This is a genomic window from Octadecabacter algicola (assembly GCF_021532625.1).
Classification (GTDB): domain Bacteria; phylum Pseudomonadota; class Alphaproteobacteria; order Rhodobacterales; family Rhodobacteraceae; genus Octadecabacter; species Octadecabacter algicola.
Genome location: NZ_JAKGAR010000001.1, coordinates 916,143 through 1,146,828 on the forward strand (window position 1 = coordinate 916,143; position 230,686 = coordinate 1,146,828).

Annotated in this window: 226 protein-coding genes, 4 tRNA genes and 1 pseudogene (2 of these 231 only partly in view); 122 read left to right on the plus strand and 109 right to left on the minus strand. The window is 54.9% G+C overall.

Annotated elements, in window-relative coordinates; genetic code table 11:
• Positions 1-126 carry the 5' portion of a glucuronate isomerase gene (uxaC, locus tag L0666_RS04460; RefSeq protein WP_235259122.1) on the minus strand. Its footprint begins 1,281 nt before the window's first position, so the window shows 126 of its 1,407 coding nt (coding positions 1-126); it begins with the start codon at positions 124-126; its stop codon lies beyond the left edge, outside the window.
• Positions 127-224: 98 nt separating this feature from the next.
• Between uxaC and L0666_RS04465 the strand changes: the two genes are divergently transcribed.
• From L0666_RS04465 to ureG, 15 genes are all read left to right on the plus strand, one after another.
• Positions 225-743 (plus strand): redoxin domain-containing protein, encoded by a 519-nt coding sequence (locus L0666_RS04465; RefSeq protein ID WP_235259123.1) that lies wholly within the window; start codon positions 225-227, stop codon positions 741-743.
• Positions 744-941: 198 nt separating this feature from the next.
• Positions 942-1,925: a TRAP transporter substrate-binding protein gene (locus L0666_RS04470; protein WP_235259124.1), complete on the plus strand. Its 984-nt coding sequence runs from the start codon at positions 942-944 to the stop codon at positions 1,923-1,925.
• Between the two features lie 86 nt (positions 1,926-2,011).
• The gene (locus L0666_RS04475) at positions 2,012-2,542 is read left to right on the plus strand and encodes a TRAP transporter small permease (RefSeq protein ID WP_216036614.1); all 531 of its coding nucleotides are present in this window, start codon (positions 2,012-2,014) and stop codon (positions 2,540-2,542) included.
• 1 nt (position 2,543) lies between these two features.
• Complete coding sequence (locus L0666_RS04480; RefSeq protein ID WP_235259125.1) at positions 2,544-3,857, plus strand: TRAP transporter large permease; 1,314 nt, start codon at positions 2,544-2,546, stop codon at positions 3,855-3,857.
• Positions 3,858-3,902: 45 nt separating this feature from the next.
• A complete protein-coding gene (locus L0666_RS04485) occupies positions 3,903-4,961 on the plus strand; it encodes a DUF475 domain-containing protein (RefSeq protein ID WP_235259126.1) in 1,059 nt (352 codons plus the stop codon).
• Positions 4,962-4,985: 24 nt separating this feature from the next.
• Positions 4,986-6,110 (plus strand): Gfo/Idh/MocA family protein, encoded by a 1,125-nt coding sequence (locus L0666_RS04490; RefSeq protein ID WP_235259127.1) that lies wholly within the window; start codon positions 4,986-4,988, stop codon positions 6,108-6,110.
• Positions 6,111-6,140: 30 nt separating this feature from the next.
• Positions 6,141-7,367, plus strand: coding sequence for a D-mannonate dehydratase ManD (gene manD / locus L0666_RS04495; RefSeq protein WP_235259128.1), 1,227 nt, complete (start codon positions 6,141-6,143; stop codon positions 7,365-7,367).
• Positions 7,368-7,481: 114 nt separating this feature from the next.
• Positions 7,482-8,339 carry an urease accessory protein UreD gene (locus L0666_RS04500; protein ID WP_235259129.1) on the plus strand — a complete coding sequence of 286 codons (858 nt, stop codon included), beginning with the start codon at positions 7,482-7,484 and terminating at the stop codon, positions 8,337-8,339.
• A 3-nt stretch (positions 8,340-8,342) separates the two neighbouring features.
• Positions 8,343-8,645 (plus strand): urease subunit gamma, encoded by a 303-nt coding sequence (locus tag L0666_RS04505; protein WP_235259130.1) that lies wholly within the window; start codon positions 8,343-8,345, stop codon positions 8,643-8,645.
• A gap of 9 nt (positions 8,646-8,654) precedes the next feature.
• Positions 8,655-8,960 carry an urease subunit beta gene (locus tag L0666_RS04510; RefSeq protein ID WP_235259131.1) on the plus strand — a complete coding sequence of 102 codons (306 nt, stop codon included), beginning with the start codon at positions 8,655-8,657 and terminating at the stop codon, positions 8,958-8,960.
• Positions 8,961-10,670: an urease subunit alpha gene (gene ureC, locus L0666_RS04515; RefSeq protein ID WP_235259132.1), complete on the plus strand. Its 1,710-nt coding sequence runs from the start codon at positions 8,961-8,963 to the stop codon at positions 10,668-10,670.
• Positions 10,671-10,681: 11 nt separating this feature from the next.
• The gene (locus L0666_RS04520; protein ID WP_235259133.1) at positions 10,682-11,293 is read left to right on the plus strand and encodes a hypothetical protein; all 612 of its coding nucleotides are present in this window, start codon (positions 10,682-10,684) and stop codon (positions 11,291-11,293) included.
• Positions 11,294-11,302: 9 nt separating this feature from the next.
• The gene (locus L0666_RS04525; RefSeq protein ID WP_235259134.1) at positions 11,303-11,773 is read left to right on the plus strand and encodes an urease accessory protein UreE; all 471 of its coding nucleotides are present in this window, start codon (positions 11,303-11,305) and stop codon (positions 11,771-11,773) included.
• Positions 11,763-12,410 (plus strand): urease accessory protein UreF, encoded by a 648-nt coding sequence (locus tag L0666_RS04530; RefSeq protein ID WP_216036604.1) that lies wholly within the window; start codon positions 11,763-11,765, stop codon positions 12,408-12,410. Before L0666_RS04525 ends, L0666_RS04530 begins: the two co-directional genes overlap by 11 nt.
• On the plus strand, positions 12,407-13,024 hold the full coding sequence (gene ureG, locus L0666_RS04535; RefSeq protein WP_235259135.1) for an urease accessory protein UreG: 618 nt from the start codon (positions 12,407-12,409) through the stop codon (positions 13,022-13,024). The genes L0666_RS04530 and ureG overlap by 4 nt, the downstream gene beginning before the upstream one ends.
• Here the strand turns inward: ureG and urtE are convergent.
• The 6 genes from urtE to L0666_RS17255 form a co-directional block, all read right to left on the minus strand.
• Positions 13,016-13,711, minus strand: a complete 696-nt coding sequence (urtE, locus tag L0666_RS04540; RefSeq protein WP_235259136.1) for an urea ABC transporter ATP-binding subunit UrtE — start codon at positions 13,709-13,711, stop codon at positions 13,016-13,018. The two genes, ureG and urtE, sit on opposite strands and share 9 nt — an antisense overlap.
• Before the next feature lie 2 nt (positions 13,712-13,713).
• Positions 13,714-14,454, minus strand: coding sequence for an urea ABC transporter ATP-binding protein UrtD (gene urtD / locus L0666_RS04545; protein ID WP_235259137.1), 741 nt, complete (start codon positions 14,452-14,454; stop codon positions 13,714-13,716).
• Positions 14,451-15,683 (minus strand): urea ABC transporter permease subunit UrtC, encoded by a 1,233-nt coding sequence (urtC, locus tag L0666_RS04550; protein ID WP_235259138.1) that lies wholly within the window; start codon positions 15,681-15,683, stop codon positions 14,451-14,453. The genes urtD and urtC overlap by 4 nt, the downstream gene beginning before the upstream one ends.
• 3 nt (positions 15,684-15,686) lie before the next feature.
• The gene (urtB, locus tag L0666_RS04555) at positions 15,687-17,636 is read right to left on the minus strand and encodes an urea ABC transporter permease subunit UrtB (protein ID WP_235259139.1); all 1,950 of its coding nucleotides are present in this window, start codon (positions 17,634-17,636) and stop codon (positions 15,687-15,689) included.
• Between the two features lie 68 nt (positions 17,637-17,704).
• Positions 17,705-18,955 carry an urea ABC transporter substrate-binding protein gene (urtA, locus tag L0666_RS04560; protein WP_235259140.1) on the minus strand — a complete coding sequence of 417 codons (1,251 nt, stop codon included), beginning with the start codon at positions 18,953-18,955 and terminating at the stop codon, positions 17,705-17,707.
• Positions 18,956-19,872: 917 nt separating this feature from the next.
• Entirely contained in the window at positions 19,873-21,462 is a 1,590-nt protein-coding gene (locus tag L0666_RS17255) for a calcium-binding protein (RefSeq protein WP_272492154.1), read from the minus strand.
• Between the two features lie 453 nt (positions 21,463-21,915).
• Between L0666_RS17255 and L0666_RS04580 the strand changes: the two genes are divergently transcribed.
• The 3 genes from L0666_RS04580 (at position 21,916) to L0666_RS04590 (ending at position 24,087) form a co-directional block, all read left to right on the plus strand.
• Positions 21,916-22,581 carry a hypothetical protein gene (locus L0666_RS04580; protein WP_235259141.1) on the plus strand — a complete coding sequence of 222 codons (666 nt, stop codon included), beginning with the start codon at positions 21,916-21,918 and terminating at the stop codon, positions 22,579-22,581.
• Positions 22,581-23,786 (plus strand): surface lipoprotein assembly modifier, encoded by a 1,206-nt coding sequence (locus L0666_RS04585; RefSeq protein ID WP_235259142.1) that lies wholly within the window; start codon positions 22,581-22,583, stop codon positions 23,784-23,786. Before L0666_RS04580 ends, L0666_RS04585 begins: the two co-directional genes overlap by 1 nt.
• A gap of 224 nt (positions 23,787-24,010) precedes the next feature.
• Positions 24,011-24,087 (plus strand) — tRNA-Arg (locus L0666_RS04590).
• Positions 24,088-24,126: 39 nt separating this feature from the next.
• Here L0666_RS04590 and L0666_RS04595 read toward each other — a convergent pair.
• Positions 24,127-25,410, minus strand: coding sequence for an ATP-binding protein (locus L0666_RS04595; RefSeq protein ID WP_235259143.1), 1,284 nt, complete (start codon positions 25,408-25,410; stop codon positions 24,127-24,129).
• 47 nt (positions 25,411-25,457) lie between these two features.
• On the minus strand, positions 25,458-26,168 hold the full coding sequence (locus tag L0666_RS04600) for a response regulator (RefSeq protein WP_235259144.1): 711 nt from the start codon (positions 26,166-26,168) through the stop codon (positions 25,458-25,460).
• 293 nt (positions 26,169-26,461) lie between these two features.
• Between L0666_RS04600 and L0666_RS04605 the strand changes: the two genes are divergently transcribed.
• The 7 genes from L0666_RS04605 (at position 26,462) to L0666_RS04635 (ending at position 30,809) form a co-directional block, all read left to right on the plus strand.
• Positions 26,462-26,647, plus strand: coding sequence for a hypothetical protein (locus L0666_RS04605; protein WP_235259145.1), 186 nt, complete (start codon positions 26,462-26,464; stop codon positions 26,645-26,647).
• Complete coding sequence (locus tag L0666_RS04610) at positions 26,644-27,168, plus strand: ricin-type beta-trefoil lectin domain protein (RefSeq protein WP_235259146.1); 525 nt, start codon at positions 26,644-26,646, stop codon at positions 27,166-27,168. The genes L0666_RS04605 and L0666_RS04610 overlap by 4 nt, the downstream gene beginning before the upstream one ends.
• 49 nt (positions 27,169-27,217) lie before the next feature.
• Positions 27,218-28,330 carry a multicopper oxidase domain-containing protein gene (locus L0666_RS04615; protein WP_235259147.1) on the plus strand — a complete coding sequence of 371 codons (1,113 nt, stop codon included), beginning with the start codon at positions 27,218-27,220 and terminating at the stop codon, positions 28,328-28,330.
• On the plus strand, positions 28,266-28,685 hold the full coding sequence (locus L0666_RS04620; protein WP_235259148.1) for a multicopper oxidase domain-containing protein: 420 nt from the start codon (positions 28,266-28,268) through the stop codon (positions 28,683-28,685). The genes L0666_RS04615 and L0666_RS04620 overlap by 65 nt, the downstream gene beginning before the upstream one ends.
• A gap of 124 nt (positions 28,686-28,809) precedes the next feature.
• Positions 28,810-29,337, plus strand: coding sequence for a ricin-type beta-trefoil lectin domain protein (locus L0666_RS04625; RefSeq protein WP_235259149.1), 528 nt, complete (start codon positions 28,810-28,812; stop codon positions 29,335-29,337).
• Positions 29,338-29,456: 119 nt separating this feature from the next.
• Positions 29,457-30,404, plus strand: coding sequence for an RCC1 domain-containing protein (locus L0666_RS04630; protein WP_235259150.1), 948 nt, complete (start codon positions 29,457-29,459; stop codon positions 30,402-30,404).
• 60 nt (positions 30,405-30,464) lie between these two features.
• A complete protein-coding gene (locus L0666_RS04635; protein ID WP_336246267.1) occupies positions 30,465-30,809 on the plus strand; it encodes an SUMF1/EgtB/PvdO family nonheme iron enzyme in 345 nt (114 codons plus the stop codon).
• A 300-nt stretch (positions 30,810-31,109) separates the two neighbouring features.
• Here L0666_RS04635 and L0666_RS04640 read toward each other — a convergent pair whose 3' ends face one another.
• The 6 genes from L0666_RS04640 to L0666_RS04665 form a co-directional block, all read right to left on the minus strand.
• Positions 31,110-33,269, minus strand: coding sequence for a hypothetical protein (locus L0666_RS04640; RefSeq protein WP_235259152.1), 2,160 nt, complete (start codon positions 33,267-33,269; stop codon positions 31,110-31,112).
• A gap of 439 nt (positions 33,270-33,708) precedes the next feature.
• The gene (locus L0666_RS04645; RefSeq protein ID WP_235259153.1) at positions 33,709-35,178 is read right to left on the minus strand and encodes an aldehyde dehydrogenase; all 1,470 of its coding nucleotides are present in this window, start codon (positions 35,176-35,178) and stop codon (positions 33,709-33,711) included.
• 12 nt (positions 35,179-35,190) lie between these two features.
• The gene (locus L0666_RS04650; protein WP_235259154.1) at positions 35,191-36,225 is read right to left on the minus strand and encodes an LLM class flavin-dependent oxidoreductase; all 1,035 of its coding nucleotides are present in this window, start codon (positions 36,223-36,225) and stop codon (positions 35,191-35,193) included.
• Between the two features lie 15 nt (positions 36,226-36,240).
• Positions 36,241-36,735, minus strand: coding sequence for a flavin reductase family protein (locus L0666_RS04655; RefSeq protein WP_235259155.1), 495 nt, complete (start codon positions 36,733-36,735; stop codon positions 36,241-36,243).
• Positions 36,732-37,511, minus strand: a complete 780-nt coding sequence (locus L0666_RS04660; protein ID WP_235259156.1) for an alpha/beta fold hydrolase — start codon at positions 37,509-37,511, stop codon at positions 36,732-36,734. The genes L0666_RS04655 and L0666_RS04660 overlap by 4 nt, the downstream gene beginning before the upstream one ends.
• Positions 37,483-38,082: an amino acid synthesis family protein gene (locus L0666_RS04665; protein WP_235259157.1), complete on the minus strand. Its 600-nt coding sequence runs from the start codon at positions 38,080-38,082 to the stop codon at positions 37,483-37,485. Before L0666_RS04665 ends, L0666_RS04660 begins: the two co-directional genes overlap by 29 nt.
• 108 nt (positions 38,083-38,190) lie before the next feature.
• Here L0666_RS04665 and L0666_RS04670 point away from each other — a divergent pair, with 108 nt between their 5' ends.
• On the plus strand, positions 38,191-39,045 hold the full coding sequence (locus tag L0666_RS04670; RefSeq protein WP_235259158.1) for a LysR family transcriptional regulator: 855 nt from the start codon (positions 38,191-38,193) through the stop codon (positions 39,043-39,045).
• A 467-nt stretch (positions 39,046-39,512) separates the two neighbouring features.
• On the opposite strand, the gene L0666_RS04675 is transcribed toward L0666_RS04670, so the two are convergent.
• Positions 39,513-39,588: transfer RNA gene (locus L0666_RS04675), tRNA-Thr, on the minus strand.
• Positions 39,589-39,732: 144 nt separating this feature from the next.
• Here L0666_RS04675 and L0666_RS04680 point away from each other — a divergent pair.
• Together L0666_RS04680 and L0666_RS04685 are read left to right on the plus strand one after the other, a co-directional pair.
• Positions 39,733-40,608, plus strand: coding sequence for a hypothetical protein (locus L0666_RS04680; protein WP_235259159.1), 876 nt, complete (start codon positions 39,733-39,735; stop codon positions 40,606-40,608).
• Between the two features lie 25 nt (positions 40,609-40,633).
• A complete protein-coding gene (locus L0666_RS04685; protein WP_235259160.1) occupies positions 40,634-41,449 on the plus strand; it encodes a PhzF family phenazine biosynthesis protein in 816 nt (271 codons plus the stop codon).
• 21 nt (positions 41,450-41,470) lie between these two features.
• Here L0666_RS04685 and L0666_RS04690 read toward each other — a convergent pair whose 3' ends face one another.
• On the minus strand, positions 41,471-41,728 hold the full coding sequence (locus L0666_RS04690; RefSeq protein ID WP_216036584.1) for a DUF2312 domain-containing protein: 258 nt from the start codon (positions 41,726-41,728) through the stop codon (positions 41,471-41,473).
• A gap of 126 nt (positions 41,729-41,854) precedes the next feature.
• On the opposite strand from L0666_RS04690, the gene L0666_RS04695 reads away from it, so the two are divergent.
• Positions 41,855-42,070: a hypothetical protein gene (locus L0666_RS04695; protein ID WP_235259161.1), complete on the plus strand. Its 216-nt coding sequence runs from the start codon at positions 41,855-41,857 to the stop codon at positions 42,068-42,070.
• Here the strand turns inward: L0666_RS04695 and L0666_RS04700 are convergent.
• The gene (locus L0666_RS04700) at positions 42,062-43,390 is read right to left on the minus strand and encodes an enoyl-CoA hydratase/isomerase family protein (protein WP_235259162.1); all 1,329 of its coding nucleotides are present in this window, start codon (positions 43,388-43,390) and stop codon (positions 42,062-42,064) included. The two genes, L0666_RS04695 and L0666_RS04700, sit on opposite strands and share 9 nt — an antisense overlap.
• Before the next feature lie 152 nt (positions 43,391-43,542).
• Between L0666_RS04700 and L0666_RS04705 the strand changes: the two genes are divergently transcribed.
• A complete protein-coding gene (locus L0666_RS04705) occupies positions 43,543-43,971 on the plus strand; it encodes a protein tyrosine phosphatase family protein (protein ID WP_235259163.1) in 429 nt (142 codons plus the stop codon).
• Positions 43,972-43,986: 15 nt separating this feature from the next.
• Here the strand turns inward: L0666_RS04705 and L0666_RS04710 are convergent, their stop codons facing one another.
• The 5 genes from L0666_RS04710 to L0666_RS04730 form a co-directional block, all read right to left on the minus strand.
• Positions 43,987-44,964 carry a FliM/FliN family flagellar motor switch protein gene (locus L0666_RS04710; protein ID WP_235259164.1) on the minus strand — a complete coding sequence of 326 codons (978 nt, stop codon included), beginning with the start codon at positions 44,962-44,964 and terminating at the stop codon, positions 43,987-43,989.
• Positions 44,965-45,062: 98 nt separating this feature from the next.
• On the minus strand, positions 45,063-47,729 hold the full coding sequence (locus L0666_RS04715; protein WP_235259165.1) for an ATP-binding protein: 2,667 nt from the start codon (positions 47,727-47,729) through the stop codon (positions 45,063-45,065).
• Positions 47,726-48,052, minus strand: coding sequence for a hypothetical protein (locus L0666_RS04720; RefSeq protein WP_235259166.1), 327 nt, complete (start codon positions 48,050-48,052; stop codon positions 47,726-47,728). The genes L0666_RS04715 and L0666_RS04720 overlap by 4 nt, the downstream gene beginning before the upstream one ends.
• 7 nt (positions 48,053-48,059) lie before the next feature.
• A complete protein-coding gene (locus tag L0666_RS04725; RefSeq protein WP_235259167.1) occupies positions 48,060-48,428 on the minus strand; it encodes a response regulator transcription factor in 369 nt (122 codons plus the stop codon).
• A 93-nt stretch (positions 48,429-48,521) separates the two neighbouring features.
• Positions 48,522-49,802 carry a short-chain fatty acyl-CoA regulator family protein gene (locus L0666_RS04730; RefSeq protein WP_235259168.1) on the minus strand — a complete coding sequence of 427 codons (1,281 nt, stop codon included), beginning with the start codon at positions 49,800-49,802 and terminating at the stop codon, positions 48,522-48,524.
• A gap of 215 nt (positions 49,803-50,017) precedes the next feature.
• Between L0666_RS04730 and L0666_RS04735 the strand changes: the two genes are divergently transcribed.
• The 10 genes and pseudogenes from L0666_RS04735 to accC all read left to right on the plus strand — a co-directional run bounded on the left by L0666_RS04735 (position 50,018) and on the right by accC (position 59,778).
• Positions 50,018-51,367 (plus strand): substrate-binding protein, encoded by a 1,350-nt coding sequence (locus L0666_RS04735; RefSeq protein WP_235259169.1) that lies wholly within the window; start codon positions 50,018-50,020, stop codon positions 51,365-51,367.
• Between the two features lie 102 nt (positions 51,368-51,469).
• Positions 51,470-52,501 carry a branched-chain amino acid ABC transporter permease gene (locus tag L0666_RS04740; RefSeq protein ID WP_235259170.1) on the plus strand — a complete coding sequence of 344 codons (1,032 nt, stop codon included), beginning with the start codon at positions 51,470-51,472 and terminating at the stop codon, positions 52,499-52,501.
• Positions 52,502-52,505: 4 nt separating this feature from the next.
• Positions 52,506-53,699 (plus strand): branched-chain amino acid ABC transporter permease, encoded by a 1,194-nt coding sequence (locus L0666_RS04745; protein ID WP_235259171.1) that lies wholly within the window; start codon positions 52,506-52,508, stop codon positions 53,697-53,699.
• 12 nt (positions 53,700-53,711) lie between these two features.
• Positions 53,712-54,230 (plus strand): annotated as a pseudogene (locus tag L0666_RS04750) (ABC transporter ATP-binding protein); the annotation flags it as partial.
• A 105-nt stretch (positions 54,231-54,335) separates the two neighbouring features.
• Positions 54,336-54,470: an ABC transporter ATP-binding protein C-terminal domain-containing protein gene (locus tag L0666_RS17375; RefSeq protein ID WP_373412707.1), complete on the plus strand. Its 135-nt coding sequence runs from the start codon at positions 54,336-54,338 to the stop codon at positions 54,468-54,470.
• A gap of 9 nt (positions 54,471-54,479) precedes the next feature.
• Positions 54,480-55,253, plus strand: a complete 774-nt coding sequence (locus L0666_RS04755) for an ABC transporter ATP-binding protein (RefSeq protein WP_235259173.1) — start codon at positions 54,480-54,482, stop codon at positions 55,251-55,253.
• A gap of 108 nt (positions 55,254-55,361) precedes the next feature.
• Positions 55,362-57,311 (plus strand): acetate--CoA ligase, encoded by a 1,950-nt coding sequence (acs, locus tag L0666_RS04760; protein WP_235259174.1) that lies wholly within the window; start codon positions 55,362-55,364, stop codon positions 57,309-57,311.
• A 138-nt stretch (positions 57,312-57,449) separates the two neighbouring features.
• On the plus strand, positions 57,450-57,776 hold the full coding sequence (locus L0666_RS04765; RefSeq protein ID WP_235259175.1) for a hypothetical protein: 327 nt from the start codon (positions 57,450-57,452) through the stop codon (positions 57,774-57,776).
• Positions 57,777-57,908: 132 nt separating this feature from the next.
• Positions 57,909-58,409: an acetyl-CoA carboxylase biotin carboxyl carrier protein gene (gene accB, locus L0666_RS04770; protein WP_235259176.1), complete on the plus strand. Its 501-nt coding sequence runs from the start codon at positions 57,909-57,911 to the stop codon at positions 58,407-58,409.
• A gap of 22 nt (positions 58,410-58,431) precedes the next feature.
• Positions 58,432-59,778, plus strand: coding sequence for an acetyl-CoA carboxylase biotin carboxylase subunit (gene accC, locus L0666_RS04775; protein WP_235259177.1), 1,347 nt, complete (start codon positions 58,432-58,434; stop codon positions 59,776-59,778).
• On the opposite strand, the gene L0666_RS04780 is transcribed toward accC, so the two are convergent.
• Complete coding sequence (locus L0666_RS04780; protein WP_235259178.1) at positions 59,775-60,485, minus strand: class I SAM-dependent methyltransferase; 711 nt, start codon at positions 60,483-60,485, stop codon at positions 59,775-59,777. The genes accC and L0666_RS04780 overlap by 4 nt on opposite strands.
• Positions 60,486-60,568: 83 nt before the next feature.
• Between L0666_RS04780 and aat the strand changes: the two genes are divergently transcribed.
• Positions 60,569-61,210, plus strand: coding sequence for a leucyl/phenylalanyl-tRNA--protein transferase (gene aat / locus L0666_RS04785; protein WP_235259179.1), 642 nt, complete (start codon positions 60,569-60,571; stop codon positions 61,208-61,210).
• Here aat and L0666_RS04790 read toward each other — a convergent pair.
• From L0666_RS04790 to L0666_RS04845, 12 genes are all read right to left on the minus strand, one after another.
• Positions 61,174-61,536, minus strand: a complete 363-nt coding sequence (locus tag L0666_RS04790; RefSeq protein ID WP_235259180.1) for a DUF2155 domain-containing protein — start codon at positions 61,534-61,536, stop codon at positions 61,174-61,176. The genes aat and L0666_RS04790 overlap by 37 nt on opposite strands.
• Positions 61,533-61,979 (minus strand): outer membrane lipid asymmetry maintenance protein MlaD, encoded by a 447-nt coding sequence (mlaD, locus tag L0666_RS04795; RefSeq protein ID WP_235259181.1) that lies wholly within the window; start codon positions 61,977-61,979, stop codon positions 61,533-61,535. The genes L0666_RS04790 and mlaD overlap by 4 nt, the downstream gene beginning before the upstream one ends.
• Before the next feature lie 3 nt (positions 61,980-61,982).
• Positions 61,983-62,360: an NADH:ubiquinone oxidoreductase subunit NDUFA12 gene (locus L0666_RS04800; RefSeq protein WP_235259559.1), complete on the minus strand. Its 378-nt coding sequence runs from the start codon at positions 62,358-62,360 to the stop codon at positions 61,983-61,985.
• 80 nt (positions 62,361-62,440) lie between these two features.
• Positions 62,441-62,800 (minus strand): RidA family protein, encoded by a 360-nt coding sequence (locus tag L0666_RS04805; RefSeq protein WP_235259182.1) that lies wholly within the window; start codon positions 62,798-62,800, stop codon positions 62,441-62,443.
• Entirely contained in the window at positions 62,800-64,068 is a 1,269-nt protein-coding gene (clpX, locus tag L0666_RS04810; protein WP_235259183.1) for an ATP-dependent Clp protease ATP-binding subunit ClpX, read from the minus strand. Before clpX ends, L0666_RS04805 begins: the two co-directional genes overlap by 1 nt.
• Positions 64,069-64,188: 120 nt before the next feature.
• The gene (locus L0666_RS04815; protein WP_235259560.1) at positions 64,189-64,815 is read right to left on the minus strand and encodes an ATP-dependent Clp protease proteolytic subunit; all 627 of its coding nucleotides are present in this window, start codon (positions 64,813-64,815) and stop codon (positions 64,189-64,191) included.
• A 177-nt stretch (positions 64,816-64,992) separates the two neighbouring features.
• Positions 64,993-66,162 (minus strand): beta-barrel domain-containing protein, encoded by a 1,170-nt coding sequence (locus tag L0666_RS04820; RefSeq protein WP_235259184.1) that lies wholly within the window; start codon positions 66,160-66,162, stop codon positions 64,993-64,995.
• Positions 66,162-68,456: an ATP-binding cassette domain-containing protein gene (locus tag L0666_RS04825; RefSeq protein WP_235259185.1), complete on the minus strand. Its 2,295-nt coding sequence runs from the start codon at positions 68,454-68,456 to the stop codon at positions 66,162-66,164. The genes L0666_RS04820 and L0666_RS04825 overlap by 1 nt, the downstream gene beginning before the upstream one ends.
• Entirely contained in the window at positions 68,453-69,724 is a 1,272-nt protein-coding gene (locus tag L0666_RS04830; protein ID WP_235259186.1) for a TolC family protein, read from the minus strand. The genes L0666_RS04825 and L0666_RS04830 overlap by 4 nt, the downstream gene beginning before the upstream one ends.
• Positions 69,725-69,894: 170 nt before the next feature.
• Positions 69,895-73,062, minus strand: coding sequence for an Ig-like domain-containing protein (locus tag L0666_RS04835; protein WP_235259187.1), 3,168 nt, complete (start codon positions 73,060-73,062; stop codon positions 69,895-69,897).
• Between the two features lie 140 nt (positions 73,063-73,202).
• On the minus strand, positions 73,203-74,027 hold the full coding sequence (locus L0666_RS04840; RefSeq protein WP_235259188.1) for a YihY/virulence factor BrkB family protein: 825 nt from the start codon (positions 74,025-74,027) through the stop codon (positions 73,203-73,205).
• A gap of 13 nt (positions 74,028-74,040) precedes the next feature.
• Positions 74,041-74,595, minus strand: coding sequence for a hypothetical protein (locus L0666_RS04845; protein ID WP_336246268.1), 555 nt, complete (start codon positions 74,593-74,595; stop codon positions 74,041-74,043).
• Positions 74,596-74,690: 95 nt separating this feature from the next.
• On the opposite strand from L0666_RS04845, the gene moaA reads away from it, so the two are divergent.
• Positions 74,691-75,707: a GTP 3',8-cyclase MoaA gene (gene moaA, locus L0666_RS04850; protein ID WP_235259189.1), complete on the plus strand. Its 1,017-nt coding sequence runs from the start codon at positions 74,691-74,693 to the stop codon at positions 75,705-75,707.
• A gap of 4 nt (positions 75,708-75,711) precedes the next feature.
• Positions 75,712-76,167, plus strand: a complete 456-nt coding sequence (locus L0666_RS04855) for a hypothetical protein (RefSeq protein WP_235259190.1) — start codon at positions 75,712-75,714, stop codon at positions 76,165-76,167.
• 100 nt (positions 76,168-76,267) lie between these two features.
• Here L0666_RS04855 and L0666_RS04860 read toward each other — a convergent pair whose 3' ends face one another.
• Complete coding sequence (locus L0666_RS04860) at positions 76,268-77,548, minus strand: DUF3422 family protein (protein ID WP_235259191.1); 1,281 nt, start codon at positions 77,546-77,548, stop codon at positions 76,268-76,270.
• Positions 77,549-77,714: 166 nt separating this feature from the next.
• Between L0666_RS04860 and L0666_RS04865 the strand changes: the two genes are divergently transcribed.
• Positions 77,715-78,266, plus strand: a complete 552-nt coding sequence (locus tag L0666_RS04865; protein WP_235259192.1) for a pseudouridine synthase — start codon at positions 77,715-77,717, stop codon at positions 78,264-78,266.
• 68 nt (positions 78,267-78,334) lie between these two features.
• Entirely contained in the window at positions 78,335-79,222 is an 888-nt protein-coding gene (gene yghX, locus L0666_RS04870) for a YghX family hydrolase (protein ID WP_235259193.1), read from the plus strand.
• 50 nt (positions 79,223-79,272) lie between these two features.
• Here yghX and L0666_RS04875 read toward each other — a convergent pair whose 3' ends face one another.
• From L0666_RS04875 to L0666_RS04890, 4 genes are all read right to left on the minus strand, one after another.
• Positions 79,273-79,776, minus strand: coding sequence for an aggregation factor core (locus tag L0666_RS04875; RefSeq protein WP_235259194.1), 504 nt, complete (start codon positions 79,774-79,776; stop codon positions 79,273-79,275).
• 113 nt (positions 79,777-79,889) lie between these two features.
• Complete coding sequence (locus tag L0666_RS04880) at positions 79,890-81,323, minus strand: NAD(P)(+) transhydrogenase (Re/Si-specific) subunit beta (protein WP_235259195.1); 1,434 nt, start codon at positions 81,321-81,323, stop codon at positions 79,890-79,892.
• A 13-nt stretch (positions 81,324-81,336) separates the two neighbouring features.
• On the minus strand, positions 81,337-82,908 hold the full coding sequence (locus L0666_RS04885; RefSeq protein ID WP_235259196.1) for a Re/Si-specific NAD(P)(+) transhydrogenase subunit alpha: 1,572 nt from the start codon (positions 82,906-82,908) through the stop codon (positions 81,337-81,339).
• 128 nt (positions 82,909-83,036) lie between these two features.
• Positions 83,037-83,486: a methyltransferase family protein gene (locus tag L0666_RS04890; RefSeq protein WP_235259197.1), complete on the minus strand. Its 450-nt coding sequence runs from the start codon at positions 83,484-83,486 to the stop codon at positions 83,037-83,039.
• A gap of 230 nt (positions 83,487-83,716) precedes the next feature.
• On the opposite strand from L0666_RS04890, the gene L0666_RS04895 reads away from it, so the two are divergent.
• Both L0666_RS04895 and L0666_RS04900 read left to right on the plus strand, forming a co-directional pair.
• Positions 83,717-90,244 (plus strand): Hint domain-containing protein, encoded by a 6,528-nt coding sequence (locus tag L0666_RS04895; protein ID WP_235259198.1) that lies wholly within the window; start codon positions 83,717-83,719, stop codon positions 90,242-90,244.
• 65 nt (positions 90,245-90,309) lie between these two features.
• Entirely contained in the window at positions 90,310-90,636 is a 327-nt protein-coding gene (locus tag L0666_RS04900; RefSeq protein ID WP_235259199.1) for a hypothetical protein, read from the plus strand.
• A 3-nt stretch (positions 90,637-90,639) separates the two neighbouring features.
• Here the strand turns inward: L0666_RS04900 and L0666_RS04905 are convergent, their stop codons facing one another.
• From L0666_RS04905 to L0666_RS04915, 3 genes are all read right to left on the minus strand, one after another.
• Positions 90,640-91,416: a gamma-glutamyl-gamma-aminobutyrate hydrolase family protein gene (locus tag L0666_RS04905; protein WP_235259200.1), complete on the minus strand. Its 777-nt coding sequence runs from the start codon at positions 91,414-91,416 to the stop codon at positions 90,640-90,642.
• Between the two features lie 87 nt (positions 91,417-91,503).
• Positions 91,504-91,932, minus strand: a complete 429-nt coding sequence (locus L0666_RS04910; RefSeq protein WP_235259201.1) for a GlcG/HbpS family heme-binding protein — start codon at positions 91,930-91,932, stop codon at positions 91,504-91,506.
• 20 nt (positions 91,933-91,952) lie between these two features.
• Positions 91,953-94,100 carry a malate synthase G gene (locus L0666_RS04915; RefSeq protein WP_235259202.1) on the minus strand — a complete coding sequence of 716 codons (2,148 nt, stop codon included), beginning with the start codon at positions 94,098-94,100 and terminating at the stop codon, positions 91,953-91,955.
• Between the two features lie 209 nt (positions 94,101-94,309).
• On the opposite strand from L0666_RS04915, the gene pepN reads away from it, so the two are divergent.
• The 4 genes from pepN (at position 94,310) to L0666_RS04935 (ending at position 98,794) form a co-directional block, all read left to right on the plus strand.
• Positions 94,310-96,859: an aminopeptidase N gene (gene pepN, locus L0666_RS04920; RefSeq protein ID WP_235259203.1), complete on the plus strand. Its 2,550-nt coding sequence runs from the start codon at positions 94,310-94,312 to the stop codon at positions 96,857-96,859.
• Between the two features lie 61 nt (positions 96,860-96,920).
• Positions 96,921-97,439: a hypothetical protein gene (locus L0666_RS04925; RefSeq protein WP_235259204.1), complete on the plus strand. Its 519-nt coding sequence runs from the start codon at positions 96,921-96,923 to the stop codon at positions 97,437-97,439.
• A complete protein-coding gene (locus L0666_RS04930) occupies positions 97,436-97,855 on the plus strand; it encodes a hypothetical protein (protein WP_235259205.1) in 420 nt (139 codons plus the stop codon). The genes L0666_RS04925 and L0666_RS04930 overlap by 4 nt, the downstream gene beginning before the upstream one ends.
• A 78-nt stretch (positions 97,856-97,933) precedes the next feature.
• The gene (locus L0666_RS04935; RefSeq protein ID WP_235259206.1) at positions 97,934-98,794 is read left to right on the plus strand and encodes a lysophospholipid acyltransferase family protein; all 861 of its coding nucleotides are present in this window, start codon (positions 97,934-97,936) and stop codon (positions 98,792-98,794) included.
• Positions 98,795-98,797: 3 nt separating this feature from the next.
• Here the strand turns inward: L0666_RS04935 and L0666_RS04940 are convergent, their stop codons facing one another.
• A complete protein-coding gene (locus tag L0666_RS04940; RefSeq protein ID WP_235259207.1) occupies positions 98,798-99,658 on the minus strand; it encodes a transglycosylase SLT domain-containing protein in 861 nt (286 codons plus the stop codon).
• A gap of 186 nt (positions 99,659-99,844) precedes the next feature.
• Here L0666_RS04940 and gatB point away from each other — a divergent pair, with 186 nt between their 5' ends.
• Positions 99,845-101,356: an Asp-tRNA(Asn)/Glu-tRNA(Gln) amidotransferase subunit GatB gene (gatB, locus tag L0666_RS04945; protein ID WP_235259208.1), complete on the plus strand. Its 1,512-nt coding sequence runs from the start codon at positions 99,845-99,847 to the stop codon at positions 101,354-101,356.
• Between the two features lie 125 nt (positions 101,357-101,481).
• Positions 101,482-102,009, plus strand: a complete 528-nt coding sequence (locus tag L0666_RS04950) for a DUF4177 domain-containing protein (RefSeq protein ID WP_235259209.1) — start codon at positions 101,482-101,484, stop codon at positions 102,007-102,009.
• Positions 102,010-102,017: 8 nt separating this feature from the next.
• Here L0666_RS04950 and L0666_RS04955 read toward each other — a convergent pair whose 3' ends face one another.
• On the minus strand, positions 102,018-102,272 hold the full coding sequence (locus L0666_RS04955) for a BolA family protein (protein ID WP_235259210.1): 255 nt from the start codon (positions 102,270-102,272) through the stop codon (positions 102,018-102,020).
• A 75-nt stretch (positions 102,273-102,347) separates the two neighbouring features.
• Here L0666_RS04955 and L0666_RS04960 point away from each other — a divergent pair, with 75 nt between their 5' ends.
• A complete protein-coding gene (locus tag L0666_RS04960; protein ID WP_235259211.1) occupies positions 102,348-102,980 on the plus strand; it encodes a J domain-containing protein in 633 nt (210 codons plus the stop codon).
• Here L0666_RS04960 and L0666_RS04965 read toward each other — a convergent pair.
• The 3 genes from L0666_RS04965 to L0666_RS04975 form a co-directional block, all read right to left on the minus strand.
• Positions 102,977-103,510 (minus strand): spermidine synthase family protein, encoded by a 534-nt coding sequence (locus tag L0666_RS04965; protein WP_235259212.1) that lies wholly within the window; start codon positions 103,508-103,510, stop codon positions 102,977-102,979. The two genes, L0666_RS04960 and L0666_RS04965, sit on opposite strands and share 4 nt — an antisense overlap.
• Positions 103,511-103,810: 300 nt before the next feature.
• Positions 103,811-104,275, minus strand: coding sequence for a peptide-methionine (R)-S-oxide reductase MsrB (msrB, locus tag L0666_RS04970; protein ID WP_235259213.1), 465 nt, complete (start codon positions 104,273-104,275; stop codon positions 103,811-103,813).
• Positions 104,276-104,380: 105 nt separating this feature from the next.
• Entirely contained in the window at positions 104,381-104,815 is a 435-nt protein-coding gene (locus L0666_RS04975; RefSeq protein ID WP_235259214.1) for a hypothetical protein, read from the minus strand.
• A 138-nt stretch (positions 104,816-104,953) separates the two neighbouring features.
• On the opposite strand from L0666_RS04975, the gene cobS reads away from it, so the two are divergent.
• The 6 genes from cobS to L0666_RS05005 all read left to right on the plus strand — a co-directional run bounded on the left by cobS (position 104,954) and on the right by L0666_RS05005 (position 111,150).
• The gene (cobS, locus tag L0666_RS04980; protein WP_235259215.1) at positions 104,954-105,943 is read left to right on the plus strand and encodes a cobaltochelatase subunit CobS; all 990 of its coding nucleotides are present in this window, start codon (positions 104,954-104,956) and stop codon (positions 105,941-105,943) included.
• Positions 105,940-106,323 (plus strand): hypothetical protein, encoded by a 384-nt coding sequence (locus L0666_RS04985; protein WP_235259216.1) that lies wholly within the window; start codon positions 105,940-105,942, stop codon positions 106,321-106,323. The genes cobS and L0666_RS04985 overlap by 4 nt, the downstream gene beginning before the upstream one ends.
• Before the next feature lie 226 nt (positions 106,324-106,549).
• Positions 106,550-106,930: a hypothetical protein gene (locus L0666_RS04990; RefSeq protein WP_235259217.1), complete on the plus strand. Its 381-nt coding sequence runs from the start codon at positions 106,550-106,552 to the stop codon at positions 106,928-106,930.
• Positions 106,931-107,003: 73 nt separating this feature from the next.
• Positions 107,004-108,878, plus strand: a complete 1,875-nt coding sequence (gene cobT / locus L0666_RS04995; protein WP_235259218.1) for a cobaltochelatase subunit CobT — start codon at positions 107,004-107,006, stop codon at positions 108,876-108,878.
• Between the two features lie 54 nt (positions 108,879-108,932).
• Positions 108,933-110,717 (plus strand): aminopeptidase P family protein, encoded by a 1,785-nt coding sequence (locus L0666_RS05000; protein ID WP_235259219.1) that lies wholly within the window; start codon positions 108,933-108,935, stop codon positions 110,715-110,717.
• Between the two features lie 91 nt (positions 110,718-110,808).
• The gene (locus L0666_RS05005; RefSeq protein WP_235259562.1) at positions 110,809-111,150 is read left to right on the plus strand and encodes a DUF427 domain-containing protein; all 342 of its coding nucleotides are present in this window, start codon (positions 110,809-110,811) and stop codon (positions 111,148-111,150) included.
• A 7-nt stretch (positions 111,151-111,157) separates the two neighbouring features.
• Here the strand turns inward: L0666_RS05005 and L0666_RS05010 are convergent, their stop codons facing one another.
• Entirely contained in the window at positions 111,158-112,846 is a 1,689-nt protein-coding gene (locus tag L0666_RS05010; RefSeq protein ID WP_235259220.1) for a chloride channel protein, read from the minus strand.
• Positions 112,847-112,904: 58 nt separating this feature from the next.
• Between L0666_RS05010 and L0666_RS05015 the strand changes: the two genes are divergently transcribed.
• Together L0666_RS05015 and L0666_RS05020 are read left to right on the plus strand one after the other, a co-directional pair.
• Positions 112,905-114,281, plus strand: coding sequence for an FAD-binding oxidoreductase (locus L0666_RS05015; protein ID WP_235259221.1), 1,377 nt, complete (start codon positions 112,905-112,907; stop codon positions 114,279-114,281).
• 48 nt (positions 114,282-114,329) lie between these two features.
• Complete coding sequence (locus L0666_RS05020; protein ID WP_235259222.1) at positions 114,330-116,099, plus strand: bifunctional helix-turn-helix transcriptional regulator/alpha/beta hydrolase; 1,770 nt, start codon at positions 114,330-114,332, stop codon at positions 116,097-116,099.
• 308 nt (positions 116,100-116,407) lie between these two features.
• Here L0666_RS05020 and recN read toward each other — a convergent pair whose 3' ends face one another.
• The 14 genes from recN to ftsW form a co-directional block, all read right to left on the minus strand.
• Positions 116,408-118,066, minus strand: a complete 1,659-nt coding sequence (gene recN / locus L0666_RS05025) for a DNA repair protein RecN (protein ID WP_235259223.1) — start codon at positions 118,064-118,066, stop codon at positions 116,408-116,410.
• A gap of 36 nt (positions 118,067-118,102) precedes the next feature.
• Positions 118,103-118,960 (minus strand): outer membrane protein assembly factor BamD, encoded by an 858-nt coding sequence (locus tag L0666_RS05030; protein WP_235259224.1) that lies wholly within the window; start codon positions 118,958-118,960, stop codon positions 118,103-118,105.
• A 136-nt stretch (positions 118,961-119,096) separates the two neighbouring features.
• A complete protein-coding gene (gene lpxC / locus L0666_RS05035; RefSeq protein ID WP_235259225.1) occupies positions 119,097-120,017 on the minus strand; it encodes a UDP-3-O-acyl-N-acetylglucosamine deacetylase in 921 nt (306 codons plus the stop codon).
• A 221-nt stretch (positions 120,018-120,238) separates the two neighbouring features.
• Positions 120,239-121,819 (minus strand): cell division protein FtsZ, encoded by a 1,581-nt coding sequence (gene ftsZ, locus L0666_RS05040; protein ID WP_235259226.1) that lies wholly within the window; start codon positions 121,817-121,819, stop codon positions 120,239-120,241.
• A gap of 202 nt (positions 121,820-122,021) precedes the next feature.
• Positions 122,022-123,356, minus strand: coding sequence for a cell division protein FtsA (ftsA, locus tag L0666_RS05045; RefSeq protein WP_216036515.1), 1,335 nt, complete (start codon positions 123,354-123,356; stop codon positions 122,022-122,024).
• Positions 123,357-123,371: 15 nt separating this feature from the next.
• Complete coding sequence (locus L0666_RS05050) at positions 123,372-124,250, minus strand: cell division protein FtsQ/DivIB (RefSeq protein ID WP_235259227.1); 879 nt, start codon at positions 124,248-124,250, stop codon at positions 123,372-123,374.
• The gene (locus L0666_RS05055; RefSeq protein ID WP_235259228.1) at positions 124,238-125,152 is read right to left on the minus strand and encodes a D-alanine--D-alanine ligase; all 915 of its coding nucleotides are present in this window, start codon (positions 125,150-125,152) and stop codon (positions 124,238-124,240) included. Before L0666_RS05055 ends, L0666_RS05050 begins: the two co-directional genes overlap by 13 nt.
• 98 nt (positions 125,153-125,250) lie before the next feature.
• Positions 125,251-126,186 carry a UDP-N-acetylmuramate dehydrogenase gene (murB, locus tag L0666_RS05060; protein ID WP_235259229.1) on the minus strand — a complete coding sequence of 312 codons (936 nt, stop codon included), beginning with the start codon at positions 126,184-126,186 and terminating at the stop codon, positions 125,251-125,253.
• A 36-nt stretch (positions 126,187-126,222) separates the two neighbouring features.
• Complete coding sequence (locus L0666_RS05065; RefSeq protein ID WP_235259230.1) at positions 126,223-126,477, minus strand: DUF2484 family protein; 255 nt, start codon at positions 126,475-126,477, stop codon at positions 126,223-126,225.
• Positions 126,474-126,728 carry a DUF2484 family protein gene (locus L0666_RS05070; RefSeq protein WP_235259231.1) on the minus strand — a complete coding sequence of 85 codons (255 nt, stop codon included), beginning with the start codon at positions 126,726-126,728 and terminating at the stop codon, positions 126,474-126,476. The genes L0666_RS05065 and L0666_RS05070 overlap by 4 nt, the downstream gene beginning before the upstream one ends.
• Positions 126,729-126,731: 3 nt before the next feature.
• On the minus strand, positions 126,732-126,959 hold the full coding sequence (locus L0666_RS05075; RefSeq protein WP_235259232.1) for a hypothetical protein: 228 nt from the start codon (positions 126,957-126,959) through the stop codon (positions 126,732-126,734).
• Positions 126,956-128,353 carry a UDP-N-acetylmuramate--L-alanine ligase gene (gene murC, locus L0666_RS05080; RefSeq protein ID WP_235259233.1) on the minus strand — a complete coding sequence of 466 codons (1,398 nt, stop codon included), beginning with the start codon at positions 128,351-128,353 and terminating at the stop codon, positions 126,956-126,958. Before murC ends, L0666_RS05075 begins: the two co-directional genes overlap by 4 nt.
• 34 nt (positions 128,354-128,387) lie before the next feature.
• A complete protein-coding gene (gene murG, locus L0666_RS05085; RefSeq protein WP_235259234.1) occupies positions 128,388-129,482 on the minus strand; it encodes an undecaprenyldiphospho-muramoylpentapeptide beta-N-acetylglucosaminyltransferase in 1,095 nt (364 codons plus the stop codon).
• A complete protein-coding gene (gene ftsW / locus L0666_RS05090) occupies positions 129,482-130,648 on the minus strand; it encodes a putative lipid II flippase FtsW (RefSeq protein WP_216036506.1) in 1,167 nt (388 codons plus the stop codon). The genes murG and ftsW overlap by 1 nt, the downstream gene beginning before the upstream one ends.
• 139 nt (positions 130,649-130,787) lie before the next feature.
• Between ftsW and L0666_RS05095 the strand changes: the two genes are divergently transcribed.
• Positions 130,788-131,969: a BaiN/RdsA family NAD(P)/FAD-dependent oxidoreductase gene (locus tag L0666_RS05095; RefSeq protein WP_235259235.1), complete on the plus strand. Its 1,182-nt coding sequence runs from the start codon at positions 130,788-130,790 to the stop codon at positions 131,967-131,969.
• 96 nt (positions 131,970-132,065) lie between these two features.
• A complete protein-coding gene (locus L0666_RS05100) occupies positions 132,066-132,326 on the plus strand; it encodes a glutaredoxin family protein (RefSeq protein WP_235259236.1) in 261 nt (86 codons plus the stop codon).
• A 13-nt stretch (positions 132,327-132,339) separates the two neighbouring features.
• On the opposite strand, the gene murD is transcribed toward L0666_RS05100, so the two are convergent.
• Positions 132,340-133,734, minus strand: a complete 1,395-nt coding sequence (murD, locus tag L0666_RS05105) for a UDP-N-acetylmuramoyl-L-alanine--D-glutamate ligase (RefSeq protein WP_235259237.1) — start codon at positions 133,732-133,734, stop codon at positions 132,340-132,342.
• Positions 133,735-133,906: 172 nt separating this feature from the next.
• On the opposite strand from murD, the gene L0666_RS05110 reads away from it, so the two are divergent.
• Complete coding sequence (locus L0666_RS05110; protein WP_235259238.1) at positions 133,907-134,332, plus strand: SpoIIAA family protein; 426 nt, start codon at positions 133,907-133,909, stop codon at positions 134,330-134,332.
• A gap of 4 nt (positions 134,333-134,336) precedes the next feature.
• Here L0666_RS05110 and mraY read toward each other — a convergent pair whose 3' ends face one another.
• From mraY to L0666_RS05155, 9 genes are all read right to left on the minus strand, one after another.
• A complete protein-coding gene (gene mraY / locus L0666_RS05115) occupies positions 134,337-135,419 on the minus strand; it encodes a phospho-N-acetylmuramoyl-pentapeptide-transferase (RefSeq protein ID WP_216036501.1) in 1,083 nt (360 codons plus the stop codon).
• A gap of 53 nt (positions 135,420-135,472) precedes the next feature.
• Positions 135,473-136,897 carry a UDP-N-acetylmuramoyl-tripeptide--D-alanyl-D-alanine ligase gene (locus L0666_RS05120; protein WP_235259239.1) on the minus strand — a complete coding sequence of 475 codons (1,425 nt, stop codon included), beginning with the start codon at positions 136,895-136,897 and terminating at the stop codon, positions 135,473-135,475.
• Positions 136,894-138,390: a UDP-N-acetylmuramoyl-L-alanyl-D-glutamate--2,6-diaminopimelate ligase gene (locus L0666_RS05125; RefSeq protein ID WP_235259240.1), complete on the minus strand. Its 1,497-nt coding sequence runs from the start codon at positions 138,388-138,390 to the stop codon at positions 136,894-136,896. The genes L0666_RS05120 and L0666_RS05125 overlap by 4 nt, the downstream gene beginning before the upstream one ends.
• A gap of 36 nt (positions 138,391-138,426) precedes the next feature.
• Positions 138,427-140,220 (minus strand): peptidoglycan D,D-transpeptidase FtsI family protein, encoded by a 1,794-nt coding sequence (locus tag L0666_RS05130; protein WP_235259241.1) that lies wholly within the window; start codon positions 140,218-140,220, stop codon positions 138,427-138,429.
• On the minus strand, positions 140,217-140,594 hold the full coding sequence (ftsL, locus tag L0666_RS05135) for a cell division protein FtsL (protein WP_216036497.1): 378 nt from the start codon (positions 140,592-140,594) through the stop codon (positions 140,217-140,219). The genes L0666_RS05130 and ftsL overlap by 4 nt, the downstream gene beginning before the upstream one ends.
• Positions 140,594-141,571 carry a 16S rRNA (cytosine(1402)-N(4))-methyltransferase RsmH gene (rsmH, locus tag L0666_RS05140; RefSeq protein WP_235259242.1) on the minus strand — a complete coding sequence of 326 codons (978 nt, stop codon included), beginning with the start codon at positions 141,569-141,571 and terminating at the stop codon, positions 140,594-140,596. Before rsmH ends, ftsL begins: the two co-directional genes overlap by 1 nt.
• Positions 141,572-142,021, minus strand: coding sequence for a division/cell wall cluster transcriptional repressor MraZ (locus L0666_RS05145; protein ID WP_336246269.1), 450 nt, complete (start codon positions 142,019-142,021; stop codon positions 141,572-141,574).
• A gap of 679 nt (positions 142,022-142,700) precedes the next feature.
• The gene (locus L0666_RS05150; RefSeq protein WP_235259244.1) at positions 142,701-143,177 is read right to left on the minus strand and encodes a GNAT family N-acetyltransferase; all 477 of its coding nucleotides are present in this window, start codon (positions 143,175-143,177) and stop codon (positions 142,701-142,703) included.
• Positions 143,174-144,271 carry an Mrp/NBP35 family ATP-binding protein gene (locus L0666_RS05155; protein WP_235259245.1) on the minus strand — a complete coding sequence of 366 codons (1,098 nt, stop codon included), beginning with the start codon at positions 144,269-144,271 and terminating at the stop codon, positions 143,174-143,176. The genes L0666_RS05150 and L0666_RS05155 overlap by 4 nt, the downstream gene beginning before the upstream one ends.
• 281 nt (positions 144,272-144,552) lie before the next feature.
• On the opposite strand from L0666_RS05155, the gene L0666_RS05160 reads away from it, so the two are divergent.
• Positions 144,553-144,789 carry a DUF1127 domain-containing protein gene (locus tag L0666_RS05160; RefSeq protein WP_235259246.1) on the plus strand — a complete coding sequence of 79 codons (237 nt, stop codon included), beginning with the start codon at positions 144,553-144,555 and terminating at the stop codon, positions 144,787-144,789.
• A 395-nt stretch (positions 144,790-145,184) separates the two neighbouring features.
• On the opposite strand, the gene L0666_RS05165 is transcribed toward L0666_RS05160, so the two are convergent.
• Positions 145,185-145,637: an Lrp/AsnC family transcriptional regulator gene (locus L0666_RS05165; protein ID WP_235259247.1), complete on the minus strand. Its 453-nt coding sequence runs from the start codon at positions 145,635-145,637 to the stop codon at positions 145,185-145,187.
• A 72-nt stretch (positions 145,638-145,709) separates the two neighbouring features.
• Here L0666_RS05165 and L0666_RS05170 point away from each other — a divergent pair, with 72 nt between their 5' ends.
• Positions 145,710-146,342, plus strand: coding sequence for a LysE family translocator (locus L0666_RS05170; RefSeq protein WP_235259248.1), 633 nt, complete (start codon positions 145,710-145,712; stop codon positions 146,340-146,342).
• 6 nt (positions 146,343-146,348) lie between these two features.
• Here L0666_RS05170 and L0666_RS05175 read toward each other — a convergent pair whose 3' ends face one another.
• Positions 146,349-146,891, minus strand: a complete 543-nt coding sequence (locus L0666_RS05175) for a hypothetical protein (protein WP_235259249.1) — start codon at positions 146,889-146,891, stop codon at positions 146,349-146,351.
• On the minus strand, positions 146,878-149,298 hold the full coding sequence (locus L0666_RS05180) for an ATP-dependent helicase (protein WP_235259250.1): 2,421 nt from the start codon (positions 149,296-149,298) through the stop codon (positions 146,878-146,880). The genes L0666_RS05175 and L0666_RS05180 overlap by 14 nt, the downstream gene beginning before the upstream one ends.
• A gap of 194 nt (positions 149,299-149,492) precedes the next feature.
• On the opposite strand from L0666_RS05180, the gene pyc reads away from it, so the two are divergent.
• The 8 genes from pyc to L0666_RS05220 all read left to right on the plus strand — a co-directional run bounded on the left by pyc (position 149,493) and on the right by L0666_RS05220 (position 157,426).
• A complete protein-coding gene (gene pyc, locus L0666_RS05185; RefSeq protein WP_235259251.1) occupies positions 149,493-152,936 on the plus strand; it encodes a pyruvate carboxylase in 3,444 nt (1,147 codons plus the stop codon).
• Positions 152,937-152,938: 2 nt separating this feature from the next.
• On the plus strand, positions 152,939-153,433 hold the full coding sequence (locus L0666_RS05190; protein ID WP_235259252.1) for a hypothetical protein: 495 nt from the start codon (positions 152,939-152,941) through the stop codon (positions 153,431-153,433).
• A 69-nt stretch (positions 153,434-153,502) separates the two neighbouring features.
• Complete coding sequence (locus L0666_RS05195; protein WP_235259253.1) at positions 153,503-154,564, plus strand: zinc-binding dehydrogenase; 1,062 nt, start codon at positions 153,503-153,505, stop codon at positions 154,562-154,564.
• Positions 154,561-154,947 carry a VOC family protein gene (locus L0666_RS05200; protein WP_235259254.1) on the plus strand — a complete coding sequence of 129 codons (387 nt, stop codon included), beginning with the start codon at positions 154,561-154,563 and terminating at the stop codon, positions 154,945-154,947. The genes L0666_RS05195 and L0666_RS05200 overlap by 4 nt, the downstream gene beginning before the upstream one ends.
• A 63-nt stretch (positions 154,948-155,010) precedes the next feature.
• Positions 155,011-155,511, plus strand: coding sequence for a DUF2314 domain-containing protein (locus tag L0666_RS05205; RefSeq protein WP_235259255.1), 501 nt, complete (start codon positions 155,011-155,013; stop codon positions 155,509-155,511).
• A 464-nt stretch (positions 155,512-155,975) separates the two neighbouring features.
• The gene (locus L0666_RS05210; protein WP_235259256.1) at positions 155,976-156,788 is read left to right on the plus strand and encodes a DUF481 domain-containing protein; all 813 of its coding nucleotides are present in this window, start codon (positions 155,976-155,978) and stop codon (positions 156,786-156,788) included.
• Between the two features lie 90 nt (positions 156,789-156,878).
• Positions 156,879-157,256: an MAPEG family protein gene (locus L0666_RS05215; RefSeq protein ID WP_235259257.1), complete on the plus strand. Its 378-nt coding sequence runs from the start codon at positions 156,879-156,881 to the stop codon at positions 157,254-157,256.
• Between the two features lie 95 nt (positions 157,257-157,351).
• Positions 157,352-157,426: transfer RNA gene (locus tag L0666_RS05220), tRNA-Gly, on the plus strand.
• A gap of 88 nt (positions 157,427-157,514) precedes the next feature.
• Here L0666_RS05220 and L0666_RS05225 read toward each other — a convergent pair.
• Positions 157,515-158,108 (minus strand): GNAT family N-acetyltransferase, encoded by a 594-nt coding sequence (locus tag L0666_RS05225; protein WP_235259258.1) that lies wholly within the window; start codon positions 158,106-158,108, stop codon positions 157,515-157,517.
• 121 nt (positions 158,109-158,229) lie between these two features.
• Between L0666_RS05225 and L0666_RS05230 the strand changes: the two genes are divergently transcribed.
• The 3 genes from L0666_RS05230 to hisH all read left to right on the plus strand — a co-directional run bounded on the left by L0666_RS05230 (position 158,230) and on the right by hisH (position 160,211).
• Positions 158,230-158,919: a tetratricopeptide repeat protein gene (locus tag L0666_RS05230; RefSeq protein WP_235259259.1), complete on the plus strand. Its 690-nt coding sequence runs from the start codon at positions 158,230-158,232 to the stop codon at positions 158,917-158,919.
• A gap of 61 nt (positions 158,920-158,980) precedes the next feature.
• Positions 158,981-159,568 carry an imidazoleglycerol-phosphate dehydratase HisB gene (gene hisB / locus L0666_RS05235; RefSeq protein ID WP_235259260.1) on the plus strand — a complete coding sequence of 196 codons (588 nt, stop codon included), beginning with the start codon at positions 158,981-158,983 and terminating at the stop codon, positions 159,566-159,568.
• A gap of 4 nt (positions 159,569-159,572) precedes the next feature.
• Entirely contained in the window at positions 159,573-160,211 is a 639-nt protein-coding gene (gene hisH, locus L0666_RS05240) for an imidazole glycerol phosphate synthase subunit HisH (protein ID WP_235259261.1), read from the plus strand.
• A gap of 80 nt (positions 160,212-160,291) precedes the next feature.
• Here hisH and L0666_RS05245 read toward each other — a convergent pair whose 3' ends face one another.
• Positions 160,292-160,678, minus strand: a complete 387-nt coding sequence (locus L0666_RS05245) for a DUF2147 domain-containing protein (RefSeq protein ID WP_235259262.1) — start codon at positions 160,676-160,678, stop codon at positions 160,292-160,294.
• A 160-nt stretch (positions 160,679-160,838) separates the two neighbouring features.
• Here L0666_RS05245 and hisA point away from each other — a divergent pair, with 160 nt between their 5' ends.
• Together hisA and L0666_RS05255 are read left to right on the plus strand one after the other, a co-directional pair.
• Entirely contained in the window at positions 160,839-161,555 is a 717-nt protein-coding gene (gene hisA, locus L0666_RS05250) for a 1-(5-phosphoribosyl)-5-[(5-phosphoribosylamino)methylideneamino]imidazole-4-carboxamide isomerase (RefSeq protein ID WP_235259263.1), read from the plus strand.
• Positions 161,556-161,671: 116 nt separating this feature from the next.
• On the plus strand, positions 161,672-163,033 hold the full coding sequence (locus L0666_RS05255; protein WP_235259264.1) for a Hint domain-containing protein: 1,362 nt from the start codon (positions 161,672-161,674) through the stop codon (positions 163,031-163,033).
• On the opposite strand, the gene L0666_RS05260 is transcribed toward L0666_RS05255, so the two are convergent.
• Complete coding sequence (locus L0666_RS05260; protein ID WP_235259265.1) at positions 163,030-163,476, minus strand: DUF302 domain-containing protein; 447 nt, start codon at positions 163,474-163,476, stop codon at positions 163,030-163,032. The two genes, L0666_RS05255 and L0666_RS05260, sit on opposite strands and share 4 nt — an antisense overlap.
• A 153-nt stretch (positions 163,477-163,629) precedes the next feature.
• Between L0666_RS05260 and L0666_RS05265 the strand changes: the two genes are divergently transcribed.
• Genes L0666_RS05265 through L0666_RS05280 form a run of 4 tightly spaced genes read left to right on the plus strand, consistent with a single transcriptional unit; the run spans position 163,630 to position 165,479 of the window.
• The gene (locus L0666_RS05265; protein WP_235259266.1) at positions 163,630-164,088 is read left to right on the plus strand and encodes a DUF2867 domain-containing protein; all 459 of its coding nucleotides are present in this window, start codon (positions 163,630-163,632) and stop codon (positions 164,086-164,088) included.
• A 41-nt stretch (positions 164,089-164,129) separates the two neighbouring features.
• Positions 164,130-164,888, plus strand: coding sequence for an imidazole glycerol phosphate synthase subunit HisF (gene hisF, locus L0666_RS05270; RefSeq protein ID WP_235259267.1), 759 nt, complete (start codon positions 164,130-164,132; stop codon positions 164,886-164,888).
• A 1-nt stretch (position 164,889) separates the two neighbouring features.
• The gene (locus L0666_RS05275) at positions 164,890-165,192 is read left to right on the plus strand and encodes a phosphoribosyl-ATP diphosphatase (protein WP_235259268.1); all 303 of its coding nucleotides are present in this window, start codon (positions 164,890-164,892) and stop codon (positions 165,190-165,192) included.
• Positions 165,189-165,479 carry a Dabb family protein gene (locus L0666_RS05280; RefSeq protein WP_216036471.1) on the plus strand — a complete coding sequence of 97 codons (291 nt, stop codon included), beginning with the start codon at positions 165,189-165,191 and terminating at the stop codon, positions 165,477-165,479. The genes L0666_RS05275 and L0666_RS05280 overlap by 4 nt, the downstream gene beginning before the upstream one ends.
• Here the strand turns inward: L0666_RS05280 and L0666_RS05285 are convergent.
• The 5 genes from L0666_RS05285 to L0666_RS05305 form a co-directional block, all read right to left on the minus strand.
• Positions 165,476-165,940 carry a CoA-binding protein gene (locus L0666_RS05285; protein WP_235259269.1) on the minus strand — a complete coding sequence of 155 codons (465 nt, stop codon included), beginning with the start codon at positions 165,938-165,940 and terminating at the stop codon, positions 165,476-165,478. The two genes, L0666_RS05280 and L0666_RS05285, sit on opposite strands and share 4 nt — an antisense overlap.
• 170 nt (positions 165,941-166,110) lie before the next feature.
• Entirely contained in the window at positions 166,111-166,566 is a 456-nt protein-coding gene (locus L0666_RS05290; protein WP_235259270.1) for a YHS domain-containing (seleno)protein, read from the minus strand.
• 103 nt (positions 166,567-166,669) lie between these two features.
• Complete coding sequence (locus tag L0666_RS17380; protein ID WP_235259271.1) at positions 166,670-166,981, minus strand: hypothetical protein; 312 nt, start codon at positions 166,979-166,981, stop codon at positions 166,670-166,672.
• Between the two features lie 15 nt (positions 166,982-166,996).
• Positions 166,997-167,782, minus strand: a complete 786-nt coding sequence (rlmB, locus tag L0666_RS05300) for a 23S rRNA (guanosine(2251)-2'-O)-methyltransferase RlmB (protein WP_235259272.1) — start codon at positions 167,780-167,782, stop codon at positions 166,997-166,999.
• A 77-nt stretch (positions 167,783-167,859) separates the two neighbouring features.
• Entirely contained in the window at positions 167,860-168,699 is an 840-nt protein-coding gene (locus L0666_RS05305; RefSeq protein ID WP_235259273.1) for an SRPBCC family protein, read from the minus strand.
• A gap of 149 nt (positions 168,700-168,848) precedes the next feature.
• Between L0666_RS05305 and L0666_RS05310 the strand changes: the two genes are divergently transcribed.
• A tRNA-Tyr gene (locus L0666_RS05310) sits at positions 168,849-168,932 on the plus strand.
• A gap of 55 nt (positions 168,933-168,987) precedes the next feature.
• Here the strand turns inward: L0666_RS05310 and L0666_RS05315 are convergent.
• The 4 genes from L0666_RS05315 to L0666_RS05330 form a co-directional block, all read right to left on the minus strand.
• Complete coding sequence (locus L0666_RS05315) at positions 168,988-170,736, minus strand: FAD-binding protein (protein WP_235259274.1); 1,749 nt, start codon at positions 170,734-170,736, stop codon at positions 168,988-168,990.
• A complete protein-coding gene (locus L0666_RS05320; protein ID WP_235259275.1) occupies positions 170,733-171,404 on the minus strand; it encodes a ferric reductase-like transmembrane domain-containing protein in 672 nt (223 codons plus the stop codon). Before L0666_RS05320 ends, L0666_RS05315 begins: the two co-directional genes overlap by 4 nt.
• Positions 171,405-171,407: 3 nt before the next feature.
• Positions 171,408-171,617, minus strand: a complete 210-nt coding sequence (locus L0666_RS17385; protein ID WP_216036464.1) for a 4Fe-4S dicluster domain-containing protein — start codon at positions 171,615-171,617, stop codon at positions 171,408-171,410.
• A 170-nt stretch (positions 171,618-171,787) separates the two neighbouring features.
• A complete protein-coding gene (locus tag L0666_RS05330; RefSeq protein WP_235259277.1) occupies positions 171,788-172,327 on the minus strand; it encodes a hypothetical protein in 540 nt (179 codons plus the stop codon).
• 96 nt (positions 172,328-172,423) lie between these two features.
• Here L0666_RS05330 and L0666_RS05335 point away from each other — a divergent pair, with 96 nt between their 5' ends.
• The 4 genes from L0666_RS05335 (at position 172,424) to L0666_RS05350 (ending at position 177,462) form a co-directional block, all read left to right on the plus strand.
• Positions 172,424-173,443 (plus strand): hypothetical protein, encoded by a 1,020-nt coding sequence (locus L0666_RS05335; protein ID WP_235259278.1) that lies wholly within the window; start codon positions 172,424-172,426, stop codon positions 173,441-173,443.
• 59 nt (positions 173,444-173,502) lie between these two features.
• Entirely contained in the window at positions 173,503-174,858 is a 1,356-nt protein-coding gene (gene hemN / locus L0666_RS05340) for an oxygen-independent coproporphyrinogen III oxidase (RefSeq protein ID WP_235259279.1), read from the plus strand.
• An 83-nt stretch (positions 174,859-174,941) separates the two neighbouring features.
• A complete protein-coding gene (locus L0666_RS05345; protein WP_235259280.1) occupies positions 174,942-176,234 on the plus strand; it encodes an O-acetylhomoserine aminocarboxypropyltransferase/cysteine synthase family protein in 1,293 nt (430 codons plus the stop codon).
• A gap of 118 nt (positions 176,235-176,352) precedes the next feature.
• Positions 176,353-177,462 (plus strand): serine/threonine protein kinase, encoded by a 1,110-nt coding sequence (locus L0666_RS05350; protein ID WP_235259281.1) that lies wholly within the window; start codon positions 176,353-176,355, stop codon positions 177,460-177,462.
• Positions 177,463-177,511: 49 nt separating this feature from the next.
• On the opposite strand, the gene L0666_RS05355 is transcribed toward L0666_RS05350, so the two are convergent.
• Entirely contained in the window at positions 177,512-178,234 is a 723-nt protein-coding gene (locus L0666_RS05355) for an SIMPL domain-containing protein (protein ID WP_235259282.1), read from the minus strand.
• A 171-nt stretch (positions 178,235-178,405) separates the two neighbouring features.
• Here L0666_RS05355 and L0666_RS05360 point away from each other — a divergent pair, with 171 nt between their 5' ends.
• A complete protein-coding gene (locus L0666_RS05360; protein WP_235259283.1) occupies positions 178,406-181,690 on the plus strand; it encodes a hypothetical protein in 3,285 nt (1,094 codons plus the stop codon).
• A 38-nt stretch (positions 181,691-181,728) separates the two neighbouring features.
• Complete coding sequence (locus L0666_RS05365; protein WP_235259284.1) at positions 181,729-183,636, plus strand: cation:proton antiporter domain-containing protein; 1,908 nt, start codon at positions 181,729-181,731, stop codon at positions 183,634-183,636.
• On the opposite strand, the gene cobT (L0666_RS05370) is transcribed toward L0666_RS05365, so the two are convergent.
• Positions 183,633-184,643 (minus strand): nicotinate-nucleotide--dimethylbenzimidazole phosphoribosyltransferase, encoded by a 1,011-nt coding sequence (cobT, locus tag L0666_RS05370; protein ID WP_235259285.1) that lies wholly within the window; start codon positions 184,641-184,643, stop codon positions 183,633-183,635. The two genes, L0666_RS05365 and cobT (L0666_RS05370), sit on opposite strands and share 4 nt — an antisense overlap.
• A 75-nt stretch (positions 184,644-184,718) precedes the next feature.
• Between cobT (L0666_RS05370) and L0666_RS05375 the strand changes: the two genes are divergently transcribed.
• Complete coding sequence (locus tag L0666_RS05375) at positions 184,719-185,492, plus strand: adenosylcobinamide-GDP ribazoletransferase (protein WP_235259286.1); 774 nt, start codon at positions 184,719-184,721, stop codon at positions 185,490-185,492.
• A gap of 3 nt (positions 185,493-185,495) precedes the next feature.
• Here L0666_RS05375 and L0666_RS05380 read toward each other — a convergent pair whose 3' ends face one another.
• Positions 185,496-186,236: an FG-GAP repeat domain-containing protein gene (locus L0666_RS05380; protein ID WP_235259287.1), complete on the minus strand. Its 741-nt coding sequence runs from the start codon at positions 186,234-186,236 to the stop codon at positions 185,496-185,498.
• Position 186,237: 1 nt separating this feature from the next.
• Positions 186,238-186,561 (minus strand): 2Fe-2S iron-sulfur cluster-binding protein, encoded by a 324-nt coding sequence (locus L0666_RS05385; protein WP_235259288.1) that lies wholly within the window; start codon positions 186,559-186,561, stop codon positions 186,238-186,240.
• 202 nt (positions 186,562-186,763) lie between these two features.
• On the opposite strand from L0666_RS05385, the gene L0666_RS05390 reads away from it, so the two are divergent.
• On the plus strand, positions 186,764-187,339 hold the full coding sequence (locus L0666_RS05390; protein WP_235259289.1) for a peptidoglycan-binding domain-containing protein: 576 nt from the start codon (positions 186,764-186,766) through the stop codon (positions 187,337-187,339).
• Positions 187,340-187,392: 53 nt separating this feature from the next.
• Here the strand turns inward: L0666_RS05390 and L0666_RS05395 are convergent, their stop codons facing one another.
• The 6 genes from L0666_RS05395 to rpiA form a co-directional block, all read right to left on the minus strand.
• A complete protein-coding gene (locus tag L0666_RS05395) occupies positions 187,393-188,877 on the minus strand; it encodes a Do family serine endopeptidase (protein WP_418887972.1) in 1,485 nt (494 codons plus the stop codon).
• Positions 188,878-189,019: 142 nt separating this feature from the next.
• Complete coding sequence (locus L0666_RS05400) at positions 189,020-189,223, minus strand: DUF2065 domain-containing protein (RefSeq protein ID WP_237693197.1); 204 nt, start codon at positions 189,221-189,223, stop codon at positions 189,020-189,022.
• A complete protein-coding gene (gene hflC, locus L0666_RS05405; protein ID WP_235259290.1) occupies positions 189,223-190,107 on the minus strand; it encodes a protease modulator HflC in 885 nt (294 codons plus the stop codon). Before hflC ends, L0666_RS05400 begins: the two co-directional genes overlap by 1 nt.
• Positions 190,107-191,360, minus strand: coding sequence for an FtsH protease activity modulator HflK (gene hflK, locus L0666_RS05410; protein ID WP_235259291.1), 1,254 nt, complete (start codon positions 191,358-191,360; stop codon positions 190,107-190,109). The genes hflC and hflK overlap by 1 nt, the downstream gene beginning before the upstream one ends.
• An 81-nt stretch (positions 191,361-191,441) precedes the next feature.
• Positions 191,442-192,800: a glutathione-disulfide reductase gene (gor, locus tag L0666_RS05415; RefSeq protein WP_235259292.1), complete on the minus strand. Its 1,359-nt coding sequence runs from the start codon at positions 192,798-192,800 to the stop codon at positions 191,442-191,444.
• Positions 192,801-192,901: 101 nt separating this feature from the next.
• Positions 192,902-193,690 carry a ribose-5-phosphate isomerase RpiA gene (gene rpiA, locus L0666_RS05420; protein ID WP_235259293.1) on the minus strand — a complete coding sequence of 263 codons (789 nt, stop codon included), beginning with the start codon at positions 193,688-193,690 and terminating at the stop codon, positions 192,902-192,904.
• Positions 193,691-193,844: 154 nt separating this feature from the next.
• On the opposite strand from rpiA, the gene L0666_RS05425 reads away from it, so the two are divergent.
• The 4 genes from L0666_RS05425 to L0666_RS05440 all read left to right on the plus strand — a co-directional run bounded on the left by L0666_RS05425 (position 193,845) and on the right by L0666_RS05440 (position 197,871).
• Positions 193,845-194,519, plus strand: a complete 675-nt coding sequence (locus L0666_RS05425) for a glutathione S-transferase family protein (RefSeq protein WP_235259294.1) — start codon at positions 193,845-193,847, stop codon at positions 194,517-194,519.
• Positions 194,520-195,893 (plus strand): L-serine ammonia-lyase, encoded by a 1,374-nt coding sequence (locus tag L0666_RS05430; protein WP_235259295.1) that lies wholly within the window; start codon positions 194,520-194,522, stop codon positions 195,891-195,893. It abuts the gene before it with no gap.
• 72 nt (positions 195,894-195,965) lie between these two features.
• On the plus strand, positions 195,966-196,907 hold the full coding sequence (locus L0666_RS05435) for a DMT family transporter (RefSeq protein WP_235259296.1): 942 nt from the start codon (positions 195,966-195,968) through the stop codon (positions 196,905-196,907).
• Between the two features lie 46 nt (positions 196,908-196,953).
• A complete protein-coding gene (locus L0666_RS05440; RefSeq protein WP_235259297.1) occupies positions 196,954-197,871 on the plus strand; it encodes a DMT family transporter in 918 nt (305 codons plus the stop codon).
• Here L0666_RS05440 and L0666_RS05445 read toward each other — a convergent pair.
• Positions 197,816-198,502, minus strand: coding sequence for a thiamine diphosphokinase (locus L0666_RS05445; RefSeq protein WP_235259298.1), 687 nt, complete (start codon positions 198,500-198,502; stop codon positions 197,816-197,818). The genes L0666_RS05440 and L0666_RS05445 overlap by 56 nt on opposite strands.
• Positions 198,503-198,724: 222 nt before the next feature.
• Here L0666_RS05445 and L0666_RS05450 point away from each other — a divergent pair, with 222 nt between their 5' ends.
• Positions 198,725-200,839 (plus strand): hypothetical protein, encoded by a 2,115-nt coding sequence (locus L0666_RS05450; protein WP_235259299.1) that lies wholly within the window; start codon positions 198,725-198,727, stop codon positions 200,837-200,839.
• A 145-nt stretch (positions 200,840-200,984) separates the two neighbouring features.
• Here the strand turns inward: L0666_RS05450 and L0666_RS05455 are convergent, their stop codons facing one another.
• Positions 200,985-201,215 carry a DUF2842 domain-containing protein gene (locus tag L0666_RS05455; protein ID WP_235259300.1) on the minus strand — a complete coding sequence of 77 codons (231 nt, stop codon included), beginning with the start codon at positions 201,213-201,215 and terminating at the stop codon, positions 200,985-200,987.
• Positions 201,216-201,219: 4 nt separating this feature from the next.
• Entirely contained in the window at positions 201,220-202,515 is a 1,296-nt protein-coding gene (locus L0666_RS05460) for an adenylosuccinate synthase (RefSeq protein WP_235259301.1), read from the minus strand.
• A gap of 177 nt (positions 202,516-202,692) precedes the next feature.
• On the opposite strand from L0666_RS05460, the gene L0666_RS05465 reads away from it, so the two are divergent.
• The 19 genes from L0666_RS05465 (at position 202,693) to L0666_RS05555 (ending at position 219,976) form a co-directional block, all read left to right on the plus strand.
• A complete protein-coding gene (locus L0666_RS05465) occupies positions 202,693-203,091 on the plus strand; it encodes a DUF6524 family protein (protein ID WP_235259302.1) in 399 nt (132 codons plus the stop codon).
• Between the two features lie 81 nt (positions 203,092-203,172).
• Entirely contained in the window at positions 203,173-203,667 is a 495-nt protein-coding gene (locus tag L0666_RS05470) for a hypothetical protein (RefSeq protein ID WP_235259303.1), read from the plus strand.
• A gap of 292 nt (positions 203,668-203,959) precedes the next feature.
• On the plus strand, positions 203,960-204,325 hold the full coding sequence (secG, locus tag L0666_RS05475) for a preprotein translocase subunit SecG (protein ID WP_235259304.1): 366 nt from the start codon (positions 203,960-203,962) through the stop codon (positions 204,323-204,325).
• 228 nt (positions 204,326-204,553) lie between these two features.
• Positions 204,554-206,197 carry a CTP synthase gene (locus L0666_RS05480; RefSeq protein ID WP_235259305.1) on the plus strand — a complete coding sequence of 548 codons (1,644 nt, stop codon included), beginning with the start codon at positions 204,554-204,556 and terminating at the stop codon, positions 206,195-206,197.
• Between the two features lie 77 nt (positions 206,198-206,274).
• A complete protein-coding gene (locus L0666_RS05485; protein ID WP_235259306.1) occupies positions 206,275-207,045 on the plus strand; it encodes a 23S rRNA (adenine(2030)-N(6))-methyltransferase RlmJ in 771 nt (256 codons plus the stop codon).
• Positions 207,046-207,083: 38 nt separating this feature from the next.
• Positions 207,084-207,512, plus strand: a complete 429-nt coding sequence (locus tag L0666_RS05490) for a tellurite resistance TerB family protein (protein ID WP_235259307.1) — start codon at positions 207,084-207,086, stop codon at positions 207,510-207,512.
• A gap of 42 nt (positions 207,513-207,554) precedes the next feature.
• Positions 207,555-207,995, plus strand: a complete 441-nt coding sequence (locus L0666_RS05495; protein WP_235259308.1) for a tellurite resistance TerB family protein — start codon at positions 207,555-207,557, stop codon at positions 207,993-207,995.
• Positions 207,992-208,723, plus strand: a complete 732-nt coding sequence (locus L0666_RS05500) for a phosphate/phosphite/phosphonate ABC transporter substrate-binding protein (RefSeq protein ID WP_235259309.1) — start codon at positions 207,992-207,994, stop codon at positions 208,721-208,723. Before L0666_RS05495 ends, L0666_RS05500 begins: the two co-directional genes overlap by 4 nt.
• 60 nt (positions 208,724-208,783) lie before the next feature.
• Positions 208,784-209,554 (plus strand): ABC transporter ATP-binding protein, encoded by a 771-nt coding sequence (locus tag L0666_RS05505; RefSeq protein WP_235259310.1) that lies wholly within the window; start codon positions 208,784-208,786, stop codon positions 209,552-209,554.
• Entirely contained in the window at positions 209,551-210,297 is a 747-nt protein-coding gene (locus tag L0666_RS05510) for a substrate-binding periplasmic protein (protein WP_235259311.1), read from the plus strand. The genes L0666_RS05505 and L0666_RS05510 overlap by 4 nt, the downstream gene beginning before the upstream one ends.
• A 30-nt stretch (positions 210,298-210,327) precedes the next feature.
• Positions 210,328-211,053, plus strand: a complete 726-nt coding sequence (locus tag L0666_RS05515; protein WP_235259312.1) for a transporter substrate-binding domain-containing protein — start codon at positions 210,328-210,330, stop codon at positions 211,051-211,053.
• A gap of 72 nt (positions 211,054-211,125) precedes the next feature.
• Positions 211,126-212,010, plus strand: a complete 885-nt coding sequence (locus L0666_RS05520; protein WP_235259565.1) for an ABC transporter permease — start codon at positions 211,126-211,128, stop codon at positions 212,008-212,010.
• The gene (locus L0666_RS05525) at positions 212,010-212,822 is read left to right on the plus strand and encodes an ABC transporter permease (RefSeq protein ID WP_235259313.1); all 813 of its coding nucleotides are present in this window, start codon (positions 212,010-212,012) and stop codon (positions 212,820-212,822) included. Before L0666_RS05520 ends, L0666_RS05525 begins: the two co-directional genes overlap by 1 nt.
• A 6-nt stretch (positions 212,823-212,828) precedes the next feature.
• A complete protein-coding gene (locus L0666_RS05530; RefSeq protein ID WP_235259314.1) occupies positions 212,829-214,157 on the plus strand; it encodes a glutamine synthetase family protein in 1,329 nt (442 codons plus the stop codon).
• Positions 214,158-214,223: 66 nt separating this feature from the next.
• Complete coding sequence (locus L0666_RS05535) at positions 214,224-214,901, plus strand: type 1 glutamine amidotransferase (RefSeq protein ID WP_235259315.1); 678 nt, start codon at positions 214,224-214,226, stop codon at positions 214,899-214,901.
• Complete coding sequence (locus L0666_RS05540) at positions 214,898-216,250, plus strand: glutamine synthetase family protein (protein WP_235259316.1); 1,353 nt, start codon at positions 214,898-214,900, stop codon at positions 216,248-216,250. The genes L0666_RS05535 and L0666_RS05540 overlap by 4 nt, the downstream gene beginning before the upstream one ends.
• On the plus strand, positions 216,247-217,362 hold the full coding sequence (locus L0666_RS05545) for a hypothetical protein (RefSeq protein WP_235259317.1): 1,116 nt from the start codon (positions 216,247-216,249) through the stop codon (positions 217,360-217,362). Before L0666_RS05540 ends, L0666_RS05545 begins: the two co-directional genes overlap by 4 nt.
• 4 nt (positions 217,363-217,366) lie before the next feature.
• Entirely contained in the window at positions 217,367-218,674 is a 1,308-nt protein-coding gene (locus tag L0666_RS05550; protein WP_235259318.1) for an NAD(P)/FAD-dependent oxidoreductase, read from the plus strand.
• A 120-nt stretch (positions 218,675-218,794) separates the two neighbouring features.
• On the plus strand, positions 218,795-219,976 hold the full coding sequence (locus L0666_RS05555) for a DegT/DnrJ/EryC1/StrS family aminotransferase (RefSeq protein ID WP_235259319.1): 1,182 nt from the start codon (positions 218,795-218,797) through the stop codon (positions 219,974-219,976).
• Positions 219,977-219,984: 8 nt separating this feature from the next.
• On the opposite strand, the gene phaR is transcribed toward L0666_RS05555, so the two are convergent.
• The 3 genes from phaR to phaC form a co-directional block, all read right to left on the minus strand.
• Positions 219,985-220,554: a polyhydroxyalkanoate synthesis repressor PhaR gene (gene phaR, locus L0666_RS05560; RefSeq protein WP_235259320.1), complete on the minus strand. Its 570-nt coding sequence runs from the start codon at positions 220,552-220,554 to the stop codon at positions 219,985-219,987.
• A gap of 190 nt (positions 220,555-220,744) precedes the next feature.
• Complete coding sequence (locus L0666_RS05565) at positions 220,745-221,191, minus strand: phasin family protein (protein ID WP_235259321.1); 447 nt, start codon at positions 221,189-221,191, stop codon at positions 220,745-220,747.
• A gap of 208 nt (positions 221,192-221,399) precedes the next feature.
• Positions 221,400-223,214, minus strand: a complete 1,815-nt coding sequence (gene phaC, locus L0666_RS05570; RefSeq protein ID WP_235259322.1) for a class I poly(R)-hydroxyalkanoic acid synthase — start codon at positions 223,212-223,214, stop codon at positions 221,400-221,402.
• Between the two features lie 173 nt (positions 223,215-223,387).
• On the opposite strand from phaC, the gene phaZ reads away from it, so the two are divergent.
• Together phaZ and L0666_RS05580 are read left to right on the plus strand one after the other, a co-directional pair.
• The gene (gene phaZ, locus L0666_RS05575; protein ID WP_235259323.1) at positions 223,388-224,686 is read left to right on the plus strand and encodes a polyhydroxyalkanoate depolymerase; all 1,299 of its coding nucleotides are present in this window, start codon (positions 223,388-223,390) and stop codon (positions 224,684-224,686) included.
• Positions 224,687-224,689: 3 nt separating this feature from the next.
• Entirely contained in the window at positions 224,690-225,271 is a 582-nt protein-coding gene (locus L0666_RS05580; RefSeq protein ID WP_235259324.1) for a DUF6151 family protein, read from the plus strand.
• Here L0666_RS05580 and L0666_RS05585 read toward each other — a convergent pair.
• From L0666_RS05585 to L0666_RS05600, 4 genes are all read right to left on the minus strand, one after another.
• Positions 225,268-225,978 carry an alpha/beta fold hydrolase gene (locus L0666_RS05585; RefSeq protein WP_235259325.1) on the minus strand — a complete coding sequence of 237 codons (711 nt, stop codon included), beginning with the start codon at positions 225,976-225,978 and terminating at the stop codon, positions 225,268-225,270. The two genes, L0666_RS05580 and L0666_RS05585, sit on opposite strands and share 4 nt — an antisense overlap.
• Before the next feature lie 72 nt (positions 225,979-226,050).
• Entirely contained in the window at positions 226,051-226,917 is an 867-nt protein-coding gene (locus L0666_RS05590) for an alpha/beta hydrolase (protein ID WP_235259326.1), read from the minus strand.
• Positions 226,907-228,250, minus strand: a complete 1,344-nt coding sequence (locus L0666_RS05595) for an MFS transporter (RefSeq protein WP_235259327.1) — start codon at positions 228,248-228,250, stop codon at positions 226,907-226,909. The genes L0666_RS05590 and L0666_RS05595 overlap by 11 nt, the downstream gene beginning before the upstream one ends.
• A gap of 50 nt (positions 228,251-228,300) precedes the next feature.
• Positions 228,301-229,050 carry an alpha/beta fold hydrolase gene (locus L0666_RS05600; RefSeq protein ID WP_235259328.1) on the minus strand — a complete coding sequence of 250 codons (750 nt, stop codon included), beginning with the start codon at positions 229,048-229,050 and terminating at the stop codon, positions 228,301-228,303.
• 105 nt (positions 229,051-229,155) lie between these two features.
• On the opposite strand from L0666_RS05600, the gene L0666_RS05605 reads away from it, so the two are divergent.
• The 3 genes from L0666_RS05605 to L0666_RS05615 all read left to right on the plus strand — a co-directional run.
• Complete coding sequence (locus L0666_RS05605) at positions 229,156-229,899, plus strand: ArsR/SmtB family transcription factor (RefSeq protein WP_235259329.1); 744 nt, start codon at positions 229,156-229,158, stop codon at positions 229,897-229,899.
• Between the two features lie 12 nt (positions 229,900-229,911).
• Positions 229,912-230,322 (plus strand): MAPEG family protein, encoded by a 411-nt coding sequence (locus L0666_RS05610; RefSeq protein ID WP_235259330.1) that lies wholly within the window; start codon positions 229,912-229,914, stop codon positions 230,320-230,322.
• A gap of 149 nt (positions 230,323-230,471) precedes the next feature.
• A protein-coding gene (locus tag L0666_RS05615; protein WP_235259331.1) for a hypothetical protein crosses the window boundary here: on the plus strand, positions 230,472-230,686 show its 5' portion. It continues 25 nt past the right edge of the window; only the first 215 of its 240 coding nucleotides appear in the window; the start codon lies at positions 230,472-230,474; the stop codon falls past the right edge of the window.

Here is a 230,686-nt window from a genome sequence, read left to right on the forward strand (position 1 = left end):
GCGCGGATCTGTGTGGCCATGTGGGCTGATAATCGGCAAGCTTTTCACGTCTTTATACAAAGTACGCGCGATTTCACGAACAGCTGGTTCCACCGGAAACAGACGGTCCTCATTCAACAATGTCATAGCTTCCCCCGCTTAGCTCAACTGGTATCCTAGTTGCCTTGGTGCTAGCTGTCACCCAAGATGCGAACCTGAACACAACATTTACAAAGGACATGCAGATGCCAACATCCAAACCAGTAGCCGGCAGTATACTGGCACCAATGTCGTTCCCCAAATTGGGCGGCGGTGAGCTGTCGGTCGGAGGCGAGAACGACAAATGGACGCTCTTTATAGTCTATCGCGGCAAACACTGCGGTCGTTGTAAGAAGTACCTGAAAATTCTCAACGACATGCGCAGTGATTGGGCCGATGCAGGTTTTGACGTGGCTGTCGTGTCTGCAGATACCGAAGCCAAAGCACAGGCAGATGTTGCAGAATTCGGTTGGGAATTCGACCTAGGGTATGGCTTAACAGAGGAACAAATGGGTATTTTGGGCGTTTACGTGTCCGATCCGCTCTCTCCGACTGAAACAGATCGCCGGTTTGCTGAACCGGGTGTATTCGTGCTGCGCCCTGACGGTAGCATCTTATTGATCTCGATCTCAAATGGGCCATCTGCACGCCCAGACCTTGTTGAACTGCTGGACGGGATGATCTTTACTATCAAAAATGACCGCCCTCCACGTGGTACAGCCTAAGACCTATGAATAAAGTGCTGAGCGGCGCTTTCACAATTTCGCTCGGCACTCCCTTCCTTCTTTTTTCGACCATTTCCAAGAAAAATTACTGGCAATGTTTGACTTGGCGTCATCTTCCCAATACTAGTATACATGTTTCCACCTGCTCGATAGGGATTCGAGTAGGGGCAAAACGTAAAATGTATCTGGGAGGATCACATGACTAAAACATTTACACTTAGCAGTGCCGTTGCTGGCAGCTGCCTCGCACTGGCTGCGACAACTGTTTCCGCTGAAGAACTTCGCGGCTGGAACATCCACGTAGAAGACTACCCTGTTTCCATCGCAATGGAAGCCTTTGCTGAAGAAGTAGCAGAGCGCACAGGCGGCGACCTTACACTGAAAACGTTCCACAACGGCGTTCTGGGCAGCCAGCCTGACGCGATCGAACAGCTGCGCCTCGGCGTTCTGGACTTTGGTGAATTCAGCCTCGGCCCATTCGGTACATCCGTTCCAGAAGCCAACGTTGTTTCCCTGCCTTTCATCTTCCCATCCATCCCAGCGATGTATGAAATGATGGACGGTGAAGTCGGTGAAGCTATCTCCGAAGGCATGCGCGCACGTGGCGTTGAGCCACTCGGTTGGTACGATGCTGGTGCTCGTTCTTTCTACAACTCCGTACGTCCAATCAACACACCTGCTGATGTTGAAGGTCTGAAAATCCGCGTCATGTCCAACGATCTGTTCGTTCAGATGGTTGAGTCCATGGACGGTAACGCGACACCAATGGCGTTTGCGGAAGTTTACCAGTCCATCCAGACTGGCGTTGTAGACGGTGCGGAAAACAACCCACCATCCTACGAATCCACAAGCCACTACGAAGTAGCGTCTTACTACTCTTTGACAGAGCACCTGATCATTCCTGAGTGTCTCTGCATGTCCAAGATCACATTCGATGGTCTGTCCGAAGAGCACCAGGCTATCCTTCGTGAAGCTGGTCACAACTCCGCTGTCTTGCAGCGCGAACTGTGGCAGGCACGTGAAGCGGCATCTATGGAAATCGTAGAAGCTGGCGGCACAGTCGTAAACACAATCGCTGACAAGGGTCCATTCCAGGACGCTATGGCGCCAGTTTACGAAGGCTTCCTCGAAGCGAACCCTGACCTTGCTGATCTGGTTAACCTGATCCGCAACGGCGGCTAAGCTAAGTTGCTTTAGCAGACGGCCCGTGCCTCAATATGGCATGGGCCGTTTTGCAATCTATCTACCAAAAAACGTGAGGGGCAAAGATGAGTGGTCGTAAATCCATAATTGACAAGTGCGAGACCGTGTTGGGGGCGGTCCAATGGGCCAGTATCTTTACAGCCTCGCTTGCCCTTGCAATTTTGATTGTCACCTTCGGGTGGTTGGTCTTTGGCCGCTATGTTCTCAACGTAACACCCACGTGGGTTGAACAACTGGCATTGATGTTGATCTGCTACATTGCTTTTCTCGGTGCGGCCGCTGGCGTACGCGACGATACGCACCTAGGCGTATCTCTGTTTCGTGACATGGCCCCAGAAGGCGTGCAAAAAGTTCTTATTGTTTTCATCGACTTCATCCTTGCGGCCTTTGGAACAGTGATGTTCCTGGCGGGCACAGAGTTGATGAGGTTTGGTTGGGATTCGTTCATTCCAATGCTGAACGTCCCTGAAAGTTTCCGGACTTTGGCGATCACACTTTGTGGTGCGTTGATTGTTCTGCACGCTGGTTCGCGTGGGATCATCCGCCTGCTTACTTTCTCACAGTGGCACCCGCTGCCCCAAACTCAGGAGTCCTGATATGGGTCTGCTCATCTTAATGCTCGTTTTTGGTGTCGGTGTTGTCATCGGCATGCCGGTTGCTTTTGCCATGGGGATCGCTGCGGCGTCTTCCTTCTGGTACGAAGGCTTCCCGATGCTTATCACCTTCCAGCGCGCGACAGCTGGTGTGTCTGTTTTCTCCCTTCTCGCCATTCCGTTCTTCGTATTGGCTGGTGAGATCATGCTGCACGGCGGTATCGCCGTGCGGCTCGTAAAACTCGCCTCTGCGCTTGTAGGTCACCTTAAAGGTGGTCTCGCGATGGTGAACATCTTCTCATCCATGCTTTTTGGCGGCATTTCTGGGTCCGCTGTTGCGGATATCTCGGCGCTGGGATCGATCCTTGTGCCTGTTATGAAGGAACGCGGATATCGACCTGACTTTGCAGTCAACGTGACAGTGACGTCCTCTATCGCGGGGATCGTTATTCCGCCGAGCCACAACATGATCATCTTTGCGGTTGCAGCCGGTGGCGGCATTTCGGTGTCTGGCCTGTTCCTTGCTGGCGTTGTGCCCGGTATGTTGATGTGCTTCAGCCTCGCGGTTGCGGCCTATATCCTGTCGATCAAACACGGCTACCCCGCTGAGCCCTTCCCCGGTTGGCGCGAAGTTGGTCGCAGCGCTGCTGACGCCATCCCAGGTTTCTTTACGGCTGTGATCATTGTTGGCGGCACGTTGTCCGGCATCTTTACGGTTACAGAATCCGGCGCCTTTGGTGCGATCTACGCGATCCTGCTAACGACATTCTATTACCGCACGCTGACGCTTAAATCGTTCATCACGGCTTTGACGGGTACCGTTCGCACGACATCAATGGTGATGATCCTGATCGCCTTTGCCAGCTCGTTTGCCTATCTTCTTGCGCTTTACCAAGTGCCGGAACGTCTGAGCAACGCATTGGTTCTGATTTCGGACAACCCGATCATCATCCTGCTTATGATCAATGTGATCTTGTTGATCCTCGGCATGATCATGGACATGGCTGCGCTGATCCTGATCTGTACTCCGATCTTCCTGCCGATCGCCAAAGGCCTTGGCATGGATCCAACACAGTTCGGTATCATGATGCTGATGAACCTAGGTTTGGGCCTGTGTACGCCACCTGTCGGGACCTGTTTGTTCGTGGGTTGTGCCGTGGGCAAGATCAAGATCGAACAGGCGTTGAAATCCATCTGGCCGTTCTATCTGGCAATGCTGGGCGCGCTGATCTTGGTGACTTACGTCCCTGCAGTGTCCTTGTGGCTGCCTGAAAACCTGCCAGTCTTCACAGCTTGGGTGAAATCGTTCTTCTCATAGAACGGTTTCGCCTGCGGGCTGCTCATTTCATTTGCTAGGACGAACATGTCGACAGTACCCAAATCCGCCCTGCACTACCTCAAGTGGCCCTTGATCGTAACTGTTGTCGGCTTGGGATTGTCGGCATGGCTTGGTTACGCAACGCACGGAACATTCGGCGCGGTGCTGTCCTTTTTGATGATTGGACTGGTGTTAGCAGCACTGGAAATCGCGCTGTCCTTTGACAACGCAATCGTCAACGCCAACAAACTGGAAGATATGACGCCCATCTGGCGTCAACGGTTTCTGACATGGGGTATTCTGATTGCCGTCTTCGGCATGCGGATCATCTTTCCGCTGGCGATTGTCGCCGTCTTCGCCAAGATAAATCCAATACAGGCGATGCAGCTCGCGATTGCACAGCCGGACGAATACGCCCGCATCATCGAAGGCGCACATAAATCGATTGTGGCCTTTGGCGGGACGTTCCTGATGATGGTCGCGCTCAGCTTTTTCCTTGATCCAGAAAAAGAAATCGACTGGGTTGGCCCTCTTGAAAAACGGCTGCGCCAGTGCGGATCTGTTCGTGGATTGGAAATCGCCTTTGTGCTGGCGATTGTGGCTGGGGTCTCCCTCGCCCTGCCCGTAGCAAAGCAGACCGGCTTTTTGTTGTCTGGCATCATGGGCATCATCATCTTCACAATGGTTGAAGGCCTCGGCAAAGCGCTTGATGGTGTTGCAAGAGACGCCACCAAGGTAGGCGCCGCGGGTGGGTTCGGGGCGTTCATGTACCTCGAAGTGCTCGACGCCAGTTTCTCGTTTGATGGTGTGATCGGCGCTTTTGCCCTGACGACCAACATCCTGCTGATCGCAATCGGCCTTGGGATCGGTGCGATGTATGTGCGTTCCATGACCATCATGTTGGTCGAAAAAGGCACGTTGAAGGAATTTCTCTACCTTGAGCATGGCGCGTTTTATTCGATCTTTGCGCTCTCCATAATCATGTTTCTGCAGGCGCTGTGCCACGTCCCCGAAGCCATAACCGGTTCTATCGGGGTCGCTTTGATCGGCGTCTCGTTGTTTTCGTCGATCCGCTACAACAAGCAACAGATCGAGACAGGCTGACCCCGAGTTTCACAGAGGTACACTATGAAAGTCCTAATCCACGGAACCGGTTTTGCAGGGCAAGGCCATACAGATGCGTTCCGTTGGGCTGGGGCTGATGTGGTCGGAATGGTCGGACGCACCGAACATGTGGTGCAGGAAGTCGCCGGCAAGTTGGCAATCCCTTACGCTGGAACGGATTGGGCCGCCGCCTTGGATGCTTGCCAGCCTGATATCGTATCCATCGCCACACCGGGTGGTGCGCATTACGAAGTCATCAAACAGGCCTTAGCGCGCGATTGCCATGTCTTTGTCGACAAACCCATGACACATAGCGGCGAAACGGCGGTCGAACTGCGTAACCTCGCACAGGCCAAAGGCGTTAAGACCGCTTACGCCGCGTCGTTTCGCTATGCCCCCAGCATCCTGCACGCAAAACGCCTCGTCGCTGACGGCGCAATCGGAGAACCGACCGAGGTTGAGTGCATCTCCCACTTCAACCTAGATCGTAACATCCCGTTTGGGTGGTCTCATGAGGCCGCCGCTGGTGGTGGGCGGCTCAACAACAACTTTACCCATACCCTGTCTATCGTGGCCTCGGTTGTCGGTGATGACATCCAATCCATCATTGGCGAAGTGCGCGATGACCTTGGCCGCGCGCCAATCGTCGAAGGTGTCCATAACTTCATGACGCGGCGCGATTTCATCCCCGACGATCTGAATGATCCGACACTGAAATGGGGCGATAGCGATGTGGAATGGTCCTATACCGTTCTGGCAAAGCTCGGCAGTCCTTTGGCGTCAAAACCAGTTTCAGTCTTGTTCAAACACGGTGGCTTGGTGCCTCGGTTCCATGAAGATCACATTGTGTTCTACGGCGCAAAAGGCGCAATCTACATCAAAGGCCATTATGGCAGCGGTCAGCTATCGCTTTATCTAGACGGCGCTTGGGTCGATCAAGACTTGCCCGAGGATATCAAAGCAGCCAACCCTGATGTCAAAGGCGAAACCGAACAGTGCTGGCACTACTTGGCCCGCGAATTTTTGGCTGACATTCAAGGCAAAGACGTTCCCCACTATCCGACCTTCAAAGATGGGGCGCAGTATCAGCAGATCATCGATGTGATCCGTCAAAACGACAATTGGACGGACATCACTGATCTGGCATGATCGGCCATTAAGACGAAAGGGAAAACAGTCATGAAAATCACGAGTGCACAGGTCTTTGTAGGTGGTCCCGGTAAGAATTACGTCACCTTGAAAATCATGACTGACCAAGGCGTTTATGGCCTTGGTGACGCGACCCTGAACAACCGAGAAACCTTGCCCGCAGCCTATCTTCAGGACTACCTGATCCCTGCTCTAATCGGCATGGACCCACGGCGAAGCGAAGACATCTGGCAGTTCTTCTATCGCGGTGCCTATTTCCGCCGTGGCCCCATTGCGATGGCCGCATATGGTGCGATCGACATGGCGCTTTGGGACATCAAAGGAAAGATCGCGGGGCTGCCGTGCTACGATTTGTTTGGCGGCAAAAGCCGCAATGGAGCGATGGTCTATGCCCATGCCACGGGCGCCGATCTTGAGGACCTCATGGACTCGGTCCAGCATTTTGTCGATGACGGTTACAAAGCCGTTCGAGTTCAATGCGGTATTCCAGGCATGCCCAGCGCCAGCTATGCAGTCCCCGAGGAAAAGGGATCTTCAACCGAATACATGACCAATTTCAGCGGGATACGACCCAAAGTTGAGACATGGGACACCGGAAAATACATGCGCTACATGCCGCAGGCTTTGGCCGATATCCGTGAACGGTTCGGCCCCGATTTGCATATCTTGCACGACGTCCACCATCGCCTTACCCCGCGCGAGGCCGCAGCCTTTGCAAAAGACGTCGAACCCGTGGACCTGTACTGGCTCGAAGACCCGACAGTTGCCGACGACCAAGATGCGCTGAAACTGATCCGTCAGCATTCAACAACCCCCATCGCCATCGGCGAGGTGTTCAATTCAATCTGGGACTGCAACAAGCTGATCGAAAACGAGCTGATCGACTTCATCCGCGTGGCCGCGACCTACGGCGGCGGTATCACCCAACTAAAGCGGATTATTGATCTGGCTGGCCTGCATCATGTCCGTACGGGCTTTCATGGCGCACCGAGCCATTCCCCCATCAGCATGGCTGCGCAATACCATTTGAACGCGTGGGCCCCTAATTTTGGCATTCAGGAATATCTGGTGCTGGGAACGCCCGAATGCGACGCCTTGTTCCCCCACGATCACCTTATGGAAAACGGGATGGTTTACGTCAGCGATGCACCGGGCCTCGGGGTGGATTTCGACGAAAGCGAGGCCACGAAGTACAGCTACAGTGCTGGCAGCCATCCGGTCGTGCGCCTGCAGGATGGTACACTGTGGAATTACTGATGGTGCTTAAAAATTAGGCACTCCGCCTTGGTTCTGTTTGAATTTTCAAGTCTTAGAGTGGAGGTCTCTGGCACTCCCCAAAACGCTCTCTTATCGTGATCCGACGAAAATTGAATGCCGGAGAAAATCATCACTCAAGCCGCCCCGATATCATTGCAAGGTGCTGATGCGTTGCAACCTCGTGCCATCGGTGCGGCGTCACTTTCAGTGAGTGCAGACGATACAGGCCGCACGCGCTTGCAGACAATGCGGCAGGCTGGTTCGACGCGCTTGGTTCTACCACAGACGTTTCGCCCAGACCTTGAAGCTGTGATCGTCAACACTGCTGGCGGGATCACCGGAGGCGACGCCTATGAATTTGCTTTTGAGGCTGGGCCGAACGCGACGCTAACCCTAACAACCCAGGCCGCCGAACGCGCCTATCGTGCGCAAACCGGTGAAACGGGCCGATTGAGCACGCAGTTAACCGTCAACGCGGGCGCGCGGCTCAACTGGTTGCCACAAGAGATGATCCTGTTTGAAGGCTGCAACCTGCACCGCTGCCTTGAGATCCAGATGGACGCCTCGGCAGAACTGTTGATGGTCGAACCCGTTGTCTTTGGCCGCACGGCTATGGGCGAAACCCTACGCGATGTGCAATTCAAAGACCGCATCAAGATTACCCGTGATGGCGTGCCAATCTATGTCGACGGTGTGGACCTGCGCGGTGATGCTGCGGCCCACCTTGCCACGACAGCAACGGCCAAAGGCGCTGGGGCTATGTGCAGTGTCGTGATGGTCACCCCTGACGCTGAACGCCACCTTACACCAGTACGTGCCTTGCTGCCCGATACCGCAGGCGCCAGCGTTCTTGGCAGTGACGTTTTGGTCATTCGCCATCTTGCACCGGACAGCTATGATCTACGCCGCGATCTGATCCCCGTTCTTGAACACCTTAACCAATCCCCTCTCCCCGCGTCATGGAGGCTTTAAGCCATGCAACTTACCCCGCGAGAAAAAGATAAACTGCTGATCGCCATGGCAGCCGAAGTCGCCCGCAAGCGATTGGCCCGTGGCGTAAAGCTGAACCACCCAGAGGCAATTGCCCTGATCACGGACACCGTGGTTGAAGGCGCGCGCGACGGACGCAGCGTTGCTGACATGATGGAAGCCGGAGGGCTGGTCGTGACCCGCGATCAATGCATGGAGGGCATCCCCGAGATGATCCATGAAGTTCAAGTCGAGGCCACGTTTCCCGACGGCACCAAGCTCGTCACTGTTCACAATCCGATTAGGTAGGAGAACAACATGATCCCCGGAGAGATTTTCCCAGCCGATACCCCTTTGACCCTGAACGAAGGCGCAGAGGCAATTACGTTGCAGGTTGCCAATACCGGCGATCGCCCTGTGCAAGTCGGCAGCCATTACCATTTTGCAGAAACCAATCCAGCGCTGGATTTTGACCGCGCCGCAGCCCGCGGCATGCGTCTTGATATTGCCGCAGGGACTGCTGTGCGGTTCGAGCCGGGCCAACGCCGCGACGTCCAGCTGATCCCCTTTGGTGGCGATCGTAAGATTTTTGGTTTCAATCAAGAAGTCATGGGAGACCTATAGATGCCTCGTGAAATCCCCCGCCCCCAATATGCTGCCATGTTCGGCCCGACGACTGGCGACAAAGTGCGCCTTGCGGACACCGACCTGATCATCGAAGTCGAACGCGATCTTACCACCTATGGTGAAGAGGTTAAGTTCGGCGGCGGTAAAGTCATCCGTGACGGTATGGGCCAAAGCCAAGTCACCCGCGCAAACGGTGCTGTGGATACGGTCATAACCAATGCGTTGATCGTCGACCATTCCGGCATCTACAAAGCGGATGTCGCGCTGAAAGACGGCCTAATCCATGCCATCGGCAAAGCAGGTAATCCTGACACCCAATCCGGCGTCGATATCATCATCGGACCAGGCACAGAGATTATCGCAGGCGAAGGCCGCATTCTAACAGCGGGTGGTGTGGACAGTCATATCCACTTTATTTGCCCGCAACAGATGGAAGACTCGCTGCATTCCGGCGTGACGACCTGCTTTGGTGGTGGCACTGGCCCTGCGCACGGCACGCTCGCCACGACCTGCACGCCGGGTCCATGGCATATCGGGCGGATGCTCCAGAGCTTTGACGGTATTACCATGAACATCGGCCTGTCGGGCAAAGGCAACGCAAGCCAACCAGACGCTCTGGTTGAGATGGTTCAGGCCGGTGCTTGTGCACTGAAACTGCACGAAGACTGGGGCACCACCCCTGCTGCGATTGATTGCTGCCTTGGTGTTGCGGATGATCTCGATGTGCAGGTGATGATCCACACGGACACACTTAATGAATCCGGCTTTGTTGAACACACAGTCGGTGCGATTAAAAACCGCACGATCCACGCCTTCCATACCGAAGGCGCAGGCGGTGGGCACGCACCAGACATCATTAAGATCTGCGGCCATGACAATGTCATCCCAAGTTCGACCAATCCAACGCGCCCTTTCACGGTGAACACGTTGGAAGAACACCTTGATATGTTGATGGTGTGCCACCACCTCGACAAATCGATCCCCGAAGACATCGCCTTCGCCGAAAGCCGTATCCGTCGTGAAACCATCGCCGCCGAAGACATCCTGCATGACATTGGCGCGTTTTCGATCATCGCGTCTGACAGTCAGGCCATGGGTCGTGTTGGCGAAGTCCTGATCCGCACATGGCAAACCGCCGACAAGATGAAGAAACAACGCGGCGCGCTGGCAGATGAAACTGGCGACAACGACAATATGCGCGTGCGCCGCTACATCGCGAAATACACGATCAACCCCGCCATTGCGCAGGGCGTTGGCCATGTAATCGGCGATATTTCTGTTGGAAAACGGGCTGATCTGGTCCTATGGGACACCGCATTCTTTGGTGTTAAGCCTGAAATGGTTTTGATGGCGGGTACGATCGTCGTGGCGCAAATGGGTGATCCCAACGCGTCTATCCCCACCCCACAGCCCGTCTATACGCGCCCTATGTTTGGCCAGTATGGCAGCGCACAACAGCATACCTCTGTCAGCTTCGTGTCAGGTGTCGCACAAGACGCAGGCCTGCGAGACAGCTTGGGACTAGGGAAACAAACGGTTGCAGTGAAGAACACGCGTACAATTGGTAAATCGGATATGGTGTTGAACGACGCCACGCCCGAAGTCGAAGTTGATCCCGAGACCTATGAAGTCCGCGCGGACGGTGAATTACTCACGTGTCAGCCAGCAGATGTGCTACCCATGGCGCAACGATACTTTATGTTCTGAAAGGCGCCCCAATGGCACATGTTTTCCAAACCCTTCGCTCTTCTTTTGTAGCTGGCTTGTTGCTCGCTCCGATCAGCGTGGCTGCGCAAACCAGTTGCCCAACGGCAAACATGCTGAACGGGCAAGGTATCCGGTTCACGCAAGACAATGGCGACTATGAAATCCACCGCATGGCGTCCAATGGATCGATCCAGCAGAACACGTATTTTAGTGGCGATGAGAGCCTGAATTATCTCGCTCACGGGGTTCATGTGCTTCAGTTGAGTTCGATTGAAAACGGGCGGATCATTCCAGATTCACTGTGGCAGTTTGTATTCGAAGAACCGATTGCAGACCTACCCGCCCCGGTTGCTGGTGGGACGTGGTCCGCACGGACAACTCAAATCCAGATGGGTGAAACAACCATCGAACGAGTGCGTCATCGGTGGGGGGCTGCAACCCAGTTCACGATGGGCGGCTGCACGTTGGATGCGATCCCCGTCAGCGTGAAATATACCAGCCGGGAATACGATCACATCGAAGAAGCGCTGTATTTTCCGGACCTCGGAACGGCAGTTCTGACAGCCTATTCGGATTCCGAAGGCCGAGATGAGTTCACCTTCGTTTCTGTTCGGGCGCAGTGAGACACATAAATGACGAACCCAACCGCACAGACCATCAAAAGGCACGCCCATGCAAAGGACCCTATGGGCCATTGCACGCTGACCTATGATGACCGTTTTTTGCGCCGCAAGATGCTGGCGACAGATGACGGGGTGAAATTCCTTGTCGATCTAGAAAACACCGAGTCCCTGAACCAAGGGGACGCATTCGTGCTGGGCGATGGCCAGATGATCGAAGTTCACGCGGCCCCTGAACCACTTTACCAAGTGACGGGCGATAATCTGGTGCAACTGGCGTGGCATGTTGGCAACCGCCACACCCCCTGTCAGATCGAAGCCGATCACCTGTTGATCCAAGCGGACCCTGTCATTGGCCATATGTTGGAACACTTGGGCGCTCAGGTGGCAGAGGTAACGGCCCCCTTCACACCAGAAGGCGGCGCCTACGGTCACGGGCGCACCCACAGCCATGAACATGTGGCAACCGCACATGACCACTAACCGCGACGTCTTAACCCTGACGCAATGGCTTTCCCCGAGTTTCCCCCTTGGGTCCTTTGCCTATTCCCACGGTCTGGAAACCGCGATTGCGAACGGCACCCTCGCGACAGCCACAGACCTTCAAGACTGGCTGACAGACCTGCTGGCACACGGCAGTGGCCGCAATGACTGCATCCTGCTGCGCGCGGGATATGACTGTGGTGATGATGGATTGGCAGATGTGAACGCAACCGCCCTCGCCTTTGCGGCCTCATCAGAACGTATTCAAGAGACGCTTTTGCAAGGGGCGGCGTTTTGCCAGACCACGGCGGCGATCTGGGGTGATAATACCCTTCCTGAACTTGCCCTACCTGTGGCAGTTGGGATGGCAGCAGCGCGACAGGGCATCGACCAAACACTTACAGCCTCAATGTATCTACAGGCCTTTTGCAGCAATCTGGTGTCTGCCTCTGTACGGGCGGTGCCGCTTGGGCAAACCGAGGGCCAAGCAGTACTGGCCGCCCTCTCCCCCCTGTGCATCGAAATTGCCGAAGACACCGCAAACGCCACCCTCGATGATTTGCAGAGCACGGCGTTCCTGTCTGACATCGCAGCGATGCAACATGAAACACTACAACCAAGGATTTTCCGCTCATGAGCAAACACGGCCCCCTTCGCATTGGTATCGGCGGCCCCGTTGGTGCGGGTAAAACCACGCTAACGGCGGCTTTGGCGCGGGCGCTGCACCCACGGTTGTCCATTGGTGTCATCACCAATGACATCTACACTCAAGAAGACGCTGAAGCGCTAATGCGCATGCAAATCCTACCGCAAGAACGTGTGATTGGCGTTGAAACCGGCGGATGCCCCCATACTGCAATCCGCGAAGACGCATCAATCAACCTCGCGGCGATTGCCGAGATGCGCAAACGCTTCGATGACCTAGACGCCGTAATGATCGAAAGCGGTGGCGACAATCTGTCGGCCACCTTCAGCCCTGAATTGGCAGATCTGACGATCTACGTGATCGATGTGGCAGCAGGCGAGGAAATCCCGCGCAAAGGCGGACCAGCGATTACAAAGTCGGATATTCTTGTCATCAACAAAACCGATCTGGCACCACATGTTGGTGCCTCACTTGACGTTATGGACCGCGACGCCACCAAAATGCGCGCGGGCCGTCCCTTTGTGTTCTGTTCCTTGCGAAATGATCAAGGCGTCGATGAAGTTCTCAGCCTCATCTCTGACATTGGCGGACTGCCGTTAGACTGACACCAGTTCGAGCAGTTGTTCACGCCCGACGTTGGCCGACACATCATCTAACGTGACTGTGCCGCGATCCATAGTCACGAACCGATCGCCCAGTTCAAAGGCGAAATCAAAGAACTGTTCAACCAAAACAATCGCGATTTCTCCTTGGTCCCGTAGCTTTTGAATGACCTCACCAATGTGTTTGATGATGTTGGGCTGGATCCCCTCAGTCGGTTCATCCAGCAGCAAGACAGATGGTTTGGTGATCAATGCACGCGCAATGGCCAGCTGCTGTTGTTGCCCCCCAGACAAGTCCCCGCCGCGACGTGCGGACATGTCCCGCAGCACGGGAAACAGATCGTAGATATGGTCTGGCACACCGTGGGCACGGCCCTCAAGGCAGGCAAAACCGGTCTCAAGGTTTTCGGTTACGGTCATCATCGGGAACACTTCGCGCCCCTGCGGGACATATGCAATCCCTGCCCGCGCGGCGTTCACGGCTGAATGCTTGCCAAGAACCTGACCGTCCAGTGAGATCGCGCCAGATGCAAACGGATGACGCCCTGCAATGGCTTTCAGCAAAGACGTCTTGCCCACGCCGTTGGTGCCCATCACGGCCGTAATCTCACCCTTCTTGGCGGAGAGATTGATGCCATTCAGAATCTGGCTTTGGCCATATTTCAGCGTTAAATCTTTGACTTCCAACATGATTATCGCCCCAGATAAACGTCAACGACGTCTTTGTTTTTCGTCACGTGATCCAAGCTGCCCTCGGCCAGAACCGAGCCTTCGTGCAGTACGGTCACTTTGCAATTCAGCCGGCGCACAAATTCCATATCGTGTTCAACAACGACGACAGCGCGTGTCTTGGCGGCCCTAACCAACAGATCAGTCGTGTGTTCACGTTCGGCTGGCGTCATCCCAGCCGCAGGTTCGTCTACCAGCAACAGGCGCGGATCCTGCGCAAGCAACATGCCAATTTCCAACCACTGTTTCTGACCGTGACTGAGCGAACCTGATTGTTGATCCAGCGCGTCGGTCAAACCGATTTCATCACTGATACCGCGAATGCGATCTTCGCGATTTTCGGTCTTGCGACGCAACAGAACATCGAACGGACCTCGTTTGTTTTTCAACGCCATGGCGATGTTTTCACGCACTGTCTGCGCTTCAAACACTGTGGGTTTTTGGAATTTGCGACCAATACCCGCCTGTGCGATCTGGCTTTCGCTCATGCCAAGAAGTGAATCTCCGCGATCACCGAAGACCACACGGCCTTCGTCGGGTTTCGTTTTGCCCGTCACGATGTCCATAAACGTGGTCTTGCCTGCACCATTAGGGCCAATGACGGCCCGCAGTTCAGGCTCGGCGATCTGGATGGACAGGTTGTTGATCGCGCGAAACCCGTCAAACGTGACCGAGACGCCGGAAACTTCAAGAAGCGTGCTCATGATGGCTCCCCCTCTTCATTGCGCCACGCGCCTTTGTCGGGGCCAAAATCGCCTTCGCGATCTGGTGGTGTCTTTTTGGCCAAAGCGTCAAAGATACCGCCGATGCCTTTGGGAAAGAACAGCGTGACCAACACGAAGGACAAACCAAGCAGTACCAGCCACCAATCGGTCCATTTGATCACATAGAAGCCAAGGTTGATGTCAGGTGCGGAACCACCTGTAAACCACGAAGACAAAAGCGATACCAAAGCCGCGCCAATCACCGCACCATAAAGTCGTCCACGCCCGCCAATAGCGACCCAAACCGCAAGGTAGATCGATGCAATTGGCGCGATTTCGGCAGGGTTAATAATGCCGGCTTGCGGGTAGTAAAGCGCGCCTGCCACGCCAGCAACCATAGCCGTCAGCGTGAAGACAAAAAGCTTATAATGTTCAACGTGGTAGCCAAGGAACCTAACGCGGGCTTCGTTGTCGCGGATGGCACGAATGACGGACCCGAATTTACCAGACACCACATACGCAAACAGTACATAGCCAAGCGCCAATGCGATCGCAGAAGCCCAGAAGAACCAGAGCGAAACAACCGCTTGGCTTTGGTCTTCAAGACCAGGAATATTTTGCAAACCTGACAACCCGTTGTTGCCCCGCAAACCGGTGTCGTTTTGGAAGAAGTACAATGACAGTGCTAACGTCATCGCTTGGGTCAGGATGGACAAATAGACCCCTGTCACCCGGCTGCGAAACGCCAGCCAGCCAAACACCAATGCCAACAACCCGGGAACCAAGACTACGGCCAGCAGTTGCAGTGGCAGGCTGTGTGAGAACGCCCAAATCATCGGGAATTCCGAACTCCCTACAACACCGAAAATCTGACCACCAACAGCGTCTGTAATCTCGGTCACAGTCGGAGGAAGCGCGTTCGCCTCTAGCGAGGTCAGCACGATCCCTTCGGTGCGCGCATACATCAGCCACATGCCGATCGCGTAACCACCAATGCCGAAGAAAGCGAAGTGCCCAAGTGAGAGGATACCGCAGTACCCCCAGACCACGTCCATGGCAATCGCCACAAGACACAGGCACAGCGTCTTACCCAAGGTCTTGAGGAACGAGGTAGAGATTAGGCCTAGCCCCGTGGCTTCGCTCATGACGGTCACAAGGATCGTGAAAATCGCCAAACCAGCAAGGAACCACAGAACTGACGGATTGCGCGCGATGAATGTATTTTTCATGATCTAGTCCCCCGCCGCACGACCCTTGAGGGCAACAATACCCTTGGGTCTGAATTGGATGAACAGGATTACGAACAGGATCATGTAGGTCTGTGCGGCCAGCGTATTCGACGGGTTGAAGAATTCGATCCCCTTCTGTGTGAACCCGATCAAAGATGCACCAGCCAGCGTGCCCCAGACATTACCAACACCGCCGACAACGACCGTCATGAAAGACTGAACGATGTAATCCGCCCCCATTTCAGATGTCACCTTGGCATAAAGCCCGATGGCAACCCCAGCGATCCCAGCGATGCCGGACCCCAGCCCGAACGTCAGCATATTGATGCGGTCAGGGTTGATCCCCATGCTTGCGGCCATGCCGGGGTTTTGGGTCACAGCGCGGACTTCTAGCCCAAGCCGCGTGCGTTTCAGAATAAACAAGATCAGCCCCAAGAACAGCAGCGCCAGAACGAAAATCGCAATACGGATATAACTGATCTGGATCACATCATTGACCACCCAAGCACCAGCCAACCAGTCTGGCGACGTAAGCGGGCGGGCTTGCGTGCCAAAGATGTTCTTGGCCAGTTGCTGCAAGACGATGGCGATCCCGAACGTGGCAAGCAACGTTTCCAGCGGGCGGTGATAAAGATGCCGGATCACCAACCGCTCCATCGCGACCCCAGCAGCAAAAGTTACCGCAAAGGCTACGGGCAACGCGATGATGATCGACAACGTGTAATTTGGCACAACCTGCTGCACGACGTAGCCTGTATAGGCCCCCATCATTATGAACTCTCCGTGGGCCATATTAATGACCCCCATGACACCAAACGTAATCGCTAGGCCAATCGCTGCTAGGAAATAGATCGATGCGAGTGACAAGGCATCCATCGTGAGGTCGATCGTTTGCCCAGCCCCAAGATAACCCGCAATCGCGGATTGCGCTTCTTCAGCGGCCGCCGTGATATCGGCATTGTCTTCGGTATAGGCGAGGTAGAACGTATGGGCGCTGAGGGCCGCTGCGCGTTCATCTGGCAAAACAATCGCGGGTGCGTCACCACTGGCGACTAAGGTTTCATAGGCAGCAATCCGTGCGGCGTCAGTGTCGAGTGTGGAAACGTCCACACCAGCGACCTGCCCGTCGGAAATTTGCGCTGTAAGCGTAGCGACGACATCATCCAGCGAGACCGTCGCAGGCGCGAGGTCCGCTTCTACCAACTGTTGGTAGGCGTCATCCGCTGACAGGTCTTCACCGACTTCAAGGATCCGAGCGAGGTTTGTGCCCTCAGGAACGTCCACGGCCACGAATTGGCGTGTGGCCAGAACTTGGCTGATTACGCCGCGCACTTCGACGCTTACGTCACCAGACAGATCATTGATCGCTGCAATCCGCGCTGCAGGGTCTTCGTCAAATTGCGCCGTAAGCTGGCGTTCAAGTTGTTGTTTGCGCGCAAGGATGTCTGCATCTGGCTCACCCTCTAGGCTGGCCCGTAGTGGCGCAAGCTGGTCACCAGACGGGTCGCGGCCAATCGCATCAAGCGCGGACTGGCGGCGGGTGATGTCCGGGTCAGACAACAGGAACTGAACCAAGGCGCTGCTGATCACGCGGCGCACACCTGCATTGGGTTTGGATTGGGTGAACCCGTCATCATCGGCGACGGTCGTTACCTCGGCCGTGTCCAGATCGGTCAGGATCAACCCGTCACCGTCTTCTACCGCACGGAAAAACACCCCGTCAGCGTCGCGCTGCCAAATCTCTTTTTCACGCCACCCTTCTAGGAAATCAGGAATGCCGGTAGCGGACGATGCCACCAAAGCGGCAATCACATCATCAACTGTACGGCGGGAGGGTTTGGCGACGGCCTCTACATTGTTTTGCAAAACGTCTTGGAGGGTTTGCGCTTGAGCGGGTTGGCCAAAGACCAGCACCATACAGAGCGACAGGCACGCGAGCAGGAGGCGCAGCATTAGGTATTCTTTCTTTGAAAATAGTTGAGGTGGGCGAGGCACCTGCCCCGCCCGCCCCAAAATGCATCTTAGTAGTTAGATGTCAGCTGAACGCATGTTTCAGTTTCTGTGTTGTACATGCCGCAACCGAGGTCTTTCCAATCGGAAACAAGTACCGCAGATTCCGGCAGATAGTCTGTCCATGCATCGCCAGGAACTTCTTCCGTTTGGCTGATGATGTCGAACTGACCGTCTGCTGTGATCTCACCAATTAGAACTGGCTTCGACAGGTGGTGGTTTGGCAACATAACAGCTGTGCCGCCTGTCAGGTTCGGAAATTCCTGACCATACATTGCTTCACGCACGGCATCGACTTCAACGGAACCGGCAGCTTCAGCAGCGTTCACCCACATGTTGAAACCGATATAGTGGGCTTCCATTGGGTCGTTTGTTACGCGTGTGTCGTCACCAGTGTAAGCTTGCCAATCAGCGATGAACTGCGTGTTGGCTTCTGTGTCAGCGGACATGAAGTAGTTCCATGCAGCCAAGTGGCCAACCAGCTCGGATGTGTCAAAGCCGGACAGCTCTTCTTCACCAACAGAGAACGCAACAACTGGGATGTCGTCAGCAGATACGCCAGCAGCAGCCAATTCTTTGTAGAAGCCTACGTTTGCATCACCGTTGATTGTGGAGATAACACCAACTTGGTTGCCGTCAGCACCCAGCGCAACAACGTCGCCAACAATCGTCGCCCAGTCAGAATGACCGAATGGTGTGTAGTTCACGAAGATATTCTCGGGCGCGATACCTTTTTCGATCAGGTAGCTTTCGAGAATGTTGTTGGTGGTGCGAGGATAGACATAGTCTGTCCCCAAGAGCGCAAATTGCTCAACGCCCAGCTCTTCGAGGAAATAATCGACAGCCGGAATGGCCTGCTGGTTTGGTGCGGCACCGGTATAGAATACGTTCTTGGAAGACTCTTCGCCTTCGTACTGAACAGGGTAGAACAGAAGACCGTTCAGCTCTTCGATAACAGGCAATACAGATTTACGGGACACAGATGTCCAGTTGCCGAAGATCACGTCGACTTCGTGCACAGTCAAAAGCTCGCGTGCTTTTTCAGCGAACAGTGGCCAGTCGGATGCAGGGTCTACAACGACCGCTTCCAGTTCACAGCCCAGAACACCGCCTGCATCGTTTTGTGTGGCGACAAGCATTTGCATAGTGTCAGCCAAAGTTGTTTCGGAAATCGCCATCGTACCTGACAGCGAGTGCAAAACGCCGACTTTGATGGTGCAATCTTGCGCCATCGCGCTGCTACCCGCAGCAATCAAAGTCATTGTTGAAAGAGTAGAAAGAAGTTTTGTGGACGTCTTCAAAGGATCGTTCCCCCATTTGAAATGCGACCGCGGTCTTGGCCCCATAGTTACGCCTTTTCGAAAGGCGAAAACCACGGTATCCCTATTGCCGCAGCTTATTGTTGCAGCCATGCGAGGGTTGTTATCTTCCAGGATCGCGCCCTCGCTTGGCACTCGTGCCTCTCATGAAGAGGCAGGGCGACATTTGACAAAGCACGGAAGCAAGGCAACGTATCGGGACAGGAAACACGCCAACCCGATGTTGCTCGCCTAATTTTTAACCAGCAAACCGCAATTCGCCCAAAAATTAATCTCGAATCCATCGCATCTTGCGCTACTAGTATGTCGTAAGGCTTAAAAATCATTAAAGCGGTTACGTTTGAGACGCTCGTGTGTCCCCGCTTTGGCCCATTTTTTTTCAATTCGATCTTTGGAAGAGCATAAAGACGCTGATCAAACTTGATGGCAGTGGCATAAACGAACCATCACCATTTCAAATTACCCCTACCACACGCGCAAGCCACCCTTCTGTTGTCAGTTGCAGTTGACCCGCGACATAGACTTCATGCGTGCGGGAACCGTTACGTTGGCTTTCGCACTTCGCTTCAATCTGGTTCTTGTTGCGCAAAAGCAGCGGGATCCGAGCGGTGATGGTGCGCTCTTTCAGTTATAAATCCGGCAAAGCGCATCATGGCGCCTGCCGGCTTTTATCATAGACCTTGCTCTTGGAACTGTGGAATTCGCGTAGCCCAGATATGATCGCGCGCGTGGTGTGAAAATACGTAAGCGTCGCATCAAGGCATTATGTCGACGACCCTGCACTGCTCTTAGCAGATGCAGGGCCTCCGAAGTATCCGGCTGCTAGTATTGGTTTGGTTAAGCTAAACTCTTGTGATCGCTTAGAACCAGATGCAATCTACCAATTGATCGACATAGTTTTCACCAAGGTTTCGGTGATCTTCAACAAGGATAGATTGAGAGTTCGACAATCGAATGGACACATCGCCGTTCTCTTGTTGAGTGATATTTTCGGAAATCCATCCCGTCAGATCAGGCACGGCCGCTTGAATATCAAAGGCGGTCAAATCCAAGACATCCTGCCTAAGGCCAGTCGTTTGGAAATCTGTGACCCTGTCTGAAAAGAAGCTAGCGTCAGGCATGAAAACAAATGTGTCTGCGCTGTTGCCGCCCGTCAGCACGTTCAAACCGGACCCACCGTACAGAATGTCACTGCCGGAGCCACCTTGCAGGACGTCGTTGCCTGCTCCACCATCCAAAACGTCATTACCCCAAGAGCCGTCCAAAACATCGGCTCCTGCATCACCAAACAGGTGATCGGCCCCGGCGTTACCATTCAGATTATCCCCACCGGTACCACCGCGCAGAGTATCAGATCCATTCCCACCGCGCAGATCATCCATACCTGCGCCGCCGTTCAACGTGTCATCGCCCTGCTGACCGATTAGTTCATCATTGCCGCTGCCTCCGTCCAACGTGTCTTGTCCACGGCCGCCGCTGAGGTAGTCCGCGCCGACATCACCCGAAAGAGCGTCATTGCCTTCGCCACCGAAGAGACGGTCGTTTCCCCCGCCCCCGGCCAAAAGATCGTTGTCAGCTCGGCCATACAGCGTGTCGGTACCAAGTCCTCCGTACAACGCATCATTGCCCGCAGCGCCGCCTAGAACGTCATCGCCTGCGCCCCCACTGACAACGTCATCACCCGCACCAGCCCAGACGCGGTCTGCGCCTATGCCACCCTCAATGGTATCGTTGCCTGCACCGCCATAAAGTCGATCGTTTCCACCATCACCATAAAGAAGGTCGTTCCCATCAGCCCCATGAAGCCGATCGTTGCCTTGCGATCCTGACAACATGTCGTCGTCGCTGCCGCCATGAAGCAAATCGGCGCCTGTGCCACCCGTGAGAGTGTCTGCACCCGCGGCACCGTACAAACGGTCCACTCCGGCGTTTCCAGCCAAGGCATCGTTACCCTGACCACCGAAAAGAACATCATTTGCACTACCTCCGGCCATGTCGTCGTTATCGCCTGCGCCAAAAAGTCGGTCTATGCCTGCGCCACCCAGCATCGTATCTTGCCCGATGCCACCATAGAGCAGGTCGTTACCACCATCGCCCATCATAAGATCATTGCCCGTCCCACCCCACAGGCGGTCGTTGATACCGCCTCCGGAACCGGCGTAATTCCCACTACCGCTGGAATCGCCGCCCGACAGGACGTCGTCTCCACTGCCACCATAAAGCCGGTCTTGCCCTGCTTCACCCATGACCACATCTTCACCTGCGCCGCCTCTTAACCGGTCGGCGCCGAACGCGCCGTAAATGGTGTCGTCACCACTTTGGCCAAAAACATTGTCAGCGCTATTGCCCGACAAAATTTGATCATCCCCAGCCTTCCCAAGGATGTGATCCCGCCCGGACCCGCCATCAAGTTGATCGGCTTCGAAGGTTCCATAAATACGTCTGACCATTTTTTAATCGCTTTCACATAAGGTTGAATTTTGCACCCCGATGCAAAATCAATCTTCCTGAAGCGAGATGCACGACTGAATAAGCATAGTCTCGCGCACTTTCGGATAGGTCACATGCTCGAAAGGAAAGGCTGCGGCGATAAGCGTCCCATGCAAACAGTACACATGGTTTCGGACCATTTTCTGCGCTGCCTTTGCACTGCTCGCTTCGAATTAGTTGCAGCGTAGCGTGACGGGCATTTCCGCATAATGAGCGTCTGGTCGATTTCATCAATTTATCCGTAAGCTTCAACACCCGTTTCGCTTGGAGCGGTGCATTAGAATGTAGAATTCGGGGACGTATGCTCGTGTCATAAACGGCAATTTCTGACCATACTTTCAGCATGGTAATTGATCATCTGAATAGATAGAAAAACACAAAAGGAAGTTAACGGATAAAAAATGGTTATGTTTATGAATAACAATCGTATCTTTAAATTAATTGCTGCGGGTTCGGCACTCGCCATCACGGCAGGTTGTGTCAGTGGTGGTTTGGCCGACAGTAAGACTGCCAGCCGTACCGCGTCAGTTTCAAATGGGCAGGTCAATGCGAACCTCTCATCGGAATCAAACGGTTCCGTTAGTGATCCAGCCGTCGGATTGGTGGCTTATGCTACCGGTGTAGATCAAACCCGTGGACAAATCGTGGCTGTTGCTGGCATCGAAGACAACCCTACCGTCGGTGCGCCTGTGACGACGAATGGTGTCGTAACCTATTCAACCCGTTATAATTATCAGATCGCGGACAATGTGACGCGCAGCGATACGTTCATTAGCGGCGAGCGGGCAACGCGAGTTTTTGATGGTCAAACAACGCTCACCGCTGATTTCGGGACCGGCCAATTAACGGGCAACACATCGGATTTGGACGTTAACGGAACCATTAACGGTCAAAACGTAAGAGGTAATGTAGTTGTCAATTACAACGTACCTACAAATATATTTGGAACGAACACTCTGACCGGATCAGTCGACGCTGATCTGACCGGTAAGATTGGTAGTACGGGTGTTATCGGTGCATTTACGGGTTCGGACAGTAACACTGTGGTTGCCGGCGGAATAGTTGGAACTGCAAACTAATGTTTCGAAAAATACGCGGCGCCTTTCAGAAAATGATTGGCGGCGCGTTTCTTTCTGCAACGCTCTGGTCAGGTGTGCACGCGCAAGACATCGATTACCCGTCGAATTTTAGCCAAGCACAGATACTACGCGATGCGGGCAATTATGATGCCGCTATTCCAATGCTGCGGTCCCTATTGCGGGACATACCCAACAATCTCTCAATTCGCGAGGAACTTGGGTATGCCCTGCTTTTGGATGGGCAGTTGGCAGCAGCGCAATATCAATTTGAAATACTGAAAGAACGCAGCGCAAATCCTGAAAAGCGCGCGCTCTATATGGCTGTTTTGCGCCGCATAACCGCCGAGAGGCCGATTGGCGTCAGTGTCATCCTCAGCTATGCGCCCACTTCCAACCTCAACCAAGGGACCGATAACACTACGTTTATTTCGAATGTTCTGGGAACTGGTATTATTGCGCCCGAAAGCCGCAGAATATCCGGCTGGGAAAGCCGTGTCGGGCTGAATGGATATGTACGCGGAAATTTGGGGAGCAACGGACGCCTTGCTTTTGATTGGCGTGGTGAACGCCGCTTTTACTCCACGCTTTATAGCCCCGAGACCGAAGTAGAAGTCGGCCTGACGGCTTCGCAAAGTTATCAATATGGTGATTTTGGCACGCGTGTATTTCGAATAGATCGCGAACGCGAACGTGGAGATTATACGAGAACGGGTATCTCGTTGTTCTCATCCAGACAGATCACCCCTACTCAGCAAATTAACGGGTTCATACAGTTTTCGGATTTAAAGTCAGAGGGTTCGACCAGCAGCGACGGCCTGCTGACACAAGTTAACTTAGGCTATACCGTCACCCCAAACCCCGCACTGTCGGTTCGGTTCGGGCTTCTGAGTGAGCATACAAATACACAGCTGGTATCGCAAAGTTACGCAAGTCTCGCCACGACGCTTCAGGCAAGCACTGCATTTCAAGGTGGATATGAACTGTCGGGCCAAGCCGTAGTGGGTAAACGCCAGTTTGACAGCGACCTCGGCTTTGCGCGCGAAGATAATTTCTCGAGCCTTTCGGTCACAGTATTCAATAGTCAGTACAGTTTCAGCGGCCTTGTGCCAAAGCTGACCTGCACATTGGCTTCGACAAGATCAAACGTTGCTTTGTTTGACGCGCAAACCCAGACATGCGGCATCGCTTTATCGCGCAGGTTTTAAGTTACATCCCCCAATATCCTAGTCCGCCATCCCCGTTGGTCTTATTTGGGTAATTGCGCCGCAAGACGTTCAGCAATGGATGCCCGGTGTGCCGCTTTCATCAATCACCGATCACGTTTCTAAAAAAACTTGTGCGTCAGGACCGCACCGATGTGTCCGTGATTGTCTGTTGTGATAAAGCACGCTTGAAACTTCCGTCCCTACGCCGCTAGAAGGGCTTTAGCGGTCCGGTAGCTCAACTGGATAGAGCACCTGACTTCTAATCAGGATGTTGAGGGTTCGAGTCCTTCCCGGATCGCCAAATTGATATGTTGATGACGTTAGACAGCAAGCAAAACGCTTAACGTCTGGTACTGAGGCTTGGCACCATTACCAATGCCGAAACGCCACGCTCTGGTTTGTTGACGACGTCAAGTTCACCGCCGTGGGCTACAATGATGTCGCGCGCAATTGAAAGACCTAGCCCAGCCCCTCCGGTTACTCTGCTGCGGCTCGCCTCGCCGCGGACAAATGGATCAAAGATCGTTGAAAGCAGCCCAAGTTCAATGCCGGGGCCGTCGTCTTCAACTTTGATGATTGCTTTGCCCCCCTGCACAGAAAGCACGACCTCGGCCTGACCGGCATAGGCGAGCGCATTCTCTACCAAGTTTCGGATCGCGCGGCTAAAGCTCACCGGACCTGCCGTGATGACGGGATCGCCCGTGGCATGAAACGGGACATCCAACTCCTCGCACAGCTTCGCTAGAAGCTCTTTCAACGACACGCTTTGCGTCAGGTTTTCGGACTGCCCTGTGCGCGCATAGGACACCAACCCGTCCGCCATGGCGGCGACCTCGTCGAGCGTTTCAATCATTGGTTCGCGCAACTCCCCTTCGATCATTTCGGCCCGAATACGGAGGCTTGTGAGGGGCGTGCGCAAATCATGGCCGACTGCAGCTATCGTGCGGGTTCGCTCCGCGTCAAATTGCGAAATGCGTTCCTGCATGGTGTTAAAGGCTTTCGCCGCTTGTTGAAATTCAAATGGGCCTGCCTCACGAACGCGAGCAGAACGATCGCCTTTTGCCGATCTTTGGGCGGCAATCGCCAGCTCTTGGATGGGGGAAATTGTCTGGCGCAGGAAAATCCAGACCGCACCCAAAACAATGATCAAGGAGCAGGCATAAATGGACAGCAAGTATCCAAGTTGCCCGTTAGTGTGCCAGCTCAGTGGCTCTCGCGCCGAAAAGTTCAGCCAGCGATTGTTATCCAACTGTAAGGACACCAAAACCACTTCACGATTGAGCCCGAAGTTGCGTGAATCCTCTGGCAGGCTAGGCTCTGCTCTGGACAGGATCGACACGCGCACATCGTTTTGCCCAAGGTCCTGTGCAATGCGCGCGGCCAGCAAGATGGAACGATCATCCGCGGAGGTGTTTAAGACGGCGGGATCGGCCGCGATTTTGATTGTCGTCACTCTGTTGGAGGCATCGGCCGCGAATTCGGCCTGATTTTCCGGCGCAAGGGCGCTTAGCGTCAGAACCAGCTCTTCGATGCGGTTGGTGACAAGCGTATCGCGCGCGTTTTCATCATTGGCACGCTGAGCAAGGACTGTGACAGCCAATGCCCCGACAAAGGCAATGCTCATAGCGAGGCTCAACAAGACCAAAAGCTGTGTCGCAAGCGGGAGACGTTTCAACACGGAACCACCGTTTCGACGGCCAGAACGTAGCCACCGCCGCGCTCGGTGATCAGCAGCTTGGGCGCTTTGGGATCATCTTCGATTTTCTTACGCAGCCGCCCGATTTGATTGTCGATTGTGCGATCAAAGGCCTTCTCTTCCCGCCCCGCTGTTATATCCAGCAAGCGCGCCCGACTGAGAACGGTATTCGGGTTCTGCAAGAAAACCGCGAGTAATCGGTTCTCACTCGTCGTCAATGAAACCTCACGCCCATCGACATGGTTGAGCCATTTGCGAGCTCCTTGATGGGTCCAGCCAGCGAAACTATTGTTATCGGACTGATATTGACGTTCGGGCATCCTGCGCAAAACAGCCTTAATCCGCGCCAATAATTCACGTGGGTTGAAGGGTTTGACAACGTAGTCATCCGCGCCCAGCTCTAGCCCAACAATGCGGTCTGTTTCGTCAGCCATGGCCGTCAGCATGATCACAGGAATGTTGGTGTTGGCCACCATCCAACGGCACAGGCTTAGCCCGTCTTCGCCTGGCATCATGATATCCAAAATTGCCAAATCAATTCCGGCCTGTTCGATCAACTGTCGCGCTTCAATGGCATTTTCTGCCAAAGATGTGCGAAACCCTTGCTTGCGCAGATATTGCCCGAGCGGCTCACGTATGCCGCGCGCATCATCAACGATCAGGATATGGTGGGATTTCTGGGTCATGGGGGCGGCGACTTCGGTTGATCACTTCGAGAATGAATGGCGCGTTGAGGCCGCCATCCTCGTTGATACCGCTCCTTCTCGCAAGGTGGCTAGGATCTCGTTCTAACCTGTGTGCCCGCGTCTTGGTTGGGTTTTCGTGTCGCAAAATGTATCAAAACGCGACAGCGGTTACATTCTGCGACAGGCTTCCCTTTGGGTTTGGCGGTGCAACGGGCCAGAGTACGGCCCGTGATTGAGGGTGAAATTTACCTTGCGTGGGGACGCCAAAATGCCGCTGAGCCGATGCTATAGGAATGGAACGTGCCGCATTACTGGCGTGCCGGACAATGGATAGCCGCGCGCTTCCCGTTGCCTTCTTGGCCATGGCGGCTCTCACGGCTTGTTTGGTTATCGCGACGTCCGAAACGCTCTGGGTAAAGCGCCAGCAGGCCGACCTGAGTAAGTCCCAAATCTTAGTGTTTAAAGAGAGGTCCAAATGATGCGATTTATATTGCCGACATTGGCTTTGCCGCTGTTTCTCATGGCTCAGGTCGCCCACTCCGAAGCGCCGGTAATGCAGACACCGGCCCCTGTGATCTACCTTGCGGATAACCTCGACGAGGCGGACAGCCTCGGTTGGTGCATCGACACCTTGGGCCGCGGTTTTGCTGAGGAGTTGCAGGCGCATTCCTGCAATCCACAGGGCGGCGACGTGCAGTTCACCCTTTTGGAAGACAGCGGTCTGATCCGCTCTGTTGAGTATCCTGATTACTGCGCAGAGGTCCTCCAAGGTCGCGAGGCTCAATTTGGATTGACGATCTGCGATGCTGAAAACCCGTCTCAGCAGTTCCGCTATGACCGCGAAACTCTGGCCCTTTCACCCGCCAATGACGAGACGCTGTGCATGTCCGTTGGGTCGGCCAGCCGATCCGCTGGGCCGTTCATGTCGCGCGATTTGCTGCTGGAAGGATGCGCTGACATCGATCCGGATCTGCGCGCCTGGATCATTGTGAACGAATGAAACGATATCGCGACCGCATGACAGGTCGCCAGAACTGGGAGGACTTCCTATGAAACGGGGCACTAAATCTATGGTACCAAAAGGATTTTCGCGGCGTAGCGTGTTGCAAGGCAGCGCGGCAATCGGGGTTGCATCGGTGATTGGTGGTACTTTGGGCTTGGCCAAAAACGCGCGCGCGCAGCCCGCGAACGTGCATTATGAATTGGCGATTGATTTCCTTGACGATGCGCGGGTCTACAACGGCAATTTGCTCGGCCCGACGATGCGTATTCGCCCGGGCGACACATTAGATGTGGATCTCATCAACAATTTGCCTGCCTTGCATGACGATTGCACCGACAATCACAACCAAGAGCACGGGCTGAATACGACCAACTTCCACACACACGGGCTGCATGTTTCCCCAAGCACAGACAGCACCGGTGAGTTCGACGCGGACAATGTCTTCGTCAGCCTTGTTCCAGAAGATCAGATCGTAGCCTGCGAAGAGGTCTGCGGTGTCGATGTGAAAACGATGTTCCGCTACGGGAGCAATAGGTTCCGTTTTGAGCTTCCGGACGATCACATCACCGGAACGTTTTGGTATCACGCCCACAAACATGGCTCTACCGCAGTGCAGGTCGGTGATGGGCTGGCTGGACCGTTGATCGTCGAGGACGAGCCCGGGGTCATGCCCGACTACATTGAGCAGGCCGTTGAGCGGATTTTCTTTGTCACCAATCGCGGCATGATGCTGGTTGATGAACAGGGCGGCGGTGAGATGAACCCGGAGATCACCATGCGTCCGGGTGAAGTACAGCGCTGGCGCGTGATCAACGGGACAGGCAATGGCACAGATTTCGCCTTTATGCGCCCGAACATCGCAAACCTAGAGATGCATCTGATTGCGTTTGATGGGGTCACGCAGGATCGTCGCATCCCCGTTGACTATGAGGCCCTTGATGAGCCTTGGTTTAACCCGTCCGCGCTTGCGTCTGGCAACCGCGCGGATTTTATCGTGCGGGCACCTTCTGTAGCGGAGCCGCGTGATACGCTGAGGAGCACCAACCTTTCGCGGGTGGTCGACATGCCCATCAAGATCGAAGGGGCACCAGTCGATGCGCTTTGGTCCAACGAGGACACGCTCCCCGGGCGCGGGGCTTATCCCGTTCGACGATACTGAACTGCCCAAGCGCGAAATCGACTTCACCCGCAACCAGACCATTAACCGCGAAGCCTTTGACGGTGAGCTGAAGCAAACGATGACCCTCGGAACCGCCGAAGCATGGACGGTGGGCAACAACACTCAGGTGATGCATGTCTACCATATCCATGTGAACCCGTTCTTCATCACACATATCAACGGCGAGGCATTGCCCGAAGGCAGCCCATTGGCCCGTTGGCAGGATACCCTTGGTGGGGACGTTGGATTCAAGACGCGCTTTGAGAAGTTCACCGGCTCGTTCGTCATCCACTGTCACGTGCTGCCCCATGAAGACAACGGAATGATGCAAATCGTCGAAGTTGTGGAGGCATAACCGCGCCTCGATACTACGTGCGGTTCTGGACGCGCCGCACGTTTGAAAATCTCACCCATAAATCGCCGAAAATCTTGCGGCGGAACGTACCACCCTTGAACGATCGTTTTGTAGAGGACTGAAGATGAAACTCACCGCCGCCGTAACCGTCGCTTTCACGGCACTCGCCAGCACCGCAACAGCAGAGTCTGTCGAAGTCATGTTGTCCGACCGTCTTGATGGAAACCTTGATTTTTATTGCCTCGACATCTCTGGCAGTAAAGAAAATGCAAACGTTGAACGGGGCCTTCAGACCCATACCTGCTATGGCTATCAGGGTGAGGCTGGTATTGATCAGGTGTTTGACGTGGCAAGCGTCGAGGAGGGCAAGCTTTACATGCCCGAATGGGACGTTTGCGCGACTGTTTCTGACCTTGCTGCTGGCGCAGGCATCGAATTGGCGGCTTGCGACGGTGGTGAGACGCAAAACATCACGCTGACCGAAGACGGACATTTGTCTCCGGTCTCTGCAATGGAATTGTGTTTCACCGCCGGAGAAGAAACAACGCGCGGTCGCGGCGGAACCTCCGACCACCAGATCAAATCGCTGACGCTTCAAGCCTGTGGCGACGACCTTGCCCAATACCAAGCATGGGAACTGCGCGCCGAATAACGGCGACGGCTCCCTTTCAAAGCTCGCTCAGCGGAGCGGGCTTTCCCTCAAGCGTGAGCATGCATGTCTCGACAGCTGGGCTCGCAGATTAGCAAATCACAGTCACTCGGACGTTCATTATGAAATCAGTTACGTATAAATCCCTTACCCTCAGCGCTCTGTTTGCATCGGGTGTTTTCCTGCCGACATTTGCGAGCAGCGAAGACCTGAGCATCGACACCTCGCGTACTTTTTCCTCCGGCGCCTCCCATTTATGTGTCTTGGATGAGGATCAACAGGCCGTCTGTTGGGGGTCCAGCGGCAGCGTTGGCACGCCTGATGACCCGTTTGTCAAAGTGGCCGGTGGCGGCCGCCAAAGCATCGGCCTGAACGCGGCTGGCACCCCGAGCTGTTGGGGCAACTACAAAGAGCTTTGCCCAAGCGATCAGACCTTTATCGATGTCGACGCCGGTTACTACCACGCCTGCGGAATTGACACCGCGGGGGCATTAGTCTGTTGGGGTGATACCGGAAACGAAAACGCGGTCGCCGAGCTATTCAACCCTCCGCAAGGCGAGTACGTCTATGTGACGAATGGCTGGTTCCACGCCTGCGCTTTGACGGCTCAAGGCGGAGTGGACTGCTGGGGGGAAGACACCCGCAGCAAGCTCGACGTGCCTGAGGGCGTGGTCTTTACCCAAATCTCCGCAGGCCGTGAATTTACCTGTGGCTTGGACACCGATCAAGCGATGCACTGCTGGGGTGAGCCGCGTAATGATCGGGGACAAGCGCAAGCTTTGGAGGGGCGTTTTCAACAGATCTCCGCAGGCTATTTTCACTACTGCGCTCTAACGCTTGATAATCAGGTCCTGTGTCGGGGCCGTGTATTTGATGAACCATCCGGCCCCCTCCAATCGCCTGCCGATCCCACCGCTGCCCCTGAAGGGGCCTTTTCAGCCTTGCCCGCAAAGCTCGGCTACGCCCACAGCTGCGCCATTGAAACCGACACGAACGATGTTGTCTGCTGGGGCGCTGACTATGGTGGCCAACAAAGTGATCTCCCAGAGGTCAATGCGCAGTATCCATAGCGAGCCAGTATCGCGAAAGGATTACAGAACTAAACAGTCGCGCAGAAAAACGCATACCCTGTGCAGGGCACCGAATGGTGGCGCTGCGTGGACGGCGCTAATTGGCGCGCTATCAATGGCCTTGAAACACCAGATGGTCTGTTCTTGCCAGATCACCCAGTCCTCCATGTCTTTTGGGACGATGCTACAGCCTTTTCCGCGTGGGCCGGCGGGCGATTACCTTCGGAAGTAGAATGGGAACACGCCGCCCACCTTCAAGGTGCTCAAAGGGGGGCATTTCTTTGCCACTGCAGCTATTGCTACCGCTATCGCATCGCCACACGCACTGGCAACGCGCCCGATAGCACGACAACGCATCAAGTTTTTCGCGTTGTCTGGAATGAACCTTCACAAGAAGGTCGGTAACTTTCGAACCGCAAAGTCAATTGGTTTGTGTTGTCGTCGTGACGTGTTCAAATTAGGAAAACTGCCGGTAAGTGTTACCGGAAGCTTCAGGGTATTTCGTGCTTATCACAGTATTCGAACACTTTTCTTTTGATCTAGGTTTGCAGGCTTTCCTTAAAAACTGGAAAAGCCCAATCTGCGATGATGCCGTGCAGTTGGACAAAACTTTACTTTCGACGCACCGCAGACACTATTGGGCGTCGCAGCATTGCGAATGGCGCGGTGGTTCCTCGTCAGTCTGCTTCCAAACCTACTTCAGATTCATCGACCAACCAAAGTCGCTCGACACTCCTTATCCCAAGCCGTGTTTTTGAGTTGGTCCAGTAAGTCTTGTTTGGCATTTGCCGCTGCTTCTGCATGAGTACCAAAGGCGGCGAATTCATCGGGCTGCAGCTCAAAATCGTCCAACTCTTGGCGCACATACAGGGCAAAATCCTCAGGCGGCAAAGTCTGTCGCGCTTTCTCCAGAAGGCCCGTGTGCACCCAGTTGGAAACCTGTTGGCCCTCACTCACGACACTCCGCCCATCACGTCCAAACAGCAAAGCATACAGAATTCCCAGCCGCCAAAGCTCAGGCCCCGAGAACCCCGTACGATCTAGGAAAGATCTGAGCACAGTATCACGCGAATAGCTTTCGTGCTCCCCGTCGCGCAACAGGCAATAATTCCGAAGCTGTTCCGAGCAGTTACTATCGCGCTCGGCAAGGTACTCTAGGAAATAGCTTAGCGGGCCCGCGCCTTCTGAGTTTCCCGAAAACAAAAGGCTGTGTTGACGCAGTGTCGCATTCCAGCCGTCAATAACATCTTTGACTTCTTTTGTTACGTCGATGCCTTTGTTTGACAGCTTCTCGATGAATTCTCTCTCGGAAAGAAAACTGGAACGCAACTGAAAGACGAGGCTAATACCGTTGGCCTTGAGGCTGAAAATATCATTGCGAAGCGTGTCTGCCAGTCTCTTCAAGCCAGCGGCAACATCATCTTGCCCCCAAGACTTAATCTTGACCAAGCCTGGTATTTTGTCAGCGACGTCTTTCGCCGCAAGTTTTGGAATACGAGCAACGGAGATCATATCATCCATCAAAAGCGTCACCGGTACATCAGACATAGCAACGTTTTTGGGGAAACGAATGACTTCACCGTAAAAGCTGATCTCGACGTCGTTGACGGTAGTCTTTATGGCCTTAATTATCGGCATTTGCACTGCGGGATAGACTTCGCCCACTCCAATATCTGTGCCCGCAGGTCGCTTATCCAAAATCGCGCGGTGCTCATCATTTAGAAACCGATCGAAAATCAACAAGGGCCCCCGCACTCCGTCTATTGTTATTCGGCGCAAGCTGTATCTTGAAACAACCCAAAAGGCAGAACTGTCTTCTTCCCAAAATACCCTTAATCGGTTGTGTTCTTGCAGGTTGTGTAAGTCGCGCAGTGCGTCATGGCCCGCGTTTAGTTTCGCGGTGCCAGGCGGCATGCGAAACGGCATCCTAAACCGGTCTTTGCCCTTTTGGCTCCACGCAGCCAAGCCCCGCAATTGGTTTTCTACATCGCGGCCCTGACGTCCAATATACTTGAATGCCGGGATGTCTGACACATGCAGCCTGCTTTCAGGTTTTTGGTCAGACAAGGACCAAAGGTCCAAGTTCTTACGGTTGATCAACCAAACATACTTCGACGAGTCATGGCCGGCATCATATGCAGGCCCGAGGTCCCATTGAGGAGATTCCCTTACGATCAAGCGCCCATTAGGGCTTATTGCCAACGAATTCGGAGCTCCCCAAGGCGAGAACTCGATAGGGTGATATGACGGCTTCTGCGCATCGACATCGAACGATATGACACCGACGCTGTTGCCTAGAATCTCGTCCTTCAATCGGTCTCCCCATTCTGATGACGAGAGGCCCCAAATCTGTCCTCCTTCATCTTCAAACACGCGGCTCCCAACATACACACGTCCGGGTGGGTAAGGAAAAGTATCGAGCGGAACTTCGCGATACCTTTGCGCAATAGCCCCCCAACCAAACAGCCACTTCTTCTTCAGCTGGGGTGCAAAAAGGGGATTGGTTTGCCAAAGCACCTCAAGCGTTTTCGCATTCAAAAAAGAAATAAAGCGATTGGATTGTTGAACAGCGAGCATGCCGTTTTTGGGCAGATGCGTGATCGTATTCGCACGAAATGGAAGAAGGCTCCGGCGTATCTCTTCGCCGGTTGAACTGTCAAAAACTGCCAATTGCGTTGAATCTGTTTCTTGCGCGCGATCACGCAGTGATGAAGCAAGGCAAAACAGGTTTCCTTCGGCTTCGACAACATCGCTAACATGAGTGTCTTGAAACGGGCGCAACACAAACCTACGGGACATGTCATCATTCATGACGTCCACGAATTCCATGCTGTGTTGACCAAAATCTCGAATATAAATGTGCATCTCTAACCTTGGTCACTGACGTATGTTCATTCTGATGTCATCTTAACAGCTTCCCAAATGCAAGTTTGATCTGCCGCCATCCTAGGCCCTCGTTGGCGCAGCTCATCCAAAGCCGACATCTGCGCATGACCACGCATTGATCAAAGTGGGCTCTATGCCGCCGTTAGATCGAACGCAGCCTATTGCTCAACAAACCCGTCCAAACGAGCTATTAAAGGCCCAAGCCGGGTTTTCACCAAAGGGTCAATATGCTGCGATAAAAGCCCCAATAGCGGGCCTTCATCACATGTGCGGGAATTGAAGAAGTCCTTACAATAACATCACAGCGTTTGTAACCGTTTGGACGGTCGCAAAGCCGGCACGAACGGACATTCGCGGCAAGTGCAAGTTCTAGGCTTAGTCAAATACGCTACGCGAAGTTACAAAGTTAGGTGAAGAGCTATCGCATGACAAATGGGTTGCTCATGGGCTGATCAGAGGTATTGATCCACACGGTCTGCGTTCGCGTGTAATCTTCGATGGCCCCTACCCCTGCTTCGCGCCCGTAACCGGACTGGTTATATCCACCAAAGGGCGCGATAGGTGAAACTGCCCGGTAGGTATTCACCCAGCAGATACCCGACTTAATCTTTGCAGAGACGCGATGCGCCCGTGCAATGTTTTGCGTGAACAGGCCTGATCCGAGGCCGAAGGGGGTGTCATTCGCAAGTGCAATCGCTTCTTCCTCTGTGTCAAAAGCCAGTAACGACATGACAGGCCCGAACATTTCCACTTTCAGTGTTTCTGTGTCAGGCTGGAAACATTCCACAAGCGTTGGCGACATGAAGTTGCCGGGTCGGTCCAGTGGAGCGCCACCGAACCTAATGTGTGCCCCTTGGGCTTTCGCCGTGGCTAGCGTTTTTTCGATCGTCTCAATCTGCGCCTTTGTGCAAAGCGGGCCGATGTGGGTCGTCGCCGCGAGCGGGTCACCGATCTGCACCGCTTTCATCTTGGCCTCGATCCGCGTGGCAAGATCATCAAGGATTGAGCGATGTACAATTCCACGCGTCCCCGCCACGCAACTTTGCCCCGACGCGCCAAAATTACCTGCGATGAGCCCGTTGGCGGCACCATCTAGATCAGCGTCGTCGAAGACGATGATTGGGGACTTACCACCAAGCTCTAACGTGGTGACCGCAAAGTTCTCTGCCGAGTTTCTGACCACATGGCGGGCGGTCTCAGGTCCCCCGGTAAATGCGATGCGATCAACATCAGGATGCCGCGTCAGCGGTATCGCACAGTTTTCCGCATCGCCTGTCACAACGGATACAACACCAGGTGGAAAACCCGCTTCTTCGATCAGCTTTGCAAATTCTAACATCGGTGCGGGGGCCATTTCCGACGCCTTCAGAACCACCGTGCATCCCGCAGCCAAAGCTGGACCAAGCTTTGTCGCCGTTAGGAACATCTGTGCGTTCCAAGGTACGATGGCCGCAACAACACCAATCGGTTCGCGCCGTGTAAAGACGTGCATATCAGGCTTATCGATGGGCAAAACGGCACCTTCGATCTTATCAGCAAGCCCAGCATAGTAACGGTAGTAGTCACCGACATAAGCCGTTTGACTTGCGGTTTCAGCAAGCAATTTACCGCTATCTGTCGTCTCGATCGCACCGATCGCCTGCGCGTTTTCTTCCACAAGGTCAGCGAGGCGGCTCAGCATTTTTCCCCGCGCCGTCTGCGTGATGTCACACCATGCGGGATCGCCCAAAGCACGTCTGGCGGCGTGGATCGCACGCTCAATATCTTGCGGCGCTGCACAGGCGAAAGTCGCCCATGGCTCACCCGTTGCTGGGTTCTCGGTGGTCATGACTTGACCTGTTGCGCCTTCGGTCCAAGCACCGTCGATGAAGAGCTGAAAGTGTTTCATGTGCGGCCTTTCTCAATGAAACTTCGGCATGACGTCGTCGATGAACCGTGCAAGCGAAGCCTTTTTCCGTTCAAAAGACATGCCACTGTCGATCCAGAATGAAAATTCGTCATAACCCAAGTCTTCGATCGACTTGAGACGATCCGTCACTTGTTCGGCTGTTCCTATCGTCAAATCACGAGCGAGGTTTTCGGGAGACATCATTTTGTTCGCCGCGATTTCTGCGTCACTAAGTTCTTTGATCAGGCCCTGTGTCACGGGGCGCTTGTTCTGAAACCATGCCCCGAAATAGTTATAAAATCGGGACAGCTCTTGCGCCGCTTGCCTAGCATCGTCGCTATTGGAGGCGACGTAAGTGTGATGAAGCAGCATGATCTTTGGGCGCGGGCCATCGTAGGTATCGCATGCGTCGTTGAACCGCCCAATGAGTGTTTCGATTTCCTCCATGCCCTGCCAAAGCGGCGTACATTGAATGTTAAAGCCATTGTGGACGCCAAATTCGTGACTGTTAGGATCGCGCGCGGCAATCCAAATTGGCGGGCCGCCGACTTGCGCCGGTTTCGGCGCAGAGGTGGTCGCGGGAAACTGAAAGAAATCCCCTTCATGCGCACAATCGCCTTCCCATAATTTTGGTAAAAGTGGCGTAACCTCCCGCATCCTTTGACCCGCTTCCCAAGCATCCATGCCCGGCACAAGACGTTCGTATTCGTAAGAATAGGCACCGCGCGCCACGCCAAGTTCGATCCGCCCGCCGGTCATCAAATCCGCAGATGCGGCCTCGCCGGCCAATTTGATCGGATGCCAGAACGGCGCAATGACTGTTCCCGTTCCAAGGCGCACGTTCCTAGTGTGGTGTGACAGGTTCACAAGCGACATCAATGGATTTGGGGCGATGGTGAAATCCATACCATGATGTTCACCTGTCCAAACTGCGCGCATTCCCGCATCATCAGCCATCTGGCAAAGTACGATGAACTCCTCCTGCAGTTTTTCTTGAGAGGCCTCCGCGCTTTGGCGTTCCATATGGGCGAAAAGGGAAAACTCCATAATGTGCTCCTTTGGTCAGGCTGAAATTGGATCGTCGTTAAGGTTGAAATACTGACCGCCTGCATAACCAAGCCCCGTGCCATCAGCGTGCGCATAGGCTTTCACACGTCCGATCAAGACAAGGTGATCGCCCGCTTCCACGCGTTGCTCCGCGGCGCAAGAAAACTGCGCCAGCGCATCCGTAATAAGAGGCAGGTCAAGTGCATTCGTATCGTGGGCGACTTTGGCAAACCGCTCTTCATGATCGCCAGCGAAGATTTCAGAGATATTTTTTTGACGTGCCTCCAGCACGTTAACTGCAAAGTGACTGCAGCTGGCAAAGGTGTCATAGCTGGATAAGCTTTTGCTCGGACACACCAGCAGAAGTGGCGGATCAAGTGACACCGAAGTGAAAGAATTCGCAGTAAAGCCGACCGGAATACCAGCATCGGTACGAGCGGTAACCACTGTGACGCCGGTTATAAAACTGCCAAAGGCATTTCGAAGGGCACTACGGTCATGCAGGCTCATGACGACACCTCGGAAATTAGGGAAACTAGGGCGGCGTTAACTTCATTGGGATGTGTCATTGGCATCATATGCGCCGCACCATCGACAATGATTGATCGCCCCTTAGGCGCCAACGCAGCCATTGCTTTGGACATCGCAGGTGTAGAGTTGGGTTCCTCAGAACCAGTGATAAATAATGCGGGGCAAGTTACCTGTGAAAGGCCTTTACGATCCGGACTCTGGCTGGTTGCAAAGGCGGTGTAGGCGCATTTGTAAGCGGCCGGGTTAACATCGCTAAGCCAACTGGCACAGGCCTCACGCGCGTCGGAGGCGGCGGTACCGAACCACCGCTCCAAAGTCGGTGTCTGATCTGTTATCGATTTTCCGTCCAGCTGTGCAGCGCGTCCTTGCACAAACTTTTGCGCTGGCTGGCTACGTTCAAAAATAGCGTTCAAAGCGGCAACCCCTTTCACCAAGTCAGGGGCGCGGCTGGCCAACTCTAAGGCAAGCATTGCGCCCATTGAATGCCCAACCACAATGGCAGGCGCATCCAGATCCTTAAGCAAGTCCAGCGCAGCGAGTGCATAGTCCTCTAGCGACATTTTATCGCCGCTCCATGGGCTTTCCCCATGACCGGCCATATCCGGTGCAACGATCCGTGCTGGTAGATCTAACTGTGCACCCCAAGCTTCGGCCCGCAGACCAACACCGTGCAATAACAGCAGTGTTGGTCCTGCGCCGCGGGTCACCGCGGCAAGTCCGCTTAGGTTAGACCGAGGCTGGGTTGTCCAGGTCATGGCCTAGATCCTTTAGATCCTGATAGCGGTCGCCAATACGATGATGTGGACGACCATTCATCGCGGCACCCAGAACCACGGCGATTTCATCGTCTCGCGGTGCGTCTGGAATGGCGAATTGGATAGTAAGATAGTGAGACCGACGCCCTGCATCATTCTTATCCATGAGCGGCACCATAATCGGTGCATTTGGTCCGCCACGGGTATTTGTGAATGCCAGGTACGATTTCGCACCAACCGCTTCGCGGTAGAAGTTCCCAAACCGCAGTGTGTGGATCAGGCCAGAGGCATGTTCTATTTCGCCATTAACGCCAACCACAGCCGCCTTGCCATAAGCTTCGATTGCCTCGCCTGATCCGGCAAGAGCGATCATGCGTTTGGTCATCATTTCACCCAGAATGGGACCAAAGGCGTGAATTTCAGGTTTTAGATCTTCGACGAAACGGCCCGCCCAGGGATTCTTGACGATGGCTGCCACTGCAAACATCCGCCATGGGGTATCTGCGGGCTTAAAGCCTTCGATTAAGACCTCTTCGTCATAGGTTACAATCTTACGAATTTCCGGCTGCATTTCTTTATCCTTGCGTTGTGATTTGAGCCTACGGAATGCAATTGGTTTTTGACAAACGAAGGATTCATCGGCTTAGTCATTAGAAAGACTAATAGGTAGCTTGCCCACATGCGACGAAGCACTCCCCCTCTCACTTGGTTCCGCTCTTTCGAAGCCGCTGCGCGAAATCTCAGCTTCACGGCTGCGGCAGATGAAATCGGCCTAACCCAATCTGCCGTGAGTCAGCAGGTAAAGTCCCTAGAATCGCGCCTTGGCGTTCCTTTGTTTCTGCGAAAACCAAGAAGCCTCGCGCTGACTGACGAAGGTCGCAAACTGCTCCCTCAGGTGGCCACGGCCCTTGGATCGCTTGCCGCAGCAACCGAAACCTTTGACAGAGGTATCGATACAAAGGTGCTAACCGTGACAACCTCGGTCAGTGTTGCCCAATGGTGTATTTCTCCCCGCTTGAGTGATTTTACTCAGAAACACCCGAACATCAGTGTGCGCCTTCTGAGCGCTGTGTGGCCAGATGATTTCCAAACGAGCCAAGCTGATGTTGAAATACGATTTGGAACAGCTGCCCAGGCTGGCGAGGATGCCACATCTCTCGGTCCCAATCGCTTGGTTGCAGTTAAGTCACCGCGCTTAGAAGGCGGACTGAAAGACTTGCCACTCATTGAAGTAGTCGGGACCTCGACGGGATGGAATGCTTGGCAAAAACAATTTAGCACACTTAGAAAACCCGTCATTTTCGCTGACACTTATGGGTTGGCCCTTCAATTGGCTGAAGACGGCAACGGTGTCACTCTTACTAGTGAATTCCTAGCTGCCACAGCTTTGAGTACTGGCGCATTGGAACAGATCGGCGACGGCTTCATTGAAGCCAAAGAAGGGTATTTTCTGTCGTTCAATACGAAAGCTGATGGTGCTAGTACTTTTGCCGATTGGATCAAGGAAAGTATGGCAGATCTAGCGTGTTCGTAGCCACCAACAAAGAAATTTACTCGAAACGCATTTTGTCCTTCTGATCATCTTAAGGTTCTCGCCCCTCGTCAATAAATGATGAAATCAGAAAGCAATTTCGGACTACAAAACTGAGATTCAAAAGCTTCGATCTCAACATCTGCCTTGTGATCTTGGGCACTCCAATTTTCATTTGCAGAGAAGGTCCGGTTTCCGCTCTCACCTACAACCCTGAACTCGGCTTTCGGGACGAACCTCAACTGTCGAAACCTCATCCAAGAATCCGGCCCACCAATCCGCCACCCCCTCAAAGTCGCTGACTTTATTTACCTTATCACCGGATTTGAGGTTTCGAATCTTAGTGTCGCTAAGGGGCACGGTGGGGTACGCTGCTGGACGTCACAAAACAGCGCTGGACAAACAATCTCGACATTCACCCTATAAACAAGGCTCAATCGGATGTTCTCGGATCAATCTGGATGGTAAAGTGGTGCCCCCACACGGACTCGAACCGCGGACCTACTGATTACAAATCAGTTGCTCTACCAGCTGAGCTATAGGGGCACTGGGCGGTCGTTTAAGGGAGAGTTTCGGGACACGCAAGAGGGTCTTTGAGGATTTTCTCACATCATCGCAGGTTCCACTGCTGCCAATTCCCCCCTATGCTCGTTTTCAACAGTAAACAGTTCCAAAGACAGGCCCAATTTTATGCAAATCGTCTATCATATCGGCGCCAATTGCACGGATCAGGATCGTTTGTTGAAATCTGTTCTCAAGAACGCCGAGACCCTTGCAAATCAAGGTGCGAAGGTCCCTGGACCCGGCAAGTACAGACGCCTTATTCGCGAAACAATTCAAGCACTTGATGGAAAACCACCCGCAGAAGATACACGCGAAATCTTACTAGATGCGATTCTTGATGACGAGCAATGCAACCGACTTGTGATGAGCCATGCGCAGTTTATGTGTGTGCATCGGCGTGTCTTTGAGGAAGGAATCTTTTACACTTTGGCGGAAGATAAGCTCACGGGCTTGGCCAACCTCTTTCCCGAAGATGATATCGAAATTTTTCTTGGGATTCGGAACCCAGCAACATTTATTCCCGCTGTTTTCAACGACTCGAATGTCGATGATCTTGAGTCGTTCCTGAACGGCTTTGATCCGATGCAATTGCGATGGTCTGATTTGATCGCCCGCATCCGAAAAATCCTGCCTAATGCGTCGGTAACGGTGTGGTGTAATGAGGATACCCCGATGATTTGGGCGCAACTGATCCGAGAACTCGGCGGTATTGATCCATTGGTGAAAATCACAGGTGGTTTCGATTTGCTAAGCGCGATCATGAGCCCTGACGGAATGAAGAAATTTGTGACCTATCTGCGCGCGAACCCGCCACAAACGGAATCACAGAAGCGGCGGATCATCGCAGCCTTCTTAGAAAAGTACGCGCTTGAAGACGAAGTCGAAGATGAAATCGACCTCCCCGGATGGACTGAGGACACCGTGGCCACATTAACCGCCAGTTACGATGATGACGTCTATCGTATCGAACGGATGGACGGGGTGACTTTCATTGCCCCTTAATCCACGCACTTTCATGCAATGCGATGTGTTCAGCACAACGCCGAAGGGCGGCAACGGGCTGGCCGTTGTACTTGATGGTGACGGTTTGGACGATGAGGCCATGCAGGGGTTTGCACGCTGGACGAACCTCGCGGAGACGACGTTCGTTCGGCCACCCAGTCATCCTGATGCAGACTACGACATTCGTATTTTCACGGCCCAACGTGAATTGCCGTTCGCAGGTCACCCGACCTTAGGAACAGCGACCTGTTGGCTTGAGGCCGGTAACACCCCAAAGGCGGACGGTGTGATACGTCAGAACTGCGGTGTGGGGATTGTGGACATTGACTTAACCGGTGATCAGCCTGCGTTTGTGGCGCCCCCGACGGCGATTTCAATCTTACCTGATCGTATCATGGATTCTTTGGTTGATGCCTTCGGCTTTGATGCAACGCGCGTGCTTGGTGGCGCGGTCTTGGACAACGGCCCAGTTTGGCACGTTCTGGAATTGACCGATGCCAATGATCTGTTGGATTTGGATGCGAGCAAAATCTCGGCAGACGACAGCTTGAACGGGTTCGCCGTTGGCTTGATCGCCCCCCATGCCAAAGGCGATGTGGCGTTTGAAGTTCGGATGTTTGATCTTAAGCGCGGCGCCCATGAGGACCCGATCACTGGATCATTGAATGCCGCACTGGCCCATTGGCTGCAATCACAGGGCCGCGTGCAGCAGCCCTATGTCGTGGCGCAAGGAAGTTGTATTCACCGCACTGGCCGCGTTCATGTGATCCCGAACGATGCGGGGGAAATCCGCATCGGTGGGCATACCAATATACTGATAAAAGGCACTGTGACGCTCTGAACGAGATCACAGCAATGCGCCTTACATGCCGAGCGCTTCTTTATACATTTCCAACACCGCTTCTTCTTCTGCGATGTCGTTTTGATCGCGCTTACGCAGTGCAATCACCTTACGCATGACTTTGGTGTCGTAGCCGCGGCCTTTCGCTTCTGCCATGACCTCTTTTTGCTGCTCAGCAAGGTCTTTCTTTTCAGCATCCAGACGTTCGATCCGTTCGATGAACTGACGCAATTCGTCGGCTGTTACGCGGTAGCTGGTATCGGAAGACATATCGGACATATCGGGCCTCATCTGGGGGTACATGAATAGGGTCGGCCCCTTCCCTAACCGCCCCCGCCCAACTCGGCAAGCGGTTGCGTGCGTGATGCTGACACGATACGCAGCGCCATCACTGCGGAGGCGAAGATGGAACTACTTGTTGGAATTGGCGCACTACTGTCCTTGGTCGGGATCATCGGCATCATCTGGAGTGTCGTAAAAGTTCGGCGCGCCAAGGCAAACAGTGCAACAGACGAAGAATTGCGTGCTAAAATTCAAGCCGTTCTTCCGCTGAACCTTGGCGCGTTCTTGCTGTCTGTGCTTGGTTTGATGTGCGTCGTGGTCGGCGTCATTCTAGGCTAACGCGTCAAACCCCTTGGCGTCCTTGATCACAACATCGAGAAGCTCTGGTGGGGCCCAGATTTCGGCGTCTTGCGCCCAGTCCCGCAAATTACTGCGGACCCCGATAAGCCCCATCGTTTGTGCCGCCCGCAATGGGCCACCGTTGCGACGCGGGAACCCAATCCCATGAACTGCCAAAACATCAATGTCCGACGGGCGCTGCACTGCTTGTTCTTCGACGCAATGCGATCCTTCGACGACAAGAGCCCCAACCAAGCGGCGCGCGATTTCATCATTTTGCGCACTGGCGTCGCGCCCACCGAACGGCCCCTTGCGAAAGCCATATGCGACCATCGCCGCGTCAATATCAGCTTCGGAGTACCCTTGCTCCAAAAGGGCTTCGGCGGCGGTGCGCATTGCCTTACGAAGACGTAAAACGACGGCCTTTCCCATCGGCACGACAGGCTTAAAGGCGGCTCCGTCGCGTTCTATCAATGCATCGTCAACTTTTCGTTCCGCCATAAATACATGACGAAGGGCCAAGGATTGCGGATGCGCCAGACAGCGTTCAAATGCATCGCTTTCTAACGTCATGGCCGTCTCGAATGGCAACAAGGCTGCGGCTTCGACACAATCGACAACCCGATCTGGCGCGTGAAGAGGATTAGACGCCAAAGCCGTGCGTGCCTTTGTGATGGCTGCTTGATAGGCGCGACCATCGCGCATGTGGGCTCGGTTGGCGCGTGTCGGACGGGGGCCTTTACCGTTTTCGATCAGACCCTGCGCAAACGCGATCGCTCCAGATCCCAAATCACCTTGAACGATACCGTCAATCAAACCGACCCGCTGTGCGGAACCCGCATCGATTGAATTGGTCGAAATCATCATCTGCAGGGCGCGTTCGGGTCCGATAAGGCGTGGCAGTCTTTGGGTGCCGCCTGCCCCTGGAACAAGGCCCAGCGCGACTTCTGGCAGACCAATCCGTGCGTCTGGCGTTGCCAGCCTGTAATGCGCCGCCAAAACCAGTTCCGCTCCGCCGCCCAACGCTTGGCCTTGAATGGCCGCGACGACAGGTTTCGCGCAATTTTCGATATGATCGCAAAGCTGTCGCAATGATGGTTCCCGCACCGAGCCGCCAAATTCCCGAATATCCGCCCCAGCTGAAAACAAACGGCCCGAAGCCATCAAAACCCCAGCCTTGATGTCTTCATTGCTGTTGATACGGTTGAAGACGTCCCAAAGGCCCGCTCGCATGGCACCAGACAGGGCGTTTACAGGCGGCGCGTCCAGCGTCACGACGGCGACACCGTCCAAGACCCGAAACCTAACCAACTTTGCCATGTACCTACCTTCGTGCAGTCGACTCTGCGCGATCCGTCGCACAGGTTTGCCCCAGAATGCAGGTCCTTTTGCGAAAGGGAAAGCCCCAGTTTTCAGACCACATCCAAATGTGACCACTGGACGCCGCAGGCAGCGCCGCCTAAAAAGCCACTATGGATATTCGCCCGCTTACCCCCGCCTACGCCGTGTCGCCACAAATCAACCCCGAAGACCTGCCTGCTATCGCTGCAGCTGGGTATACAACGGTGATTAACAATCGGCCTGACGAAGAGAACCCGCCGTCCCATCAAAATGAGGCTATGAAAAAAGCCGCCAAAGATGCAGGCATCACGCTGGTGACCCTTCCGGTTTCGCATGCGACACTAACGCTCGAAACGGTTGCAGCCCAAAAAGAGGCCATTGCCGCATCCACTGGACCGGTCCTTGCTTATTGTGCTTCTGGTAACCGCTGCACGATTGTTTGGGCCTTGGGTCAAGCTGGCCAAATCGAAACTGACGAGATTGTACAGATCGCCGCAAACAACGGTTACAACCTAAACCAACTTCGCGGCCAGTTGGACATGCTTGCACAACAAGGGTGATCTTAGGATCGTCTATCATTCGACCATATCAGTCGCCAAATCACCCTTGATCGACGCCGGTTGCCCTTTCGCAAGGTTTTGAACCTGAGCGGGTTTTGGGATGTCGTCCTGCAATTGCATATCTATGATTTCGGTTCGCACAGCGCGTTTTCCGGCCACTTGTCCCAACCGCGCAGAGGCAACGGACTCACCGGCGGGACCTGTTAATGTCACAGATCCGACGGTTGCCCCAGCGAGGGTCATCACCTGCCCGACCTCAAAGCGTTCAATCTTACTGATCGGCAAGGAAAACTTCGTCAAAACTGCGTCTAGATCAACGGACGCTTCTTCGAGAGCAACGCGGAGCTTTGTTGTCCATTCGATCCCTTCATTCTTGGCAGCTGGAGCTTTTTCCACTTTAGGACGTATCGCGATCAACACTTCACCTTGGTGTTCGCCCCCTGCGATATGGACCGTCACGCGCCACACGCGATAACTCCCCTGAATCATCATTAAGCCAGCCGTGCGCAAATCTTCCATTGGGCCGATATCATAGGCTGCCGGATCAATATCATCTTGCCCAAAACCCGTGTCCGCCAGTTCTTTAAGGAGTTTGTCTGCAAACGGGACCGACATTACTGCATCTGTTCTGGTGACTTTGCGTTGTTCTTTCGCTGGTGGCAGCAGATGCCCCATCGTTTGCATTTCGACCAAGGCAGACCGCAACGGCGGGTCTATTAAGAATACGCCCGAGAGCCCAGCGCTACCAACATCCCGAAGCCCTAGAACGATCCAGTCCTCTGGCCCGTCCTCAATCAGGTTTTCGGCTTCGCTGTCCTCAACGGCGACACTGCTGACAGAGGCGGACAGGCCGACCGTTTCATCCAAAGCCCGTGGCAAAGCCCGCCGCATCTGCCGGACTGGGGAACTTGGCTTTGTTTCTTCGGGTTTGGATGCCGCGTCAGGCGGCGCAAGACCCATTTTTCGGGAGAGAATTGGGTTTATCCCATCCATGGTGACGTCCTACTTGGCGTTGCATAGCCCGTCATAACTCAATCAAGGTTACCAACCTGCTAATATTCCACAAGATTTAGTCGATTGCGGATACAGCGTTAGTCTGTCGGGATCGTAACCCGGAAAGCTGCGCCGCCTTGCCCCGGAAGGTATGCGATCCCACCGCCAATTGCCGTCATAATCTGACGACAAATCGCGAGACCAAGCCCCGCACCGCCAGCTTTGCCTTCATCCTCTAAACGTGAGAATTTCTCAAAGATTACCGACTGGCTTTCTTGTGGAACGCCCGTGCCGTTGTCGCAGAAATCGACTGCCAGTTGGCCGTCCATCGGGCGCACGATGATCCGCAATTCCGGTTCATCCGCATCACAATACTTGGCCACATTGCTGATAAGGTTGATAAACACCTGTGACAAACGATCCATATCGGTCGACAGCGTTACCGCCTCAGCATTCGCACGCCGAGAGATCGAAACCTTCGTTTCATCAATCCCCGACGCCAAGACCGCGCGATCAATAACATCCGCCAATGTGCCCTCTCCGATATTGAGCTGCACCTGCCCGCTTTCCAAAACACCCAAATCCAGCAGGTCATCAAGCAAGCGCGTTAGGCGATTGGTCTCATCGTGGATGATCCCCGCAAACCGCCGACGTGCATCTCCATCGACTTCGCCATCACGCAGAATATCCGAGAATGACCGGATCGAGGTCATAGGGGTTCGCAATTCATGGCTGATCTGACTAAGGAACGCGTCCTTCTGGATCGACAGTGCCGTCAACTTGTCATTGGCTTCTCGCAAAGCGCGGGCGGTGCGTTCTTGTTCGGCGCTCTTGGCTTCGAGCTGGTTGGAATATTCAACGATTTGCGCGGTTTCATCGGCCACCGCCATAAGGTCATCAACGGAAACTGTGGCGCCTTCCGTCAGCTGACCGATCATCGCATGCGCCGCCGCCGCCCCAATAGAGCCAGACATTTCGCGTTCCAACTTACCAATAAAATCTGGCGTCACGTCCGGCAGAAAACCTGACTTACCCTGCATCTGTGCTTCGGCACGGAAAACCGTCTGAGCTTCGGCGCTCCCCAAGATCCGCTGGGTCATGACCAGTAAATCTTCGGCTTGGGCTGCAGATTGGGACCAAGCGCGCGCATCGCTCGAGTAGTCGTAGACATTGACAAATTGTGCACCTTGCAGGCGCTCAAGCGGGTTCGGGAACGTCAAGACGGACACCAGAACCACTGCACCAGAATTCAACAACATCGACCAGAACGCGACATGCACCAACGGATCAATTCCTTCGATCCCGAATAACGCATGGGGGCGCAGCCAATTGATCCCGAAGGGACCGTTGTCGAACACCGCCTGAGAGATCACCCCATCAATCCCGAAACTCGGCAGGAACTGCGTCCACGCCCAAACCGCGAACCCAATTGCGATCCCTGCCCCAGCGCCCCAGCGGTTTGCACCCCGCCAAAAGACGCCGCCGATCATTGCCGGAAGAACTTGCATGATGCCCGTAAAGGACACCAAGCCGATCGCGGCGAGTGCAGTGCCACCACCAGACAAGCGGAAGTATATATATCCCAAGGTCATAATGACCCCAATCGCGATGCGTCGCGATGCGACCACCACGCCACGGACGTCACCGCTTACGGCGGCACCCGTCGTGCGGGACGTCAACCAGCTTGGGGCGACAATGTGGTTACTGACCATTGTCGCCAACGCCAATGTCGCGACGATCACCATGGAAGTCGCCGAAGAAAAGCCCCCCAAAAACGCGAGGATCGCCAGCCCTTCTCGTCCCTCGCTAAGGGGCAAAGTGACCACGAAAAGATCGGGGTTTGATCCTTCCGGCATCAGGTCCAACCCAACAACAGCAATGGGAACCACGAAAAGGCTCATGAGCATCAAATAGGTCGGAAACGCCCAACTTGCTGTTCCCAAGGCCCGCTCGTCTGAGTTCTCAACGACAAGAACCTGAAACATCCGCGGTAAACACAGGAATGCAGCACCGGATACAAAGATGAGGCCAATCCAACGGCTTGGGCTTGGAGCCCATTGTGATTGCGCCGACGCGTCGATGAGATCCATCGTCGCGCCAACACCGCCGGCAACGCCCCAAACCACAAAGATACCGACCGCGATAAGAGCAAAGAGTTTCACCACTGCTTCGACAGCGATGGCCAAAACGATCCCGTCATGACGTTCATGCGCGTCCAAATTTCGGGTGCCAAACACCACCGTGAAGACGGCCAGACCAATCGCGACCCACATCGCCGCCCCATCCAAATCCCGCTGGGCCCAAACTTCGCCACTGCCTGCCGCAAATACCGCGATGGATTGAGTAACCGACTGAAGTTGCAACGCAATATAAGGTGTGATGCCGATAATCGCCAAGACTGTAACCATAACACCCAGCCCAGTTGATTTGCCAAACCGCGATGAGATCAAATCCGCAATAGATGTTAGGCGTTGCGCCCGACCAATCCGCACAAGTTTACGAACCAACCACCACCAACCGATCATGACCAATGTTGGCCCAAGATAGATTGTCAGGAACTCCAGCCCTGATCTGGCAGCGTAGCCCACAGCACCGTAAAACGTCCAAGCCGTGCAATAGATGCTGAGTGAAAGTGTATAAATGGCCGACGAACGCAGCCATCCCGTTTTCCCCAATGCCGCCCGCCGTTCAGCCACAAAGGCCACAATGAACAGAAACGCAACATAGAGCAGCGAAACGAGGACCAGCAGGTTAAACGAAATCATTCGCTACCTCTTTCATCGGTGCCTTCATCCCCGTCAATGGAATCCGAAACCCGCAGGACAAGGTTCAGCACAAACGCCAAGACCGCAAGAATAACCCAAAGCGCAAAGAGATAGATCATGCTGGAACTGGTCAGGCTTTGATCCAAAGTCTCGCGGGGCCACATCAATGGAAAAACCATAAAGACCGCACCGAACAGCGGCAGCCAACGGGCCGCATCTCGAAATCGGCGTTGCCGGTAGTTGCTTCGCTCCAGAAACTTGGTCCGCGGTCCCGTTTTGATCGGTGACTTGGGCGGGCTGTCATTGGGCGGAGCTTGCGTCATGATGTGCTTAGGAGCCTGCCAACGCGCGAACGCTTTCTAACACTTCGGCATTTGAAAACGGTTTGGTCATGAATTGCGTCGCCCCAAGGCCAATCGCAAGTTCGCGATCCTTGGCCTGCCCCCGTGCGGTCAACATCATAACCGGAGTGTCCTTGGTTTCCGCAGCTGCGCGCAAATCACGCAAGATATCGTAACCGGAGCGGCCTGGCAGCATGACGTCCAAAATGATCAAGTCAGGGACACCCTGCATAACCTTCTCGATAGCAGTTTCCCCGTCCGAATGGGTATGAACGGTCCAACCATCACGGCTCAGAATATAGCTGACGGCCTCAATTATATTTGGCTCGTCTTCAATTAGCAGGACACGTTGCCCCATATAGCTTCCTCCCCCAAAAGCGACGAACACCTCCCCAGTGTTCGCATATAACTATCGCGGGTTGAGGCCATAGTGTCAAAGGCAGGATGCCGTTTATCCCTTAGGTTGCACCACACTAGGCTGCCGGCGACTGGTACAGCCCTCAACGGTGCAAATTCTACAGCCAGGGCCTACAGGGTTTGGCGCCTCATCGCTCTGGGCGGGGCGAACCAACATTGTCGCCTCAATCCGCGGAGGCACCCCGAAAGCGACCGGCCCCACGGGGGCTGCAATCGAGAAACATTCAAAGGTCGTTCGCGCGGCTCCACTCATACGAGCTACACTTCGCAATGCGTGACCCGGTTGAGAGAGCGCTTGGAACAGCGGCCACAAAGGACATGCCGACCCCGCACGTGGCAACCGGAAATCCAGAATGGGTTTTTGGAACGTAATGACCCCTGCGCTATCACACCTGACCAACCCCATAGGAGGAACCGCTGCCGACGCCGGAAGCTGCGCCAATCTCCGCAAGATTAACTCAACAGGCACATCAAACCGCGCCGCCAATCGCGCAGGGTCAAAGGCCATTTGCTCTGCAGCAGGGCTAAACTGTGCAAGCGGCAATCTAGCGGCGTCAGCGATGTAATCCCGTGCCCAGCCCGAAGCAATTTCACCTGCGACGCCATCGACACCGTCCGGCCAATCGGGTTCATCTCCGTTTTCACACTCGGGAAAATGAAACCCACGCGCAGCAAAAAGGGCTTCTGCCTGCTCGACGACGGTCGAGACGTCCGATGGGTCACCGCCGGTTTCGATATCCAGTAACCCCAGCAATGCCTGCGAACTTTCGGCCAATCGGGCACTGTCGGTGTCAATGTTGGTGTGGAACCTGCCTTGCCATTCTGAATCTAGATCAGGGGTTTCAACCAAGATTGATGCGGTTGATCGAATAGCCGTCGCCGTGGAGATGACCTCGTGCAGGGACGTCGCGATTTTGGTGTCATGGGCCAGACGGTTTGCCAAAGCGTCGACTTTGGCCGTGAGCCGCTCGATATGGGCCTGTTGCGAATTGATGACCCCTGCCCACCCCGGAAATCGCGATGCAAACTCTTCTGCACTTTCGGCCCCGACGGCCAGACTAGGAAACTCTACCGCCGCTACCTTTAGGGGCGTGATCACGGATGCGGATGTCTCGTCTTCGAGCTGTGCCTGATCAATTTCAAGGACCCGAGCAAGCCCCCCCAAAAGCTTACCGCCGATTCTGCGGCGATTGTGTTCAATAAGGTTTAAGTAGGATCCAGAAATCCCAACTCGCTCGGCAACTGCGGATTGTCGAAGCCCCAAATCCAGTCTGCGATTTCGAACACGAGTGCCTGTAAGTATGCGATCCGCCATTAAGAATCCTTTAGTGTTTTCATCAGCATGCTGCAGCGCATTGACAAGATATTTACAAAATACCGCAATGCAGCGTCGAAGTCTTTACAAAAATAACCTTTCTCGTAGAGGCCTTGTTGTGAAATTTTCTAATCCCCCCTCTAATGATCACGCTACTAAAAGCACGTGCGGATCTAGCTGGGAGGCTTTCCGCATTTCTCTAGGGAGGATACTATATGTCCAAATCAAACTTCACACGTCGTGGTGTGCTTAAGACTGGTGCCGTTGCTGGCGCTGGCATGGCGCTTCCACAATACTTGCGCGCTCAAGAGTCCGGCTTCACGAACGCGCCTGGCGCAAGCGAAGTCACATTCGGCTTCAACGTTCCACAAACTGGTCCATACGCGGACGAGGGTGCGGACGAACTTCGCGCATACGAACTTGCTGTTGAGCACATCAACGGCGGTGGCGACGGCGGCATGCTGAACACGTTCAGCTCCAAGGCGCTCGACGGCACAGGCATTTTGGGCCGTGAGCTCAAGTATGTAACTGGCGACACACAGACCAAATCCGACGCGGCGCGCGCATCTGCACGTTCCATGATCGAAAAAGACGGCGCAATCATGATTACTGGCGGGTCTTCCTCCGGTGTGGCTGTTGCTGTTCAGGCTCTGTGTCAAGAAGCTGGCGTCATCTTCATGGCTGGCCTTACACACTCCAACGACACAACTGGTAAAGACCGTAAAGCGAACGGTTTCCGCCACTTCTTCAACTCCTACATGACCGGCGCTGCTCTCGCGCCAGTTCTTGCAGCTCAGTATGGCACAGACCGTAAGGCCTATCACCTGACAGCTGACTACAACTGGGGTTACACAACAGAAGAAGCCATCCGCGCATCTACAGAAGCTGTTGGTTGGGAAACTGTAAACTCTGTCAAAACACCACTGACACAGACAGACTTCTCCTCCTACATCGCACCTGTTCTGAACTCAGGTGCTGACGTTCTGGTTCTGAACCACTACGGCGGGAACATGGTCAACTCTTTGACTTCTGCTGTTCAGTTCGGTCTTCGTGAAGCTCAGGCCAATGGCCAAAACTTCGAAATCGTTGTTCCACTGTTCTCTCGTTTGATGGCACGTGGTGCCGGTGAAAACATCAAGGGTATCCTTGGTTCCACTGGCTGGCACTGGTCCCTGCAGGATGAAGGTTCCCAAGCGTTCGTTCGTTCCTTCGGTACTAAGTACGGCTTCCCACCATCCCAGGCTGCACACACATGCTACGTACAGACACTTCTGTATGCAGATGCTGTTACACGTGCTGGCTCTTTCGCACCTTGTGCGGTTGCTGAAGCTCTCGAAGACTTTGAATTCGACGGCATGGGCAACGGTAAGACACTTTACCGTGGCGCAGACCACCAGTGCTTCAAAGACGTGCTCGTTGTGAAGGGTAAAGAGAACCCAGAGTCCGAGTTCGACCTTCTTGAGATCGTCGAAGTCACACCTGTTGATCAGGTTATGTACGAGCCAGATCACCCACAGATGGGCGGCGCTGAAGCCACCCTCGGTGAGTGTAACAACGGCGCGTAAGCGACTGTTCTCAAAACACTTCGGATGCGCGGCTTTGGTCGCGCATCCACACCAAAACGTTGCACCCCCCTTTCCTATTTCTCCTGAACCGAGGCGCCGTCCATGGACCAGATCATCGTTCAAATTCTCAACGGTCTAGACAAGGGCTCCGCTTATGCGCTGATTGCTCTTGGTCTGACCCTCATTTTCGGCACGCTCGGTGTTGTGAACTTTGCGCACGGCGCGTTGTTCATGCTGGGCTCTTTCTGTGCCGTTATCCTGTCACGTCTTTTGTCATCGTCGCACGAAGTTGCCGATCCTGACCGCCTGGACTTTCTGGGCAATCCCGCGATGAACAAAGTGTTCTACGTCCAAGACATTTTTGGTGAAGCCGCCGGCGCCGCCATTATGGACTGGGCTGTGCCTTTGGCGATCCTGTTCTCTATTCCGGTTATGATCGGTGTCGGGTTCATCATGGAACGCGGCTTGATCAAGCACTTCTACAAGCGCCCACACGCGGATCAGATCCTTGTGACCTTCGGCCTTGCCATCGTTTTGCAGGAAATCATCAAGTACTTCTTCGGAGCAAACCCGATCCAGACCCCTGCCCCTGAGGCGTTCAAAGGCTCTTTGGATTTCGGTGTGTTCCTTGGCTACGAAGCCAACGCGATCATGTATCCGTACTGGCGCTTGGTCTACTTCTTCTTCTCCGCTGTTATCATCGCCGCTGTGTTCGCTTTCTTGCAGTTCACCACCTTCGGGATGGTTGTGCGTGCCGGTATGGCTGACCGTGAGACAGTTGGCCTTCTGGGCATCGACATCGACAAACGCTTTACATTCATGTTCGGCCTTGCAGCCGCGGTCGCAGGTGTTGCCGGTGTTATGTACGCGCCTATTGTTGCTCCAAACTACCATATGGGCATGGACTTCTTGGTTCTCAGCTTTGTTGTGGTGGTTGTGGGCGGCATGGGCTCGCTGCCTGGTGCTGTTGCTGCAGGCTTCCTGCTCGGCATTCTGGAAAGCTTTGCCTCGATGCCCGTCGTCGTCGATATCCTTCCAGGTATCAACCAAATCATCATCTACCTTGTCGCAATCGTTATCTTGTTGACCCGCCCTCGTGGCCTGATGGGTCGCAAAGGCGTGATGGAGGACTAAACCCATGCTCGGACTAACTAAACAAGACAGCAAACTTATGCTGATCGTCATCGGGCTTGTCGTTTTCGCGCCCTTTATTCTCAACCCCTTCCCTGAAGGTTCTGCTATGGCGCAGTTCAACGCGGGTTACCCCGACTTGATGCAGCGTTTCGTGATCTTCGGTATCTTTGCGATTGGGTTTAACCTGCTGTTCGGCCTCACTGGCTACCTCAGCTTTGGACACGCCGCTTTTCTGGGTGTCGGTTCCTACGCAGCGATCTGGTCGCTGAAGCTGATTACCCTGAACGTTCTTCCAGGGATCGTCTTTGCGATCATCGTTGCAGGTGCCTTTAGCTTTGTGGTCGGCTATGTGTCACTGCGCCGCTCGGGTATCTACTTCTCGATCCTGACATTGGCTTTTGCGCAGATGTCTTATGCCCTCGCCTACTCCGTTCTGACGCCTATCACCGGTGGTGAAACAGGCCTTCAGATCAAGAACACCGACAATCCTTTGATTGGTGGACCTACAGATGGCAGCATCGGCCGCGCGAACCTTTTCGGGGCTGAGATGGGCAATTCGTTTGAGCTCAACATCGGCAGCTGGTTGTTCACATTCAACCTTGGTTACTACATCGCCGCTGCCTTTATGCTGGTCGCGTTCTACCTGAGTATCCGTATCTTCCGCTCCCCTTTCGGGATCATGCTGCGGGCTGTTAAGTCCAACCAGCAACGGATGAACTACACGGGTCTGACGCCAAAGCGCTACACGCTCTCCGCGTTTGTCATCTCCGGCATGTTTGCTGGTTTGGCGGGTGGCCTGATGGTTGCGATGGATACCCAAGTTGGCCCAGAACGCATGTTCTGGACAGCCTCCGGTGAGGTCGTGATCATGACCATCCTTGGCGGTGCTGGTACTCTGCTAGGTCCAGTTCTCGGCGCGGGTTTCATCAAGTACATGGAAAACATCGTGTCCAAGATCAACAAAGACATCCTGCACGAATGGTTCGCCTTCATGCCTGATGGTCTTGAAGATGCGATGGTTGCCTTTGTCTATCCGTTCATCGGTAAAGGCTGGCACCTGACACTTGGCATCATGTTCATGTTGGTCGTGATCTTCCTTCCTGGTGGTCTCGTAGAAGGTGGTCAACGTATCGCCGCTAAGTTCCGCCGCACCAAAAACGCTGAAACGCCTGACGGCGCCAGCAAGCCCGCAGAATAAGGAGCCGAAACAATGGCACTACTTTCAGTAAAAGGCGTGAACAAACGCTTCGGTGGTCTGCAAGCCCTTGGTGATGTGAACCTTGATGTTGCAGAAAACACCTGCCACGCAATTATCGGCCCGAATGGGGCCGGTAAATCCACCCTCCTCAACGTGTTGGTTGGTAAATTGATCCCAGATTCCGGTTCGGTCGTGTTTGACGGGCAGTCGGTTCTGGGGCGCAAGCCGCACGAAATCAACCAGATGGGCATCAGCCGCGTTTTCCAAACACCTGAGATCTTCGCGGACCTCAGCGTTATGGAAAACATGTTGATCCCGTGCTTTGCGAAACGTGATGGTGCATTCCGTATGCATGCCATCGAAAGCGTTCGTCACGAATCCGACATGATCGAAAAAGCCGAAGCCATGTTGGACGAAGTGAAAATGCTCGATAAGCGCGAGATGACCGCATCGTCCATGTCCCGTGGTGACAAACGTCGCCTCGAGATGGCCATGTGTCTGGTGCAGGAACCTCGCCTACTGTTGCTCGATGAACCAACAGCCGGCATGGCCCGTGCAGATACGGAAAACACGATTGAGTTGCTGAAAACGATCCGTAAGGAACGTGGTGTGACAATGGCGATCATCGAACACGACATGAACGTTGTGTTCTCTTTGGCGGAGCGGATCACTGTTCTTGCCCAAGGTACGCCACTGGTCGAAGACACGCCAGACAACATCAAAGGTCACCCAAAAGTCCGCGAAGCCTACCTTGGCGAAGCGCAGGTCTAAGGAATTATTATGACACACGTTGAACATCTGGACGCCGAAGGCTCCTTTAACAAAAACCGGAATATGGCTGCGACTGCTCCTAAATTCCTTAGCGTTTGGGACATCGAAGCTTACTACGGCGAAAGCTACATCGTTCAGGGCGTTAGCTTTGATATCCACGAAGGCGAAATTCTCGCCCTACTGGGCCGCAACGGTGCGGGCAAAACATCCACTTTGCGCACAATCGCACGAATGGATGATCCCCAACTGAAGCACGGTGAGATCTGGCTGGACCACAAACCACTTCACGAGATGCGGTCACACGAAGCATCGCAGGCTGGTATTCAGCTGGTGCCGGAAGATCGTAACATTATTCCCGGTCTGACCGTGGAAGAGAACCTCAAGCTGGCGCAAATCGCACCACCTAAGGGTTGGTCTTTGGACCGCGTTTACGACCTGTTCCCGCGCCTTAAAGAACGCCGCAGTCAAGAAGGCGTGACGCTTTCTGGTGGTGAACAACAGATGCTTGCCATCGCTCGGGCCCTATGCCGGGACATCAAAGTTCTGCTTCTGGATGAACCATACGAGGGCCTCGCCCCTGTTATCGTTCAGGAAATTGCCAAAACACTGGAACTGATCCGCGACCAAGGTATCACAACAGTGATCGTTGAGCAGAACGCCGTTGCCGCGCTTAAGCTGGCTGACCGCGCTGTGATCCTCGACATTGGTAAGGTCGTCTATGACGGCTCTGCAAAAGAAGTGCTCGAAGACGAAGCTCTTCGCTCCAAGTACCTCGCTATCTGATCATATTGCGGGGTCACCTTGGCCCCGCAATTACCATACCGTACCCATATGGTTTCCATATGCATTCCATACGGGTTCCCTATTGCTCTTTCGACCTAAGGAACGCCCATGTCAAAGACCTACCCCCCCACCGCAGAAGTTGCCAAACGCGCCCATATCGACGCTGCTGGCTATGCTGAAATGTATGCTAAGTCAGTGTCCGACCCAGAAGGGTTCTGGGGTGAGCACGGCAAGCGTATTGACTGGATCAAGCCCTACACCAAGGTAAAGAATACGTCCTTTGAGCCGGGCAATATCGATATCAAATGGTTTGAAGACGGCACGCTGAACGTCAGCGCCAACTGCGTGGACCGCCACGTTGCGACTCGTGGTGATCAGACGGCGATCATCTGGGAACCGGATGATCCAAACACAACAGAATCCATGCACATCACATATGCTGAACTTCAAGTTCACGTTTGTAAGATGGCAAATATCCTTCAGGAATTGGGCGTAGGCAAAGGCGACCGTGTTGTCCTTTATCTCCCGATGATCCCAGAAGCCGCCTACGCCATGTTGGCCTGTGCGCGGATCGGTGCGATCCACTCAATCGTTTTCGCTGGCTTTTCGGCAGACGCGCTTGGCGCACGGATCAACGGATCTGACGCCAAAGTTGTCATTACGGCTGACCACGCGCCACGTGGTGGTCGCTCTACCCCATTGAAATCTAACTGTGATACGGCACTGCTGCATTGCAAAGAGAGCGTCAAATGTCTTGTTGTGAAACGCACCGGTGAGCAGACCACATGGACCGATCGTGACTATAGCTACAATGACATGTTGCTTGAGGCTGACGACTACCAAAAACCAGAAGAGATGAACGCAGAAGACCCGCTGTTCATTCTATATACGTCTGGTTCTACAGGTCAGCCAAAGGGTGTTGTTCACACGACGGGTGGATACCTCGTTTATGCGGCGATGACGCAGCAATACACGTTTGATTATCACGACGGCGACATTTTCTGGTGTACCGCTGACGTTGGTTGGGTCACCGGACACAGCTACATCGTGTACGGTCCACTGGCGAACGGTGCGACAACGATCATGTTTGAAGGTGTTCCAACTTACCCTGACGCGGGTCGTTTCTGGGAAGTTTGTGCCAAGCATAAGGTCAACCAGTTTTACACGGCGCCGACAGCTATTCGCGCCCTGATGGGCGCTGGTAACGACTGGGTTGAAAAGCATGACTTGTCCGACCTGCGCATTCTTGGGTCCGTGGGTGAACCGATCAACCCTGAAGCTTGGAACTGGTACAACGAAGTGGTTGGCAAAGGAAACTGCCCGATTGTGGATACCTTCTGGCAAACAGAAACAGGCGGTCACATGCTGACCCCCCTCCCCGGAGCAACAACATTGAAGCCGGGTGCCGCACAGCAACCATTCTTCGGAGTTCAGCCCGTGGTTCTGGACCCACAATCTGGCGTCGAAATCGAAGGCAACGGCGTCGAAGGCGTTCTTTGCATCAAAGACAGCTGGCCGGGCCAAATGCGGACCGTCTACGGCGACCATGAACGCTTTGAGAAAACGTACTTCGGCGATTACGCTGGCTACTACTTCTCTGGGGACGGCTGCAAACGTGACGAAGATGGCGATTACTGGGTCACGGGCCGCGTGGATGACGTGATCAACGTATCCGGTCACCGCATGGGCACCGCAGAAGTCGAATCTGCTCTTGTGGCGCACGTCAAAGTCGCCGAAGCCGCCGTTGTTGGCTATCCGCACGACATCAAAGGCCAAGGCATCTACGCTTACGTCACTTTGATGAACGGCGAAGAACCAACTCCAGAACTGCGCAAGGAGCTCGAGGTTTGGGTTCGTTCCGAGATTGGCCCAATCGCAAAACCAGACCTGATCCAATGGGCCCCCGGATTGCCAAAGACCCGTTCAGGCAAAATCATGCGCCGAATCTTGCGCAAGATTGCAGAAGACGACTTTGGTGCCTTGGGGGATACATCCACATTGGCGGATCCGTCGGTTGTGGATGATCTGATCGAAAACCGGATGAATAAATCCGACTAAGACCACCGCTTTGGTAACAAAAAAGTCGCGCAGCATGTGCCTGCGCGGCTTTTTCTACGTCTGCTTCATACTTTCTTAAGGCCTCGCACCCCATATTTTCATTGGTGGGGGCTCCTTTTGAGTATTGGAGCTTAAGAAATGGAACTTCCAAACACAGTGGCTCAACTCGCCACCGCGCCGACAGCAACGCAAACGGTCCCTCCCCCTGTTGAACAAGATGGTCGTGCCTCGGCGGACGTTGCGGCTATCGCAAATGACCCAAGCCCAGAAGTGGCGTTTCCGATGCCAGCAAACCAATCGCAGACCGGGTTGGTCAGCAAAGCGTTGATTTCCGATAAAGAAGTTGCGCCAAAACTGGACACATCGGGCGTTTCATCTGCCGAACGGGTCCTAAAGCCATATGGCATTACTATGTTGCCCGAAAAACAGGATGCCACAGAGCAATCCACCCCCAAAGAAAGTTGACTGCGTTAACGCCACGTAATTTTCCCCGTTTGCCGCGCTTCCCCCTCTCGCCACCTTGGTGTAGGTGTTTGGCATTGATTGCGATAACAGCACCGCAATCGCACCAACGATAGGCAAAGAGCTGGGAAAAAAATGACAAAAAAGACGCCTCAAGACACCGACGTTAGCTTTATCCAAGCGCTGGCTGAATTGCTTCGCGAAAACGACCTGACAGAACTTCAGGTCAAACGCGAGTACGGCGAAAGCGATAGTTTGAACGTGCGGGTTAGCCGCCATCAGGCGACCCAAGTGGTCAGCCAGATTGCCGCCGCCCCTGTTGCTGCGGCTCCGGTCCCAACGGCAGCACCAGCAGCCCCCGCCGCCGCTGCCCCCGAGGCAAGCGCGGATCCTGCAAGCCTGCCAGGTGCAGTGACATCTCCGATGGTCGGCACCGTCTATATGGCACCCGAACCAGACGCGCCTGCCTTTGTAAAAGTTGGCGACACTGTCAACGAAGGCGACACGCTTTTGATTATCGAAGCCATGAAAACCATGAACCACATTCCCGCGCCGACCTCTGGCACGGTTAAGCGCATCGTCGTCGCCGACGGATCCGCTGTGGAATTCGGTGCCCCCTTGATGATCGTCGAATAGGGGCCACGGGAATAACATGGCCATGTTTGATAAAATCCTCATCGCGAACCGTGGCGAAATCGCCCTGCGTGTCATTCGTGCCTGTCGCGAAATGGGCATCGGGTCGGTCGCAGTTCATTCCACTGCAGACGCCGACGCCATGCATGTGCGCATGGCAGACGAAAGTGTATGCATCGGACCACCCGCGTCCCCACAAAGCTACCTAAGCTTTCCTGCCTTGATCTCCGCTTGTGAGATCACGGGAGCACAGGCCATTCACCCGGGTTACGGGTTCTTGTCCGAGAACGCTCAGTTCGTACAAATCGTTGAAGATCATGGACTTACGTTCATTGGTCCGACAGCAGAACACATCCGTACGATGGGTGACAAGATTACAGCCAAGGACACCATGAAGGCCCTTGGCGTGCCCTGTGTTCCTGGGTCAGAAGGCGGTGTCGACACCGTTGAAGACGCTTTGAAAATTGGCGAAGAGTTCGGATATCCGGTCATCATCAAAGCCACCGCTGGTGGCGGTGGCAAAGGGATGAAAGTCGCCAATTCTGCTGAAGAAATGAAATCGGCATTCCAGACGGCACGTGCCGAGGGCAAGTCGAACTTCGGCAACCCTGATGTCTACATCGAAAAATATCTGACCACACCGCGCCACATCGAAATTCAGGTGTTTGGCGATGGCAAAGGCAACGCCGTTCACCTTGGCGAACGCGACTGTTCCTTGCAGCGCCGCCACCAAAAGGTGTTCGAGGAGGCCCCCGGCCCCTGCATTACACCTGAAGAACGTGCAGCGATTGGTAAGGTTTGCGCGGACGCTTGTGCACGCATCAACTACATCGGCGCTGGCACGATCGAGTTCCTTTACGAAAAGGGCGAGTTCTATTTCATTGAGATGAACACGCGTTTGCAGGTGGAACACCCTGTAACGGAAGCGATTTTTGACCAAGACCTCGTGCGCGAACAAATCCGCGTCGCGGCTGGGTTGCCAATGTCGTTCACGCAGGATGATCTGAAAATCCGTGGCCACGCCATTGAGGTTCGCATCAACGCTGAAAAACTTCCAAACTTCTCGCCTTGCCCAGGTAAAATCACGCAGTTCCACGCACCCGGCGGGCTGGGCGTTCGCATGGATTCGGCGCTGTATGATGGCTACTCAATCCCGCCCTACTACGACAGCTTGATTGGCAAGCTGATCGTACATGGCCGCGACCGCCCCGAAGCGTTGGCGCGTCTGGCACGGGCCTTGGGTGAATTGATCGTAGATGGCGTGGATACGACCGTGCCGTTGTTTCACGCTCTTTTGCAAGAAGGCGCCGTGTTAACAGGGGATTACAACATCCACTGGCTGGAACACTGGTTGGAAGAAAACCTCGCTTAAGACGTCATAGGACGCAGTGCACAAGTGCCGCGCCGCATGTCTTTCTCGCGATAATAATCAGAGACCCCGCGCCGATCATTTTTGGCGCGGGCGTCCCAATCCACCCACTCCGTTTTGTATCCTAAGGCTTCGGCGATGTGATCCATCGCCTTGAAACTTGGTACAGCCTTGATGGCCCGTTCTTGCCCTTCAAACTGCGGAATGGCGTTCAACACATTGGATGTGCGTTCAGTTTTCAGCATCATCATCGGCGCGGGTCGCATCATAAATTCGCTGTCCACGATCACCAGTTTCGGCTGCAATTTCCGTACCAATTGGAACAAGCGGAAATGGTCCATCACATGATATAGAATGCCGAATACTCCAACGACATCATAGGTTTCACCGTTTTTGATCGCGGCTTCCATGCCTTCAAACAGATCACCGACACGCAACTCGATCTTGTCGCGTAGGTCTGCATCCGGGAAGTCAGGGAATTTATCCACCATCTCTTGGCGCCCTTCGATCCCGACAACAGACACAGCCCCCGCCCCTGCAAAGGCATAGCACCAACGTCCATCGTGAGACGCGAGATCAAGCACCCGTGCACCGTCAATTTCATCCGCAAAGGGCGCTATCAACGCCTCATATCGCTTGTTCATCCGCGGAACCGGTGCTGTGTGATCCTGATAATGCGGCAGATCAGCGATGAAATCGAAAAAACCCAATGACTTAACCCTTTGTATGTTCGCGAGAATTATTTACGAAGCCCGCCAATCATGCAACAACCGTGGCGTGAAATAGGGCCATTATGACCACGACGTTAACACCGGAACTTTTACTGTCTGCCTATGCCAACGGGGTGTTCCCGATGGCAGAACACCGCGATGATGATGATGTTTTCTGGGTGGACCCCCGTCATAGGGGCATTTTGCCTTTGGACGCTTTTCATATCTCTCGATCTTTGCGCAAAACGATCCGCTCAAACCGGTTTCGAGTCACCTTTGACCAAGATTTCGACGGCGTTGTTACTGGCTGTGCGACCCGTGACGAGACATGGATCAATGATATGCTCACCGATCTCTATGGTCAGCTCCACCGCGGCGGCGTGGCTCACTCGGTCGAGGTTTGGGATGGGGAAACATTGGTCGGTGGCGTCTTTGGAATTGCTTTGGGTGGTGCGTTTTTTGGGGAAAGCATGTTCAGCACACGAACCGATGCGTCCAAACTGGCGCTGGCCTATTTGGTGGATCGTTTGCGCGTTGGCGGATTCACCCTGTTTGATACGCAGTTCATCACACCACATTTGGCGAGTTTGGGGGGGCTCGAAATCTCTCGCGCTGCCTATCGCGCAAGTCTAAGCGCCGCTCTAAAAGAAGATGCTGCGTTTGATCGCCAAGGCAGTGTAACGGACCCTTATTCGCTGCTGCAGCGCAACGCCCAAACGTCATAGCGTGGGTGGTCCAACGCATTCAGTGCGGGGGCCGAAGCGATCATCCAACCGCGAAAAACGGGATCGGCAGCATTGCTATAGACAACTGTGAGAAGCGCATAGGCGTCCCCCGAGCGGTTTCCACTCGGGTAGCGGCATTCGCTCATCGTGATCGCGAGCAGGCCCACGACCTGTGTCTGACCATTGCGAAAGTCCATGTCTATCGTGCGGCCCGTGATCTTATCCAGCACACGCAGTGTACCACCTGGTGCCGAAGTGGCCTGTTGCGCAGATGCAGGAGCAGCCACGGCCACGAGAAACGCCAATGCTGTCAGAACCGCTTTCACGCCTCGTCTCCGCTGACGAATTTCATCAGTAATTGGATCAGGCTCACTGCGCCTTGCGTGTCTTCGATCAACGCGCCGTCTGTAAACATTTCAAACGAACCACCGGGGACGATTTCAACAAATGTGCCGCCCAATAGGCCTTCGGATGCGACGACAGCCGCGCTATCGTCTGGAATCACGATGCCTTCGTTAATCGCGAATGAAGCTTCTGCACGGTAAGTCTCGATGTTGAGGTCCAGCCCATCGACAGTGCCAATGGAAACACCAGCAAGACGAACGTCTGTGCCAACGCTCAACCCTTCTGCGGATCGAAAATTGGCCTGTAGCGTCATGCCCGGCGTGCCACTGCTTAACCCTGTGGCGCTGAGGAGAAACCACAAAAAACCAATGGCGGTTGCAAGAACGGCAGCGCCGACGACAACTTCTGTGGTGTTTTCACGCATGGATTACTCCGGCGTCCACGCTTCGTAATCGCTGCGTGGTGCTGGGTCTTTGCGACGCAAGGAGCCGGCCGGCGCGTAGGCCGCAGCCGTACCAGTCAGGTTTTCGACATGGGGCTTTTCCCATGACTTATGCGTCAACTGATCCGGTGTCTCGTCGAACGTGTGATGCAGCCAACCGTGCCAGTCAGGGCTCACGCGGGACCCTTCAACTTCACCGTTGTAGATCACCCAGCGACGATCGCCTTTGGCGTTGGTGTAATAGATATTGCCGGCCTCATCTTCGCCGACCTTTTTACCATTGCGCCAAGTCCACAGCTGGGTGCCAAGGGTCTGCCCGTCCCACCAAGTGAAAATGCGTTTGATAAAGTTAAGGGCGCCCATGGCTATCGCTCCGAATTGCTTAGTGTGGTGATGCCCGATAAAGCCGCCAAGGTCCAGAGGGCCTGTGCTGCCTATCGGCACTATCCCGCGAGTGCGGTCACTTCGATTTCGATCCGGTACTTTGGGTCAATCAAACCGCACTCGATCATTGTCGCGGCGGGTGGGTTTTCACCAAATGCCGCGCTTAAAAGCGGCCAGCAGGGTTCGAATTCTGCGGCGTCGGGAAGGTAGTAGTTAACCCGCACAGCGTTTTCGAGGCTTGTGCCCGCCTCGGCAAGTGCAGCCTTGATGACATCGAGCGCCGACGCGCACTGAGTGACCACGTCATCGCCCTGCCCCACAGTTCCAGCAACATGGACGAATCCACCAGCGACAACCGCACGGCAATAGCCGATCTTGCCTTCGAACTCTCCGCCGGAGTGGATTCGTTTGATGCGCATTAGCCGGCTGACGCTGGTTCGGCTTCTTTTTTGCTGTCGTCGTGGATCATCAGCGGTGACGCATCTGGGCCAACGGCTTCTTCGTTCACGACAACTTCGGTCACTGTGTCCATGCCAGGAAGGTCAAACATCGTATCAAGCAAGATGTCTTCCATGATGGAGCGCAGGCCACGTGCACCTGTCTTGCGTTCGATCGCGCGTTTGGCAATCGCAGTCAGCGCGTCGTCGGTGAACGTCAGCGTGACGTCCTCGAGTTCGAACAAGCGTTGGTACTGTTTGACCAACGCGTTCTTTGGCTGGCTCAAGATCGTGACAAGCGCGTCCTCATCGAGGTCTTCAAGCGTCGCGATAACAGGCAAACGACCAACAAATTCAGGGATCAGGCCGAACTTCAGCAAATCTTCTGGTTCGAGGTCTGTGAAAATTTCGCCAACACCGCGATCATCAGGGCCGCGTACTTCGGCACCAAAGCCCATGCCAGCACCTTTGCCGCGCTGAGCGATAATCTTGTCGAGGCCCGCAAATGCGCCACCGCAAACAAACAGGATATTTGTTGTGTCGACTTGCAAGAATTCCTGCTGCGGGTGCTTACGCCCCCCCTGTGGAGGAACGGAGGCTACGGTGCCTTCCATAATTTTCAGGAGGGCTTGCTGCACGCCTTCACCGGATACATCACGGGTGATGGACGGGTTGTCAGATTTACGAGTAATCTTATCGACTTCGTCGATGTAGACGATGCCGCGCTGTGCGCGTTCGACGTTGTACTCAGACGCCTGAAGTAATTTCAGGATGATGTTTTCAACGTCTTCGCCCACATAACCGGCTTCGGTCAGGGTCGTCGCGTCGGCCATTGTGAACGGCACATCCAGAATGCGCGCCAATGTTTGGGCCAGCAATGTCTTACCGCAACCCGTCGGGCCGATCAGCATGATGTTGGATTTCGCCAATTCGATGTCGGATTTGTCGGCGTGGTTCAAACGCTTATAGTGGTTGTGAACCGCAACGGACAACACGCGTTTGGCGTGGGCCTGACCGATGACGTAATCGTCGAGCACCTGACTGATTTCGAGGGGCGTTGGGACCCCTTCGCTGGACTTCAAGCTGGAGGATTTGGTTTCCTCGCGAATAATGTCCATGCAGAGTTCTACACATTCATCGCAAATAAAGACCGTTGGGCCTGCGATCAGCTTGCGCACCTCATGCTGGCTCTTACCGCAAAAGCTGCAGTAGAGGGTATTCTTGCTGTCACCGCCAGACGTGGTCGTCATGTCAATATCCCTTGGCCAAATCCCTCATGCGGGTGGGCGCTAAATGTGTTTCGGGCTGCTTTGGAAGTCATCCTAAGGCAGCCCGAATTGGTCCACAATGTCAAAAAGACGCCAAGTGGCTTATGAATCGTCGTCCATTTTGCCACGGCTTTCGACGATCTCGTCGATATGGCCCCAGTCTTTGGCTTCTTCGGGTGTCATCCAGCTGTCGCGATCCAATGCTTCACGGATCACTTTCGCGGATTGGCCAGTATGTTTGTTGTAAAGTTTGTACATCCGTTCACGTGTCTGTTCGATGTGACGCGCTGAAATCAGAATGTCAGAGGCTTTACCTTGCGCCCCGCCAGACGGCTGGTGCACCATGATTTCGGAGTTTGGCAGCGAGAACCGCATGCCTTTTTCGCCACCAACAGCAATTACGGACCCCATTGAGGCCGCCATACCGCAGATCAGCGTGCTAACCTTGGGGCGGATATACTGCATGGTGTCATAGATGCTCATGCCGGCATGCACAGCGCCACCGGGGCTGTTGATGTACATGGAGATTTCTTTTTTCGGATTCTCTGCTTCGAGGTGCAGAAGCTGTGCCACGATAAGCTGGCTCATGCCGTCGTGGACGGGGCCATTTACAAAGATAATCCGTTCTTTCAGCAGGCGGCTGAAAATATCATAGGCACGTTCGCCACGGCTGGTCTGTTCGACCACCATCGGCACGAGGTTCATGTAGGTTTCGACAGGATCATGCATAGCTTCGGCCTTTAGAATTGGGGCGACTTCGCGCCCGTGTATGGGATATTCGTTACGCAAACCTTAGTGGTGCATTTCGGGGGCTACAAGGGGGCCACACGGGGTTTGAGCAGGTGCTAGATAAAAGCATCCGACAGACTGAATTCAACCAGTTGCAAATTAAATGGTGCGGTTCGCCTATGGCTCGCGCAGCGCCTCCTGAGAGCGGTACAGCGGCTTGGTCAGATATTGCAGAACGGTCTTGGAACCGGTGTGCAATTCCACGTTTGCCTGCATGCCCGGACGGACTTCGATCTGTGATTCACGTGGCCCCAGATCTGTTGTGTCCACACGCAACGTTACGCGGTAGTGCGGCGGTGCGTTGGGGTCGCGTTCATCTTCAAACGTATCCGCAGAAATCAGGTAAACCTCAGCCGACAGAGTGCCATAAATCGTGTAGTCATAAGCGCTTAGCTTAATCGTTGCCGCCTGCCCCGGGATAACATTGGCAATATTAGATGGGGACACTTCGGCTTCTACGAACAGCTCGTCATCCAGCGGGATGATCTGGAAAATCTCTTCGCCGGGTCGAATAACACCACCGATTGTTGTCACGCCAAGGTTGTTGACGATCCCACGCATTGGGCTTGTGATGATCGTGCGATCCAATCGGTCTTCTGCAACACGCAGGTCTTGGCGCAGCGTCGCAAGGACAGACAGCACTTCGGAATGTTCAGACGCGCGATCGAGTTCCGCACGGGTGACGATTTCGTTATAAGTGTTAAGGGCGTCAGAGTTCGCCTTGCGGGCGCGGGTGACCTCGATCAGGGCTGCGATGTCACGGTTGTACAAATCTTCCATCACGCCGAGTTCGCGGCGGGTTTCAGTGACAATCGCTTGCGCGCCTTCTGTGCGGCTAACGTAGTCGGACTGACGGGCGTTCAACAGCGCACGTTCACTGGCCACCATATCGGGGCTAAAGGATGCGATGGCCTCAGGCACTTCAAAATCAAACATGCCGCTGATTTCTGCATCAAGACGCAGGCGGCGAATTTCGGCTGCTATCACTTGTTCGCGCAGATCTGTCACCGAAGTCTCAAACTGTGTGCCACGCAGACGCGCCAGCACATCGCCCGGCTCAACGGAGTCGCCCTCGGCAACCAGAAGTTCAGCCAAGATACCGCCTTCGAGGTTTTGAATGATCTGCGGGCGGGAGGCAGAAACAATCGACCCATTGGCCCGAACGATTTCATCGATGGATGCAAATTTTGCCCAAAGGATAAACACCAGAACGGTTACACCGATCAGCCAGATCAGCAGGCTAGGACCACGTGCACGGCTTTCGAATTCGTCGGTAAAGGTAACCATCAGGCGCTCGCTTTCTTATTGTTTTTCTGCAAGTGCGCCAGCACTTCTTGACGGGGGCCATCCACAGCCAAACGGCCGTTCTGCAGGATGACAGTACGCTGTGTAAGTTCGAGGATCGGAACACGGTGTGTCGCGATGATCGCGGTGCGCCCTTTCAGCCATGTTTCAAGACGGCTAACCAAGGTCGCCTCAAGCGTTTGGTCCAGAGCCGCTGTTGGTTCGTCCAACAGGCATACTTTTGGGTCCTGCAACCAAAGCCGCGCCCAACCGATGGATTGACGCTGACCAATGGAAAGACCTTCGCCGCCATCAGAAATCTCAAGGTCCAGCCCTTTGGGGTGGTTGCGAACAAACTGACCAAGGCCCGCAAAATCAAGCGCCGCCAACAGGCGGTCATCATCGCGTTCCAGCAAAGTCAGGTTCAGGTTTTCGCGCAGCGTGCCAGAGAACAGGCGCACTTCTTGGCTAAGGTAGCCAATCGAACGGCGCAGATCGCGCGGCATCACCTGCCCCATATCAACGCCATCAATCAGAACACGACCTTTGGTCGGACGGTAAATACCAGACAACAATTTCAACATCGTTGACTTGCCGGACCCGTTGGACCCAAGCACAGCAATATGCTGACCCGGTTCGATCTTGAGGCCCGGAATATCCAGTGTCTGGCCGCTGTCTTCGTTGTAACAAAACGCGATGTCGCGCAGCTCAAAGCCGCCCTTCATGGTTTCACGACGTAGATATGTGCGGTCTTCTTCTTGGTCTTGTTCAGCGTCGGCGATTTCGCCCAATGCTTCGAGCGCGGCTTTGACGTTGGACCAACGCGCCAATGTCGCGGCCAGTTGGGTCAATGGACCAAGGGTACGGCTGGTCAATATGCCGACGGCGATGATCGTACCGACGGTGAACTCACCTGTGAACACCATGAACGTCCCAGCAACTACCGCGGCAACATAGGTCGCCTGCTGAACGCCTTGCGCCCAAAATGTCAGTGTGCTGGCCAGTTTACGTTGCTCGGACGTCGCAAGAGAGGACACAGCGGATAGTTCCGTCCAAAGACGGCGGAACCGATCTTCGCCGCGTTGTGCTTTGATCGTGTCGGCTTCGTAAATGACTTCGTGAAGCAGTTTGTTGGATTTGGCACTTGCCCCTTGGGTCTGGTGAGTCAGCGCGATCATCTTCTTTTGCAAGAAGAAGCTCGGCAGAACCATCAGCGTTCCGCCGATAAACAGAACCCAGACAACATTGCCGCCAATGGACGCCACAAGTGCCAAGAACAGAACAATAAAGGGCAAATCTGTTAGTGTGCCGATGGTGGACGCGGTAAAGAATTCCCGCACGGAACCGAATTCGCGCACAGCGGAAAACAGACCGGACGGCGTTTGGCCCTCTTTGCCGCGACGCATCCCCAAAAGGCGGTCCATCAACAGGCTTTGCACCTGCAATTCAATCTTGCGCCCTGCCCCGTCCATCAGACGGGCACGGGCAATCCGCAGACCCGCTTCAAGCAACATCGCAAGGCCAGCACCAATCGCCAGCACCCAAAGGGTGGCGGTGGACTGGTGTGGAATAACGCGGTCATAGACCTGCAAGGAAAATAGCGCGACGGCGACAGCCAAAAGGTTTGCCACGAACGATCCCAGAGCGATCTCGAGAAGGTGGCGGCGGAACTGGAGCATCTCGCCCCAAAACCAATGCGCTTTGTTGCCTTTGCGGGCGTGTTTCGCGGCCAAGTCTTTAACGGCCATGTCGGCACGCAGGATCAAGCCGCTGAAATGTGGCATGAATTCTGTCAGGCTGACTTCGGCGCGGTTGTCTTTGCATGTGGTGTCGAACACGATGAACGTGTCGTCTGTTTGATCCAAGATCAACAAGATCTGACCGCTGGTCATCTCTACCAAAGCGGGCCACTGATCCGGTGTTGGTTTGGCGTCCAACGCCACGGACGTCACCATGCCAGCCTCTTTGAGGGCCTTGGCGATGGCGCGCGGTGTAATGTCGTCACCGTCTTCGGTGGTCATCACCTCAAGAAGGTCAGAACGCACGATATCCACGCCCAAAAGTCCAGCGTAGGTCGCGGCTAGATCGGCACGTGACTTGGCTTTGTCGCTGTAGCGGTCATCGCCAGTTGACGTTGGGGCTGCAATAGCCCGTTCGACTTGTTCTACTTCGGCTCGGATCGGTAATTCGACGTTAGAGGCAGGTGCCGCATCGGTCTCTGCTTCTGGCTTGGCGACGCGGGTCAACTTGCCGCCACGGGTGGCGTTAATATCGAATGCAAGGACCGGACCGCTCATATGTCATCTCCATCGACCAAAGTGCCGTAAATGCGTGCCAAGATCAGTTCTTGGCGGGCAAGGTCATACCGCAACGCAACCGCTTCGCGTTCTGCATCCAGCTTTGTGCGGAAAACGCCGACGACTTCTGGAACAGTCCGCTGGCCTGCACGCAGCTGTTCTTCGAACAATGTGTAGTTGTCTTGCGCCTGCGAAATGATTGTCTGGATATTGCCCTGCTGGCGGCGCAAGGACGTGATCTGCCCTTGAACTGCGGCCACTTCACGGGCGCTGTCTTCGCGTTGCTCGGCGATCTGCAATTCTGCGGCTTCGCCCATTGCGTCAATAGCAGCCATGTCAGCACCACGACCAAAACCGAGGCCGTTTGGTATGCCAACATTGATCCCAGCACTGTCACTAACGCCCACGGTACCTGACGCGGAAATATTTGGCATGTAACCAGCCTGAAGCGCGCGCGCTTCGGCAAGACCACGGGTGCCTTCTGCTTGGGTCTTCATCACGTCAAGCGGTTGAGCGGTGCCAACAACATCACCCAAAGAAGAAATGCCGGAGACACCATCAAGCGGGGTCGCTGACATCGCGGCCAGTTCGGCGCGGGCGGAGTTTGCGTTTTCGCGGTCTTCTAGAAGGTCCGAGCGCATCTGTGTCAGCTTTTGCTGCACCAGTTGCAAATCAGCGCGGTCATTGATGCCTGCGTTCACACGCTCTGACATTACGTATTCAAACCGTTCCATCCGCGCCATGCCACCTTCGTTAACGGCGGCGCGGGCTTCGGAGGCTTGTGCGGTCAAGTAAAGATCTAGCGCCTGATAGACGCGATCATTTGTATCTTGAGCAAGAGCGACAGCGGCGACTTCGACGTCGGCGCGGGCGAATTCACGTTCGGCGCGTTTCGCGCCACCGTCAAACAAAGTTTGATCGATCAAAAGACCTGCAACAACAGATCCCAAAGAACTCAACGAAATAGACGGGCCAACGGACGGGAGCCAGTTCAGTTCTCGGGCTTCTGCACGCAGCATCGCGGCGCGCAAGTCGGCCTCTGCTGCGCGTGAGTTTGCCTCTAGAACGCTTTGTGCCACCTGAGCATAGGGGCCAGATGGCAAGACAGATTGGCGAATAAGAAGAGCGTCGATCAAGGCGGACCGTTCGCCGTTGGACAGCTCTCCATCCAAGGCAGCAGCATCATCTGACGGGGCAGCAACTGCGTTATCATTTCCTAGAATGCCGCCTGCGCGTGAAACGATGTCTCCACCAAAATTCTCAGCCATGCAGCCGCTCAAAACTCCGCAGCATACAAGCGCTGCAAATGATGTTTTGATTTTAAAAGCCTGTCCCACTCAATACCCCAGTTCGCTTATATTTTGCGGAGCGGGGGCCGGTTGGTCCGGCCCTCCGCAAGTGTCGTGCGCCCTCCCCTACCGCGAGGAGAGCGTGGGTCTTAGATGGTCACGTTGACGCCGTCTTCGATGAAGATCTGAGCATCGTCACCCATTGTGTAGACATCGTAGGACTTGCCATCGATCGTTGTTGTCTGGCCGCTGTTAGATGCGCCAGCCAGAGTGACGGAGTCGTCGTCGCCACCGTGGATCACAAGGTTGTTGTCCACATCAGACAGACCTTCGAGCGTAGAAACATCCAACGTCAGTTCGCTGTCCTTAGCAAAGCTCAGGTCAATCGCACCGATGTCGAAATCGCCCAGACCGCCCGTATCAACAACATCCGTTCCGGTTTCTTCCATCACAACATACGTTGCGTTTGAGTTGGAGGAGCCGTCAGTTTCGTTGACCACAAGGTGTGTGCCATCTGACAAAGCAGGGTCGAAGTTGAACAGTGTTTCACCCCATGGGAGCGTCGCGCCGTCGTCTTGATCCGCAAGCTGGTTCACAGAACCAGAAGCTGTGACTTCGCTGACCGTAACGTCGTTGTCCGTTGTATCGATACCGAGGTATTCGACACCGTCAGCCGTCAGCGTAACACTTTCAACACCGGGTGCGTCTGGCGCAACCGTGTCGACCTCAAAGGTATCCGTGATCTCGGAGTAGTTGCCGTTGGCGTCCGTAGCACCGATTGTGATGCTGGCTGTGTATTCGCCTGCTGGGAACTCATCCGCGTCGTATGTGACAGACCAGTTGCCAGAGCTATCGACAGTCGCTTCACGTGTGATGGAACCGGAACCGTAGTTGTAAACGACACTCACCGTAGAGCCCGCTTCAACAGTCCCGTTCAGTGTTACACCATCCGCAGCTTCAGCGTTGTTAACAACGTTGTCGCCTTCAACCGGATCAGTCGTTGTAAGCTCGTTAACCCACGTATCGACTTCAACTGTGCTTGTGATGACCGACACGTTCCCTGCTGGGTCCGTTGCCGTCGCTGTCATGTTAGCTGTGCCCTCGTAGTTCGCTTGAACCGAAGAGGAAGAGAAGTTCGCACTCCATGCGCCACTTGCGCCGGAAATCACAGTCACTGTCTCACCGCCGAATTCGACAACAACAGAGGAACCAGGCTCAGTTGTGCCAGACAATGTCACACCGTTCGCAGCTTCGGCCGCGTTGATGATATTGTCACCTTCGATAGGCGCCGCAGACCATTCGTGTGGTTGAACGATTGTATCGATTTCGACAGTGTCGCTGACTTCTTTGTAGTTGCCCGCAGCATCCGTGATGGAGGCCGTGATCGGCGCCGAGGCCGTGTCAGCAGGAACTTGTGAAGCTGGGAAGTTCGCGGACCATGTGCCGTCAGCTTGCGCCAAGACATCCATCGTCGCATCACCAAAGCCAACCGTTACAGTCAGACCTGGTGTTGCTGTGCCGTTGATCACAACGCCATCGCTTGCTTCGTCGAAGTTCACAACATCGTCCAACTCGATTGGCTGTGTGGACAATGCAAGATCGCCAGCAACCGTATCAACATTGACCGCTTCGGAGATAGACGAGCTATTACCCGCTGCATCCGTCGCCGTCACAGTGACGGATGTTTCGTATTCGCCACCCTCAAGAGTGCCGCCTGGGTATGTCACAGACCAATTTCCGTCCGCATCAACCGCGGCCGCCATAACGACGCCATGCAGGTTTACGCTTACGGTGGAACCGGGCTCTACGGTACCAGTCATGGTGATGGCCTCACCGGATTCGTTGAAGTTAACAACGCTATCGGAACCACCAGAAGAGTTGGAAGTCATTTCCAGTTCGTTGACATAAGTATCAACAACAACCGTGCCGGAAGAAGATGCGGTGTTGCCCGCAGCATCTGTTGCCACAACAGTTACGTCATGTGTTGTTTCGCCAGTGCCAACCTGCGCTGCGGTATAATCCGCAGACCATGTGCCGTCGCTCGTTGCTGTAACGGTTTGGGAATAACCGCCCATTGTCACAACAACAGATGCACCTGGCTGCGCTGTCCCCGTCAGGGTTACACCGCCCGGCTGCTCAGAACCGTTTACAACATTGTCGGAACCGCCAACTGCGGATGTATCCAAGGTGACGCTTGTGACGGTATCAACGACAACCGTCGCAGATGAGGAAGAAGAGTTCCCCGCCGCATCAGTTGCTGTGATTGTGATCTCTTGGGTGTATTCACCCTCGCCCATTACGTCACTACCAACATCGAGCGTCCACGTGCCGTCTGTAACCGTGGCATTGTAATCAACACCATCGATTGTCACGACAACAGTTTCGCCGCCAGTCACAGTACCCGTCAGCGTAACGCCACCATCATATTCAGCAGCATTGATGACCCCATCAGCGCCACCAGTGGCTTCGACATCCACACCAATAACCGTGTCTACGATCAAGGTATCAGTAACTGTCGTAGACCCACCGTCATTAGTGATCGTGACCTCAACAGGCGTCTCATACTCACCAGTCGCAACATCTTCAGGATCAAAAGTGACCGTCCACTCACCATCCTCAGAAACAGTCGTTGTTTCAGTTACGCCATCGATCACGACCTCAACAGTCGCACCCGGAGTACCCGAACCACTAATATCAACGCCATCAGCGTGATCTTCTTCGTTCACAACATGCTCTGCAGCTTCCGTGCCGGCCGTAACCGAAACAACCGGAGCAGCAACGCCATCATCATCACCGCCGCCAGAAACCAGCACCGCTGCACCAGCAGCCGCAGCCGCCGCAGCACCACCCCAACCAAAGAGAGGAGCCATCGCACCAAGCATGCCGACCCCATCATCCTGAGGAACATATGAGTCCGCCAGCATCACCTCAGCATCACGCATGAAGTACAAATCGTCGTTTGTGGCGAACTTACCAATCGCCGCATCACCACCTGTGTAGGTGGCATAATAGTCAGACCCAGCACCAGCATTCAGCTCTACTTCGGTCAAGAAGCCATTGGCGGACAGGAACAATTCGTTCTCGCTTACGCCATCCATTGTGAAGAAACCTTCAATCACAATCGTACGCCCGTCGACCAACGTGATCTCTAGCGCCTGACCCTGACGGGTATAAGAAAGGATCTGACCTTGGCTCAGGTTCAGCGACACATCGGCCCCCGCCCCAACAATCAAAGAAGAAGGAACACCTTCTCCGGCCACAGATCCTCTGGAAATATTGCCCGCAACATCACGGACAACGAAATTAATCGCTGACATGGTACTCACTCCGCCTCATGTTCACGGCTTTTTTGCCGCGTTATATACATTGCAGATACCATATGTTGATTTCTTAACTATTTCTAGGGGGAAATTTCCATTACGCGAATCATTTGTAAATCAAAGTATTTCAGTATGTTTCAAAGGGGTTTGCGGCGATCCAACGTCACATTCAGGGCCCCGCCTAACAAGATCAGATACGCGCTTAGGTAGAACCACATCAACAAAGCGATAACCGCACCGATCGAACCATAGACTTCGTTATAAGTTCCGAAATTGGTGACGTAGGCTGTAAACGCAAGCGACATCGCGATCCATAGAACCACCACCAAAACAGCCCCGGGCGTCACCCACCCCAGCCGCGACAATCGTCGATTTGGCCCATAGCGGTACAGAACCCCCAACCCCATCAACAACACCAAAATCGCGACCAACCAGCGAACGCCCTCTAAAAGAAGCGCACTATCCGTTTCGAACGGGATAACTGCCAACAAAATAGGCGCAACCACGACCATCAACAGCGCAATAATTGAAATCCCGACAAGGCAAATGGTCATAAAGAGCGCCACAAAAAGATGTCTGATGCTGCCGCGGTTAGGTCGATCAAAAATAGCATTCAACCCACGGATAAGCGCCGCGACACCTGTCCGCGCAGACCAAAGCGCCACACCAATCGATATCAATGTCGTGACACCGAGCGTCGCCCCGCCCGCACTCAGCAACCCATCTATCTGAGCCTCAAACAAACGGAACACGCCCGGCGGCATAAGTCCGGACATCAAATCAAGCTGGCTGTCGACCACGACGGGGTCAGCAAACAGGCCAAACAACGAAATAGTTGCTGCGATGCCTGGGAAAATCGCAAAAAGCCCGTAAAACGCCACACCCGCTGAAATAAGCCCCGCATTCTTTTCCCCTAAGTCATCAATGACTTGTCGGGAAACGGCATAGGCGGACCGCAACATTCAGCTAGGCTCATTAGTTGGCATAGACCGTCACTTCCGGCAGCCCCGTTAGGGGCGCTTCGATCAATCGCATCGCAGCCAAGGAAATCTGACTGCCTGAACCAACAACGCCGCCAGAGGGGCGCAGCTCAACCGCGACGGAATTACCGTTATAGACCACGCGACCTTGGGTCACCTCGCCCACCAAAGGTGTTTTGAACCAAATCCCGGGATCAGTGGGGCTGCCAAGGCTGGCAATAGTCGTGCCCAAACGTCGCTCACCACTGCTGACGGGTGTCGCAATGGCGGCGGCACGATCTTCGGCGGTTGTTGTGTCAAACTGCTCAACGGTGCGCGCCGTCGCGGATGGCGGCGGCGGAAAATCGGGGCGCGTCTGGGTTCTGTCCAAGGTCGGACGAACAGGAGGCGCAAAGGCCTCCCCCAATGACGGCGACAAATCAGGCGTCACAGCGGCGACGGCAACAGGTGCGACGACCGCGGGATCAGCATTCTGAAACGGAGAGTTAAAGGACCCATTCGCACAAGCGGAAAGCCCAACAAGGGCCGAGATTGTAAACAACTTATTCATACGCCAGAACCTACGTTTGCCCAAAGTCGCTGTCGAGGGGGAATTGAGGGCGCAATTCCCTTGCGCGGGCTGTTGCCCGTCCGTACGGTCACGTTATGACAACGCCACTTATAGATCCCTTTGCACGCGCGATTACATATCTGCGGGTTTCGGTCACAGACCGATGCGATTTCCGCTGTGTTTACTGCATGTCTGAAAATATGACGTTCTTGCCCAAAAAGGACCTTCTTACGCTCGAAGAACTCGACAGACTTTGCTCGAACTTCATCCGTTTAGGCGTTGAAAAACTTAGAATAACAGGCGGCGAACCTTTGGTTCGACGCGGCATCATGACCTTCTTTGATGCGATGACACGCCATCTGGAAACTGGCGCCCTCAAAGAGCTGACACTGACCACCAACGGGTCCCAGCTGGAGAAATATGCCGCCGACCTTTATGCAGCGGGCGTGCGCCGGATCAACGTCTCGCTCGACACACTTGATGACGACAAGTTCGCTGAAATCACCCGCTGGGGTCGCCTTCCGCAGGTGATGCGCGGCATTGACGCAGCCCAGAAGGCGGGACTGCGCGTTAAGATCAACACGGTCGCTTTGGCTGGTTTTAACGAAAGCGAGTTGTTTACCCTGCAGGCGTGGTGCGCCGAACGGGATATGGACCTGACGTTCATCGAAGTCATGCCAATGGGTGACATCGGAAACGAAGACCGCATCACCCAATATTGGTCGCTAAAGGACCTGCGCACGCGTTTAGAAGAACGCTTTACAGTCAGTGACTTGGCTGAACGCACTGGCGGACCTGCCCGCTACATCCGGATCGAAGAAACTGGCCAGAAAATCGGCCTCATCACCCCGATGAGCCATAACTTCTGCGAAAGCTGCAACCGTGTGCGCGTCACTTGCACGGGCGAAATCTACACCTGCCTTGGGCAAGAAGGTCATTCAGACCTGCGCGCACCGCTGCGCGCCAGTGCTGCAAACGGTGGTGATGACGCGGTGCTAGAAGAAGTCATTCGCGCAGCAATCGGCCTGAAACCAAAAGGCCATGATTTCGACTATTCCCGTCAAACCGTCGACGGCCAAGTCTCCCGCCATATGAGCCATACTGGGGGCTAACGACATGGCCAAGATCCTGCGCAACGCAGTTCTTCTTGCGTTGATCACAGCACTCTGGTGCTGGATCATGAGCGCGCTTCACGGGATTTGGTCTTTCGGCATCATACGCGACTATTTGGATGGCGGTAAGATTCCACTTCACCCTTCATTGCCAGTAACTTACATAACGTTCTTTATGTATACGACGGGAGCTTTCGTGGTTGCTTTCCTGACCGTCTTTTCGCTGTGCATCCTAGTCCCGCCCAAATTCAGAATGGCAATCGTTCTGGTCGCGTGGCTTATGGGTGCGTGGATGGGGGCTGCGAATATTTCGTTCCTGTTCCAGATGGATTTCGGCACCACTTGGCGCACATGGGAAGCGATCCTTGGTCTTTACGTTCACGGGCTTTTCACACCAGTCTGGCTTTTCATTGGGCTTTGGGGGACAGAAGCTCTCACCCGTCCTTTGCGCAAGGCGTAAGGCGCCCGACCTTGCAACACATCAGGTCTGTCCGCCAAAATTCTTGAATTTTGGCCCCCGCCCGCCGCAGGTGCCGACCGAAGGTCGTCCTAACCGATATTCAATGTAAGGCGTTTCTTATTCGTCGCACCATCAACCAAACCAAGCCGATGACGATTGGGGTTAGAACAGCCTTTAGCCCTTTGTCGCCAAGGCCCAGTTCATAAGCAAACGGGGCTGTCACGTTCGCCGCAAGGTTCACCCCGTAGTAAGATATCGCTACGATCGACAGCCCTTCGACGGTTTCTTGCAGGCGCAGTTGAATATCTGCCCGCCGGTCCATGCTTTCCAACAGCGCTTTGTTTTCGGCTGAGCGTTCTACATCTACCCGTGTTCGCAGCAGATCCGACGCACGGATGGCGCGGCTCGACATGGCGTCCAGCCTCTCTTTGGTGCTGGCCACTGTGCGCATTGCGGGATCGAACCGGCGCATCATGAACTCACCAAATGTTTGCCGACCCTCAAATCGAGATTCCCGCAAAACCTCAATCCGTTGATTTACGATCTTCTCATAAGCCGCTGTGGCACCAAACCGGAACGTTGAATGCGCGGTCAGTGACTCGAGTTCACCTGAAACCTGTAGCAAGGCATCCAAAGTTTCTTCTGTTTTCTCGGGTGCGCCGCTCAATGCCTCAGTAAGGCCATTCAGGCGCCCATCAAGTGCGCCCATGTCCCGGCCCAGGTCGCGACAGCGTGAAAAGCCGAGCATCGCCATAGCCTTATATGTCTCAACCTCACACAAGCGTTGCACGATCCGCCCCACCCGTCTCTCTCCGGTTTCGGGGCGGGCAAACACCGCAAATCGCATATGGCCGCCTTGATCGATCCTGTAGTCCCCAGCAATCACGGCATCGTCGTCCAAGACACGGCTCACAGCGACGCTTTCGGGAACGAACCACTCGGCAACTTTGTCGCCGATGCCCGCGTCACCACTTTGCTGTTCCACACGGATCAATGCTGACGTCACCCGTGTACCGGGCGCGCGGGCCAACCATTCATCTGGAAACATCCCAAAGGTCGCTGCATCAAAGGGGGTCTTTGCGACACCCTCGTCGAACACTGTATAAGTCACGAATTCTGTATGGCTTTCCCACTTCAGCAAATGGCGACCAACCTGCCCAAAATAATGCGTCGCCCCCTCTTCGGGGTGTGGGGCCGCGTAATGATCGAGCAATGCCTTTAGGTGTTCCATATCCGCCGCGCGGTCGCGCCCAGCAGCATTTTGCGCGGGCTTTATCGCTAGGTAGGCTGCACGACACGGCGCATCCAATGTTGGAAACGGTCGGGCGTGTAATTCATTGGCCAACGCATGGCGCAACGGATGATCGGCGATCGGGCTCATATCAGTCTTTCCGAAAAGCGTTTCGAAGCAATCTAAGCTAAACTACATCAGAGTAAAGAAAAACGTTTAAATTCATGCAATTAGCGGAATACCATCGCATACAATCACCGCAACACGACGTATATCTTTGCTTTCCTTCCGCATTTGACAGGTCTACGAAACCCAAATGACCACGATCTTGTTCAACAAACCCTTCGGTGTTCTAAGCCAGTTCACGGACGTAAAGTCACCGACCGAACGTCCAACCTTATCGGGATTTGATCTACCCAAGGGCGTCTATGCCGCTGGCCGATTAGACCGCGACAGCGAAGGGTTATTGGTGCTGACTGATGACGGAAAGCTACAGGCAAAGCTGTCTAGCCCGAAATTCAAGACCCCCAAAACCTATCTGGTGCAGGTCGAAGGCGACCCATCTGAGGCTGACCTAGCCCCCCTTCGCACGTCCGTCACCCTAAAAGACGGCCCCACACTGCCAGCGAAAGTGCGGCTGATCGATCCGCCCGAACTATGGTTGCGCGACCCACCTGTGCGGGTGCGCAAATCCATTCCGGATCGCTGGATCGAGGTTACGATCACCGAAGGCCGCAATCGGCAGGTCCGCCGGATGTGCGCCCATATCGGATTTCCCTGCTTACGGCTTGTGCGCTGGTCGGTCGGCGCGTGGACATTAGACGGGTTGGCACAAGGTCGCTGGCGGGACGAACGCGCAAAAATGTGAATTGCGGCTTCTACAACCTGAGGTAACGTAAGCGCAGCCGACCACGGCCCCACCTGAGGAGACCTACAATGACCCGCATGACTGCCAAAGACTTCGATCAAGAACTGCTCGACCTGTATGACTTTTATGCCCACGGCAAAATCACCAAACGCGAATTCTTAAACCGCGCCGGTAAATTTGCTGTCGGAGGTGTGACCGCCGTCGCCCTGTTGAATATGATGTCGCCGAACTATGCGTTGGCACAGCAGGTTTCTTTTACGGATGAAGATATCTTTCCAGAATACATCACCTACCCATCCCCCAACGGCACAGGTGACGTGCGCGGCTATCTGGTGAAGCCCGCCAACGTTACAGGCCCCGTGCCGTCCGTTCTGGTGATCCACGAGAACCGCGGCCTTAACCCCTATATCGAAGATGTGGCGCGCCGCGTGGCTAAGGCGGGATTCATCGCTTTGGCCCCAGATGGTCTGACCTCAGTAGGCGGTTATCCGGGCAATGACGTCGAAGGGCGTGAATTGCAAAGAACTGTCGATGGCACGGAGTTGATGAACGACTTCTTCGCTGGGTTCGAACACCTGATGGGCCGCGATGACACGACCGACAAGGCCGGCGCTGTGGGCTTTTGTTACGGTGGTGGCGTGTGCAATGCACTTGCCGTTGCCTACCCCGAAATGGCGGCTTCTGTTCCGTTCTATGGTCGCCAACCCGCCGCTGAAGACGTGTCAAAAATCCAAGCCGCTATGTTGATGCAATATGGTGAGCTAGATGAACGTATCAACGCAGGCTGGCCTGCGTATGAGGAGGCCTTAAAAGCCGCTGGCACCACCTATGAAGGCCACATTTACGAAGCGGCCAACCACGGGTTCCACAACGACAGCACGCCGCGCTATGACGAAGAAAAAGCCGAGCTTGCGTGGTCCCGCACGATCGATTGGTTCAACACCTATCTAACCTAAGTTGGCAAGCGGCCCGTTTCCCGGAGTGGGTCACGGGTCGCCCCATCTCGTTAAGAAATGCAATCTGGCAATGCGACACGTGCTACGCCGCTGCTGTCGAACGTCGCCGAATAGCTGGCGCCATCAAGAGTAACGGATGCTGTCACGCCTTCCATTTCCTGACCGCTGACAGTTATGCCGCGCGGCCCCAAGGTGTCATCGAGGTCCGCCGTAAAAACAACCGGCACCCCTTGATCCACGCCGTTCAGCGAGAGAGATACCTCTGTCCCGCCATCTGATATCTCTGAAACCTGCAAAACTCGCTTGCCTTGCTCCACGAGAACAAGAGGCTGGTAAACTTCAACGCCCGCGCCTTGCGCAGTTACATCAAAGATAAGCCCTGCCGCAGATCCGCTTAGATCTAATGACAAATCAAACGGGGTGCCCATGCATCCATCGCTCGCTTGTATGGTAAATCGATCAACGGGTGCGCCGTCTTGGAAAACAACGTTGATATCAGCGTTTGCCGCAAATGGCTGCGCCAGCAATGCACCCAACAGAACAATAGATCTCATAAGGAATTCCTTTCCAGTTTACCTTACTACGCGTCCTATTTGGGATTAGATCAAAAAAAGGGGCCGCAGAAATCTGCAGCCCCTATTCAGTTTTGGGCCTGAAGCCCTTTTGATCAATCGATCTTGGTCAGCAGCGCATCCAAGGACGCTTTCGCATCACCGTAGAACATGCGTGTGTTCTCTTTGAAGAACAGCGGGTTTTCGATGCCGGAATAGCCGGTACCTTGACCACGTTTGGACACGAACACCTGTTTGGCTTTCCAGCATTCCAGAACCGGCATGCCCGCGATTGGGGAGTTCGGATCATCCTGTGCGGCTGGGTTCACGATGTCATTGGACCCGATCACGATGGCGACGTCCGTTTCAGGGAAGTCCTCGTTGATCTCGTCCATTTCCATGACGATGTCATATGGCACCTTCGCTTCGGCCAACAGTACGTTCATGTGACCCGGCAATCGACCCGCAACTGGGTGGATCGCAAAGCGCACGTTCTTGCCCTTAGCGCGCAGACGACGTGTCAGTTCAGCCACGTTCTGCTGAGCCTGTGCAACCGCCATGCCGTAGCCTGGGATAATGATGATGCTGTCAGCTTCTTCCAAAGCCGTCGCAACACCGTCCACGTCGATGGCGACTTGCTCACCTTCAACGGCCATCTGCTCACCCGCAGGGCCGCCGAAGCCACCCAAGATAACGGACACGAACGAACGGTTCATCGCCTTACACATGATGTAGGACAGGATCGCACCCGACGAGCCAACCAGCGCACCAACCACGATCAACAGGTCGTTCCCGAGGGAGAAACCAATCGCCGCAGCAGCCCAGCCGGAATAGCTGTTCAACATGGACACCACGACAGGCATATCCGCCCCGCCGATGCCCATGATCAGGTGGTAGCCGATGAACAGCGCCGCCAAAGTCATCAGGAACAGTGGGAAGAACCCGCCCGTGTTGAAGTACCAGATCAGCGTGATCACGGCGACAGCCGCCGCTGCGATGTTCAGCATGTGGCCGCCCGGCAATTTCGTTGCCGCGCTGTCCACTTTGCCAGCCAGCTTACCGTAAGCAATGACCGACCCTGTGAACGTAATCGCACCGATAAAGATGCCGAGGAAGAGCTCGACCCGCAGGATCGCGATCTCGACGCCGTCCTTTTTGGCGAGCAAGGCTGCGAAACCCTCAAGGGCTTTGCGTGCTTCTTCGTCCATAGCCATGACACGACCCAGTTCGATGTGCGCAATAAAGCCAACAAAGACCGCAGCAAGGCCGACCAAAGAGTGCATTGCTGCTACCAGTTCGGGCATCTGCGTCATCTGAACTTGTGTGGCCAATTTATAGCCGATGAAGCCGCCGCCCGCGATCAGGATGATCGACAAGAGCCACAGACCAGAGCCTGGACCAACAAGCGTTGCTGCCACGGCCAAGGCCATACCAACGATACCATACCAAACAGCGCGTTTTGCGCTTTCTTGGCCAGACAGACCGCCCAAGGACAGAATAAAAAGAACTGCAGAGACGACGTATGCCGCTGTTGTGAAACCAAATTCCATTATCCAGCCCCCCTTAAGATTTCTGGAACATGGCAAGCATGCGCCGTGTGACGAGGAACCCGCCAAAGATATTGATACCAGTCATGAACACCGACAAGGCAGCGAGCAGAATCACAAGGAACGACCCTGATCCAATCTGCATCAAGGCACCCAAAATGATGATCGATGAAATCGCGTTGGTGACCGCCATAAGTGGCGTGTGCAGGCTGTGTGCAACACCCCAGATGACTTGGAAGCCGACGAAGACCGCCAACACGAAGACGATAAAGTGCTGCATGAAGCTTGCAGGCGCCACAAGGCCGACCGCCAACAACAAGAAAGCACCGATACCGATTAGTGTGACCTGAGATTTGGTCTGTGCCTTGAACGCTGCAACTTCTGCCGCACGTTTTTCTTCTGGTGTCAGTTCAACCACTTCAGCCTTTGGCTGGGCAGCAATCGCTTGCACCTTCGGTGGGGGGGGTGGGAATGTCACTTCTTTGTCGTGGGTCACTGTCGCGCCACGGATAACGTCATCTTCCATGTTGTGATCGACGACACCGTCTTTTTCTGGTGTCAGGTCGGACATCAAGTGACGGATGTTCGTCGCATAAAGCGTAGAAGACTGTGCCGCCATGCGGGATGGGAAATCCGTGTAACCGATGATGGTCACACCATTGTCGGTCACGATCTTCTCATCCTTGATGGTCAGCTTACAGTTGCCACCCTTTTCGGCCGCCAAGTCTACAATCACGGAACCAGGCTTCATGGATTTCACCATGTCCTCGGTCCAAAGCTCTGGCGCTTCGCGGTTCGGGATCAGCGCTGTGGTGATAACGATATCCATGTCCGGTGCGATTTCGCGGAACTTGGCAAGCTGTGCCGCTGCAAATTCGGGCGAGGATACAGAAGCATAGCCGCCTGACGACGCGCCATCTGCCTGTTCTTCTTCGAAATCGAGGAACACAAACTCAGCGCCCATGGATTCGACCTGTTCAGCCACTTCAGGGCGAACGTCGAATGCGTAGGTGATCGCACCAAGCGATGTTGATGTGCCAATGGCCGCCAAACCAGCAACCCCTGCCCCGACAACCAGGACCTTGGCTGGTGGAACCTTACCGGCCGCAGTGATCTGACCTGTAAAAAAACGTGGGAAGTTATTACCTGCCTCGATAACGGCACGGTAGCCCGCGATGTTCGCCATGGAGGACAAGGCGTCCATTTTCTGAGCGCGCGAAATACGCGGGATCATTTCCATAGCGACAACCGTCGCACCTTTGCGGGCAGCGGATTTCATCTTGGCTTCGTCAGCGACGGGGCTGAAAAATGAGATCAAAGTTTGATCAGCCCGAAGACGTTTCATTTCACCGTCATCGGGAACTCGCACTTTTGCCACGATGTCGGCGGCTTTCCAAAGCGCGGCGGCGGTTTTGACAACCTCAACGCCTGCATCTTTATAGTCTTTGTCTGAAAAACCCGCGGCAGCGCCGGCTTTGGTTTCGACCACACATTCATGGCCCAGTTTCTGTAGTTCGAGCGCAGATGCCGGCGTCATAGCGACCCGATTCTCACCCTCGAATGTTTCTTTTGGTGTTCCGATTTTCATCCAAAATCTCTCTCTTCATCCCAGTTAATAAGGTCGTTAGCGTCCGAGTGTCCGATTCACAAGTCCACGATGGGTATTCTTCGGCATACATTACGGCACTGTGGCGCAATAATCTTGCGGCAGCATTGCTAGAGCCATCGTCTCGTCTTTTCCGTGTAACGATAGAAATCCTGCCTGAACTTGCGGCGCAGGCGGTCTTCTTCTGGGATGACAAATCGTGTTTCAAGCACCCAAAATAAAATCGGAATTAGCGGCAGCGCCAGCGGCGCATCCCATCGCAGAACGAACCCTGCTAAGATCAAGATATCACCAAGATAAATGGGATTTCGAGAGCGTTTGAAAATACCGGATTGGACCAGTTTCTCAGCGTCCATATGCGGGACGATCGTCGTCTTTTGACGCCGCATTTCAAGCACCGCCAACAGCATCAGAATCGCCCCACCACCGATCAAAACTGCTGCCAGAAATTGCGTAATCGGATGTGCCAGGCTGAGGCCCAGTGGTCGCCACTGACCAACCCAATAAGTCAGAACTAGTGCCGCGATGAGCCACATAGGAGGAATATTTAACCATTTCATGGCATTGTCTTGCCAGAGACCGCTTGGTTTCTCCAGCAAAAACACGTTGCACGTGTGCGACACTTATTTTCGCCACAATCTTATCAAAATTCAGGAATAAAAGGCCTTCTTCTCACCCCAATCATGCCGCCGATGCCCCGTAGGTAACCCGTTAAAGGCCGAGCTGTGCGCTGTGCATGGTTTGTTGAGTAGAATATCGGGTCAAAAGCCCACGCAAAGAGGTTTAAGTTATGCCAACAGGTTATTTGGTTACGTTAGGTGATGGAATTCTCGACGCTGGAGACGCGATCAGTGGATCCCAGTCTACATTCACGACATCCAGTTCAATTGGTGCAGGCAATTGGATCTGGAGCGGCACCTATGGCAACAACACCTACAACAACATCCAAGACTCTGGCGTCTACTACGAAGCCACCGATGGCAATGTTTACTTTGTTCCCGACAATTACTTTATAACCAGCGGCACTGCCCAAGCCGACGGTCCGCCAACCTACCCTGTCTTGTCATCCGACGGCACGATTGACGGTACATCCGGCGATGATGACATCGACTTTAACTATAATGACACTGGAAGCAGCGACAAAGTTGACGCCGGCGACAGTAGTGGCACCGATGAAGACATTATTGTTGCAGGCGCGGGCAACGATACGGTGGATGCGGGCGACGCAAATGACACCGTTTATGGTGGCACTGGCGCTGACACACTCTCGGGTGGTCGCGGCAATGACAGCATTGATGGCGGCACGGGGAACGACGTCATTTACGGCGACGCCGACGGTTCAAATGGCGGCAACATCGAAACTGCATTTCGTTGGGATGAACAAGGTGTTGCAGATGAAACAAGCATCACTGGTGGACTGACAGGAAACTCTATCAGCGGCGATATTCAAGTCGCGGTATCCGTTACGCAGGAAGAAAACTTTACTGGCGCGTCAATGGAAACCAATGACTCGTTGTACGACTATGACGAGCGCAGCGATTCATCTTCTATTGAACTTTACGGCGGCGGTAGTGGCACGGGGCAAAACGCATCGACGGTCACGTTCGATTTCTCAGCCAACGACCCTGCTAGCTTTAGTGACGAAGTTACGGATGTTACCTTTGGTATCCATGACATCGACGAGTTGCAGAACCAATTCATCGACCAAGTCATCATCACTGCTTTTGACGCTCTAGGTAATCCTGTCCCCGTTGTTCTTACAGCAGGTGACCCGACGACGATCACCGTTGATAACTCAACTGGGACGGCGACCTCGATTGTGAATTCTGGTGGTTCTGGCCTTACGTCTGCCCAGACAGGTTTCATTCAGGTCTCTATTGCCGGTCCAGTCGCGCAGATCGTGGTCGACTATAACAACGTTGATTCAGCCTACGGCAACCACGCGATCCGCATTGGTGACGTTGAATTTAGCCAGATTCCGGTCGCGGAATTCAGCGACGCTGACGATGTGATTTCTGGTGGCGACGGTGCCGATGTCGTTTATGGCGGCGAAGGCAACGACACAATCCAAGGTAATGCAGATGGCGACACCATTTATGGTGGAACTGGTGATGACACCCTTAGCGGTGATGCAGGTATTGATACGCTTTACGGCGGTGAGGGTGCTGACAGCATCGACGGCGGTACAGGCAACGATTCTGTATCTGGTGGCGACGGCAATGACACTGTTGATCTTGGTACTGGCAATGACACCTTTGGTGATGGAACGACCGAAGCCGGGAATGACACTGTTTACGGTGGCACAGGCAATGATTTCCTGAACGGCGGCGCGGATGACGACGAGCTGTACGGCGGCGCAAACGACGACACACTGATTGGTGCGTCTGGCGACGACACGCTTTATGGCGGGGACGGCTCTGACCAGTTCTTGATCAGCGACGAACACGATGCCGACACCATTATCGGTGGCGAAGATTTGGGCGATGGCGACATTGACACCGTCTCCTTCTCTGACGATGCCACAACGGCCGGCGTTACGATTACTGCGACGGGCGACGAAGCCGGCACGTATGCCTTCAACGGCACCAGTGCTTCTGGCTCGTTCATCGAAATCGAAGACATCGACGGCACTGAAAACGACGACATTATTGATATGTCCGCCGACACAAGCGGCATGGACATCGATGGCGGCGCGGGTGCGGATGCACTTACTGGCGGTAGCGGTGATGACACCATCAATCTCGGCGAAGACAGCCCTGGTGTGTCCGACGGCGACGAAGATGTCGTCACGTTGGTAGATGGTTTCGGCAATGACATCCTTACCAATTTTGACGCCCCTACTCCGAATGGCGACGGAACTTTCACAGGCATCGATACAGTTGATGTGTCCGGCCTGTACGATCTGCCGCTCGGCGATCCAGATCGCACACCAGTTCTGACCAACGATGTTGTGGTTTCCGATGACGGGTCCGGCAACGCGTTGCTGACTTTCCCGAACGGTGAAACCATCACTCTTGTTGGCATCGACCCAACAGATGCAGACGATCCGTTCTACCTCAATGCGATTGGCATCCCGATGCCAGACGGAACTGTCGAAGGTACAAGCGGCGCCGACACAATCGACGCAAGCTACACTGGCGATCCAGACGGCGACATGGTCGATGCGGGCGATGCGATCTTGGCTGGCGACACCAACAATGACGACTTGATTTACGGCTACGGTGGGAATGACAGCATCACTGCAGGTGCAGGCGATGATGAAATCTATGGCGGTACAGGAAGCGACACTATTGATGGTGGCACAGGTGATGACACAATCACTGCTGGCACTGGAAATGACACGATCGTCCTGAACGAAACCAGCGGAACGAATGCAATCGACGGTGGCGAAGATGGCAACTTGGCCGACATCGACACGCTTGATTTTTCATCCACTTCAGTTGACCGGGTCATTGTTCAGGTCACTGGCGATGAAGCAGGCACTTACGATGTCGATAATGGTGCTGCAGACGGCACGTTCACAAACATCGAAGCGATTGTTGGTACGGATGGTGGCGACTTCATTGATAGCGCACTTAACACATCAGACATCACTGTCAGCGGTGGTGATGGCGACGACTTCATTGCAGGTGGCTCCGGTGACGACGTCCTGAACGGCGATGCGGGCGACGACACTATCGAACTGAACGACAGTTTCGGCGACGACACAATTACCGGTGGCGAAACTGGCGAAACCAACGGCGACTCCTTGTTTGCCGGGAATGTCACCGACGACCTTATTGTCGATTTGCAAACGTTGAACCCTGCCGATCCTGAATCCGGCACAATCAGCGATGGCACATCAACGGCAACTTTCTCCGAGATCGAAAACATCTATCTCGGCTCTGGCGATGACAGTGTCACTGGTTCTTCTGGCGACGACAATATCGCACTTGGTGAAGGCGCCGACACGATCAATGCAAGCGCAGGCGATGACAACATCGATCTGGGTGTAGGCACTGATACGCCAGATGGCGATGCAGATGTCGTCGTGTTGGAAGACGGATTTGGCAACGATACCGTCGAAGGCTTCGACGCCCCTACTCCGAATGGCGACGGCACCTTTACGGGTATCGACACATTGGACGTGTCCGGCCTGTATGATCTGCCGCTCGGCGATCCAGATCGCACACCAGTTCTGACCAACGATGTTGTGGTTTCCGATGACGGGTCTGGCAACGCGTTGCTGACTTTCCCGAACGGTGAAACCATCACTCTTGTTGGCATCGACCCAACAGATGCAGACGATCCGTTCTACCTCAATGCGATTGGCATCCCGATGCCAGACGGTACTGTCGAAGGTACAAGCGGCGCCGACACAATCGACGCAAGCTATACTGGCGATCCAGATGGCGACATGGTCGATGCGGGCGATGCGATCCTTGCAGGTGACGCAAACGATGATGACCTAATCTATGGTTACGGCGGCAATGACAGCATCACGGCTGGCCAAGGCTATGATGAGGTTTATGGCGGTTCCGGTGCAGACACGATTGATGGCGGCGATCAGGGCGATCTGATTTATGGCGGCGCGGGCAACGATACGATCGAAGCTGGTGAAGAAGCCAACATCGGTGACGACGACATCATTTATGGTGGTACCGGTAACGATACCATCACCTCAGCTGAGGCGGCCGACACATCCAATGACACGCTCTATGGTGAAGACGGTAACGATACCATCACGGTTACTGGCGGTAGCAATAACCTTCTGGATGGCGGCGCTGATGATGACACCCTGACGGGCGGCACGGGCAGCGACACAATGCTGGGTGGCACAGGCGACGATAGCCTGAATGTGGCCAGCGGCGGTGATGTCGATGTTATCGAAGGTGGTGAAGACGTCGGAAATGGCGATGTTGATACCCTTACATTCAGCGACGGCAGCGGCACCGAAGGCGTCGACGTAACAATGTCCGGCGACGAAGCTGGTAGCTATGCGTTCCCAACGGATGGCGGCTCTGGCACGTTCTCTGAAATCGAACAATTCAACCTGACAGACCTAGACGACACATTCGATGGCGTTGCGGTAACAGGCGGCAGCACCGTAGATGGTGGTGCCGGTAACGACACCATCACTGGTGGCGCGGGTGCGGACAGCTTTATCGGTGGTGCTGGATCTGACGAAATCTACGGCGGCGACGGCAACGATGCTATCGATGGCGGCGATGATGCCGATACGATTGATGGCGGCGCGGGCGATGATACGCTGACAGGCGGTGATGGCGCAGACACCATCACTGGTGGCGCGGATCAAGACGTTATCTATGGCGGTGCGGGCGATGTTATTGACGGGTCCGAAACCGGAACCGACAACGATACGCTGATCGTATCTGGCGTTGATTACATCGATTATGACACCAACCCAGAAAACGGCATCGTCTACTTTGAAGGTGGCGGCAGCCTGACGTTCTCCAACATCGAGAACGTTGTTGTGTCTGACCGTGACGGCACCGTCAGCGGCACAGCAGGCGACGACACGATCGATGCGTCTTATGTTGGCGACCCAGACGGCGATCAAGTTGACGACACTGACGCGATCCTTGCAGGTCATGAAGCTAACGACGACCTGATCGAAGCTGGTGCGGGCAACGACACCATCATCGCAGGAAATGGCGACGATTCCATCTATGGCGAAGCTGGGGACGACCTCATCTTTGGCGGCGTCGGTGGCGATACAGCCTTTGGCGGGACAGGCGACGACATCATCAACGGTGGCGACGAAGCTGATACCCTCTACGGTGGCGACGACGCCGACACATTTGTCCAAGAAGCAGGATTTGGTTCTGACGTTATCGAAGGCGGCGAAGGCGGCACAGATAACGACGAAATCCGGTCCACTCAGAACATCGATGTCAACGTCACCGCGACGGGCGATGAGGCTGGCTCAATCACTGACGGCACGTCGACAGCTACCTTTAGCGAAATCGAGGCCATCGAAACCGAAGGCGGCGATGATACGATCAATCTAGCTGCCGACAGCGCGGGTATGACCGTGGATGCTGGTGCGGGTAACGATGTCATCACAGGTGGTTCGGGCGATGACAGCCTTGTTGGCGGCGACGGCGCTGACGCCCTGACAGGCGGTGCTGGCAACGACACCATGAGCGGTGGCGAAGGCAACGATGCATTCGTACTGGGTGAAGGATTTGGGGTCGACACCATCACCGGTGGCGAAGACGATCCTTTCGTCGACGTCGATACGCTCGATGCGGGCGGCATGACGTCTGATGTTGTCCTTGATTTCACAGCCGATGAAGCAGGCACCCTTACGGAAGGCGCCAATGTTGCGACCTTCTCCGAAGTTGAGCTTTTCAACCTTGGGTCTGGTGATGACTCCGTCATCGGCGGCGCAGGTGATGATCTGGTTTACGCAGGGGCTGGCGCTGACACCATGTCAGGCGGCGAAGGCGCTGATACTTTTTATGGTGGCGCGGGCGAAGACGACATCACGTTCTCTGAGGGCGATAACATGTCCGGTGGTTCAGGTGACGACGAGTTTACGCTCGTTGACCTGAATGAAACCAGCAATGGCACCATCACGATTGATGGTGGTTCTGGTGACGAGACTGCTGGCGACACGTTGAAACTGGGCACATTGGGTATCCTGACACAGGATGTCATCGACACGTTTGTTGACGATGGCACCGGCAGCTATTCTGGTTCCGTAACGCTCGATGACGGCACGATCCTCAACTTCTCCGAGATCGAAAACATCATCTGCTTTACTCCGGGAACGCGCATCGCGACACCGCGCGGTTTGGTGGCTGTTGAGGATCTTAAGATCGGCGATTTGGTGGTTACACGCGACCACGGTCTGCAGCCAATTCGTTGGTCCGAAAGCCGCACCGTGCCTGCCGTTGATCGGTTCGCCCCCGTGCGCATCTCGAAAAACGTTCTTGCCGGTCAGGATCGCGACTTGATCGTATCCCCTCAACACCGTGTCCTGTTCCAAGGCTATCGTGCCGAATTGCTGTTCGGCGAAAGCGAAGTATTGGTCTCAGCGAAGCATTTGGTCGACGGCGTGGATGTGGTTCAGAAAGACACCGGCATGGTCACCTATGTGCACATCATGTTCGACCAACATGAGATCATTTACGCAGAAGGTGCCGCTACCGAAAGCTTCCACCCAGGTGATATCGGCTTTAGCGCAGTATCTGACCAAGCCCGCGAAGAACTCTTTGCGATCTTCCCTGAGCTGCGTGCTGAACCTTCGTTCTATGGCTCAACTGCGCGTCGCAGCCTGAAAGCCCACGAGGCACGACTGATACATTTGTAAGATCCGCACTTGAATGAATTTAGGCATCGGGCCAGTGTTCTTGAAACACTGGCCCGGAGTCATTTATGCGCTATCTCTTTCTTGCTTTGCCTGTTGCAGCTTTGTCGGCATGCATCGCCCCTGCCCCACAATCCACGTCTGACGCGGCCGTCGTCGCGCAACCCTTCACAATGCCGATGGATCCGGGTCTTGTTCGCTGTGATCAACTGACCAACCCAGCCGCCTTGGCTGCGGCTACTGATTGGGCGCTTGGACGCGCGCGCGCAGCTGTGCTCGCGGGGAGATTATCCACTGTGCCTGATGCAACGACCGTTTCAGGAGCGCTCGCCGCTCACTGCCAATCAAATCGCAATGACATTTTACGGAACGCAGCGGCATCCGTTGGGGCATAGCCCCTAACCGGTTTTGCGCAACAGTGCTGTTTCTCGGTTAGCCCAATTGCGGACAGCTTCGCCGAATGCTTCGAACAAGGGGCGCGACACGGGGTCTTCGCAGGCTTGATATTCGGGATGCCACTGAACGGATAACGTAAAGCCAGGAGCGTCACGAACGTAGATCGCTTCTGGTGTGCCATCGGGCGCATAGCCATCGATGACGATCTTATCGCTCGTCTCCATGATGCCCTGACCATGCAAGGAATTGGTCATCACTTCGGTCGATCCCAAAACCTGATGGAACTGGCCTCCTTCTTGCAAGGACACAACGTGGCGCAATGCGAACTTTTCGTCCAGCGTGCCATCCGGCGGCATGCGGTGATTGTCTCGCCCTTCGATATCCCGAATTTCAGGGTGCAGCGTGCATCCCATAGCGACAGCGATTTCTTGAAATCCGCGGCAAACGCCCAGAATAGGCTGCCCACGCTCAACGCATTTGCGGACCAACGGCAGCGCCAATCCGTCACGTTCACGATCAAAATCACCGTGGGCTTCGGTAGGTGCGTGGCCGTATTCTTCGGGGTGAACGTTTGGACGGGCGCCCGTAAACAAGAACCCGTCGCAAACTTCCATCAGGTCATCGACATTCACTAGGCTTGGGTCAGACGGCACAATCAGTGGCATGGCACCGCAAACGTGCGCCACAGCTTCGGAATTCATGACACCCGTCGAATGAGACGGGTAGTCGTCCCCGATCATGTAGAAGTTGCCAATGATACCAATAACTGGCTTACGCATACGTCACCTCTTTTGCCTCTACCTAACAAGATGCACGAGTTTTTCAAAGCTCCGTTAGGTTGCCGCTCCTATTTTCACCCCAAAACGTTAAATTTCCGCCGACAAATTGGCTGCTTCGATACCAAAAACAGCACAAATCGCATCATTATCGGACGTATCGCCTGTTACGCCGACGGCGCCGACTACTTTTCCGCGTTTGTCCAACACCAATACACCACCCGGAAGTGGAATCATTTTACCGCCAAACGCGCCGTTTGCCGCCGCCATGAAATAGGCTTGGGCTTCTGCCCGTGCCATCTGCGCGGTCCCAGCCATTCGAAGCATCACAGCGCCGTAAGCTTTGCCCTGCGCAATAGTGAAACGTCCGGGAGGTGCATCATCTTCGCGTTCGAATGCGATGACATGACCGCCAGCATCCACAACAATAATGCCCATCGGGCGGAGTTCGAGTTCCCGCGCCTTGGCAAGTCCTTTGCGAATAATGGTGCGTGCTTTGTTCGTGGAAATATCAGCCATTGGATGCTCCGATTGGTTGGTTAGCCGTTTTGTTGTGCTTTTAGCTCAAGTCGACGGCGGTGCAAAACAGGTTCTGTGTAACCCGAAGGTTGTTCACGCCCCGTGAAGATCAAATCGCACGCCGCCTGAAACGCAATGCCGCCAAAGTCGGGCGCCATTGGGGTGTAGTTTTGGTCGCCTGAGTTTTGCTCGTCGACGACAGCCGCCATTTTATGCATGGCCTTCATCACCAAATCTCGATCGATGATGTCATGGTGCAGCCAGTTAGCAATGTGCTGCGCCGAAATCCGGCAGGTCGCGCGGTCTTCCATAAGCGGGATGTTGTTGATGTCTGGCACTTTGGAGGCCCCCATCCCCTGATCGATCCAGCGCACAACATATCCCAAAATACCTTGAGCGTTGTTTTCTACTTCGCGGGTGATCTGTTGATCCGTCCACGCACGGTAGCTTGCCAACGGAATCTCCAAGAGAGCGGGCAGATAACTGCGGCGCCCACCGGCCTTTAGTTTGGCCTGTACGGCAAAGACATCGATCTTATGGTAGTGAAGCGCATGCAGTGTCGCGGCAGTCGGGCTTGGCACCCATGCACAGTTTGCGCCTGCCTTGGGATGGTCGACTTTTTGTTCGATCATGCCCGCCATATCATCTGGCATCGCCCACATGCCCTTGCCGATCTGGGCACGGCCGGACAGACCACATTCCAAGCCGATATCAACGTTCTGGTTTTCATAAGCACCGATCCAGCCTTTGCGTTTGATGAAATCCTTACGGCTTACAGGCCCTGCTTCCATCGAGGTGTGAATTTCATCACCTGTGCGATCAAGGAACCCTGTATTGATAAAAGCAACGCGTGACTTCGCGGCGCGGATGCATTCCTTGAGGTTCGCCGACGTGCGCCGTTCCTCGTCCATGATCCCGACTTTGATTGTGTTGGCCGGCAAATTCAGCACGGTCTCAACATGGCTGAATATCCGGTTGGTAAAGGCAACCTCATCAGGGCCGTGCATTTTTGGCTTCACGATGTAAACGGATCCATGCACCGAATTGCCACTGTCGCGGGCTAGGTCATGCTTTGCGATCAGTGTTGTGATCATCGCATCCATCAAACCTTCAAAGGCTTCGTTGCCGTCACGGTCCAAGATCGCCGGGTTGGTCATCAGGTGGCCAACGTTGCGCACCCATAACAATGCACGCCCCTTGAGCGTCAAAGAACCGCCGTCAGGCGTTGTAAATGTACGGTCGTCATGCAGGCGACGGGTCATGGTCTTGCCGTCTTTTTCGAACGTGGATTCAAGATCGCCGCGCATCAGGCCAAGCCAGTTGGTATAGGCCACGACCTTGTCTTCGGCATCCACGCAGGCCACGGAATCTTCGCAATCCATAATCGCGGAAACCGCGCTTTCCAGCCGCACATCGGCCAAGGACGCCCGATCATGGGACCCGATCACATGCGTATCATCAAATACCAATTCCACATGCAGACCGTGGTTCTTGAGTAAGATCGTTTTTGGTTTGGCCGGATCACCCGTGTAGCCAACAAACTGCTCCGGCATCATCAAGGGGTTATCATCAATCAACAACGCGCCATCAACAACCGTGTAGCGCTCGACATCCCCGTGAGAGGCATCTTCAATCGGGAACGTGTCATCCAAGAATACCCGCGTGCGGGCAACAACACGGCTGCCATGGCCGCGATCATAGCCTTTGCCTTTCGGTGTTCGCCCCATGGCGTCCGTGCCATAGAATCCGTCATAAAGGCTTCCCCAACGTGCGTTTGCCGCGTTCAACGCAAAGCGGGCATTGGTGATTGGCACAACCAATTGTGGGCCGGGAACTTTGGCAATTTCAGGATCAACGTTGGTGGTTTCGATCTCGAAGTCGTCTCCGTCAGGCACCAGATAACCGATGTCGCGCAGGAAAGTGTCGTAGGCTTTCTCGTTGTGCAACGTGCCGATGCGCGCCTTGTGCCAGTCATCTATCTGGCTTTGCATTGTGTTACGCACTTCTAACAGTGCATTGTTTTCAGGTGCAAAATCATTGATCAGATCAGAGAAACCTTGCCAAAACGCATCCGTACTTACCCCTGTGCCCGGAAGTGCCTTCTGTTCGATAAACTCGACGAGTTCGGCTGCAATTGAAAGTTCACCGCGCTTTACACGATTGGTCATGGTCTTCCCCCCTTGGGTCGAAATCAGGAGCCAAATAATGGCTTTGCCCTAGAGCTACGCGTTGAAACCCTGCTGCGCAACACACAGGCTAAACTTCTGTGTTGATGCACTTCATAAGGAAACTTGATAATCGGCAGCGCATATACGTCCTTCGTCTTGTAGCCCTGTGATCAGCACCCTAGGTTTGAGCGAACCCAACGGAGTCCCCCATGAAAGACGCAGCCCCCCAGACTATCTATCTTAGCGACTATCGCCCGTTCGGGTATCTGGTGGATGACGTCCACCTGACGTTCCAGCTGGCCGAAACCGCGACGCGTGTGATCAGCCGCATTTCGTTTCGGCCCAACTCGGACCACCCCGGTGAGTTTTTTCTGCATGGGCAGGAGGTCACGCTTGTCTGGGCAAAGATCGATGGCAAAGACGTCACCCCCATGATCACGGACGAAGGGCTGACCTGCGATGTTCCCGACGGCCCCTTCGTGTGGGAAGCCGAGGTCGAAATCTCACCCGCAACAAATACGGCTCTCGAAGGGCTTTATACGTCGGGCGGAATGTACTGTACCCAATGCGAGGCAGAAGGCTTCCGCAAAATCACCTACTACCCTGACCGCCCCGATGTGATGAGCGCCTTCACCGTCCGCATTGAAGGCGACCACCCCGTCATGTTGTCCAACGGCAACCCTGTGGCTTCGGGCGAAGGTTGGGCAGAGTGGCACGACCCTTGGCCCAAACCGGCCTACCTGTTCGCCTTGGTCGCCGGTGATTTGGTGGCCCATTCGGGTACTTTCAAAACCATGTCCGGAAAAGACGTGGACCTGAACATCTACGTTCGCCCCGGCGCAGATGAGGACAAATGCGCCTTTGGCATGGAAGCGCTGAAACGGTCGATGAAATGGGACGAAGACGTTTATGGCCGCGAGTACGACCTCGACATCTTCAACATCGTCGCGGTGGATGATTTCAACATGGGCGCGATGGAAAACAAAGGGCTAAACATCTTCAACTCCAGCTGCGTTCTGGCCTCGCCCGAGACCAGTACGGACGCTAATTTTGAACGCATCGATGCGATCATAGCCCATGAATATTTCCACAACTGGACGGGCAACCGGATCACTTGCCGCGACTGGTTCCAACTGTGCCTTAAAGAAGGGCTGACCGTGTTCCGCGATCAGCAATACACAAGCGACCAAGGCAGTCATGCTGTGAAACGGATCGAGGACGCAATCACACTGCGGTCACGCCAATTCCGCGAAGACGGCGGTCCCCTCGCCCATCCAGTGCGCCCAGAAAGCTTTATTGAGATCAATAACTTCTACACCATCACCGTTTACGAAAAAGGCGCAGAACTGATCGGGATGTTGAAACGTCTGGTCGGGGATGAGGACTATTACAAAGCGCTCGATCTTTATTTCAGTCGCCATGACGGTGACGCAGCAACAATCGAAGACTGGCTAAAGGTATTCGAAGACAGCACAGGCCGTGACCTGTCGCAATTCAAACGCTGGTATTCGCAGGCCGGAACGCCGCGATTGACTGTATCAGACAGCTATGAAGACGGCACCTACACCCTTCATTTCACGCAAGAAACACCGCCCACTCCAGGCCAGGATCACAAAGACCCAATGGTCATCCCGATTGCCGTGGGCTTGCTGTCCCAAAACGGTGATGAGGTGCAGCCAACAACCGTTCTGGAAATGACGCAAGTAAGCCAAAGCTTCAGCTTTGACGGCTTGGCGGGCAAGCCTGTGCCCTCAATTCTGCGCGACTTCTCGGCTCCGGTTATCTTGCAGCGCGACCAGACCAATGCGGAACGTGCATTCCTAATGGCTCATGACACGGACCCCTTTAACAAATGGGACGCGGGCGAAGCATTGGCACGGGAGGTTTATAAAAAGGCGGTGACAGATGGGGCCGCGCCAGACAAAGCCTACCTTGATGGAATTGCTGCTATATTGCGGGATGACGCGCTCGACCCAGCATTCCGAGCGCTTGTCCTGACATTGCCCTCCGAAGGCGACATGGCGCAGGTTCTGTTTGACGCGGGCGTTACGCCAGACCCGATCGCGATCCACCATGCGGGCGAAGCGCTGCGCGTAGCCATGGCGCAGCACGTGCAAGACATCCTGCCCCGCATCTATGCCGACTGCATGAACACTGGCCCGTTTTCACCGGATGCCAAATCAGCCGGAAAGCGCAGCCTTGGAAACACTGCCCTTGGGCTGATCACTCGCCTTGATGGCGGCGCAGCCGCGGCCAAGCAGTTTGCGGATGCGGATAACATGACGCTGCAACTCGGCGGCCTTGCTGCTTTGTTGCGCAACGGCACTGGCGAAGAAGAAAGCAAAACGTTCCGCACCCAATGGCTGAGCGATCGATTGGTCATGGACAAATGGTTCGGCCTAACCGTCTCTGCGGCGGGGCCTGACGCAGCGGCGTCAACGGCACAAAAGCTGACCGAAGAACCCGATTTCGACATGAAAAACCCAAACCGCTTTAGAGCCGTCTTTGGCGCTCTGGCCGGTCACGCCGCAGGATTTCATGCGGCGGATGGGTCTGCCTATCGCCTTCTTGGGGATTGGCTGAAAAAACTGGACGCGATCAACCCACAAACCACCGCACGCATGTCCACGGCCTTTGAAACATGGCGCCGTTATGATGCCGACCGCCAAGCGCAAATTCGTGCGGTCCTTCAAGACATTGCAGGCACGGCGGGACTTTCACGTGACACTTCCGAAATGGTTGGGCGAATGCTGGAATAGCAGACTTTCCCGACTGCAACTTGGACGATAGTGTCACTGAAAGTTCTAAAGGAGTTTAACAGTGCCGTTTATTATTGCCCTACTTGGAATTGTCGGAGCCGCATATTTTTGGGCCCAGCGCGCACGCAACGCCCGCGACGTCGTCGGGGATGTCGCAGACATGGCCAATGATGTTCGACTGGCAGCGCGTCGGTTCGGGTTTAGCCGTAAGTTAAACGTTCATCCCGTTGAAAGCATTGAGGATCCCCGCCTTGCGATTGCGTCCATCGCGACTGCATTTATTGAATTGGACGACCTACCAACAGCCGAACAACGGCAACTTTTGACCGTGCAAATTCGGTCCGTCCTTCGCGCCAATGCGGAAGAGACCGAAGAAATGGAAGTTCTGGGCCGCTGGTTCATGACAGAATGTGGCGGCGCAGAGCCTGCCATCGCACGTATTTCGCGCAAACTTTATAAACTGGGCGGAGCAGAACAAATGGATCCGTTGATGACCGTCCTGAAAGGCAGTGTGACCTCCCTTAGTGATCGTCAACGAGAAGCACTTGAAGACATCACACGTGCAATGCGCGTTCGGTGATCTACGCGTTTGAACGCAATGGACGGCGGGCATCGGCCATTGTGACGATTGCAGTTACTTGGGTGATCCTTATCGTTCTTTACGTCGCCTTAGATATGTCATTGTGGATTGCTGGATTTCTGGCCGCATGCACACTCCCCACGCTGTGGGACATTATCCGCGACAGCCGTGCCCTTGTTGAGGTCTGGCCCTCGCGCCTTGTTTGGAAAGCTGCATTCAGTGAAGGCGAAGCCAAAGATATCGACCACGTGCGTTTGAACAGGCGTTTTGACGGGTCCGTCAAAGTGACAATCGTGCATGTTGGCGGGGCGACAACCCGCCTGCCCCCAGACATCGGACCACCTGTGGACGTCTTCGAAACTGCACTGTCGGATGCTGGAATATCGGCACAAAGGCACCCATTCTCCATGCTATAGGGGCGGTTTTTTGCCCAAATCAAATGCCGCCGCTGCCCTCCCATAGAACCGTTACAATCCTGTGGTTCTTATTGCGGCATGAGACATCGCATTGACCCCTTGATCAAAGAACGTGCGCCTTGGCTTTTCAAAGACGGGATCGCGCATCGTGCGGCACGTTCGGTTTTGAACCGTGGCCTGTCATATGACGAAACCGTCAAAGTTGCGACGCAGCTTCAGGGGTTGGACACGGCGGACATTATGGCGGCCATGTTTCAGCGGATTGGCAAAGAGGTTTCGGTTTCGGGCTTGGAAAACCTGCCCCGTCAAGGCGCGGCGCTGATCGTTGCCAACCACCCGACGGGGATCGCGGATGGTATCATGCTACATGGGCTAATTGCCCAAATGCGGCCGGACGCATACTTTTTTGCGAACAAAGATATCTTGCGGGTCATGCCGCAAATGGAAAACATGATTGCCCCTGTCGAATGGCGCAAGGATCAGCGATCCCACGGGAAAACACGCGAAACCATGAGCTATCTTCGTAAGGCGGTGGCCGAGGACCGTTTGGGAGTGATCTTTCCGTCGGGCCGTTTGGCGAAACGCCGCGGGCTACGCCTGTTTGAACGCCCATGGATGGGATCAGCGGCAATGCTGGCACGCAAATTTAAGCTTCCGGTTATTCCCGTGAACATCCGTGCCCGCAATTCCGCGATGTTCTACCTGTTCGACTTGATCCATCCAACGCTGCGGGACGTCACGCTGTTCCACGAGACTTTGAACAAGGCAAAACAGCCCTACTCTGTCACCATCGGTGAGGCGATATCACCCTCGGCGTTGCCAGATAAAACCGAAGACGGGATCGCGCTTTTGCGCAAAGCGACGCTGGATTTAGGGGATGAAACAGGTGCGCAAACGGTCAGCTTAGTCAAGACATCGCGCCGATTGCTTTGGTCTTAGGGATTAGCCTTCGTTCATTGTCGAAAGCGTTGCTTGTACTTGTGGGCGTGCCGATGGACGGATGCTGCCGATGTTCACAGGCGCCTCACAATATTCTTGCTGCCGCGTCCATGCCGACATTTCGGCGATCTTGCTCGGGCGCGTCATAGGCCCCCAATCGGCAGCAACACCGCGCCAACGGCTGTCTCGCACTGCAATCGCGTTATCGCGTGGGACGGTTACATTCATAATGCGGATGGCACAGCTTAGGTTGTCCTCGGGGTCTTTCAACGCCTCACCCGTTGTCGCGCGACAGCCGTAGCGGCGGGCGGTGTCTGGGTAAATCTGAAGCAACCCATACCAAAGGTTCGGGCCACCAACAGCTTCGGGGCGATAGGTGCTTTCATGTTTTGCAAGCGCCGACATCATGCCGACCCAGAACGCACGACGCAGGTGCGGCGGGTTGTCTTCGTAGGCAGGGCACCAATTTTCGATATCACGTGGAACGGTTTCTTCCATCCGTGTCCCGTGACTGCGCAATGCGGCCAGTGCTGCACGCGTCCAACTGTCGCTACCGCTTTTGAAATCCCAGCGGGCATCGGGAATGTAGTTAGTCCGCATCACTGGGCGCTGGGTCGGGTTTTCAGAAATTACCACAGGGTAGCGCAGCATGTAGTCAGGACGGCTCAACGGTTTGAACGAGGCAAGCGCAGCGCGCGCAGCTTCAACCCTCTCAAACGCCGCGTTGGCGCGCAAGACAACCGCATCAGCGCGGCTAAAGGGGCGTGTTTCGCTTTCAGGGCCACCCACAGGCCATTCGGCCAGCGCAGCAGTTCCCATTGTGATCGCGAGAATCCCCCCCAGGAGAGTTCTTAGTGCAAACATCGGGCAGAACATGCCGTGGAGCGGTGAGATTTGCAAGAAAACTGCACCAATTCGGGGCGTTACGGGCAGTTTTTCGCTAGGACCTACCAGATATAGCGGCCAAGTCGAAAAGAACCGCAACTGCCCCGCTTGAAGCCCGCCCCACTTGGGCCTATTCAACACTCAAACACCGATGCGGAGCACACCATGCTAGACCTCACCTACGAGACCCCAAAAATCAAAACCATTGCCGGAGCAACTGGCGATTGGGAGCTTGTGATCGGGCTTGAGGTCCACGCGCAAGTCGCCACAAAGGCGAAACTGTTTTCCGGCGCCTCCACACAGTTCGGCGCTGAACCCAACAGCAACGTGGCTTTCGTGGACGCGGGCATGCCCGGCATGTTGCCGGTCATCAACGAAGAATGCGTAGCATATGCTGTGAAAACGGGTCTCGGCCTTAAAGCTGAAATCAACTTGATGAGCGCCTTTGACCGCAAGAACTATTTCTACCCTGACCTGCCGCAGGGCTATCAGATTTCGCAATTGTATCACCCGATTGTCGGCACGGGCGAAGTTCTGGTCGAAATGGGCAATGGTACTGCGCGCAACGTGCGTATCGAACGCATCCACCTTGAACAAGACGCGGGTAAATCCATTCACGATATGGACCCAACGATGTCCTTCGTTGACCTGAACCGCACAGGCGTTGCCTTGATGGAGATTGTGTCCTTTCCTGACATCCGCGGCCCTGAAGAAGCGGCTGCTTATGTGTCCAAGCTGCGTCAGATCATGCGCTACCTCGGCACGTGCGACGGCAACATGCAGAACGGCAACTTGCGGGCCGACGTGAACGTGTCTGTCTGCCGCCCCGGCGATTATGAGAAGTTCCAAGAGACTGGCGACTTTGGCGTTCTGGGCACCCGTTGCGAGATCAAGAACATGAACTCCATGCGCTTTATCCAAGCCGCTATCGAACACGAGGCTCGCCGTCAGATCGCGATTATTGAAGACGGTGGAGAGATCGTTCAGGAAACTCGTCTGTACGATCCGGACAAGGACGAAACACGTTCCATGCGGTCCAAAGAAGAAGCGCATGACTATCGCTACTTCCCTGATCCCGACCTTCTGCCATTGGAAATCGAACAGGCATGGGTGGATGACATTGCGGCATCCCTGCCCGAACTGCCTGACGACAAAAAAGCACGTTTCATCAAAGACTTCGGGTTGAGCGATTATGATGCTTCCGTGTTGACGGCCGATGTTGAAAACGCGGGTTATTTTGAAGCCGTTGCAGATGGCAATGACGGTAAGCTGGCCGCGAACTGGGTGATCAATGAACTGTTTGGCCGTCTGAAAAAGGACGACAAAGACATCGGCGACAGCCCTATCTCTGCGGCCCGTCTTGGTCAGATCGTTGCCCTGATCAAATCCGACAAGATCAGCGGCAAGATCGCAAAAGACGTCTTCGAAATCGCCTATACATCCGACCGTGATCCCGAAGAAATCGTGAAGACTGAGGGCATGGAACAAGTCACCGACACGGGCGCTATTGAGGCCGCAGTGGACGAGATTATTGCCGCCAATCCCGATCAGGTCGAAAAAGCGAAACAGAACCCGAAACTTGCGGGCTGGTTCGTTGGCCAAGTGATGAAAGCGACTGGCGGTAAGGCCAACCCAGCGGCTGTAAACAAGCTGGTTTCGCAAAAACTGAACGGCTAACCCGTAGATGTGGGGGTCGCATGCGCGGCCCCTACCACGGATGGTATGCGTCCAAAAAACTCAATGATGCCTTTGCGTTGTAGGCCTTTCTTGTTAGAAATACCGCGGGACAATTGAGGTGAATTATGACAGGTTTTGAATACAAAGTAGTGCCAGCCCCGATGCGCGGCCTTAAGGCGAAAGGTGTCAAAGGCACTCCCGCACGGTTCGCTAATGCTTTGCAATCTGTCATGAACGAACTGGGTGCGGAGGGCTGGGAATATCAGCGCACGGACACCCTCCCCGTCGAAGAACGCCAAGGCCTGACTGGCAAATCCACCTCGTTTCAGAACATGCTGGTGTTTCGCCGTGCCATCGAGATTGACGACACCGACACCGGACCAGTTGCGGCTCTGATCGAAGATCAAACACAGGTCGAAGAAACCGTCGAAACGCCGCTCCCTTCACCGGACCACATAGAAGGTGAGGCCGCCGGGGCCGCCCAACAGACTGCGGAGACATCTGCCGAACCTGTCGTCGAAGATGAAGCACCCCAAGCGCAAGACCGCGTTGAAGAAACGCTTCAGGCGCCCTTTGCATTTCCTTGGAACAATCGTGTCACTGCGCAAAACTCAAAGAAAAGCGCCGACGACGACCACGTCGCAGCCGAGTAACCCCAGCCCTAGCTAATCTGCAACGACAGCGCGTGGATGCGGCTGATGATATCTTCACCTAGCGCTGCGTGAATCGCGCGGTGTTTGGCTATTCGGGATTTCCCGTCAAGCGCGGCTGTCGAGATCTCAACCCGCCAGTGGCTTTCGCCCGACCCATCATCGCCTGCGTGGCCTGCGTGCAAATGGCTTTCATTAATGACCGCCAGAACCGTTGGCGAAAAAGATGCCTCTAATGCATCACGAATTTCTGTTTCCAAAGTCATTATTTTTACCTCTGCCCCCTTCAATCCTGCTCTGCATGGTTTAAGGTCTCACGTCCGAGTCGGAAAGGTTATGTGATGAACAAAGACGATCCATTTGGCTTTAATATGTCGGTTTCAGCCAGCAAGAAGAAGAACCCGCGCGGACGGCGCGGGATGTCTGGCGCGTCCGAAACGTCTAATCGCGTTTGCGAAAAGCCGGGCTGCGAAGAAGCAGGCAAATACCGTGCCCCCAAGAACCCTGATGTCTTGGATGATTTCTACTGGTTCTGCAAAGAACACGTTCGCGAATACAACCTCGGTTGGAACTTCTTTGACGGCACCACCGAGGCCGAGATCAACGCACAGCAGAGCAAAGACCGTGTTTGGGAACGCGATACAAAACCGTTCCGCAAATCTGACGAGCAACGCGCATGGGCGCGTTTGGGCGTAGATGATCCCCATCAGGTGCTTGGTGAGAACGCGACGCAAAACCCAGGCCGTTCGGTCACAGGGTCTACGCGCAAGCTGCCCGCCACAGAGCGCCGCGCGATTGAAGTGTTGGAAGCCAAAGATCATTGGACAAAAGCCGAAGTTCGTAAAGCCTACAAAAAGCTTATCAAGGTGCTGCACCCTGACATGAATGGCGGAGACCGGTCACAAGAAGAACAACTTGCCGAAGTTGTTTGGGCTTGGGATCAGATCAAAGCCAGCCGGCATTTCAGAGCTTAACGAAATCGTCCACCGGTTCGAACCGCGACTTCATTGGCATGGCCTGGAATCCTCATCCTCTCGGGAGTGAAAATGGAGTCGCGTTCGCGTTGGTGGATGCCCAACAGAATATGGATGCCGAGCAGGTTAAACATCCAGAGCATTGCAAGGATTGGCGCGCCCATCAGAGTGACGCAAACAATAAACGGGCCAAACATCGTGCCATAAAACGGCAAGCTTAGCGTGCCGCCGATCAGAGCACCGATAAAGGTGACCCAGATTGCCCCTGCCACGCCGCGCCTTGCACCGACCGCGCCAGATTGGCCCAAGCGATCCCCAGACAAGAACAACGCGACGGTTCCACCGATACCAGACGCAATAACAATCCAATACTGATACAAGCTGAGCCCGTTAAACATCGCCGCGCGATCAAGGTGGAGAACGGCCAAATACCCCAGTCCAGCACTGCAGACACCGCACAGGAAGAACGCCAGAAATCGGGCGCGTTCTCCTTCGGTCGGTTTTCTAAATCTGCGTAAGCCGTAGCGCATAGGTACTCCATATTTGTCGAATGGGTATGGAGCCGCTTTAGGGCAGCGGTGTGGCATCGGATAACCAATAGGGAAATGAACTGTTTCAGCACAGCGAACAGTTCAACACCGCTTTCCAATTAGCGTCGTCAAATTTGCGCCCACGCCTGCGGCGAACCACCCCCAAAGGCGCACAAGTTGCCCGCCCCGCCAAATACCAAACCAATTAATCTGAGAACCATAAAACCCTCGCTCAATTGTATTGAACGAGGGATATCAAGCTATATCCAGCACCCGATGAAGGGCCTTTGCAGGGATTGCTTAGGCCGCGCGGAACACGAGGCTAACACCGTTGAGGCAATGGCGCAGGCCTGTCGGTGCAGGCCCATCATTGAAGATATGCCCTAAATGGCTGCCACACCGGTCGCAATGGCATTCCGTGCGTGTGCTAAACAGGCGGTTGTCTTCCATGGTTTCAATGGCATTAGGCAACACGTCATAGAAGGACGGCCAGCCCGTTCCGCTGTCATATTTATGTTCAGACGAATACAAAGCCTGATCGCAACCGCGACAGTGGTAGATTCCCGGCGCGTAATTCTTATCCAAAGGAGATGACCCGGCCCGTTCGGTCCCTTCTTCGCGCATGACGTTGTACTGAGTGCGCGTCAGCATCGCGCGCCATTCGGCATCGGTGCGGGTGACTTCGAAATTGCCTTCGGCGGCAAAGCCTCGCCCAGCAAACAGCGCTGAGATCGCGGCTGTTGTAAAGAAATGGCGACGGTTCATGGCAAAGCTCCTACTTGTGTTAGGACTTGCATAATGCCCACCACACAAATTGAGGACTGTTTTCTGGCAATGGGCACGCAGTTGTGAACGTCCCGTTACAACGGTTTAGCCACGCCCCGAAAAAATCAATAGCAGAATGCCCCAAACGAAGGCGCCAATCACTGCAAACAAAACATCCGTGCGGACAAGAATATTCCGCCAACTTTCAGGGTACGACCGCTTTGCAACTTTTTTCCAAATCTCGTCGGTGATCTCGACTGGGGGATACGATGAGGGCATGCGAGTTGCGACTTCGGCCATTGCCATGTCGCAGAACCAATCTTGGATCGACTGATCCGGCCTGATCGGTGCAAATCCGTCATGTACCCAAATGTTGGCAAATACCTCAACAATAGCGCTTTGGGCGGGGCCTTGCGGCACACCAGACGCGCCCAAATGTGCTGCCATCTTTGGTGCAAGTTCGTCAAAAAGCGCACGGTGAGACCCACGGTCCCAATTGCTGGTCCCTATCAATAATTCATCGAGTCGGTCATCTGACATAGCGGCCCCCTTCAGAACGAAATGGTCTGCCATGTTAAGGTGACGCACAAGCCCCCGTTCCCCTTGCGGCCCCCCAATATATGTTGCATCCAATTCAAATCGACATTCGCGTAAAATCCATTCAGAAAAGGCACCAATATGGCCGACGGAAACCTTGACCCAATGATGAAACCAACCGAAGAAATTTCGGTTCGCGAAGTGTTCGGTATTGATACTGACATGAAAGTCAAAGGGTTTCCTGCTGGTTCCAGCGATCGTGTGCCTGAAATCGATCCGACCTATAAATTTGACCCTGACACCACCTTGGCAATCTTGGCCGGCTTTGGCTACAACCGCCGCGTCATGGTTCAAGGGTACCACGGCACAGGTAAATCCACCCACATCGAACAGGTAGGTGCGCGTTTGAACTGGCCAACGGTGCGTGTGAACCTTGATAGCCACATCAGCCGAATTGATCTGATCGGTAAAGACGCCATCAAGTTGAAAGACGGTGTGCAGGTTACAGAATTCCACGAAGGCATCTTACCTTGGGCGCTGCGCAACCCTGTCGCGATCGTCTTCGATGAATATGACGCAGGCCGTGCCGACGTCATGTTTGTGATCCAGCGTGTTTTGGAAACCGACGGTAAACTAACGCTGATGGATCAGAACGAGATCATCACTCCAAACCCGAACTTCCGCCTGTTCGCAACGGCCAACACTGTTGGCCTTGGCGACACAACGGGCCTCTATCACGGCACACAGCAGATCAACCAAGCGCAGATGGACCGGTGGTCCCTCGTGGCGACGTTGAACTACCTCAGCCATGACGCGGAAACCAATATCGTTCTGTCCAAGGCACCAACGTTCAACACGGAAAAAGGCCGCAAGACTGTCAGCCAGATGGTCACGGTTGCCGACCTGACCCGTACTGCGTTTATGAACGGCGATCTGTCGACTGTGATGTCCCCACGGACCGTCATCGCATGGGCAGAAAACGCACGTATCTTCCAAGATGTCGGCTATGCGTTCCGTCTGAGCTTCTTGAACAAATGTGACGAACTAGAGCGTCAGACAGTGGCTGAATTCTACCAACGTTGCTTTGACGAAGAACTGCCAGAAAGTGCGGCGAGCTTGAGTTTGGGATGAAGATTTTGACGAAGTCGCTTTTCCTTACTGCAGTCGCGGCAGTCTTAGCGCCTTTGACATACGCTTCGGCCCAATCCAACGATTTGACCTATGAAGAACACATCGCGTATTGCGCCGCGTGGTTTATGGGAGATGACCTGCTGGACTACCCGAACGAAATCTCACGCACACATGCGCCTGCAATTATGGAAGAGTTTAAGCGTCTCTACCCCAACGGGGAAGAACAACGATCCGACGCGGTTTCTGAAACGATTGGTGGATTGGTTTTTGTGTTCGGCCACGAAGGCACTTCCGTCGGCCAGAAAAACCAAGTTATGCTACGGTCCGTTGCATTGTGTGATAAGCCCGTCAGCGACATTCAAAGCGATGCGTCTAGATAAACGAAAAAACAATCCGGCAACCCTGCTGATCCGTTCAAAAAGGCGATTGCCGAGGCCACGAAGGTCATGGCGAATGATCAAACAGGCGAGACAAAATAATCGCGCCGACCGGCTGCCCCGATTGCACTCTTCCAAAACGATAACGCGCCTAAACACGGCTAAGCGCCCATAAAAGTTTTCATTCTGCACACTTGACGTGCGCCTTTTGGCCGTGCTTGCATAAGATATGGGCGGAATAAAAACATACACCCCCATCGGGCTGATGGCGTTTTTTGCGCTAACTGCCCCTGCCCCCACCTCAGCCGACATAGAAAACCCCCTACACTATTTCGCATCATGCACAGGGAGGCTTTCGGCACAGATGGAACATGAATGGTTGTTGTCGGATGAAAACGCTGAGCAAACAGAAGACCAACGCGCGGCTATGATTGATCTACTATTCGCAACCATGGAGCCCGACGAAGGCAGACAGGTTTTGGCATGGCGAATTGAGGCCAAGTCCGCCCACGCGGGCCTCCTGACACGCGCAACATTTCGCGAAGACACATGGGCCGCCCAACGGGCTGTACAAATGGTGCGGGCCTGTACGGCAATTATGATGTCTTGAAGGTCTACGCGCTCTGGTTTTCCTAAACTTTGCGCACTAGATTGGCCGCGAAACGTGTGCCCAAAGGACCACCATGCAAAAGCCAACCGATAACCCTGCTGATCCGTTCAAGAAAGCGCTCGCTGAGGCCACTAAGGTCATGGCGGATGATCCTGAATTGACAGTCAGCTTCACCGTGGACCCTCCTGGGGCGACGGCGGAAACGGTGCGCTTGCCGCAGGTCAGCCGTCGGATGACCCGCGAAGAAGTCTTGATCGCGCGGGGCACGGCGGATGCCTATGCCCTGCGTCACAAATACCATGATGCTGGGGTTGCCGCGAAATACATGCCAAACGGGCAGTTGGCGCAAGACCTGTATACCGCGATGGAAAACGCGCGGGTTGAGGCAGTGGGCGCACGTCATATGCCCGGCACTGCGGGCAACATCGACGCCAAGATTGGCAACGAGGCTTTGCGCAAAGGGTACGATCAAGTCCGCGAAGCGTCTGAGGCGCCCTTGGCCGCCGCAGCTGGCTATTTGATCCGTCACCTTGCGACCGGTCGCGACATGCCCGGTGGTGCAGCCAATGTGATGGACCTGTGGCGCGGGTTTATCGAGGACAATGCAGGCGGCACGCTGGAAGGTCTGGAAGACACGCTCGAAGACCAAGCAGCCTTTGCCAAATTCGCACGTCAAATCATCCAAGACATGGGCTACGGCGACCAGTTGGGCGACGACCCTGATGACATGGGCGATGACCTCGAAGACGAAGCCAACACTGGCGAAGAAGAGGAAGAGCCCGAAAGCACGGGCCAAGACGACGGCGACGAAGACGAGACCGAAGGCACGCCAGAGCAGTCCCAAGAAGAACAGCAAGACGCTGCCGAAGCGCAAGTCAGCATGGACGAATCCGCTGAAAGCGAAATGGCGGAAGAAGCCGACATGCCCGAAGGCGAGGCCCCGATGGAGCCCCCCGCCCCGCAACCTGTGTCGGATGCGGATCCCAATTACGTTGTCTATACCACCGAGCACGACGAAGAGATCGGCGCCGAAGACTTGGCCGAACCAGCCGAGCTGGAACGCTTGCGAGCCTATCTTGATCAGCAGCTTGAGCCCCTGAAGGGCGCTGTTTCGCGGCTTGCCAACAAGTTGCAGCGCCGTTTGCAAGCACAGCAGAACCGGTCTTGGTCGTTTGACCAAGAAGAAGGCATTCTCGACGCGGGTCGTTTAGCGCGTGTTGTCGCAAATCCCACTACGCCGCTAAGCTTTAAGGTCGAACAAGACACAGAATTCCGCGATACCTGCGTGACGTTGTTGTTGGACAACTCAGGCTCCATGCGAGGCCGTCCGATTTCCATTGCTGCTATCTGTGCCGACGTTCTGGCGCGCACGTTGGAACGGTGTTCGGTTAAGGTCGAAATTCTGGGTTTTACAACCAAAGCATGGAAAGGCGGGATCAGCCGCGAAGAATGGCTTGCCGAAGGCCGCCCGCAACATCCCGGTCGCCTTAATGATCTGCGTCACATCATCTACAAGCGTGCAGATGCCCCTTGGCGTCGCAGCCGCGATAATCTTGGCTTGATGATGAAAGAAGGCCTGCTGAAAGAAAACATCGATGGTGAAGCACTGGAATGGGCGCACCGCCGCCTGACTGCGCGCCAAGAGGCCCGTAAGGTTCTGATGGTGATTTCCGATGGCGCACCGGTGGACGATTCCACGTTGTCGGTGAACGCTGCCAACTATTTGGAAAAGCACCTGCGCGATGTGATCGCCATGGTCGAAAAACGCAAAGCCGTTGAATTGGTCGCGATTGGCATCGGCCATGATGTGACTCGTTACTACGACCGCGCGGTGACCATTACAGATGTCGAACAACTGGCGGGCGCAATGACAGAACAGCTGGCGTCCTTGTTTGACACGGACCCGCGCAAACGCGCTCGGGTCTTGGGGATGCGCAAGGTCGGCTAACGGGCCCTGCTCGCTTTTGGCGAAGGTATTTTGAACAACGAAAGAGATGGCCGGATGTTTCAGACATTTGACGTAACTTCGAGCCCCGAAACGGGGCCTGCCCGTCTGGCCACACTTCGATCCGCGATCACCGACCAAAAACTAGACGGGTTTCTGGTGCCGCGAGCGGATCGGTTTCAGGGTGAATATGTTGCGCCTTGTGATGAACGCTTGGCTTGGTTGACTGGGTTCACTGGGTCGGCCGGCTTTTGCGCAGTTCTACCTGATATCGCAGGCGTTTTCATCGACGGGCGTTACCGCGTGCAGGTTCGTGATCAAATCGCGGATGTATTTACACCTGTGCATTGGCCAGAAACCTCTCTCTCCGATTGGCTGAAAGAACAACTGCCAGATGGCGGCGTTGTCGGTTTTGATCCGTGGCTGCATACGGTCACGCAGATTCGAGACCTCAAAGCTTCGCTAGACCCAGCAGGCATTACACTGGAACCCGTCGATAACTTGGTCGATGCCATCTGGGGCGACCGTCCCGCCCCGCCGCGCAACCCTGTCCGTGTGCAGCCTGACGAACTTGCTGGAGAAAGCCATAATAGCAAACAGACACGTTTGGCTGCCGTGCTTAACCAAGACACCAGTGCGTTTATTGCATTGCCGGATTCGATCTGTTGGCTATTGAACATCCGCGGCACTGATATTCCGCGCAACCCTGTGGTTCAGGCCTATGCGATCTTGAACGCCACGGGACACGTTGCGTTGTTCAGTGACGCGACGTTTGATGACGCGGCAGTCTCGCATCTTGGAACGAACGTGACTGTTCACGGGATCGAAGGTCTGAGCGGCTATATCTCGACGTTGGATGGCTCTCTGCAAATTGCGCCGACATCCACGCCCCACGCAGTGCTTTCACTAATGGCTGTCGCGGCGGTAGACGGCGTTGATCCGTGCATTATACCTAAGGCATGCAAAAACGATGTTGAGATCGCGGGCAGCCGAGAGGCCCATTTGCGCGATGGCGCGGCAATGGTCCGCTTCTTGGCTTGGCTGGATGATGAGGCCCCCAAAGGTCAGCTGACCGAAATCGATGTGGTTAAATCGCTCGAAGGATTTCGGCGCGATACGAATGCGCTGCAAGATGTTTCATTTGAGACCATCAGCGGCGCAGGCCCGAACGGGGCCATCGTCCATTACCGCGTAAACGAAGACACCAATCGCCCTGTGAATGTCGGTGAACTCTTGTTGGTGGATTCTGGTGGCCAGTACCTTGATGGAACCACCGATATTACCCGCACCATCGCCATCGGTGATGTCGGATCCGAGGAAAAAGCCTGCTACACCCGTGTCTTGCAAGGGATGATCGCGATCAGTCGCGTGCGGTTCCCCAAAGGTGTTCGAGGCCGCGATCTGGATGCCTTGGCGCGCTATCCTTTGTGGCTGGCGGGGCAAGACTACGATCATGGCACGGGCCATGGCGTCGGATCATATCTATCCGTCCATGAAGGGCCGCAGGGTTTATCGCGTCGTGCTGATACCGTGTTGGAAACAGGTATGATCCTGTCCAATGAACCGGGCTATTATCGCGAAGGCGCCTTTGGCATACGGATCGAAAACCTCATCACTGTACGCGAAGCTGCGCCCGTAACCGGCGGCGATGCCCGCGACATGTTGGATTTTGAAACACTTACCTTCGTACCGTTTGACCGCACCCTAGTCGAAGTGACGCAGCTAACCGATGACGAACGCGCTTGGATTGATCAGTATCATTCTGATACGTTACGCAAAATCGGACCGCGCGTGGATGGGCGGGCGCTAGAATGGCTAACGGCAGCATGCGCGCCGCTGTAGCCGCTTGGCGTTCACATAACCTTTAAACTTGGGTCTTAAATACACTGCCGTGGTCGGGGGGATCATGGAACATGAAATGGGATCACACGATATGACGAAACACATCGAAATTCGGCCAGCTACGGGTACTTGGGTTGTTCGTGCTGCAGGCGCTGTCTTAGGTGAATCCAGCGAAGCCCTTGAACTATCTGAGGCCGGCCATGATCCGGTGATCTATTTCCCGCGCAAGGACATCTCTATGGCGTTCTTTGACACATCCGACACTCATTCAGTCTGCCCACATAAAGGCACTGCGACCTACTATAACTTTGAGGCCAAGAGCGGAACCTTTGCCGACGCGGCATGGTCCTACGAAGATCCCAAAGCTGATGTTGCCGAAATCAAAGGGCATCTGGCGTTCTTTGGCACAAACGTAACTGTTGAACAGCTATAGCGCCAAATCAGGAATGTTCTTCGGCTGCGGTTGCGGCCAAAGCACGATTAAACGCACGCAAAGCATCCAGTTGAAACAGGGCACCGCGCAACATCGGTGGTCCGTCGCCTTTGGCTGCGGTGACAACAGGAATGAATGTTGAGCCTGTCGCTTCGAGGATCGGCATAGCCTGATCGAGCGTCATGGTTTCAAACACGTAGGTGCCCTCATTGATAAGGTTGGTGCAAGCTTCTGGATCCGCAGCGCGAGGGTGGTCAACGCCGCGCATCACCGTTGCGACCTTAAAGGTGCCAAGCAGGTAGGCCTGTGGGCCTGCAGCCAGGTGAACATCACGACGTTCCAACTGCGTCAGAAAGAAGCTGCGATCAACAAGTCGGGACGCCAGCGCGGACGACAACGACACCGACACCATCACAGCAATCCCTGTCTGCCAGTCTCCCGTGAGTTCAAACACGATAAGCGTGGTCGAGATAGGAGCCCCTAGCACGGCAGCAGACACCGCCCCCATGCCCGCCAAGGCATAAAGCGTCCCCTCACCCGAGAATTCAGGGAGAATACCCGTCGCAACAAACCCGAATGCAAGCCCAGTCAAAGCACCAATCATCAACGCTGGCGAAAACACCCCGCCCCCCATGCGCCCGCCCATGGTGATGGCGACTGCGATGATCTTGATAATGACAAACACGATCGCCTCATGCATTAACAGGCGGCCCGTCAAAGCGTCCGACGTCGTTTCATAGCCAACGCCGATGATATGCGGATAGAAAATCGCAATGCCGCCCAGCATTGTACCGGCCACCATGGGCCGCAAATAGCGTGGCATTCCGATACGATTCTGAAGAGCGCTGCCAATTGAATCCGCCCAAAAGATCGACCGCATCAACACCACAGCAATCAGCCCGCACAGCAAACCAAGGATCAGGAAGGCAGGCAATTCGACATAGAATGCCAGCACGTTCTGGTTCGGGATCAAGAACTCGGTCACGTCGCCATAGATCAAGCGGTTGATCACAGTGCCCGCCACAGACGCGATCACAATCGGCGCAAAAGCATGGACCGCAAAGTGGCGCAAAACCACTTCGAGCGCGAATAAGGCCCCTGCAATCGGTGCGTTAAAACTGGCCGACACCGCCGCCGCGACGGCACAGCCTAACAAGTCGCGCCCTGTAATGCCGTCCGCGCGGATCAGCTTGCTGACCCCCGTTGAAATGATCGCCGCAAGGTGAACAACTGGTCCTTCTCGACCCGTCGATCCGCCCGTGGATAGCGTGATGAAAGACGCCAATGTTGACGCGATCCCCTTGCGTCGTTCTACCCGCCCTTCATAAAGCGCAGCACCTTCAATCACATCAGCAACAGATCGTACGCGCCCATCATCCGTGAACCGGTTTAGGATCAGCCCGACCAACAGCCCACCCGCCATGGGAATAACCAGCACCCACCACCAGTCCAGACCTGCTGCAAACGTGTGCAAGTTCGTGATGTCATCTGTCCCGTAAATCCACGCTTGTAGGTTCTCGATTCCGAAACGAAATCCGATGGCTGCAAAGCTCGCGGCGATCCCGACAAACAGGGCGATGAACCAGAACTGCACCTGTGACGGGCCACGGGTGCGGACCACTGTCCAGCCGTCGCGACAGGCGCATAGGGCGTCTTCGACCCCCTGCCCGATCAGCGATTTTTGTGGCTTCGCCATAACTTCCCCTTCGCGCGAAGCTGCCTTAGTGTCGCGGCAACCAAAGGGGGAGAATTCCATGTCCATTGACGCCGCTATTCGCGCGCTTGCACCAGTGTTAGGCGATCGGCTGTCGCTGTCCAAGTCCGATTTGGCTGCTCATGGCCAATCAGAGACACACTTTGCCCCGACACCGCCTGACGCTGTGGCTTATCCGCGAAATACTAAAGAGGTCTCAACCATCGTAAAGATTTGTTCTGAGCACAGCTGTCCTGTCATTGGCTACGGCGCGGGCACCTCGCTTGAGGGACATACCTTGGCCATTCAAGGTGGTATCACCATCGATTTTCGCGACATGGCGAACGTGATTGAGGTCCAACCCGAAGACATGTGCGTGCGCGTCGGACCCGGCATCACCCGAGAAGCCTTGAACGAGGACTTGCGTGCGACGGGGCTGTTTTTTCCTGTTGATCCTGGTGCCAATGCGTCGCTTGGCGGAATGGCGTCGACGCGCGCCAGCGGAACGACAGCCGTTCGCTACGGGACGATGCGCGATAACGTCATGGCGCTCGAGGTCGTGCTGGCCGATGGGCGGATCATCCGCACCGGCAGTGCCGCACGAAAATCCAGTGCAGGCTATGATCTGACGGCATTGATGGTCGGAGCCGAAGGCACATTGGGCTTGATCACCGAACTCACCTTGAAACTGCAGGGCCAGCCCGAAGCTACCGCAGCGGCCACCTGCGCTTTTGGGACAATCAACGCGGCCGTAGATGCTGTTACAGCGACCATCGCCATGGGCATCCCCATGGCGCGGATCGAGTTCTTGGACGCCGCCAGCGTTGCCGCCGTTAACGCCTATTCCTCAACCGCCTATCCAGAAACGCCCCATCTTATGGTCGAATTCCATGGCACCGATGCAAGCGTTGCAGAACAGGCTGAACGGTTCGCCGAAATCGCTGAGGACTTTGGCAGCACCTCGTTTGAATGGGCAAGTAAGACCGAAGATCGCAATCGCCTATGGCATATGCGTCATCACGCCTACTGGGCTATTCTGGCATCGCGCGCGGGTGCGACCGCGATCGTCACCGACGTGTGTGTCCCCATGAGCCGACTGGCCCAAGCGGTTCAAGAAACCCAAGCGGATATCGATGCATCATCAATAACCGCCCCAATCTTAGGCCACGTTGGGGATGGTAATTTTCACGCGATCCTATTGATCGACCCCGACAACGCCGAGGAACGCCAAGTCGCACAGGACCTTTCAGCGCGCATGGCGAAACGCGCTTTGGACATGTCGGGAACCATCACGGGGGAACACGGCGTTGGCATGGGGAAACTCACCTATATGGCGGACGAGCATGGTGCTGGCTGGGATGTGATGGGTCAGATCAAACGCGCCATGGATCCCCATAATATCCTCAATCCAGGAAAAATTGTGCGCTCCAACGGGTGAGTGACGTGCAATCAACAGCCTGCTACCGTTGGGTAAAGTAGGATTCGAATGGCACAAGACGATAAAACGCCTCAGCTCCCGTCTGACGAGATGATCGATCGCCTCTATGAGGTGGCCGTCGATCCCTCTCGTTATGAGGCTCTCTTGGATCATTGGGAAGCAATGATCGCCCCCCAGCGAACCCAAACGGCAGCGCAAACCTCGCCGATCCTCAAGCTCGATTACCTTACTGGACACGTCGAACGCGCTGGCCAAGTGCTCGATCGCGTTCTCTCAGCGGATGACCCATCCGGTCAACGTGGCCCGCAGGCGGTACTGGATAAGATCGACAGGTCTGCCGCCTTTGCTGTGGATCGCGACATGAATGTTATCACAGCCAATGAAAGTGCTACCCAGCTGCTGAACTTGCGCACGGGTAACAAGTTGTCGGATTTGGTTTTGGGCGATGGTGACGTAGAGCAACTCACCCATCATATCGGTCGCTTGCTATCGGCCAATCGCGACGAACCGCTGGTACTGCGGGGCCGCCTAAAAATTAGTGAACGGGTCATCCTGTTTCATTTGCGCGTTGTACGTGCAGAAAACACCGCCCCCTACGTCATGGTCATTTCATCGGCCATTCAATGGCCAAACGGGTTCAGTGAGATGCTTCGCGCGGCGTTCGAATTTACACCCGTTGAATCTGAAGTTGTCCGCGCCCTCACCGAGGGCCAAACCCTACAAGAAATCTCGGAAGCTCGTGGCCGCAGCGTCGATACGATCCGCGCCCAGTTAAAATCAATTATGGCTAAAACCGAGACACGCAGCCAATCAGAGCTTGTGCGACTGACGCTTTCGACCATGGAAATCGCGCAGTATTCCACGTCAATCTCGGACACGGCTGAAGATATATCTCAAGGGTATGGCGCGTTAGAACCGCGCCCGTTTCAAACGCTGAGTTTGGTCGACGGGCGGCGGATGGACTATCTCATTTTAGGTGATCCAGACGGGGTTCCGCTTGTTTACTCTCCTTTGGATTACGGTTTAGTTCGCTGGCCCGCCAAAGCCGAAGCAGAGGCGGAACGCCGCGGCATCAAAGTTATCGTCCCGATACGCGCTGGGTACGGGCATTCGACATCTTTACCCAAGCGGACACCTTATGTGCCCCAACTCTGCGATGACTACGCGGCCTTGTTGGATCACTTGGGTGTGGATGCCGCACCTTTCCTGACGCTTGGGGGTGACAGTCATATAGCGGCGCAGTTCAACGTATTTCACCCCGGTCGGCTCACCGCGCTTGTCGCGTGTGCGGGCGTTCTGCCCCTCACCCGCTCCGAGCAGTACGACCGAATGGACAAATGGCACCGCTTCATCCTAGCGGGCGCGCGATACACGCCGCACTTGCTCCCATTCATGGTTAAGGCAGGCTTTGCCTTGGCCAAGCGTCTGGGGAAACAAGGGTTTCTTCACGCCGTCTATGGCAAATCCGACGCCGACATGACCACCATAGCCGATGTTGAAGCACTCGAAGCGCTGGTCGTGGGATCTGAAGTGGCCCTTTCAGACAAACACAGCGCCCATGACGCCTTTGCCCGTGAGGTTATCGCCCACGAGACGACCGATTGGACCGAATCCGTTCTCGCGTTCAAGGATCAGATTCCACTGATCTTGATGAACGGTCTGCAGGACCCTCAAACGCCACCAGAAACCCTTGCAGAGTTTCGGCGCGACTACCCTTGGATCGTGTTCGATGTTTTCCCGGATGGTGGTCAATTGCTGTTTTTCTCCAAATGGCAGCACGTACTAGATCGCTTGTCCCCCTTCTTAAAGGGCCGGTAATTCATAGTTATTCATCGATTTACCCTATTTGGGGTAAGCGGAAAGTTGACCAATTGGTTAACCTGATTCCATTGAACGGATAATTTTCTAATTTGCCTACCAGCACAGAATTTTTTTTAGCCGTTGTGGAACGCGTTGGCGCAAAGCAACTTTTTCAGATCAGTCGGGCAACCGGCGCAAATATCGGCCGATGGATGGCAATGACGCGGGTATTAGAGCGTTAAACATCCATCGGTCGTTTTTGTTTTCGCAACAATCTTACAGCGTTTAATGGGCCAAAGACGACCCAGACTATTACTTTTGCAACCTTACGCCGATTGCGCTGTCAACAAAGCGATCGCAGCAGCACGCGCTTCATCGGTGATGCGATCACCGCTAAGCATGCGCGCGATTTCATCGACACGATCCGTTTGTTCCAGCCCAATCACTGTCGAAAGCGTCGTCTCTTTGGTTTGACGTTTTTCAACGCGCCAATGATGATCCCCGAGCGCCGCAACTTGCGGGCTGTGAGTTACGACAAGCACCTGCCCTTGCTGCGCCAACTGAGACAAGCGACGCCCAACGGCATCCGCTGTGGCCCCGCCTACTCCGCGATCGATCTCATCAAAGATCAGGGTCAGGCCAGAATCTGTTCCAGTTAAGCACACTTTGAGCGCCAACAAGAACCGGCTCAATTCGCCGCCCGATGCGATTTTACCGATAGGGCCGGAAGGCGCGCCTGGGTTCGTGGCAACAGAAAACGCCACATCATCCACACCGTCAGGTCCCGCTGCTACTTCGGATATTTGGGTTTGGAACACGGCGCGTTCCATTTTGAGCGGGGCCAATTCCTTTGCCATCGCTTTATCCAACTTCACAGCGGCTTTGCGGCGCGCATCAGTTAGATCGTTCGCGGCGCTGTCATACGTCGATTGTGCGGCTTTTACCTCAACGGAGAGGTCCACCAAATCGGTTGCGCCGCGATCCAGCGTCGCCAAACGGTTCCGTAGCCCATCCGCGAAAACGCCGAGTTCATCCGGCAGCACGTTGTGCTTTCGCGCCAAACCACGAATGGCGAACAAACGCTCTTCGATTTGCTCAAGTTCCATCGGATTAAACGCCAATGCATCTATACAGCTTTCGACACCCGCCTGCGCTTCGCTGAGTTCTGCCATCGCGCGATCAAGCGCCGCCAGAGGCCCTTCAAGCGTGCCCTCGGCTTCGCCAGCCGCATCCGCAAGCCATCGTGCCGCATCGCCTAGGTTACCTTCGGCTCCGTTGAGGCCAAGTGCCTGATGCGCCTTAGAAATATCTTCACCAATCTTTTCGGCGGCCTGCATTCGGCGACGTTGTTTATCTAGGCTTTCATCCTCACCGGCCTCAGGGGATAGCCCGTCCAGCTCGGCAACCGCGTGACGCAAGAACTCTTCTTCTGCTTGTAATTCAGCAACCAGTGCTTCGGCCGCGGACAGCGATTTTCGGGCCTCAGACAAAGTACGCCATGCTTTGCGTACTTTGGTCAAACGGCCTGACAGGCCGCCAAAATCATCAAGCAAAATCCGGTGGCCACGTGGGTTCAATAAGCCACGGTCGTCATGTTGCCCGTGCAGCTCCACCAGAGTTTCCGACACCGCGCGCAGGATTTCACCGCTCACACGACGGTCATTGATCCACGCTGTCTTGCGCCCGTCTTTCGAGTTGATCCGTCGCAGGATCAACGCATCATCGTAAGTGAAACCGGCTTCGCTAAGAACTGCCCATGCACGATGATCTTCCGGCAATTCGAATTCAGCAATGACTTCGCCTTGCTCAGCACCTTGGCGCACCAGTTCTGCACGCCCACGCCAGCCGAGAACAAAGCCAAGCGAATCCAACAAGATAGATTTACCCGCGCCAGTTTCACCGGTGAGAACATTCAAACCCGGCTGAAACGCAAGTTCCAGTCGATCAATGATAAGCATGTCTCGGATGTCTAAGTGACGCAGCATGTTACACCAAGGAACGGTCTATTTGCAGACCGCTTTTTACAGCCATTCGCCGCGCACCATTTGGCGGTAAATAGCGGACAACCAGTTGTCACCGATCGAGATCGGCTCAAGGCCCTGCCCTGTCAACAATGCATAGCTATCCTCGTACCATTCGGTTGATTGGTAGTTGAATCCAAGGATCGCACCGGCGGTCTGCGCCTCTTCGACCAAACCCAGTGATAGATAAGATTCAACCAAACGGTGGAGTGCCTCTGGGGTGTGGGACGTCGTCTGGAAGTCCTCAACCACAATACGAAAGCGATTGATCGCCGCTGCAAAATGATCGCGTTTTATGTAGTAGCGACCGATTTCCATCTCTTTGGCGGCGAGATGATCAAAGGCGAGGTCAAATTTCAAAACAGACGAACGTGCATATTCCGTGTCAGGGTAGCGTTCGATCACAACACGCAGAGCCTGCAACGCTTGGAACGTGAGCCCCTGATCCCTACCGACCTCGTCAATCTGATCGTAGTAGGAGAGAGCCAGCAGGTATTGTGCGTAAGCTGCGTCTTCGTCCACAGGATAAAAATCAATGTAGCGTTGCGCTGCTGCGCGGGAATTCGGGTAGTCTTCGTTACGGTGGTAAGCAAACGCTTGCATAATCAACGCGCGTTTGGCCCATTCGGAATAGGGATAAAGGCGTTCGATTTCACCGAAATAGAAGGCTGCATCGTCGCCGCGTCCGCGCTCAAGTTCAAACTCTCCGCGTTCGAAAATCTCTTGTGCTGAATAGACTTCGAGATTTGCATCAAGGCCCGGTTCAAAAAAGTCGCTGCACCCGGACAAAAGACCAAGCGCAATGACGCCTGTTGCCAGACTCATCCGAAGTTTTGCAATGCTGCTGCGACCCGACATGGAGGCGCCCCCGTTTACGATTATTTTCCGAAAATAGGTTTCGGTTGGCTTTGTCTAGCACACAAAATTGGGGTGCAAAACGCCTTTTGCGTCAAGCTGATCACGATTGAGAAAAGGATGTTCGGAATAAGTGGCTTTACGCCACATCAGGAAGGTCGGACCAGCGCAAACCGACACCTGGAAGACGCGCTGCTGTGCGGGCATCTACGTCTGCCCAACCCCAAGCATCAGGATCTTCAAACAAGGCGCACAGCAAGGCATTCGTCACAGCGTGACCAGCCTTGGACCCAGTATAGCGACCAAGAATTGGCGCGCCAGCAGTGTACAAATCACCCAGTGCATCCAACATCTTATGGCGTACAGCTTCATCAGAGTGGCGCAGGCCACCCGGGCTCAATACGTCTGCACCATCAACAACGACCGCATTTTCCAATGTGCCGCCAAGGGCCAAGCCCTGTGCACGCATAGCATCTACATCAGAAGAGCGGCAGAATGTGCGGCTGTCGCAAAGCTCGCGAACGAACGCGCCATTGGCCATGTTCAGGGTCTTCGTCTGGTGCCCGATCGCGCGATCCGCAAAATCAATCTCGAACCGGATATGCAACGTGTCAGACGGATCAAGTCGCGCAACAGCGTCGCCAACTTTGACAGTCACGGGCTTGAGAATTTCGATAACGCGAAGTGGAGCACTTAGGGTGCGGACCCCTGCCCGCAAGAACCCTTCGACAAACTCTGCGGCGGATCCGTCTAGGATTGGCACTTCTGGGCCGGACACCTCAATCAGGGCATTGTGCAAACCACAGCCCGCCAAAGCGGCCATGATGTGTTCGATTGTGGAAACGGATGTTCCGGCGGCGTTCTGAATGCGTGTATTCAGCGGGGATACGATGACATTGTTCCACAGCGCAGGAATGTCCGCATTGGCCATATCCACGTCCGTCCGGCGAAAGACGATACCGTAGTCTGCAGGTGCAGGACGCACGACAACAGACACGGGTTCCCCGAGGTGGAGCCCCTTGCCTTCAAATGCCACTATGGAATCTACAGTCGTCTGCACGTTCAAAGCCTTTATTGGTTGATAATGACTTAAGACCCGCAGCCCGTTCCCTCAACACACAGTTTGCAACGTTCTGAAACATGTCTGTTACATTCCGGCGCAATAATGCTGACCCTTTTGCCGCGCCGCAGCAACCTCCTGTTATAAAACAGAAAAGGGCCGCCCAGTTTCAAAGGTGGGCGGCCCTTCGTTATAAATTGTGACCGTACGTCACATGGGTCTTAGTTGGCCTGACGGCGCAAGAATGCAGGAATCTCGATGCGTTCTTGGTCTGGATCGACCTCTGCTGCAGGTGCTGGCGCTTCTTCACGAAGTGTCGCAACTGGTGGCTGTGGGCGCTCTTTTGCGCCGCCTTCAGCGTGGCCCGTCATGCGGCTGATCAAGCTGTTAAGCCCACCCATGCGTGGCTTTGCCTCGTCTTCGGACTCAGCTGGCGCCATTTCTGGGGCTGCTGGCGCGGAACGCGCTGCAGCTGTACGCAAACGATCCAGAGTTTCTTGGCTTGGTGTGCCAACTGCTGGACGCTGTGGCGCAACAAATGCATCTGTCGGCGCTTCGATTTCGGCTGGCTCTGCGCGTGGCTGATACGCGGCTGGCGGCAAGTCGGATTCAGCGGCAGCGGCTGCTGCAGGTGCATCAAACGTTGGCGCTGGCGCTGGTGCGGCGGCCGTTTCGTCAAACAAAGACCGTTCTGGCGCAGCTTCTGCAACCACTTCAGCAGCAACAGGCGCTTCAACAACAGCAGCCGGTGCTTCGTCTTTGGCTTCGGCCGTTACATGCTGCGTCAATGGTGCGGCCATTGGGCGGCGTGGCACTGGCATGTCGGATGTTTTCGCGACAGCGTCGATACCCGTTGCAACAACAGACACGCGCATTTTGCCTTCCATGCCAGTATCCAGCGTGGAACCCACGATGATATTGGCTTCTGGATCGACCTTTTCACGGATTTTGTTGGCTGCTTCGTCGAGTTCGAACAACGTCAGATCGTAACCACCTGTGATATTGATCAACACACCGCGTGCGCCTTCGAGGGAAATCTCGTCGAGAAGTGGGTTTGCGATGGCTTTTTCTGCCGCCTGAACCGCACGATCCTGACCTTCAGATTCGCCTGTACCCATCATCGCCTTGCCCATTTCGTCCATAACAGCGCGAACGTCAGCAAAGTCGAGGTTGATAAGACCCGGACGGACCATCAGGTCTGTCACGCCTTTAACACCTTGGTACAGAACGTCATCTGCAAGGGAGAAGGCTTCGGTGAATGTTGTGTTTTCATTCGCAAGACGGAACAGGTTCTGGTTCGGAATGATGATCAGCGTGTCGACAACCTTCTGAAGGGCTTCGATGCCTTCATCAGCTTGCTTCATGCGCTTGCCGCCTTCAAATTGGAACGGCTTGGTGACGACACCAACGGTCAGAACGCCGAGTTCACGTGCTGCCTGTGCGATGATCGGAGCAGCACCCGTACCGGTGCCCCCGCCCATACCCGCTGTGATGAAGCACATGTGTGCGCCAGCAAGGTGATCGACGATTTGTTCGATTGATTCTTCAGCGGCGGCCGCACCTACAGTTGCGCGGGCACCAGCACCCAAACCTTCAGTTACTTTCACGCCCATCTGAATTTTCGCATCAGAACGAGACTGCTGCAGTGCTTGCGCGTCTGTGTTTGCAACAACGAATTCAACACCTTCCAGTGCTTCTTCGATCATGTTGTTTACTGCGTTGCCGCCTGCGCCGCCAACACCGAATACGGTGATACGTGGCTTAAGTTCTTCCTGTCCGGGCATAGAAAGGTTCAATGTCATTGTGCTGTCCGCCTGTCTGTGTTGGCCCGTCCCACCGAGCGTTCTTCAATATACTTTTACAGGACCTTAACGGCCTCTTCCCCATGGGTCACGTCCAAAGTACCAAAAAACCGCAAAATATGGGCCCTCAGTCGTGATTTTCCGCCGTATATGGGGGTATCGGCGAAATCTTGCGTAGTGCTGGCCCTGCTGGACCAGTTAATTACCAGTTTTCCCTGAACCAACGCACTGCGCGTTTGAAAGATCGTGCTGGGTATTTTTCGGCGGGAATATCGAAATCCCACCATTCATCTTGTGGATGTGCCGCAAACAGGCTGAGCCCAACCGCGGCAGAAAACGCTGATCCTGTCGCCGCTTGTGGCAATCCTTGCACACGTAACGGACGACCAAGGCGTACTTGCTGGCCGAGGATTTTAGTCGCCAAACCATCAAGACCCGGAATCTGGCTCGCGCCACCGGTCAAAACGATTTGTTGGCTTGGAAGGTGTTCAAACCCTGCTGCGTCCAGCCGAACGCGGACCTCTTCGAGGATTTCTTCAACGCGCGGACGCATGATGCCAATCAATTCGGCACGGCTAACGGTGCGGCGATCACGCTCCCAGTCGCCTGTGTCGCTACCGACTTCGATCATTTCGCGATCATCCATGCCCGTTGCCAGAACGCCGCCATAGAATGTCTTGATCCGCTCCGCCATGGCAGGCGCAACCTGTAGGCCCATGGAAATGTCGGATGTGACGTGGTCACCGCCCATGCGCACACAATCCGAATAGATCATGTGTTTGCGCATGAAGATCGAGATACCGGTCGAGCCGCCACCCATATCAATACATGCCGCACCAAGTTCCTGTTCGTCTTCAACGAGGGATGAAATGCCAGCGGTGTAAGCCGATGACGCAATCCCTGCGAGTTCAAGATCGCAGCGCTTGATACAATACAGCAGGTTTTCCAACACGCTGTCTTCAACTGTCATCAGGTGCATATCTGTCGTCAGGCTTTGACCGATCTGACCGCGCGGGTCAGCAAGGCCGCTTCGGTTGTCCAAAGCAAAGTTGATCGGCTGCGCGTGCAGAACTTCGCGACCTTCGCCGATGTCTGGCACTTCGCATTCAGCCAAGACGCGACCGATGTCACCTTCGGTGACCACCTGCCCCATCACATCAACCTGCCCATCAAGCCCATAAGACCGAGGACGCCCACCGCTGAGACACGCAATCACATGATCAACACGTACGTTCGCCATTTTCTGTGCCGCTTGCACAGCCGTGCGAATTGCGCGTTCTGTTTCGGCCATGGCGTCAACTTCGCCAAAACGTACGCCGCGGGACCGCGTCGTCGCTGCGCCAATCACGCGAAAGCTGGATTGCCCAGCCATAGACCCAACACCGTCAGCATCGCCAAACTGTTCCGGCCCATCAAAACGCAATACAAGGCAGGCAATCTTAGAAGACCCGACATCCAAAATCGCCACCACGCCGCGCTGCATAGCAGCCTGACGCATATTCCGCATGGCCCGCTGGGATTGATAGAGGTCTCTCATATTCTTTACCTATTCTTACTCTTGTGGGGCGCTTGTTTGACGCAAATTCGTCACGGCCTGCTCGTTCATTCTAATGGTGGGGCGGGTTGGATTGCGCATGTCGACAACAGCGACATCGCGTTCAAGAAGATCCTGCGCTTGGTTCAGGGCAACCACCCGTTCAAATGCAATCACGGGATCTGCGTATGGCAACAAAATGCGCTGCCCGGATTCCAAGATCACATCCCAACGACGTTCGCCCATACGAACAACACCCCGCATACGTGGCAGCAAAGGCCCAGCGACCCGATAAATCTCAAGGCCTTCGCTCAAGAAATCGCGCGCGCCGTCACCCGTAATAAGGGGCAAGTCCGAGCGATCCGCACGCGCGACGATCGCTTGGATAAGTACACCTTCGGCATCAATCAGTTTCAAACCATCAGGCCCGCGAAACACAGCCACGGGCTGGCGCTGGGTCACGCCAACTTGCAAGATACCTCCGGGGCGCACACGCAACGTTGCATCCGCCACAGCGGGCAAAGCGGCGACTGTCTGGCGCATCTCTTCGAGGTCGAGATCAAAGCTCGACACAGGGAATTCTATTGGCAAAACCGTGCGCACATCCGCGCTTAGGGTTTCGTCCGCACCATCCACGGCCATGACTTTCACCATGAACTCATCACGTTGCTGGATCTGCGTCTTCATGTCGTTGTAGGCGTCAGCCACCATTTGGCGGTTCGCTTCTCGGGCGCCCCAACCAGCAACAAGACCACAGACCACAAGCGCCGGAAGCCCGACCTTGACCAGTTTGCGGAACCCCGGCGTTAACATCAAACGCTGGTAGCGATAGCCCCAACGCGACGGTGCCGGATCACGGCGTGGCTGATCAACGCGGTCTGCCTTTAACGATCGCATGACGCGTCCTCCACCATCCAGGTCATCAAGTCTGGAAAGCTAATGCCACAATGGGCCGCCTGTTCGGGAGCCAACGACGTCGGCGTCATACCGGGTTGGGTGTTTGTTTCCAGCAAGATCAAACCGTCTAAACCGCGGGTTTCATCCCAGCGGAAATCTGTGCGGCTTAGCCCACGGCATCCCAGTGCATCATGGGCACGTTGGGCATAATCCATACAGGCGTCGAAAATCTCGGACGGAATGTCAGCGGGCAGGACGTGTTTTGATCCGCCATCACCGTATTTGGCTTCGTAGTCGTACCAGCCATCGACGATGATATCAGTCACGGTCAAGGCGCGATCAGACATTACAGCGGTCGTCAGCTCGCGCCCTGGCGCGTAAGCTTCGACCATCATGACGTCAGGCAATTCTGGTGCAATTTTTGGTGTGCCGTTGGCTGCCTCATGAACAAGGTAAATGCCAACGCTGGACCCTTCATCAAATGGCTTCACCACATAGGGTGGCGTCATCACGTGATCTGCTTCGATCTGTGCTTTGGTCGCCAAAACGCTATCTACAAACGGCAGCCCTGCCGCGCGATAGATATCTTTGGTCTTTTGTTTGTCCATGGACATAGCAGAGGCCAGAACGCCGGAATGCGTATACGGCAGGCGCAGCCACTCCAGCACGCCTTGCACAACGCCGTCTTCGCACCAACGACCGTGCAACGCATTGAATACAACATCAGGCTTGGCGGATTTCAGCTGCTCGACAAGATCAGCGCCCGCATCAATCTCGACCACGTCGAAACCTGCGACCAGCAAAGCGGCCGCACATTCCTTACCCGAACTAAGAGAAACCTCTCGTTCAGCCGATGGGCCGCCCAATAGCACAGCCACTGTTTTGGGTGTCCTGCTCGACACACTACCGCCTTTTCGCAAGCCTTTTTGGCCTGTCTTTTGCTTACTTTACCGTCTTTTCTAGCGCCCCCGCCTATGGGACGATGATCCATTATAGGGGATCAGTCTTTCGGAGCCGGTTCACCGACCCTCATGATTTCCCATACTAGCGTTAATCCACTGGTTTCGTAAACCTTTTTTCGGACATCTTCGCCAAGTCCCTCAAGGTCCGCCGCGGTGGCACCGCCCGCGTTGGTCAGAAAGTTAGAATGCATGGTGTTCATGACTGCACCACCACGGGTCGCACCGCGCATTCCAGCGTCATCAATGACCTTCCACGCCTTCAAATCCATCGCATCATCCGCCTTTCCCGTGCTGGAAAATCCAGCCGGATTGCGGAATGTGCTGCCTGCAGTTCGGTCTTTGGTCGGCTGCGTCTCATCGCGCTTGGTTAGCTGCGCGGCCATGCGCTCCTCAAGCACAGCGGCATCCTCGCGCGGGGCTTTCAGCGTGGCCGACACAATCACCGCGCCCTCTGGTAGCGATGATGAACGATATTGCAGATCGAGTTCGGCGGCAGGCAGAGTTTGCACAGTTCCATCCCGAAGGATCACACGCACATCTTGCAGTACGTCAGCAACGTAATCACCGTAACAGCCGGCATTCATCCGAACGGCGCCACCAATGGATCCGGGGATGGTACGTAGGAACGTCAGGTTTAATCCTTCGCTCGCCGCTTTACGTGCCACATGCGCATCCAGCGCTGCGGCCCCTGCCCGCACAATATCACCGTCAAACTCAATACCATTGAAGCCGCGCCCTAGGCGAATGACGACACCGCGCACGCCACCATCACGGACAATCAGATTGGACCCGACACCCATCGGGAACACAGGAACCTCAGAAGGCAAAGCCGCAAGAAACGCGCTTAGGTCGTCTTCGTCGGCGGGTTGGAACAACACATCTGCAGGGCCACCCACACGCATCCAGGTCAGGCTTGAAAGGTCACGGTTTGGGGTCAGAACCCCGCGTACATCGGGCAAATCAGTCAACATCATGGGCACCGTTTAACGCGACACACTACCTCTGCCAAGTCACCCGTTTGCACGGCTAAACAACCTACGCACCCAGCGGGTCAAATAAATGACGGGCCAGCGCAGCACGCTGCAGGCGGCAATCAAGAACACCAACCCGATCCACGGCCCATTTGTATAGCTAATATATCCCAACAACGGGATGCCGACCGCTATCAACCCATAGGCGCGGGCCCAATGGTTGTCTTTACTTGGTAAGAGGGCCAACACATTGGCCGTGATCAACCACAAGAAACCTAGTCCAACACCAATCATTTCGGTAACTCCGGTTTTTGTCCGCGCGCACGCGCTAAGAAATATCTAAGAGGATTACGAAACATGGAAACAAAAGCGGCAAGTGCCGCAATGCTCCAGCCCCAACCAAAATCGTAGCCAAGCCAAACAATCAGCACTGGCGCCAAGATCAACAAAGTTACACCGGGAAGATACTGCCGCCGCATCGGCAAAAGCGCGGTCCCCGTCGCCGCAAAAACCCAAATCACCGCTATGATGAGTGATACCTTCACCTGCTATGCCAACCCCGCAAAGACCAAACGACGAATTGGGCGCGCAAACATCAAACCGCCCCCCATTGCACCAAGCGCCAACGTCGCTTCACCTGGATTATGCTGCATATGAACCAGCAACATCCCGACAAAGGGGATCATGAACGCCCATAACAGGCGGCGAAGCCATTTGATCATAGGCAGAACAGAGACAACGACAATCGCCCCAAGGATCAGCCATTCATAGGTCACGCTTTAAGCTTCTCGGGCAAGGCATTGGCCCATGTGGAAATGGAACCAGCACCAAGGCAGACAACCATATCGCCCGACTTGGCTTGCTCTTTGACCAAGCGCACGAGATCATCTTCGTCGGTGATGGCCCGTGCATGACGGTGGCCCGCACGGATCAATCCAGCGACAAGATCGTCGCGGGTTGCGCCTTCGATTACGTCTTCACCGGCGGCGAAGACTTCGGAAATCGCGACGACATCAGCATCATTAAAGCAGGCGCAATAGTCATCGAAATGGTGGTGAACACGGGTGTAGCGGTGCGGTTGGTGCACGGCGATGATGCGTCCGTCACAGGCTTGGCGCGCAGCTTTTAGGACTGCAGTAATCTCGGTCGGGTGATGCCCGTAGTCGTCGATAATGGTCACACCATCGACTTCACCAACGCGGGTAAAACGACGATTCACGCCGCCAAAGCTTGCCAAAGCGGCGCGGATTTCTTCGCGTTTCATCCCAAGATGACGCGCAACGGCGATGGCCGACAAGGCATTGGACACATTGTGATCCCCCGGCATCGGCAAAGCACAGTCCTCAATCACCAAGTCTTCATTCTGTAGGACCACGTCGAAATGGGCGACGCCGTTCTTATAAGTTAGGTTCGTCGCACGAACATCAGCCTGCGCGTTAAACCCGTAAGTCACGACGCGGCGGTCTGTGATTTTACCAACCAAGGCCTGTACGTCACTGTCATCAGTGCAGCACACAGCCAGCCCGTAAAATGGAATATTGGACACAAAATCATAGAAACCGCGGTGCAGATTTTCTTCCGTGCCCCAGTGTTCCATGTGCTCAGGGTCGATATTGGTCACGATCGCAATGGTTGCGGGCAAACGGTTGAATGTGCCGTCGGATTCATCGGCCTCTACGACCATCCATTCGCCATCACCAACGCGCGCGTTAGATCCATAAGCGTGAATAATGCCGCCGTTCACAACAGTGGGGTTAAAATTGCCACCATCCAGCAATGCCGCAACCATCGTTGTGGTCGTTGTTTTACCATGCGTCCCCGCGACGGCGATGTTGGATTTCAAACGCATCAATTCGGCCAGCATTTCTGCACGTCGAACAATCGGAAGGCCACGTCGACGGGCTTCGTCCAGTTCTGGGTTGCCCGGTTTGATCGCGCTTGAGATCACCACAACTTCTGCATCTGCGATGTTTTCTGCCGACTGGCCGACAAACACGAAAGCGCCAAGTTTCTTAAGCCGTTTCGTGATCGGGGTTTCCTTAAGATCGGACCCCTGCACAACATACCCATGCGACAGCAAGACCTCGGCAATGCCGGACATGCCAATACCACCAATTCCAACAAAATGGATCGGACCTACGTCGAGTGGGAGCTTCGTTGCTGAGTTCATGATTGGATTTCCGTCCATACTGCTTCTTACTATTTTACGGTGCCGGTGTGGCCAATTCCAGCGTCATATCCACGAGAGTTTGCGTCGCATCGGGCTTGCCGCAGCTTAGGGCGGCTTGTGACATTCGAAGTGCCAAATTTGGATCAGCCAGAATGGCTGCGATCTGTTCTGACAGGCTGTCCACATGAAGATCAGCTTCCGTGACCATTACAGATGCGCCTGCCTCTACCAATTGTTTGGCGTTGGCCGTTTGGTGGTCAGACGCTGCTGCAGCGTACGGCACAAGAACAGACGGGCGCCCAATGACGCTTAGGTCGGCGATTGATGACGCCCCTGCTCGTGTCACAACCAACTGCGCTTCGCTCATGCGCGTTGGCACGTCATTGAAAAATGTTTGTACGTCCGCTGGGATACCTTCATCCGCATAATATTGCGCCACGCGCGCAAGGTCTTCTTCGCGGGCCTGATGGGACACCCGAATGTTGCGGCGAATTTCGCTCGGCAACGCGCTGATTGCAGGTGGGACCACATCGGACAAAATGCGTGCGCCTTGGCTTCCGCCCATCACAAGGATCGACATTGGATAGTCACCCGGTGCGATATAACCAGCCCCTGCCCGTTCCAAAATTGCACCGCGCACGGGGTTGCCGACGGGCACACCGTCCACACCATCTGGCAGCGTTGTCGGCCAAGTGCCGCAAGCAACTTTGTTCACACGTTTTGAGAAAATCTTATTCACGCGCCCCAGCACGCCGTTTTGTTCGTGGATCATTGTGGGCTTACGCAGCACCCAAGCCGCCGACATCGCGGGGATAGTTGGATAACCACCAAAACCGACGACAACACGCGGCTTATCGCGCAGCATCTTCAGAACAGCAGACGCCACGCCGCCAATAATGCGAAATGGGACGAGCGCCTTAGCAACAATTCCACCCCGCGCAAAAGTAGCGGACCCGACTTGTTCAATTTCAACTGCATGAGGAAAGCCGCTGGTATAGCGTGCGCCACGGGCATCCGTGGACAGTTTCACCCGCCAGCCGCGTTCCAACATGGCCTCAGCCAATGCTTGCGCGGGGAACATATGTCCACCCGTGCCGCCCGCAGCAATAATCAATAGTGGATCCGCCATTAGCGTCCTCGTCTCAATAGAATGTCACCGATCTGGCCCTGTGGCCGTGTCCGTGTGAACGCCAAAAGCATGCCGACGGCAATGGCAGACGCAATTACAGACGACCCGCCATAGCTGACGAAGGGCAAGGTCATGCCTTTGGCTGGCAGCAAACGTACAGCAACACCCATGTTGATCATCGCTTGTACACCAACGATGCAGGCCAACCCGCATCCCGCCAAACGGATGAACGGATCGCGTTCTTTCATCAGCCGCATCAGCGATCGCACAACAATCGTGGCATAAAGAAAGATAATCGCGAGCACGCAAATCAGCCCGTATTCTTCGGCCGCAACCGCGATGATAAAATCTGTATGTGCATCAGGCAGAGACCATTTGACCTGCCCCTCACCCACGCCAACACCAAAGAATCCGCCTTCGCGGATCGCGTTGGTCGCATATCCAAGCTGTGTCGTCGGGTCGACATCCGGGTTCAAGAACCCATCAATACGCCGCGCAAAGTGCTCGGAGTTGGAATAAGCAACAGTGCCGCCGAAAACCACAATACCGGCGATCCCGACCAGTAAAACAATCGGTGCGCCTGCAATGAAATACATCACGCCCCAGCCGAACAAGATCAACGCGGATTGGCCAAAGTCAGGCTGCATGGCCAACATCAACACGATCACAACGGTCAGGATTAGCGAATAAGTTTTCCCTGGAGGCCCACCAATTTCCTTGCTCGCGGCCATAAACCATGCGGCAACAACAATAAATCCAGGCTTCAAGAACTCGGATGGCTGAACAGACGCAAATCCAAGCGAATACCAGCGCGTCGCGCCTTTACCAAAGTCAGTACCGAAGAACGGCAAACCAGCGAGCGCAATAAACGCCCCCAAAAACCCAAGAACGGCCAAACGCCGTACTAAAGTCGGGGACATCATCGATGTGACAAACATGACAACAATAGCCATCGCGCCAAAGAACGCCTGACGTTGCACATAGTGGAATGGTTCAAACCCGTTTTTGGCGGCCAAAGGTGGCGACGCAGCCAGCCCAAGCAGTAGGCCAATGCCAAACAACGCCAAAATGCACGACAACGTCCATTTATCAACTGTCCGCCACCAACGTGGAAGAACCGGATCGCCCGATTGCACGGGGATCGCTCCGAAAACCATCTCTGTCATGGTTACTACCTACTGCCTCTGTTCGCCCGTTTTCCGGGTCTATTTCGATGTGTAACCCTAAAACGTTCACGATTCCAGTGAAATGAGGGGAATTTTGTCCACCCTTGCGTTGCTCGTGATTTCAAGGCACCTGAGAGCCATGCAAGTAAACACCCTTATTCTTGGCGCAGGCGCCGCTGGATTGCACTGCGCCGCACACGCGGGGCCACAAACCTTAGTCGTCGATCATGCCAAGGCGGCAGGTGAAAAGATCCGTATTTCCGGTGGTGGGCGATGCAACTTCACCAATCTTGGCACCACCCACGCCAATTTCATCAGCCAGAACCCGCATTTCGCGAAATCAGCGTTGGCGCGCTATACGCAATGGGATTTCATCGAGCTTGTGGACCGCCACGGCATCGCATGGCACGAAAAGACGCTGGGCCAATTGTTTTGTGACGACAGCGCCAAAGACATCATAGCTATGCTGCTGGCGGAAATGGCCCCGAATGCAAAACTCTGGCTCAATACTACGATCGGCAATATCCGCCACGACGGTGAGGTTTTCCACGTCGCACTAAAACGCAAAGGTGAGGTTCATACGGTTGAGGCAAAATCCCTCGTCGTGGCCACTGGTGGGAAATCTATTCCGAAAATGGGGGCGACGGGGATCGCCTATGATATCGCAACCCAATTCGGGTTAGGCATGACCGAAACCCGCGCAGCGCTTGTGCCCTTCACCTTTTCGGATGAAAAATTCAAACCCCTCGCCGGTGTAGCGGCCCCCGCCCGCGTGACCACTATCGATGGAACCAGTTTTGAAGAGGCCTTGCTGTTCACCCATCGTGGGTTGTCGGGCCCCGCAGTTCTGCAAGCTTCAAGTTATTGGCGTGAAGGCGATGACATCACCGTGGCCCTGTCGCCGGATTTTGATCTTGCGACAGCGTTGAAAACGGACCGCACGCAGGAAGGTCGCAAAGCGTTGAGCACCACACTGGCGAAATACCTGCCTGCCCGACTGATCGACTTTCTTTCGGCCGACCTTCCCCTGAGCGGCAACACAGGGGATTTGTCGGACGCCCGCATCGACGAGCTGACAGCCGCTTTACGCAACTGGTCCCTGAAACCCTCAGGCACCGAAGGTTACCGTACCGCCGAGGTCACATTGGGCGGCGTTGATACGAACGGGCTTTCGTCCAAAACCATGGAAGCCAAAGCGCACCCCAACCTGTATTTCATCGGCGAAGCCGTGGACGTTACGGGCTGGCTTGGTGGGTATAATTTCCAATGGGCGTGGTCATCGGGATACGCTGCGGGCACTGCCATCGCGCAGAACTCGTAACACAGAGCACACCAATGTGACTTCTCGTTGGCTTGCTTTTAAGCCCGTCCCCTCCTTTATCAGTTCAAGACCACAGTCTGATATTGGATACACGAAATGCCCAAAGCAACTTTGCACCGTATGGACCTGCCCAACTACACATGCGGCTACGGCACCGCTGCACGCGACCTATTGCGCGCGAATGGGTTCGAAATCGAAGAACATATACTTCGCACACGCCGCGAAACGGATGCCTTTAAGGACAAGCATCACGTCGCCACAACGCCACTTATCGTGATCGATGGCGTCAAAGTCGGCGGGTATACCGAGCTTAAGAAGCACCTAAAGGCACAAAAATCGAAACAAAGGCGGGGTTGAACCAAAAGAACGCCTAGAGCGTTTTCGCAACCTGTTCTACGAAATCATCGCCGCGTTTTTCAAAGCTATTGTATTGATCAAACGATGCCGCAGCAGGCGCCAGCAGAACGGTTTCGCCCGTCTTCGCCTCTGCTGCGGCCTTTGCCACAGCCGTCGCCATATCGCCGCAGACTTCGACATCAAGCCCTTTAAGTTTCATGGCAAAGGCTCCTGCTTCGCGCCCGATCACATAGGCTTTTACGACAGTCGGCGCAGGTAGCAGGGCCTCAAGGCCGCCCTCTTTTTCCAAGCCCCCACAGATCCAGCGGATCTTATCGAACGCCGCCAATGCTTTGGCCGCGGAATCGACGTTGGTTGCTTTGCTGTCATTCACAAACCGCACCCCATCGCGTTCAGCGATCACCTGGCTGCGGTGCGGTAAACCCTTGAAACTGTGCAGGGCTTGTTCAATGACACGCGGCCCGATGCCAAGACTGCGGCAGGCTGCAAAGGCCGCACACGCGTTCTGGTGATTATGGGCACCGGGCAATCCAGCGATGGCGCGCAAATCAATCGAAGCCACTTGCCGCCCTTTGCGTGTTTCGCTCAGGAACCCTTTGCGGGCAAAAACATTCCAGCCGTCACCGCCAAGCTTTTGACCGGACGAAACACGGATGACGCGATCATCGGTTGGCCCTTCGGACATCTGGTTTGCAATATAAAGGCCCTCGGGTTCATCAATGCCAATCACGGCACGGTCGGGACCACCTTCGGAAAACAAGCGGCGTTTGGCGGCAAAATAGCCACCGTGGCCTGCATGGCGATCCAAGTGATCAGGCGACAGATTGGTAAACACAGCCACATCAGGCGTCAAAGACCGCGCAAGATCCGTTTGGTAACTGCTGAGTTCTAGCACGATGACTTCGCCGTCATGGGCTTCGTCGATGTCCAAAACACCGCGTCCGATGTTGCCCGCCAGCTGTGTCGGCCTGCCGGCTTCTTCCAAAATATGATGGATCAACGCCGAGGTCGTGGACTTACCGTTGCTGCCGGTCACGGCGATGATTTTAGGGATGGTTTCGAAATTGTCCCACTCGGAGGTCGCGAAGCTGCGAAAGAACAGCCCGATGTCATTGTCCACGGGGCAGCCTTCGGCCATGGCGCGCGCGATTGCGGGGTGTGGTTCCGGGTAAAGATGGGGGATGCCCGGGCTGGTGATCAAAGCGGCCACATCTTTATAGGCATTCGGTTTGGTCAAATCACGCAGGCTTGCGTCCGCATTATCCGCTTTTTCCTGCGCGTCTGGGCTATCGTCCCAAACGACGGCATCCGCCCCGCCCGCTTGCAAAGCGGTAACAGTGGCAAGCCCCGAACGACCTAGCCCCAAAACGGCAACGGTTTTACCGGCAAAGCCCTGCACTGGAATCATGATTTTGCGCCCTTTTCTAAACTTGCCGCAGAGTGCCGTGCGCGGGTGCGCGACGCAAGGCAGCTTAACGTTAAATTCCGCTTAGCCCATAAGCGATTTAACTTGTTCTACATCAAGGCAGCGAAGATCGCGGGTTGGTAAATATGACAAGAACCAAGAGGAGGTCTAACCGATGTTAACGATCCACAAAACAAGCCCCAACCGTCTCGACCTTGAGCTGAGCGCCGTTTTAGATGGCGACATGATGGCCCTTGCGCTGGATGATCTGGTCGAGAAATCCAAAGACATTCAGAACGGCGTCATGATGTATAAGATTCCGACGTTTTCCATGCCGACTGGCGGGGCCTTGGTCGCTGAAATGCTGCGCCTGCCCAAGCTGTTTAAAGTGATCCATCACTTTGATGTCTGCGCTGTTGTCACAGACATCGCTTGGGTGCGCACGGCGGCCGAAGTAGAAGGCGCGATCATCCCTGGACTGGTCATCAAAGCCTTTACATCAGATCAAGAGGCCGATGCAGAAGCGTGGCTTTCGCAACATGACGGCACGGTCAATACTGATCTAGAAGAAGATGATGACGAATGGAACGTGCCCGTTTAGGTGCCTAGCGCACCTTCAACGTGGCAAGACCAATCACCGCGAGGATAAGGGAAATGATCCAGAAACGGATTACGATCTGGGGTTCTGCCCAGCCCTTTTTCTCGTAGTGGTGGTGGATTGGAGCCATCAAGAAGACGCGTTTTCCAGTGCGCTTGAAGTACAGCACTTGGATAATGACAGACATGGCTTCGAGCACGAAGAGGCCGCCAACAATCGCGAGAACGATCTCGTGTTTTGTTGCAACTGCAATAGCACCAAGCGCACCGCCCAAAGCAAGCGAACCCGTGTCACCCATAAACACCGCCGCAGGTGGCGCATTATACCACAAGAAACCCAAGCCGCCGCCAATTAGGCCGGCAGCAAAGATCGCCAGTTCGCCCGTTCCCGGCACATAGTGGAGGCCCAATTCGGTCGTGAAATCGACACGTCCAACGAAGTAGGCAAAGACGGCGAATGTACCAGCCGCGATCATAACCGGCATAATCGCAAGCCCATCAAGCCCGTCTGTCATGTTGACCGCGTTGGCTGCGCCCACGATGACGATCATCGCGAATGGGATAAACAAGAAGCCAAGATTGATTAGCGTATCTTTGAAAACGGGAAGCGCCAGTTGATAAGCAAGGCCATCTGGATGGTATTGTGCGGCCCAATAGGACGCGATGCCTGCAACGATAAACCCGAGAAGCAGGCGCAATTTACCAGACACACCAGCCGTATTCTGCTTGGAAACCTTGGCGTAGTCATCGGCGAACCCGATCAGCGCAAAGGACATTGTGACAAACAGCACCATCCAGACAAACGGGTTATCCCAACGCGCCCAAAGAAGGGTTGAGGTCAGCAATGCCCCAACAATAAGCAAGCCACCCATCGTCGGTGTGCCCGCCTTGGCAAAATGGGTTTCAGGACCGTCATCACGGATTGGCTGGCCTTTGCCTTGGCGTTTGCGCAAGACACGGATCAGGCTCGGTCCGAAAACAAAGCCGAAAATCAGCGCCGTCAGAAAGGCCCCACCGGCACGAAATGTGATGTAGCGAAATAAGTTAAAGACATCGCCGCCATCAGAAAGTGCCGTTAGCCAATACAACATATGCGAAAACCCTTTTTGTGCGCTACTATATCATGTCGGCTGCGAGGCAACCGCTAGAGCGTATCGGGATGCCCCAGTTTGCGGATGGCGTCAACGACAAGGCTGACTTTTGATCCCTTAGAACCCTTAACCAGCACAACATCGCCACTATCCACAAGCTGCGATACACGGGCTGACAGTTCGGTTGCGGTTTCGGCCCATTCGCCGCGCTGGCCTTCGGGCAAAACATCGTAAAGGCGACGCATACGTGGCCCCGCGCAATGAACAAGTTGCAGCGCCGGAATGGACGGATCATCAGCAATGGCGGAGTGCATCTCCATCTCATTGCTGCCCAGTTCCAGCATGTCGCCCAAAATAGCCACGCGGCGCCCCTTTACGACGCGGCCCACATTATCACGGGGGGTATATGACGCGAGAACCTCAAGTGCGGCCGTCAAAGATGTCGGGTTCGCGTTAAATGCATCATCTAACAGCGCCAAGGTTTCCCCTTGGGTCGCAGGATCGATCGTCACTGTTTCAAGGGTTCCGCGCCCTTCGGGTGGCGCCCATAGGCCAAGATCAAGTGCCGCTTGGACCGGATCAGCGCCCATGGCATCACAGGCAGCAAGAATGCCCAGCCCGTTCATCGCAAAATGCCGCCCCGCAGTGGACAGTTTAAACATCAACGGCCCGTTCGGGGTGTTGGCTTGAACCAGCGTCTGACCTTCGGCCAAGGACACATGTTCCAATTCCCACGTGCGCGACATTTGCCCGAACAGCACCTGACGCACTTCGCGTTTGGATGCGTGGTTTTGCAGCACCGCGCTGGTTTCCGAGTCGGCATTCAAGACAGCAACCCCGTTTGAGGTCAGGCCATCAATGATTGACGCTTTTTCGCGGGCGATTCCTGTGATGTCGTCAAAAGCTTCGAGGTGAGCCGCCGCGACGGTTGTAATCATAGCCACATCAGGACGTGCCATGCGGGCGAGCGGCGCGATTTCACCGGGGTTGGACATGCCGATTTCGATCACAGCAAAGTCGGTATTCTTTGGCATCCGCGCCAGCGTTAACGGCACACCCCAGTGATTGTTATAAGAGGCTTCAGCGGCATGGGTCCTGCCTTGGCGCGACAAAACAGTGCGGGCCATTTCCTTGGCGGAGGTTTTGCCAACCGAGCCAGTAATCGCAAGAACCTTTGCATTGGTTCGCGCCCGCGCCGCCCGCCCGAGGGCTTCGAGCGCCTTTAAGACGTCAGAGACAATCAGCAATGGCGCATCTTCTGGCACATCGTCAGGGCGATGGGTCACAAGGGCCGCTGCAGCACCTTTTTCCAACGCCATTTTAACAAAGTCATGGCCATCGCGTTCTGCCTTGAGCGCGACAAACAGATCACCCTGTGCAATCGTACGTGTATCAATGGAAACACCCGACGCGTCCCATTTCACATCAGACGTTCCACCGGTTGCTTTCGCAGCATCTGCCGAAGTCCAAAGGATCATAGCAAGTCTCCATCCAAGGCGCCGACAGCGACGCTTGCTTGTTCCACATCATCAAAGGGTAGCACATCATCGCCAATGATCTGTCCGCTTTCGTGGCCCTTGCCCGCAATCAAAAGCGCATCACCGGGCCCAAGCGCATCAACCCCGCGCAAGATCGCTTCGGCGCGGTCGCCGACTTCAATAGCATCAGGACAGCCTTCCATGACAGCGGCACGGATGGTGGCGGGGTCTTCGGAACGCGGGTTGTCATCGGTCACAAAGACTACGTCGGCATGTTCAGCTGCAGCGGCCCCCATCAGAGGGCGCTTTGTCGCGTCGCGGTCGCCCCCCGCCCCCACGATCGCAATCAATTTGCCCATCACATGTGGGCGCATCGCCTTGAGTGCGGTCGCCACAGCATCAGGCGTGTGGGCGTAATCCACAAAGACAGAACCACCGTTCTTGCGAGTCGCTGCATGCTGCATGCGTCCGCGCACTGTGGTCAGGTAAGGTAATGTGTCAAAGGCTTCGTCTGGGTCGCCCCCTGCCGCAATGACCAATCCAGCGGCCAGCAAAACGTTATCAGCCTGAAAACCACCGATCAGGTTCAGCCGTGCTTTGTGGCTGCCACGCTGCCAATCAAATAGGATTTCCTGCCCCGTCGCGTCGTAACGTTGCGCCGTCAAACGCAAACGCGCGTCATCGCTGCGACCGACTGTGATGACCTCAAGCCCGCGGGCTTCTGCGATACTCACCACTTCAGGTCCTTTGGGGTCGTCGATATTAATAACGGCGACGCCATCCTCAGGAAGCAGCCGCGTGAACAAGCCCATTTTGGCGTCAAAATAGGCCTCAAACGTTTGGTGATAATCCAGATGGTCTTGGGTAAAGTTCGTGAACCCCGCCGCTGACAACACCACTCCATCCAGACGACGCTGGTCCAGCCCGTGTGACGATGCCTCCATTGCGACATGTGTAATGCCATTCGCCTTGGCCTCAGCCAAGGTGCGGTGCAGCGTGATGGGTTCCGGTGTGGTGTGTTTAAGCGGATGCGTCCATGCGCCTTCTACGCCCGTGGTACCTAGATTGACTGCAGACAGCCCCATTTCGATCCAAATTTGGCGCGCAAATGTCGAGACTGATGTTTTGCCATTGGTGCCCGTCACAGCCATCATCGTCGCAGGGTGCGCCCCGAACCACAGGCTCGCGGTTTGCGCCAAAGCGCCGCGTGGGTCTTCGGCAATAATCAATGCCACATCGCTGTCGGCCAGTTCTGCCGCGGCGATCTCCGCGCCCTTGGCATCTGTCAAAATAGCCGCCGCCCCCATGCGTAACGCATATTGAATAAACTCGCCGCCATGCACCGTGCTGCCCGGAAGCGCGAAGAACAACGTCCCTTCACGCACCTCGCGGCTATCCACAGTCAGGGATGTAATTTCAGGATTGCGTCCACCTTGGGCACGCAGACCAAGGGCAGATAGCGCCATTGTCTTTGGAGTTGTGTCGTTGCTCATGGCTGCCCTCGTGGTTGGTGGTCCAGCCCACCGATCCTAGTTTGAGGTCAGTGTTACACCTGTTGGCGTGCTGGTTTCAACGTCCGGTCGCATCCCAAGCAAAGGAGCAACGCGGCGGATCATCTCTGCTGCCACGGGAACGGCTGTCCAACCGGCTGTGCGTCGTTCTTCGCCCAAGGCGTCAACTGAGGGTTCATCGAGCGTAACGATCAACACATATTGCGGATCGGACGCAGGAAATACGCTGGCAAACGTCGCGATTGTGCGATCGTCATAATAGCCTCCAGAGGGGCGCGGTTTGTCGGCTGTGCCTGTTTTACCGCCAACCTCGTAGCCCGCTACATCACCAAAGGATGCCGTTCCGCGATCTACAACCGCACGCAACATATTACGTGCCGCCGCTGAAACGGATTCGCTTACGATCCGCTCACCGTGCTGGGGGCCGTCCTGACGGATCAGGGTTGGTTCTACACGATACCCGCCATTCAAAAGGCTGGAATACGCAGTAGCAAGATGCACCGGAGAGGAACTCAGCCCGTGCCCATAAGAGATTGTCATCGTTGAAATTTCTGACCAGTTCGGTGGAAGCAGTGGGCGGCCTGTCGGCGCCTCAACCATTTCAACGGGCGTTGCCTCAAGGAAACCGAGGGCTTCCAAGAAATCGCGCTGACGTTCAGCTCCGATCATCATCGCAATGCGGGCGGTCCCGATGTTAGAGGATTTCACGATGACATCCGTCGCAGTCAGTTCAGCGCCGTAATCATGGAAATCGCGAATTCGGAAACGGCCCCATTCAAGCGGCCCACGTGTGTTGATCATCGTATTGGCATTGATCAAACCAAGTTCCATACCCTGCGCCGTGGCGAAGATTTTGAAAACACTGCCCAGCTCGTAGACGCCTTGAACCGCACGGTTGAACAACGGGCTATCAGACTGATCCCCCGCCCCATCGGCAGCCGTCAGAACACGCGGGCGGTTATTGGGGTCAAAGTCTGGCAGCGACACCATCGAAACAATCTCGCCTGTGTGCACATCCATCAACACAGAAGACGCGCCTTTCGCAGACATCAGCATCATACCGCCCTGCAACACGCGTTCACTTGCGGCCTGTACTGTTAGATCAATAGACAATTCCAGCGGCGCGCCTTCATTGGCGGGGTCACGTAGGAAGTCATCGAAGTATTTTTCAACGCCTGCTACGCCAACAACTTCTGCGCTGTTTACGCCTTCGCGGCCATAAGTCGCGCCACCAAGGATGTGCGCGGCAACGGACCCATTCGGGTAAAGGCGCATTTCACGGGGCCCAAACAAAAGACCAGGATCGCCGATGTCGTGCACGGCTTGCATCTGTTCTGGGGAAATTTCACGTCTGATCCAAAGGAAACGGCGCTGGCCGGTGAAGTCCTCAAGAAGTTCTTCGGCATCCAGTTCAGGGAAAATCGCAGCCAGATCGGTCGCCGCCTTTTGCGGATCGATCATGTCAGGGATTTGCGCATAAAGGCTGTGCGTGTCGAGATTGGTCGCCAAAACACGACCATTTCTGTCAATAATATCAGCACGCTGGCCAACAATCGGTGAACCTGAGGCTTGCGCTGTTGGCTCTTCCGGGACGGAGCCCGCCAGTGTTCCCATACGCGCACCAATAACTACGAACGCACAGAAGAACGCGATCCCCATAACCAACAAACGCCCCTCAGCGCGAGTGCGGTCACGGTCGCGATCATCCTCGTGGCGTAGCCTGATATTTTCAGCCTCGATTGCATCAGGGTTTTGCCCCTGATCGCGGGCTTTCAAGATACGGGCAAGCGGACGAAGAGGTGTGCGGATCATTGCGAGGGTTCCACGGGTAATTGAGTATCAAGAAGCGGAGCGTTGTCAGACGACACAGTCACAGAATTGGCGATGTCAAAGACGATACCTGTTGGATAGGCGATCTGTTCGACCCGCCCAAACGCATCTGGCATCAGCGGCAAAAGACCAAGACGGTCAAAGTTCAGCTCGGCAAGGTCACGCAAACGGTCGGGGCGGTTCAGATAGGCCCACTCGGCCTCAAGAATATTCAGCCGCTCATGCGCCGCGCCAATCTGGCGGTGCAGACTACGTACGTCTTTCAATGAGGCCTGCGTTTCATAGTTTTCGTGATAGGCCCAATAGCCTAGCCCAATAACAATCATTGCCGACAAAATGTAAAAAATAGAACGCATTACCTATGGCCTTTCAGCTGCGGCATACCAAGTTTATTGCGATCGACCGGTCCCGCTGGGGCATCAGTGCGACGTGCAACACGTAACTTTGCAGAACGCGCGCGCGGGTTTTGCTCCAGTTCGGCCTCATCAGGGCCAACCGCTTTCTTTGTAAGAATTTCGAACGCTGGTTTTACGGCTTCGATTGCAGGCGCGTAACGGTTGGCGTTCCCAGTGCCGCCGCCACGCTGCTGCAAGAACCGTTTGACCATGCGGTCTTCGACGGAATGAAAGGTCACTACCGCAAGGTGCCCACCGGGCTTAAGCGCGCGTTCAGCGGCCTCAAGTCCTTCTGCAAGCTGACCATATTCGTCGTTCACTGCGATGCGGATCGCTTGGAAGCTTCGCGTGGCGGGATGGCTTTGCCCCGGTTTGGAACGCGGCAAACAGCCTTCAATCAGCTTCGCGAGGCGGAGCGTGGTGGTAATAGGCTCACGATCACGTTCTGAGACGATTTTACGGGCAATGCGCCGCGACGCACGTTCTTCCCCATACGTAAATAAAATGTCAGCAAGATCGGTTTCGGTTGCTTCATTGATAATGTCAGCTGCACTTTGTCCCTCCTGTCCCATCCGCATATCCAGCGGACCATCTCTCATGAATGAAAACCCACGCTCTGCTTGATCAAGCTGCATGGACGAAACCCCAAGGTCGAGAACGATCCCATCCAAATTGGATGCAATCACGTCAAGATTAGAAAATGTATCTTCAACAAGCTCAATTCGGGGGTCATCGACCGCCCATTGTGCGTTTTTAAAAACATCAGGATCGCGATCGACGCCGATAATCTTGGCGGCACCTGCGTCCAACAGCTGTTTGGAATAGCCACCAGCACCGAAAGTGCCATCAAGCCACGTGCCCCGAACAGGCGAACAGGCCGCAACAAGCGGCCCGATCAATACGGGAATGTGGGGGGGAGAGGCGGCAGCGTTCTCCATCTATTCGGACCCTGGTGGGTAAATCAGGGAAAGCGGATCGAAATCACCGTCGAACTCTTCTTCCATCGCTGCAGCCTCGGCCGCCTCGGCTTCGGCGTAGGTTTCGGCGTTCCAGATTTCAAAGAAGTCCCCCATGGCGACCATTGTGGCCTCACCTGTCAGGCCGATCTGCTGGCGAAGACGCTGGGGCAAAACAATGCGCCCATCTTTATCAACTTCGGTGTCCCATGATTTACCAAGGATCATACGGCTTGCGCGCTTGCGGGCTTCAGACCCACGCGGCAAGGCTTTGATGCCCTCTTCAATCTCTTCCATCGCTTCAATCGTATAAGCGTGAAGTGAATCTTTCAGGTGAGTGCCGTGCAACACAACCATACGCGGGAGAGGATTTTCAGGGCATCGCGGATCGCCGTCTGCAAGCACAGAACGAAAATCGGCAGGGATCGACATGCGTCCCTTTCCGTCAACCTTTTGGTTGAATTCGCCTCTGAAACTCAGACCCACTGTCCCGCGGCTCCCTCACTCGTCCCCCGATTTAAAAACTTGGTTTAGAACGGAAAACGGCGGATTGATCTGCTGCCACTGATCAATCCGCCGCCCTCGTCCCGCTTTGCGGGCTGTCCAGCTGCGCGCGCCACCTGGGGGGATGTCTGCTCGCTCGCGCGCCGGATCTCTTCGTTCAAGAATTTGGGTGCCTGTATGAAACCTGACCTAAGTTTTCTTAGTGTCGGTGGGGTCGTTTGGTGCCCCGTATTGTCTGCCCGTCTTCTTGTCATCATGTATGCACGGGAATTCATGGTCCGCCAAGTACTTTCTGGGACTTCATGGTACTAGATGGTGTTTTCAGGGCCCTTCAAACACAATATTTTGTGTCGAAATCGCCAAAATTATGCAAAATGCTGTGATAGAAACTCAAGCAGGCACAAGATGTAGCCCTACAAGCCGCGTTGAAAAAAGTTCCAGACTTTCCCAGAATTTTTGTCGATTTCCGTAAAAACCGCCATACTGGGGACAAGAATCTTGCTCTAAACACGAATCTACGGCGTAAATTCGTCCGATTTTGTGAATTTGATTCGGATTTAGCGAGTAAGTGCCATGGTTTCCCAAAAATGCGAAACCGCCCTCTCCGTCAGAGCGTCTTCCACATGACGTGCGCATCAACGAAGCCAAGCTTCGGATGATCAAAGACGGACGGCAACGTACCGACGATGTCGAAACCTAATTTTTGCCACAGCGCCACAGCGCCGACGTTGGACGCCAACACAAGATTAAACTGCATCGCGCGGTAGCCAAGATCTTTGGCCTGATCGAGGGAATGCGAACACATCGCCCGCGCGATCCCCCTGCCCTGAGCCGCCGCCACTGTAACATAGCCGCAATTGCAAACATGGCGCGCGCCGCCCGCATGGTTGGTCTTAATATAGTAGGTGCCCAAAACCGCACCGTCGTCCGCAACAAAGGTGGCGGTAGGTGCGTCCATCCAGATCGCCTTTGCGGCGTCCTCGGATATGTCGCGATCCACGGCATAGGTCTCGCCCGCTCGAAACACGGGTTCAAGAATTGCCCAGATAGCGCGCCAATCGGCGTCTGTGGCGCGGCGTATCAACTCATGCCACCATCTATCAGCCGTTTGGCAAGCACGGCATAGGCCTGCGCCATCTCATTGTCACCGGCTGCAATTGGTGTACCAGCATCGCCAGCCAACCGCGTATCCAGATCAATCGGCAGCGAACCAAGGAAAGGCACATCGATAGCGTCTGCTTCTTTGGCAACGCCACCATGGCCAAATAGATGTGCCTCGTGGCCGCAACTAGGACATATATATGTAGACATGTTTTCGATCAGCCCCAGCACAGGGGTTTTCAGTGTGTTGAACATGTCCAGCGCTTTACGGGCATCAAGCAATGCCACATCCTGCGGTGTCGAAACAACGATAGCCCCCGTCAGTGCCGTTTTCTGACAGAGAGTCAGTTGCACATCACCCGTGCCGGGCGGCAGATCAACCAGCAAAACATCCAATTCGCCCCACTCCACTTGCGTCAGCATCTGCTGCAACGCGCCCATCAACATTGGACCACGCCAAACGACCGCCTTTGCCGGATCGACCATAAGTCCAATCGACATCATCGTGACGCCGTGCGCGTGCAGGGGGGTAATGGTTTTACCGTCAGGCGATGCAGGGCGCTTATTGACCCCCATCATGCGCGGCTGACTTGGACCGTAGATGTCGGCATCCAACAAACCAACCTTGCGCCCTTGCTTGGCCAACGCCACTGCGAGGTTACTGGACACGGTTGATTTACCCACGCCACCCTTGCCGGACCCAATCGCAATAATGCGTTTCACACCTGGCACACCCTCTGGCCCCGCTTGCGGGGTCGGGTGACGTCCGATGGTCAGGTTCGGCGGCGTCTTATCAGCAGGTGGTGGCGGCTGATTTGACGTCCCTGCGGCGGTGGGCGCCGTCAACACGACAGATGCAGACGACACACCATCCATTTTGGAGACGATCATTTCTGCGGCTTGGCGGATAGGTTCCATACGGCCAGCAGTTGCGGCGTCTGGCGCTTCAATCACGAAACGAACCGCATCGCCCTGCACCTGCAAAGCTCGAATCATATCGCGAGACACCAAATCACCGCCATCAGGCAATCCAATTGTCTTAAGGGCCGCGAGAATAGTTTCATTATTTTGCGTCATGGATTCACCTGCCTGAGTTCACTGGATACTTAAACTGCCTGACGTCAGGACAACAACGGTGAACTTTTGTGCAATTTCAGGGGTGACCCTACGTCCGATCACCTTGATGGCGCTAAATGTAACACTTTCAAGGCACTAACCATGCAGTTTCTGCATAGCGGCATTGATCATCCGAGGGATTGTGCAAGTGCAGCAATTGCCTATTTTCAATCAGGAAGGCGCAATACGGCGCTACAGCAGAAGGCCCCGAGATTGGGTCTAACTTAGAAAAGAGACTTAAGATGGCACACGCTACTGACACAAATTTTTCCGCTGGCAACGCACAAGCAGTTTCCAACGCCCGCACATTCGCTTCTGGCTTGGTCCAGTCCATCCGCACAAAGATGGAACAGCGCCGCGTCTACAACACAACACTAAACGAGCTCCTGTCTCTGACAACTCGTGAGTTGAACGACCTCGGCCTGCACAAAAGCCAACTGAACACAGTCGCTCGTGAGGCTGCTTACGGCAAAGCATAACGAATACCGGAATCGATGCGGCTTTACCTCCCTTTAGACGCATCGTGATCGCACCTAGCTCCGCTTCTCCTCCCTAGGGGTCGGGTGCACAGATCAAGACGCGGCGGTGTCTTCCTCCTCCCTGACACCGCCGTGCTTGATCTCAAGAATACAAGGATCGGGGCTTTTCTTCCTCCCAGAAGCCGCCCTGAGATCGCGCCCTACCCGTCCTCCCACGGGGATCGGCGCATAGATCAAGACGCGGCGATGTCTTCCTCCTCCCTGACATCGCCGCACTTGATCAACCCAGAATGGGCCGCCTGTCCTCCCACAGGCTGACCCAACACAAAGGCGATGAAATCCTCCTCCCAGGGTTTCGTCGCTTTTTTGTTTTCGGCTCCCAACTTTTGGAAATTTTAAGCGCGGGTGTCTTTGGGCGACCCCATCACCATATGGCTTGTGATAGATCGGACATGGGGAACTGTGCCCAATTTGTCTGTATGGAACGTCTTATAAGATGGCAGATCCGCCACCTCGACTCGTAGCAAATATTCAAAGGCACCGGCGATGTTGTGGCACTCCGTCACCTCATCGAAACGCTCCATAGCAATTTCAAATCCCTCTTGTGCTGACTTGGAGTGCTCTGCAAGGCCCACAGCCACATACACGACGTAGGCCTTACCGGTTTGCACGGGGTCCATTTGTGCGCGATAGCCGGTAATCACGCCACGGCGTTCGAGATCATGGACACGTCGTAGGCAGGCCGATGGCGACAACCCCACCTTATCAGCTAAGGCCAAATTACTTATTCGGCCATCATCACGCAGCGCGCGCAATATCTGAGCATTTTTCGAGTCAATATCCGTCATATGTTGTTAAATTACAGATCAATGGCACAACTAAGCAATTACATTGTGCCATTTTTCGCATAAATTCACACCATGTCGTTTGAAACATTTCTCGCCCTCATTAGCTTTGCATTCGTCGGAACCGTTACACCGGGGCCTAACAATGCCATGTTGATGGCATCTGGCGCCAATTTTGGCGTCTGGCGGTCCCTACCCCATATGGCGGGAATTTCTGTTGGCTTTCCGCTGATGATTGCCCTCGTCGGCCTTGGTCTGATGCAGGTGTTTGACGCCTTTCCAATAGTGGACACCGTGCTACGGGTCGTCTCAGTGGCCTATCTTTTGTGGCTGGCATGGAAGATTGCCACAGCCGCTCCGAAAATCGGGGATGCCCCCGACACGGGCGGCACGCCTCTGACGTTTTTACAAGCGGCGTCGTTTCAATGGGTAAACCCCAAGGCATGGTCGATGGCCGTCTATGCAATCACGCGGTTTGCGACGGATGCGGATGGCGCGCGATCGCTGGGGGCGGTTGCGGTTGTTGCAGGCGCGTTCTTTGCGGTCAGCCTGCCATCGGTGTCGGCGTGGACAAAACTGGGACAACAGATGCAGCGGTTCCTGACATCCCCGCGCCGATTGCGGGCGTTCAACATTACTATGGCCGTACTGTTGGTGCTGACACTGGTGCCGCTATTCTTTCCAGAGCTGTTCGCAAAGCTGCAATAGGTCGCCCTAGTGCAGTTCGATTGATCCTGCAGCAAGCGGAACGAACCGCATGGGCCAAACGCCAGAGTCTTCGCCGTATTGAAAATTGCTGATCATATCGCCAAATGAACCGTCCTGTGTGATCCAGCCATAACAGTAGGACATCGCCCTCCTGTCAGCGTAAGCCGCGCGTAGTTGGATGGTGTCAGCCGCGGACATCTGTGTGGCATTGGACAAATCAAATTGCAAGGTGCGGTCTGACACCGCCAAGGTCCATGCATCAATCACACCTTCAGCCGTGTCGGGGACACAAATTTGGTTTTCGCGCCAGGTTGCGCGTTCCTGCACAATCGTAAACGATCCGCCGTTGTCGACCATGTAAACGATATCGACAGTTTCCTTGCCAATGTTGCGATAGAATTCAGCGGCGTAGCAATCACCCTCTTCGGTGGCATAGCAGGTCGCATTCTTCGCCATCATTGTGATCATTTCGGCGCGATCTAGGGCGCGACTCTCAGCTTGCGCAGCTCCGGCCCAGACGAGGACAATCAGGACGCTAGAACGGAACATTGTTCGCATCGCTCGCACCAACAACGAATTTCGCTACGACCTTTTTCTCTCCGGCTTTGTCGAATTCAATGACAAGCTTGTCGCCCTCGATTTCCATCACTTCTCCGTAGCCGAATTTTTGATGGAATACCCGATCACCTGTGGTGAACGAACTGGTTGCCGTCATGTCGATGACGACGCTGCGGCTCTCTTTGGGTTGGCTGACAGGGCGCTGTTGGCTGCGTTGCTGCAAGCGGCGCCAACCTGGGGAATTGTAAACATCCGCGCTCGCAACTCGATCATGTAAGTTGGAATGCATACCGTCGCTAGCTGGGTTCGCTTGTGCGGACATACCGCCCATTCCTGCTGCGCCATAACCACCGCCATATAGGCCCGGCGGCGTGAGAACTTCGACGTGTTCCTCAGGCAGCTCGTCAATGAAACGGCTTGGCATCTGGCTTTGCCATTGACCGTAAACACGGCGATTGGCCGCAAACGAAATTGTGCACAATTCCTCGGCCCGCGTGATGCCCACATAGGCCAAACGCCGTTCTTCCTCGAGGCCCTTTAGCCCGCTTTCATCCATTGACCGCTGCGACGGAAACAGCCCGTCTTCCCATCCGGGGAGGAACACAGCGGGGTATTCGAGCCCCTTGGCAGCGTGCAGGGTCATGATGGTGACTTTGTCGTCTTCTTCTTCCTGTGCGTTGTCCATGATCAACGACACATGTTCGAGGAACCCCTGTAGGTTTTCGAAATTTTCCAACGCTTTGACGAGTTCTTTGAGGTTTTCCAACCGGCCCGGACCTTCGGGCGTCTTATCGTTTTGCCAAAAGCCCGTGTAGCCCGATTCATCTAGGATCACTTCAGCCATCTCAACGTGCGTATCCGCCTCATCGTGCAATTGACGATGCCAGCGGTCCAACCCCTGCACCAGTTCGCGCAGGGCATTGCCGCCCTTCCCCTTGATCAAGGCCCCTTCGACACAAAGCCGCGCGCCTTCGACCAAGTTCACACCGTTTGCACGTGCGGTTGTCTGGATCGTCTGTACAGCTTTGTCACCTAGCCCGCGTTTGGGGGTGTTAACGATCCGTTCAAACGCAAGGTCGTCGTCTTGGGACACCGCCAGCCGGAAATAGGCCATGGCATCACGGATCTCCATGCGTTCGTAAAAACGCGGACCACCGATGACGCGGTAAGGCAAACCGATCGTCAGGAATCGATCCTCAAACGCGCGCATCTGGTGGGAGGCGCGCACAAGGATTGCCATACCATTTAGCGGCAATGGTGGATTGCCACGTGTGCCGCGTTGCATGGATTCGATTTCTTCACCGATCCATCGGGCCTCTTCTTCGCCGTCCCAATGGCCAATCAGGCGCACTTGGTCGCCGTCTTCGTCATCGGTGAACAGGGTCTTGCCAAGGCGGCCTTTGTTGGCGGCAATCACACCAGCCGCAGCCCCAAGGATGTGACCCGTAGAGCGGTAGTTCTGTTCCAGACGTACCACATGGGCGCCGGGGAAATCTTTTTCAAAGCGTAGGATGTTGCCGACCTCGGCCCCGCGCCAGCCGTAGATGGATTGGTCATCATCCCCGACACAACAAATGTTTTTGTGGCTTTGCGCCAGCAGGCGCAGCCATAGGTACTGAGCGACGTTGGTATCCTGATATTCGTCCACAAGGATATATTTGAACCAGCGTTGATACTGCTGCAGCACGTCTGGGTGGGTCTGGAAGATCGTCACCATATGCAAAAGCAGGTCACCGAAATCGCAGGCGTTCAATTCTTTCAGGCGGAGTTGGTAGGCGGCATAAAGTTCAATCCCCTTGCCGTCGTAAGCGCTGCTTTCGGCGACGGGCACTTGGCTTGGCGTCCATGCTTTGTTTTTCCAACCGTCAATAATTCCAGCCAACATGCGTGCAGGCCAGCGCTTGTCGTCAATCTCTGCTGCGCGGACCAGTTGCTTCAACAGGCGCAACTGATCATCGGTATCCAGAATCGTGAAACCTGATTTCAAGCCTACAAGTTCCGCATGACGGCGCAATTGTTTCACACAAATTGCATGGAAGGTGCCCAACCATGGCACGCCTTCAACGGCTTGGCCCATCAAAGCACCCACACGGTTCTTCATCTCGCGCGCGGCTTTGTTAGTAAACGTCACCGCTAGGATTTCATTGGGCCGTGCCCTGCCCGTCACCAAAAGATGCGCAATGCGGCAGGTCAGCGCTTTGGTTTTACCGGTTCCAGCACCCGCGAGCATCAAGACGGGTCCATCCAGCGTTTCGACGGCTTCGCGTTGGGCTGGGTTCAGCTCATCCAGATAGGGAGCCGCGCGTGCGCCCATCGCCCGTTGTGATAAGGATTGCCCGCCGGATTGTTGCGGGGCTGCGGCGGCCTCAAAGGCGTCTTCGTCGGAATAACTGCTCATACCCGGCAATCTAGCGTTAATGCCTTGGCAAGAAAAGCCCATGTTCGCGCTATGTTCGCAAACACAACTATCGGTTTGAATTTTTCCTCGTATCAAAGCAAAAGCTCGTTAGCGCTAAATACCCAGTATCAACCAGTTTACACTTCTGGGAATATCGATTTTATTGCTGCACGTGCAAAATAGAGGACCCAAGAATGGCCGACTTTAAGAAAATCCTGATCGCAAACCGGGGTGAAATCGCCATCCGCATCATGCGGGCCGCTAACGAGATGGGTAAAAAGACGGTCGCCGTCTTTGCCGAAGAAGACAAACTAGGCCTGCACCGTTTCAAAGCAGACGAAGCCTACCGTATCGGCGAGGGCTTGGGTCCGGTCGCTGCCTACCTCAGCATTGAAGAAATCATTCGCGTCGCGCTTGAGTGTGGCGCAGATGCGATCCACCCGGGCTATGGTCTGCTGTCAGAGAACCCTGATTTTGTGGATGCATGTGAAGCCAACAACATCAAGTTCATCGGCCCAAAGGCCGAAACCATGCGCATGTTGGGTGACAAAGCCAGCGCGCGTAATGTTGCAGTAGACGCAGGCGTCCCTGTTATTCCGGCAACTGACGTTCTTGGCGATGATATGGCCGAGATCAAAAAGCAGGCCGCTGAAGTCGGCTACCCGCTGATGCTTAAGGCGTCATGGGGCGGCGGCGGTCGCGGTATGCGCGCCATCAATTCTGAGGACGAGCTGGAAGAAAAGGTTCTTGAAGGGCGCCGCGAGGCCGAAGCCGCATTCGGCAATGGCGCAGGTTTCCTTGAAAAGATGATCGTGCGGGCCCGTCACGTAGAAGTACAGATCCTTGGCGACAGCCACGGCGCGATCTACCACCTGTGGGAACGCGACTGTTCTGTTCAGCGTCGCAACCAAAAGGTTATCGAACGCGCCCCTGCCCCGTACCTGTCTGGCACCCAGCGTGAACAGCTATGTAACTTGGGTAAGAAAATCTGCGAACACGTGAACTACGAATGCGCCGGTACAGTCGAATTCCTGATGGATATGGACAGCGGTGAGTTTTACTTCATTGAGGTTAACCCACGCGTTCAGGTGGAACACACCGTCACCGAAGAAGTCACCGGCATTGATATTGTACAGGCGCAGATCAAGATTGCCGAAGGCAAATCCTTGGTCGAAGCCACAGGCTGTGCATCCCAGTATGACGTCAAACTGGATGGTCATGCGTTGCAGACCCGTGTCACCACGGAAGACCCAACCAACAATTTCATTCCAGACTATGGCCGCATCGGAACATACCGTACGGCAACCGGCATGGGCATTCGTTTGGATGGCGGCACGGCCTATAGCGGCGCAGTTATCACCCGTTACTACGACAGCTTGTTGACCAAAGTGACCGCATGGGCGCCTACGCCCGAAGCTGCGATCGCCCGAATGGATCGCGCCTTGCGTGAATTCCGCATCCGCGGCGTCAGCACAAACATTGCTTTCGTTGAGAACCTCCTGAAACACCCGACGTTCTTGAACTACGAATACCACACCAAGTTCATCGACGAGACACCGGAGCTCTTCAATTTCAAGGCGCGACGTGACCGTGCGACTAAGATCCTAACCTACATCGCGGATATTACGGTCAACGGGCACCCTGAAACGCAAGGCCGCGCCAAACCGGGTGCGGATGCTTTGCCACCCAAGGCGCCAGAACCGCGCTCCAAAGACAATACACCAGGCACACGTCAGATCCTTGACCAGTTCGGGCCCGAGGCCGTGGCGGACTGGATGCGTGATCAGAAACAACTGTTGATCACCGATACAACTATGCGCGACGGTCACCAGTCCTTGCTCGCGACCCGTATGCGGTCCGTGGATATGATCCGCGTTGCGCCGACTTATGCAGCAAACATGTCTGGCTTGTTCTCCATGGAATGCTGGGGCGGTGCGACGTTTGATGTGGCCTACCGGTTCTTGCAGGAATGCCCATGGCAGCGCCTACGCGACATCCGTGAAAAGATGCCAAACATCATGACGCAGATGCTTTTGCGTGCGTCCAACGGGGTTGGCTATACCAACTATCCTGACAACGTCGTTCAAGAATTCGTGCGCCAAGCCGCCACGTCCGGCGTTGACGTGTTCCGCGTCTTCGACAGCCTCAACTGGGTTGAGAACATGCGCGTCGCGATGGATGCCGTTATCAAGGCCGAAAAGGTCTGCGAGGGCACGATCTGTTATACAGGCGATATGATGGACCCTGACCAGTCCAAATATGACCTGAAATACTATGTCGCGATGGCTAAAGAGATGGAAAAAGCCGGCGCGCACGTGCTGGGCCTCAAGGACATGGCAGGCTTGATGAAGGCCAACACGGCAACAGCCTTGATCAAAGCGCTGAAAGAAGAAGTCGGGTTGCCGATACACTTCCACACGCACGACACATCTGGTGCTGCAATCGCCACGGTTCTCGCGGCATCGGCTGCGGGTGTTGACTGTATCGATGCGGCCATGGACAGCTTCTCTGGCAACACATCCCAGCCGACGCTGGGATCTATCGTTGAGGGGCTAAAAGGCACCGAACGCGATACGGGCTTGGATATTTCTGCAATCCGCGAGATCTCGAACTACTGGGAAACGGTTCGCGCCCACTATGCACCGTTCGAGTCCGGCCTGCAGGCCCCTGCTTCGGAAGTGTATCTCCACGAAATGCCCGGCGGTCAGTTCACCAACCTTAAAGCACAAGCGCGTTCTTTGGGTCTTGAAGAACGCTGGCACGAAGTTGCCCAGACCTATGCAGATGTGAACCAAATGTTTGGCGATATCGTAAAGGTCACGCCGTCTTCCAAAGTGGTTGGCGACATGGCGTTGATGATGGTCAGCCAAAACCTGACACGCGAACAGGTCGAAGACCCAGAGACAGATGTGTCCTTCCCTGACTCCGTGATCGACATGATGCGCGGCAACTTGGGCCAGCCTCCGGGCGGGTTCCCAGACACTATCATCAAAAAGGTCCTAAAGGACGAAAAGCCGAACCTCGAACGTCCGGGCAAGTCGTTGAAACCTGTTGATCTGGAAGCTGTTCGTAAAGAACTGTCAGAAAAACTGGACGGCGCCACGATCGATAACGAAGACCTCAACGGCTACCTGATGTACCCAAAGGTCTACACCGATTATGCCGAACGCCACGAGACCTACGGCCCAGTGCGTACCTTGCCGACGAAGACGTTCTTCTATGGTATGGAACCTTCTGAAGAAATTTCAGCCGAGATCGACCCCGGCAAGACATTGGAAATCCGCCTACAGGCCGTGTCCGAGACCACCGAAGAAGGTGAAGTAAAAGTCTTCTTCGAACTCAACGGTCAACCGCGCACGATCCGTGTGCCAAACCGTGCGGTCACGTCTTCAACCCAACAGCGCCCTAAGGCGGAAGCTGGCAACGAAAACCATATTGGCGCGCCAATGCCGGGTGTTGTGGCAACGGTAGCCGCGACTGTCGGCAAAGAGGTCAAAGAAGGCGATCTGTTGCTGACCATCGAAGCGATGAAGATGGAAACGGGTATCCACGCCGAACGCGACGCAGTGATCAAAGCTGTGCATGTTCAGGCAGGTGGGCAGATTGATGCCAAAGACCTGCTCGTTGAATTGGAGTGAATATGCGCGTGACCAGGGCGGCGGTTTTGATCGCCTTGGTTTGCGCAACTGCATCTGGGGCGCAGGCGGCGTGTTCACCTGCCATAACGGCTGATGATCGCGCCACCCAATCTCGCGCACAGACCACCGTGCCGCTGATGTTGCGCAACGCCTTTGATGCGGATGGGAAAGAAACCGTCGGCCTTGCGCTGATCGTGGAATTGCCCCGCACTATTGCGCCTGATTGCGCCCCGTCGCGCGAAACCGTCTTTAACGTACAAAAAGACAGCGACCTTGTGTTGCGCGGAACCGTCCTAACCAATTTTTTGTCCGAAAACACCGCGCTGTTCATGCAAGAGATAACGTTTTCGCCGGATGCAATCCTTGATTGGTCTTTCAACGATTTTTCGAGCTTCCCCGTCGTTCAATACCGCCTTTATTCCCAGCGTCCTGTGACCGAGGACGGACGGATGTTGTATAACCTGACTGAACAGGCTGTTCCCGACAACTGGAACTAGCCAATATTGGGCTTGCTGCTCGGCGGCGAAACATGTGTGATGTCTGTACCCAACCCAAAGGCCAATCCTATGACACTTCCTAAAACAATGTCCGGCGTTGCCACACTTGGCCACGGTGGCCCTGAAATGCTGCAATGGCGGGATGACCTTCCGGTCCCCGTTGCGGGTTCCAATGAGGTTGTGATCAAGGTCGCAGCGGCCGCTGTAAATAACACCGATATCAACACGCGGATTGGCTGGTATTCCAAAACGGTTACAGGCGCGACCGATGCGGTTAGTGATATGGACGCCGACGATGGGGGGTGGGCCGGAACACCGTTGAATTTCCCGTTGATCCAAGGGGCCGATTGCTGCGGCTATATCGTCGCCGTCGGGTCCGATGTGGACCCTGCCCGCATCGGTGATCGTGTGATCGTGCGGGCAATGCAATCCACTGGATCAGGCAATCAGCCGTTCGTTACGGATACCTTTGGATCTGAACACAATGGCGGTTTTGCCCAATACACCAAGACCTATGACGCCGAAGCCTTTCGCGTTGATGACAGCCTGAGCGATCTTGAATGGGCAACGATCCCCTGCGCGTTTTCCACGGCAGAAGGTATGTTGCAGCGCGCATCGGTCGGGGCGGAAACCGTGCTGATAACGGGTGCGTCCGGCGGTGTTGGGGCCGCGGCGGTTCAGCTTGCCGCCTTGCGAGGGGCTGACGTCACGGCCATGACACAAGACATCAAAGCCGACGCCGTTCGCGCTCTCGGTGCAAAGCACACAGTTGAGCGTGACCCAGTGCTGCCCAAGCACCACTTTGACGTCGTTATCGACCTTGTCGGTGGCCCCTCTTGGCCTGCTCTTTTGGAGTGCCTGAAGCGTGGCGGGCGCTATGTAACGTCCGGCGCGATTGCGGGACCTATGGTCGAACTCGACCTGCGCACGCTTTACCTGAACGATCTGACGTTGTTTGGCAGCACTTACCAACCCGCGTCAGTGTTTTCCGATTTGATCGGCTATGTGCAAGCTGGAAAGCTGCGCCCTGCAATTGCGGCTACTTATGATTTGCAGGACATCCACGCCGCACAAGACGCATTCGCGGCCAAAGCCCACGTCGGGAAAATCGCCTTAAGGGTCCCACAATGAGCAAACGACTGTCGACACTATCAATCCTCGTACCCGATTATGAAGCAGGGATAGCATTCTTTGTCGGCCAATTAGGGTTTGATCTTTTAGAAGACTCCGATCATGGCGGCGGCAAGCGCTGGGTCAAAGTGGCGCCGCAAGGTGCAGAAACCGCGTTCCTGATCGCAAAGGCTTCGACGCCAGAACAGGTCGCGGCCATTGGCAACCAAGGCGGCGGACGTGTTTGGTTGATACTCGAGACGGATGATTTCGGGCGCGACCACGCCGCGTTCACAACCAACGGCATCGTATTCGAAGAACAGCCACGCCATGAACCCTATGGCACCGTAGCGGTTTTCAACGATCCTTTCGGCAACCGGTGGGATTTAATCGAGTTCTCGTAGACGCCTATTGCAAAAAGATACGCTGCTTAAGCATACTTCAATTCCAGATTGAAAGGTTATCATATGCTGCGCTTCCTAATCGCCGGTCTTTTATTGGCAGCACCGAATGTCGCGCTCACCCAAGAAGGCGACCCGATCACGAATTTTGCGACCGACGATACCGCAATGAGTGAAGCACAAGAGGTCGCCCGTGAGTCCCTGCCCCTTTTTCTGGTGAATGGAACGGACTCAGATGGTTACGGCCTCGAGGGGTCTGCGGTGAAGGTCGCCTTTGACTTAGGAGGCAATGATGCAGAGGTGATTTGGGTCGCACCGTTTTTGTGGGATGGCGATCAGCTCATGATGGGGCTTTTGGCCAACCAGCCAAACTTCTTAGGCAACCTCAACGCGGGAGATCGAGTGGACTTTGACATCTCGATGGTGCGCGACTGGTCGCTCCCAGCGCCGAACGGGCAGATCTACGGCAATTTTACGACGCGTGTAATGTTGCCACATCTTGATGCTGCAACAGCTGCCGAATTGAATGCAGCGCTGACAAAAAATCCCGTCCCCACGGATTGGTAGCGATCGACCGTCGCCGAAAAGGGGGCCAAGAATCTGACTTGCCGCCATCTTCGGTGTGGAATTTTTTAACTTCCGTGGCGGCAGGTGAAAACAACAAGTCACATTCCGCCGACCGCCCCCAAAAAGGTGGAGCTAATCCGCCTATTCTTGTTCGTCCAAAGTGCACATTTTTTGACCAGATGCCTGGCAAAAACCCGCCTACACGCGAGGTTCCCTAACGGCGATGTATCCACATAACCCAATGTAAATAATTCATTTTAATACAATCTCGCCCAAAAATTTGAACAGCCAAACAGCCCCCTTCAGACATCCATCACGCTCTCGAAAAATCACAACGCGTTCACAAAAATGGGAATGTTATGGAACGGTTTCTTTTCCCCCTCGTTTCTCTCTCAGGTGGCTCATAGGTCTCCTACTCAGCGCACCTCTCCCGTGCGCAACAAAGCATTGAAGGAACGAAAACAATGAAAAATACGACCCTCTTCTTCGCGGGCACAGCACTGTCCATTCTTGCGACTGGCGCGACAGCCCAAACATTCGGCGACAGCGCCGTTGATACACGCAACGAACAGCTGGCCGAGAACATCGCAGATGACTTTGACCGCGATGTCAGCACGTTCGGCAACACAGGCCGCGCATTGGGCTTTGAAGGCTCCATGTCCTTGCAAGGGTCTGCTACGTCCGGCAACACAGACAGCTCCTCCATCGGCATCGGCGCTGACTTCGGCTATTACGATGGCACAAACGGCTACACCGCTCAGCTGAGCTACCTATTCTCCGAAAATGAAGGCACAACAGACGAAGACAGCCTGCTGTACGATCTGGAATACACACGTGACCTCGGCACGTCCTACTACGGCTTTGCAACATTGCAAGGTAGCGTCGAAAGCATTCCTTTCGACACATCCGACAACTTCCTCGGCTTCGGTGTCGGTTACCGCATCTACGACACAGATCAGACATACTGGGCCGTTCAAGGTGGTGTTGGTTACCGCGTTGCTGACCTGACTTCTGCTGATGATCTGGACGAAGGCGCGATCACAATCGGGTCCGCGTATTCCAATCAGCTGAACGAAACGCTGGCATTGACGATGGATACAGACATCATCTCATCTGACAGCGACACTGTGGTCTACAACGACTTGGGCTTGAACGTCGCGATGACTGAAGTTCTCGCGCTGCGTACATCCTTGGTAACAGAATATCACACAGAGCCAGACGCTGGCCTTGCTAGCACTGACAACACATACGGCGTTTCCCTCGTTTACAACTTCTAAACTAGGCAACACGTGTTTGCAGGAAGAGGCGGTTGCATCAAGCAGCCGCCTCTTTCATGTTTGGGGCACCCCTATTGATCGGAGATCTCCATGATTACTGGCTTATATGCCGCACTCGTCGCCATCGTTTTCATCGCTCTTAGTGCTCGGGTTATCTTGTTCCGTCGCGCTCATCAGATTGGCCTTGGGGACCATGGGAACAAAAGCCTGATGAAACGCATGCGTGCGCAGGCCAATTGTGCGGAATATGCGCCCTTTGGGTTACTTCTGATGGCACTGGTCGAACTTCAAAACGGCTATGCGCTCCTTTTGCACCTTATCGGCGTGACACTTTTGGCGGGCCGGATGGTACATGGGTACGGTTTTTCGACCTCCCCGCCCATCATGGTGATGCGTCAAACAGGAATGATGCTGACGCTGACGTCTTATCTCCTGAGTATTTTGGCTCTGATCTTTCTTGTTTTCTGAGGTTTTTCCAAGCTTTTACAAAAAGGTTCAAGAATTGCGTTTTTTCCTCTTGCGGGGTCCCGCATGACTTTGTAAATGCTGCCTCACGAAACGGTGCGGGCGTAGCTCAGGGGTAGAGCATAACCTTGCCAAGGTTAGGGTCGGGCGTTCGAATCGCCTCGCCCGCTCCATTTCGATCCAGTTTACCCAGCTGGAAGTGCAAAGGCCGCCCTCGGGTGGCCTTTTTGCTTTGGTGCCTCTGAACCCTTCAGATTTTGATTATTCAGGGATGATCGGCAATTGCGGTGCGCTGTCTTTTGGCAAAGCACCCACGAGCCTTGGGTCATCCGCAATTTCGATTTCGCGCTTAAAGGCTTTGAAACCGCTTCGGACGTAGAACGGCAGTGCTTGCGGGCTGTCCAACGTACAAGTGTGAACGTGCAGCCGCGTGATCGGCGCGGCCCATGCCTTGCTCAGGGCCTGCTCCATCAACCAGCGCCCTGCCCCCGTTCCGACCATGTCCGCTGTTAGTCCGAAATAACCGATCTCGCATTCACCAGTGATCCGAAAGTCCAACTCAAGCATCCCAACATCGCGGCCATCAACATTCGCAGAATAGATTTGGTTTGCCGGATCATTCAGAATCGCTACCAATTCATCGTCACTCATCCCAAGCCGCGAAAACCACAGCCAGTCCTGTCCGCCGACACGTGTGTACAGATCGCGATACCAATCAAGGTCAGGTGTGTCGTGGGCGATCAATGTCGCGCCCCCGAAGTGGGTCGGCCGTTCGGCGGGCTTTTCAAACATCTGTAAATGCGTAACCACTGCGGCGACTTTGCCTTGCGGCACATCTAAAAATTCAGATTTCATTGCGGTGCGTCCTTATTCTGCTCAAACCATTACCCGCCAATAACCAAACTCCTGCCCCATTCCCGTCACACCGAAACGATTTGTTCAGTGACAGGAAACAATGAACCGAGCAGGACACGACATGCCTATTGCGACGTTGCACGTATCAGACGCCAAACCAGACGCGACATTCAACCCCGATCAAGGGCCTGACATCCAAGAGGTGCGCAAAAAGCTGGATGAGTATCGCCAACGCCCAAGAATTGGGTTCGAAGCGATCCGTGACAACACGGATGTCTGTGCCGACCCACAGATCGCGGCCGTCTTTGTGGAATGCTGCATCGCTGCTGAACGCCCTGATGTTGCAGAAATTGCTTTACCGCTGGCTGACGACCCGCAAGGATGCTTGGCGGCCACGTTGCACATGCTGAATGACAAACCGGCACAGGCCTTGGCCGCGCTCAAGGGGCGCCCTCTAGATGCCCGTCATCGTTCGCGCATGTATGGGCTAAGGATTCGTGCACATAGCGCAACAGACAACCATATGGGGGCTGTTCAGGCCGCTCATGAATGGTCCAAGGACGCACCGAATTCACCTGCGCCGATGCGGGTTATGGCCAAAACGCTGGCCCAAGCCGGAGATGCACGTGCCGAAGCGTGGTTCAAACGCGCGATCAAGGTATCAGGAGGGCGTCCTGCGCTTATTATGGACCTCGCCGAGTTCTTGATGGAGCACGGCAAGACAGAAGCAGCCAAAGATCACCTCAGCACAATCACGAATGCGACCAAACAAGAAAACCGCCGTAAAACCCGCCTGTTGCAAGCCATCTGATGGCGGTTGCCCGACGGGTCAAACGCGGCCTATAAGGGCGCAAACCTAAGGGACTGAAATTATGCGCAAGGCAACAATCAGCCGGAAGACCGCCGAAACAGATATTTCTGTGGAACTAAACCTCGATGGAACTGGGGTCTATGACAACCAAACGGGCGTTGGTTTCTTTGATCACATGCTGGATCAGCTGTCCCGTCACAGCCTAATTGACATGACAGTGCGCGCCACGGGCGATTTGCACATCGATGACCACCACACGGTCGAGGATGTGGGCATTGCGATTGGCCAAGCTTTGGTCGAAGCTTTGGGTGATAAGCGTGGCATCAACCGGTATGGTGATTGCCACCTGGCAATGGACGACGCACAGATCCGCTGCGCGCTTGATCTCTCCGCACGCCCCTATTTGATCTGTAACTTGGATATTCCTACCGCCAAGATCGGCACGTTTGACACCGAGTTGGTACGCGAGTTCTTTCAAGCGCTCGCCACACACGGCGGCATCACGTTACACATCGACCGTTTGCACGGCTTTAACAGCCACCACATCGTAGAAGCTGCGTTTAAATCCGTGGCGCGTGCGTTGCGGGTTGCGGTAGAATTCGATCCGCGTAAATCGGATGCGATCCCGTCTACTAAAGGCGCGCTGTAACCCCATGACAACGGTTCTGATCGACTACGACAGCGGCAATCTTCATTCCGCCCAAAAAGCGTTTGAACGCATGGCGCAGGAAACCGACGCGGGCGACGTGGTTGTCACCGGCGACCCTGATGTGGTGCGTCGCGCGTCCCGTATCGTCTTACCCGGTGATGGCGCGTTCCCCCATTGTCAGGACGAATTGCACGGGATTTCGGGTCTGGCCGAAGCCATCGTAGAAGCGGTCGAGCGCCGCGCCGTGCCTTTCCTTGGCATTTGTGTTGGCATGCAGATGATGGCCAAACGCGGTTTTGAGTATGAAGAAACACCCGGGTTTGGTTGGATTGACGCCGAGATCCGAAAGATCACACCAAGTGATCCAACCTTCCCCGTGCCACACATGGGTTGGAATGATCTTGTAATCGACATACCGCACCCGGTTTTGGACGGAATTGCGACGGGCGATCACGCCTATTTCGTTCACTCATGGGCTATGCAAATGGGCGACCCAACGCAACGTTTGGCCCATTGTGATTACGCTGGCGACATCACTGCGATCGTTGGTCATGACAACATCATCGGGATGCAATTCCACCCTGAAAAAAGCCAAGACGCTGGCTTGCGGATGATTGCAAACTTCCTGAAATGGGCACCATAGAAAAGCCGCGCTCGGATCGCTCCAAACGCGGCTTTCGTAATTATTATCAAATCACTGCAGATTGACCTTAATGTGATGCCTTAGTTGCGTGTCCACGTGCCGCCATCTCGACAGATACCCAGAACACAACCAGATACGGACAAGGTGTTACCGTTCAACTGCAAGCGCGAGTTGTAGGTCTTGTCACGATCAGGCGACCAAACCTGACCACGGTATTCGCCACCGCCGCTTGGTGTCGTATCAAAGATGATCTGACGGCCAATATTTGCGGATTGCATTGCGGCACCGTTGCCGTCGAATGCCTGTGTCAGCGTGCCGCAAAGCGCCGCGCCACACGGTGCCACGTTTACGATGCCAGAGTTGCCATTGTCGTCCGCAGGTGTGCGCCAGTTGCCTTCCAGCGGATCAGCAAACGCTGCGCCAGCGAAACCCAGCGTCGCCGCTAATGTAAGTGCGATAGTCTTCATATTGATATCTCCTCCCTGAGATTGGACGCAGTTTGCAGGGCTTGGGCGATTCAGATCAAGGATAACGTAGGGTCGCAACAGGTCTGTGCTTAAGCGCACCGTGCGTTGCATCCCCTGCTCACCCGTGCATAAAGCGGCCAAACACGTGAAAGGCACTGCTATGATCCTCTACCCTGCTATCGACCTCAAAGACGGACAAGCCGTGCGACTGGTGCATGGGGACATGGACCAAACCACAGTGTTCAACGACGACCCTGCTGCGCAGGCGCTTGAGTTCGTTGAGGCCGGTTGTGAATGGCTACATTTGGTTGACTTGAACGGTGCCTTTGCAGGCGAACCTGTAAACGCCGCACCGGTTGAAGCCATCTTGAAGGCCTGTAAGGTGCCCGCACAACTTGGTGGCGGCATTCGTGACATGAAGACCATCGAGCGCTGGATTGATCGCGGTCTACAGCGCGTGATCCTTGGCACTGTGGCAGTGGAAAATCCTGACCTCGTGCGCGAAGCCGCTAAAGAATTCCCCGGTCACGTGGCTGTTGGCCTTGATGCGCGCAACGGGTTTGTCGCGACCAAAGGCTGGGCCGAAGAGACTGATGTGCAGGTCACGGACCTTGCCAAGTCGTTCGAAGACGCGGGCATTTCGGCGATCATCTACACTGATATCTTGCGTGATGGCGCCATGAAGGGCCCCAATATCGCCGCCACCGAAGCCTTGGCCCGCGCCGTCGATATTCCAGTCATTGCGTCTGGTGGCGTGTCGTCCATGGCTGATCTTGAGGCGCTCAAAGCGACTGGCGTGATTTCGGGTGCGATTTCTGGTCGTGCCTTGTATGATGGTGCCATTGATCTAAAGCAGGCGCTCAAAACCCTCGCTTAGCAACGCTTAATATCGCATTCCTGACATATAATCTTCCAAATTCACCTTAAATTGGTCGATCCGCTTCCATAATATCCGACTAAGAAACATTAGGATATTCTGGTAACGGTGTCAGCATGGCAATAGGTGAAGCAGGTTCGATCACGACGAATTCTCCAACGGAGAATGCGCCGATTATGGTCACCTTTGATCAGGCGCTGACTGATCCCGTCATCGTCATGACCGGCACCAACAATGGCGGTAACGCCTATACGTTTCGAATTACAGACATCCAAACAGACGCGAACGGAGACGCCACAGGTTTCACATTCATCGTAGAAGAGTGGGAATATCTCGACGGGCCACATACTGCGGTAGAGACGTTTAACTTCCTCGCTATCGAAGAAGGGGTTCATACCCTGCCAGATGGTCGGGTCATCGAAGCCGGCATAACCTCAGCTACCTCAGGAAATTCGACTGTCGATCTACAGGGTACGTACACAGATGCACCTGTCGTGATGACATCAGTGATGTCCGAGAACGACACCACGACAGTGGACAGTGACGCGTGGAACATCACGAACAGCGATTTCACTGTTTCCTTGCAAGAGGAAGAAGCCGAAGCAGATGACCACGGCGCAGAAACCGTCGGTTACATCGCCGTAGAGGGTGGCATCGGTGCCATCGTCCAAAGTGGGGTCGATGAAAGCACCGACACCGTCGGGCTGGGCGGCACTTTCAGTACCCCGATTTCTGTTGCCGACACCCAAACCATGAATGGCGGTGACCCTGGCGCCATCATGATTGACGGTGGAGACGGGTCAACAAATATTGGTCTCTTTTTTCAGGAAGAACAGTCCGCCAATACAGAAGTGAACCACATCAATGAGGACGTGGGCGTCATTACGTTTGATGACGGTGTGATCCTTTGTTTCGCTGAAAACACGCTGATTGATACGCCATTTGGCCAGCGATCAATCACTGATCTTGAACAGGGTGACCTGATCTTGACCGCAGATGCTGGCCCGCAACCCATCCAGATTATTGCCGACACAATGTTGCACAACCCCGCAATCGATCATCGCCCGATTACAATTCGCGCCGGATCCATTTCGGATGGGGTGCCTGCTGTAGACCTTACGGTTTCTCCACAACACCGCATTCTGGTGAACTCTTGGAAAGCGCAAATGCTGTTTGGCGAAGAAGAAGTTCTTGTCCCAGCCAAAGCATTGGTCAACGACAGCACCATCCTGCGTGCCAATACCGCGCAAGACGTGCGCTATATTCATCTGGGGCTGAAGGCGCACCATTTGATTACCTCCAACGGCCTTGTCACAGAAACGCTGCACGCAGGCGACGTCAGTAAATCAGGCATAAGCGCACAGGCCCGCCGCGAGATATTCGACGTCTTTCCAGACCTAAAAACGGCACCACAGGCTTGGGGACCGCCAGCACGACCGTCCTTGTCGGTCAAGGAAGGCCGCCTTTTGGTGGCTTAGCCGCCTGTGGCCTGATTGGTCAAACCATTCAACGCTCCATTGATCCGTTCAATAAATGGGGCGTCTGGGGCCACATCCAAACCTTCAAACAATGAGCCTGCATCCTCAAATCGGATCGTGGTTACACCACTATTGTCGTAGATCAGCACATGTAGCGGCAGGACCAGTCCCGCGCGTAAATCTTGCTGCATGACGGGGGTGCCAATCATAGGATTGCCGAAAATCAACAACTGCGCATCGGGCAGTTCCTGCTCAATAGACACTGCGCCTTGTGCGTGATCGACGCGTGCAAAAACAGTTGCGCCTGCATTCGTCACAGCATTTTCCAAGGCGTCCATCGCGTCTTCCACGTTCAAAGTACTCGTCTTTTCTACGGTTTCCGCCATCAAAGGCTGAACTGCCAATCCAAGAACTGCGGCGGTCGTAAGAACATAATTTTTCATGTGTGATCTCCTTCTGGAGACAGACTAGAAGCAAGCCATGTGCGGCAACACTCACGGTTGCGTGAGAGCACGAAAGCCGCGGCGTTTTGGACGATTGCCCACCGCTCTGAACGCGGCAACACTCCAGTTGAGTTACCTTCTAGGACAAAGCTGATGACCAACCGTGTTCACAAAATTGACCTTCCCACCGAAAGTGCGCTTCACGCCCGTTGCAGAACTGGGGACTTTCTCGATTGCTACTCCGTGGCATCAAACATACCGCCCCGTCAGGCGTCTGATATTATTACAGACTTTCCAAGCTGGGCGCGGTTCCTATTGGTAATCCGAGGCATCGTGACAGCCCCATTTGGGCTCGACAATGACGGCCCAGAGGCCGACGACAAAGCAGGCATTTTTCCGATAGAAAGCGAAACGGCTCAGGAGGTTATCGCGGGCTTCAACGACAAACACCTGAACTTTCGTGTCTCTGTTTTGTCCAAGGACGGCCGTGTGAGCCTTGCAACTTGGGTGTCACCACACAATTGGGGCGGGAAGCTCTATCTTACGGCGATTCTGCCGTTTCATATCTTGATTGCACGAAATGCCCTGCGCCGCGTATCCCGCGCGGGGTAAGCCCCCTTTTCCTTTCACACCAAAGGCCTTACACCAGCGCCATGTTAAAAACCCGCATTATCCCCTGTCTGGACGTCGCAAATGGCCGCGTGGTCAAAGGCGTGAATTTCGTTGATATCGTGGACGCTGGCGACCCCGTTGAAAGCGCGATTGCTTATAACGAGGCCGGTGCAGACGAACTGTGTTTCCTCGACATCATGGCGACCGAAGAAAACCGTGGCACCATGTACGATTTGGCGACACGCACGGCTGAAGCCTGCTTTATGCCGCTGACAATCGGTGGCGGCGTGCGCACCCATGAAGACGTGCGCAAACTGTTGTTGGCGGGGGCGGATAAGGTTTCGTTTAACTCGGCGGCTGTGGCCAATCCTGATGTGCTGACCGAGGCTGCGTTGCGGTTCGGGTCCCAGTGCATCGTTTGCGCTATAGATGCCAAAACCGTGGCCCCAGGAAAATGGGAAATCTTTACCCACGGTGGCCGCCGTGCCACGGGCATTGATGCCGTAGAATTCGCCCTAACCGCCGAAGCCAAAGGCGCCGGGGAAATCCTGCTAACGGCGATGGACAACGACGGTACGAAGTCGGGTTTTAATCTGGAACTGACAAAAGCTGTCACCGATGCAGTCAACATTCCCGTCATCGCGTCGGGTGGTGTCGGCACGCTTGACCACCTTGTCGAAGGTGTCACCATAGGCGGCGCATCCGCTGTTTTGGCCGCCTCGATTTTCCACTTCGGCACCTACACGATCCCACAAGCCAAGGCGCATATGGCTGCCGCTGGCGTTCCGGTAAGGCCCTGATATGTCGGTAAAAGACCTCGCTCAGACGATTGCAGCCCGTGTTGGCGCTGACCCAAGCGAAAGCTGGACGGCTAAGCTATTGGCGAACCCAGACAAAGCCGCCGAGAAATTCGGCGAAGAAGCCGTGGAAGCCATTATTGAAGCCACTAAAGGCGACAAAGCCCGACTGACATCTGAAGCCGCGGACGTGATGTATCACCTGTTGGTCATGTGCGCGGCGCACGGCGTAACGCTCAATGATATCGAAGCGGAATTGGCAAATCGCACCGCCCAATCCGGCATAGCAGAAAAGGCGAGCCGATGATCCGCCATATCGCCTTTTTCTCAGCCATTGATCCCAATGATCTTGATACCATCGAAGCAGGCCTTTGGGTTTTGAAAGACAACCCTCACGCCGAAAGCTTCGCGGTGCATCGCAACCTAAACCTTGATGAGATTCCTGGCCCCCACCCTGACTTCGTGGTCATGGCCGATATCAAAGACGAAGAGGCCCTCGCGGCGTACAAAGCACATCCGCTTTATGCAGAAAGCATCCGCCTTGTTCGCCCACTGCGCGATATTCGCGTGGCTGCAGATTTACGGCTCGATTAAAGCTTTGACGAAATGACGCCGGTGGCAAACCCACCCATGCGCAATTCACCAAACAATCTTTGATACTCGATCTTCGGACAGCGGTTCTGGATGACGGTCACACCGCGCGCCTCCGCTTTTGCTGCAGCCTCGGCGTGTTCAACGCCGATTTGCATCCAGATCGTTTGTAGGTTTGGCCATTTTGCCAATGCCTCATCCACGATGGCTGACACGGCATCCGAACGGCGAAAGATATCAACGAAATCCACATCAAAGGGAATATCGTTCAGTGATCCGTAAACGGTCTCTCCAAACAACTCCTGCCCCGCCAGCCCCGGATTCACCGGCACGACACGCAACCCCCGTCGTTTGAGGTAACGCGCAACGAAATAGCTCGGGCGCACTTGGTTTGCCGACACGCCGACCACGGCCACTGTTTTAGCGCGTTGCAGGACGTCTCTCAGATGATCATCGCTATACATGTGGCTACCCTAACTCTGTTTTTTCAAACAAAAAAGCGCCCGCATCAAAGTGCGGGCGCAAGTGCGGAACGAGGGACAGTGAGACGAAACGAAGGGTTCCAGTCTTCGTTTCCTGACTTTGATATAGGAGCGTTAATGCGAAAAAGAAGAACAGATCATGAAAACGTGATCTAGCCCAAGATCGTGGGCCAATAGCCGTTCGCGAGCTCAATATTTCCGGGAATGTCTTCGGACCACACTTGGCGCACATTAACCGAGTAGTTGAGGTACAGTTTGCCATCATGCACGGTCCACGCCTCGGGCACGGAAGATGCGATCGAACCTTTTGACATCGCAAAGGCGCAGTAACCACCGTATTGCGGCGCGTAGGTTTCGGGGTTGGCCATGAACAGTTCCATGTTCCCCACAGAGGCGAACTGCCATGTTGTTCCACGCCACATCACTGAATAGGCGGGGTCACCCTGCGCGGGCGCGCCTTGGGTGAAATATGCGACAGGGTCAGCGCCGCGAATTGCAAGCCCACCATCGGAAAAGACTTCAGGTTCTGCCGCCATGGCGGGGCGGTTAAACAAAACAGCCAAAGGTGCAGCGGCCGTTGCGGCCAAAAGTGTGCGTCGGGTCAGCATCGCAAACCTCCAATCAAATCAATTGCGTTGGATCATATTTGGCGCATTCGACGCACCAAAAGAACCCACCTCGCCTCCTCGTGACCAAGCGAGAGCAATTGTTTCAATCAAAAATATCTTCGATTTCGTCCCAAATCTCTTCTGCTATTTCATACCATAAGCCTTTGCGTTTCCTTCGCTTTTCCACCTTTCGGGGGCGAGGATGCGGCTGCTTAGGATGGGTCGTTTTAGCCGTTCGTTGTGATTTCACAGAACTGGCTGAACGGGTGTGCACAGCCCGTTTTGGTAACATTTTGAGGTCGTGAAGCGGTGCGCCACAGCTGGAGCAGCTTAATTCATGGCGCCCTTCCTCCGCGAGGACCAACGCGGCGCGGGTCCCACAGTAACAACAGGTTGCTATTTTACGGACAGGCATAACTAATTCCGACCCTTAGCCACGGCTCGCATAAAGGGCGACGGCAGCGGCGTTTGACACGTTTAGTGACCCGAATTCGCCGGCAAAGTCGATCTTGACCAAAGCATCGCATGTTTCTTTTGTTTTCTCACGCAGTCCCGGGCCTTCGGCCCCTAGCACAAGCGCGATTGCACGGTCGCGTTTACCCTCAACAGCCGCTTCAATCGTGCCTTCTGCTTCGCCATCCAAGCCTAGCACCAGATACCCCATTCCCTGAAGTTCTACGATGGCATCTGCCAGATTACGCACACGTAGGTAAGGTTGGCGTTCCATGGCACCGCTAGCTGTTTTCGCCAAGGCTCCGGTTTCTGGCGCCGCATGGCGTGACATGGCCACAACTGCCTGTGCGCCAAATACTTCGGCCGACCGCAAAATAGCGCCAACGTTATGCGGGTCCGTCACGCGATCCAGCAACACTACGCGTGGCGGGCGAACCCCGTCACCCATGCAGCGATCTGCGATTTTGCCCCAATCAAGTGGCTTAACTTCTAGGGCGACACCTTGGTGCACAGATTGGGGATCAATGGGGGCCGCAAATTTCCGCGGATCCGACATTTCCGGTTCTGGACAGCCGTTTTCACCTGGAGTCACAGCATCACCCAAACGGTCCAACGCATTGCGCGTTACCACAAGCCGCAGTTTTTCACGGTCAGGGTTTTGCAACGCATCTCGGACCGCATGCAGGCCAAACAGCCAAACGGTATGGTTGGCTGCGGCGCGCTTATCGCGTTCCTTATCGACGACCCACTGAGGTTTTTTCACGGTGTGCTCCTTTGTGATGGCCCTGCCCTAGCGCTTGGCATGGTTTGGCGCAAGGGAGCGCGGCGCAGACGATACTTTCAGGTCGGCAACGACATCACAAACCACATAACACCAGCCACCATAAGCGTCGTCACAATCAAGACCGACGCCAGAACAGCCGTCATGGTGCCTTGAGTTTGTGAGTCCACCTCACCGTTGGGGCCGACCCCTCGCATGGTTTTACCCATCCATGATGTGTCAGGCGTGCCCTCACAACGTGATTTCAATTGTTTCAATCCATCCTTTGCTGGATTGAGAAACAGGAACGCCAATGCCGTTGTCAGGGTAAGTTGGGACAGATTCTCGGCGTATGTGATACGGGTCTTACCTGCCTCGCGTTCCATCCAGATTTCAGTCGAAACCAAATCTTTGCCAAAAAGCGGCAGAGTCTCTGCATTCAGGTACCCCAACCGCAAATAAAAATTTTCAACCTTCTCTTCAATGACAGCCTCGATGCGCATTGGGATGTCACCATCCGCCGTCAGACGTTCATCAACATGAAGATCAAAGCGGTTCGGTTCGCCGGCGACTGCAGTAATGCGTTTCATTGTTGGTTGATAGTAATCGTCACGCGGACGCAGGCGGACCTCGTCCCAGACTTCGGCGACGCTTGCATCAATATCCAACGTCGCGTGGCACACATAGGGGCCATCAAAGCCGATCATCTTTGCAATCTTGCCCCAGATGTATTGCTTGGGAAGAACGAAAATCAGCGCCGCAAAGACCCATATTCCACTTATTCCATTCAGCCACGGCAACCCAAGAGCATTTCCTATGGCCAAAGCGACAGCACCCCAGATCAAATCTGTGACAACCATCAAGATGATGGCGAGAAGCATTAGCGCGGCGACTGCGGCGAATATCTTTGCAAATTTCATGACGACACCTCGGGACGTTAAAACCTGCCTTTTCATAGTCAGAAACTAAGGCGTCGCCGTGGCAGAAACACGGAACTTTCAAACACACTCATTTTCCGTCCGTTTTGCAGTTGACGCGCATTGGGGCCGCAGCTATTGACGCCGCCAGTGGGCGACAGGCCGCAAGGTGTGGCAGGGGACTGTAACTCCCTCGCGGAGACGCACGCCTGGTTCGATTCCAGGGTCGCCCACCACTACCTCACACCAACGACGATCACCGGTAAATATCGCCAATCGGCGACGTGGCCGCTATGTGGGCCACGTATCAAACGGTTGTTTTTCAAGCTGCATTGACCCGTCTGTGCCTTGGTAGATGTTAATCCACGCGCGCCAGTTCACGTCATCCATATCCGGATAATCCAACCTGTAGTGGCTGCCGCGGCTCTCGGTGCGCATTAGGGACGCGCGCATTTTCATTTCAGCGCTTAGGATCATATTGCGGGTCTCATGGGCCAGTCGCAGCTCATGCATGTTGGCCGCCCTTAGCATCGGCACATGGTGATCGCGAAGCTCCTCGACGTAGGCCAATGCGGCCGTCATCATGGACGCTTTCTTGATATATAGGACGAAGTTGGGAATCATGATCCCCTGCAGAGTTTGCGTGACCCAAGCGGGGCCATAACCCGCGTCAAGCCGTAGAGGCGCAAGGATTTCGTCTACTATTTCAGAAATCCGTACGTCTTGAATAACAGGCGTGTCCGCAGTTTCGGCGTATTCCGCCGCCGCTTCGCCCGCGATTGCACCTTGCACTGCGGACCCTGTGAGCGATGATCCGACCTGTGTATAGATACCGCCAGACATATGGCTGCCCAGCGCGTCCCCTGCCGCATAAAGCCCAGCAATGTTTGATGCACAGCGATCATCAAACGGCACCAAGCCCTCGGACTTATGGATGGCCATACCCGCCGAAGCACCGCCAACATTGGCGCTTGGCTCAAATCCCGGAGGCGGAGCACCTGGCGCGCCACCCTCGCCAGAGGACGGGCCACCGCCTTCGCCGTCCCCGCCAGGGGCGCCAAAATCGCGCTGGAATTCCTCCGGGGTCTGCGGGCCGCCTTCGACCTCTATGGTGTCGCCATCACTTGGTTGTGCGCCCGGACCACCTGCAACGGGGTTGCCAGTCATATAGGCCGTGTAGTTCAAATCCACGCCAAGGTCGTGGTGCACTTCTACGCCATTGGTAGAAGGCACCCGTTCAAACATATCGCCCCAGCCGTCATAACAGGCGGCGGGATTGTCCGAACGTGTCATATGCCCGTCGTTCCATTCCTTGCCCGTGACTTTTGCACCGATTTCATAAGCCATGATCGTGCCGTCATGGGTCAGATCACCCAATGGGAAGCCGTTGGGTTTGAATCCACCTGCCCCCGTGCACAAGATCACCGACTTCGCGCGGATTGTGACAGTTTCTTCAGCGTCGTTTCGAAAGCCTGCCGCACCTGCAATCTTGCCATCTTCTTTGATCAGGTGGGTTACGTGCACCCGTTCCAACAGCGGAATGTCGCGATCTTCGATCGGTTTCATAAAAGGGCGATTGGACAGCGTCTGATCAAAATACCCCCACTCTCGAAGGTCAGCCGCGCGTGCCATTGAATGTTCGGCCATCTGGCGGGTGTAGGCTGGGTTGCTCGTGCCCAGCGCTGACCGCGACACCGTATCGACGAAGTCATCAATCGTGTCGGTTTCAACGTCTGTGTCAAAGACAAAGAACCCCTTCCCGAACGGCGTAAGCCCAGATGATCCAAGTCGCCCTTTTGATACGATCATCGTGGATGCCCCTGCATCATGGGCCTTAACCGCAGCAAACAAGCCTGCCATCCCGCCGCCTATGACCAGAACGTCAGTGGCGAAGTCGGTGTTGGTAATCGCATCGACGTCGACTTCAACGAAGTTCTGCCCCCAAGCGGCCATCCCGAGTGAAGCAGCCCCAGCCGTTGCACCAGACAACGCAAGGAATTCACGACGGTTTGGTGCGGGTTTTTCAGTCGGCGCGGTCATGATGTGGCTCCCTTGGAAACGGGTTTCGGTTTGGGCGAACGCACGCCCCAATACATGTGGGCCAGCATGGCAAAGCCCAAGATGGCAAGAATGATGAAGAAGACGGACATAGCCAGGTCGGTGTGTCGACCCAGCGCAATCGAGTGCCACAACGCAAGCACGGTAAACGCGACGGCAAGCCCGCCATGGAAATAGCGCCAGCCGCGGTATTTGAGCTTGAAATGTGGGATCAGCTTTCTACGAAAGAAGACTGTTACACCAAGAACCACCATCACGACCCAAGCGATCAGACCAAGAACGATACCGGGGTTTCCGAAATCCGTAATCAAAGTGACGAATGCATCCCATGGCTTGATCCCGCCCTCAAAGTAACGCGGCAGAACGATCAGAACCGGATGCACAAAGATGATGGTAATGGCCGAATAGGCGATGACCTTGTGGACCTTCTGGATTTGCAGCGGCTTGAAGAGGCTCAGCAAGGTTTCATTGCTGCGCGCGAGAAAGAATTGGCCAAGCATCATGGTGAACGCCAGCAAAGTAATCAGCGAAATGCCCTCTTTGAGCAGAGTACGCCGCGGCGCATCACCGAGAGCATAAAATAATAACGGCAGGCCGACGAATACGGCGAGAGCAGAAAGGATGGCATAGGTTTGGGCGCTGAATTTCATGACTTACCCCCACGGCACAATGACAGGGATGGATTTTTCCGGCGACATCTCGATGGCGTCGACGGGGCAATACATTCGGCACAAATGGCAAATTTGGCAGTCGGCGGGATATGCGATCACCGCTTTGCCGTGCTCCATTCGAATGACATCGCAGGGGCAGGATTTCACGCATTCCTGACACCCAATGCATCCGTTAATACTTTTGATAGTCATCGATTATCTCCGATACAAAGAGACGCCCCAATGGGGCGATCAATTCTACTACGATTAAGCCGTGGCTCTCCGTCGTAGGTATCGTGCTGCGCTTAGGCCTTCGTTGATCTAACGCAAACAACCCGCCCAGAATGTCTGAGCGGGTTGTCTTTTATAAATGTTGCCGACGTTTAGGGAATGCGGATTTCGTTGCGATCAAACTGGGCGAAATCTTCGGTACCGTCATCGTAAACAATTTCGACGTAGACGCTTTCAACCGACCCCAGCGGAAAGGCAACGTAGGGTCGGTAGTTGTCCAGATCGATCATCACATTGGGTTGGGCGTAGTCCAGATTACACGGCTCCATAGGCATCACGTTCGTCGCAGGCTCTCCGTTGATCCCGTATCGGATATCCCAAAGGCCACAGCGCCACGCCATAAGGTGGCTGAAGTAGACCAAATCCTGCCCCTCGTATTCGCGCACCCCGACCCAGTTGTTTTTGGTCATGCTGAGGATCGCGCGGATTTCGATGGCGGTTGTGTATTTGCCTGTTGGGATTTGTGGTTCTGGTTCGCGATCCGCGTTCAGATCATCACCAGACCCAAGGGCCAGCGGCAAAACCTCTTCTACAGCAGGCGTTGAGGCAGCGGCGGTTTCAGTTTGTGTAGGCTGAGGCGGCTCAATTCCGACCCCTAGCCCGATAATGAGCGGTAAAAATAGATCAATCATTCAGGTCTCCAATGCAAAAAATATGCGGCATTCGGCCCTTCCCTTGGGGGCTGTAGCACCCCTATACTGCCCCTAAAGAGCACACAGGCAAGCAAAATGGCGAAAAAGAAATCTTCCAAGGCGGCGGAACAGCTGTCATCGGACTTTGACATCGTTATCGTCGGACAGTCTGGACGCCTACAGTATGAATGCCTTTTGCTCGCGGCCTCTCTAAAAGAAAAAGCGCCGAGTTTTTCTGGCACACTTTACGTGGCCGAACCCCAAGCGGGACCGCTTTGGGACAAAGACCCAACCATGGCAGGCGATATCAAAGGTGCGTTGACCGACCTTGGCGCAGTTATCTTGCCGTTCGAGAATACTGCGTTCGGGGAAAGCTACCCGCACGGCAACAAAATCGAAGCGCTTTGTGCGATGCCAGAAGGGCGGAATTTTCTGTTCCTTGATAGCGACACTTTGATTGTTGGCGATATTGGTAAGCTGGCGACAGATTTCACCCGTCCATCAGCCTCTATGCGGCGCACCGGAACTTGGCCCGAAGAAGAACTTTACTGGCCGGGCTATTCTGCGATCTGGAAATCACTTTATGACCGTTACGATCTGGATTTCGAGAGCACGCTCGACCTAGATCAGCCGGATGAGTATTGGGAACATTACCTTTACTTCAACGCGGGCTGGGTGACGGGTCATGATGCGCCCACATTTGGCGCGCGTTGGCGCGATTGGGCCGTTGAAACACGCGACAACCGCCCAGAAGAACTTGTGCTGCAATCCCTTGATCCGTGGCTCGACCAAGTCACGCTGCCGCTTGTGATCCATAGTTTTGGCGGCGGCCGTCCAGGTGACGATCTGGCCGGACTTGATGGGGACCTCACCTGTCATTACCGTCTGCTGCCCTTGCTTTATGCCCGTGAGGCCGATGCTGTTGTGACAGCACTAGAAGACGTCACAGCGCCCAACAAAGTGAAAAAGTGGCTCAAGCAGTATGATCCGTTCAAGCGGATGATCTACCAAAAGCGCGGCCAAAAAGTTCGCGACTTGTTTGACCGAAACGACCTACCCCCACGCGAACGCCAGTTACGCAACCGTATCAAGCGCGAAGGCTTCTGGATGCGCTAAGGCTGTTTTATTTGATCGAGCGCAAAGACCGCCTCGATTCTGCGCCTTATCGCAGGTGTATGGAAAATATCGATCTTCTCACCCGCCACGGTTTGTTTGACGCCCAAGTCCCGCGTTACACAAGCTATCCGACCGCCCCCATCTTTTCACAAGACGTCGGCGCTGCATTCCAATCTGTGGCGATCGCGGCACTTGATCCCGCTGAACCTGTGTCGGTCTATATCCATATCCCGTTCTGCGAACGCCTTTGCTGGTTCTGCGCGTGTCGCACCCAAGGGACCCGTACGCTCAGCCCTGTCGAGCAGTATATCGAGACCGTAAAACAAGAGCTCAAGCAGATGGCTGCCCTGTTGCCAGACGGGGTCCGGATGGGGCGTTTACACTGGGGCGGCGGCACTCCGACAATCTTACCCCCTGCCCTGATCCATGATCTGGCCCAAGCGGCAAAAGCCACCTTCCCGCCCGCTGAAGACTTCGAATTCTCTGTCGAGATTGACCCGATTCTGGTGGATGACGCCAAGATCGCAGCCCTTGCAAGCGAAGGCATGAACCGTGCCAGCATAGGCATTCAAGATTTCTCGCCTGATGTTCAGGCCGCAATCGGGCGCGAACAGCCGTTTGAGGCGACACAGACCTGCGTGCAGTCCTTACGCGCGGCGGGTATTACGTCGCTCAATGCCGATCTGGTGTACGGCTTGCCCCATCAGAACGCAGCGAAAATCACAGACACCGTGCAAAAGGTCTTGGCCCTGAACCCAGACCGCATTGCCTTGTTCGGCTACGCCCATGTGCCCCATATGGCCAAACGCCAAAAGTTGATCAAAGAAGAGACCCTGCCTTCGGACATTGACCGTTTCGTGTTGTCTACCCTTGCAGCCGACTTGTTCTGTAAGGCGGGCTACCAGGCCATCGGGACCGACCATTTTGCCAAGCCAGATGATGAACTGGCGCAGGCCGCAGCACGGGGCGACCTGCGCCGCAACTTCCAAGGTTACACCACAGACACCTGTTCGACGCTTATCGGGGTTGGCGCATCGTCGATCTCGCGCTTTGCCCAAGGCTATGTGCAAAACGCTGCCGCGACCGGTGCGTATACACAGCGCATTCATGATGGGGATTTGTCTGGTTTCCGCGGCCACGAGCTCACCGTTGAAGACAAACTGCGCGCGCGTGTTATCGAGATGCTGATGTGCAATTTCGAAATCGATGATGCCGAACTGGCCGAAACCTACGGAACGCTTGCAGCATCACTCGACGTCACTCACGCACAAGTCCTCGTCAAATTCGACGGTGTAACCAAGCGTGGGCCAAATGGATTAATGGTTCTCCCAGAGGGGCGCGCCCTCGTGCGGATCATCGCACAGCTTTATGACGGGTATTCCGACACCAAGGCGTTTTTCTCTAAGGCGTCGTAGTGAGTTCCGCCTCTTTGGCGAGGTCATTGAGGTTGCGGACCTTTGCCCTTACGTTGCCTCCCAACTGAAATTGGGAGGACACCATGAGCGAACAGACAACCTACGGCTTTGACACGCTGCAAATTCACGCAGGCGCGCGGCCAGATCCGGCAACCGGCGCACGCAACACGCCGATCTATCAAACAACGGCTTATGTGTTTCGCGATGCGGATCACGCAGCGGCTTTGTTTAACCTACAAGAAGTAGGCTACATCTATTCGCGCCTGACCAACCCAACAGTTGCGGTTTTGCAGGAACGCATCGCAACCCTTGAAGGCGGTGCTGGTGCGGTTTGCTGTTCTTCCGGTCACGCCGCTCAGCTCATGGCGCTGTTCCCGATCATGTCGCCTGGTAAGAACGTCGTTGTATCCACCCGCCTCTACGGCGGTTCGGTCACGCAGTTTAGCCAAACAATCAAACGTTTCGGCTGGGAAGCAAAGTTCGTAGACATGGACGACACCGCTGCGGTGAAAGCGGCGATCGACGAAAACACCCGCGCGGTATTCGGTGAGGCTATCGCCAACCCCGGAGGTTACATTATGGATGTGCGTGCGATTGCGGATATCGCGGATGAGGCCGGTGTCCCGCTGATCATCGACAACACAACAGCGACTCCCTACCTGTGCCGCCCGATTGAACATGGCGCGACACTGGTTGTGCATTCAACGACCAAGTACCTCACGGGCAATGGTTCCGTGACGGGTGGCTGTGTTGTGGACAGTGGCAAATTTGATTGGGCCGCGTCCGACAAATTCCCAAGCCTGTCCCAGCCTGAGCCAGCCTACCACGGTCTCAAGTTTGCTGAGACGTTTGGCCCGCTTGCTTATACGTTCCACGGCATCGCTATCGGTCTGCGCGACCTTGGCATGACAATGAACCCACAAGCGGCGCACTACACGTTGATGGGCATCGAAACCCTGTCCTTGCGCATGGATCGCCATGTGGAGAACGCGACCAAACTAGCCAACTGGTTGGAAGCAGATGATCGCGTAGATTACGTGACCTATGCGGGTCTTGAATCTTCCCCCTATTTCCACCGCGTCAAAGACGTCTGCCCAAAGGGCGCGTCGTCCCTATTCACCTTTGCGGTTAAGGGCGGCTATGAAGCTTGCGTCAAACTGGTAGATTCACTGGAAATCTTCAGCCATGTTGCCAACCTTGGTGACGCTCGGTCGTTGATCATCCACCCCGCATCCACCACCCACCGTCAGTTGACAGCCGAACAGCAAGAGGCAGCGTCTGCCGGTCCGGGCGTTGTGCGTGTGTCTATCGGGCTTGAAGATGCCGATGATCTGATCGCTGATCTGGATCAAGCATTGGCCAAAGCAACATCTTAAGCCAAAGGCTTTTGCACCATGACAAAGGGCCCTTTCATCGGGGCCCTTTTCTTATGTCTTGTGCGGCCAATTAAACCTCCCTACCAATGTTCAGGATTTGGCATTGAAAGGGACCATAATGCAAAAAACTGTCGTAAACAGCTGGAACGAATGGGACCCGCTTCGCCACGTGATTGTCGGCCGTGCGGATGATTGCCACATCCCGCCCGAAGAACCCGCGCTGGATGCGAAAGTTCCGGAAGACAGCGACATGCGCGGCCAATGGGGCCGTCGCCCACAAGAAACCATCGACCGCGCCAATGAGCTGCTGGATAATTTTGCGTCGATGTTGGAAAAGCGCGGCGTTCGCGTGGATCGCCCAACGTCGATTGACCATTCACTTCCGGCGACCACACCGGATTTCCACACCGACAGCCAGTTCGGTTGCATGCCACCACGGGATGTCTTGCTGACGGTCGGATCAGAGATGCTTGAGGCAACAATGTCTTATCGCTGTCGCTGGTTCGAATATCTCAACTACCGCCCGTTGATGCAGCAGTACTTCAACGAAGACCCTAATTTCCGCCACGAATCTGCGCCCAAACCGCGCCTGACGGATGCGGATTATCACCCTGATTACCTGTCCGAGAAGATTGGCGATGCAAAGCGTCTGCAGTGGGCGGCTGAAAAGTTCTTTGTCACCACTGAGGAAGAACCGCTTTTTGATGCTGCCGACGTGCTAAGGTTTGGCCGCGATCTGGTGGTACAACACGGGTTCACGACAAATCTTAAGGGCATAGAATGGCTGCGCCGCCACTTCCCCGATCACCGCGTTCACACCGTGAACTTCCCCGGTGACCCCTATCCAATCCACATTGATGCGACGTTTACACCCCTACGCCCCGGTCTGATCTTGAACAATCCGCAGCGTCGCCTGCCAGACGATCAACGCAAGATGTTTGAAGATAACGATTGGGAAATCGTCGATGCGGCCCAGCCGTCACACAACACACCGCCGCCGCTATGTTATTCATCAACTTGGTTGTCGATGAATGTTTTGGTGCTCGACCCGAAAACTGTTTGTGTGGAAAAATCAGAGGTTTATCAGGCAGAACAAATGGACAAACTCGGTATGGAAGTGGTCGAAGTTGACCTGCGCGATGCCTATGCCTTTGGTGGCGGATTGCATTGCTGCACGGCTGATGTCTACCGCGAAGGCACCTGCGAGGACTATTTTCCGAAGATGTAGCCCCCCTATGATTTAGCGGCTTCGCCCCCATGGGGCGAAGCCAGTTATTCTATTCGCCAATCGCATAGACCAGTGAAACCGATGCGCGAAGTTCAATCTTCCCCGCAGAGATTGGCACATCGTATTGCGGCGAAGAGGCCGCCATTTCGAGCATCACAGGTTCAGCCCGCATTGGATTGTACCCGCTCGCCCCGCCTTCGGTCAGACGCAAAAGATCGCCAACGGAAACGCCTGCGGCACCCGCGTAGAGATTCGCCAAACGCGCTCCTTCAGCGACAGCACGGCGGCGCGCCTCATCCATGGCTTCGCTTGGGTCCTGAAGGCCAAACTGAACGCCGTCCAATCGGTTCGCTCCGTCCCCGACGACAGCTGCCAGCAATCCACCAAGCTGGTCCAAATCATTGACGAGCACCTCAACAGAATTAACCGCCTGATACCCTGCTATCTGGTTGCCAGAACTTAGAACACTTTGGCTGTAGCGTGGGTTAAGTCGGATCGCGCCGCTTCTGATATCTTCGGGCAAAACTCCTTCGATATCCAAAGTCGCCAGAATGGCGCCCGTCGCGGCACTCGCGCCATCTAGTGCTGTTGCAGCGTCTTCGGCTTCGATTTGAACGCCGATATTGATCGTTGCCATATCCGGCTCCACGCTCACTTCGCCTGTGCCGTTGACGGTTATTGTACGAGGTGTTTCTTCCGCCGAAGCAGGCGCGACAAGTGTGGCGCTGGCCAAAGTGGCCGCCAAGAGCAACAGAGCAATAATTGAACGCATAAGGTTTCTCCGAAAATAGGGACTGATACTATGTATGACGCATATCAGACCCCGATCCTTGGGGAGAAAGACAAGATTCTTAACCTTGGCGTGCGCGATTCCTTGCTATACCTTGAATCTATAAGAAAAAGGGGTGTTTGCAGCCTTGATTGAGGATGCTAAGTCACGAAGATGAAAACGAATTTTGCACTGTCTTTGTCGTTTGATGGTTTGCGCCTCATGCACCGCGTTGCGGATGGTTGGCATTTGGTCGGTCAGGTGGCGTTGGACAACCCCGACCTGACTGGCGCTTTGTCCAACCTGCGCGATGCCGCTGAGACGCTCGAGCCCTCAGGAATTTCAACCAAGCTTCTGATTCCAAACGATCAAATCAAATACCTCGCGCTGGACACCACCCGCGCAGAGGAAGCCGATGTTTGGGCCGCCCTTAACGGTGCCACCCCTTATGCAGTTGAGGACCTGTCCTTTGACTACGTTAAGGGTGGAGGTCGCACCTATGTCGCCGCCGTCGCCAAAGAAACCCTAAGCGAAGCCCAGCAGTTCGCGAGCGAACACGGGTTCAATCCTGTTGGTTTTGCCGCAGTGCCCGAACCGTTCACATACGTGGGCGAAGCGTTTTTTGGCGCGACCGAGGGCAACACCGCAGAACGGGATGCCGAACCGGTCATCGTCACGGGCCAGTCGGATGTGGTCATCGAAGCCACTGCCGCACCCGAAACGCCTGAAGTTGAATCGGTTGATGAAGACGCTACAGTGGCGGATGAACAGCCCGTAGTTGATACTCTCGTCGAGGACGCGGGAGACACCGAAACAGTCGATGTCGCAGAACCTGAATTAGAAGAACCCGAACTGGAAGAACCAGTTCTCGACATCTCCGAAGATCAAACGCCTGCAGATCCCGAGACTGAAACGGCCCCTGAAGTCGAGGCACCCGAAGTAGAGGCTGAAACACCTGAAGTTTTGGCTGACGAATTCACGGAAAACGTCGAGGCCATTTCGGACGGGGCTCAAGAGGAAATCACTCAAGAGATCGCAGAGGACGCGCCCGAGGAACGTCCCGAAGAGGCGCCAGTGTTCGCATCGCGCCTTCGCGCAGATCGCACCGATGGTCATCCCGTGCCACAACCTGCCACCGAAGCACCTGCCGCGCCCCAGCGCACGGGACCGGTATTCAGCCGCACGGCCCCGCCGCCGCTTGCGGTTCCGACAGGCAAAGGCACAGACGCAATGCCGCCTGTATCTGCACCGGCCCGCGATGAAACAATGCCGCCCGTGCAGGCGGCAACACCTTCTTTGTCGGCCAATGTACCCGAACCGGAAACGGCCCCAGCGATCACAGGCGAATCTTCAACCGCCCTGCCCGTAGACGCCGCTGTCGCGTCTGCGTCCTTAATGGTTGAACCAGATCCCGCGGAAGACAATGCTGCGGAACCTTCTGGTGGCAAAGGCGCAGCTGCTACGGCCCTTGGCGCGGCGGCAGCCGTTGGCAGCACCGTGGGTGGAATGTTTTCCAGCCGCCGCATGGCCCGCGCCGATGCGAAGACCCAAGAGGCCGAAACAAAAGAAGTCGCCCCTGAAGAGAAATCTCGCGTTACCGTGTTTGGTGCGCGTAAACAGCCCAAACCCAAACCTGTGGTTGGCGGCAAGCCGCGTTTCTTGGGGTTGATCCTGACGGCGGTTCTATTGCTGTTCTTGTTGGCGTTCGCGGCGTTCGCGGCAATGTCAGAAGAAGGCATCGCAGGTTGGTTTGGCTTTGGCAGCTCGGATACGCAAATCGCAGCCGATCCTGATACGACTACGACTGACCCGTCGGCTTCGGAGGTGGCCGCGCTGCAGCCAGACGACGTCGACGCCGCGGTCAATGCGCCAGACGCATTGGCCTCTCCGACACCCCCTTCCGGAGGCCAGGTCCTTTCCCCGGAAGAAGCAACACGCATCTACGCCGCCACCGGCGTATGGCAACGGGCCCCTCGAATTCCACTTACACCTCGTACAACCAGCATCGACGAGATGACGGTTGGTACTACGTCGCAGACGGTTCCTCGTGTTCCGCCCAGCCCCCTGGCCAGTGCCAGCAGCGTGGCTGGCGACGCTCTCATCGCCACACCGATTGACCCACCCGCCCCAGATGAAACCTTTAACTTTGGTGTCGACGGCGTTGTTGTCGCAACACCAGAAGGCAGTGTCACACCAGACGGCATCGTCGTAATTGCGGGCCGCCCAGCCTTAAACCCGCCAACACGCCCCGGCACCATCGCGCCTGAAATTACCCCACAAGATCAACTAGCTGCAGTCATTCCCGACACAGCAGCACCTGTAGCGGATGCACCGGACGGCGTCGTAATCATTAATGGCCGCCCAGTCATTGAACCGCCCGTTCGCACAGGGACCACGGCGCCAGCGCCCGCACCGACAGTTGCTGCTGTTGAAGATGGAACAGGGCCTCTTGTCGCAACGGACGGTCTATTGGTGCTGGCCGGCACGCCCACAGTTCTGCCTCCAATCCGACCTGGTACTGTTGCTCCAGCGGCGGCGCCCACCACACCCGTTGCACCGGAAACGCCAATCGCGACCGTGCCAGAAACAGAGGACGTGCCAGAAACCGAACTCTCCGCGCCACAACCCGAAGGGCTTAACGTCATCGCAGGTGCGCCGCCTGTCCTCCCGCCCGCGCGTCCCGGAACCACTGCCCCCCAAATTGATGCGTCTATAGACGCGCTGTCTAGCGATGTTGCTGCGGCACTTGCGACGGGCACCGCCCAAACACCAACAGCGGACACGCCACGCCCGCTTGTGCGTCCTACTGCCGTAACTCAAGCAGCTGCTGCGGTCGCAAATCCACCTGTCGTAGGCGAACTCACCAACGAGCAAGCCTCTGCGTTTCGGCCGCGCACGCGCCCCGCTGGGTTAGCACCAACACCACAGGCTGAACCTGAACCGGAGCCTTTACCAGAACCCGAAACAGCTACGGCGACAGTTACCCCAACAGGCTTGCAGATTTCTCCGGAAATTGCGGCTGCTGTGCAAGCCGCTGCGAACCGTCCCGACCCCATCATAAACGCGACATCCCAAGCGGTGGCCGTGAGTGAACGCCCTGACACCCGTCCCCGCAATATGGCCCGCATTGTTGAACGTGCGGCGGCCGCTCAAGAACGTGCAGCAACCCAAGTCGCTGCAGTGCCGCGCGCGGCTGCGGTTGCCCCAAGTGGACCGACGTCCGGCTCCGTGGCGCAGAACGCAACACTGGAAAACGCCATCAACCTACGTGAAGTCAATTTGATTGGCATTTACGGCGGCTCGAATGATCGCCGTGCTTTGGTGCGCCTGAGCAATGGCCGCTACGTACGGGTTACTGTAGGTGACCGTCTTGATAGCGGCCGTGTCACGGCCATCAGCGCCAGTGCTCTGAGCTACACAAAACGGGGCCGTGCCATTACGCTTGAGGTTGGCGGCTAAGGCCCGAAATATACCGCAAATCCGCGGACAGGATACCGATGCAAGACACACTCATTCTCACGACATTGCTCTTGGGGGCAGCTGTGGTCGCCGTGCCGATGGCCGCGCGACTTGGGCTTGGATCGGTGCTTGGCTACTTGCTAGCGGGGGTCGCTATTGGTCCCCTGTTGGGGGCAGAAGCCGCAGAGCTTCAACATGTTGCAGAGTTCGGCGTCGTGATGATGTTGTTCCTAATCGGATTGGAATTGGACCCACGCGCCCTATGGGGGATGCGGCACCGACTGATCGGGCTTGGCGGCCTGCAAATCGGCCTAACGACATTGTTGCTGATGTTGGGGTTCATGGCCTTGGGGCAAGCGTGGCAAACCGCTCTGGCGATTGGTATGATCTTTGCGCTGTCCTCAACGGCGATCGTCCTGCAAACCCTTGATGAAAAGGGCCTTATGCAAACGAGCGGTGGGCGGAATACGTTTTCGGTTCTACTGACCCAAGACATTGCCGTGATCCCCATGCTGGCGTTGTTGCCTCTCTTGGCATTGCGTTCGCCGGTTGTAATGCAAGACGACGGTTCTATGGCGCTCGGCAGTGACGTAGACGACGCCGCACATCACACAATCAGCCTTGTTGACGGTCTCCCTGCATGGGGCGTGACGCTTGTGACAATTGGTGCGGTCGCGTCTGTCATCCTCGTGGGTATTTTCCTTACCCGCCCACTGTTTCGCTATATCCACCACGCGCGCCTGCGTGAAATGTACACCGCTTTGGCCCTGCTTATGGTGGTGTCGATTGCTGCGTTAATGAGCCTTGTCGGGCTGTCTGCTGCTTTGGGCACGTTTCTGGCTGGCGTGGTCCTTGCCAATTCGGAATTTCGGCATGAGCTGGAAAGCGACCTTGCCCCGTTCAAAGGACTGCTCCTTGGGCTGTTCTTTATCACGGTTGGGGCTGGGATTGATTTCGGCACCCTCTTCGCCGCACCAGTTCGCATATTCGGCATTACAATCGCCATGATGCTGACCAAGGGCGCGGTGCTCTATCTACTGGCACGGATATTCGACCTGCGCGGCCGTGCACGTTGGTTGTTCACCCTTGGCCTGGCGCAGGCTGGTGAATTCGGTTTCGTGTTGTTGGCGTTTTCAGAACAGCAAAACGTCATCGGAACGGCGCTCAGTGCCGAATTGCTGCTGATCGTCGCGCTCTCTATGTTGATTACACCCCTGTTGTTTATTGCCTATGATCGCCTGTCCCACCGCATGGGATCGGATGCCAAGGAACCGTATGAAGAAGACGACATTGACGAAAAAGGACCGGTAATTATCGCCGGGATCGGGCGTTTCGGACAAGTCGTGAACCGCCTTGTGCAAGCCAGCGGCTACAGCACTGTGGTGCTCGATAGCGATTTGAATACTGTGCAATTGATGCGCACGTTTGGATTCAAAGGGTTCTTTGGAGACCCCACGCGCCCTGATATCTTGCACGCAGCGGGCATTGATCAGGCATCGGTCCTTGTCGTCGCTCTGGATGGCAAAGCCTCGGCGGTGAATCTCGTGAGATATGCCCGCACACACTATCCCGACCTGCATATTGTAGCGCGGGCGCGTGACCGTGTTCACGTTTACGAACTCTATGCGGCGGGCGCGAACGATATTGTCCGCGAATTGTTTGATGGATCATTGCGGGCGGGCCGCTATGTGTTGGAGAACCTCGGGCTATCAGATTACGAGGCATCAGAGGCGGAGATGGCGTTCTACCACCATGACCGCGCTACCCTGCGTGACCTTGCAGAAGTCTGGGACCCCGACATCCCGATTGCGCAAAACAAAGCCTATGTCGAACGCGCAAAGGCCGCGAATCGCGATCTAGAAACGCAATTGGCGCAAGCGTTGGATGAAACAGAACGCAATCAGAGCCGTCTAGGTGGTCGCGCAAAACGACCCAATGAAGACTAACCTGCCGCGACGCCAGCTTCGGCGAATGTTGCCATGCCAGAATGACAGGCGATTGCAGATTTAAGAACGCCAATCGCCAAAGCCCCACCGGAGCCTTCTCCTAACCGCAGCCCCATAGACAGGATTGGTGGTTTTCCCAAAGCATCCAAAAGACGGCCATGTGCACCCTCTGCGCTCAGATGGCCCGCCATTGTGTGATCCAATGACCCTTCAACAGCTTTTTCCAACGTGGCGGCGGCGGCTGAACAAATGAAACCGTCCAAGATCACTGGAATACGATGATGGCGCGCCGCGGCAATTGCGCCAGCCATTGCCGCCAATTCACGCCCACCGAGGCACCGCAAGGCCTCAAGCGGATCACTTAAGTCATGAAGGGCAAGTCCGCGATCAACAACATCAATTTTGCGCGCCAACCCATCGTCATCAACGCCCGTGCCGCGCCCGACCCAGTCTTGCGCTGTGCCACCTAGAACAGCCGCAGCGACAGCCGCAGCCGACGTAGTGTTGCCGATACCCATTTCACCTGTCACGAAAAGATCCGCGGTTGGATCGACGGCGTTCCACCCAGTCGTCAGAGCGGCAATCACCTCGGCTTCGCTCATTGCGGCCTCAACTGTGAAATCTTTAGTCGGCGTTTCCAACTCCAGCGCATGAACATCCATTTTTGCGCCATTGGCCTTTGCCAACTGATTGATCGCGGCCCCGCCATGTTCAAAATTTGCCACCATCTGCACAGTCACTTCCGGCGGAAACGCAGAAACGCCCTGAGCGCAAACACCGTGGTTACCTGCAAAGATCACAATCTGAGGCGCCTCGATGCTAGGGCGGTCCGTATCACGCCAGCCCGCATACCAAATCGCAAGCTCTTCCAAACGGCCCAACGCGCCCGGAGGTTTGGTCAGTTGGTTGTTGCGGTCCTTTGCCCCTGCAATTGATGCCATATTTGGGCCTGTCGCTGCCTCTAACGTGGCGCGGAATTCGGAAAGTGTGGTGAACGGTGCGGTCATGACGTGGCCTCATTGCAAATTTGTGCCTCACTCTCTACCCAATGGAACGGAAATGACCAGACAGGAAACGGCCCGATGACACCTAAGGACGACACAACGCCCCTTTTCACGGTTGGTGACCTGTCCGCTGCGTTGGGATTGTTAAGCCGTCTGCCCGTTCCCGTGAACACAGAGCTTGCAACATCTCGCGGGGGGGCAGCCGCTTGGGCCTATCCTATCGCAGGCTTGGCTATTGGGGTGATCGCATGCTTCGTTGGGCAGGTCGCGCTTTGGTTGGGGCTACCAGCTTCACTGGCGGCGGGGCTGATCGTTGCATCATTTGCCATTACTACGGGCGGGATGCACGAAGACGGACTGGCCGACTGCGCAGACGGGTTCTGGGGGGGATGGGATAAAATCAATCGCCTGAAAATTATGAAAGATAGCCACACAGGCGTTTACGGCGTCATCGCGTTAGTGCTCGGCCTTGGCTTGCGCTGGCAGGCGGTTGCGCTGCTTCTTGTGACACCTTTTTGGCCAGCGTTGATCTGTGTTGCCATGCTAAGTCGTGCGGCGATGGTTCCGATGATGGCCCACCTGCCCCATGCGCGGACCGAAGGGCTGAGCCACTCTGTGGGCCGCCCGCAACCCGCCACAGCTTGGTCGGCCATGGGGATCGCAGGGATTGCGGCCCTCATTCTTTTGCAGCTTGCAGCACTATGGCTGCTAATCGCGACCCTGATGGCGACACTAGCTTGTGCGCAAATTGCACGCGCCAAGGTCGGTGGCCAAACAGGTGATGTCCTTGGCGCGACGCAACAAATCACAGAAATTGCGGCCCTTTTGACGCTCGTTGCAGTGCTGGCTTAGGTTCTAAAGCCCGCAGTCGAGTGCCGTTGCCAGTCGCTCGGGCGTAAAGCCCCCAAGCGATTGCACCTGCCATTCTTCGTCAAACCGGATCACCATAAGATCGCTCCAATCGGCATCTGCTGTGATCATTTCCGGCCCGGTTCCACAATCCCGCATGCCGCTGGAAAAGAACGCATCGCCAATCCGGTGGTTCGTTAGCCCTGACACTTCGGTATCAAGGCTTAAGCCCGCGCCATCCCATTCGAAAATGCGCAGAGTTTTTGCCAAATGGGGACGATCTACGAAAGCCACTTCGACACGCCCATCTCCGTCGAAATCCGCAGCGGCCACGGGGGCCAACCAACGGTTGGACCGACCGATATGCGCCGTTTCAGCAACTTTGCCAGTCTCGTCATAAACCGCCAATGACCCGCCACGCGCCATATCTGTCTCAACCACGACCACTTCGGGTTCACCATCACCGGTGATGTCCCAAAGACGCGGTGTCAAATCCTCAAATACATGATCACTTGGCAATGTGACACGATATTGAATGCGGTTGTTGCCGTCACGGGTCTGGATGACGAGCTCAGAATATTCAATCGCGTCACCCAAAACGCCATGGGCATATCGCTCTGTCGAGCCCGCGAATTCGGCCCCGACAATCTCTTGGCTTGCCGTTTGTGAGGCTGCCCCTAGGCACAACATCACCCCCGCGCCGCGCACGAGCCCTGTCAGAGGTCGCAATGGGTGACGCGGCGCCATTTTATATCTGCTTTTCAGGCATACGAACGATCAGACCGTCCATATCATCCGTAACTTTCAACTGGCATGTAAGACGTGATGTCGTGGCATCCGGCTCAAAGGCAAAATCCAGCATGTCTTCTTCCATCGCGTCTTTGGCTGGAATCTTTTCGACCCATGCCGGATCTACATAGACGTGGCACGTCGAACAGGCGCAAGCGCCGCCGCAATCGGCTTCGATACCGGGGATGCCATTATCGCGGGCACCTTCCATAACGGTCAAACCGTTTGCCACGTCCACGACGTGTTCTGTTCCGCTATGTTCGATGTATGTAATCTTTGCCATTCTGTTGGCCCTTTTCAATCATTCCGTTGCCCATAGATAGGCGGCGACGCGCCCGCCTTCTAGCCCATTTGCGCGAAATTGGTGGCGGATACGACACCATTACCGCTCATTTTTGCGTCATCGGGGCTGTGTGCTTTGTAAAAAGGCGAAATCGCGCTAACACGGCTCAATTATAGGGCGCAAAGACCCATAGGCAGAGCAGATGCAAACATCACTGATCCAGCGTTATCGCATGCCCGCCCGTTTCAGCGCGGTGTGTTCGGTTGCCTTGATCGTAGGGCTGTCAGGCTGTGTTGAAACGCCGCCTACTCGTCTAGATCAAACCCCAGCGGATCACAGCATCGGGCCACTCGAAACGCCCGTGGTCGTGGACTCCAACATCGGCACTTGCTTTGCGCGCGACACGACTCCCGCCATCATCGAGACAGTGACCGAACAGATCATGGTTCAACCTGCTGTCATGCGCAGCGACGGCAGTGTCGAGCAACCCGCCGCATTCCGTACAGTGACGCGTCAACGCATCCTGCGGGAACGCCGCGAGGTCGAGTTCGAGACGCCTTGCGATCACGTTCAAACGCCCGAATTTATCGCCTCGGTGCAACGTGCTCTTGTCGCACGAGGCTATCACCGCGGCACGATTAACGGGACAATGGATGCACGCACAATCTCTGCCATTGAACGATTTCAGGCTGACCACAACGATGTCCACACAGGTGTCCTAACCCTAAAAACGGCGTATGCCTTGGGATTAGTCGCCCTGCCGCGCGACCAGCTTTAAACGAAAAAGGGCGTCCCATTGGGACGCCCTTTCGTTCTAGACTGACGTCTAATTTATTCGAGGCCAAGTGCTACAAACCGTGGCGCGCCGTCACGACGAACCAGCAACAGCAAAGACTTGCGACCTGCGTCTTGGGCTTCTTCCACACGGGCTTCGAAATCAACGATCCCTGTGATTGGTTGTTGTCCAGCTTCGGTAATCACATCCCCCGCCAACAGGCCTTTGGTCTCGGCTTCGCTGTCCACCTCGACTTCGACAACTACAAGACCGCTGCCCAACTCAATGCCCATTTCTTCAGCCATTTCAGGTGAAACCTCAGACAAGGTCATGCCAAGCATGTTGGTTGTGTCAGGTTCACCTGCTTCCGGTGCATCATCTGGGAAGGCAACTGATTCAGCTGTCTCACGACGGCCCAATACGACCGTTAGATCGATCATTTCACCATTGCGCAGTGTCGCAACGGGGACTTCTTTTCCAACAGGACTGTTACCAACGATCTGAACCAGTTCGCGGGTGTCTTCGATATCAACTCCATCGAATGTCAGAATGATGTCACCGGCCTCCATGCCCGCATCTTCCGCAGGACCAGCGGGAACATCCGTTACCATCGCGCCGCGTGCTTCATCCAGCCCGTCAATCGCATCAACCATATCTACTGTAACGTCCTGAATGCGAACGCCCAACCAGCCGCGGCGGGTCTCGCCGAATTCTTGCAACTGATCCACGACGTTGGTCACAACAGAAGACGACATCGCAAAACCGATACCGATGCTGCCGCCGTTAGGTGACAGGATTGCAGTGTTCACGCCGATCACGTCACCGTCCATGTTGAACAATGGTCCACCAGAGTTACCTCGGTTGATCGCGGCATCTGTCTGGATGTAGTCGTCGTAGGTCCCCTGAAGGGACCGGTTGCGCGCCGAAACGATACCCGCAGACACAGAGAACCCCTGCCCCAGCGGATTGCCCATTGCCATGACCCAATCGCCAACACGAGAGCCCGCGCCATCACTGTCGCCAAAGCTGACGTATTGCAGAGGCGTGTCATATTCGACCTTGAGAACCGCAATATCGGTGTTCGGGTCCGTTCCGATCAGCTCGGCCGGCAGAAGTTCGGACGGCTGTCCATCACCGGGGAAGAATTCGATCTCGATCGAATCTGCTCCTTCAATGACGTGGTTGTTCGTAACGATGAATCCATCAGCCGAAATCACAAATCCTGACCCCAATGCGGATGAGCGACGTTGGCCGCCATCGTTATTGTCATTGAAGAAGTCTTCAAATGGCGACCCTTCGGGAACAACGCCTTGCGGTCCCGTCCGGCTGGCGATCACCGTGCTGGTGGTAATGTTCACAACCGATGGGCTGACTTGTTCAGCCAACTCAGCAAAGGTCGCAGGGCGGTTTTGCGCATCAACCGGAACAACCGTCGCAACGGCAAGCGCCATACCGACCAACAAAGCACCCAGCCATTTTTGGCGACTATCTTGTTGTGTTTGGGCACGCACGGCGGCCTGTGGGTGTGATCTCTTTGTCATCTGCACAAAGCGTCTCCTTCTTGAAACTTTAACAAGGGCGCGCGCGCCCGTTGACATAGAATGTAGGTACGTAAGCGCTGGACGCAACGGCAAACACGTAACCGTCACCGAGACGTGAGCAGTCATCGGCCAAAAGTCGCGTCTATCCCAATGCGCCCAGTGCTGACGCCAACCATAACAACGCTACTCCCGCGCAAAGCGCGGCAAACCCGACGATCCGCCGCGCTTCAAGCGGCATGGCTCGCAGCGCCGCAAGCATGTCTTCCACAAGCGAAGGGGCCAGTGCGTACACCAGCCCCTCTACGATCAGCACCAGCCCGAGGGCTAGGATGACTATTCCGATCATTACTCGGTCGCACCTGTAGGTGAACGCAGGTAATCAAAGAATGCTTCCGGTGGCGACATGACCATCCGCGCATTCCCTGTTGCCAGACCTTCACGGTATGCCTCCAGAGAGCGGTAGAATTCAAAGAATTCAGTGTCTTGCCCATAAGCCTCTGCGAAAATCGCGTTGCTTGCCGCGTCGGCTTCACCCTCAGTAATGCGCGCTTGACGGCTGGCGTCGGATTCAAGTTCAACCACGGTACGATCCGCTTGCGCGGTGATCCGTGTCGCGGCTTCGCGGCCACGTGCCCGTTCGTCCTCAGCCTCTCGCTGACGTTCTGAAACCATCCGCAAGAATGTACGTTCAAGGTTTTGGCTAGGCAGATCAGTCCGTTTCAAGCGCACGTCAATCACTGTCAGACCCAAGGAATTGGCCTGAGTAATTGCACCGTTACGGATGCGTAGCATCAATGCGTCACGGTCCGTGGACAAGATGTCACCAGAAGAAACCGAGCCCAAAACCGCACGTGTTTGGGCGTTCAGGATACGTTCAAGACGTTGATCCGCGACTGCAATCGCTTGATCACCACCGGCACCTGTCGCCTGACGGAACAGTTCAACATCGGAAATCCGGTAGCGGGCAAAGGCATCCACGATCAAACGACGGTCATCGTTTGGAATGACTTCCTGAGCGGCCATATCAATTGAAATGATCCGGTCGTCATAGGTCACAACCTGATCCATCATTGGAATACGGAACCCAAGACCTGGATCTTCTTTAATCTGAACCACGCGGCCAAATCGAAGCACGAGCGCCTTTTCACGTTCATCCACGATAAAGATAGAGCTGATGACAGCAGCCAAGAAAATGACGATCACTGGCAGAATATAAAGTGACTTATTCATCAGTTCGACCCTCCTGTTGATGGGCTACGCAGTTGGTCAAGAGGAAGATACGGCACAACGCCGCCCCCGCCTTCGCCGCCTGTTTCGTCAAGCAAGATAATGTTGCCAGAGCTAAAGACATCTTCGACCATTTCTAGATACAGACGCTGACGTGTTACATCAGGTGCCTTTTGGTATTCCTCAAGAACGGAAACAAAACGCGCGGCTTCACCTTCAGCTTCGTTCACCACGCGAGCGCGGTACCCTTCGGCATCTTCAAGAATTTGCGCGGCGTTACCACGTGCGCCAGCTGTTTCACGGTTTGCATAAGCATCCGCTTGGTTTTGTAGCTGGATGCGTTCTTGTTCAGCATCCTGCACGTCACGATACGCAGCCAGCGGCGAAGTCTTTTCTTCGACACCGTCAATGTCCGTCGTAAGTACTTGGGTTGCGGGTGGATCGGCAGCACCAAGGTTGATCCGCACGATGTTCACGCCAGAATCGTAGCTGTCGAGCGTTTCTTGAGTTAGTTCCTGCATCCGTTGTTCGATGCTGTCACGATCTTGGTTCAAGTTCGCCAGCTGAGATTGCGCGATGATTTCTCGCATAACGGACTCAGAAACCGCCGCGATTGTTTCTTCTGGCTCAGCTAGGTTGAACAGGAACTGATCGGGGCGTGTGATGTTCCAAACAACTTGGAAATCGATATCGACGATGTTTTCGTCGCCTGTCAGCATCAAACCGATATCACCCTCGAGCATACGCAACACGGACGGATTGTCGGACAGTTCTTGTGGAACAGGGTCTTCACCGATGTTGATGACTTGTTCGCGTGTCACCTGAACGATCTCGTATGTGACCAATGGCCACGGGGCAAAGTTCAGGCCACTGTCGCCGATACACGGTTCCATACATTCGCCAAGGAACAGCTCAACCGACTTTTCTTCGGGACGAACCGTATAAAAGCTAGACGCGGCCCAAAGGACGACTGCGCCTAATACACCAAGACCGATCATGCCACGGCTGACTTGTGGACCACCGGCCCCACCGCCACCACCGCCGCCGACGCGACCACGGTCATTGCCACCGCCCATCAGAACACGCAGTTGGTCCTTGGTTTTATTGATGATTTCATCAAATTCAGGGATTTGCGGATCGTTCGGTGGACGTTGCCCGCCATTGCGGTTTCCGTCCCCATTTGGTCGGCGACGGTCATCGTCGTCCCCGCCATCATTGCCTCCGCCCCCCCAGGGGCCGCCGTTGTTTCCAGCCATTAAGCCTGTCTTCCCTTGTTGCGACCCATTTCCTCCGGGTCATATTCATCTTGTCTATAAGTGTGCTTTTACGCGCAAAGTTCAAGCAGTTCGCACGGGATCGCGCATTGTCACAAGTTCCTCACTGATCGTTGGGTGAACCGCGCAGGTCGCATCGAACTGTTCTTTGGTTGCCCCCATCTTTACAGCAATGCCCGCAAGCTGGATCATTTCACCCGCATGCGGGCTAACGATATGACACCCCAGAACCTTGCGCGTAGCCTTAGATACAACGAGTTTCATCAACACGCGATCGGGCCGTTCTGCAAACGCCGTCTGCATCGGTCGGAAGGATGTCGCGTAGATTTCCACGGGTTCCTGTTCGGCCGCCTGTTCTTCGGACAGACCCACGGTGCCCATTTCCGGCTGCGTAAAGATCGCGGACGGGATCAGCTCGTGGTCTGGCTTTGTCGGGTTGCCGTTGAACACCGTCTCAACAAAAGCCATGCCCTCCCGGATCGCGACTGGCGTCAACTGCACACGGTTTGTCACATCGCCAACGGCATAGATGCTTGGAACCTTGGTCTGGCTGTAATCGTCAACGATGATTTCTCCATTGCGGCCCAGTTCAACGCCGACCTCTTCAAGGCCAAGTCCATCTGTGTTGGGCACGCGCCCCGTCGCATACATGACCTGATCGTAAACCGCTTCGGAGCCATTGGTGCATTTGACCCAAATTCCGTCTTCGTGTTTTTCCATCTCAAGGACGTTCGTCCCGAGGTGCAGATCAACGCCCTTCTCGATCATCATCTCGGACACCAACCCACGGGCTTCGTCATCAAAGCCTCGCAAGATTTGTGCACCGCGATAGAATTGGGTCACCTCGACTCCGAGACCGTTGAGAATGCATGCGAACTCGGATGCGATGTAACCGCCTCCCACAACCAAGGTCTTCTGAGGTAGTTCTTTCAGCAGGAAGATGTCGTTGGACGTAATTGCCAAATCTGCGTTTTTCATGTCCGGCAAAGACGGTCGGCCACCAACGGCCACTAGGATATGTTTGGCACTATAAGTTGTGCCATCCGCAAGGGTCACTTCATGTGGGCCGCTGACAGTCGCACGAGAATCGTGAATAGAAACATCTGAATTGCCCAACAGTTTACGGTAAATGCCCTCAAGACGGTCAAGCTCAGCATGAAGGTTTGGTTGGAACTTTGACCAGTCGAACGATCCGTCTTCGACATCCCACCCGTAGGCACGGGCATCGGCAAACATCTCTTGATACTCAGATGCGAAGACCATCAGTTTCTTTGGGACACAGCCACGGATCACGCAAGTTCCGCCCATGCGGAATTCTTCGGCTAGTGCAACTTTGGCCCCTGTTGCAGCAGCGACCCGCGCAGCACGCACGCCACCTGATCCGCCACCAATCACAAACAAATCGTAATCAAAGTCAGCCATTTTGGACGCGCCTTTCTTGGGGGAATAATTTGAAACTTGGTAAATCACAGCACTGCAAGCTTGGCCAGTCACAGTACCGTTCATTGCCCGGTGGTGCAGACCTAGTCGTTCAGGTCCGCAAACAGGTTATCGTTCTCGACAAAATCAATGCGGTCTTCTTCGACAGTTCCCTGATTGATGTCGCGAATTTCCACACGACCATCGCCGTGACCGATCACAACCACATCACAGATGTCGATAAACAACCCATTCTCAACAATGCCTGGTATCTGATTGATAACCAAAGATAACTGTCGCGCGTTCCCGATCCGGTTCAAGTGAAGGTCGAGGATATGGTTTCCCTCATCCGTGTAGAACGGAGCATCGCCATTCATACGTAGGCTGACATCACGGCCCAGCACATCCATGCCGATAAGGGTTTCTTCAACCAATGTTTTTGTAGTCTGCCAACCGAACGGAACCACCTCGATTGGGAGAGGGAAACTGCCCAACGTCTCAACCGACTTGGACGCATCAGCAATGACAACCATTTGATCGCTGGCCGTTGCCACGATCTTTTCTTGCAAAAGAGAACCACCGCCACCTTTGATCAGGTTGAGGTTGCCATCATATTCGTCTGCCCCATCAATCGCGATGTCGAGCCATTTGGCCTCATCCAAAGAAATTACGTCAATCCCAACTTCACGAGCGAGGTCCGCCGTGCGAGTGGATGTCGGGATACCTTGGATTTTAAGGCCCTCTTTTTCGACCATTTCTCCCAAACATTTCACCAACCATGCGGCGGTGGATCCAGACCCGAGACCGACTTTCATGCCATCTTCGACGTATTGAGTTGCCTGTTTCGCTGCTACGAATTTGGCTTTGTCGATGGGGGACAGTTCAGACGGCATGGGGCAGCTCCTGCGCGGGAATAAACACTTCCCGTCTATATACGATGCTCGGACGCGCGGCGCTATGGTTCAAATAGGGCTAATTTACGCAAAGCCCTGCCTATCGGTCGCGTTTGGGCGGGTTGGTACGGCAGGAATGCTGAAACCTTGGGCCATGACAAAGCTAATATTGCATTACGCCCCAGACAACGCATCGCTAATAATTCGCCTTGCGCTTGATCATCTGAACCTGCCGTTCGAGACGGTCTTGGTAGATCGCGCCAGTGGGGCACAGCGCGATCCGGCTTATCTTGCGATTAACCCAAATGGGCTGATCCCGACATTAATCACGCAGGACGGACCAATTTTTGAGACCGCCGCGATCTTACTTTGGTTGAATGATCGGTTCGGGGCTTTGATGCCAACAGATCAACCAGCTCGAACGTCAACCCTTAAGTGGCTGATATGGATCGGCAATAGCTTACACCCAAGCCAACGGATGATGTTCTACCCCGACACATATACCGACGGCGACGCCGAAGACCTGCGCGCGCCCACGCGGCGGCGCATCGCACATCTGCTGACGGTACTTTCCGACGCTGATGACGCCGACTGGCTAGAGAAACCACCATCCGCGCCCTCGTTCTACCTTGCGCCACTCCTGCGTTGGTGTGCGATCTACGGTGGAGATCGCTGGTTCGATTTAGCAGATTATCCGCGCCTTTTCGCCTTTGCGCAGCGGATGGAACAAACTGAACCCGTTCTTCGCGCAATCCGCGCCGAGGGCCTTGGGGACCGGCCATTTACTGCTCCCAAGCCTCCAAATCCACCAGAAGGGAGCGCCGTTTAGATGTTCTTATCCGTGTTCGATATGTTCAAGGTCGGGATCGGCCCGTCGTCGTCCCACACGATAGGCCCCATGGTTGCCGCCGCTCGATTCTTGGACCACCTGCGCGCGCAACCGTTTAAAGTCAGCGGGTTACGGGCCAGTCTTCACGGATCCCTGGCGTTCACAGGTGTCGGGCACGCGACGGATCGTGCAACCATACTGGGCCTCGCTGGATTTCGCGCGGATGATTACGATCGCATCAAAGCAGACGCCGAAATGGCCCGCATTTCGGCTGAGGGTTGGGTCGCCCCTGACGGGTTGGGCCAACTGACGTTTGCCCCAAAAGAGCATCTTGAATTCGACTATGGGCCCAACCTTCCCGGTCACGCCAACGGCATGAAGCTTATGGGGACGGACGCGCAGGGCGATGTGGTCACCGAAGTGACATACTATTCGATCGGCGGCGGGTTCGTCCTGACCGAACAGGAACTTGCGGCAGGCGCTGATAAAGACGACGGCGCTCCGGTCCCATTCCCGTTTAAGAGCGCCGCTGAAATGCTTGAAATGGCGAAACAAAGTGGGTTCAGCATAGCGCAGATGAAACGGCGCAATGAACTCAGCCGACGGAATGCCACGGACCTTGATGCAGGGCTAACTCGGCTTTGGTCAGTAATGAACGACTGCATTGATCGCGGGATGAACACAGACGGCATCTTACCCGGTGGCCTGAACGTCAAACGTCGCGCGAGGGGTATCCATGATGCTCTCAAGGCCGAAGCCGGTGTAAACCTAACGGCACCCCATACGATCAATGATTGGATGTCGACCTACGCCATGGCCGTGAACGAGGAGAACGCCGCGGGCGGTCAGGTCGTCACCGCCCCCACTAATGGCGCGGCAGGCGTCGTACCAGCGACGATCCGATACTACATGGATCATGTGCCAAGCGCGACGGCTGAAAAGATTCCGGATTTTCTGCTGACGGCGGCGGCTATCGGCGGATTGGTCAAATTCAATGCTTCGATCAGTGGGGCCGAGGCCGGCTGTCAGGCCGAAGTCGGCAGTGCTGCCGCGATGGCGGCAGCAGGCCTTTGTGCTGTGCTGGGCGGTACCCCCGAGCAGATCGAGAATGCAGCTGAGATCGCATTGGAACATCACCTCGGCATGACGTGCGATCCCGTCAAAGGGCTGGTGCAGGTGCCCTGTATTGAACGCAACGGATTGGGCGCCATCAAGGCGGTTTCTGCTGCGTCCTTGGCGATGCGCGGTGACGGCACGCACTTAGTGCCGCTAGACGCCGCCATCGAAACCATGCGCCAAACGGGCGCGGACATGTCCGAAAAGTACAAAGAGACCGCTCTAGGCGGCTTGGCGGTGAACGTCCCGAACTGTTGAACCGAGCCGATTGTTATAGAAAACGTCGCTTCCAGGCTGGACGCGTTATGCCCCGACAACCATACCAAGCGGATGACAAAAACATCTCAAATTTCACAAGGCCCAGATCGGGTTCCTCTCGGCATGGCTCTGGTGATCGGGTTCTGCGTGGTCGCCCCCATGCTCGACGTGTGTGCGAAGATCGCGGCTGACGCGATACCTGTTGGCCAAATCACGGCCGGCCGGTTTCTGGTGCAAACTGTGTTGATGTTGCCGGTGTGCCTAATAATGGGTCTTTCCTTGCGGTTGCGTATCGGACTTTGGCTTCCGGTCGCGATGCGCGCGCTGTTTTTGATGCTTTCGACCTACTTCATTATCGCCGCATTACGGTTCATGCCCTTAGCGGATGCTTTGGCGATCGTTTTTGTAGAACCCTTTATCATCTTGCTGTTTGGCAAGGTCATGTTTGGCGAAATCATCGGGCCGCGTCGTTTGTTGGCGGCGGCGGTGGGGTTTGCTGGCTGTTTGTTGGTTATTCAGCCCAGCTTTGTGGCCTTTGGTTATGTCGCACTTTTGCCTTTGGGAACGGCCTTTACCTTTGCCGCCTATGTTCTGAGCACACGGTCTTTGCGCGGGCAGCTGCACCCCGTAGAAATGCAGTTTCAAACGGGACTGGCCGCTACGCTGATGATTGTGCCCCTGTTATGGTTCGCCGATGGACGTGGCTGGGATACTTTTGATCCTGTCTGGCCCCAGGGAATTTATTGGATGTTGATCTTTGGCGTGGGTTTCTTTGCAACGGTAGCCCATATGATGATGACCTACGCGCTGTCGATGGCCCCCGCCGCAACGCTTGCGCCCCTGCATTATCTTGAAATTATCATGGCGGCACTTCTTGGCTATCTGTTCTTTGACGACTTCCCCAACGGGCTGGCTTTGGCCGGTATCTTCGTCATAATGGCATCAGGTCTTTATGTCATTCATCGTGAACGGGTAAACGCCCGCCGGATCGAACTTCCTTCGGCACCGATTTAGGGACGTCTCTCTAGACGCGCACCGTGATCCCCCGTAGCGTAACTTGATGACGTCCCAATCCCCTGATCGCCCGTTTCTTGGCATCTTACTGATGCTTGGCTTTTGTGTGCTTGCCCCGCTTGGCGATGCCACCGCCAAACTATTGGGAGACGAAATGTCGGTGGGTTTCTTGGTGTTCATCCGATTTACTGTGCAAGCTGCGCTGTTGCTCCCGCTCGTTGTCTTATTTGGCTACCCAATGCCAAATGGTCGACGGTTGTTGCAACTGACGGCGCTGCGCACGCTGCTGCATATCGCTGGGATTGGATTGATGTTTTCATCGCTTCAATACCTGCCACTGGCCGACGCGATCGCCATCGCTTTCGTCATGCCATTCATTATGTTGCTGCTTGGGCGGGTATTCTTGGGCGAAGACATTGGACCACATCGGCTGATTGCGTGTGCCGTTGGGTTTTGCGGCACGCTTTTGGTTGTGCAGCCGAATTTTATAGATGTGGGCGCGCCTGCGTTGCTGCCTTTGGGGGTCGCCGTTGTCTTTGCTCTTTTTATGTTGGTAACCCGTAAGATCGCCAAGGATGTCGACCCAATTGGCCTTCAAGCTTTGTCTGGCTTGATGGCCGCGCCCCTGATCGGTGGCGCGTTGCTGTTATTCCCGTCGCTCTCGCTACTGGAAACCGGCGCTGTTTCGGGGACTGCATGGTGGTTGCTGTTGTGGCTGGGCGTGTTGGGCACCCTCGCCCATCTGTTAATGACGTGGAGCCTGCGGTTCGCGCCTTCGGCCACATTGGCACCGATGCAGTATCTGGAAATCCCGATTGGAACGGTAATCGGTTATCTGGTGTTCCGCGACCTCCCTAACGGGTTGGCGGCCATGGGCATCGGCATCACGATTGCTGCTGGGCTTTACATTATCTTGCGCGAGCGGGCCATCGCACGGACCCTTGCAAAAGCGCCTGCACCGTAAGTTCCAGCGCGTCACGAGGCAAAATCAACAACAATTTCGGTGCATCGGGCCGCAAAGTGACGGGTCCATCCGCTTTGTTTGACGTTCCGACCCGTCCATCCGGAGCCAACCTCAGCCCATCCGTCGGCCAGTGTAGCCCCTCACTCTCGCATCCGACATCAGCCATCGGAAAAAGCGAGACCAGTGACCCCACATCCAAATCGAGCGTTAGTTCGGGTGGACACAGCAGCGCAAACGTTTCTTCGCCAATCAAAATAATCGGACGGTCAGGATACCGGACCATAACAGTGAGGGACGCCAATTCATGATCTAGTCGGGCACCACTGAACCCCACGCCGAGAACCAAGGGGGCCTCGATGTGGCGCAGCGCTTTATCCAGATCAGTGCTGTCTTGTTCGGGAATATGGTGCAGTACTTCTTTGAAGGCCTGCTTACTCGACTCGGAAATCGAATCCATGTCGCCCACAACTGCGGCAGGCTGTAGTCGCTCTGACAGGGCAATATCCGCTCCACCGTCAGCGCAAACCACAATTTTGCCCCACTTTAAGGCGATAGTAAGGGCACCAGATGCAGGGTTTGCACCACCAATAAGCGTTATTGGACTGGGGTTTGAAACAATTGGCCGGATCACGTTAGATTACCCTCGAGTTGAGAAACTTGCCTTAAAACGGTCACGAAATAATACCCAGTTTATCGCGGTTCTGTTCCGGATTGCGAACCAATTGATGGTAAACAAGGTATCACTGGTTGGTTAGAAAGCGAGCAAACAATGGTTGGAACAAGTAAGATTCTTACCGTCTCATACGGCACTTTCTCGTGCACACTTGAAGGTTTCGACGATTCCTTCAGCACGATGAAAGCTATCGCGGAATATTTCCGCGGTCTGGCCGCTGATGACAGGTATTTTGGTGCGGAGCCCCCCACCCCTGATGCAGATATGTTGGCAAAAATCGCAGAGCGTGAAATTTCACGCCGCGTAGATGCTCGCATGGATGATGGCGAAATCGTTCTTCGGGCCACAGCCCTGAGCGATCAGTCTAAAGGCGACATGTCCGTCACCGACGCAGATGCCGACGATATTGCTGAGCGCACTGCTGAGGCAGAAGCCGCCGCAACCGCAGAGGCCAAAGCAGAAGCCGAAGCAAAGGCCGCCCGTAAAGCCGCGAAAGCGGCCGCCAAGGCCAAACGCAAGGCGGAGAAAGCTGCGAAGGCAAAGGCGAAAGCTGAAGCGGAAGCCGACGCAAAAGCCGAAGCCGACGCAAAAGCCGAAGCCGACGCGAAGGCAGAGGCTGATGCGAAAGCCGAAGCCGATGCAAAGGCAGAGGCTGATGCGGCAAATAAACTAGACGAAGACACCTCCGTTTTGGAGTCCGTAAGCTCTGCGACAACAGACGAGGCGGACACGGCACATGGGTCCGATGTCGAAGAAACACGCGATAGCGCGCTGTCTTCTATGCTCGCGATGTCCAATCCAGCGCCCGAAGCAGACGTGAGCGAAACGGTAACAGTTCCGGCGCACCCTGACAGCGAAAGCGTTGCGGCGAAACTTCAGCGTATCCGCGCTGTAGTTGGCCAGTCGCCCGATACCTCTGCCGCTAATGATCACACGGACGATTTGACGGAACCGTTCTTGCCAGATGCGGACGACGCATCTGCGATTGAGGACGGCGATGCAACCGACGCGCCAGACATGATTTCCCGTGTGATGGCACGCAATACTGACGACGCAGAAATCCTCGACGCCCCTGTACAGCCTGAAGCACCACGTGCCCGGGTTGTCCGGATGAAACGTGCGGATTTCGAAAAAGCGATCGCCGAAAATAAGGAACCAGAAGCAGAGACACCGACAGGAACAAATTTTGCCCTGTTGGACGGCGCTGACGATTTGGATGAATACCTTGAAGACAGCGACTTTACGGACACTGACATCAAAGAAGATGCGGACCTTGATGACGAGCTCGCTGAAGATCTGAAGGCGATCCATGAAGATGTGATCAATGACGATGATACGGGCACAATTGATGCACCTGTTGATGACGTTGAAATTGCCGAAGAAGATGAGGCTGAGGTCGACAGCTTTGAAGCTGATGCAGAAGATGATGCAACGGACGCCGATACGACAGACGTTGATACCATGGACGCCGATACCACGCTAAGCAGTGCGATTTTGGGCGTCATAGCGGACCAAGACGAAGATGCTGTGGAAAGCGACGTTGAAGACAGTGTCGAAACTGCTGTCGAAGACGCGCCTGCCGCTTCTGAATTCTTCACCGAGGAACCACAGGTAGATGACTCCGCCTTGGATCGTTTGATGTCTGAAACAGACGCTCAGATGCAAGAACCCGAAGGCAGCCGTCGCCGCGATGCTATCGCACAGCTAAAGGCCGCTGTCGCAGCCAAAGAAGCTGCACGCATGGCTGGTGAGGATGACGACGACGACCAAGACGTCGAAAACGCATTCCGCAACGACCTCTCTGAGGTTGTTCAGCCAGAAAGCAGTGCGATACGTCCACGTCCGGTTATCCGCGACAAGACTCGCACTGAACGCCCTCGCCCTGCTCCGTTGAAACTGGTTGCTGCCCAGCGCGTCGACCTGCCTGAGACTGAACAACGCGATGGTCCGGTTGTCCCGCGCCGTGTTACCGCCCGTAAGGACGACGCACAGCAACAGCAGCCACAGGCCGCCGGCTCATTTGCTGAATTCGCAGAAAACATGGGTGCGTCTGAATTGCCGGACCTGTTGGAAGCAGCAGCAGCTTATACGGCCTTTGTTGAAGGTGCGGATGAATTCTCTCGCCCACAGATCCTGCGCCGTGTGCGCACTGTGGCCAGTGATGAATTCAATCGCGAAGACGGGCTGCGCAGCTTTGCGGACCTGCTCAAGGCGGGTCGATTTACCAAAGTGCGCAATGGTCGTTTCCAAGTGGCCGATGACAGCCGCTTTAACCCTGAGAAGCGCGCAAGCTAATCTCTTGAAATAAGAACACAAACGGCGCGTCGGGACATCCCGGCGCGCCGTTTGTGTTTGAGAAGCCCTCTTGGCAGTAAAGGGCTCAGATCAGCCACAAGTTCCTGTGGAAACCGCGCCGCGCAGCGGCTCCGCTAGGATCGTGTCAGGCGTCAGGGTCCGCTTGGCCAATGCCCTTAAAGACGAACTTGAACGGAAAAGCCCAAAGAACCCCAAGCCCCACATAGATCGCAAAGTTCACCCAGAATGGGGGTTGATCCAACGGGTCAGGGAACAGCGTATTCATCACCGTCACCGCGATCACCAAGTAGGCAGGTAGCCCAATCAACAAGATCACCAGCGACCAGCGTTTGCGGGCTTTGTGACTTAGCGCCATCAGATCAATCCGCGAACGGGTCAGTGACGAGAATCGTATCTTCGCGTTCCGGAGACGTGGAAACAAGCGCCACAGGGCATTCGATCAGCTCTTCCACACGGCGCACATATTTGATTGCCTGAGCCGGAAGCTGCGCCCAAGACCGCGCACCTTCGGTGCTTTCGGACCAGCCTTCCATTTCCTCGTAGATCGGCGTGCAGCGTGCCTGTGCATCTGCCGCGGTCGGCAAATAGTCCAACCGTTCGCCATCCAGATCATAGCCAACGCAGATCTTCAGCGTCTCGAACCCGTCCAGAACGTCCAGTTTCGTCAGGCAGATGCCCGTGATTCCAGATGTCGCGCAAGTTTGGCGCAGCAACGCCGCGTCAAACCAACCACAACGACGTTTGCGACCTGTGGTGGTGCCAAATTCATGGCCGCGCTCACCAAGGCGCTGGCCATCAGCGTCTTCAAGTTCAGTTGGGAACGGGCCTTCGCCAACGCGGGTTGTGTAGGCTTTTACGATACCCAGAACGTAATCAATCGCCGTAGGACCAAGGCCAACACCAGTCGCCGCCTGCCCTGCAATCACGTTGGAACTGGTCACAAACGGATAAGTGCCGAAATCAATGTCCAGCAGTGCGCCTTGTGCACCTTCAAACAGGATGCGCTTACCGGCTTTGCGTTTCTCGGCCAGCACTTTCCAAACCGGCGCGGCATATGGCAAGATTTTCGGCGCAATCTCTTGCAACTGTGCCAAAAGTTCATCGCGGTCGATTTCGTCAAAGCCAAGACCTTTGCGCAGCGGGTTGTGGTGCTGCAATGCACGATCAACACGCGCCTCGAGCGTGGCTGCATCCGCCAAATCAGCAACGCGGATAGAACGACGGCCAACTTTATCTTCATAGGCTGGGCCGATGCCGCGGCCTGTTGTCCCGATCTTGGTGCCCTTGCTTGCGGCTTCTTCGCGTACGCGGTCCAGTTCGCCGTGGATCGGCAGGATCAGCGGTGTGTTTTCGGCGATCATCAGGTTGTCTGGGTTGATTTCAACGCCCTGCGCTTCAATCGTGGCGATCTCTTTCATCAGGTGCCAAGGGTCGAGCACGACACCATTACCAATGACCGAAAGCTTGCCACCGCGCACAACGCCGGATGGCAAAGCGTGCAGTTTGTAGACCGCCCCATCAATAACCAACGTATGGCCTGCGTTGTGTCCTCCCTGAAAGCGCGCAATCACATCCGCCCGTTCGGACAACCAGTCCACGATCTTGCCTTTGCCTTCGTCGCCCCATTGTGCGCCGACAACTACCACGTTCGCCATTTTGATTCCCCTAAGGTGCCAGAGTAATTCCAGAGTGTTCCAGTGTAAGGTCTGAAAACCCGTGCCCCTCTTAGGGCATCATGCACCGGTGTGAAAGCGGACATTTTAGCGATCCTATGGACAGATCGCCTCGCCCCCGTCATCTTGCGCCAAAACAACGACACTCTGAGGACGATCATGAGCGGTTTTGCACTACGTTGGCTATTCGCATTTATCCTGTTGGCCGCCACCTATAATCCAACCCAATGGAATTACACGTCGTGGGTTATGGAAAACGGCTCTGAAAACCTATCGATTGCCGTTCTGTGCGGGCTTCTTTTGATTGTTGGCTACATTATCTACATGCGCGCCACGATGCGCTCTATCGGCGTGTTCGGGATGGCACTTGTGCTTGGGCTTGTCGGCGCCCTTCTTTGGGTCGCTTATGATCTGGGGTGGCTCAATTTCGAAAACCAAACTGCCAACACATGGATCGGCCTCATCGCCATGTCCATCGTTCTGGGAATCGGCCTGTCTTGGTCCCACGTCCGCCGCCGCCTGTCTGGTCAGGCAGATATGGATGATGTGGATGAGTGAAGGGTCAATTTAGATGACTTTAGCCGCAAAGTAATTCCTAAAATACGTGTGTTTGGGGGCATATCGATAGAGGAGTTTTAAATGGCCAGTATTAAGGATCGCTTCTTGTTTCCGAAATTACGAAAACTGACATCACAATTTGAACAACTCGGCGCACCTAATGCCGAGTCTTGGGCGAAATCTCAGCTTCGCGAAGGATTTGACCAGATTTCACGGGCGACATTGTTAAGGTTTTTCGCTGATAAAACAGTTGAAAATGGTAAAGTACCTCAATATTTTCGCGACGCGGAATCCGTAACAGCTCATGTAAAAAATGCAGTCGATCAAATAGACAAAGCAGGGCTAACTGACGAAGTCGAAACCGTACTGAAGTTGGCGTTATTCAATGCGATGTCTGATGTGATGGTTGTTTTGGATGGGAATGCAGCAATCGAAAACAACCCTGAAGACATAGAAATTGGCCTATACAAACTAGACAGCGAATTCAGTCCAGAAACACAGATTGTCGCACTCCACGAAAGTTGGAGCGAATTCGCTGCTGAATTTCTGGGTAAGGATGTAATAAAGCATTACTGATTAGCTCCGCTTCCGTCTTTCCTGCCAACCTTCACTTCCTACAGGGCCGGAGGTGAGATCGCTTGGGCTCTGAAACTTGCTACCGTAGCTATTAATTCCTTGATAGTATTCTTCACTTCACCCCTAACGTTGCGACATACTTCGACAAAGAGACCTCAAACTCTTCCGCGTATAGCCTTCAATTCCCGCTCGATTAACTTTGGAGCAAGGCTACTAATCCTGACTTTCAGGGGTTGCGACGCGCCCCTTTCGCTTCTAGATACCCCCTGTCTCATCGCCAAAGGTCCAATTCATGGAAAACGTCGTTCTTGTTGTTCACCTCTTGCTCGCACTGTCATTGATTGGCGTTGTGCTTTTGCAGCGGTCCGAAGGCGGCGGCCTTGGTATTGGCGGCGGTGGCGGTGGTGCCCAAGGTGGGCGCCCAGGTGCGACGGCCCTTGGTAAGGTCACTTGGATCCTTGCGGTTGCGTTTATTTGTACATCGATTGCACTGACGATCCTGTCCGCTCAGAAGGCCAGCGATGCGTCGGTCGTAGATGGCGCTGGTGTTCCTACGGAATCAATCGACGGCGAAGTTGCGCCAAGCGCAGGCGAAAGCCTGTTGCCGCCAACACCGGACGCAGCAACAGACGAACCGCTGACGCCTGACGTTGACTAAACCGGTCCTTGAGCCCTCAACACCACTAAGGGTTGCGGGCTAAGGCATTCTATCCACAGTATATTGCGGTTTTGCCGTCTAAAGTTGTTCGGGGCTAGTTGCCAACACCACCCGAATCCGACTAGACTTAAATCCCGTGATACATGCTTTCCTGCGGTTATCCGCCGGCAAGGTATTCACTTATTTAGCCAATTCTGGCTGGCAGGCTTCACGGGGGTTTCCTGATTTATGGCGCGTTACGTATTCATCACTGGTGGTGTGGTTTCATCACTTGGCAAAGGCCTCGCGTCAGCTGCATTGGGATCCTTGCTTCAAGCCCGCGGGTTTTCCGTACGGTTGCGCAAGCTAGACCCCTATTTGAATGTCGATCCGGGCACGATGTCCCCGTTCGAGCACGGCGAAGTGTTTGTCACTGATGACGGTGCCGAAACCGACCTCGACCTTGGGCACTACGAACGTTTTACGGGTGTTCCGGCACGAATGACGGATTCGGTATCCTCTGGCCGTGTTTATTCAACCGTTCTGGAAAAAGAACGTCGTGGCGATTACCTCGGGAAGACCATCCAAGTGGTTCCCCATGTGACCAATGAAATCAAAGAATTCCTGCATGTCGGCGAAGACGAAGTCGATTTCATGCTCTGTGAGATCGGTGGCACCGTAGGCGACATTGAAGGCCTGCCCTTCTTTGAAGCCATTCGCCAATTCAGCCACGATAAGCCGCGCGGCGAATGTATCTTTATGCACCTGACTTTGCTGCCCTACCTTGCGGCATCAGGCGAGTTGAAGACAAAGCCGACACAGCACAGCGTTAAAGAGCTGCAATCCATCGGCATTGCGCCCGATATTCTTGTGTGCCGCTCAGAGCACCCGATCCCTGACAAAGAACGCGAAAAGATCGCGCTGTTCTGTAACGTGCGCAAAGACGCGGTTGTTGCAGCCTATGATTTGAAATCGATCTACGAAGCGCCGCTCGCCTATCATGAACAAGGTTTGGATCAGGCTGTCTTGGATGCGTTCAATATCAACCCTGCCCCGCGCCCTGATTTGTCTGTCTGGAATGATGTCAAAGACCGTATTCACCACACCGACGGTGAAGTGAATGTCGCGATTGTCGGCAAATACACGCAGCTTGAAGATGCCTATAAGTCCTTCAAAGAGGCCCTGACCCATGGTGGCATGGCCAACCGTGTTAAGGTCAACGTATCGTGGGTCGATGCGGAGGTTTTCGACTCTGAGGACGCAGCCCCGCACCTTGAAGGGTACCACGCCATTCTGGTTCCTGGCGGTTTTGGCGAACGCGGCACCGAAGGTAAAATCAAAGCAGCTGAATTCGCGCGCACACGCAAGATCCCGTACTTCGGCATCTGTTTGGGCATGCAAATGGCCGTAATTGAAGCCGCGCGCAATGTGGCCGGAATTTCATCGGCCGGATCAGAAGAATTCGACCATGAGGCTGGTAAGAAGCGTTTTGAACCCGTTGTTTACCACCTAAAGGAATGGGTACAGGGCAACGCCAAAGTTAAGCGCAAAACAGGCGATGACAAAGGCGGTACCATGCGCCTTGGCTCCTATGATGCTGTATTGACAGAAGGATCTAGAGTCGCAGAAATCTATGGATCCACCGCCATAGAAGAACGCCACCGTCACCGCTATGAAGTCGACACGAAGTACCGCGCACAGCTTGAAGAAGGTGGCCTGATTTTCTCGGGGATGTCACCGGACGGCAAACTGCCTGAGATCGTCGAATGGACGGATCACCCGTGGTTTATCGGTGTGCAATTCCACCCCGAACTGAAATCCAAACCCTTCGCACCGCACCCATTGTTCGCAGATTTCGTGCGTGCAGCTGTCGAAGCGTCGCGTCTGGTATAAATTCGACGGGGCTGCGCCCATACGCCCTTCGCCTCTTAGGAGTGATTGGGCGCCCGATGAACGACAAGAGGTCATATATGCTGTCTTATCAACACCTCTATCATGCGGGCAATTTGGCGGATGTTCACAAGCATTCCACCCTTGCGTGGGTGTTGGACTACATGACCCGCAAGGACAAACCGCTGAGTTACATTGAAACTCACGGAGGGCGTGGATTGTACGACTTGACCGCTGATGAGGCCGTCAAAACCGGAGAGGCCGAAGCAGGAATTGGCAGCGTTGGCGATTGGTTTGACGAAGGCCATCCGTATGCAGCGGCGTTGAACGCCTGTCGTGACGAATTCGGCGACAACGCCTACCCCGGGTCCCCATGGATTGCGTCCCATCTGTTGCGCGGCGATGACGTTTTGCACGTGGCAGAACTGCACCCGCAAGAACATGCCGCATTAAAACAGGCAGTTGCGGGTGCCCATATTCACGGGCAAGACGGGTTTGAAATGGCGTATTCGCTGTGTCCCCCGACCCCACGCCGTGGGTTGATGTTGGTTGATCCATCTTACGAGGTGAAGGCCGAATATATGGATATCCCACGCCATTTCGCAAAGCTTGCGAAAATCTGGCCTGTTGGGGTGTTGATGCTCTGGTATCCGATCCTTACGGATATGCGCCATCGCGGCATGCTACGGGCCTTGCAGACGACGTTTCCTGAGGCATTGACCCACGAAGTAAGGTTTGCACCAGCACGTGACGGCCATCGCATGGTGGGATCAGGAATGTTCATCGTGAACCCGCCTTGGGGACTTGATGAGGCGTTAAAAGACCTTGGGGATGCTTTTGAGCAGCTTTGAGGCTTGCGAGAATAGTTAACACGCCTAAACTACCCCTTATGTTTGAAAGAATTCTTGCCCGCCTCACCGCCCCTATCGCCGATTTAACGCCAATGCCCGAGGCCGATGCGCGCCATGCACTTGGTGCGCTTTTGGTCCGTGTGGCCAAAGCCGATGGAGCGTATCTGTTCCAAGAGATCGAGGAAATCGATCACTTGCTGGCCGACCTTTACAGTTTAAACGCCATCGAAGCTGCGCGCATGCGAGCTGAATGCGAAAAACTGGAAGCTGCCATGCCTGACACCAGCGAACTGGCCAACATTCTGACATGCGACGTGTCCACGAGTGAAAGAGACGAATTGGTCAGCGCACTTTGGAAAGTGGCGGACGCCGATGGTCAGCGCCATGACACCGAACAACAAGTTGTTGCAATTGCCACCCAGACGTTTGGAATGGCCCCCGAAGCAGCAGAAGCTTTGCGATCGTAATCCAGCCTTGGACTTTGTGAGAAGCGGGCCTATATCCCAATTATGTTTGGTGAACTCTTTAAGCGGCTGACAGCCCCCGACCCTGTCGAATTCTCAGATACCGATGCGCGTGTCGCGCTTGGTGCGTTGTTGGTGCGCTTGGCACGTGCAGACGGCGTCTATGACAGCAATGAAATCGCACAAATTGATGCTGTGTTGATGGATCGTTATGAATTGTCGTCGCAAGACGCCCAGAATTTGCGGGCCCAATGCGAGATTGCCGAAACCGAAGCGCCAGATACGGTGCGGTTTACGAAAGCGATCAAAGAAGCTGTAGCTTATGAAGACCGAGAAGCTGTTGTAGAGGCTCTTTGGTCCGTGGCATTGGCCGACGGTGATCGCGACCATCACGAAGATGCGTTGCTGCGTATGGTTGCGCCTCTGCTCGGCGTAACGGACCAAGACAGCCACAAAGCCCGCCACCGGATCATGAACCGGAAATGATCGCACGACTGCCGATGTATGATCGCCCGGAAAATGCCGCGGCGCATGATGCACTGTGGTCGGGTGTCAGAAACATCCTTGGTTATGGGGAACCCGAGATAGATCGCAAAACCGCTTATGATGATGGCTGGGGACGCGAGGATCTATTGCTCGGGCAGATATGTAACTTCCCCTACCGTGCCAGTTTTCGCGACCGCGTGACGCGGATCGGTTGTGCGGACTATGGCCTGAAAGATACACCCGCAGGATACTATCATTCCGTATTCGTGGTCCGCGCGGGGGAGGCTAGCCGAGGTCTCGCGCCTGCAACGTTGGGGCGGTTCGCCTATAATGACGCCCAGTCCCAATCTGGCTGGGGTGCACCGCTGGCTCGCGTGAGCGAAATGGGCCTTACATTTCACACGACAATCAAGACAGGCGCGCACTACGACAGCATGATGGCCGTCGCCGATGGGCGTGCTGATCTGGCCGCGATTGATGCTGTCACATGGCGCATGTTTGAAGCTTGGGAGCCGCGCGTGACTGAATTGCAGGTCATCGGCCGAACTGGGTTATCACCGGGGATGACATTTATAACTGCGCCACAAAACGACCCAACCCCGATCCGAGAGGCGCTAAAGTCAGCGATCTCAAACCTCGCGCCAGAACACGCAAATACATTGGGCCTGCGCGGCTTGGCTGTTTTGCCAGACGCAGCCTATGATATCGCGCTTGCTTCTGCGCCCTAAGGCACATTGCAATCGCCCGAAAAGTAAGCCCTAATCGCCGCAATCTTCAAAAGAGGCCGCATGACTTCTCCAGTTCTCGAAATCCGAAATCTTCACAAGGCCTATGGCACATTAGAGGTGCTCAAGGGTGTGGATGTTTCAGCACCTGCAGGTCACGTCATCAGTTTGATCGGGTCTTCCGGTTCAGGAAAATCGACGCTGCTGCGCTGTGCGAACCTTTTGGAAGACAGTCAGCAAGGCGATATTCTGTTTTGCGGAGAGCCCGTAAAATGGAAAGGCACAGGCCTTAACCGTCAGCCAAGCGACCACGCACAAATGATCCGTATTCGCACGAACCTGTCGATGGTGTTCCAACAGTTTAACCTTTGGGCGCATATGACCATCCTGCAGAACGTTATGGAGGCGCCCCTTACCGTGCTTAAACGGGACCGCGACGAGGTTGAGGCAAGCGCGCGCAAATACCTCGACAAGGTTGGGATCGGTGACAAATGCGATGTTTATCCCGCGCAGCTTTCCGGTGGACAGCAACAGCGTGCGGCAATTGCACGAGCGCTGTGCATGGAACCCAAAGCCCTCTTGTTTGATGAACCTACGTCGGCGCTTGACCCCGAACTGGAACAAGAAGTCGTTAAAGTTATCAAAGACCTAGCCACCGAAGGCCGCACCATGTTGGTGGTGACGCACGATATGCGTATGGCCCATGACATTTCAGATCACGTAGTGTTCCTGCACCAGGGCATGATCGAAGAACAAGGCCCGCCAAAGGAGCTGTTCAACAATCCGCAATCGGAGCGGTTGCGAGGGTTCCTCTCAGCGACGGTGCCTGCATGAAGGGGCTCGCGATTGTTCTGGCCCTGCTGGGAAGCACGGCATCGGCTGACACGTTGCGGATCGCTACGGGTGGGCATTTTCCACCCTATATTTACGACCCTGAAACCGAACAGGCGCGCGGGTTTGACAAGGATTTGTTGGACGAAATTTGCCAACGCGGCGAATACGACTGCGTCTGGGTCGACCTCCCGATGAACGACATTTTTCAGGCCCTTGCCCGCGGAGACGTCGATGTCGTCACCGGTGGCTTTGGTTATTCATCTGAACGGGATGCGATCGTGGATTTCACCTGCCCTTACGTTTACAGCGGCGAAAGTGCGGGCCATTTTGTCGGCGCCAGTCCCGATGTTGATTTGATCACTTCGCGGATCGGCACATTGGACGAATCTCTCTATCTTAAGGCCATGCAGCAAGCACAACGTGATGTTCGCTCTTACCCGACTGAAGCTGCCGCATTGGATGCTTTGGCCGCGGGTGAAATCGACGTGGTGTTCGGATCGCACAATATGGTGTCAGATTCCGAAGGACGCGGCGGCTTTTACGAGTTGGGTGAATATCCAACATTCTCAGGCGGAACTGTTCTGGGCGTTTCGGAGGACGCTACGGCGTTGCTTGATGACCTTAATGACCTATTGGCAAAGATATCGGCGGATGGAACACTAGGTCAGTTGCAATTGCGCTGGCTTGGTCGAGATTCGGGTGACACGATCTCTCGATGCTTTGACCCCACCGCATTGGCATAAGAAACAAACTAACCAACTTGGAGTAATCAAATGAAAAATATTGTTCTGGCGACGGCTGCTGTCGCACTGACATCCACAATGGCACTGGCTGACGGCCACTCTGTTGTACGCATGGGGACTGAAGGCGCATATGCACCTTGGAACTTCATCAACGACGCCGGCGAAGTTGACGGCTTTGAGCGTGAACTCGGTGACGAACTCTGCGCCCGTGCTGAACTGACCTGCGAATGGGTCACAAACGAGTGGGACAGCATTATCCCGAACCTCGTGTCTGGCAACTATGACACCATCATCGCTGGTATGTCTGTGACAGCTGAACGCGACGAAATCATTGATTTCACACAAGCTTATACACCTGCTGACCCATCCGCTTACCTTGCTCTGGATGCTGATCTGGACATTGAAGGCGCTGTTGTGGCAGCTCAAACGGGTACAATTCAGGCGTCTTTCATCGCTGACCAAGGTTGGACAGTTGTTGAATTCGCAACACCGGAAGAAACTCTTGCCGCGGTTCGCGGTGGCGAAGCTGATGCCGTTCTGGCCGATCAGTCTTTCCTTGCCGGTGCTTTAGAAGGCCAATCCGAATTGGTCATGCTTGAGCGCAAAGAAGTTCTCGGCGGCGGCGTTGGCATGGGTATCCGCGAAAGCGATACTGAGCTGCGCGAAACATTCGACGCGGCAATCCAGTCCATGAAAGACGACGGCACACTGAACGAATTGATCGTGAAGTGGGAAGTTGCTTCTACTTTCGAATAAGACACTAAGAAACCAACGTGCCCGCCCTGATCGACAGGGCGGGCGCACTCCTAACCTTGGATCGAACACCCTATCTTTGAATTTTGCGCAGATCCCGACGTCCTGAGGACGTTCCAATGGCTCAGCTGCTACCTGACCACAGGCAAGCATATGGGGTTCTATTGGTCATTCTTAACAGTTTTGACGTTGTTGGCGATCACTGCCCCGCTCGCATTATCTTTCGGCTTTGGCGGCGCGATGGCCGCCCGCAGCAAAATCGCGCCCCTATCGTGGTTTGGCAAAGGCTACATCGCAATCGTGCGCGGTGTGCCTGACATTGCGTTTTTTCTGTTTTTCGTGATCGCGCTCGATCAAGGCATCGAATACCTACGCCACCAGATAAAATGCCCTGACTGGCCGGATGCTATCCGCCAAGGCAATGACTTTATCGTCTGCACGGCAGCTAAAATGCCGCTCGGCAATGCTCCGCAATGGGTCCATGAGACCTACGGTTTCTTTATTGCCGTATTCACCTTTGCCATCGTTTTTGGCGCCTTTGCGGCCAACGTTTTGTTTGGCGCGATGAAGGCTGTCCCCAAGCCTCAAATTGAAACCGCGCACGCCTATGGCATGAACACCCGTCAAACATTCTGGCGCATTGTTGTGCCGCAAATGTGGGTCTATGCCCTGCCCGGTCTTGGAAATCTTTGGATGGTGCTGATCAAAGCGACCCCATTGTTATTTCTTCTTGGTGTTGAAGACATCGTTTATTGGGCGCGTGAACTTGGCGCGACAAAGACACCGCAGTTCACCAGCTACCCCCATGGCGACTGGCGCATGTGGTATTTCTTGGCGTTGTTGGTGTTTTACCTTGCGTTTACCCGCGTTTCCGAAATCGTTCTGGATCGCACTATGCGCCGCTTAACCCGTGGCCAAGCCACGGCAGGTGGCGAAGCCCAACGTAAGGTGGCTGGCTGATGGAAGAATGCATCCAAACCATTACTGACTATGCCTTCCGCTCGATCGGGTTTGGCGAAAGGCTATTACCACGCAGTGATTTTACGCTGTGCCAACAATTCACGTTGATCGGATCAGGCATGATTTGGAACGTGTATTTCGGCGTTCTTGCATTGGTCTCGGGCTTCTTTTTGGCAACGGCGGTGGCACTTGGAAAGGCGGCGAAGAACCCAGTGATCCGCAAAGCCTCTGAATGGTTCATCTTTATCTTCCGTGGCTCGCCGCTGTTCATCCAATTCTTCTTTGCCTACTTCTTCTTTCTTTCCCTCAAGGGGCAGTTCGCCTTTTTCAGCCCCTTCACCGCCGCATGGCTTGGGGCTTTGATCGTGTTGTTCCTCAACACAGCCGCCTACTCGGGCGAGATATTCTATGGTGCGTTGCAATGCATCCCCAAAGGCGACACCGAAGCCGCCGACGCCTATGGGCTGTCCGGTTGGACCCGTTTTCGACGTGTGATCTGGCCGACAATGCTACGCCTTGCGTGGCCAGCCTACACCAATGAAGCAATCTTTCTGTTCCACTCAACCACGTTGGTCTATTTCAGCGGGTTTCCAGCGTGGCAGCAAAAGGGCGATGCGCTGTATTACGCGAGCTTCTTTGCGGACAAGACGTTCAACCCTTTCGTCCCTTACCCCATTTTGGCCTTCTATTTCATTCTGGTAACGCTCGTAATCATCGCAATCATGGGACGCATTGGCCGACGTTTGAACCGTCACCTGCCGCAAGATGCCCCCCGCCCCAAGTTCCGTTTTCGTCCTCAAATCATTAGGTAACACCCTATGTCATGGCTTCATGAAAACCCCGATATCAAAACAATCCGCGTTGCCGCTGCAGACCTGAATGGCATCGCGCGCGGCAAGCGTATTCCGGTGCGGTTTGCTGACAAGATCGAAGAAGACGGAACACGGCTTCCGCTGTCAGTTCTGAACTTGGATATCTGGGGCGAAGACATCGACGACAGCCCTTTGGTATTTGAAGCAGGCGATCCCGACGGCGTATGCTTGCCAACAGATCGCGGTTTCATCCCGATGCCATGGCTCGATAGCCCATCGGCGCTTTTGCCAATGTGGATGCACCGCGAAGATGGCCGCCCCTTTGAGGGCGACCCCCGCCATGCGCTGGCTGCCGTTTTGAAACGCTACAAAGACCGTGGACTTACGCCAATCTGCGGCACGGAACTTGAATTTTACCTTGTGGATGACAGCGGCAAGGACCTTGCTGTGGTCCCGTCCCCTCGGTCTGGCAAACGGCGCCCGGGTGCGGAAATCCTGTCCCTGCGCGCACTCGATGCCTTCGATAACTTCTTCACGGCGTTTTATGATGGCGCAGAGGCCATGGATATCCCCGCCGAGACAGCCATTTCCGAGGCCGGTCTTGGCCAATTTGAAATCAACCTGTCTCATGGCGGCGCGATGAAAGCTGCGGATGATACATGGCTGTTCAAACTTCTGATGCGCGGGCTTGCGCGCCAGCACGGGTTCGCTGCCAGCTTTATGGCGAAACCCTATCCCGAATATTCCGGCAATGGTCTGCATGTGCATTTCTCGGTGCTTGATGCGGACGGAAACAACATCTTTGACAACGGCGGCGACGAAGGCACCCCAGCTTTGCATCATGCCATTGCTGGCTGCATGTCGGCCCTGCCCGCGTCGGCGCTAATCCTTGCCCCACACGGCAATTCGTATGACCGTTTGGTCCCGAATGCACACGCGCCCACATCGATTTGCTGGGCTTATGAAAACCGCACAGCTGCGATCCGTGTACCCGGTGGTCACCACAAAGGCCGCCGCATTGAACACCGGGTCGCGGGCGGGGACGTAAACCCTTACTTGATGTTGGCAGCCGTCCTGGGTGCAGCATTGAATGGTATAGAAGATGGTGTGGAACCACCCGCACCGATCACGGGTAACGCCTATGACCAAGGCCTACCGCAACTGCCCGCCAGCTGGGCCGAGGCCATTGACCGGTTTGAAACGGATCCTGAAATCGCCCGCATCTTTCCCGCTGAACTGATCAACAATTTCGTCGCGACCAAACGGCAGGAATTAAAGGCCTTTGCAGACCTGTCCGCGGAAGAACAGGTTGATCTGTATTTGGACACTGTCTAGCGCGGCACGGGTTGTGCGGCGTGCCCCCTCGGACTAAGTTAAACCCAAGCTAAATACTGGTGTTTCATGAAAATCGGCATATTACAGACTGGCCACTCCCCGGACGAACTCCGGGATGTATTGGGCGACTACTCAAACTTGTTTGAACGCCTTCTTGATGGTCAGGGATTTGACTTTGAGACATTCAACATTGTTGACGGAGTTTTCCCTGAGGGAGTGGACGTCTGTGGCGGTTGGCTGATTACGGGCTCTAAACACGGTGCCTACGAAGACCACCCTTGGATTCCGCCACTGGAAACGCTGATCCGCGACATTTACGAAGCGGGCCGGCCTTTGGTTGGTATTTGCTTTGGCCACCAAATCATCGCGCAGGCGTTAGGCGGTAAGGTTGAAAAGTTCAAAGATGGCTGGGCCGTTGGGCACCAAACCTACGACTGGCAGGGCGAACAAGTTTCCTTGAACGCTTGGCATCAGGATCAGGTTACGCGGCTTCCTGACGGGGCGCGGCCCATTGCATCCAACAGTTTTTGCGAAAACGCTGCTTTGGTTTATGGCGACAAGGCCTTTACCGTTCAGGCCCACCCTGAATTTGGATCTGATGTCATCGAAGGGTTGATCCGCACACGCGGTGGTGCTGTCCCACCCGAACTTATCGCGCAGGCACAAGAGCGTCTCAACGCCGATGTGGAAAATGCCCGACTGGCGGCCCAAATCGGGGCATTCCTGAAAGGCCAATCCGTATGAGCTGGATGACCAAAATCCCACAAGCCGCCCGCGACTATCTGGAAGCCAATCGGCTGGATGAAGTTGAATGCATGATTTCCGACCTGCCCGGCATTGCCCGCGGCAAGGCGGTTCCGGCTGGGAAATGGGAAAAACAAACACAGTTCCACTTGCCAGAAAGCATCTTCTTTCAGACCCTCACGGGCGGTTGGGGCGAAGCGGCTGGCGATGCGGGCTTCACCGAACCTGATATGATCCTCAAGCCGGATTACAACACGGCGACAGCGGCCCCATGGGCCGAGGACGGAACATTGCAGGTGATCCACGACGCGTTTGCGACCAACGGTGATCCGATCCAGTTTTCGCCGCGCAACGTACTGAAACGTGTAGTCGCTCTTTACGAAGCCGAAGGCTGGACGCCCGTCGTCGCGCCCGAGATGGAATTTTTCCTCGTCGCGCCGAACACAGACCCCGCCAAACCGATCGAACCCATGATCGGCCGCTCTGGACGCCCCGCTGCTGCGCGTCAGGCCTATTCCATGACAGCCGTGGACGACTACGGCCCCGTCATCGATGACATTTATGAATTTGCCGAGATCCAAGGCTTTGAGATCGACGGCATTACCCAAGAAGGTGGCGCAGGTCAGCTTGAGATCAATCTCAACCACGGTGATCCTGTTGAACTCGCCGATCAGGTTTTCTTCTTCAAACGTCTGCTCAAAGAAGCCGCGCTTAAACACAATTGCTTTGCCACCTTTATGGCCAAGCCGATTGAAGACGAGCCCGGTAGCGCGATGCACATCCACCACTCGATCCTTGATCAAGACGGGAACAATATCTTCACGGGCCCTCAGGGTGGGGAAACGGATGCGTTCTTCCAGTTCATTGGTGGCATGCAGGAATATCTGCCAAGTGTCGTCGCGATTATGGCCCCCTACGTGAACAGCTACCGTCGCTACGTGAAAGACCACGCGGCCCCTATCAACCTTGAATGGGCGCGCGACAATCGCACGACGGGCCTGCGCGTTCCACTGTCCGACCCCAAGGCACGTCGGATCGAAAACCGCCTCGCAGGGATGGATTGTAATCCATATCTTTGCATCGCGGCGTCACTGGCCTGCGGGTACCTTGGCATTAAGAACGAACGCTGGGCAGACAAACGCTTTAGCGGCGATGCCTATGAAGGCGACGGAGAACTGCCTCAAGGGTTGTTCACTGCGCTTGACCTGTTTGATGCAAATACTGAAATGCACGAAATTTTAGGCCCCGACTTCGCGCGTGTTTATTCAATCGTCAAACGCGCCGAATACGAAGAATTTCTGCAAGTCATCAGCCCGTGGGAGCGTGAACACCTCCTGTTAAACGTATGATCCGCTTAGCTTTTACCGCAGTTCTGTTGCTCGCTGGCGTTCTAGCGTTCTCAGCGTTTTACCTTGCAAAGGGGAGCGAGGGGCAACCGACCGAAATCACCACAGGCACCCCCGATGGCCCCAGCCCAGCCGCACAAGCTCCAGACACGCCAGAGGTTGAAAAACTGTTCTTCCTTCGCGGGATCGATTTCGAAAACGGGGAAATTTCCTTGGTCTTGTTTCAACCAGGAACCGAACACGAACGCCTGATCATTCGCGACCAGGCGGCCCTTCTTGAGGCCCAAGACAAAGCCTTCGTAAACACCACGACACCAGATGGTGAAGAAGCCGGTAGTTTGCTTCTAAATATGATGGGTGCCCCGTCAGAAGAAACCATCGCACAGATTTTTCGTGATGATGTACTTATTGCTGCGGTGAACTGCCCCAATTCATCTTGCGGGCATTTTGCTGACAGCTCGGATATCGATTACGCAGGGCTGACGGATTTCAGCGTGCCGCACCAGACTATCAACGACGAATTTAGTACTTATGAAGCCTACATCGCGACCATCGAAGGCATCGCAGACGATCCGAATTATATGCTGTTGGATCAACGCCCGCTGGTCGATTTCCCATTGGCGCAAAGACCTGCCCATCTGATCGTTGAGCTGCCCAATGTGATCACTGATGACGCCTCGTTTGACCCGTCGTTGCACGAAGCATTGGTGCAATCCGCGATTGTTCCACTGCTGCCAGATGGGGCCGATCTGGACTGGGTGCAAGTGACCGACCAAGGGCCTGCCGTTCTGGCGGACAAAGACAACAATCAGCCTGTCTTGGCAGGAGGAGCGCCTATCGTCTTTACAGGTGCGCAGTTCTATTCGGTGCGCGCCCGCATCAACGGTGTCACGACCCTGCCGACAGATGTCTATAACGCCTTGACCCAAGCCAGCCTGCGTCAGGTCGACATCGACGCAGCCTTTCCAGATTTCGTGACAAGCCGCCTGCAAACCGATTGCGTCGACTGCTATTTCCTAAAGGTTGAGGGCGGTTATTCCGATGAAGCCCATGCGTTTGATTGGCGTAGCGAAGCCTATTACCTGAATTACTACGACCTACGCGAGGCACCGTAACATCATGTCAAATGCTCTGTATCGCAATGACCGTCCCGGCGAGTTCCCCAAAAGTTGGTATGCAGCTACAGCAGACATTCCAGCCCAAAGGCCCGCCCTAAAGGGCCAACATACGGCGGACGTCTGTATAGTCGGGGCTGGGTTTACAGGATTGATAGCGGCTTTGGATCTTGCAGAGGCAGGCATGAAAGTCATCGTTCTGGACGCGCATCGTGCGGGATGGGGCGCGTCGGGGCGCAATGGCGGTCAGGTTGGCAGCGGATTCAACAAAGACCAGCGCTGGCTGTCTGCACGTTTGGGCAAAGGCCCCGCCAAAGCACTGTGGGACATGACCGAAGAGGCCAAGGACCTGCTCAAGGCGAAGGTAGAAAAACACGCGCCAGAAGCCCGTTTTCGTTCTGGTGTTGCCCATGGCGCCTATGACGCTGTGGAGGCCCGAGAGCTGCGCGATGAGGCTGAATTCCTTCGCCGCACGTACAATTACGACGACGTTGAGGGCCTGACCCGTGATCCGTTCCAAGCCATTGTTAAATCACCCCATTATCAGGGTGGTTTGATCGACCGCGGCGCAGGGCACATCCACCCGCTCCGCTATGCGCTTGGGCTTGCGAAGGCCGCTGAACATGCCGGTGCCGAGATTTATGAACGATCCGAAGTGCACCACATCGAAGACGGGGCCACTGTGACCGTCGCAACAGGCCAAGGCCGTGTGCAGGCGCCCTTCGTGATCTTGGCGGGCAACGGATATCTGCCCAATCTTAAGCGCAAAGTCGCGGCCCGCACGATGCCGATCAATTCTTTTATCGCGGCCACTGAACCCTTGGGCGATCGTGCCAAGGACGTGTTGACGCAAGATATCGCGGTCGCAGACAGCAAATTCGTCGTAAACTACTTCCGCCTTTCCGAGGACAATCGCCTGTTGTTCGGGGGTCGTGAAAACTACGGCGTAGGATTCCCGCAAAACATCGAACCTGCCCTGCGCAAACGGATGGAACACATGTTTCCGCAACTTGAGGGCATTGGCATTGATTACACGTGGGGCGGCACACTTGGCATTACGCCATCACGGCTGCCACTTGTCACACGGGTCGCGCCAAACATCGTAAGTGCTGGCGGATTTTCTGGCCATGGCGTTGCCCATTCAGGGTTTGCTGGCCGCCTAATGGCGGAAGCTGTGCGCGGACAGGCCGAACGGTTTGACGTCTTTTCAAGCCTTCCTACACCAGCCTTTCCAGGCGGGACGATGCTGCGGGCCCCGCTGCTGGCGGCGGCGATGTCGTGGTATTCCTTAAGGGATCGCTTGGGCATCTGATCAACCGGGATATCAATGCAACGTTACATTTGAAATGTAATACTTGCAAAACTACCGTAGCATTTGCCTTGCTTCGCACCTATAAGGTTGGGAAAACGCAACTAAGTAAAGTCGAGCGAGATGACCCAGATCCCTAATGTATACGACGCTGAACCCATTCCCGCCGCCGCCCTAGATGAGGTTATGAAACTTCTTACATCCGCGGACCTGTTTCGTTACACGGCTGCCGAAAATGCGCCCGTTTCCTTGCTGGAACAAGAGTTCGCCGCGATGATGGGCACCAAATACGCATTGGCCGTGTCCAGCTGTTCCGCCGCCTTGTTCCTATCGCTAAAGGCCTTGGACCTGCCCCGCGGCGCGCGTGTTTTGATCCCGGCATTCACATTCGCGGCTGTACCGTCATCGGTTGTCCATGCGGATCTTGTCCCATTATTGGTGGAATGCGGCGAAAATTACCGTATCAACATGGACGATTTCGCGGCCAAACTGCCGCAAGCCGATGCCGTTTTGATTTCACACATGCGCGGCCACACCTCGGATATGGATGCGATCATGACGCTGTGCGATGCCGCTGGCATTCCTGTGATCGAAGACGCGGCGCATAGCCTTGGCACAACGTGGAACGGCCGCAAGATCGGCACGATCGGGCGTATCGGTTGCTTTAGCTTCCAAAGCTATAAGATGATCAACGCGGGCGAAGGCGGTATCTTGGTTACAGATGACGCCGATTTGGTAGCACGGGCGATCATTATGTCCGGCGCTTATGAACATACCTGGATGAAGCATGCAGTGCCGCAAAAGGCGATGCAGCACTGGCAAAACAAGCTGCCGCTTTACAACTTGCGGCTCTCGAACCTGTCCGCAGCGATCATCCGGCCGCAATTGGATGAACTCCCGCGTCGCGTTCGCGATGGCTTGCGCAACCATGACCACGTGGCAGCGCAGCTTAATCGTTCGCCCTACCTGGATGTCCCTGCACCACTATCAGGTGAGGCGCGCGCACCAGATTCCATCCAGTTTAACCTTGTAAATATGACGGATGCCCAAACCCAGACCTTTGCTGCCCAAGCGGCGGATCTGGGTCTCAAGGTACAGATTTTCGGCCAGTCGAGCGACAATGCCCGGGCCTTCTGGAATTGGGAATTCTTGGGAGAGGCACCAAAACTGCCAATGACCCGCTCCATGCTGATGCGGGCCTGCGATGTACGCCTCCCTGCCCGTCTAACGCTGGAAGACTGCGACGTCATCGCACAAACGCTCGTTGCAGCGGCGCAGAACGCGACATCGCAAAAGGCCGCTTAACGGGTCGATTACTTACCGAGCTTCGAAAGCTTGTCCTGCAGTGCGGCAAGTTCAGCTTTAATGTCATCAAGATCTTCGGCTTTGTCAGTAGTCTCGCTGGCCGCGCTTTCGGGTGCGGCCTCTTCAGCTTGACTAGTCGGCATCATGCCACCTGTCATCGCTTTCATGAACGCTTCCTGCTGGGTTTTCATCGCGTCAAAACCTGGCATAGACGCCAATGGGTTCATGGCGCCCATGTTTTCCATCATCTTGGACTGACGATCCCGCAACAGATCAAAAGACTGCGCCAAGAACTGTGGAACAACGGAAATGCTTTGGGATGTGTAAGAGCGAACCAAATCTGTAAGCACATCGACCGGAAGCACACTTTCGCCACGGCTTTCGTGTTCCGCAATGATTTGTAGAAGGTATTGGCGGGTAAGATCATCACCAGATTTCAGATCGACGATCTGAACCTCGCGCCCTTCGCGAATGAAGGCTGCGATGTCTTCCAAAGTCACGTAGTCGCTGGTTTCAGTATTATAAAGCCGCCGACTTGCGTAGCGCTTGATGAGTAAGGGCTGTGATGTGTTGGCCAACGCGTGCTCTCCCTAGCAAATGTTGCAGTGCAGAGAAGCCTATGCCGCATGTGCGCAAATGGAAAGGCCCCTGTGAAAACAGCTTATTTGCGTCAAAGACAAAAAAGCCGCACTGCCGGGAGATGAGCAGTGCGGCTTCTTTCTAACCGCCGCGTTTAGGGAGGAGGAAACGCGCGGTCTATTCAGTCACTTACTTAGCAGTGGCTTTTTTGGCAGCAGCAGTAACGTCGTCAGTTGCTTTTTTAGCAGCAGCGGACATGTCTTCGCCCATGTCTTTGCCAGCAGCCATCAGCAGCTCAAGTGTTTCTGTCTGAACTTTTTTCGCGATTTCAGCGAATGCAGCCATGTTTTCAGCAGCAGCTTCTGCAGAAGCGGATGCAAAATCAGTTACGGACTTAGCGTAGTCAGCTGGCTCTGCTTTAGCGGAAGCAACTGTTGTGATTTTAGACAGCGTGTCCTGAGCCCATTTCGCGGAAATCTCAGTGGATTTCTTTGCAGCGTCGATGGAAACAGCGGACAACTTTTCGGAAAGTGTTGTCTGTGTTTTGTACGCATCTTCGAATGCTTTTGTGTCTACTGGCAGTGCACCCATAACGTCTTTGAGTACGGCGGTGAAATCTTGTGTCTTAGCAGCCATTGCGGTGCTCCTTGAATGTGTGCCGGATCAACCCAGCGTTTCTGCGTCTGCAAACAACTTAGATGCTGCAGCGCAGCAAATCAAGCTTTTTCTGCACTGCAGCATAAATCAAAATATCGTAACTTAACGCCCTGATTAAAAATGATAATCACGGGAATTCTCGCAACCTATGCGAGAAAGTTAGATGAATTTTTCATGACAACTCGCCTCAGTCGCGGCCGACATAGGTCCCTGGAGCGGGTGAAATTGGCTGGTGAGTCGCACTTCCTGGCGCACGTGCCTCAACCTTCTTACCGGATTTCTTGGCCAACCACTTACCCCACATCGGCCACCATGATCCCTCATGGGCCGTTGCACCCGCCTGCCAGTCTTCCGGAGAAAGAGTTAGGTCTGCGTTCGTCCAGTGGCCATACTTCTTTTTGGACGGTGGGTTCACGATACCTGCAATGTGGCCAGACCCTGAAAGGACGAATGTTTTATCCTTAGAGCCAAACTTCTGCACACCACGGAACGACGATTTCCAAGCCGCGATATGATCACTTTCGCAGGCAATGGCGAACAATGGGACATCGACGTCACTGATTTTCGCCACACAACCTGCCACATCAAACCCATCTGTCGCGAATTTGTCGCCCTGACACAGCCCGCGCAGATATTCGACGGTCATCTTACCCGGTAGGTTCGTGCCATCACCGTTCCAATAGAGCAAATCAAAAGCGGGTGGTGCTTCGCCTAACATATAGCTGCGGATTGCGGGCTGATAGATAAGGTCGTTGGATCGCAAGAAACTGAATGTCCGGCTCATGTAGAAGCTATCCAAAATCCCTGTTTCAGAAATCTCGGCTTCGATGCCATCGACGAAATCGTCCTGCAAGAAAACCCCAACTTCGCCGCGATCAGAAAAGTCAGTTAGGGTTGTGAACAAGGTGGCCGAGTTCACATAATCAAGGCCACGCTGCTTCATTACCGAAAGCGTCAAAGACAGAGTCGTGCCGGCAATACAGTATCCAACCGCATTTACCTTCTTGGTTCCGCAAATCTCTCGGACAGTTTCAAACGCTGTTAGATATCCATCCTCGATGTAATCGGTCATTCCGATATCGCGGTAAGATGAATCCGGATTGATCCAAGACACCACGAACAACGTGAACCCTTGGTCAACGACCCATTTGATCAGCGAATTCTGCTCTTTTAGGTCGAGAATGTAGAACTTGTTAATCCAAGGCGGAAAAATGATGAGCGGCGTGCTGTGCACTTGTTCTGTGGTTGGCGTGTACTGGATGAGCTCGAACATATGGTTGCGGAAAACCACTTCGCCGGGCGTAGTTGCAAGGTTCTCCCCCACCGTAAACGCATCCTCATCGGCCAAGGACACAACGAGGTCGCCCCCATGGGCTTCCATATCCGCGATCATGTTCTCCAAGCCCCGCACAAGGCTTTCACCTTCGGTTTCGACAGCTTTTGCCAAAGCATCAGGGTTGGTCGCCAAGAAATTCGTCGGCGCGAGCATGTCAACGATCTGGCCGCTGAAGTATTCCAACCGCTTGCGTTCCTCATCGTCCAGACCGTCCATTTCAGCCACGGTCTTGGAGATTGCTTCGGAATTCAGCATGTATTGCTGCTTTAGAAAGTTGAAATAGGGGTGTGTTTCCCAAAGTTCGTTTTTGAAACGGCGATCTGTCTTGGTGTTATCTGCAGGCGCTTCGAGCTTACCGCCAGCGAGGGCCTGTTGCGCGTCCACGAAGTGTTGCAACGTTTTGCCCCAGTACCCCACCTGCTGTTCAATGATCTTTGACGGGTTGCGGAACAAGTCATTCAAATATGACGACGTCGCTTTTGCATAAAGCTCCGGTGCTGGTCCCTGCAAATCCTGCGGCACTTTGCGGGCATGCGACATCGTTTTGACTAAACGTTTGGTCAGCTCTTGAATTCGTTCAAGATTTGCCTCCAACTTAGGTAGAGCGGCGTCTTGTCCAACGTTTTCGCCCGTTGGTTCGTCATTCGTCGAGTCTTTGACCGTCATAATCTTAGTTGCCCCAAACGTTTATTCGTGCATTATGCACCTGCAGCATTTTCAATCCCCACCTCCAAGTTTTTGGGGTTGGGCGAAAGTGACCAAATCGTCGCGCTTCGAGGCTTGGGTTATTCAGACCCATCAAAAGTCAGGTAGCGGCACAAGCTTCGGGACGCGAACACATGAAGTATATGGCAACATATGACGTTATGGAAACTATTCGGAACACTAATGAATGGTTAGGTGCTTCCGCACGCGCCATGGCATCGTATCCCGCCGTCGCAATGTGGCCCGGTCCCGGAATGGAAATGTTGCGCGCATGGGGTGAAGTCACCGAGCGTAGTTTTGCACGAATGGTCACAAAACCTGACTGGGGTATCGACAGCGTTCCCGCAGAAGATGGCAAAGATCACGTTATTCTTGTGCGCAAGGTTGTCGAAAAGCCATTTGGCGATCTCATCCATTTCTGCGCGGTTGGCCGTCAGGAACGCAAACGCAAGGTCTTGTTGGTTGCGCCAATGTCCGGCCACTATGCAACGCTGCTTCGCAAAACGGTTTTGTCCTTGCTCCCAGATTGCGAAGTTTACACAACCGATTGGCACAACGCCCGTGATATCCCCGTCTCTAAAGGCAAATTCGACGTAGAAGATTACACTCTCTACCTTTCTGAATTCATGAAAGAAATGGGCCCAGACACGCATGTTATTGCGGTATGTCAGCCGGTTCCTTTGACCCTTGCGGCGACGGCCTATTTGGCCGAGCAAGACCCAGAGGCGCAACCCCGTTCACTGACGCTGATCGGTGGTCCGGTCGACCCCGAAGCGAACCACACCGAAGTCACCGACTTTGGCCGTTCAGTTACGATGGGTCAGCTCGAAGAAACCATGATCCAGCGAGTTGGCTTTAAGTACCCAGGCGTGGGCCGCATGGTTTATCCGGGTCTATTGCAATTGGCATCGTTCATTTCAATGAACGGCGAAATGCACAGCAAAGCCTTCCAAAACCAAATCATGGCCGTTGCAAAGGGCGAAGGCTCTGAGCACGACAAACACAATGCGTTCTACGACGAATACCTTGCCGTCATGGATATGACTGCGGAATTCTACCTCTCTACGGTTGAACGGATCTTCAAGAACCGCGAGATCGCGACGAACTCCTTTACGGTAGAGGGCCACAAAGTCGATTTCGCCAAGATAACCACAGTTGCGGTTAAGATCGTTGAAGGTGAAAATGATGACATTTCCGCGCCGGGCCAATGTTTGGCCGCGCTAGACCTTCTGACCGGCTTGCCGGACAGCAAGAAAGCGTCTCACCTTGAGCCGGGTGCAGGTCATTACGGGATTTTCGCAGGCCGAAGCTGGCGCAACAATATCCGCCCGCTGGTCTTGGACTTCATTGACGCCAATTCTGAAGCCCCCGCGAAGCCCGCGAAAGCTGTCAAAAAACCCGCCAATAAGAACGCTATCAATAAAGCGAGCTAACCCATGTCAAAGGACGTCCCCTTTAACTGTTCTTGCGGAGCAGTGAGTGGCATTTTGCGCGATATTCGTCCAAGGTCGGGTGGCCATTTGCGTTGCTATTGTGCCGATTGCAAACAAGCTGCCGTCTGGTCAGGAGATGTGACGCCGACTCCAGATGGCATACACTACTATCAGACCACACCAGACCGGATAGATTTCATTGCAGGGCTGGCGGACCTACGTGTGTTCAAATGGAAAGAGGGGCGCTTGCTGCGTTGGTATGCGCCCTGTTGTGGCTCTCCGATGTTCAACACCCTCGACAGTCCCCAATGGGCCTTTGCTAGCATCAATACCGAACGTTTTAACGACCCTGACGCACTTGGCCCTGCTATTGCTTATGCATTCAAGCCTATGCCCGACGGCAAATCAAAAACCAAAGGGTACGGACGTTTCATTATTGGATTCACCCGTCGTACAATATGGGCACGTATTTCAGGAGCTTGGCGCAATACGCCGTTCTTTGAGGCAACTGGTGAAACAATCACCCCCATCAAACAGCTAACCGAGCAAGACCGCTCAGGCGTACGACAGCCCAAGCCCGTTTAACGCAGAACCAGCGGTTGGCGCATCCAAGTAAACAGCGCCTCTGTGGTCCCTTCTGGGTCTTCTAGCATTGTCATATGCCCCACCCCTTCGAGCACGGCCAGTTTTGCATACGGGATAAGCTCGGCGAGAAACTCTTGGCGTTTCAACGGTACGATCTTGTCGTCACGCCCCGCGAGAACCAGCGTCGGCTGGGTAATGCGCCGCAAGGTCGACTGTTGATCACGGCGCCGTTGCATGGCCCTTTCCTGACGGGCATACACATCAGGGCCCAGCGACAACGCCATTTCCTGCAGTTCTGCCATGGCATGGCCCCGTAGCGGCCCCTGCCCGACATGGCTCGGCAATATATCCGTTTCCAATAGTTTTTCGAACCGTCCGGCTTTCGCGCCAATCATGCGAGGTTCGCGATCTGCAGCTTCTTGCGGGGTGTCTGACAACGGGTTCGCACCAATCAATGCCAACCGGATAACCCGTTCAGGAGCACGGCGCACCAATTCGAGGGCAATGACGCCGCCCAAACCGTGCCCACAAAGTGCAAATTTTGCCGGAAGCGAGGACAGCAGTCCTGACGCGATCTCTTCTATTCGATCCCCAACACAGACAGGCGCAATCGTGACGGGACGTTCATAGCTCATCACTGTCAATTGCGTCGCCCAAACGCGCGCGTCCGACATCATACCCGGTAATAAAATAAGGGGTTCGGCCATAGCTTCTTTCTGTCTATCCGGTTGCCTGTTTGGGATGATTGTTCATGCCAAGCGGCCAGACGCAACCCAAATCTACAGTTCACGCAACCAAGTGATGATGCGATCCGCCAAAGGAGCGGTTTGCCGCGGACTCATGACGTCACCGGCCATGACATGCCCGTCGGTGTCGTCGTCGGGGCCATGGACAAGAACGTCTTGTTTCGTCGGGCCCGCCCAGCGCGCCATTACGGCCCGCGTCTTTGCCGGACTGACGACACGATCGGCATCGCAGAATGCAAAATAAGCGGGTGTTGTGATAGTTTCGATGGGCTGGCGAAGCGCATCACGCACTGAATCGTCCATCGTGAACACAGCCTGCGTGTCATATTTGATCGTCCAGAATTGGGCGTGTGCATCTGAACGAGCGTCGAACGAGATGTTCTTTCCAACTACAAAACGACCCCATTTGCGAATTCCGGGCATCCGCAAAAGCATCCGTGCGAAAATATTGCGCATGCCGTAATTGGGCGAGAGATGAACAACCGCTTTCACTTTCGCGCCCTTTGCCAGCGCGCTCGTGAGCAAGGTACATCCGGTCGAACAGCCAATGACAACGACCTCATCCCCGATAGCTGCGCCGATCTCCAACGCCTCGGCAACGTCCGCGTGCCATTCATCGACCGTCGCGCGGCCCATCGCGGCCCCATCTTGCCCGTGTCCGGTCAGCCGCGTGTAAAACAAGTTCGCTCCAAAGGCGTTCGCAATCAGATCCGGAAGCGGGCGCACTTCGCCCAAACTGGCCGAAAACCCATGAACATAGACCACACTGACCTTCGTCTTCTTGGGTCTATCTGCCCAGATGATCTGTTTCTCGCAACCCGTTCGAATACCACCCACCGCGGTTTCGTTCTGGCTGAGATAAGCATCAAGACCGGTAAGCTCTGGCAGTTCAAACGACATCTAAGACCCTTTTCGCTTTGGGACGATAAAACCCCCAAAGCAAAACAACTGAAAGGGCCAATATCGCTGCAGGCACCAATGTGACAGCCCAACGCAATGCATTCAGGGCTGCCTCGGGTTGATCTGCAACGCCTTGTGTCGTTTCGACCCACCCGTAGGCGCCGACAATCAAGCCAAGGATAAGTGGGGCGATTGCATTGGCAGCCTTTTGACCAAAAAGCCAAATGGCGGAAAATGCACCCTCGATAGCTTCGCCTGTTTGATTGCTCGTGACATCCATAAGGTCTGGGTACATCGCCCAAGGGATTTGCTGATACGATCCGTTCGTCATCCCAGCCAGCACGAACATCCCAGCCACGGCCGTAACGTTCACGGAAGGAAGCACCAAAAACAGGCCGTAAAGCAGCGTAATATATAGGCAAAGCCCAAGGACCAAAGCGCCTACTTTTCCAAGCTTGGCTGACGCAAAGACCCAACCAGCTTGGCTGAGAATCGACCCCACCGTAAAGGCCGCAAACATAAGGCTGAGCACACTCAACGCCTTAGCCGCACCCGACAAAAGCGTGTCACCTGTGTCTGTCACCAAATAGATGGCCGCAAATGGCAAGCCCGCAGTGATCAACGCGATAGCCAATGTCATAACCCCATAAAGGACTGCAAGGATCACAAATGCGCGGTTGGACGCAACCAACGACAGCATACGGATCGGACTAACACTGGACGGTTTGGAAACCCGAGGAGCGCGGCGCGTCGCAAATACTGACAGCCAAATCGCACCGATAATCAAAGGGCTCACTTTCAATGCGGCAACCGAATACCCTTCGTTGGCGGCAATGCCAGGGATAAGCGCGCCACCGATCAAGATACCAACTGAGGCAAACCCCATTCGCCACGCCGTCATTGCCGATCGTTCGGTCGGGTCTTTCGTGACCTCGCCTGCCATCGCACCATAAGGAATAGATACCATCGTGAATCCCAAGGTTGCCAACACGAAGAACCCTAAAACCCAAGGGAGGGACGCGACCCCAGTCAGACCGTCCGGAACCGAAAACAGCCCCACCATTCCGACCGACATCACCACTGCGCCTACAACCATCCAAGGTGCACGCCTGCCCCAGCGACTGTGCGTGCGGTCACTAAGATAGCCGATCAACGGGTCGGTAATCATGTCAAATATCAACACGCCTGTCGTCGCTAAACCGGCTATTTCTACAGGGACACCCAAAACGGACGTCAAATAAGCAAATACCAAAAGCTGTTTGACCACGACGAAAACGACAACGCCCATGTCTGCCAGACCCCAGCCCGCCTTTTGCCCGAGTGATAATGCCATGTGCTGTCCCCTCCCAAGGATTGTTGGGGGACATTAGGCCGATGACTCGATCAATCCATAGCGAAACGTAAGGTCACATCCTCGATGGCTTGGGTGATCAGTGGCAAACAGTCTGGCGCGGAAAACGAATGATCCGCACCGTCCACAAGCGTGAGCCGCATATCAGGGCTGTCCGCGTGATCCAAAAGCTGGATCGCCGTCGCTGTCGTAACCGATGTATCGGCTGTGCCTTGTAAGAACCTAACGGCAAACGGCAGCGACAATGGAGTGCGTAGAACCAACCTGTCACGGCCTTCGTCGATCAGGCGTTTAGTGATGATATAAGGGTCACCGTAGTCTGACGGCAGCGCGACCTTACCCTCGTGGGCCAATTCTGCCTTTTGCTCCGGTGTGAAATTTGCCCAGAAACCGTCTTCTGTAAAATCAGGCGCAGCAGCGATCCCGACCAGCCCCGCCACTCGTTCGGGATGCGCACGCGCAATTTGCAATGAAATCCAGCCACCCATGCTGGAACCTACCAAAACCAACGGACCATCGATCAGCTCGATCGCTTCACAGGCATCCTCAAACCAATCACCGATGCAACCATCCTCAAAGGCTTCGCTGCTTTCTCCGTGGCCCGAATAGTCGAATCGCAGAAACGCGCGGCCCTGATTCTTTGCCCAATCTTCGAGAAAAACAGCCTTTGTGCCGGCCATATCCGACTTGAAACCACCCAAGAACACCACGGCTGGGCCCTGTCCTTCAGTCAGATTATAGGCAATCTTGCGCCCCTTGGTGGTGGTGAATGTATCAGTCATTTCAAAGCTCTACTTATTATCACGGCGATCCTAACGCAGACTTAGCACGAGGTAAATCACGTTACCCTATTGTCACGTGATTAAACACTCACATATAAGAGCCCCATGGAAAACATCTTCAAAGCCCTCTCCGATCCAACCCGCCGCGAATTGCTTGATGCACTTCGCCGTCGCGATGGTCAGACTCTCACTGAGCTCGAAGCCTCTTTGTCGATGTCGCGGTTCGGGGTGATGAAACACCTCAAGCTGCTGGAGGATGCGAACCTCATCGTCACGCGCAAATCCGGTCGGTTCAAGCATCATTACCTCAACGCGCTGCCCCTGCAGGATGTCATGGACCGCTGGGTCGCGCCCTTTCTGCAACCCCAAGCCAAGGCCCTAAGCGATCTGAAAACCAAACTTGAAAAGGACACTTCGATGTCAAAACCCGATTTTATGATGCAAACCTTTATACGCTGCACCCAAGACGCCCTTTGGGATGCCCTAACCCAAGCCGATGACATGGCGCGTTACCACTTCGCTTGTAACACCGTGCAAGGCAACGCCACTGTGGGCGAGGAAACGACCTTTATCCTGCCGCATGGCGAAGCGATGTTGCGACAGGTCACAACCGCCCTCGATCCTAAATCCAAAATCGCGATGACATTTGAACCGCTGTTCATGGGTCCCGACGCCCCGCCCAGCCACATGGTGTATTTGATCGAACCGCAGGGCGACACCTGCAAGCTGACAATCGAACACTACGATATGGCACCGGGCCAAGAAGGCTTTGCCGAAGGTTGGGCGCGTTTGGCGGCCTCCCTCAAATCATTTCTTGAAACCGGTGAACCGCTTAAGGCGGCAATGTAAGGACCTAAACTCATGGAAAACTTCCCAACCGAACTTGGCATATTGACCTGCCTTATGATCCTTGCGGCGTCGCTGTGGATTCCGTTTATTGTCGGCTCAAACAATGACGAAGGCGCAGTCGACGGGTTCACCCGCCCTCATGACGTCACAAAGATGAAACCGTGGGTGCACCGCGCGTTTCGGGCACACCTCAACCTGTTGGAACAGGCGTTCCCCTTTGCGATCCTCGTGCTGATCATCGACCGTTTGGATGGCTTCACCGCCCTGACCTACTGGACGGCCATCGCATTTTTCTGGCTGCGCATCGCCCATGCTGTCGGCATGATCACAGGTCTTGCGAAGCTGCCGTTGCGACCAATCATCTTTGTGCTTGGGTATGTCTGCGTCCTAATCATGGCTTATTCGGTGTTCGCTGCAGCGTAAGAAGCTCTGATGTCCTGATGGCAGCCCGTCAGGACATCACTACATCCCACTCAAACGTCCGCTGTGCGGACGAAGCCGACCTTGGCCGAGTTTGCGCTGATAACCGCTTGATCCTATAATGAACGGCAAGTCTTATAGGGTTGCATGCCATGATCATTCCAAAACTGAAGCGGATAAAAGTCTCATCAGAACTGGAGCTTCGGAACTGGCTCGCTAAGAATTCCGAGCAACAGCAGGAAGTGATGATTGTCACCTGCAATAAAAAGTCCCATGACAAACACATCAGCGGCGATCAGGTACGGGATGCTCTTAGTGAAAAGGGCTGGGCTGCTGGTCAAAGTTATACTCTCGACGGAAACCTTGT

Coding starts and splice junctions, on each gene's coding strand:
- L0666_RS04465 (WP_235259123.1), top strand. CDS start 225: ATGCCAACATCCAAACCAGTAGCCGGCAGTATACTGGCACCAATGTCG.
- L0666_RS04470 (WP_235259124.1), top strand. CDS start 942: ATGACTAAAACATTTACACTTAGCAGTGCCGTTGCTGGCAGCTGCCTC.
- L0666_RS04475 (WP_216036614.1), top strand. CDS start 2,012: ATGAGTGGTCGTAAATCCATAATTGACAAGTGCGAGACCGTGTTGGGG.
- L0666_RS04480 (WP_235259125.1), top strand. CDS start 2,544: ATGGGTCTGCTCATCTTAATGCTCGTTTTTGGTGTCGGTGTTGTCATC.
- L0666_RS04485 (WP_235259126.1), top strand. CDS start 3,903: ATGTCGACAGTACCCAAATCCGCCCTGCACTACCTCAAGTGGCCCTTG.
- L0666_RS04490 (WP_235259127.1), top strand. CDS start 4,986: ATGAAAGTCCTAATCCACGGAACCGGTTTTGCAGGGCAAGGCCATACA.
- manD (WP_235259128.1), top strand. CDS start 6,141: ATGAAAATCACGAGTGCACAGGTCTTTGTAGGTGGTCCCGGTAAGAAT.
- L0666_RS04500 (WP_235259129.1), top strand. CDS start 7,482: ATGCCGGAGAAAATCATCACTCAAGCCGCCCCGATATCATTGCAAGGT.
- L0666_RS04505 (WP_235259130.1), top strand. CDS start 8,343: ATGCAACTTACCCCGCGAGAAAAAGATAAACTGCTGATCGCCATGGCA.
- L0666_RS04510 (WP_235259131.1), top strand. CDS start 8,655: ATGATCCCCGGAGAGATTTTCCCAGCCGATACCCCTTTGACCCTGAAC.
- ureC (WP_235259132.1), top strand. CDS start 8,961: ATGCCTCGTGAAATCCCCCGCCCCCAATATGCTGCCATGTTCGGCCCG.
- L0666_RS04520 (WP_235259133.1), top strand. CDS start 10,682: ATGGCACATGTTTTCCAAACCCTTCGCTCTTCTTTTGTAGCTGGCTTG.
- L0666_RS04525 (WP_235259134.1), top strand. CDS start 11,303: ATGACGAACCCAACCGCACAGACCATCAAAAGGCACGCCCATGCAAAG.
- L0666_RS04530 (WP_216036604.1), top strand. CDS start 11,763: ATGACCACTAACCGCGACGTCTTAACCCTGACGCAATGGCTTTCCCCG.
- ureG (WP_235259135.1), top strand. CDS start 12,407: ATGAGCAAACACGGCCCCCTTCGCATTGGTATCGGCGGCCCCGTTGGT.
- urtE (WP_235259136.1), bottom strand. CDS start 13,711: ATGTTGGAAGTCAAAGATTTAACGCTGAAATATGGCCAAAGCCAGATT.
- urtD (WP_235259137.1), bottom strand. CDS start 14,454: ATGAGCACGCTTCTTGAAGTTTCCGGCGTCTCGGTCACGTTTGACGGG.
- urtC (WP_235259138.1), bottom strand. CDS start 15,683: ATGAAAAATACATTCATCGCGCGCAATCCGTCAGTTCTGTGGTTCCTT.
- urtB (WP_235259139.1), bottom strand. CDS start 17,636: ATGCTGCGCCTCCTGCTCGCGTGCCTGTCGCTCTGTATGGTGCTGGTC.
- urtA (WP_235259140.1), bottom strand. CDS start 18,955: ATGACTTTGATTGCTGCGGGTAGCAGCGCGATGGCGCAAGATTGCACC.
- L0666_RS17255 (WP_272492154.1), bottom strand. CDS start 21,462: ATGGTCAGACGTATTTATGGAACCTTCGAAGCCGATCAACTTGATGGC.
- L0666_RS04580 (WP_235259141.1), top strand. CDS start 21,916: ATGAATAACAATCGTATCTTTAAATTAATTGCTGCGGGTTCGGCACTC.
- L0666_RS04585 (WP_235259142.1), top strand. CDS start 22,581: ATGTTTCGAAAAATACGCGGCGCCTTTCAGAAAATGATTGGCGGCGCG.
- L0666_RS04595 (WP_235259143.1), bottom strand. CDS start 25,410: ATGAGCATTGCCTTTGTCGGGGCATTGGCTGTCACAGTCCTTGCTCAG.
- L0666_RS04600 (WP_235259144.1), bottom strand. CDS start 26,168: ATGACCCAGAAATCCCACCATATCCTGATCGTTGATGATGCGCGCGGC.
- L0666_RS04605 (WP_235259145.1), top strand. CDS start 26,462: ATGGAACGTGCCGCATTACTGGCGTGCCGGACAATGGATAGCCGCGCG.
- L0666_RS04610 (WP_235259146.1), top strand. CDS start 26,644: ATGATGCGATTTATATTGCCGACATTGGCTTTGCCGCTGTTTCTCATG.
- L0666_RS04615 (WP_235259147.1), top strand. CDS start 27,218: ATGAAACGGGGCACTAAATCTATGGTACCAAAAGGATTTTCGCGGCGT.
- L0666_RS04620 (WP_235259148.1), top strand. CDS start 28,266: ATGCGCTTTGGTCCAACGAGGACACGCTCCCCGGGCGCGGGGCTTATC.
- L0666_RS04625 (WP_235259149.1), top strand. CDS start 28,810: ATGAAACTCACCGCCGCCGTAACCGTCGCTTTCACGGCACTCGCCAGC.
- L0666_RS04630 (WP_235259150.1), top strand. CDS start 29,457: ATGAAATCAGTTACGTATAAATCCCTTACCCTCAGCGCTCTGTTTGCA.
- L0666_RS04640 (WP_235259152.1), bottom strand. CDS start 33,269: ATGCACATTTATATTCGAGATTTTGGTCAACACAGCATGGAATTCGTG.
- L0666_RS04645 (WP_235259153.1), bottom strand. CDS start 35,178: ATGAAACACTTTCAGCTCTTCATCGACGGTGCTTGGACCGAAGGCGCA.
- L0666_RS04650 (WP_235259154.1), bottom strand. CDS start 36,225: ATGGAGTTTTCCCTTTTCGCCCATATGGAACGCCAAAGCGCGGAGGCC.
- L0666_RS04655 (WP_235259155.1), bottom strand. CDS start 36,735: ATGAGCCTGCATGACCGTAGTGCCCTTCGAAATGCCTTTGGCAGTTTT.
- L0666_RS04660 (WP_235259156.1), bottom strand. CDS start 37,511: ATGACCTGGACAACCCAGCCTCGGTCTAACCTAAGCGGACTTGCCGCG.
- L0666_RS04665 (WP_235259157.1), bottom strand. CDS start 38,082: ATGCAGCCGGAAATTCGTAAGATTGTAACCTATGACGAAGAGGTCTTA.
- L0666_RS04670 (WP_235259158.1), top strand. CDS start 38,191: ATGCGACGAAGCACTCCCCCTCTCACTTGGTTCCGCTCTTTCGAAGCC.
- L0666_RS04680 (WP_235259159.1), top strand. CDS start 39,733: ATGCAAATCGTCTATCATATCGGCGCCAATTGCACGGATCAGGATCGT.
- L0666_RS04690 (WP_216036584.1), bottom strand. CDS start 41,728: ATGTCCGATATGTCTTCCGATACCAGCTACCGCGTAACAGCCGACGAA.
- L0666_RS04695 (WP_235259161.1), top strand. CDS start 41,855: ATGGAACTACTTGTTGGAATTGGCGCACTACTGTCCTTGGTCGGGATC.
- L0666_RS04700 (WP_235259162.1), bottom strand. CDS start 43,390: ATGGCAAAGTTGGTTAGGTTTCGGGTCTTGGACGGTGTCGCCGTCGTG.
- L0666_RS04705 (WP_235259163.1), top strand. CDS start 43,543: ATGGATATTCGCCCGCTTACCCCCGCCTACGCCGTGTCGCCACAAATC.
- L0666_RS04710 (WP_235259164.1), bottom strand. CDS start 44,964: ATGGATGGGATAAACCCAATTCTCTCCCGAAAAATGGGTCTTGCGCCG.
- L0666_RS04715 (WP_235259165.1), bottom strand. CDS start 47,729: ATGATTTCGTTTAACCTGCTGGTCCTCGTTTCGCTGCTCTATGTTGCG.
- L0666_RS04720 (WP_235259166.1), bottom strand. CDS start 48,052: ATGACGCAAGCTCCGCCCAATGACAGCCCGCCCAAGTCACCGATCAAA.
- L0666_RS04725 (WP_235259167.1), bottom strand. CDS start 48,428: ATGGGGCAACGTGTCCTGCTAATTGAAGACGAGCCAAATATAATTGAG.
- L0666_RS04730 (WP_235259168.1), bottom strand. CDS start 49,802: ATGGCGGATCGCATACTTACAGGCACTCGTGTTCGAAATCGCAGACTG.
- L0666_RS04735 (WP_235259169.1), top strand. CDS start 50,018: ATGTCCAAATCAAACTTCACACGTCGTGGTGTGCTTAAGACTGGTGCC.
- L0666_RS04740 (WP_235259170.1), top strand. CDS start 51,470: ATGGACCAGATCATCGTTCAAATTCTCAACGGTCTAGACAAGGGCTCC.
- L0666_RS04745 (WP_235259171.1), top strand. CDS start 52,506: ATGCTCGGACTAACTAAACAAGACAGCAAACTTATGCTGATCGTCATC.
- L0666_RS17375 (WP_373412707.1), top strand. CDS start 54,336: ATGAACGTTGTGTTCTCTTTGGCGGAGCGGATCACTGTTCTTGCCCAA.
- L0666_RS04755 (WP_235259173.1), top strand. CDS start 54,480: ATGACACACGTTGAACATCTGGACGCCGAAGGCTCCTTTAACAAAAAC.
- acs (WP_235259174.1), top strand. CDS start 55,362: ATGTCAAAGACCTACCCCCCCACCGCAGAAGTTGCCAAACGCGCCCAT.
- L0666_RS04765 (WP_235259175.1), top strand. CDS start 57,450: ATGGAACTTCCAAACACAGTGGCTCAACTCGCCACCGCGCCGACAGCA.
- accB (WP_235259176.1), top strand. CDS start 57,909: ATGACAAAAAAGACGCCTCAAGACACCGACGTTAGCTTTATCCAAGCG.
- accC (WP_235259177.1), top strand. CDS start 58,432: ATGTTTGATAAAATCCTCATCGCGAACCGTGGCGAAATCGCCCTGCGT.
- aat (WP_235259179.1), top strand. CDS start 60,569: ATGACCACGACGTTAACACCGGAACTTTTACTGTCTGCCTATGCCAAC.
- mlaD (WP_235259181.1), bottom strand. CDS start 61,979: ATGCGTGAAAACACCACAGAAGTTGTCGTCGGCGCTGCCGTTCTTGCA.
- L0666_RS04800 (WP_235259559.1), bottom strand. CDS start 62,360: ATGGGCGCCCTTAACTTTATCAAACGCATTTTCACTTGGTGGGACGGG.
- L0666_RS04805 (WP_235259182.1), bottom strand. CDS start 62,800: ATGCGCATCAAACGAATCCACTCCGGCGGAGAGTTCGAAGGCAAGATC.
- clpX (WP_235259183.1), bottom strand. CDS start 64,068: ATGACGACCACGTCTGGCGGTGACAGCAAGAATACCCTCTACTGCAGC.
- L0666_RS04815 (WP_235259560.1), bottom strand. CDS start 64,815: ATGCATGATCCTGTCGAAACCTACATGAACCTCGTGCCGATGGTGGTC.
- L0666_RS04820 (WP_235259184.1), bottom strand. CDS start 66,162: ATGGTTACCTTTACCGACGAATTCGAAAGCCGTGCACGTGGTCCTAGC.
- L0666_RS04825 (WP_235259185.1), bottom strand. CDS start 68,456: ATGAGCGGTCCGGTCCTTGCATTCGATATTAACGCCACCCGTGGCGGC.
- L0666_RS04830 (WP_235259186.1), bottom strand. CDS start 69,724: ATGGCTGAGAATTTTGGTGGAGACATCGTTTCACGCGCAGGCGGCATT.
- L0666_RS04835 (WP_235259187.1), bottom strand. CDS start 73,062: ATGTCAGCGATTAATTTCGTTGTCCGTGATGTTGCGGGCAATATTTCC.
- L0666_RS04840 (WP_235259188.1), bottom strand. CDS start 74,027: ATGTTGCGGTCCGCCTATGCCGTTTCCCGACAAGTCATTGATGACTTA.
- L0666_RS04845 (WP_336246268.1), bottom strand. CDS start 74,595: ATGAATAAGTTGTTTACAATCTCGGCCCTTGTTGGGCTTTCCGCTTGT.
- moaA (WP_235259189.1), top strand. CDS start 74,691: ATGACAACGCCACTTATAGATCCCTTTGCACGCGCGATTACATATCTG.
- L0666_RS04855 (WP_235259190.1), top strand. CDS start 75,712: ATGGCCAAGATCCTGCGCAACGCAGTTCTTCTTGCGTTGATCACAGCA.
- L0666_RS04860 (WP_235259191.1), bottom strand. CDS start 77,548: ATGAGCCCGATCGCCGATCATCCGTTGCGCCATGCGTTGGCCAATGAA.
- L0666_RS04865 (WP_235259192.1), top strand. CDS start 77,715: ATGACCACGATCTTGTTCAACAAACCCTTCGGTGTTCTAAGCCAGTTC.
- yghX (WP_235259193.1), top strand. CDS start 78,335: ATGACCCGCATGACTGCCAAAGACTTCGATCAAGAACTGCTCGACCTG.
- L0666_RS04875 (WP_235259194.1), bottom strand. CDS start 79,776: ATGAGATCTATTGTTCTGTTGGGTGCATTGCTGGCGCAGCCATTTGCG.
- L0666_RS04880 (WP_235259195.1), bottom strand. CDS start 81,323: ATGGAATTTGGTTTCACAACAGCGGCATACGTCGTCTCTGCAGTTCTT.
- L0666_RS04885 (WP_235259196.1), bottom strand. CDS start 82,908: ATGAAAATCGGAACACCAAAAGAAACATTCGAGGGTGAGAATCGGGTC.
- L0666_RS04890 (WP_235259197.1), bottom strand. CDS start 83,486: ATGAAATGGTTAAATATTCCTCCTATGTGGCTCATCGCGGCACTAGTT.
- L0666_RS04895 (WP_235259198.1), top strand. CDS start 83,717: ATGCCAACAGGTTATTTGGTTACGTTAGGTGATGGAATTCTCGACGCT.
- L0666_RS04900 (WP_235259199.1), top strand. CDS start 90,310: ATGCGCTATCTCTTTCTTGCTTTGCCTGTTGCAGCTTTGTCGGCATGC.
- L0666_RS04905 (WP_235259200.1), bottom strand. CDS start 91,416: ATGCGTAAGCCAGTTATTGGTATCATTGGCAACTTCTACATGATCGGG.
- L0666_RS04910 (WP_235259201.1), bottom strand. CDS start 91,932: ATGGCTGATATTTCCACGAACAAAGCACGCACCATTATTCGCAAAGGA.
- L0666_RS04915 (WP_235259202.1), bottom strand. CDS start 94,100: ATGACCAATCGTGTAAAGCGCGGTGAACTTTCAATTGCAGCCGAACTC.
- pepN (WP_235259203.1), top strand. CDS start 94,310: ATGAAAGACGCAGCCCCCCAGACTATCTATCTTAGCGACTATCGCCCG.
- L0666_RS04935 (WP_235259206.1), top strand. CDS start 97,934: ATGAGACATCGCATTGACCCCTTGATCAAAGAACGTGCGCCTTGGCTT.
- L0666_RS04940 (WP_235259207.1), bottom strand. CDS start 99,658: ATGTTTGCACTAAGAACTCTCCTGGGGGGGATTCTCGCGATCACAATG.
- gatB (WP_235259208.1), top strand. CDS start 99,845: ATGCTAGACCTCACCTACGAGACCCCAAAAATCAAAACCATTGCCGGA.
- L0666_RS04950 (WP_235259209.1), top strand. CDS start 101,482: ATGACAGGTTTTGAATACAAAGTAGTGCCAGCCCCGATGCGCGGCCTT.
- L0666_RS04955 (WP_235259210.1), bottom strand. CDS start 102,272: ATGACTTTGGAAACAGAAATTCGTGATGCATTAGAGGCATCTTTTTCG.
- L0666_RS04960 (WP_235259211.1), top strand. CDS start 102,348: ATGAACAAAGACGATCCATTTGGCTTTAATATGTCGGTTTCAGCCAGC.
- L0666_RS04965 (WP_235259212.1), bottom strand. CDS start 103,510: ATGCGCTACGGCTTACGCAGATTTAGAAAACCGACCGAAGGAGAACGC.
- msrB (WP_235259213.1), bottom strand. CDS start 104,275: ATGAACCGTCGCCATTTCTTTACAACAGCCGCGATCTCAGCGCTGTTT.
- L0666_RS04975 (WP_235259214.1), bottom strand. CDS start 104,815: ATGTCAGATGACCGACTCGATGAATTATTGATAGGGACCAGCAATTGG.
- cobS (WP_235259215.1), top strand. CDS start 104,954: ATGGCCGACGGAAACCTTGACCCAATGATGAAACCAACCGAAGAAATT.
- L0666_RS04985 (WP_235259216.1), top strand. CDS start 105,940: ATGAAGATTTTGACGAAGTCGCTTTTCCTTACTGCAGTCGCGGCAGTC.
- L0666_RS04990 (WP_235259217.1), top strand. CDS start 106,550: ATGGGCGGAATAAAAACATACACCCCCATCGGGCTGATGGCGTTTTTT.
- cobT (WP_235259218.1), top strand. CDS start 107,004: ATGCAAAAGCCAACCGATAACCCTGCTGATCCGTTCAAGAAAGCGCTC.
- L0666_RS05000 (WP_235259219.1), top strand. CDS start 108,933: ATGTTTCAGACATTTGACGTAACTTCGAGCCCCGAAACGGGGCCTGCC.
- L0666_RS05005 (WP_235259562.1), top strand. CDS start 110,809: ATGACGAAACACATCGAAATTCGGCCAGCTACGGGTACTTGGGTTGTT.
- L0666_RS05010 (WP_235259220.1), bottom strand. CDS start 112,846: ATGGCGAAGCCACAAAAATCGCTGATCGGGCAGGGGGTCGAAGACGCC.
- L0666_RS05015 (WP_235259221.1), top strand. CDS start 112,905: ATGTCCATTGACGCCGCTATTCGCGCGCTTGCACCAGTGTTAGGCGAT.
- L0666_RS05020 (WP_235259222.1), top strand. CDS start 114,330: ATGGCACAAGACGATAAAACGCCTCAGCTCCCGTCTGACGAGATGATC.
- recN (WP_235259223.1), bottom strand. CDS start 118,066: ATGCTGCGTCACTTAGACATCCGAGACATGCTTATCATTGATCGACTG.
- L0666_RS05030 (WP_235259224.1), bottom strand. CDS start 118,960: ATGTCGGGTCGCAGCAGCATTGCAAAACTTCGGATGAGTCTGGCAACA.
- ftsZ (WP_235259226.1), bottom strand. CDS start 121,819: ATGACATTGAACCTTTCTATGCCCGGACAGGAAGAACTTAAGCCACGT.
- ftsA (WP_216036515.1), bottom strand. CDS start 123,356: ATGAGAGACCTCTATCAATCCCAGCGGGCCATGCGGAATATGCGTCAG.
- L0666_RS05050 (WP_235259227.1), bottom strand. CDS start 124,250: ATGCGATCGTTAAAGGCAGACCGCGTTGATCAGCCACGCCGTGATCCG.
- murB (WP_235259229.1), bottom strand. CDS start 126,186: ATGATGTTGACTGATTTGCCCGATGTACGCGGGGTTCTGACCCCAAAC.
- L0666_RS05065 (WP_235259230.1), bottom strand. CDS start 126,477: ATGATTGGTGTTGGACTAGGTTTCTTGTGGTTGATCACGGCCAATGTG.
- murC (WP_235259233.1), bottom strand. CDS start 128,353: ATGAACTCAGCAACGAAGCTCCCACTCGACGTAGGTCCGATCCATTTT.
- murG (WP_235259234.1), bottom strand. CDS start 129,482: ATGGCGGATCCACTATTGATTATTGCTGCGGGCGGCACGGGTGGACAT.
- ftsW (WP_216036506.1), bottom strand. CDS start 130,648: ATGACAGAGATGGTTTTCGGAGCGATCCCCGTGCAATCGGGCGATCCG.
- L0666_RS05095 (WP_235259235.1), top strand. CDS start 130,788: ATGCAAGTAAACACCCTTATTCTTGGCGCAGGCGCCGCTGGATTGCAC.
- L0666_RS05100 (WP_235259236.1), top strand. CDS start 132,066: ATGCCCAAAGCAACTTTGCACCGTATGGACCTGCCCAACTACACATGC.
- murD (WP_235259237.1), bottom strand. CDS start 133,734: ATGATTCCAGTGCAGGGCTTTGCCGGTAAAACCGTTGCCGTTTTGGGG.
- L0666_RS05110 (WP_235259238.1), top strand. CDS start 133,907: ATGTTAACGATCCACAAAACAAGCCCCAACCGTCTCGACCTTGAGCTG.
- mraY (WP_216036501.1), bottom strand. CDS start 135,419: ATGTTGTATTGGCTAACGGCACTTTCTGATGGCGGCGATGTCTTTAAC.
- L0666_RS05120 (WP_235259239.1), bottom strand. CDS start 136,897: ATGATCCTTTGGACTTCGGCAGATGCTGCGAAAGCAACCGGTGGAACG.
- L0666_RS05125 (WP_235259240.1), bottom strand. CDS start 138,390: ATGAGCAACGACACAACTCCAAAGACAATGGCGCTATCTGCCCTTGGT.
- L0666_RS05130 (WP_235259241.1), bottom strand. CDS start 140,220: ATGATCCGCACACCTCTTCGTCCGCTTGCCCGTATCTTGAAAGCCCGC.
- ftsL (WP_216036497.1), bottom strand. CDS start 140,594: ATGCGTTCTATTTTTTACATTTTGTCGGCAATGATTGTTATTGGGCTA.
- rsmH (WP_235259242.1), bottom strand. CDS start 141,571: ATGGAGAACGCTGCCGCCTCTCCCCCCCACATTCCCGTATTGATCGGG.
- L0666_RS05145 (WP_336246269.1), bottom strand. CDS start 142,021: ATGTCGATCCCTGCCGATTTTCGTTCTGTGCTTGCAGACGGCGATCCG.
- L0666_RS05155 (WP_235259245.1), bottom strand. CDS start 144,271: ATGACGCAAAATAATGAAACTATTCTCGCGGCCCTTAAGACAATTGGA.
- L0666_RS05160 (WP_235259246.1), top strand. CDS start 144,553: ATGGCACACGCTACTGACACAAATTTTTCCGCTGGCAACGCACAAGCA.
- L0666_RS05165 (WP_235259247.1), bottom strand. CDS start 145,637: ATGACGGATATTGACTCGAAAAATGCTCAGATATTGCGCGCGCTGCGT.
- L0666_RS05170 (WP_235259248.1), top strand. CDS start 145,710: ATGTCGTTTGAAACATTTCTCGCCCTCATTAGCTTTGCATTCGTCGGA.
- L0666_RS05175 (WP_235259249.1), bottom strand. CDS start 146,891: ATGTTCCGTTCTAGCGTCCTGATTGTCCTCGTCTGGGCCGGAGCTGCG.
- L0666_RS05180 (WP_235259250.1), bottom strand. CDS start 149,298: ATGAGCAGTTATTCCGACGAAGACGCCTTTGAGGCCGCCGCAGCCCCG.
- pyc (WP_235259251.1), top strand. CDS start 149,493: ATGGCCGACTTTAAGAAAATCCTGATCGCAAACCGGGGTGAAATCGCC.
- L0666_RS05190 (WP_235259252.1), top strand. CDS start 152,939: ATGCGCGTGACCAGGGCGGCGGTTTTGATCGCCTTGGTTTGCGCAACT.
- L0666_RS05195 (WP_235259253.1), top strand. CDS start 153,503: ATGACACTTCCTAAAACAATGTCCGGCGTTGCCACACTTGGCCACGGT.
- L0666_RS05200 (WP_235259254.1), top strand. CDS start 154,561: ATGAGCAAACGACTGTCGACACTATCAATCCTCGTACCCGATTATGAA.
- L0666_RS05205 (WP_235259255.1), top strand. CDS start 155,011: ATGCTGCGCTTCCTAATCGCCGGTCTTTTATTGGCAGCACCGAATGTC.
- L0666_RS05210 (WP_235259256.1), top strand. CDS start 155,976: ATGAAAAATACGACCCTCTTCTTCGCGGGCACAGCACTGTCCATTCTT.
- L0666_RS05215 (WP_235259257.1), top strand. CDS start 156,879: ATGATTACTGGCTTATATGCCGCACTCGTCGCCATCGTTTTCATCGCT.
- L0666_RS05225 (WP_235259258.1), bottom strand. CDS start 158,108: ATGAAATCTGAATTTTTAGATGTGCCGCAAGGCAAAGTCGCCGCAGTG.
- L0666_RS05230 (WP_235259259.1), top strand. CDS start 158,230: ATGCCTATTGCGACGTTGCACGTATCAGACGCCAAACCAGACGCGACA.
- hisB (WP_235259260.1), top strand. CDS start 158,981: ATGCGCAAGGCAACAATCAGCCGGAAGACCGCCGAAACAGATATTTCT.
- hisH (WP_235259261.1), top strand. CDS start 159,573: ATGACAACGGTTCTGATCGACTACGACAGCGGCAATCTTCATTCCGCC.
- L0666_RS05245 (WP_235259262.1), bottom strand. CDS start 160,678: ATGAAGACTATCGCACTTACATTAGCGGCGACGCTGGGTTTCGCTGGC.
- hisA (WP_235259263.1), top strand. CDS start 160,839: ATGATCCTCTACCCTGCTATCGACCTCAAAGACGGACAAGCCGTGCGA.
- L0666_RS05255 (WP_235259264.1), top strand. CDS start 161,672: ATGGCAATAGGTGAAGCAGGTTCGATCACGACGAATTCTCCAACGGAG.
- L0666_RS05260 (WP_235259265.1), bottom strand. CDS start 163,476: ATGAAAAATTATGTTCTTACGACCGCCGCAGTTCTTGGATTGGCAGTT.
- L0666_RS05265 (WP_235259266.1), top strand. CDS start 163,630: ATGACCAACCGTGTTCACAAAATTGACCTTCCCACCGAAAGTGCGCTT.
- hisF (WP_235259267.1), top strand. CDS start 164,130: ATGTTAAAAACCCGCATTATCCCCTGTCTGGACGTCGCAAATGGCCGC.
- L0666_RS05275 (WP_235259268.1), top strand. CDS start 164,890: ATGTCGGTAAAAGACCTCGCTCAGACGATTGCAGCCCGTGTTGGCGCT.
- L0666_RS05280 (WP_216036471.1), top strand. CDS start 165,189: ATGATCCGCCATATCGCCTTTTTCTCAGCCATTGATCCCAATGATCTT.
- L0666_RS05285 (WP_235259269.1), bottom strand. CDS start 165,940: ATGTATAGCGATGATCATCTGAGAGACGTCCTGCAACGCGCTAAAACA.
- L0666_RS05290 (WP_235259270.1), bottom strand. CDS start 166,566: ATGCTGACCCGACGCACACTTTTGGCCGCAACGGCCGCTGCACCTTTG.
- L0666_RS17380 (WP_235259271.1), bottom strand. CDS start 166,981: ATGCCTGTCCGTAAAATAGCAACCTGTTGTTACTGTGGGACCCGCGCC.
- L0666_RS05305 (WP_235259273.1), bottom strand. CDS start 168,699: ATGAAATTTGCAAAGATATTCGCCGCAGTCGCCGCGCTAATGCTTCTC.
- L0666_RS05315 (WP_235259274.1), bottom strand. CDS start 170,736: ATGACCGCGCCGACTGAAAAACCCGCACCAAACCGTCGTGAATTCCTT.
- L0666_RS05320 (WP_235259275.1), bottom strand. CDS start 171,404: ATGAAATTCAGCGCCCAAACCTATGCCATCCTTTCTGCTCTCGCCGTA.
- L0666_RS17385 (WP_216036464.1), bottom strand. CDS start 171,617: ATGACTATCAAAAGTATTAACGGATGCATTGGGTGTCAGGAATGCGTG.
- L0666_RS05330 (WP_235259277.1), bottom strand. CDS start 172,327: ATGATTGATCTATTTTTACCGCTCATTATCGGGCTAGGGGTCGGAATT.
- L0666_RS05335 (WP_235259278.1), top strand. CDS start 172,424: ATGGCGAAAAAGAAATCTTCCAAGGCGGCGGAACAGCTGTCATCGGAC.
- hemN (WP_235259279.1), top strand. CDS start 173,503: ATGGAAAATATCGATCTTCTCACCCGCCACGGTTTGTTTGACGCCCAA.
- L0666_RS05345 (WP_235259280.1), top strand. CDS start 174,942: ATGAGCGAACAGACAACCTACGGCTTTGACACGCTGCAAATTCACGCA.
- L0666_RS05350 (WP_235259281.1), top strand. CDS start 176,353: ATGCAAAAAACTGTCGTAAACAGCTGGAACGAATGGGACCCGCTTCGC.
- L0666_RS05355 (WP_235259282.1), bottom strand. CDS start 178,234: ATGCGTTCAATTATTGCTCTGTTGCTCTTGGCGGCCACTTTGGCCAGC.
- L0666_RS05360 (WP_235259283.1), top strand. CDS start 178,406: ATGAAAACGAATTTTGCACTGTCTTTGTCGTTTGATGGTTTGCGCCTC.
- L0666_RS05365 (WP_235259284.1), top strand. CDS start 181,729: ATGCAAGACACACTCATTCTCACGACATTGCTCTTGGGGGCAGCTGTG.
- cobT (WP_235259285.1), bottom strand. CDS start 184,643: ATGACCGCACCGTTCACCACACTTTCCGAATTCCGCGCCACGTTAGAG.
- L0666_RS05375 (WP_235259286.1), top strand. CDS start 184,719: ATGACACCTAAGGACGACACAACGCCCCTTTTCACGGTTGGTGACCTG.
- L0666_RS05380 (WP_235259287.1), bottom strand. CDS start 186,236: ATGGCGCCGCGTCACCCATTGCGACCTCTGACAGGGCTCGTGCGCGGC.
- L0666_RS05385 (WP_235259288.1), bottom strand. CDS start 186,561: ATGGCAAAGATTACATACATCGAACATAGCGGAACAGAACACGTCGTG.
- L0666_RS05390 (WP_235259289.1), top strand. CDS start 186,764: ATGCAAACATCACTGATCCAGCGTTATCGCATGCCCGCCCGTTTCAGC.
- L0666_RS05395 (WP_418887972.1), bottom strand. CDS start 188,877: ATGACAAAGAGATCACACCCACAGGCCGCCGTGCGTGCCCAAACACAA.
- L0666_RS05400 (WP_237693197.1), bottom strand. CDS start 189,223: ATGATCGGAATAGTCATCCTAGCCCTCGGGCTGGTGCTGATCGTAGAG.
- hflC (WP_235259290.1), bottom strand. CDS start 190,107: ATGAATAAGTCACTTTATATTCTGCCAGTGATCGTCATTTTCTTGGCT.
- hflK (WP_235259291.1), bottom strand. CDS start 191,360: ATGGCTGGAAACAACGGCGGCCCCTGGGGGGGCGGAGGCAATGATGGC.
- gor (WP_235259292.1), bottom strand. CDS start 192,800: ATGGCTGACTTTGATTACGATTTGTTTGTGATTGGTGGCGGATCAGGT.
- rpiA (WP_235259293.1), bottom strand. CDS start 193,690: ATGCCGTCTGAACTGTCCCCCATCGACAAAGCCAAATTCGTAGCAGCG.
- L0666_RS05425 (WP_235259294.1), top strand. CDS start 193,845: ATGACAAAGCTAATATTGCATTACGCCCCAGACAACGCATCGCTAATA.
- L0666_RS05430 (WP_235259295.1), top strand. CDS start 194,520: ATGTTCTTATCCGTGTTCGATATGTTCAAGGTCGGGATCGGCCCGTCG.
- L0666_RS05435 (WP_235259296.1), top strand. CDS start 195,966: ATGACAAAAACATCTCAAATTTCACAAGGCCCAGATCGGGTTCCTCTC.
- L0666_RS05440 (WP_235259297.1), top strand. CDS start 196,954: ATGACGTCCCAATCCCCTGATCGCCCGTTTCTTGGCATCTTACTGATG.
- L0666_RS05450 (WP_235259299.1), top strand. CDS start 198,725: ATGAAAGCTATCGCGGAATATTTCCGCGGTCTGGCCGCTGATGACAGG.
- L0666_RS05455 (WP_235259300.1), bottom strand. CDS start 201,215: ATGGCGCTAAGTCACAAAGCCCGCAAACGCTGGTCGCTGGTGATCTTG.
- L0666_RS05460 (WP_235259301.1), bottom strand. CDS start 202,515: ATGGCGAACGTGGTAGTTGTCGGCGCACAATGGGGCGACGAAGGCAAA.
- L0666_RS05465 (WP_235259302.1), top strand. CDS start 202,693: ATGAGCGGTTTTGCACTACGTTGGCTATTCGCATTTATCCTGTTGGCC.
- L0666_RS05470 (WP_235259303.1), top strand. CDS start 203,173: ATGGCCAGTATTAAGGATCGCTTCTTGTTTCCGAAATTACGAAAACTG.
- secG (WP_235259304.1), top strand. CDS start 203,960: ATGGAAAACGTCGTTCTTGTTGTTCACCTCTTGCTCGCACTGTCATTG.
- L0666_RS05480 (WP_235259305.1), top strand. CDS start 204,554: ATGGCGCGTTACGTATTCATCACTGGTGGTGTGGTTTCATCACTTGGC.
- L0666_RS05485 (WP_235259306.1), top strand. CDS start 206,275: ATGCTGTCTTATCAACACCTCTATCATGCGGGCAATTTGGCGGATGTT.
- L0666_RS05490 (WP_235259307.1), top strand. CDS start 207,084: ATGTTTGAAAGAATTCTTGCCCGCCTCACCGCCCCTATCGCCGATTTA.
- L0666_RS05495 (WP_235259308.1), top strand. CDS start 207,555: ATGTTTGGTGAACTCTTTAAGCGGCTGACAGCCCCCGACCCTGTCGAA.
- L0666_RS05500 (WP_235259309.1), top strand. CDS start 207,992: ATGATCGCACGACTGCCGATGTATGATCGCCCGGAAAATGCCGCGGCG.
- L0666_RS05505 (WP_235259310.1), top strand. CDS start 208,784: ATGACTTCTCCAGTTCTCGAAATCCGAAATCTTCACAAGGCCTATGGC.
- L0666_RS05510 (WP_235259311.1), top strand. CDS start 209,551: ATGAAGGGGCTCGCGATTGTTCTGGCCCTGCTGGGAAGCACGGCATCG.
- L0666_RS05515 (WP_235259312.1), top strand. CDS start 210,328: ATGAAAAATATTGTTCTGGCGACGGCTGCTGTCGCACTGACATCCACA.
- L0666_RS05525 (WP_235259313.1), top strand. CDS start 212,010: ATGGAAGAATGCATCCAAACCATTACTGACTATGCCTTCCGCTCGATC.
- L0666_RS05530 (WP_235259314.1), top strand. CDS start 212,829: ATGTCATGGCTTCATGAAAACCCCGATATCAAAACAATCCGCGTTGCC.
- L0666_RS05535 (WP_235259315.1), top strand. CDS start 214,224: ATGAAAATCGGCATATTACAGACTGGCCACTCCCCGGACGAACTCCGG.
- L0666_RS05540 (WP_235259316.1), top strand. CDS start 214,898: ATGAGCTGGATGACCAAAATCCCACAAGCCGCCCGCGACTATCTGGAA.
- L0666_RS05545 (WP_235259317.1), top strand. CDS start 216,247: ATGATCCGCTTAGCTTTTACCGCAGTTCTGTTGCTCGCTGGCGTTCTA.
- L0666_RS05550 (WP_235259318.1), top strand. CDS start 217,367: ATGTCAAATGCTCTGTATCGCAATGACCGTCCCGGCGAGTTCCCCAAA.
- L0666_RS05555 (WP_235259319.1), top strand. CDS start 218,795: ATGACCCAGATCCCTAATGTATACGACGCTGAACCCATTCCCGCCGCC.
- L0666_RS05565 (WP_235259321.1), bottom strand. CDS start 221,191: ATGGCTGCTAAGACACAAGATTTCACCGCCGTACTCAAAGACGTTATG.
- phaC (WP_235259322.1), bottom strand. CDS start 223,214: ATGACGGTCAAAGACTCGACGAATGACGAACCAACGGGCGAAAACGTT.
- phaZ (WP_235259323.1), top strand. CDS start 223,388: ATGAAGTATATGGCAACATATGACGTTATGGAAACTATTCGGAACACT.
- L0666_RS05580 (WP_235259324.1), top strand. CDS start 224,690: ATGTCAAAGGACGTCCCCTTTAACTGTTCTTGCGGAGCAGTGAGTGGC.
- L0666_RS05585 (WP_235259325.1), bottom strand. CDS start 225,978: ATGGCCGAACCCCTTATTTTATTACCGGGTATGATGTCGGACGCGCGC.
- L0666_RS05590 (WP_235259326.1), bottom strand. CDS start 226,917: ATGTCGTTTGAACTGCCAGAGCTTACCGGTCTTGATGCTTATCTCAGC.
- L0666_RS05595 (WP_235259327.1), bottom strand. CDS start 228,250: ATGGCATTATCACTCGGGCAAAAGGCGGGCTGGGGTCTGGCAGACATG.
- L0666_RS05600 (WP_235259328.1), bottom strand. CDS start 229,050: ATGACTGATACATTCACCACCACCAAGGGGCGCAAGATTGCCTATAAT.
- L0666_RS05605 (WP_235259329.1), top strand. CDS start 229,156: ATGGAAAACATCTTCAAAGCCCTCTCCGATCCAACCCGCCGCGAATTG.
- L0666_RS05610 (WP_235259330.1), top strand. CDS start 229,912: ATGGAAAACTTCCCAACCGAACTTGGCATATTGACCTGCCTTATGATC.